213 protein-coding genes, 4 tRNA genes, 1 other RNA gene and 2 other annotated features (2 of these 220 only partly in view) are annotated in these 230,686 nt (G+C 53.7%); of the genes, 171 read left to right on the plus strand and 47 right to left on the minus strand.

Going from position 1 to position 230,686, the window contains the following annotated elements:
• From FRY98_RS09385 to holA, 4 genes are all read left to right on the plus strand, one after another.
• A protein-coding gene (locus FRY98_RS09385) for a ComEC/Rec2 family competence protein (protein WP_249043380.1) crosses the window boundary here: on the plus strand, nt 1-2,486 show its 3' portion. 199 nt of this gene lie to the left of the window's left edge; only the last 2,486 of its 2,685 coding nucleotides appear in the window; its start codon lies beyond the left edge, outside the window; it ends in the stop codon at nt 2,484-2,486.
• Between the two features lie 169 nt (nt 2,487-2,655).
• Nucleotides 2,656-3,204 carry an RNA polymerase sigma factor gene (locus FRY98_RS09390; RefSeq protein WP_148451504.1) on the plus strand — a complete coding sequence of 183 codons (549 nt, stop codon included), beginning with the start codon at nt 2,656-2,658 and terminating at the stop codon, nt 3,202-3,204.
• Nucleotides 3,201-4,421: a zf-HC2 domain-containing protein gene (locus FRY98_RS09395; RefSeq protein WP_148451505.1), complete on the plus strand. Its 1,221-nt coding sequence runs from the start codon at nt 3,201-3,203 to the stop codon at nt 4,419-4,421. The genes FRY98_RS09390 and FRY98_RS09395 overlap by 4 nt, the downstream gene beginning before the upstream one ends.
• A gap of 332 nt (nt 4,422-4,753) precedes the next feature.
• A complete protein-coding gene (holA, locus tag FRY98_RS09400) occupies nt 4,754-5,779 on the plus strand; it encodes a DNA polymerase III subunit delta (protein WP_148451506.1) in 1,026 nt (341 codons plus the stop codon).
• A gap of 125 nt (nt 5,780-5,904) precedes the next feature.
• Here holA and FRY98_RS09405 read toward each other — a convergent pair whose 3' ends face one another.
• Both FRY98_RS09405 and rpsT read right to left on the minus strand, forming a co-directional pair.
• Entirely contained in the window at nt 5,905-7,698 is a 1,794-nt protein-coding gene (locus tag FRY98_RS09405; protein ID WP_170287069.1) for a DUF5050 domain-containing protein, read from the minus strand.
• Between the two features lie 154 nt (nt 7,699-7,852).
• Nucleotides 7,853-8,125, minus strand: a complete 273-nt coding sequence (gene rpsT, locus FRY98_RS09410) for a 30S ribosomal protein S20 (RefSeq protein WP_148451508.1) — start codon at nt 8,123-8,125, stop codon at nt 7,853-7,855.
• Between the two features lie 173 nt (nt 8,126-8,298).
• On the opposite strand from rpsT, the gene gpr reads away from it, so the two are divergent.
• From gpr to FRY98_RS09430, 4 genes are all read left to right on the plus strand, one after another.
• A complete protein-coding gene (gene gpr / locus FRY98_RS09415; RefSeq protein WP_148451509.1) occupies nt 8,299-9,321 on the plus strand; it encodes a GPR endopeptidase in 1,023 nt (340 codons plus the stop codon).
• 142 nt (nt 9,322-9,463) lie between these two features.
• Nucleotides 9,464-10,792 carry a stage II sporulation protein P gene (locus tag FRY98_RS09420; protein ID WP_148451510.1) on the plus strand — a complete coding sequence of 443 codons (1,329 nt, stop codon included), beginning with the start codon at nt 9,464-9,466 and terminating at the stop codon, nt 10,790-10,792.
• Between the two features lie 20 nt (nt 10,793-10,812).
• Nucleotides 10,813-11,337: a hypothetical protein gene (locus FRY98_RS09425; protein WP_148451511.1), complete on the plus strand. Its 525-nt coding sequence runs from the start codon at nt 10,813-10,815 to the stop codon at nt 11,335-11,337.
• Between the two features lie 105 nt (nt 11,338-11,442).
• Entirely contained in the window at nt 11,443-12,504 is a 1,062-nt protein-coding gene (locus tag FRY98_RS09430) for a LacI family DNA-binding transcriptional regulator (RefSeq protein ID WP_249043381.1), read from the plus strand.
• 653 nt (nt 12,505-13,157) lie between these two features.
• On the opposite strand, the gene FRY98_RS09435 is transcribed toward FRY98_RS09430, so the two are convergent.
• From FRY98_RS09435 to FRY98_RS09450, 4 genes are all read right to left on the minus strand, one after another.
• Complete coding sequence (locus FRY98_RS09435; RefSeq protein ID WP_148451512.1) at nt 13,158-14,330, minus strand: glycoside hydrolase family 130 protein; 1,173 nt, start codon at nt 14,328-14,330, stop codon at nt 13,158-13,160.
• A gap of 43 nt (nt 14,331-14,373) precedes the next feature.
• Complete coding sequence (locus tag FRY98_RS09440; RefSeq protein WP_148451513.1) at nt 14,374-15,561, minus strand: AGE family epimerase/isomerase; 1,188 nt, start codon at nt 15,559-15,561, stop codon at nt 14,374-14,376.
• Between the two features lie 14 nt (nt 15,562-15,575).
• The gene (locus tag FRY98_RS09445) at nt 15,576-16,505 is read right to left on the minus strand and encodes a glycoside hydrolase family 113 (protein WP_148452628.1); all 930 of its coding nucleotides are present in this window, start codon (nt 16,503-16,505) and stop codon (nt 15,576-15,578) included.
• Between the two features lie 227 nt (nt 16,506-16,732).
• Nucleotides 16,733-17,746 carry a LacI family DNA-binding transcriptional regulator gene (locus FRY98_RS09450; RefSeq protein WP_148451514.1) on the minus strand — a complete coding sequence of 338 codons (1,014 nt, stop codon included), beginning with the start codon at nt 17,744-17,746 and terminating at the stop codon, nt 16,733-16,735.
• Nucleotides 17,747-17,986: 240 nt separating this feature from the next.
• Here FRY98_RS09450 and FRY98_RS09455 point away from each other — a divergent pair, with 240 nt between their 5' ends.
• The 12 genes from FRY98_RS09455 to dnaJ all read left to right on the plus strand — a co-directional run bounded on the left by FRY98_RS09455 (nt 17,987) and on the right by dnaJ (nt 32,552).
• Nucleotides 17,987-19,297, plus strand: a complete 1,311-nt coding sequence (locus FRY98_RS09455; protein ID WP_148451515.1) for an ABC transporter substrate-binding protein — start codon at nt 17,987-17,989, stop codon at nt 19,295-19,297.
• 123 nt (nt 19,298-19,420) lie between these two features.
• Nucleotides 19,421-20,296, plus strand: a complete 876-nt coding sequence (locus FRY98_RS09460) for a carbohydrate ABC transporter permease (protein ID WP_148451516.1) — start codon at nt 19,421-19,423, stop codon at nt 20,294-20,296.
• 2 nt (nt 20,297-20,298) lie between these two features.
• Nucleotides 20,299-21,132, plus strand: coding sequence for a carbohydrate ABC transporter permease (locus FRY98_RS09465; RefSeq protein WP_148451517.1), 834 nt, complete (start codon nt 20,299-20,301; stop codon nt 21,130-21,132).
• 46 nt (nt 21,133-21,178) lie between these two features.
• The gene (locus tag FRY98_RS09470) at nt 21,179-22,201 is read left to right on the plus strand and encodes a glycoside hydrolase family 130 protein (protein WP_148451518.1); all 1,023 of its coding nucleotides are present in this window, start codon (nt 21,179-21,181) and stop codon (nt 22,199-22,201) included.
• 82 nt (nt 22,202-22,283) lie between these two features.
• A complete protein-coding gene (locus FRY98_RS09475; RefSeq protein WP_148451519.1) occupies nt 22,284-23,240 on the plus strand; it encodes an acetylxylan esterase in 957 nt (318 codons plus the stop codon).
• A gap of 95 nt (nt 23,241-23,335) precedes the next feature.
• Entirely contained in the window at nt 23,336-25,153 is a 1,818-nt protein-coding gene (lepA, locus tag FRY98_RS09480) for a translation elongation factor 4 (protein WP_148451520.1), read from the plus strand.
• Nucleotides 25,154-25,818: 665 nt separating this feature from the next.
• A complete protein-coding gene (hemW, locus tag FRY98_RS09485; protein WP_148452630.1) occupies nt 25,819-27,000 on the plus strand; it encodes a radical SAM family heme chaperone HemW in 1,182 nt (393 codons plus the stop codon).
• A 137-nt stretch (nt 27,001-27,137) separates the two neighbouring features.
• A complete protein-coding gene (locus tag FRY98_RS09490) occupies nt 27,138-27,605 on the plus strand; it encodes an N-acetyltransferase (protein WP_148451521.1) in 468 nt (155 codons plus the stop codon).
• Between the two features lie 104 nt (nt 27,606-27,709).
• Entirely contained in the window at nt 27,710-28,741 is a 1,032-nt protein-coding gene (gene hrcA / locus FRY98_RS09495; protein ID WP_148451522.1) for a heat-inducible transcriptional repressor HrcA, read from the plus strand.
• A gap of 66 nt (nt 28,742-28,807) precedes the next feature.
• Nucleotides 28,808-29,404, plus strand: coding sequence for a nucleotide exchange factor GrpE (gene grpE / locus FRY98_RS09500; protein WP_148451523.1), 597 nt, complete (start codon nt 28,808-28,810; stop codon nt 29,402-29,404).
• A 39-nt stretch (nt 29,405-29,443) separates the two neighbouring features.
• A complete protein-coding gene (gene dnaK, locus FRY98_RS09505; RefSeq protein WP_148451524.1) occupies nt 29,444-31,285 on the plus strand; it encodes a molecular chaperone DnaK in 1,842 nt (613 codons plus the stop codon).
• Between the two features lie 145 nt (nt 31,286-31,430).
• Nucleotides 31,431-32,552 carry a molecular chaperone DnaJ gene (gene dnaJ / locus FRY98_RS09510; RefSeq protein WP_148451525.1) on the plus strand — a complete coding sequence of 374 codons (1,122 nt, stop codon included), beginning with the start codon at nt 31,431-31,433 and terminating at the stop codon, nt 32,550-32,552.
• Between the two features lie 553 nt (nt 32,553-33,105).
• Here dnaJ and FRY98_RS09515 read toward each other — a convergent pair.
• Both FRY98_RS09515 and FRY98_RS09520 read right to left on the minus strand, forming a co-directional pair.
• Nucleotides 33,106-33,384 (minus strand): YxcD family protein, encoded by a 279-nt coding sequence (locus tag FRY98_RS09515; protein ID WP_148451526.1) that lies wholly within the window; start codon nt 33,382-33,384, stop codon nt 33,106-33,108.
• A gap of 3 nt (nt 33,385-33,387) precedes the next feature.
• Complete coding sequence (locus tag FRY98_RS09520) at nt 33,388-33,831, minus strand: hypothetical protein (RefSeq protein WP_148451527.1); 444 nt, start codon at nt 33,829-33,831, stop codon at nt 33,388-33,390.
• 205 nt (nt 33,832-34,036) lie between these two features.
• Between FRY98_RS09520 and FRY98_RS09525 the strand changes: the two genes are divergently transcribed.
• The 8 genes from FRY98_RS09525 (at nt 34,037) to FRY98_RS09560 (ending at nt 40,414) form a co-directional block, all read left to right on the plus strand.
• Complete coding sequence (locus tag FRY98_RS09525; protein WP_148451528.1) at nt 34,037-34,405, plus strand: hypothetical protein; 369 nt, start codon at nt 34,037-34,039, stop codon at nt 34,403-34,405.
• A 32-nt stretch (nt 34,406-34,437) separates the two neighbouring features.
• Nucleotides 34,438-34,620, plus strand: a complete 183-nt coding sequence (locus FRY98_RS09530; RefSeq protein WP_148451529.1) for a YfhD family protein — start codon at nt 34,438-34,440, stop codon at nt 34,618-34,620.
• Nucleotides 34,621-34,771: 151 nt separating this feature from the next.
• Nucleotides 34,772-35,899 carry a Gfo/Idh/MocA family protein gene (locus FRY98_RS09535; protein ID WP_148451530.1) on the plus strand — a complete coding sequence of 376 codons (1,128 nt, stop codon included), beginning with the start codon at nt 34,772-34,774 and terminating at the stop codon, nt 35,897-35,899.
• A 98-nt stretch (nt 35,900-35,997) separates the two neighbouring features.
• Entirely contained in the window at nt 35,998-36,966 is a 969-nt protein-coding gene (prmA, locus tag FRY98_RS09540; RefSeq protein WP_148451531.1) for a 50S ribosomal protein L11 methyltransferase, read from the plus strand.
• A gap of 3 nt (nt 36,967-36,969) precedes the next feature.
• Entirely contained in the window at nt 36,970-37,656 is a 687-nt protein-coding gene (locus tag FRY98_RS09545) for a site-2 protease family protein (protein ID WP_148451532.1), read from the plus strand.
• A gap of 93 nt (nt 37,657-37,749) precedes the next feature.
• On the plus strand, nt 37,750-38,514 hold the full coding sequence (locus tag FRY98_RS09550; protein WP_148452632.1) for a 16S rRNA (uracil(1498)-N(3))-methyltransferase: 765 nt from the start codon (nt 37,750-37,752) through the stop codon (nt 38,512-38,514).
• Between the two features lies 1 nt (nt 38,515).
• Nucleotides 38,516-39,862: a tRNA (N(6)-L-threonylcarbamoyladenosine(37)-C(2))-methylthiotransferase MtaB gene (gene mtaB, locus FRY98_RS09555; RefSeq protein WP_148451533.1), complete on the plus strand. Its 1,347-nt coding sequence runs from the start codon at nt 38,516-38,518 to the stop codon at nt 39,860-39,862.
• Nucleotides 39,863-39,982: 120 nt separating this feature from the next.
• Nucleotides 39,983-40,414, plus strand: a complete 432-nt coding sequence (locus tag FRY98_RS09560; RefSeq protein ID WP_148451534.1) for an NUDIX hydrolase — start codon at nt 39,983-39,985, stop codon at nt 40,412-40,414.
• Between the two features lie 24 nt (nt 40,415-40,438).
• Here the strand turns inward: FRY98_RS09560 and FRY98_RS09565 are convergent, their stop codons facing one another.
• Nucleotides 40,439-41,419 carry a Na/Pi cotransporter family protein gene (locus FRY98_RS09565; RefSeq protein WP_148451535.1) on the minus strand — a complete coding sequence of 327 codons (981 nt, stop codon included), beginning with the start codon at nt 41,417-41,419 and terminating at the stop codon, nt 40,439-40,441.
• Between the two features lie 153 nt (nt 41,420-41,572).
• Here FRY98_RS09565 and FRY98_RS09570 point away from each other — a divergent pair, with 153 nt between their 5' ends.
• The 33 genes from FRY98_RS09570 to rnpB all read left to right on the plus strand — a co-directional run bounded on the left by FRY98_RS09570 (nt 41,573) and on the right by rnpB (nt 81,750).
• Nucleotides 41,573-42,946 (plus strand): class I SAM-dependent rRNA methyltransferase, encoded by a 1,374-nt coding sequence (locus FRY98_RS09570; RefSeq protein WP_148451536.1) that lies wholly within the window; start codon nt 41,573-41,575, stop codon nt 42,944-42,946.
• A gap of 1,058 nt (nt 42,947-44,004) precedes the next feature.
• Entirely contained in the window at nt 44,005-45,138 is a 1,134-nt protein-coding gene (locus FRY98_RS09575; protein WP_148451537.1) for an ROK family transcriptional regulator, read from the plus strand.
• A 111-nt stretch (nt 45,139-45,249) separates the two neighbouring features.
• Nucleotides 45,250-46,533, plus strand: a complete 1,284-nt coding sequence (locus FRY98_RS09580; protein ID WP_148451538.1) for an extracellular solute-binding protein — start codon at nt 45,250-45,252, stop codon at nt 46,531-46,533.
• 66 nt (nt 46,534-46,599) lie between these two features.
• Nucleotides 46,600-47,484, plus strand: coding sequence for a carbohydrate ABC transporter permease (locus FRY98_RS09585; RefSeq protein ID WP_148451539.1), 885 nt, complete (start codon nt 46,600-46,602; stop codon nt 47,482-47,484).
• Nucleotides 47,485-47,487: 3 nt separating this feature from the next.
• Nucleotides 47,488-48,339: a carbohydrate ABC transporter permease gene (locus tag FRY98_RS09590; protein WP_148451540.1), complete on the plus strand. Its 852-nt coding sequence runs from the start codon at nt 47,488-47,490 to the stop codon at nt 48,337-48,339.
• A 5-nt stretch (nt 48,340-48,344) separates the two neighbouring features.
• A complete protein-coding gene (locus FRY98_RS09595) occupies nt 48,345-49,337 on the plus strand; it encodes an SIS domain-containing protein (RefSeq protein ID WP_170287070.1) in 993 nt (330 codons plus the stop codon).
• Between the two features lie 5 nt (nt 49,338-49,342).
• Nucleotides 49,343-50,281 (plus strand): carbohydrate kinase family protein, encoded by a 939-nt coding sequence (locus tag FRY98_RS09600; protein WP_148451542.1) that lies wholly within the window; start codon nt 49,343-49,345, stop codon nt 50,279-50,281.
• Nucleotides 50,282-50,470: 189 nt separating this feature from the next.
• Nucleotides 50,471-53,995, plus strand: coding sequence for a helicase-exonuclease AddAB subunit AddB (gene addB / locus FRY98_RS09605; RefSeq protein WP_148451543.1), 3,525 nt, complete (start codon nt 50,471-50,473; stop codon nt 53,993-53,995).
• Nucleotides 53,992-57,966 carry a helicase-exonuclease AddAB subunit AddA gene (addA, locus tag FRY98_RS09610; protein ID WP_225038936.1) on the plus strand — a complete coding sequence of 1,325 codons (3,975 nt, stop codon included), beginning with the start codon at nt 53,992-53,994 and terminating at the stop codon, nt 57,964-57,966. Before addB ends, addA begins: the two co-directional genes overlap by 4 nt.
• Nucleotides 57,967-58,059: 93 nt before the next feature.
• The gene (locus FRY98_RS09615; protein WP_148451544.1) at nt 58,060-59,241 is read left to right on the plus strand and encodes an exonuclease SbcCD subunit D; all 1,182 of its coding nucleotides are present in this window, start codon (nt 58,060-58,062) and stop codon (nt 59,239-59,241) included.
• A complete protein-coding gene (locus FRY98_RS09620; protein WP_148451545.1) occupies nt 59,238-62,678 on the plus strand; it encodes an AAA family ATPase in 3,441 nt (1,146 codons plus the stop codon). The genes FRY98_RS09615 and FRY98_RS09620 overlap by 4 nt, the downstream gene beginning before the upstream one ends.
• Before the next feature lie 264 nt (nt 62,679-62,942).
• On the plus strand, nt 62,943-63,305 hold the full coding sequence (locus FRY98_RS09625; protein WP_148451546.1) for a histidine triad nucleotide-binding protein: 363 nt from the start codon (nt 62,943-62,945) through the stop codon (nt 63,303-63,305).
• Nucleotides 63,306-63,437: 132 nt separating this feature from the next.
• The gene (gene rpsU, locus FRY98_RS09630; RefSeq protein WP_005547957.1) at nt 63,438-63,611 is read left to right on the plus strand and encodes a 30S ribosomal protein S21; all 174 of its coding nucleotides are present in this window, start codon (nt 63,438-63,440) and stop codon (nt 63,609-63,611) included.
• A gap of 15 nt (nt 63,612-63,626) precedes the next feature.
• Nucleotides 63,627-64,070, plus strand: coding sequence for a GatB/YqeY domain-containing protein (locus tag FRY98_RS09635; RefSeq protein WP_148451547.1), 444 nt, complete (start codon nt 63,627-63,629; stop codon nt 64,068-64,070).
• A 110-nt stretch (nt 64,071-64,180) separates the two neighbouring features.
• Nucleotides 64,181-64,471 carry a sporulation protein YqfC gene (yqfC, locus tag FRY98_RS09640; protein WP_148451548.1) on the plus strand — a complete coding sequence of 97 codons (291 nt, stop codon included), beginning with the start codon at nt 64,181-64,183 and terminating at the stop codon, nt 64,469-64,471.
• Nucleotides 64,471-65,652: a sporulation protein YqfD gene (gene yqfD, locus FRY98_RS09645; RefSeq protein WP_148451549.1), complete on the plus strand. Its 1,182-nt coding sequence runs from the start codon at nt 64,471-64,473 to the stop codon at nt 65,650-65,652. The genes yqfC and yqfD overlap by 1 nt, the downstream gene beginning before the upstream one ends.
• A 6-nt stretch (nt 65,653-65,658) precedes the next feature.
• Nucleotides 65,659-66,630: a PhoH family protein gene (locus tag FRY98_RS09650; RefSeq protein WP_148451550.1), complete on the plus strand. Its 972-nt coding sequence runs from the start codon at nt 65,659-65,661 to the stop codon at nt 66,628-66,630.
• A 124-nt stretch (nt 66,631-66,754) separates the two neighbouring features.
• The gene (locus tag FRY98_RS09655) at nt 66,755-69,046 is read left to right on the plus strand and encodes an HD family phosphohydrolase (protein WP_148451551.1); all 2,292 of its coding nucleotides are present in this window, start codon (nt 66,755-66,757) and stop codon (nt 69,044-69,046) included.
• On the plus strand, nt 69,018-69,515 hold the full coding sequence (ybeY, locus tag FRY98_RS09660; protein ID WP_148451552.1) for an rRNA maturation RNase YbeY: 498 nt from the start codon (nt 69,018-69,020) through the stop codon (nt 69,513-69,515). Before FRY98_RS09655 ends, ybeY begins: the two co-directional genes overlap by 29 nt.
• Nucleotides 69,515-69,892: a diacylglycerol kinase gene (locus FRY98_RS09665; protein ID WP_148451553.1), complete on the plus strand. Its 378-nt coding sequence runs from the start codon at nt 69,515-69,517 to the stop codon at nt 69,890-69,892. The genes ybeY and FRY98_RS09665 overlap by 1 nt, the downstream gene beginning before the upstream one ends.
• Before the next feature lie 51 nt (nt 69,893-69,943).
• Nucleotides 69,944-70,351: a cytidine deaminase gene (locus tag FRY98_RS09670; RefSeq protein WP_276508687.1), complete on the plus strand. Its 408-nt coding sequence runs from the start codon at nt 69,944-69,946 to the stop codon at nt 70,349-70,351.
• Nucleotides 70,352-70,382: 31 nt separating this feature from the next.
• The gene (gene era / locus FRY98_RS09675; protein ID WP_148451555.1) at nt 70,383-71,285 is read left to right on the plus strand and encodes a GTPase Era; all 903 of its coding nucleotides are present in this window, start codon (nt 70,383-70,385) and stop codon (nt 71,283-71,285) included.
• A 115-nt stretch (nt 71,286-71,400) separates the two neighbouring features.
• On the plus strand, nt 71,401-71,547 hold the full coding sequence (locus FRY98_RS09680) for a YqzL family protein (RefSeq protein WP_148451556.1): 147 nt from the start codon (nt 71,401-71,403) through the stop codon (nt 71,545-71,547).
• Nucleotides 71,548-71,617: 70 nt separating this feature from the next.
• On the plus strand, nt 71,618-72,367 hold the full coding sequence (recO, locus tag FRY98_RS09685) for a DNA repair protein RecO (protein WP_148451557.1): 750 nt from the start codon (nt 71,618-71,620) through the stop codon (nt 72,365-72,367).
• A 96-nt stretch (nt 72,368-72,463) separates the two neighbouring features.
• Entirely contained in the window at nt 72,464-72,724 is a 261-nt protein-coding gene (locus FRY98_RS09690) for a hypothetical protein (protein ID WP_148451558.1), read from the plus strand.
• Nucleotides 72,725-72,738: 14 nt separating this feature from the next.
• Nucleotides 72,739-73,626 carry a glycine--tRNA ligase subunit alpha gene (glyQ, locus tag FRY98_RS09695; RefSeq protein WP_148451559.1) on the plus strand — a complete coding sequence of 296 codons (888 nt, stop codon included), beginning with the start codon at nt 72,739-72,741 and terminating at the stop codon, nt 73,624-73,626.
• Nucleotides 73,619-75,697: a glycine--tRNA ligase subunit beta gene (gene glyS, locus FRY98_RS09700; protein WP_148451560.1), complete on the plus strand. Its 2,079-nt coding sequence runs from the start codon at nt 73,619-73,621 to the stop codon at nt 75,695-75,697. Before glyQ ends, glyS begins: the two co-directional genes overlap by 8 nt.
• 27 nt (nt 75,698-75,724) lie before the next feature.
• Complete coding sequence (locus FRY98_RS09705; protein ID WP_148451561.1) at nt 75,725-76,180, plus strand: YaiI/YqxD family protein; 456 nt, start codon at nt 75,725-75,727, stop codon at nt 76,178-76,180.
• Nucleotides 76,181-76,228: 48 nt separating this feature from the next.
• Entirely contained in the window at nt 76,229-78,052 is a 1,824-nt protein-coding gene (gene dnaG / locus FRY98_RS09710; RefSeq protein WP_148451562.1) for a DNA primase, read from the plus strand.
• Between the two features lie 42 nt (nt 78,053-78,094).
• Entirely contained in the window at nt 78,095-79,228 is a 1,134-nt protein-coding gene (rpoD, locus tag FRY98_RS09715) for an RNA polymerase sigma factor RpoD (protein WP_148451563.1), read from the plus strand.
• 201 nt (nt 79,229-79,429) lie between these two features.
• The gene (locus FRY98_RS09720) at nt 79,430-80,191 is read left to right on the plus strand and encodes a tRNA (adenine(22)-N(1))-methyltransferase (protein ID WP_148451564.1); all 762 of its coding nucleotides are present in this window, start codon (nt 79,430-79,432) and stop codon (nt 80,189-80,191) included.
• The gene (locus FRY98_RS09725; protein ID WP_148451565.1) at nt 80,167-81,282 is read left to right on the plus strand and encodes a Nif3-like dinuclear metal center hexameric protein; all 1,116 of its coding nucleotides are present in this window, start codon (nt 80,167-80,169) and stop codon (nt 81,280-81,282) included. Before FRY98_RS09720 ends, FRY98_RS09725 begins: the two co-directional genes overlap by 25 nt.
• Nucleotides 81,283-81,345: 63 nt before the next feature.
• Nucleotides 81,346-81,750: RNase P RNA component class A (rnpB, locus tag FRY98_RS09730), an RNA gene on the plus strand.
• A gap of 79 nt (nt 81,751-81,829) precedes the next feature.
• Here the strand turns inward: rnpB and FRY98_RS09735 are convergent.
• Nucleotides 81,830-83,710: a S8 family peptidase gene (locus FRY98_RS09735; RefSeq protein WP_148451566.1), complete on the minus strand. Its 1,881-nt coding sequence runs from the start codon at nt 83,708-83,710 to the stop codon at nt 81,830-81,832.
• A 184-nt stretch (nt 83,711-83,894) separates the two neighbouring features.
• Between FRY98_RS09735 and FRY98_RS09740 the strand changes: the two genes are divergently transcribed.
• From FRY98_RS09740 to thiI, 6 genes are all read left to right on the plus strand, one after another.
• Entirely contained in the window at nt 83,895-84,389 is a 495-nt protein-coding gene (locus FRY98_RS09740) for a YpuI family protein (RefSeq protein WP_148451567.1), read from the plus strand.
• A 127-nt stretch (nt 84,390-84,516) separates the two neighbouring features.
• The gene (locus tag FRY98_RS09745; RefSeq protein ID WP_148451568.1) at nt 84,517-84,744 is read left to right on the plus strand and encodes a DUF1540 domain-containing protein; all 228 of its coding nucleotides are present in this window, start codon (nt 84,517-84,519) and stop codon (nt 84,742-84,744) included.
• Between the two features lie 265 nt (nt 84,745-85,009).
• Nucleotides 85,010-85,432 carry a hypothetical protein gene (locus FRY98_RS29430; protein WP_373317700.1) on the plus strand — a complete coding sequence of 141 codons (423 nt, stop codon included), beginning with the start codon at nt 85,010-85,012 and terminating at the stop codon, nt 85,430-85,432.
• A 155-nt stretch (nt 85,433-85,587) separates the two neighbouring features.
• Nucleotides 85,588-86,334 carry a lytic transglycosylase domain-containing protein gene (locus FRY98_RS09755; RefSeq protein ID WP_148451569.1) on the plus strand — a complete coding sequence of 249 codons (747 nt, stop codon included), beginning with the start codon at nt 85,588-85,590 and terminating at the stop codon, nt 86,332-86,334.
• 122 nt (nt 86,335-86,456) lie between these two features.
• The gene (locus FRY98_RS09760) at nt 86,457-87,611 is read left to right on the plus strand and encodes a cysteine desulfurase family protein (RefSeq protein ID WP_148451570.1); all 1,155 of its coding nucleotides are present in this window, start codon (nt 86,457-86,459) and stop codon (nt 87,609-87,611) included.
• Complete coding sequence (thiI, locus tag FRY98_RS09765; RefSeq protein WP_148452638.1) at nt 87,611-88,849, plus strand: tRNA uracil 4-sulfurtransferase ThiI; 1,239 nt, start codon at nt 87,611-87,613, stop codon at nt 88,847-88,849. The genes FRY98_RS09760 and thiI overlap by 1 nt, the downstream gene beginning before the upstream one ends.
• 97 nt (nt 88,850-88,946) lie before the next feature.
• On the opposite strand, the gene FRY98_RS09770 is transcribed toward thiI, so the two are convergent.
• Nucleotides 88,947-89,651, minus strand: a complete 705-nt coding sequence (locus FRY98_RS09770; protein WP_148451571.1) for a TerC family protein — start codon at nt 89,649-89,651, stop codon at nt 88,947-88,949.
• Between the two features lie 138 nt (nt 89,652-89,789).
• On the opposite strand from FRY98_RS09770, the gene FRY98_RS09775 reads away from it, so the two are divergent.
• The 6 genes from FRY98_RS09775 to FRY98_RS09800 all read left to right on the plus strand — a co-directional run bounded on the left by FRY98_RS09775 (nt 89,790) and on the right by FRY98_RS09800 (nt 95,180).
• Nucleotides 89,790-90,449 (plus strand): TerC family protein, encoded by a 660-nt coding sequence (locus tag FRY98_RS09775; protein WP_148451572.1) that lies wholly within the window; start codon nt 89,790-89,792, stop codon nt 90,447-90,449.
• Nucleotides 90,433-91,104, plus strand: a complete 672-nt coding sequence (locus FRY98_RS09780; protein WP_225038943.1) for a hypothetical protein — start codon at nt 90,433-90,435, stop codon at nt 91,102-91,104. Before FRY98_RS09775 ends, FRY98_RS09780 begins: the two co-directional genes overlap by 17 nt.
• A 164-nt stretch (nt 91,105-91,268) precedes the next feature.
• Entirely contained in the window at nt 91,269-93,110 is a 1,842-nt protein-coding gene (typA, locus tag FRY98_RS09785) for a translational GTPase TypA (RefSeq protein ID WP_148451573.1), read from the plus strand.
• Between the two features lie 50 nt (nt 93,111-93,160).
• Entirely contained in the window at nt 93,161-93,484 is a 324-nt protein-coding gene (locus FRY98_RS09790; protein WP_148451574.1) for a YlaH-like family protein, read from the plus strand.
• 82 nt (nt 93,485-93,566) lie between these two features.
• On the plus strand, nt 93,567-94,652 hold the full coding sequence (locus tag FRY98_RS09795; RefSeq protein ID WP_148451575.1) for an LCP family protein: 1,086 nt from the start codon (nt 93,567-93,569) through the stop codon (nt 94,650-94,652).
• Nucleotides 94,653-94,727: 75 nt separating this feature from the next.
• A complete protein-coding gene (locus tag FRY98_RS09800) occupies nt 94,728-95,180 on the plus strand; it encodes a pyridoxamine 5'-phosphate oxidase family protein (RefSeq protein ID WP_148452642.1) in 453 nt (150 codons plus the stop codon).
• Between the two features lie 43 nt (nt 95,181-95,223).
• Here the strand turns inward: FRY98_RS09800 and FRY98_RS09805 are convergent, their stop codons facing one another.
• Nucleotides 95,224-95,874, minus strand: a complete 651-nt coding sequence (locus FRY98_RS09805; RefSeq protein WP_148451576.1) for a YhcN/YlaJ family sporulation lipoprotein — start codon at nt 95,872-95,874, stop codon at nt 95,224-95,226.
• A 119-nt stretch (nt 95,875-95,993) separates the two neighbouring features.
• Here FRY98_RS09805 and FRY98_RS09810 point away from each other — a divergent pair, with 119 nt between their 5' ends.
• Complete coding sequence (locus FRY98_RS09810; RefSeq protein WP_148451577.1) at nt 95,994-97,325, plus strand: PhoH family protein; 1,332 nt, start codon at nt 95,994-95,996, stop codon at nt 97,323-97,325.
• Nucleotides 97,326-97,489: 164 nt separating this feature from the next.
• On the plus strand, nt 97,490-98,749 hold the full coding sequence (locus FRY98_RS09815; RefSeq protein WP_148451578.1) for an extracellular solute-binding protein: 1,260 nt from the start codon (nt 97,490-97,492) through the stop codon (nt 98,747-98,749).
• Here FRY98_RS09815 and FRY98_RS09820 read toward each other — a convergent pair.
• Both FRY98_RS09820 and FRY98_RS09825 read right to left on the minus strand, forming a co-directional pair.
• A complete protein-coding gene (locus tag FRY98_RS09820; RefSeq protein ID WP_148451579.1) occupies nt 98,744-99,820 on the minus strand; it encodes a coiled-coil domain-containing protein in 1,077 nt (358 codons plus the stop codon). The two genes, FRY98_RS09815 and FRY98_RS09820, sit on opposite strands and share 6 nt — an antisense overlap.
• A gap of 146 nt (nt 99,821-99,966) precedes the next feature.
• Nucleotides 99,967-100,203 (minus strand): DUF2626 family protein, encoded by a 237-nt coding sequence (locus tag FRY98_RS09825; protein WP_148451580.1) that lies wholly within the window; start codon nt 100,201-100,203, stop codon nt 99,967-99,969.
• A gap of 338 nt (nt 100,204-100,541) precedes the next feature.
• Between FRY98_RS09825 and FRY98_RS09830 the strand changes: the two genes are divergently transcribed.
• The 38 genes from FRY98_RS09830 to FRY98_RS10015 all read left to right on the plus strand — a co-directional run bounded on the left by FRY98_RS09830 (nt 100,542) and on the right by FRY98_RS10015 (nt 143,222).
• On the plus strand, nt 100,542-101,195 hold the full coding sequence (locus tag FRY98_RS09830; RefSeq protein WP_148451581.1) for an RsfA family transcriptional regulator: 654 nt from the start codon (nt 100,542-100,544) through the stop codon (nt 101,193-101,195).
• A gap of 118 nt (nt 101,196-101,313) precedes the next feature.
• Nucleotides 101,314-102,309, plus strand: a complete 996-nt coding sequence (locus FRY98_RS09835; protein WP_148451582.1) for a ketopantoate reductase family protein — start codon at nt 101,314-101,316, stop codon at nt 102,307-102,309.
• A gap of 73 nt (nt 102,310-102,382) precedes the next feature.
• Entirely contained in the window at nt 102,383-102,766 is a 384-nt protein-coding gene (locus tag FRY98_RS09840) for a DUF3397 domain-containing protein (RefSeq protein WP_148451583.1), read from the plus strand.
• A 221-nt stretch (nt 102,767-102,987) separates the two neighbouring features.
• Nucleotides 102,988-104,694, plus strand: a complete 1,707-nt coding sequence (locus FRY98_RS09845; protein ID WP_148451584.1) for a peptide ABC transporter substrate-binding protein — start codon at nt 102,988-102,990, stop codon at nt 104,692-104,694.
• Between the two features lie 204 nt (nt 104,695-104,898).
• On the plus strand, nt 104,899-105,831 hold the full coding sequence (locus tag FRY98_RS09850) for an ABC transporter permease (protein WP_148451585.1): 933 nt from the start codon (nt 104,899-104,901) through the stop codon (nt 105,829-105,831).
• A 2-nt stretch (nt 105,832-105,833) separates the two neighbouring features.
• A complete protein-coding gene (locus FRY98_RS09855) occupies nt 105,834-106,796 on the plus strand; it encodes an ABC transporter permease (protein ID WP_148451586.1) in 963 nt (320 codons plus the stop codon).
• An 11-nt stretch (nt 106,797-106,807) separates the two neighbouring features.
• A complete protein-coding gene (locus FRY98_RS09860; RefSeq protein ID WP_148451587.1) occupies nt 106,808-107,803 on the plus strand; it encodes an ABC transporter ATP-binding protein in 996 nt (331 codons plus the stop codon).
• Nucleotides 107,800-108,741 carry an ABC transporter ATP-binding protein gene (locus tag FRY98_RS09865; RefSeq protein ID WP_148451588.1) on the plus strand — a complete coding sequence of 314 codons (942 nt, stop codon included), beginning with the start codon at nt 107,800-107,802 and terminating at the stop codon, nt 108,739-108,741. Before FRY98_RS09860 ends, FRY98_RS09865 begins: the two co-directional genes overlap by 4 nt.
• Before the next feature lie 144 nt (nt 108,742-108,885).
• The gene (gene bshC, locus FRY98_RS09870; protein ID WP_148451589.1) at nt 108,886-110,523 is read left to right on the plus strand and encodes a bacillithiol biosynthesis cysteine-adding enzyme BshC; all 1,638 of its coding nucleotides are present in this window, start codon (nt 108,886-108,888) and stop codon (nt 110,521-110,523) included.
• 12 nt (nt 110,524-110,535) lie between these two features.
• A complete protein-coding gene (locus FRY98_RS09875; protein WP_148451590.1) occupies nt 110,536-111,801 on the plus strand; it encodes an adenosylhomocysteinase in 1,266 nt (421 codons plus the stop codon).
• Nucleotides 111,802-112,048: 247 nt separating this feature from the next.
• Nucleotides 112,049-112,480: a division/cell wall cluster transcriptional repressor MraZ gene (mraZ, locus tag FRY98_RS09880; protein WP_148452644.1), complete on the plus strand. Its 432-nt coding sequence runs from the start codon at nt 112,049-112,051 to the stop codon at nt 112,478-112,480.
• A gap of 90 nt (nt 112,481-112,570) precedes the next feature.
• Entirely contained in the window at nt 112,571-113,545 is a 975-nt protein-coding gene (gene rsmH, locus FRY98_RS09885; protein ID WP_148451591.1) for a 16S rRNA (cytosine(1402)-N(4))-methyltransferase RsmH, read from the plus strand.
• The gene (locus FRY98_RS09890) at nt 113,546-113,947 is read left to right on the plus strand and encodes a hypothetical protein (protein ID WP_148451592.1); all 402 of its coding nucleotides are present in this window, start codon (nt 113,546-113,548) and stop codon (nt 113,945-113,947) included. It begins immediately after the preceding gene.
• Nucleotides 113,948-113,987: 40 nt separating this feature from the next.
• Nucleotides 113,988-116,282: a penicillin-binding transpeptidase domain-containing protein gene (locus FRY98_RS09895; protein WP_148451593.1), complete on the plus strand. Its 2,295-nt coding sequence runs from the start codon at nt 113,988-113,990 to the stop codon at nt 116,280-116,282.
• 81 nt (nt 116,283-116,363) lie between these two features.
• Nucleotides 116,364-118,331, plus strand: a complete 1,968-nt coding sequence (locus tag FRY98_RS09900) for a stage V sporulation protein D (protein ID WP_148451594.1) — start codon at nt 116,364-116,366, stop codon at nt 118,329-118,331.
• Between the two features lie 65 nt (nt 118,332-118,396).
• Complete coding sequence (locus FRY98_RS09905; protein WP_148451595.1) at nt 118,397-119,887, plus strand: UDP-N-acetylmuramoyl-L-alanyl-D-glutamate--2,6-diaminopimelate ligase; 1,491 nt, start codon at nt 118,397-118,399, stop codon at nt 119,885-119,887.
• Complete coding sequence (locus FRY98_RS09910; RefSeq protein ID WP_148452646.1) at nt 119,887-121,284, plus strand: UDP-N-acetylmuramoyl-tripeptide--D-alanyl-D-alanine ligase; 1,398 nt, start codon at nt 119,887-119,889, stop codon at nt 121,282-121,284. The genes FRY98_RS09905 and FRY98_RS09910 overlap by 1 nt, the downstream gene beginning before the upstream one ends.
• A gap of 25 nt (nt 121,285-121,309) precedes the next feature.
• Nucleotides 121,310-122,275, plus strand: coding sequence for a phospho-N-acetylmuramoyl-pentapeptide-transferase (gene mraY / locus FRY98_RS09915; protein WP_148451596.1), 966 nt, complete (start codon nt 121,310-121,312; stop codon nt 122,273-122,275).
• Nucleotides 122,276-122,277: 2 nt separating this feature from the next.
• Nucleotides 122,278-123,702, plus strand: coding sequence for a UDP-N-acetylmuramoyl-L-alanine--D-glutamate ligase (gene murD / locus FRY98_RS09920; protein WP_148451597.1), 1,425 nt, complete (start codon nt 122,278-122,280; stop codon nt 123,700-123,702).
• 49 nt (nt 123,703-123,751) lie between these two features.
• On the plus strand, nt 123,752-124,849 hold the full coding sequence (gene spoVE, locus FRY98_RS09925; RefSeq protein ID WP_148451598.1) for a stage V sporulation protein E: 1,098 nt from the start codon (nt 123,752-123,754) through the stop codon (nt 124,847-124,849).
• 4 nt (nt 124,850-124,853) lie between these two features.
• Nucleotides 124,854-125,969, plus strand: coding sequence for an undecaprenyldiphospho-muramoylpentapeptide beta-N-acetylglucosaminyltransferase (murG, locus tag FRY98_RS09930; RefSeq protein WP_148451599.1), 1,116 nt, complete (start codon nt 124,854-124,856; stop codon nt 125,967-125,969).
• 230 nt (nt 125,970-126,199) lie between these two features.
• The gene (gene murB, locus FRY98_RS09935) at nt 126,200-127,105 is read left to right on the plus strand and encodes a UDP-N-acetylmuramate dehydrogenase (protein WP_148451600.1); all 906 of its coding nucleotides are present in this window, start codon (nt 126,200-126,202) and stop codon (nt 127,103-127,105) included.
• Nucleotides 127,106-127,121: 16 nt separating this feature from the next.
• Nucleotides 127,122-128,402 carry a UDP-N-acetylglucosamine 1-carboxyvinyltransferase gene (gene murA / locus FRY98_RS09940; RefSeq protein WP_148451601.1) on the plus strand — a complete coding sequence of 427 codons (1,281 nt, stop codon included), beginning with the start codon at nt 127,122-127,124 and terminating at the stop codon, nt 128,400-128,402.
• 70 nt (nt 128,403-128,472) lie between these two features.
• Complete coding sequence (locus FRY98_RS09945; protein ID WP_148451602.1) at nt 128,473-129,240, plus strand: cell division protein FtsQ/DivIB; 768 nt, start codon at nt 128,473-128,475, stop codon at nt 129,238-129,240.
• Between the two features lie 224 nt (nt 129,241-129,464).
• Entirely contained in the window at nt 129,465-130,718 is a 1,254-nt protein-coding gene (gene ftsA / locus FRY98_RS09950; RefSeq protein WP_148451603.1) for a cell division protein FtsA, read from the plus strand.
• A 57-nt stretch (nt 130,719-130,775) separates the two neighbouring features.
• Nucleotides 130,776-131,891 carry a cell division protein FtsZ gene (gene ftsZ, locus FRY98_RS09955; RefSeq protein ID WP_148451604.1) on the plus strand — a complete coding sequence of 372 codons (1,116 nt, stop codon included), beginning with the start codon at nt 130,776-130,778 and terminating at the stop codon, nt 131,889-131,891.
• A gap of 328 nt (nt 131,892-132,219) precedes the next feature.
• Nucleotides 132,220-133,230 (plus strand): sigma-E processing peptidase SpoIIGA, encoded by a 1,011-nt coding sequence (spoIIGA, locus tag FRY98_RS09960; protein ID WP_148451605.1) that lies wholly within the window; start codon nt 132,220-132,222, stop codon nt 133,228-133,230.
• A 57-nt stretch (nt 133,231-133,287) separates the two neighbouring features.
• Nucleotides 133,288-134,010 (plus strand): RNA polymerase sporulation sigma factor SigE, encoded by a 723-nt coding sequence (gene sigE, locus FRY98_RS09965; protein ID WP_148451606.1) that lies wholly within the window; start codon nt 133,288-133,290, stop codon nt 134,008-134,010.
• 94 nt (nt 134,011-134,104) lie between these two features.
• Entirely contained in the window at nt 134,105-134,887 is a 783-nt protein-coding gene (sigG, locus tag FRY98_RS09970) for an RNA polymerase sporulation sigma factor SigG (RefSeq protein WP_148451607.1), read from the plus strand.
• Between the two features lie 148 nt (nt 134,888-135,035).
• Nucleotides 135,036-135,371 carry a YlmC/YmxH family sporulation protein gene (locus FRY98_RS09975; protein ID WP_148451608.1) on the plus strand — a complete coding sequence of 112 codons (336 nt, stop codon included), beginning with the start codon at nt 135,036-135,038 and terminating at the stop codon, nt 135,369-135,371.
• A 103-nt stretch (nt 135,372-135,474) separates the two neighbouring features.
• Entirely contained in the window at nt 135,475-136,326 is an 852-nt protein-coding gene (pgeF, locus tag FRY98_RS09980) for a peptidoglycan editing factor PgeF (protein ID WP_170287089.1), read from the plus strand.
• 6 nt (nt 136,327-136,332) lie between these two features.
• The gene (locus FRY98_RS09985) at nt 136,333-137,025 is read left to right on the plus strand and encodes a YggS family pyridoxal phosphate-dependent enzyme (protein ID WP_148451610.1); all 693 of its coding nucleotides are present in this window, start codon (nt 136,333-136,335) and stop codon (nt 137,023-137,025) included.
• The gene (locus FRY98_RS09990; protein ID WP_148451611.1) at nt 137,025-137,474 is read left to right on the plus strand and encodes a cell division protein SepF; all 450 of its coding nucleotides are present in this window, start codon (nt 137,025-137,027) and stop codon (nt 137,472-137,474) included. Before FRY98_RS09985 ends, FRY98_RS09990 begins: the two co-directional genes overlap by 1 nt.
• 7 nt (nt 137,475-137,481) lie before the next feature.
• On the plus strand, nt 137,482-137,760 hold the full coding sequence (locus FRY98_RS09995) for a YggT family protein (protein ID WP_225038956.1): 279 nt from the start codon (nt 137,482-137,484) through the stop codon (nt 137,758-137,760).
• An 8-nt stretch (nt 137,761-137,768) separates the two neighbouring features.
• Entirely contained in the window at nt 137,769-138,551 is a 783-nt protein-coding gene (locus FRY98_RS10000) for a YlmH family RNA-binding protein (protein ID WP_148451612.1), read from the plus strand.
• Nucleotides 138,552-138,652: 101 nt separating this feature from the next.
• On the plus strand, nt 138,653-139,168 hold the full coding sequence (locus FRY98_RS10005) for a DivIVA domain-containing protein (RefSeq protein ID WP_148451613.1): 516 nt from the start codon (nt 138,653-138,655) through the stop codon (nt 139,166-139,168).
• A gap of 78 nt (nt 139,169-139,246) precedes the next feature.
• Nucleotides 139,247-139,520, plus strand: a binding site (T-box leader).
• 59 nt (nt 139,521-139,579) lie between these two features.
• Nucleotides 139,580-142,675, plus strand: a complete 3,096-nt coding sequence (gene ileS / locus FRY98_RS10010) for an isoleucine--tRNA ligase (RefSeq protein ID WP_148451614.1) — start codon at nt 139,580-139,582, stop codon at nt 142,673-142,675.
• Nucleotides 142,676-142,919: 244 nt separating this feature from the next.
• The gene (locus FRY98_RS10015; protein WP_211373292.1) at nt 142,920-143,222 is read left to right on the plus strand and encodes a DUF5665 domain-containing protein; all 303 of its coding nucleotides are present in this window, start codon (nt 142,920-142,922) and stop codon (nt 143,220-143,222) included.
• Here FRY98_RS10015 and FRY98_RS10020 read toward each other — a convergent pair.
• Nucleotides 143,209-143,946 carry a TraR/DksA C4-type zinc finger protein gene (locus tag FRY98_RS10020; RefSeq protein ID WP_148451616.1) on the minus strand — a complete coding sequence of 246 codons (738 nt, stop codon included), beginning with the start codon at nt 143,944-143,946 and terminating at the stop codon, nt 143,209-143,211. The two genes, FRY98_RS10015 and FRY98_RS10020, sit on opposite strands and share 14 nt — an antisense overlap.
• Before the next feature lie 216 nt (nt 143,947-144,162).
• Here FRY98_RS10020 and lspA point away from each other — a divergent pair, with 216 nt between their 5' ends.
• The 3 genes from lspA (at nt 144,163) to FRY98_RS10035 (ending at nt 147,051) form a co-directional block, all read left to right on the plus strand.
• Nucleotides 144,163-144,663, plus strand: a complete 501-nt coding sequence (gene lspA / locus FRY98_RS10025) for a signal peptidase II (protein WP_148451617.1) — start codon at nt 144,163-144,165, stop codon at nt 144,661-144,663.
• Nucleotides 144,660-145,610 carry an RluA family pseudouridine synthase gene (locus tag FRY98_RS10030; RefSeq protein WP_148451618.1) on the plus strand — a complete coding sequence of 317 codons (951 nt, stop codon included), beginning with the start codon at nt 144,660-144,662 and terminating at the stop codon, nt 145,608-145,610. Before lspA ends, FRY98_RS10030 begins: the two co-directional genes overlap by 4 nt.
• Before the next feature lie 187 nt (nt 145,611-145,797).
• A complete protein-coding gene (locus FRY98_RS10035) occupies nt 145,798-147,051 on the plus strand; it encodes an LL-diaminopimelate aminotransferase (protein WP_148451619.1) in 1,254 nt (417 codons plus the stop codon).
• Between the two features lie 71 nt (nt 147,052-147,122).
• Here FRY98_RS10035 and FRY98_RS10040 read toward each other — a convergent pair whose 3' ends face one another.
• The gene (locus FRY98_RS10040; protein WP_148451620.1) at nt 147,123-149,798 is read right to left on the minus strand and encodes a YhgE/Pip domain-containing protein; all 2,676 of its coding nucleotides are present in this window, start codon (nt 149,796-149,798) and stop codon (nt 147,123-147,125) included.
• Nucleotides 149,799-150,371: 573 nt separating this feature from the next.
• On the opposite strand from FRY98_RS10040, the gene pyrR reads away from it, so the two are divergent.
• From pyrR to pyrE, 7 genes are all read left to right on the plus strand, one after another.
• Nucleotides 150,372-150,935, plus strand: a complete 564-nt coding sequence (gene pyrR / locus FRY98_RS10045) for a bifunctional pyr operon transcriptional regulator/uracil phosphoribosyltransferase PyrR (RefSeq protein WP_148451621.1) — start codon at nt 150,372-150,374, stop codon at nt 150,933-150,935.
• On the plus strand, nt 150,932-151,843 hold the full coding sequence (locus FRY98_RS10050) for an aspartate carbamoyltransferase catalytic subunit (protein ID WP_148451622.1): 912 nt from the start codon (nt 150,932-150,934) through the stop codon (nt 151,841-151,843). Before pyrR ends, FRY98_RS10050 begins: the two co-directional genes overlap by 4 nt.
• Before the next feature lie 58 nt (nt 151,844-151,901).
• Entirely contained in the window at nt 151,902-153,191 is a 1,290-nt protein-coding gene (locus tag FRY98_RS10055; protein WP_148451623.1) for a dihydroorotase, read from the plus strand.
• 109 nt (nt 153,192-153,300) lie between these two features.
• Nucleotides 153,301-154,437: a glutamine-hydrolyzing carbamoyl-phosphate synthase small subunit gene (gene carA / locus FRY98_RS10060; protein WP_148451624.1), complete on the plus strand. Its 1,137-nt coding sequence runs from the start codon at nt 153,301-153,303 to the stop codon at nt 154,435-154,437.
• 1 nt (nt 154,438) lies between these two features.
• Entirely contained in the window at nt 154,439-157,651 is a 3,213-nt protein-coding gene (gene carB / locus FRY98_RS10065) for a carbamoyl-phosphate synthase large subunit (RefSeq protein WP_148451625.1), read from the plus strand.
• 100 nt (nt 157,652-157,751) lie between these two features.
• On the plus strand, nt 157,752-158,489 hold the full coding sequence (pyrF, locus tag FRY98_RS10070) for an orotidine-5'-phosphate decarboxylase (RefSeq protein ID WP_148451626.1): 738 nt from the start codon (nt 157,752-157,754) through the stop codon (nt 158,487-158,489).
• On the plus strand, nt 158,486-159,127 hold the full coding sequence (gene pyrE / locus FRY98_RS10075; protein WP_148451627.1) for an orotate phosphoribosyltransferase: 642 nt from the start codon (nt 158,486-158,488) through the stop codon (nt 159,125-159,127). The genes pyrF and pyrE overlap by 4 nt, the downstream gene beginning before the upstream one ends.
• Before the next feature lie 79 nt (nt 159,128-159,206).
• Here pyrE and FRY98_RS10080 read toward each other — a convergent pair whose 3' ends face one another.
• Nucleotides 159,207-160,820, minus strand: a complete 1,614-nt coding sequence (locus FRY98_RS10080) for an S-layer homology domain-containing protein (protein WP_148451628.1) — start codon at nt 160,818-160,820, stop codon at nt 159,207-159,209.
• A 241-nt stretch (nt 160,821-161,061) separates the two neighbouring features.
• Here FRY98_RS10080 and FRY98_RS10085 point away from each other — a divergent pair, with 241 nt between their 5' ends.
• The 7 genes from FRY98_RS10085 to FRY98_RS10115 all read left to right on the plus strand — a co-directional run bounded on the left by FRY98_RS10085 (nt 161,062) and on the right by FRY98_RS10115 (nt 168,754).
• Nucleotides 161,062-161,904: an ABC transporter ATP-binding protein gene (locus tag FRY98_RS10085; RefSeq protein WP_148451629.1), complete on the plus strand. Its 843-nt coding sequence runs from the start codon at nt 161,062-161,064 to the stop codon at nt 161,902-161,904.
• Nucleotides 161,867-162,964, plus strand: a complete 1,098-nt coding sequence (locus tag FRY98_RS10090) for an efflux RND transporter periplasmic adaptor subunit (RefSeq protein WP_148451630.1) — start codon at nt 161,867-161,869, stop codon at nt 162,962-162,964. The genes FRY98_RS10085 and FRY98_RS10090 overlap by 38 nt, the downstream gene beginning before the upstream one ends.
• Nucleotides 162,964-165,861, plus strand: a complete 2,898-nt coding sequence (locus FRY98_RS10095) for an ABC transporter permease (protein WP_148451631.1) — start codon at nt 162,964-162,966, stop codon at nt 165,859-165,861. Before FRY98_RS10090 ends, FRY98_RS10095 begins: the two co-directional genes overlap by 1 nt.
• An 8-nt stretch (nt 165,862-165,869) precedes the next feature.
• Entirely contained in the window at nt 165,870-166,763 is an 894-nt protein-coding gene (locus tag FRY98_RS10100) for an ABC transporter ATP-binding protein (RefSeq protein WP_148452650.1), read from the plus strand.
• On the plus strand, nt 166,760-168,256 hold the full coding sequence (locus FRY98_RS10105; RefSeq protein WP_148451632.1) for an ABC transporter substrate-binding protein: 1,497 nt from the start codon (nt 166,760-166,762) through the stop codon (nt 168,254-168,256). The genes FRY98_RS10100 and FRY98_RS10105 overlap by 4 nt, the downstream gene beginning before the upstream one ends.
• 330 nt (nt 168,257-168,586) lie before the next feature.
• Nucleotides 168,587-168,660 (plus strand) — tRNA-Met (locus tag FRY98_RS10110).
• Between the two features lie 20 nt (nt 168,661-168,680).
• Nucleotides 168,681-168,754 (plus strand) — tRNA-Ile (locus tag FRY98_RS10115).
• A 408-nt stretch (nt 168,755-169,162) separates the two neighbouring features.
• Here the strand turns inward: FRY98_RS10115 and FRY98_RS10120 are convergent.
• Nucleotides 169,163-169,507: a hypothetical protein gene (locus FRY98_RS10120; RefSeq protein WP_148451633.1), complete on the minus strand. Its 345-nt coding sequence runs from the start codon at nt 169,505-169,507 to the stop codon at nt 169,163-169,165.
• 308 nt (nt 169,508-169,815) lie between these two features.
• On the opposite strand from FRY98_RS10120, the gene FRY98_RS10125 reads away from it, so the two are divergent.
• A complete protein-coding gene (locus FRY98_RS10125) occupies nt 169,816-170,715 on the plus strand; it encodes a copper amine oxidase N-terminal domain-containing protein (protein ID WP_170287071.1) in 900 nt (299 codons plus the stop codon).
• A 27-nt stretch (nt 170,716-170,742) separates the two neighbouring features.
• The gene (locus FRY98_RS10130) at nt 170,743-171,213 is read left to right on the plus strand and encodes a DinB family protein (RefSeq protein ID WP_148451635.1); all 471 of its coding nucleotides are present in this window, start codon (nt 170,743-170,745) and stop codon (nt 171,211-171,213) included.
• 15 nt (nt 171,214-171,228) lie between these two features.
• Here FRY98_RS10130 and FRY98_RS10135 read toward each other — a convergent pair whose 3' ends face one another.
• Nucleotides 171,229-171,567 carry a L,D-transpeptidase gene (locus FRY98_RS10135; protein WP_148451636.1) on the minus strand — a complete coding sequence of 113 codons (339 nt, stop codon included), beginning with the start codon at nt 171,565-171,567 and terminating at the stop codon, nt 171,229-171,231.
• A gap of 91 nt (nt 171,568-171,658) precedes the next feature.
• Between FRY98_RS10135 and FRY98_RS10140 the strand changes: the two genes are divergently transcribed.
• From FRY98_RS10140 to FRY98_RS10170, 7 genes are all read left to right on the plus strand, one after another.
• Nucleotides 171,659-172,111 carry an acetyltransferase gene (locus tag FRY98_RS10140; protein ID WP_412067017.1) on the plus strand — a complete coding sequence of 151 codons (453 nt, stop codon included), beginning with the start codon at nt 171,659-171,661 and terminating at the stop codon, nt 172,109-172,111.
• 134 nt (nt 172,112-172,245) lie between these two features.
• Nucleotides 172,246-172,467 carry a phage holin gene (locus FRY98_RS10145; protein ID WP_170287072.1) on the plus strand — a complete coding sequence of 74 codons (222 nt, stop codon included), beginning with the start codon at nt 172,246-172,248 and terminating at the stop codon, nt 172,465-172,467.
• Nucleotides 172,468-172,614: 147 nt separating this feature from the next.
• Nucleotides 172,615-172,866 (plus strand): spore gernimation protein GerQ, encoded by a 252-nt coding sequence (locus tag FRY98_RS10150; RefSeq protein WP_148452654.1) that lies wholly within the window; start codon nt 172,615-172,617, stop codon nt 172,864-172,866.
• Between the two features lie 7 nt (nt 172,867-172,873).
• Nucleotides 172,874-173,284: a spore coat protein gene (locus tag FRY98_RS10155; protein WP_420819697.1), complete on the plus strand. Its 411-nt coding sequence runs from the start codon at nt 172,874-172,876 to the stop codon at nt 173,282-173,284.
• Nucleotides 173,281-174,417: a zinc-dependent alcohol dehydrogenase gene (locus tag FRY98_RS10160; protein ID WP_148451638.1), complete on the plus strand. Its 1,137-nt coding sequence runs from the start codon at nt 173,281-173,283 to the stop codon at nt 174,415-174,417. The genes FRY98_RS10155 and FRY98_RS10160 overlap by 4 nt, the downstream gene beginning before the upstream one ends.
• Before the next feature lie 25 nt (nt 174,418-174,442).
• A complete protein-coding gene (locus FRY98_RS10165; RefSeq protein ID WP_148451639.1) occupies nt 174,443-174,637 on the plus strand; it encodes a hypothetical protein in 195 nt (64 codons plus the stop codon).
• Between the two features lie 14 nt (nt 174,638-174,651).
• Nucleotides 174,652-174,954 carry a spore coat protein gene (locus tag FRY98_RS10170; protein WP_211373278.1) on the plus strand — a complete coding sequence of 101 codons (303 nt, stop codon included), beginning with the start codon at nt 174,652-174,654 and terminating at the stop codon, nt 174,952-174,954.
• 63 nt (nt 174,955-175,017) lie between these two features.
• On the opposite strand, the gene FRY98_RS10175 is transcribed toward FRY98_RS10170, so the two are convergent.
• Entirely contained in the window at nt 175,018-175,872 is an 855-nt protein-coding gene (locus FRY98_RS10175; RefSeq protein ID WP_148451640.1) for a manganese catalase family protein, read from the minus strand.
• 130 nt (nt 175,873-176,002) lie between these two features.
• Complete coding sequence (locus FRY98_RS10180; RefSeq protein WP_148451641.1) at nt 176,003-176,854, minus strand: manganese catalase; 852 nt, start codon at nt 176,852-176,854, stop codon at nt 176,003-176,005.
• A 155-nt stretch (nt 176,855-177,009) separates the two neighbouring features.
• Here FRY98_RS10180 and FRY98_RS28920 point away from each other — a divergent pair, with 155 nt between their 5' ends.
• Nucleotides 177,010-177,303 (plus strand): WGxxGxxG family protein, encoded by a 294-nt coding sequence (locus FRY98_RS28920; protein ID WP_148451642.1) that lies wholly within the window; start codon nt 177,010-177,012, stop codon nt 177,301-177,303.
• Between the two features lie 102 nt (nt 177,304-177,405).
• On the opposite strand, the gene FRY98_RS10190 is transcribed toward FRY98_RS28920, so the two are convergent.
• From FRY98_RS10190 to FRY98_RS10200, 3 genes are all read right to left on the minus strand, one after another.
• Nucleotides 177,406-177,491: transfer RNA gene (locus FRY98_RS10190), tRNA-Leu, on the minus strand.
• A gap of 114 nt (nt 177,492-177,605) precedes the next feature.
• Entirely contained in the window at nt 177,606-179,294 is a 1,689-nt protein-coding gene (locus FRY98_RS10195; protein WP_148451643.1) for a sensor histidine kinase, read from the minus strand.
• Between the two features lie 24 nt (nt 179,295-179,318).
• On the minus strand, nt 179,319-180,839 hold the full coding sequence (locus FRY98_RS10200) for a response regulator (protein ID WP_170287073.1): 1,521 nt from the start codon (nt 180,837-180,839) through the stop codon (nt 179,319-179,321).
• A 226-nt stretch (nt 180,840-181,065) separates the two neighbouring features.
• On the opposite strand from FRY98_RS10200, the gene FRY98_RS10205 reads away from it, so the two are divergent.
• From FRY98_RS10205 to FRY98_RS10235, 7 genes are all read left to right on the plus strand, one after another.
• Entirely contained in the window at nt 181,066-182,781 is a 1,716-nt protein-coding gene (locus FRY98_RS10205) for an extracellular solute-binding protein (protein ID WP_148451645.1), read from the plus strand.
• A 21-nt stretch (nt 182,782-182,802) separates the two neighbouring features.
• Nucleotides 182,803-183,693, plus strand: coding sequence for an ABC transporter permease (locus FRY98_RS10210; protein ID WP_148451646.1), 891 nt, complete (start codon nt 182,803-182,805; stop codon nt 183,691-183,693).
• A 32-nt stretch (nt 183,694-183,725) separates the two neighbouring features.
• Complete coding sequence (locus tag FRY98_RS10215; protein ID WP_225039882.1) at nt 183,726-184,589, plus strand: carbohydrate ABC transporter permease; 864 nt, start codon at nt 183,726-183,728, stop codon at nt 184,587-184,589.
• 374 nt (nt 184,590-184,963) lie between these two features.
• Entirely contained in the window at nt 184,964-187,180 is a 2,217-nt protein-coding gene (locus tag FRY98_RS10220) for an Ig-like domain-containing protein (RefSeq protein ID WP_148451647.1), read from the plus strand.
• Nucleotides 187,181-187,370: 190 nt separating this feature from the next.
• Nucleotides 187,371-188,228 (plus strand): ComEC/Rec2 family competence protein, encoded by an 858-nt coding sequence (locus FRY98_RS10225; RefSeq protein ID WP_249043382.1) that lies wholly within the window; start codon nt 187,371-187,373, stop codon nt 188,226-188,228.
• 6 nt (nt 188,229-188,234) lie between these two features.
• The gene (locus FRY98_RS10230) at nt 188,235-188,447 is read left to right on the plus strand and encodes a DUF3006 domain-containing protein (RefSeq protein ID WP_225039880.1); all 213 of its coding nucleotides are present in this window, start codon (nt 188,235-188,237) and stop codon (nt 188,445-188,447) included.
• 39 nt (nt 188,448-188,486) lie between these two features.
• Nucleotides 188,487-189,005, plus strand: coding sequence for a DinB family protein (locus FRY98_RS10235; protein WP_148451650.1), 519 nt, complete (start codon nt 188,487-188,489; stop codon nt 189,003-189,005).
• 110 nt (nt 189,006-189,115) lie between these two features.
• Here FRY98_RS10235 and manA read toward each other — a convergent pair whose 3' ends face one another.
• Entirely contained in the window at nt 189,116-190,060 is a 945-nt protein-coding gene (manA, locus tag FRY98_RS10240) for a mannose-6-phosphate isomerase, class I (RefSeq protein ID WP_148451651.1), read from the minus strand.
• Nucleotides 190,061-190,086: 26 nt separating this feature from the next.
• Nucleotides 190,087-191,013, minus strand: coding sequence for an ROK family protein (locus FRY98_RS10245; protein ID WP_148451652.1), 927 nt, complete (start codon nt 191,011-191,013; stop codon nt 190,087-190,089).
• Between the two features lie 112 nt (nt 191,014-191,125).
• Between FRY98_RS10245 and FRY98_RS10250 the strand changes: the two genes are divergently transcribed.
• A complete protein-coding gene (locus FRY98_RS10250; protein WP_148451653.1) occupies nt 191,126-192,154 on the plus strand; it encodes a substrate-binding domain-containing protein in 1,029 nt (342 codons plus the stop codon).
• Nucleotides 192,155-192,266: 112 nt separating this feature from the next.
• On the opposite strand, the gene FRY98_RS10255 is transcribed toward FRY98_RS10250, so the two are convergent.
• Nucleotides 192,267-192,884, minus strand: coding sequence for a superoxide dismutase (locus FRY98_RS10255; protein WP_148451654.1), 618 nt, complete (start codon nt 192,882-192,884; stop codon nt 192,267-192,269).
• Nucleotides 192,885-193,074: 190 nt separating this feature from the next.
• Between FRY98_RS10255 and FRY98_RS10260 the strand changes: the two genes are divergently transcribed.
• Nucleotides 193,075-193,329, plus strand: a complete 255-nt coding sequence (locus FRY98_RS10260) for a YuzB family protein (protein WP_211373279.1) — start codon at nt 193,075-193,077, stop codon at nt 193,327-193,329.
• 92 nt (nt 193,330-193,421) lie between these two features.
• Here FRY98_RS10260 and FRY98_RS10265 read toward each other — a convergent pair whose 3' ends face one another.
• Together FRY98_RS10265 and trhO are read right to left on the minus strand one after the other, a co-directional pair.
• Entirely contained in the window at nt 193,422-194,048 is a 627-nt protein-coding gene (locus FRY98_RS10265) for a helix-turn-helix transcriptional regulator (RefSeq protein WP_148452664.1), read from the minus strand.
• A gap of 31 nt (nt 194,049-194,079) precedes the next feature.
• Nucleotides 194,080-194,976: an oxygen-dependent tRNA uridine(34) hydroxylase TrhO gene (gene trhO, locus FRY98_RS10270; protein WP_148451655.1), complete on the minus strand. Its 897-nt coding sequence runs from the start codon at nt 194,974-194,976 to the stop codon at nt 194,080-194,082.
• A 118-nt stretch (nt 194,977-195,094) separates the two neighbouring features.
• Between trhO and FRY98_RS10275 the strand changes: the two genes are divergently transcribed.
• Nucleotides 195,095-195,793: a PIG-L deacetylase family protein gene (locus tag FRY98_RS10275; protein WP_148451656.1), complete on the plus strand. Its 699-nt coding sequence runs from the start codon at nt 195,095-195,097 to the stop codon at nt 195,791-195,793.
• Nucleotides 195,794-195,849: 56 nt separating this feature from the next.
• Here FRY98_RS10275 and FRY98_RS10280 read toward each other — a convergent pair whose 3' ends face one another.
• The 6 genes from FRY98_RS10280 to FRY98_RS10305 form a co-directional block, all read right to left on the minus strand.
• Nucleotides 195,850-196,389, minus strand: coding sequence for a DoxX family protein (locus tag FRY98_RS10280; protein ID WP_148451657.1), 540 nt, complete (start codon nt 196,387-196,389; stop codon nt 195,850-195,852).
• 232 nt (nt 196,390-196,621) lie between these two features.
• The gene (locus FRY98_RS10285) at nt 196,622-196,885 is read right to left on the minus strand and encodes a DUF2642 domain-containing protein (RefSeq protein WP_225039879.1); all 264 of its coding nucleotides are present in this window, start codon (nt 196,883-196,885) and stop codon (nt 196,622-196,624) included.
• A gap of 199 nt (nt 196,886-197,084) precedes the next feature.
• On the minus strand, nt 197,085-197,282 hold the full coding sequence (locus FRY98_RS10290) for a hypothetical protein (protein ID WP_148451658.1): 198 nt from the start codon (nt 197,280-197,282) through the stop codon (nt 197,085-197,087).
• Nucleotides 197,283-197,348: 66 nt separating this feature from the next.
• Nucleotides 197,349-197,714 (minus strand): YidH family protein, encoded by a 366-nt coding sequence (locus FRY98_RS10295; protein WP_148451659.1) that lies wholly within the window; start codon nt 197,712-197,714, stop codon nt 197,349-197,351.
• A 143-nt stretch (nt 197,715-197,857) separates the two neighbouring features.
• A complete protein-coding gene (locus FRY98_RS10300; RefSeq protein ID WP_148451660.1) occupies nt 197,858-198,814 on the minus strand; it encodes a TolB family protein in 957 nt (318 codons plus the stop codon).
• 121 nt (nt 198,815-198,935) lie between these two features.
• Nucleotides 198,936-199,112, minus strand: a complete 177-nt coding sequence (locus FRY98_RS10305; RefSeq protein ID WP_148451661.1) for a YjfB family protein — start codon at nt 199,110-199,112, stop codon at nt 198,936-198,938.
• A 163-nt stretch (nt 199,113-199,275) separates the two neighbouring features.
• Here FRY98_RS10305 and FRY98_RS10310 point away from each other — a divergent pair, with 163 nt between their 5' ends.
• Nucleotides 199,276-199,845: a hypothetical protein gene (locus FRY98_RS10310; RefSeq protein ID WP_148451662.1), complete on the plus strand. Its 570-nt coding sequence runs from the start codon at nt 199,276-199,278 to the stop codon at nt 199,843-199,845.
• Between the two features lie 139 nt (nt 199,846-199,984).
• On the plus strand, nt 199,985-200,293 hold the full coding sequence (locus FRY98_RS10315; RefSeq protein WP_225039878.1) for a hypothetical protein: 309 nt from the start codon (nt 199,985-199,987) through the stop codon (nt 200,291-200,293).
• Nucleotides 200,294-201,009: 716 nt separating this feature from the next.
• Here FRY98_RS10315 and FRY98_RS10320 read toward each other — a convergent pair.
• From FRY98_RS10320 to FRY98_RS28930, 3 genes are all read right to left on the minus strand, one after another.
• On the minus strand, nt 201,010-201,402 hold the full coding sequence (locus tag FRY98_RS10320) for a hypothetical protein (RefSeq protein WP_148451663.1): 393 nt from the start codon (nt 201,400-201,402) through the stop codon (nt 201,010-201,012).
• Between the two features lie 307 nt (nt 201,403-201,709).
• The gene (locus FRY98_RS28925) at nt 201,710-201,952 is read right to left on the minus strand and encodes a hypothetical protein (RefSeq protein ID WP_225039877.1); all 243 of its coding nucleotides are present in this window, start codon (nt 201,950-201,952) and stop codon (nt 201,710-201,712) included.
• A 58-nt stretch (nt 201,953-202,010) separates the two neighbouring features.
• A complete protein-coding gene (locus FRY98_RS28930) occupies nt 202,011-202,178 on the minus strand; it encodes a hypothetical protein (protein ID WP_338114596.1) in 168 nt (55 codons plus the stop codon).
• A gap of 337 nt (nt 202,179-202,515) precedes the next feature.
• On the opposite strand from FRY98_RS28930, the gene FRY98_RS29200 reads away from it, so the two are divergent.
• Complete coding sequence (locus FRY98_RS29200; protein WP_263639231.1) at nt 202,516-202,644, plus strand: hypothetical protein; 129 nt, start codon at nt 202,516-202,518, stop codon at nt 202,642-202,644.
• A gap of 528 nt (nt 202,645-203,172) precedes the next feature.
• Here the strand turns inward: FRY98_RS29200 and FRY98_RS10335 are convergent.
• Nucleotides 203,173-203,245, minus strand: a tRNA-Val gene (locus FRY98_RS10335).
• Between the two features lie 139 nt (nt 203,246-203,384).
• On the opposite strand from FRY98_RS10335, the gene FRY98_RS10340 reads away from it, so the two are divergent.
• From FRY98_RS10340 to FRY98_RS10350, 3 genes are all read left to right on the plus strand, one after another.
• Nucleotides 203,385-203,675: a hypothetical protein gene (locus FRY98_RS10340; protein WP_148451664.1), complete on the plus strand. Its 291-nt coding sequence runs from the start codon at nt 203,385-203,387 to the stop codon at nt 203,673-203,675.
• A 207-nt stretch (nt 203,676-203,882) separates the two neighbouring features.
• Complete coding sequence (locus FRY98_RS10345; RefSeq protein ID WP_148451665.1) at nt 203,883-204,329, plus strand: GNAT family N-acetyltransferase; 447 nt, start codon at nt 203,883-203,885, stop codon at nt 204,327-204,329.
• Between the two features lie 72 nt (nt 204,330-204,401).
• A complete protein-coding gene (locus FRY98_RS10350) occupies nt 204,402-204,641 on the plus strand; it encodes a DUF3892 domain-containing protein (RefSeq protein ID WP_148451666.1) in 240 nt (79 codons plus the stop codon).
• A gap of 67 nt (nt 204,642-204,708) precedes the next feature.
• On the opposite strand, the gene FRY98_RS10355 is transcribed toward FRY98_RS10350, so the two are convergent.
• Entirely contained in the window at nt 204,709-205,443 is a 735-nt protein-coding gene (locus tag FRY98_RS10355) for an MBL fold metallo-hydrolase (protein WP_148451667.1), read from the minus strand.
• 170 nt (nt 205,444-205,613) lie between these two features.
• Here FRY98_RS10355 and FRY98_RS10360 point away from each other — a divergent pair, with 170 nt between their 5' ends.
• Both FRY98_RS10360 and FRY98_RS10365 read left to right on the plus strand, forming a co-directional pair.
• Complete coding sequence (locus FRY98_RS10360; protein ID WP_148451668.1) at nt 205,614-206,171, plus strand: copper amine oxidase; 558 nt, start codon at nt 205,614-205,616, stop codon at nt 206,169-206,171.
• 114 nt (nt 206,172-206,285) lie between these two features.
• Nucleotides 206,286-206,609: a DUF1292 domain-containing protein gene (locus tag FRY98_RS10365; protein WP_148451669.1), complete on the plus strand. Its 324-nt coding sequence runs from the start codon at nt 206,286-206,288 to the stop codon at nt 206,607-206,609.
• 66 nt (nt 206,610-206,675) lie between these two features.
• On the opposite strand, the gene FRY98_RS10370 is transcribed toward FRY98_RS10365, so the two are convergent.
• Nucleotides 206,676-208,151, minus strand: coding sequence for an aminotransferase class I/II-fold pyridoxal phosphate-dependent enzyme (locus FRY98_RS10370; protein ID WP_148451670.1), 1,476 nt, complete (start codon nt 208,149-208,151; stop codon nt 206,676-206,678).
• Between the two features lie 184 nt (nt 208,152-208,335).
• On the opposite strand from FRY98_RS10370, the gene FRY98_RS10375 reads away from it, so the two are divergent.
• Nucleotides 208,336-209,604, plus strand: coding sequence for an MFS transporter (locus tag FRY98_RS10375; protein ID WP_148451671.1), 1,269 nt, complete (start codon nt 208,336-208,338; stop codon nt 209,602-209,604).
• A gap of 27 nt (nt 209,605-209,631) precedes the next feature.
• On the opposite strand, the gene FRY98_RS10380 is transcribed toward FRY98_RS10375, so the two are convergent.
• Entirely contained in the window at nt 209,632-210,255 is a 624-nt protein-coding gene (locus FRY98_RS10380; RefSeq protein ID WP_148451672.1) for a YktB family protein, read from the minus strand.
• A gap of 290 nt (nt 210,256-210,545) precedes the next feature.
• Between FRY98_RS10380 and FRY98_RS10385 the strand changes: the two genes are divergently transcribed.
• From FRY98_RS10385 to ptsP, 6 genes are all read left to right on the plus strand, one after another.
• Nucleotides 210,546-211,142, plus strand: coding sequence for a hypothetical protein (locus FRY98_RS10385; RefSeq protein WP_148451673.1), 597 nt, complete (start codon nt 210,546-210,548; stop codon nt 211,140-211,142).
• 156 nt (nt 211,143-211,298) lie between these two features.
• Nucleotides 211,299-212,708: an NADP-dependent phosphogluconate dehydrogenase gene (gene gndA / locus FRY98_RS10390; RefSeq protein WP_148451674.1), complete on the plus strand. Its 1,410-nt coding sequence runs from the start codon at nt 211,299-211,301 to the stop codon at nt 212,706-212,708.
• A 196-nt stretch (nt 212,709-212,904) separates the two neighbouring features.
• Entirely contained in the window at nt 212,905-213,417 is a 513-nt protein-coding gene (locus tag FRY98_RS10395; RefSeq protein ID WP_148451675.1) for a shikimate kinase, read from the plus strand.
• 31 nt (nt 213,418-213,448) lie between these two features.
• On the plus strand, nt 213,449-214,741 hold the full coding sequence (gene aroA, locus FRY98_RS10400; RefSeq protein ID WP_148451676.1) for a 3-phosphoshikimate 1-carboxyvinyltransferase: 1,293 nt from the start codon (nt 213,449-213,451) through the stop codon (nt 214,739-214,741).
• 23 nt (nt 214,742-214,764) lie between these two features.
• Nucleotides 214,765-215,190 carry a CoA-binding protein gene (locus FRY98_RS10405; protein ID WP_148451677.1) on the plus strand — a complete coding sequence of 142 codons (426 nt, stop codon included), beginning with the start codon at nt 214,765-214,767 and terminating at the stop codon, nt 215,188-215,190.
• 158 nt (nt 215,191-215,348) lie between these two features.
• Entirely contained in the window at nt 215,349-217,085 is a 1,737-nt protein-coding gene (gene ptsP, locus FRY98_RS10410; RefSeq protein WP_148451678.1) for a phosphoenolpyruvate--protein phosphotransferase, read from the plus strand.
• A gap of 615 nt (nt 217,086-217,700) precedes the next feature.
• Here the strand turns inward: ptsP and FRY98_RS10415 are convergent.
• Complete coding sequence (locus FRY98_RS10415) at nt 217,701-218,228, minus strand: type 1 glutamine amidotransferase domain-containing protein (RefSeq protein WP_225039876.1); 528 nt, start codon at nt 218,226-218,228, stop codon at nt 217,701-217,703.
• A gap of 170 nt (nt 218,229-218,398) precedes the next feature.
• Between FRY98_RS10415 and FRY98_RS10420 the strand changes: the two genes are divergently transcribed.
• The 4 genes from FRY98_RS10420 to FRY98_RS10435 all read left to right on the plus strand — a co-directional run bounded on the left by FRY98_RS10420 (nt 218,399) and on the right by FRY98_RS10435 (nt 221,260).
• Entirely contained in the window at nt 218,399-218,842 is a 444-nt protein-coding gene (locus FRY98_RS10420) for a hypothetical protein (protein ID WP_148451679.1), read from the plus strand.
• A gap of 109 nt (nt 218,843-218,951) precedes the next feature.
• A complete protein-coding gene (gene ytxJ, locus FRY98_RS10425) occupies nt 218,952-219,293 on the plus strand; it encodes a bacillithiol system redox-active protein YtxJ (protein ID WP_148451680.1) in 342 nt (113 codons plus the stop codon).
• 111 nt (nt 219,294-219,404) lie between these two features.
• Nucleotides 219,405-220,409: a catabolite control protein A gene (gene ccpA / locus FRY98_RS10430; RefSeq protein ID WP_148451681.1), complete on the plus strand. Its 1,005-nt coding sequence runs from the start codon at nt 219,405-219,407 to the stop codon at nt 220,407-220,409.
• A gap of 137 nt (nt 220,410-220,546) precedes the next feature.
• A complete protein-coding gene (locus tag FRY98_RS10435) occupies nt 220,547-221,260 on the plus strand; it encodes a 5'-methylthioadenosine/adenosylhomocysteine nucleosidase (protein ID WP_148451682.1) in 714 nt (237 codons plus the stop codon).
• Nucleotides 221,261-221,277: 17 nt separating this feature from the next.
• Here FRY98_RS10435 and FRY98_RS10440 read toward each other — a convergent pair whose 3' ends face one another.
• On the minus strand, nt 221,278-222,471 hold the full coding sequence (locus FRY98_RS10440; RefSeq protein WP_148451683.1) for an acetoin utilization protein AcuC: 1,194 nt from the start codon (nt 222,469-222,471) through the stop codon (nt 221,278-221,280).
• 31 nt (nt 222,472-222,502) lie between these two features.
• Nucleotides 222,503-223,135: a GNAT family N-acetyltransferase gene (locus FRY98_RS10445; RefSeq protein WP_148452673.1), complete on the minus strand. Its 633-nt coding sequence runs from the start codon at nt 223,133-223,135 to the stop codon at nt 222,503-222,505.
• 279 nt (nt 223,136-223,414) lie between these two features.
• On the opposite strand from FRY98_RS10445, the gene acsA reads away from it, so the two are divergent.
• Nucleotides 223,415-225,139 (plus strand): acetate--CoA ligase, encoded by a 1,725-nt coding sequence (gene acsA / locus FRY98_RS10450; protein WP_148451684.1) that lies wholly within the window; start codon nt 223,415-223,417, stop codon nt 225,137-225,139.
• A 71-nt stretch (nt 225,140-225,210) separates the two neighbouring features.
• Here the strand turns inward: acsA and FRY98_RS10455 are convergent, their stop codons facing one another.
• Nucleotides 225,211-228,315 carry a transglycosylase domain-containing protein gene (locus FRY98_RS10455; protein ID WP_148451685.1) on the minus strand — a complete coding sequence of 1,035 codons (3,105 nt, stop codon included), beginning with the start codon at nt 228,313-228,315 and terminating at the stop codon, nt 225,211-225,213.
• 155 nt (nt 228,316-228,470) lie between these two features.
• Nucleotides 228,471-228,748, plus strand: a binding site (T-box leader).
• 75 nt (nt 228,749-228,823) lie between these two features.
• Here FRY98_RS10455 and tyrS point away from each other — a divergent pair.
• The gene (gene tyrS, locus FRY98_RS10460; RefSeq protein WP_148451686.1) at nt 228,824-230,077 is read left to right on the plus strand and encodes a tyrosine--tRNA ligase; all 1,254 of its coding nucleotides are present in this window, start codon (nt 228,824-228,826) and stop codon (nt 230,075-230,077) included.
• A gap of 192 nt (nt 230,078-230,269) precedes the next feature.
• Here the strand turns inward: tyrS and rpsD are convergent, their stop codons facing one another.
• Nucleotides 230,270-230,686 carry the 3' portion of a 30S ribosomal protein S4 gene (gene rpsD, locus FRY98_RS10465; RefSeq protein ID WP_148451687.1) on the minus strand. The gene runs 183 nt beyond the window's last position, so only the last 417 of its 600 coding nucleotides appear in the window; its start codon lies beyond the right edge, outside the window; its stop codon occupies nt 230,270-230,272.

The following is a 230,686-nucleotide window of genomic DNA, read 5'->3' on the forward strand; positions in this document are numbered from 1 at the left end:
ATTGGGCTTACCATGATACCGGAAATGTCAGTGAGATCGGGGCAAGGTTCACGCAACACAGCGATAGTCAACTGACGGAGGAAGCGGAGGGCAGTGTGGAAGGAACCATTATATCCCCGGTCAAAGTGGATGGGGACCGCGCCGATTTCGTTCTGCGTCTTAGCAAATACGTCTGGTTGGGATCACCGGAAGGAAATTCGAATATGGATTCGCGGAATCTTTCGCAGGAATACATAAGCCGGGAAAAGGTGGCCGTTCAGGTTCGTTTGTCCTCGGTAAAGGAAGTTAAGCAGGCATTCGCTTGGAAGCGGGGGCAGAAACTCACCATGCGTGGGACGTTCGAACGGCCGGGCATCGCCCGGAATTTCGGCGGCTTTGATTACCGCAAATATTTGCGCAACCAGCGGATTCATTGGTTGTTTAAGGTGAAGGGCGCTTCGGGGATCAACTTCTTTCCCCCGGAACGTATCGGTGTGTCGGCCTGGCTGGGCAAGGTCGACGGACTACGGGAAGCGCTTGGCAAGCGGGTGGAACGATTGTTCCCGGGATGGCAGGCCGGCTATATGCAGGGGCTGATCATCGGCCTCGAGGATGAACTCGAGCCCGAGAAGTACGACCAGTTTACCAATCTGGGTCTCACCCATATTCTGGCGATTTCGGGGAGCCATGTCGCCATTAACGTAGGACTTATCTTCGGGTTGCTCCGCTTATGCCGCGTTAGCCGCGAAACTTCGCTGCTGGTGGTGATGGGGTTTGTTCCGGCCTATGTGCTGTTAACCGGCTTTTCCCCGTCCGTCATCCGCTCGGGAGTCATGACCCTGCTGGGCCTCTATCTGTTGAAAAAGCGTCTTGTCAAGGATGGCATAAACGTGCTGTCAGCCGCGGCGCTGCTGATGCTGATGTGGGAGCCGTATTTTTTATTGAACGTCAGCTTTCAGTTGTCCTTTGCCGTCACGGCGGGACTGATGCTGTTTGTGCCGTTGTTGACCCCTCATCTCCGTTGGCTTCCCGAGCGGATCAGGGGAGCCGTCGCCATCACCGTGGCGGCTCAGCTCGTTTCTTTTCCGCTCACCATTTATTACTTCAATCAGTTTTCTCTGCTCTCTTTGGCGGCCAATCTGCTTATCCTTCCGCTGGTCAGCCTTGTGGCTCTGCCGCTCGGCACCGTCGCCTTGCTGATCAGCGGGGTATGGCTCCGCTTGGGACAGGGGCTGGCCTATCCGGTGCGTTTCGTTAATTCATTGACGTTTGTAGCCGCGGAATGGCTGGATGGGCGAAGCGGTTTTATGACTTTCTGGAAATCGCCCTCCTTGGCATGGATCGCTATTTTCTATATTGTGACTTACTGGCTTTTAAAGAGAAATGCTTCGGAAATTCGGAGGGATGGTCCGTTTGCGGCCGCCGCCGAGACATCAGATCTGCAAGATACGGCTCCGCTTCCGTTAAAAACGGGGGCAGCCCACCCGGCCGCTCCGATATTATGGAACCACTCCCGAAACCGTCATTGGATAAGAGCGGGTTTTAACGGCTGTCTTGCACTCGGCCTTCTTGTGCTGCTTGTCTTCGGGTATCAACCGGATTATAAGCCGGGGACCGGCTATATTGAGTTTATCGATGTAGGGCAAGGGGACTGCGCTCTGATCACGACACCCGGCGGCTCACATATTCTTGTGGACGGCGGGGGCACCGTATCTTTTCGTAAACCGCAGGAGGCATGGCGAGACCGGAGGGTACCGTTTGAAGTCGGTGCCAAAACCGTGGTTCCTTTATTGAAGAAGCGAGGGGTCCACCGGCTGGACGCCATCATTTTGACGCATGGGGACCAGGATCATATCGGCGGGCTGCAAGCGATCGTTGACCAATTTCCGGTGGCGGCGCTCGTCACGAACGGTTCTCTTGCGGAATCCGCGACCATGACCAAGCTGATGAAAACGGCGCTCTCGAAAGAAATTCCGATATACGCCGCTTATAGAGGAATGAGGCTTACGCCCGACGCCCGCACGACTCTCGAATTTTTGTCGCCTCCTGCGGATTGGGATTCGCCGGAAGCGGCGGGTATCCCTTACGTAAAAAACCAGAATCGGCGATCGGTGGTGTTTCGGCTGAGGCTGGACGGCAAGTCTTTTATGTTTACCGGGGATATGGATGTGGCGGCTGAGCGGGAGCTGTTGGAGAACGAGGAACAGGTGGTCGGAGAAGATCCTGTCGATGTGTTGAAAGTGGCGCATCACGGCAGCAAAACCTCGACCTCGGCCGAATGGCTTCAGGAGGTCCGGCCCGCCGCCTCCGTCATTTCCGTCGGGGCTACCAATACCTACGGACATCCCAATGGGGACGTACTCAAGCGGCTTACGGAGGGAGGAGGCTCGATTTACCGGACGGATCGGATGGGCGAGGTTCAGATGGTGATCAGCAAAGGGGAAATTTGGATAAGGACAAAGATCGGCGCCCCGGTTCTCCATCATAAATTATTAAAGTTGAATTAAGGATGGCGCGGATGACGCGTCCCCTTTTTTTTGGTATTCTTAGGTGAGGTTAATGAAGAAACTTAGCTATCATACTTATTTCCTAAATTAAAATCAAAAAATAGTAACATAATTGCAACATCTTGAAGGGCGATCACGTCTGTAATGTTGCAAGGAAGGGGGAGCCTTAGTGGTAGAGCAGGGACTCATCAGAGCCGCTCAAACGGGCGATCGCGACGCTCTAATCACCCTATTGCGAGAAATAGAAACTCACGTTTACAGGACAGCCTATTATATTTTGAATAATGAGCAGGATGCACTGGACGCGGCCCAGGAGGCGCTGATCCGGATTTATACCAAAATCGATTCTTATGAGGAAAAAGCCCAGTTCAAAACCTGGGTGCAGCGGATTGTGACCAATATCTGCATCGATAAATTCCGCAGGAAGAAGCCAACCGTTTCCATTGAAGAACATGAACTGGTTTTCCAGGGAAAAGAAAGCGTGGAACGCGAGGTAATGAGCGGATACCTTGCGCAGGATATCCGTGAAGCGATCGACCGTTTGCCTGAACATCACCGGACGGTCGTAGTTTTGAGATACTTGCAGGATTTTTCTTATAACGAAATTGCGGATAGCCTGAATTTGCCGCTGAATACGGTGAAATCCTATTTATTCAGGGCGAGGCAGCAGCTTCAACACTTACTCCAAGATTATCAGAAAGGTGGTGTATCGGGATGAATTGCTCGGAGGCGGTGGAATGGATGCATCGTTATATTGATCATGATCTGGACGAAGAACAAAGTTCAGTTCTGTTTGAACATCTGGAGGGCTGCGCTGAATGTTCGGAGAATTTTGCGCTGCTGCGGGAGATTTCCGCCAAGCTGGAAGATCTCCCTAAAGTGACCCCTCCCTTTAGTCTGGTCGACTCGATTCTGCCTCGGTTGGATGAGATCGACCGAGCGCGCCGGGAAGGCGGCGCCGCGTTTGAGGCTCTTCCCGCTACCATGGTCTCCGGGGAAATAGCGAGCGAGCTCAGCCGGAATGATCGTCACCGGCAGTCCGGTCCGCGGCGCGGGCGAGTCTACCGTGCGGGTGCTCTGGGCGTGGCCGCTGCCGCCATATTGGGGTTGTTCATTTACCAATATGAACCTCAGCATGTGCCGGAAGCCGAAATGGCTTCCCGAGCCGCTCAGGATCGAAGCGGGGAAGAGACCGCTTCGACCATGAATGACTCCGGAGACGCATTACACGACGCGGGGGGGAGCGCGCCTGCGGATCAGAAGGGCGATGGGGCCGGTAATGAGCCGCAGGCAGACAGCGGCGCACCTGTGTCGGAAGCAAAACCCCCTTCTCCCGAAACTTCGGCTCCTCCTTCAAGGGAAGCGAAAGACGCCGATTCAGGGCGGAGAGGAAAGGATGCGGCTCCTTCCGAAGAGACAGGGGATGCGAAGGCGCCCAAGAAGGAAGCCCTTGCCCCTCCGGCAGGAACTAAGAGCGGGGACACATCGGGCGGAGTGAAATCCGGCCATGCCGGGAACAGCCAGCCCGCGGGCAAACGGGGAGCGGCGGACGGAGAAGGTGAAGCGGTCAATCCCGATGAGGGTACAGCCAACTCGATGATGGAGCTTCTTCCCCCGAAATCCGCGCTGGAAGATCAGGGCCAGATGTACGGGATCACCGCGGCCCCGTCGGTGTCGGAATGGACCTCTCCGGACGGGAGCTATACGGCGGAGTTTCGGGACAGCCGCTTGTATGTTTACCAGAACGCTGACGGAGAACGGAAGCTTCTCGTCGAACAGCCCGTAGACGGGAGCTTGTTGGGCGGAGAATGGTCAGCGGACGGCCAAACGTTTACCTACGAGACGGAAAAAGACGGGGCTTCGTCCTCGCATCAGATCGAGCCGTCCCCACAGGAGCCTGCAACGGACAACGGTTCGAGCGGAAACCAGCAATAGCGGCTGAATTCAAGAGAGATATAATTTTGACAAAATCCGTAATTCGCCTTTTTATCGGATAGTCACCTTTTCGGGAGATATGGAATAGGTTATATAGATAGTAGAGAGCAAGATGAAGTGCCCCTGATCGTCGTATGACCGCCGGCGGGAAAGTTTCTAGAGCTTTTCCGCCCGCGTTTATATAGATGCTCCGGGACAAAGGGACCTTTCGCCGCGTGCAGAGGTCCCTTTGTTGCCTTTTGCGGCCCGCTTGGACGAATCGGGATTTTCACAGTATCATTAGTAGAGAAGAACATGAATATGTCATGTCCGAAGTAAGGGAGTTGCACCGAATGGATATCAAAGCAGCGATCAAGCAATTAAAGCAGGGGCAGGTCTCCCCGCTATATTTATGCTACGGTACGGAGAAATACCAGATCCAAGAGTTTATCGCTCTTTTGGAAGAACAAGTGGTGGACCGCGAGCAGCGCGATTTTTCGCTCGCTGCGTTCGATCTGGCGGAAACCCCCATCGAAGCGGTGGTGGAGGAAGCGGAAACGTTGCCTTTCCTGGTGGAGCGCAAGCTGATCGTCGTCCGTGATTCCGCCCTGTTTACCGCGGCGGCCAAGGAAGGCGGGAAGGTTGAACATCGAGTCGAAGCTTTGCTGGATTACATGAATAATCCGGCCGAGCACAGTGTCATCGTCTTCGTGGTTCATCATGAGAAGCTGGATGAGCGGAAAAAAATCGTTAAAGCCATAAAAACGGCGGGGACCGTGCTTTCGTTTGCTCCGTTGGGCGGGAATGAACTGACGCAATGGGTTGTGCGCGAGGTGGAGAAGCGCGGCAGCCGCATCGGCCGGGATGCCGCCGAGGCGCTGATTGCCGCCTGCGGCGTACAGATGTCGGCGCTGTCGGTTGAGGTGGACAAGCTCTGCTTGTATGCCGGAGCGAACGGCATGATCGATACGGCCGCCGTGGACCAACTGGTGGCCCGCACCACCGAGCAGAACGTATTCGCGATGGTCGAGCATATCGCCGGCCTTAAATTGGAACGGGCGCTGGGCATTTTCTACGAACTGCTCAAGCAGCGCGAGGAACCGATCAAAATCGCCGCGCTGATCGCCAGGCAGTTCCGGATCATGCTGCAAGTGAAAGATCTGGCGCGTCAAAGCTATTCCCAGCAGCAAATCGCCTCCCAATTGGGACTGCACCCCTATGCGGTTAAAATCGCCGGGGAGCAGGCTCGAAAGTTCGAGCAGGCCCGTTTGAAGCAAATCCTTGCCGATTTGGCGCAGCTCGATTATCAGATGAAAAGCGGAGGCATCGATAAGGTGCTGGGGCTGGAGCTGTTTCTACTGAAGTTGGGCACAGCATAGCACTAGCGTTGCATTAACCCGGGGGGCAATAGCTGTGGCAGCATAGCATCCTTAGCACCTTCAAATTGCGCAGAAAGACCGGGCGTGAAGTTACCGAAATAACTTCACGCCCGGTCTTTCGCTTCTTACTTCGCCGTATAGACCCCTTCCTTATACTCCAGGGTATATACGATTCCTTTATCGGCCCCCAGAGTCCAACTCACGTTGTCCCGAACCAGGGGGACGTTACGACCGTTTCGATCCACCTTATAAACTCCCGGTTTATAGCCCCTGGCTACATAATAGACGTCGGAGCCGCCGTCCACATGGTAGGAAGCGGTGATTTGATCGCTTAGCTGAACCTCCTTGGCGAGTTTGATATCGTATCGGTAAAGAACGCCCATTTCCGAAGGCGCACTGCCATCGTTCACCAAGTAATAAATAAATCCGTCATGGAACGATACTTGGAAGACGGCCTTTTTCGATAGGACCTCACGGTTTTCTCCGTTCAGATCGGTTTGAACCAAAAATCCGGTTTGAGCATCGATAAAGTAAATACGGTCATCCTTCACCCAAAAGTTTCTGGCGGGAGAGGTCAGCTTAACTTGAGTTTGGTCCGCCAGAGAGATTTTATAAACGGCGCTTTGGTCTTTGGCATCCTCTTCCTTGTAACCCAACACATACAGGTATCCGTCTTTAAGGTGAAGCGTCCCATCGGACGAATAACCGACGCCTCCGCCGTCGCTGATGGTTCGGTGAATCCCGTAAGTAAAACCGGGTTTGCCCAAGGGAACTTCTTGCCCTGTCGCCATATCCATTCGATAGAGGTTATTCGTTGGATCGCTCATGAACTTAAAGTCCGTGTAATAAATAGCTTTGCCGGACTTCACGAATTGAATGAGGCTCTTGGCGCCGAGGACTTCCTTTAATGAACCTTTTTCCACTCTGTATAAGGTATCGGAGCCGATCGTGTTATCCCCGGTATGCAGGTTTACGTACAGTTCGCCATCGATAAGCCGAATGTCGCTTAGCCAGCCATCCGACGGATTCCACGAGCCGAGCGAGCTGACTTTGCGAAATTGGTTTTTGATGAAGCTGTAAGCATAGAGCTCCGTGGAGTCTTTTACAACGGAAACGAAATAAAGTTCGTCTCCGAGAGTCTTCGTGAAGCTGAACGAAGGATTTCCCGGCACAGCCACTTTTTTCGCCTTCTGACCGTCCGCCTTTCTGTACAGCTCATCCGTGATTTTGTTGTTGTCGTAGCTTCTTTTGTAATAATAAATAGAGCTTCCGTTTTTCGCGATCGGCGTGAGGGTTTTCTCGTAATCGACAGGCTTGCGGGAATCGGCCAGCTCCGCTTTGACCGCATCCTTGATGGACAGCGTCCGGGCATGCTTCACGTCCAGCGGGGTGTCGCCGATCAAAATCAAGCCGTCCAGCCAGTTGATTTGCTTCTCGAGCGCCACGGCGGCATCGCGCAGCGGAAGGACGACCCGGCCGTTTATTTTTTGCGGCGGAACTTCCAATTCCACCGGTTTTTTGTTGACCAGCATCGTCTTGCTGTTGACTGTGAACTTGATGGATCTCCCCTTTGCGGAGTTGTTGATCAGCACGACGTCCGGCGTTTTCGGGTTCCAGACGACGTCCCACGTTCCTTCACCCGGCTTCACGGATTGACTGGCGAGATATCCCATCAGACGAATGGGAACGAGTACCCTCCCTTTTCTTTGCACCACTTCGTACTTTTCATACATCGTGGCTTTATACCCGTAAATAAACACTTTTCCTTGATAATTGAAGGGGAAGATCACGGTTTGATAAAAGATGTCTTCCAGTGGTTTGCTGCCGCTTTCGTTTTCGCCCTCGGCATAGGCCGAGAAACCTCCGGTTCCCGCAACCAGGCATATGGCCAGTAGCCATGCGACAAATTGCTTTTTCATAAATATCCCCTCTCTGCTTAAACCAAAATTTACCTCATGATCCATAGACGCTTTCAGGAAGCGGAAAGTTTCGGCGTTTGGCGGCGCATACATCAAAAAGACCTGAACGATATCGTTCAGGTCTCTTCGAGCTTAAGTTTATAAATAGCGACGCTTACGCTTGGGACGTAAGGGCGTTCAATTTTTTAGCCAAGCGGGATTTCTTACGGGCAGCTGCATTCTTGTGGATCAAACCTTTAGTCACGGCTTTGTCCAATTTTTTGGTTGCAGCGGCGAAAGCAGCTTTAGCTGTTTCCACTTCGTTGTTCGCCAGAGCGGTATCGGCTGCTTTAACAACCGTACGCAAAGCGGACTTTTGCGAAGCGTTCAGAGCGCGGCGCTTGTCGCTGGTTTTCACACGTTTGATTGCGGATTTAATGTTAGGCATTGCATTCACCTCCTGTAAAGCATATATCAACCCAGATGATTCACAACTTAAAATATTTTATCATGCGCCTCGGTAAAATGCAATCTATTCCTTAAAACAAAACCCGCTCGTGCATAATCGCTTTCTTACTCCCGCAAACTACAGGTAATCGAGGAAAAGGAGGTCTTCATTTTATGAATTTGGATTTGCGAGATTACTCCGTTCGAACCGACCTGGCCGTAGAGTCGAAGGAAATGGCGGAGACGGTATACGGCGGCCCGGTACCTGGTTTGAACGAACAGACCGAGGAGCAGGACGGCATCCGAATAACCCGTCTTGATATAACGAACGAAGCGGCGGCCCGGCGGGTCGGAAAGATGATCGGCCATTATATTACGCTGGAAGTTCCGGCCCTGCGCGGCCAGGATACCGAACTGCAGGAGCGCGTGGCCGCGGCGTTTGCCCGGGAGTTCGACCATTTTCTGTCCAAAATCCATATCGGAAACAAAGCCAAAGTGCTGATCGTCGGACTTGGCAACTGGAATGTTACGCCGGACGCGCTCGGCCCCTTGGTCGTGGAAAACGTGCTGGTGACGCGCCACTTTTTTGAACTGACGCCGGATCGGGTGGCCCCGGGATACCGGGACGTGAGCGCCGTCGCTCCCGGTGTGCTGGGGATAACCGGAATCGAGTCGAGTGAAATCGTGCAGGGGATCGTCGACCGGACCAAACCGGACTTGATCATCGCCATCGACGCCCTCGCTTCCCGGTCGCTGGAGCGGGTAAATACGACGATCCAGATCGCGGATATCGGCATTCATCCGGGATCGGGGATCGGCAACAAGCGCCGGGGAATCACCCGGGAAATCCTCGGCGTGCCGTGTATCGCGATCGGCGTACCTACGGTCTGCTACGCCTCAACGATCGTCAACAATGCGTTCGATCTCATGAAGACGCATTTTAGTCAGGAGATCGGCAGCGCAGCGGGCCAGCAGGGGCAGACGCGGCAGATCATGGGACTGCTCTCGGAATTGAGCGAGAACGAACGCCTTGGCTTGGTGAAAGAAGTGCTTGAGCCGCTCGGCCATGATCTGATCGTAACGCCGAAAGAAATCGATGAGTTCATCGAGGATATCGCCAACGTGATCGCCAGCGGGCTGAATATCGCCCTGCATGAGGCGGTGAATCCCGACAACGTGGCCGCGTACACGCATTAGCCTCTCCCCTTCTATGAAGTTCGCAATCTAGCGGACTTCTTTTTTTGTGAGAATTCCAGGTTCTAACCCCCCCGCTAGGTTCATAGATTTGGAATATACAAGATCGAGCCAAAGGGAGACCGGCTGGAGGAGGAAAGACAAGATGAAATTCAGAGCCTGGAATATCGGGAAAATGAAGAGAAACCTGCTGCATGTGCTGGCGATGGGCCAAACCTTTTTGCTGCTGTCGGTGCTGTCGGTCGTATTTTTTATTTTGCTTGGAACGTTGGGAATCGCGGAAAAGAACTTGAACAACTCGCCCGTTTCATCCATGAAGGGGCTGGCCGCGTCGCTCTCGAGCCGCTTCTTTATCGATATGGTCGGTATGGAACTGCCTCACTCGGCCAACAAGGATCAGCCGCCCGCCATTTCCGGGAAGGAGATGTCCCGGTTCGTGTTCCAACTGCTGACCGACGTCAACCCGGGCGATCCCAAAAGCCTGGTCGCCCGCGAGGTACCGGGGCTTGGGAAGGGCGGTCCCATCCTGCTGCGCACCGGTTCGGGCAATACGACGGTGCAGGCGCCGGAGGATTACCGGCCGGGAACAGGGGAAGCCCAGGGAAGTACGCCTGACGGCGGCGGTAAAGAAACGGCTCCGGGGAAGCAGCCGCCGGCGGAGACTCCAGGGAAGGGGACATCCGGTTCAAAGGGCACGGCATCCGGAAACGGCGGACCCGGCCAAGATGGAGGACAGCCGATCAAACCGGGTTACAAGAACATCGTGATGATCTATCATTCCCACCCGCAGGAAGCCTACAACCCCCTTCTCGGTGCAAACGGAACCAATCCGAGTTCAACGGACAAGAACAAGAACGTCGGCTTGGTCGGCACCTTTCTGGCCAAGGAGTTGGAGCGAAAAGGCGTGGCCACGCTGCACTCTTTTGAGAACTACGCCGCCACCGTCAGTAATTACAATTACAATTATTCATATAAATATTCCAGGGAGACCGTCAAAACGGCTATGGCGCAAAACGGGCAACTGCAGTATTTCATCGATATTCACCGGGATTCGCAGCGCCATGCCAAGACTACGACGACGATCGACGGCAAAAAATACGCCCAGGTCTATTTCATTATCGGACACGCCAACGCGAATTGGAGAAAGAACGAGGCTTTTGCCAGTATGATCCACGACCGGCTGGAGCAGAATTACCCCGGCATCTCCCGAGGGATCTGGGGGAAGACGAGTTCTCAAGGCAACGGTGAGTATAACCAGTCCCTATCTCCGCAGAGCATTCTGATTGAGGTGGGGGGGATCGACAACTCGGCTGAGGAGTTGGAGCGGACATCCCGAGTGCTGGCCGGCATCATTGCCGATCTTTACTGGGAAAGCCAGGAAGTCAAAAAAGCCGGCGCCGTGGCCAAAGCGGAGAATCCGAAGAATCCGGAAAAGGCGAATAACGCGGCTTCTCCGGTGAACAAGAAGTCCTGAGGGGCGGAGGGATGAGGTTCATGGGTAAACCGTTAAAAAGAGGATTGCTGTACGGCGTTTTGCTGATCGCCGGGGTCACATTGGGCATGCAGATGGCGGAACCGGAGCCCCAGGCGAACGGATGGAGCCCGAACGGAGGAATTCCCGCCGGCAGCGGGACCATACAGCCTGGAGCCGCAGGCGCCCAGGGGACATGGTCTCCAACCTCCGGTTATAGCGGAAATGTTCAAGCTCCGGGTTACGGCTACGGCTATCCCGGCGCCGACGGCAGCGGATATAGCGGATATATCGGAACAGGGGCTGGAGCGGCGACAGGAGCGTTCCCCGGACCCGGCGGGACCGGTTCGGCCGTGCCTAGCCCCGGAGGCGCCCAGGGAGCACCGCAGGGGAACGGCGTTCTCCAGACGCCGGCCGATCTGCTGCTCCCGGCGCCTGAAGCCCCGGCTGTGGACCGCTTTGCGGATAAAGCGGCCCACCTGCTTCAGCAGGTTTCGCGCAAAAGCATTCACTGGTTTGCTTCATGGTTCGGGCCTTCCCCGGAATAAATTCGGAGAAACCTGTCGAATTCCATTTATCCCCGGCACCTCGTTTGTTATAATGTGATGAGGTATATGGTTCAAACAGATATGGTGTCCGGGGGTATTTTGAAGTTGAAAAAGATTACGATGCAGCAAATCGCCGATCATCTGGGCGTATCCAAATTTGTCGTTTCCAAAGCGCTGTCGGGAAAAGGCGGGGTGAATGAAGCTACCAAAAACCGGGTGATTCAGGCGGCGTCGCAGTTGGGCTATTTCGCGCAGAAGAATGCCTATATCAAAAATCAAACCGTCGCGCAGCAGACTGCGCCTTCACCGGGAAAGCAATCGGTCATCGTGCTGATGCCGAATATCCGGTTTCAGACCAAGGACTCGCTCTATTGGGGAAAAATCCTGGAGGGGATTTCCGCGGAGTTGGAAAGCCGGGGATTCGGCATGGTGATCGTATCGGATTCCCGGGTGGACCAGTTTATGCATGTGCTCAATCCGGGCGGTATTTTGGGGATGATCGGGGTCGGCCAGATCGACTCCGCCTTGTTGCTTGAGGTGCACCGGCTCGGCATTCCGATGGTGCTGGTCGATCATGAGGACGCGCTGATCCCGACGGATACCATTTTCGCCAATAATGGAGACAGCATGATGCGGGTATGCAACCATTTGATCGGGCTGGGGCATACCCGGCTTCATTTTATCGGCAACATCGCGTTTTCCCGCAGCTTTCGCGACAGATGGCTCGGTTTCCGCGAGGCCATGGAGGAGAACGGGCTGAAGGCGCCGGACTCGGATGATCCGATGCTGCTGCTCGCCGGCGTGGATACCGGAGAATTTACGGAAACCTTCAAGGAATGGCTGACGGCCCGGCAAAAATCCAAGCAGTTGCCGACGGCACTCGTCTGCGCCAACGATTCGATCGCGATTCGGGTAGAGCAGGTGTTGAGGGAGACGGGAATCGAGGTGCCGGGCGGCATGACGGTGACGGGCTTCGATAACATCGACGACGCCTTCCGCAGCGATCCGCCGCTGACCACGGTTCATGTGCCGAAGGAAGCGATGGGGCGCAGAGCCGTAAGAAAGCTGCTCGAACGCATCGAGCAGCCCGAGCATGCGCTGGAGAAGGTGCTGATCTCCGCGGAGCTGGTTTACCGCGATTCCACAGCCGCGCCGTCGGACGGTTGAAGGTAAGGAAGAAAGGGCTGTTCCCCGCAGTGATCTGCCAGGAACAGCCCTTTTGTTTGGGGGTTAGCCAGTTGAACTCGCGAAGCGTGCGAAACAAAAACCTGCTATGTCGGTGGTGTAGTGCTGCTTATAGTAACAAACCAACCCGATGGGGTCGTTATCATAGGGGTGTTCAAGCTACTATGTTGTATACCGAAAGGAAAAGGTGGCTTGATGGCTAATCGAAGTGATATGTCACATCCAAAGAGGCGCCTAGTGTGCTTCCAAGCTTCCAACGCCAAAAAGATGCAAATCTGCAGGTATTTAAGCGGATTCCCGAGGGAATGCGAAAAAAGATGCAAATCTGCAGGCATTTCCAGCGATTTTAGAGAAACGAGCCGGTTTCGTCAAAAATTCCTGCAGATTTGCACGAATTTTGAAATTTTGGGCCCCGAACAAGAAAAAAGCTTGCAGATATGCAGGAATTTTAAGTTATCAAGGTTGTTTGAAGGGGTACTGGTAATCATCGCACCCCTTCAGGGGGGGGCAAAAGCGGAAAACGGCATAGTAGCCTGAACGTAGTGAAAGCCAGCGCCTTTAGACGCTAGCCGGTAATAAATGCTTATAGCCTTAAAGCAAACCACCCGTTCACACGGGTGGTTTGAATTCATGGACTAAACGAGGGAGAGGTTGCGGTCGATCAGCGCGATCCGCTGCTCCACGCAAGCGTAGGAGCGCATGGCGTCTTCCGGCGTGTTCATGACGTAATCCAGCAGCCGGTCCACCGTAGTTGTAGCGACATGGATGCGGGTATCGGAGGAAGCGTAGTAGATAAACACCTCGCCGCGATCCGTCGCGATGACGCCGTTGCAGAACACGACGTTGGATACGTCGCCGACCCGCTCTTCGCCTTCCGGAGCGATTAGATGCCCACCCGGGCGATGCGTGACCTCGTAAGGTTTCTCCAGGTCCGACAGGAAAGCATAAAGCACATATCTGAGCCCGGCCGCCGTATTGCGGACCCCGTGGGCGATGTGGAGCCATCCCCGGTCCGTCTTGATCGGAGCCGGTCCCTGGCCGTTTTTGACTTCCTTGATCGTATGATAATAGCGCTCATCGATAATGATTTCTTTGTCGATCACGGCGTTCTCGATCGATTCGGACAGCCCCCAGCCGATGCCGCCGCCGGAGCCGGTATCGATAAATCCGTCTTGCGGCCGCGTATAGAAGGCGTATTTGCCCTCGACAAACTCGGGGTGCAGCACGACGTTCCGCTGCTGCGGCGAGCCGGTCTTCAGATCGGCCAACCGCTCCCACGTCACGAGATCCTTGGTGCGGGCGATCCCGCACTGGGCGATGGCGCTGGACAGATCGCCGCGCGGGGCGTCGGGGTCTTTGCGTTCGGTGCAGAAGAGACCGTAAATCCAGCCGTCTTCATGCTGGACGAGGCGCATGTCATACACGTTCGTATCCGGCTCATCCGTCTCCGGCAGCACGACAGGGCGGTCCCAGAAGCGGAACCCGTCCACGCCGTTGTCGCTCTCCGCCACGGCGAAGAAGGATTTCCGGTCGACCCCCTCGACGCGGGCGACCAGATAGAATTTGCCGTTCAGTTGAATCGCCCCGGGATTGAACACCCCGTTAACGCCGAGGCGTTCGGAGAAATAAGGGTTCGTCTCCGGGTTGAAATCGTACTTCCAGATCAGCGGCGCGTGCTCCGCCGTAAGTACCGGATACTTGTAGCGCTCGTATACTCCGTTGCCGTAGGGGATACGTTCATTTTTGCGCTGGATCAGGTTTTCGTAGCGTTCGGTCAACAGTTTCTTTCTTTCTTCGAAAATACTCATATTATTCCCTCCAATAGGATTCATAAATTGAACTGCTCGGGGTCTAGGGCAAGCGCTCCAGCATTTCCATGCAGGCGCGGCCGTTGTGGTAAGGGCATTTCCAAGGGCTGACTTTCGGCTCGTTCGGGAGCGGACGACCGTCCGGATCGACGCCCCAGTGCCATTCGCCGCCCTTGTGATCCACGATATAATTCCGGATAAACTCCCAAGACTTGTGGGCGGCCTGTTGGAATTTATCGTCCTTCGTCATTTGGTAGGCGTTGTAAAATCCGACCATCGCTTCGGCTTGCGGCCACCAATCTTTGTTCGCATCGGTCAACCCTCCGGCATCCGCCTCGTTCCAGATTCCGCCGTCCTTGTCGACGCCTTTGGCATGTACGGCTTCCGCCATGGCCGCCGCCACGTTCTTGACGCGTCCCAGCACCTCCGCATCGCCCAACACTTCCGCCGCTTCGACAAGCAGCCAACTGCCCTCGATGTCGTGGCCATAGGAAATATGGTCGCTCTTGACCCGCCACGCTTCATCGAAGAACAGCCAGAAATGGGCGCCTTCGGGATTGATGATGTGATCGAGGGTCACCTCGATCAGCCCGCGCAAGCTGCTGTCGAGCTCGGGGGATTTCCAGATCCGGTACAGATTGGTGTACGCCTCCAGAACATGAAGGTGAGTATTCATGGACTTTTTCTCATTCAAGTCCTTGTCGCTAAGGCTGAGTTCCTCGGTCGGCTGCCAATCGCGGGCGAGAGCTTCGAAATACCCCTTATACTCGTGGTCGTAGCTGTGTTTTTCGAGCAGACGGTACAGCTCGATGGCCCAATCCAGCGCTTCCTGATTGCCGTTTGCGCGATAGTATTCGGCTAATGCGTAGATGGCGAAGGCCTGGCCGTAAACCTGCTTCTTATCCTGCGACGGCCGACCCAAGTAATCGACCATCCAATAAAGCCCGCCGTACTCCCGGTCCACAAAATGATTTCGCAAATAATCATAGGCCCGTTCGGCCATTTCAAGATAAGCGGGGTCGCGATACAGGCGGTAAGCGGAGGAATACGTCCACAAAATCCGGGCGTTGAGTACAAGTCCTTTGTCCGCTTGAGGGTTTGCCCGGAGCTGATGGTCGATCTCCCCGATAAATCCGCCGTGTACCGTGTCAACAGTGTTATTGATCCAATAGAGTAAAATGTTGTCCTGCAGTTCCAGGCGGAGCTGATCCTTCCAATTTTGGGCATCCATAATGGACTTACCTCCTATGCTTTGGTTTCCGCGAGCTTGGCGGCATAAGCGTCTTTAATCACCTCCGCGGCCTCTTTGCCGTAGACGCTATAGCCATCATCGGCCGCGGCCGCCTCGCGAGGATACAGCTTGGCGGGCCAATCCCAGAGCATAAAGCCGCCCACCCAGTCGCGTTCCCCGCATTTTTGAAACATCGTGCGGTAATAATCCGCCTGTTCGCCATGGTGCACATCGCCCCGGAGCGTCCAATCGTTTGGAATTGCGGAAGAGCCTGCGCGGCTCGGACATCCGGCTTCCATGAACAAGAAGGGCTTCCCGAACCGCTTTACAACGCTTTCAATGCGATCCAGTTGGCGATCCCAGTCATCGATCGGGTAGTATCCGCTGGAACTGATGAGATCCAGATCATCCCACCATGTCACATTGTCTTCTTGATATTTGTCGCAGTTGTAGGTAATCGGCCCGCTATAGATCTTTCTTACATCGGAAATGAGCTTCCGCCATTCGCTCTCCCGTCGGTCGGTCTGAACCATTTCACAGCCGATGCAGAACATGTCGCATCCGGTTTCCTCGGCGATTTTTGCATAGTGGAGTATAAATTTTCCGTAGGAAGCAAACCAATCCGACCATTTCGGTTCGCAGGGAACATCTTTATCGAAAAAATTGATATGCGCGCGCCACGTCCCGTCAGCACAGTTTACGATCGGTTTCAGACAAACTTGAAGGCCAAGGGACTTGGCTTTCCGGATCGCCCAGCGGACTTCCTCATCGGTCACGGTCGGCTCTTCCCAAAACGGGATTTCGGTGGAAAAAGCGGTGGCCTGAAAGGCGCAGAAGGCGATGGCCGTCCAATTGGCCCCGGTCGCTTCGACCATCGTTTCCATGGAATAACCGGCCGCCTCGTTGGCCCAGGAACCTCTTTCTCCCATAAACCCCCAGGTCATTCCGGCAGCAAACGGTTTACCTAAATTCAAATCATTCACCTCGTTGTTTGGTAAAATATAATTTTGTTATTATTTTGTTATCGAATATAATAACAAATTTGCTACCTAGTTTTAAATATAAGTCGAAACAGAATCGCTTTCAATACTTTATTTTTGCGATTTTTTGAAGTCCTGCCGGATATAACAAAAAAACCGCCGTTAGCACCAGGCGGTTTGTTCAATAAGATTTAATTATTTTCAATCCGTTTGACGGAATCTCTGTAAATGATTTTTCCCTGAACCAACACCCTTCCGCTGCGACGGTTCGGACTTGAAATTTGCTCCATAATCGCCTTTACGGCGGTCCGGGCCATTTGGGCGATGTCCACTTCCACGGTCGTAAGCGGGGGATTGGTCAAAGTGGCGTATATATCGTTATCGAATCCAACCACTGAACAATCGTTCGGCACTTTATAACCTTGGGCGGTGAGGCGTTCGAAGAGATTATAAGCAACCTGATCGCAGTTGCAGACAAAGGCGGTAGGCATCTTGTCGGGCAGTTCGATATCCACGTATACCCCTTTTTGATCGCGATCTTTCAGAAGCAGCCGCTCCTCAAAAGTAAGGCCGTGTTCGAGGAGGGATTTGTAATAGCCAAGGAAGCGATCCTGAATACTGCTGGTCGAATAAATATTCCCGACGTAGGCGATTTCCCGGTGGCCCATTTGTATCAGATAGTTCGTGATTTCATAGGCTCCGTAAAAATTATCCGTAACGATGGAATCAATGTTCGCGTGCTCATCGTAAAAATCAAGGAACAGCTTGGGCAGGGCCATATTTTGCACGGTCTCGATATAAGGCTTGCCGATTTGCCCGAGAATAATAATACCGTCTACCTTGTTCTCGCTGTATACCCGCGGAAAGTTCAACTGCTCCTCATCTTCGCTGCTTAATATATTCAGAATGCCAAAGTACCCGTAGCGGTCCAGATGGATGGCGATTTGCTGATACACTCTCAGATAAAAAGAGTCGTTGATTCCCGTAAACCGCTGGGGGATCATGACGCCAATATTGTAGGAGTAGCCATCCTTGATCGACTTGGCTGCAGAATTAAAACGATATCCCATTTCGCTGGCGACCGTTCGGATCTTCTGCTTTAAACTCTCGCTGACGCCTTCTTTATTATTAAGCGCTTTGGATACGGTTACACTGCTGACTCCCAATTTATCAGCGATATCTTTCATGGTAATGTTGCTTCTCATTTAATTATATTCACCGTCCTATCAAACTTATCCGGAATCAGCGCCAAACACTAAAGTTAGTATACCTTTATAACTTAAAAATAAAAAGGGCGTTAATGGAATAAGGTAATTAATAAAGTCAAGGCAACTTAACAATAAAGTTAATATAAATTAATAGATTGACTAGTAAACGCTTTAAATATAGAATATGAAAATAGCTTATCGATAACTTAATTTATTAACTGAAAGGGGTATATGTTCGTGAGTAAAAACAAAGCGCTTATGGGGTTTCTGGCATTATTGCTTGTGTTAACGACACTGGCCGGCTGCTCCAAAAGCGGCAACGGCAACGAAAACGCAGATCAAGCGGGGGGCGGTTCGACCGGAGAGATTACAGTCATTACGCAAAGAACAGATATTGTGGACTCGGTATTTAAGGAATATGCCGCCGAATTCAACAAAGAGCATCCCGACATCAAAGTAAACTTCCAGGCGCTGGCCGATTATGAAGGCCAAATTACCGTACGCATGAACTCCGATGATTACGGGGATGTGCTGCTGATCCCAACCAGCATTCCGCTTGTCGATACGCCGGAGTTCTTTGAGCCCCTTGGCGATTTGGCCGAATTGAAAAAGCAATACATCGGGCTGGATGAGCGGGCAATCGACGGAAAAGCTTACGGAATACCGGTCGCTGTCAATTTTTCCGGGGTGTTGTACAACAAAAAAGTGTTTGCGGATGCCGGCGTGACGACCGCTCCGAAAACGCCGGCGGAATTTATCGCTGCTTTGAAAGCGATTAAAGCCAAGGGAGACGCCATTCCGCTTTACACCAACTACGCTGACGGATGGCCGCTGACGCAGTGGGAATCCGTGCTGACTACGGTGGCCGGCAGCGTGGATTACGTCAATGTGGATCAGCCGAACACGGACGACAATTTCGTTCCCGGCAAACCTCACTACGAGCTGTACAAAGTGCTCTACGATGCGGCAAAAGAAGGACTCATCGAACCGGATCCTACGACCACGAACTGGGAAGCCTCCAAAGCGGATTTGGCCAACGGAAAAATCGGCGCGATGGTTGTCGGCTCCTGGGCGATCGGACAAGTCCAGGCTTTGGCTCCGAATAAGGAGGACATCGCCTACATGCCGTTCCCGACCAACGCCAGCGAAGTGATCATGCCGTTGGCCGGCGACTACAACATCGGGATAAACAAGTACAGCAAAAACAAAGAAGCGGCCCGGGCATGGATCGATTGGTTCCTTAACAAATCCGATTACGCTACTGTACAGGCCGGCGGGATGAGTCCCGTGGTGGGTGCTCCGCTTCCTGAAACGTTAAAAGCATTCGAAGGAACCGCGGTTAAATTCGAAATGCAATCCCCGGCCAAAGAAGGCCAAGAGGGGCTCGTCGACAAAATCGACAAGGATGCCGAAATCGGTTTGTGGCAGCCTGAATTCAAAAAACGGATCATCGAAGCGGGCATAGGCAACCTGAAGGAGTCTTATGACGACATTATGAGAGACCTTAATGAAGCATGGGTGAAATCCCGCGCGAAATTAACGAAATAATACGCGAGAACGTTTTTTTACACCGGAAAAACCGGGGAGGCCTGCCTTCGCACGCTTCCCCGCTTAACTTTCACAGATAGATAAAAAGAGAGCGATACAGCAAGACCTTTGGAGGTGCGAGTGGTGTTTAAGAACCTAAGCTACAAAACTCAGCGAAAGATTATTATCTTCGCCTTTTCGCTGATTCCGGTGGTCTTATTGTTTACGTTTGCGTATTTGCCGGTCTTCAATATGTTCAAGTACAGCTTTACCGACTGGAACGGATACAGTAAACATTATGACTTCGTCGGATTTGAAAACTACAAAACGATTTTTACGGATTCCAAATATTTCAGCGTCTTTAAAGTCAGCCTATATTACTTTGCGGCTACCTTTATCCAAATGGGGTTAGCTTTGTACTTCGCTACGATTTTGAGTTTTAATGTCCGCTTCAAAAACTTTTTTAAAGGGGTTTTGTTTTTTCCTTACCTATTAAATGGCGTCGCGATCGGCTTCATCTTCCTGTTTTTCTTCAGACCGGACGGCACGCTGGATACGATTATGCAGGCGTTGGGCCTTGGAGCTTATACGCAGGGCTGGCTCCTGAATCCGAACATCATCAACATTTCGCTTGCAGGTGCTTCGCTGTGGAGGTATATGGGGTTTAACTTCATTATTTTCCTGGGGGCGATTTCGTCCATCGGGCGCGATGTTTATGAAGCTGCGGAAATCGACGGCGCCAACCGATGGCATCAGTTTCGTCACATCATTTTGCCGAGCATCAAAAATATCGTGCAGCTTAATCTGATTCTGGCGATCAGCGGGGCGATCAGCGCGTTCGATATCCCGTACATCATGACCGGCGGCTCGAACGGAAGCAACACCTTTGTTATTCAAACCGTAACGACAGCGTTCAAGTACAACAAGCTTGGCCTGGCCTCCGCCATGGCGGTCGTTCTGCTCTTTATCGTGATCATTGTGACTTTACTGCAACGTTTGCTGATTAAGGAGGAGAAGTGATCATGTACAGAATCAAGTATGCCGCTGCGAATTTTATAAAATATGCGAGTTTGCTGCTGGGGACGTTTGCCGCCCTCGTGCCGATTATCGTCGTGTTCTTCGCTTCCTTTAAAACGAACAAGGAATACGGGACGAGCAGTCCGCTGACACCGCCGGACAACTGGTTGAATTTGGCGAATTACTCCAAGGCCTTTACCAATGGGAAAATGCTGCTCGGTTTCGGGAATACCGTCATTATTCTGGTGATTTCAATTATTGGCGCAACGTTGATCGGATCGATGATCGCCTACGTGCTGAACCGCTTTAAATTCCGCGGCAGCAAGTTCCTTATGGGTGCGTTCTTGTTGGCCACGTTGATTCCAAGCGTTACGACCCAGGTCGCTACGTTCCGGATCATCAACTCCTTGCATCTGGTGGATACGCGTTTTGCGCCGATCCTGTTGTATCTGGGAACGGACATCATTGCGGTATATATTTTCATGCAATTTTTGGACTCGATTTCGGAGTCGCTCGACGAGTCGGCGATGCTTGACGGGGCTTCCTATTTTACAATCTACTGGAAAATCATTCTGCCTCTTCTCGCTCCAGCCATCGTCACGGTCATTATCGTGAAGGGCGTGAATATCTATAACGATTTTTATACGCCTTTCCTGTATATGCCGAGTGAAGATTTGCAGGTGCTGTCCACGGCGCTCTTCAAGTTCAAAGGGCCTTACGGATCTCAATGGGAGGTCATTTGTGCGGGAATCATGATTACCATTGTACCGATTTTGATCGTATTTTTGGCGCTGCAAAAATATATATATAACGGTTTTGCCCAAGGTTCAGTGAAATAACAGAAATTAAAATTCATTTCGTAATCGTCGGAAAGGGGAACTTCTCATGTCCAAAGTTCAAATTATCGGAGAAAATTTGTCCAACCTGCCTTGGCAGGACAAACCGGAAGGGGCCGTCGGCCCGGTATGGAGACATGCCGAAAACCCGGTGATCGGGAGAAATCCGGCAAAGGGCATCGCCCGAATCTTCAATAGTGCCGTGGTTCCTTATGAAGGTAAGTTTGTCGGCGTATTCCGCGCGGAAACGATTAACGGCCGGCCGCATTTGCATTTGGGATATAGCGATGACGGGCTTCAATGGAAGATCGACGAGGAGCGCATTCCGTTCGTCAATGAGGCGGGACAACCGTTTCAGCCGAATTATGCCTATGATCCCCGGCTGGTGAAGGTCGAGGACACTTACTACATTATCTGGTGCACCGATTTTTACGGAGCCTCCATCGGGGTAGCGAAAACGAAGGACTTCAAGTCTTTTATTCGCTTGGAAAATCCTTTTCTTCCATTCAACCGCAACGGGGTGCTGTTTCCGAGAAAAATCAACGGCAATTTCATGATGCTCTCCCGTCCCAGCGACAGCGGCCATACTCCGTTCGGAGATGTGTTCCTGAGCGAAAGTCCGGATTTCGTCTACTGGGGCAAGCACCGTCATGTGATGAGCAAAGGCGGCCAAGGCTGGTGGCAATCCGTCAAAATCGGGGGCGGACCGGCTCCGATCGAGACAAGCGAGGGCTGGCTGATGTTTTACCATGGGGTAACGGGTACCTGCAACGGATTGGTTTACAGCATGGGGGCGGTTATATTGGACCTGGACGAACCGTCCAGAGTGAAATATCGGTCCAGCACTTACGTGCTGACTCCCGAGGAATGGTATGAGGAACGCGGTTTTGTTCCGAACGTGGTGTTCCCGTGCGCTACGCTGACCGATGCAGCAACGGGGAGAATCGCGATATATTACGGTGCGGCCGATACTTATGTCGGTGTAGCCTATACGACCGTTCAGGAGATCGTGGATTACGTGAAGGCGACCCATGAAACGGTGGGCGACGACGCGGAAATCGGCGTAATGTAGGCTGTATAATGAAGACAAAAGGAAGAGAACGGATCCCATCCTTATGGATGGGATTATCCGTTTATAATGGGAGGTTTGCCGAATGGCCAATGATAAACTGGACGAGTTGTTAAAATACACGGGAATTAGTCCGAGGCCCCTGGATTTTGACGCTTATTGGGCGAGAGCGTTATCGGAATTGGACGCCCAACCGTTAAAGTTTCAACTGGTTCCGGCGGATTTTCAAACTCCGCTTGCGGAATGCTACCATTTATATTTTACCGGGGTAGGAGGAGCCAGAGTCCACGCGAAATATGTGAGACCGAGACACCGGGAGGGGAAGGGGCCGGGCTTGGCGCTGTTCCACGGCTATCACGGCGGAAGCGGGGATTGGTTCGACAAGGCGGCTTACGCCGCCCACGGCATCACCGTGATCGCGATGGACTGCCGCGGTCAAGGCGGGCTTTCCGAAGATCGGTCCGTCGTTAAAGGAACGACATTAAAAGGCCATATTATCCGGGGGATTGATGAAGAGGATCCCGATCAGCTGTATTACCGCAATTGCTTTTTGGACTTGGCGCAAACGGTCCGTATCCTTAAATCCATGGAACAGGTGGATGCGGACAAAATCGCCGTCCACGGCTGCTCCCAGGGCGGGGCGCTGACGGTGGCTTGCGCCGCCTTGGAGCCTTCGGTCAAGCTGGCGATCCCGGTCTATCCGTTTCTGTGCGATTACAAAAAAGCCTGGGAACTGGACGTGACGTCCTCGGCTTATGAGGAGATCGCTTATTACTTCCGCTTTATGGACCCGCTGCATACGCGGGAAGCCGAGGTGTTCGATAAGCTGGGATATATCGATATTCAGAATCTGGCGGACCGGATCCGGGGCCGCGTGATTTTCGTGACGGGGCTGGCCGATCCGATCTGTCCCCCGGTTACGCAATTCGCCGTGTACAACAAGATCAGAGCGGAAAAAGAACTGGTGGTATACCACGAGTACGGGCACGAATATTTGCCGAATTTAAGCGACAGGGTGCTGCAAGAGGTGCTGAAACTGTAAAATCGTCGTCTTTTGCCGGCCCCCGGATTGATGCCGCCCTTTGCAACTGATATAATAAATTGATTGTACATCAAGGATTTGTGGTGGGGGTAAGGATGACAGATATTCGGGCAAGACAGGAAAAGATACGTAATTTCAGTATTATCGCACATATAGACCATGGCAAATCGACGCTGGCCGACCGGATTCTCGAATATACCGGCGCGTTGACCTCCCGCGAGATGCAGGAGCAAGTACTGGACCAGATGGACCTGGAACGGGAGCGCGGGATCACGATTAAGCTGCAGGCGGTTCGCCTGGCCTATCGTGCGGATGACGGGGAAGAGTATTTGTTGAATTTGATCGATACGCCGGGGCACGTCGATTTTACCTATGAGGTTTCGCGCAGCCTTGCCGCGTGCGAAGGGGCTCTGCTTGTCGTGGACGCCGCGCAGGGGATCGAAGCGCAGACCCTGGCCAATGTTTATCTGGCGCTGGACAACAACCTTGAAATTTTGCCTGTAATCAACAAAATCGATCTGCCAAGCGCCGATCCCGATCGCGTGAAGCAGGAGATCGAGGATGTGATCGGCCTGGATGCCAGCGAAGCCGTGCTGGCCTCGGCCAAAGCGGGCATCGGCATCAAGGAGATTTTGGAGCAGGTCGTGCAGAAGGTGCCGGCTCCGACGGGAGATCCCGATCAGCCGCTGAAGGCGCTGATTTTCGATTCGCATTACGATCCGTATAAAGGCGTTATCGTTTATGTTCGTGTCATCGACGGTCATATCAAAGCCGGCTCCAAAATCAAGATGATGGCGACGGACAAAACGTTCGAAGTCATCGAGGTGGGCGCGTTCAAGCCGAGAATGACGATCGTGGACGAGCTGAATGTCGGCGATGTCGGCTTTATCGTGGCCGGGATCAAGAACGTCGGCGACACCCGGGTCGGGGACACGGTAACGGATGCCAAGAATCCGACTCCCGAACCGCTCCCGGGTTACCGCAAGATCAACCCGATGGTGTATTGCGGTCTGTATCCGATCGATACGTCGGATTACAACGATCTGCGCGAAGCGCTGGAGAAGCTTCAGCTCAACGACGCTTCGCTCAGCTTCGAACCGGAGACGTCGAGCGCGCTCGGCTTCGGATTCCGCTGCGGCTTCCTCGGTCTGCTGCATATGGACGTCATCCAGGAGCGGATCGAACGCGAATTCAACATTCCGCTCATTACGACGGCGCCGAGCGTTATCTACCATGTAACGCTGACCAACGGCGAAACGATCTCGATCGACAACCCTTCCAACTATCCGGAAGTCGGGAAGATCGAGTACGTGGAGGAGCCGTTCGTGAAGGCCGCGATTATCGTTCCTAACGACTATGTCGGAACCGTCATGGAGCTTTGCCAAAGCAAGCGCGGCGAATTCGTGAACATGGAGTATCTCGATACGACGCGCGTCACGATCACGTACCAGATTCCGCTGTCGGAAATCGTCTATGATTTCTTCGATCAGTTGAAATCGAGCACGAAGGGCTACGCTTCCTTCGATTACGAACTGTCCGGCTACCGGCAGTCCAATCTGGTGAAGATGGACATTCTGCTTAACGGGGAACAGGTCGACGCCCTGTCCTTTATCGTGCACCGGGAGCGGGCCTATCACCGCGGCCGGATCATTTGCGAGAAGCTGCGCGAGTTGATTCCGCGCCAGATGTTCGAGGTGCCGATCCAGGCTTCCATCGGCACGAAGGTCATCGCCCGCGAAACGGTTAAGGCGATGCGCAAGAACGTGCTTGCCAAGTGCTACGGCGGCGACATTTCGCGGAAGCGGAAGCTGCTGGAGAAGCAGAAGGAAGGCAAGAAGCGGATGAAACAAGTCGGCAATGTCGAAGTGCCGCAGGAAGCGTTTATGGCGGTTCTGAAGATTGACGACAAGTAAGCCGCAAGGCCTTTTGGACAGCCTGATTGTCAAAAAAATTCGAATCGGGCCGAAATAAGGTGCGATGTCTCAAAGTGCACCAGGTCCGCCCAATATGAAGATAAGAGCCTATTTAAAGGAAAGCCCGCGGGCTTTCCTTTAATTTGCGGCTTGACCCAGTTGAGCTCGCGAAGCGTGCGAAACAAAAAAACACCTGCTATGCGGGTGGTGTAGTGATGCTTATAGCCAAAAACCATCTGATGAGGTTGTTATCGTAGGAGTGTTCAAGCTACGATGTATACCGAAAGGAAAAGGTGGATTAATGGCTAATGGGGCTAATGGAAGTCATATGTCACTTCCAAAGAGGCGCCTAGTGTGCTTCCAAACCTCCAACTCCAAAAAGATGTAAATCTGCAGGTATTTCCAGCGATTTTAGAGAAACGAGGCGGTTTCGTCGAAAATTCCTGCAGATTTGCAGGAATTTTGAAATTTTGGGTCCCAAACAAGAAAAAAACATGCACATATGCAGGAATTGTATGTTATCAAGGTTCTGACGGGGTACGGCTGCCTTACAAGTAAAACAATAGTTCAATTTATATAATTTAATGTTTGAACCGATAGACGAACTAATTTAAGAATTGGAGGCATCGCCCATGAACGAAATGACACCCCCCCATCCTCAGGGAATGCCTGTGACAGGGAAGCATCACGCCAACGCTCCGAAGGCGGTTTATATACACATCCCGTTTTGTACCAATAAGTGCTTCTACTGCGATTTTAATTCCTATGTGCTGAAGGATCAGCCGGTTATGGATTATTTGCGCGCGCTTGACCGCGAAATGGAACTGACGGTGCAGGCGACGCCGCCGGAGGAGATCAAGACGATCTTTGTCGGCGGAGGGACGCCGACGGTGCTGAATCCACAGGAAATGGAGTATTTCCTGAATTCCGTCCGCCGCCACTTTCCGAACTGGGCGGACGATATCGAATTCACAATGGAAGCGAACCCCGGGACGACGGACGCGGAGAAACTGGCCGTGATGAAGGCCGGCGGCGTCAACCGCGTGAGCTTCGGCGTGCAGGCTTTCCAGAACGAGCTGCTCTCCGGGATCGGACGGATCCACAACACGGACGATGTATACCGCAGTCTGGAAAACGCGCGGAATGCGGGGTTGCATAATTTATCGATCGACCTCATGTTCGGTTTGCCGAATCAAACGGTCGAGATGCTGGATTACAGCGTGAGCCGGGCGCTGGAGCTGGGGCTGCCGCATTATTCGATCTATAGCTTAAAGGTTGAGGAGAATACCTTGTTCCATACTCTGTATCAAAAAAATCAGCTTCCTTTGCCGGGCGAGGAGGATGAGCTGAAAATGTACCTGCTGCTGATGGATCGGATGAAGGCGGCCGGATACAAACAGTATGAAATCAGCAACTTCGCCAAACCGGGCTATGAAAGCCGGCATAACATCACCTACTGGCGAAATGAAGATTATTACGGCCTCGGAGCCGGCGCACACGGCTACGTCAAGCGCCGCCGCCATATCAACATCAAGGGTGTCAATCCCTATGTCGAAGCTTGCAAGCAAGGGCTGCCGCGTTTGGAGCAGTTCGAGGTTACGAAAGAGGAGGCCATGGAGGATTTCGTCATGGTCGGACTTCGGATGCTGGATGGTATCCGGCTCTCCCATTTTGCCGAACAGTTCGGCTCTTCTTTGGAGGAAACGTTTCGCTCGCCGCTGCATAAAATGACCTCGGCAGGGTTGCTTGAAATGCATGAAGACCATGGCGGTTATCGTCTCAGTGAAAAAGGAGTGCTCTTCGGCAACGAAGTGTTCGCCGAGTTTATCGGGGCTTTGACTTCCTAAGCGGGGCGGGTTTTTGGCTCTCCAAAAATCGCCCCGAATCGCGGCTTATTGAAAAGCTCACTTTCTCTCTTGAACTTTTATACGCCATACTGTATATTTATTCATATTATAAGTGCACAGTTTAAGGGGGAAAGAGGATGCCGGCCGTAGCCGTTTGCAGACAAGCGAGACTTGAAGATGTTGAGCCGTTATTTACGATGATTGAAGGCTATGCCCGCCAAGGCATTATGCTGCCCCGTTCCCGAGCCGTGTTGGAGCGGCAAATTTCCGATTTTGTCGTCACCGAAATGGATGGACGGATCGTCGGCTGCGGATCGCTGTGCAGGCTCGGAGAGGAACTGGTGGAAATCCGCTCGCTGGGCATCGCCGAAGGTTATAAGGGCCGGGGGTTAGGCTCCATGCTGGTGGAGGAGCTCGTTTTGCAGGCAAAGCGTCAGGGGATCCCTAAGATCATGGCGCTGACCTATGAGGTATCCTTCTTTTTGAAAAACGGATTTGCCGTGGTGGAGAAAGAAATTTTCCCCGAGAAAGTTTGGACCGATTGCGTGAATTGCGCCAAGCAGCATTGCTGCGACGAGATTGCCGTACTCAAGATACTGGACTGACTTGACAATCGTCGGGTCGGTTTGGTATTTTTGTAATATAGTTTAGCACTCGACGATCTAGAGTGCTAACGAGCAAGTTTAAATTGTTACCAGGAGGGATTTCCATGTTGACGGAACGCCAAAGAATGATTTTAACGGCTATTGTGGATGATTATATTCGCTCGGCGGAACCGGTGGGATCCCGAAGCATCTCCAAGCGCGGCGACGTCGGGTACAGTCCGGCGACCATTCGCAACGAGATGGCCGATCTGGAGGAACTGGGTTTTCTGGAGCAGCCCCATACATCGGCTGGCCGTATCCCTTCTCATAAAGGCTACCGGTATTATGTGGATCATCTGGCACCTTTGAATCTGATTTCGCCCGATGAATTTAAAATGATGAGAGCTTTTTTTGCGGAAAAACTGAATGCGATTGAACAGGTCATCCAGCATGCCGCGACGATCTTGTCCCATATGACGAACTACACTTCCATCCTGCTCGGGCCGGAAGTTTTTCACACGTCCTTACGGCATTTTCAACTGCTGCCGCTCAATGAGACCACGGCGGTGGCGATCATTGTGACGAGCACGGGGCAAGTCGAGAACAAAACGGTCTCGATTCCTTCCGGACTGTCCGTGTCGGAGATGGAGAAGGTCGTGAATCTGCTGAACCGCAAGTTGACGGGCGTGCCGATCTATAAATTGAAGACGGCCCTGTACAACGAAATCGGGCAGGAAATGCAGCGGCATGTGGAGCATTTCGAGGAGTTGATGAGCGTACTGGAAGAAGCGCTGGACAAGGATCAGGACGGGCAGCGTCTGTTCCTCAGCGGTACGACCAATATGCTGAATCAGCCCGAATTCCGCGATGTCGACAAAGTGAAGAGCATTCTCGACCTGTTTGAGGAGACGCCGACTTTGCTAAGGATGATGACTTCGGCTTCCGCAAGCTCCGGCATTCAAGTCCGGATCGGAACCGAGAACGATCATGAGGCCTTCGCCAATTGCAGCTTGATCACGGCGACTTACGCCATCGAAGGCGAAGCGGTCGGCACGATCGGCATTTTGGGGCCTACCCGTATGGAATACGCCCGGGTTATCGGCATTCTCGATATTTTGTCCAAGGACTTGTCCCGGTTTTTGTCCCGGATGCATTGATCCTTTAGGATGACGTATCTAAGGAAACACTAATCTGGCTTTAGTTATTGTTAAGGAGGTGACATCTTGAAGGAACAAGAACCGATTCAAGACAACATCCAGACGGGTGTGGAAGAGGAATTGAAGGTGAACGCCGAGAACGACCAGGAGCCTGTATCGGCCGAAGAGCCGGAGGTTCTCGAAGAGACGGCTGCGGAGAACTCGGAGGAAGGGCAAGCCGAACTAGAAAAGCTGCGGGCTGAAGCGGAGGAGCACAAACAACGTCTGCTCCGTACTCAGGCTGATTTCGATAATTTCCGTCGGCGTACGCTGAAGGAAAAGGAGGAGCTGGGGAAATACGCCTCGGCCAAGCTCATTACCGAGCTGCTGCCGGTAATCGACAACTTCGAACGCGCTTTGAGCACGACGGCCGACAATGCGGACCTTTCTTCTTATGCCAAAGGGGTGGAGATGATCTTCCGCCAATTGGAAGGCATTCTGAAGACGGAAGGCCTGACGGCTATGGAACCTGTCGGCACTCCGTTCAATCCGGAATTCCACCAGGCGATTATGCAGGTGGAGAGCGATGAATATGAGGAAGGCACCGTCGTGGAAGTCGTTCAGAAGGGATATCTTCTGAAGGATAAGGTGCTTCGCCCGGCTATGGTCAAAGTAAGCGGCTAACAGATCTGTCATAGCGACTATTAAGGAGGATATTTTCCTATGAGCAAAGTTATCGGTATTGACCTTGGAACCACCAACTCATGCGTTGCGGTTATGGAAGGCGGCGAAGCCGTCGTTATTCCCAACCCGGAAGGCGCTCGTACAACCCCTTCGGTTGTAGGCTTCAAGAAGGACGGGGAGCGGATCGTCGGCGAAACGGCGAAACGTCAAGCGATTACCAATCCGGATCGCACGATTATTTCGATTAAGAGACATATGGGGACGAACCACAAGGAAACGATTGACGGCAAAGAATTCACGCCGCAAGAAATTTCCGCCATTATTCTGCAAAAATTGAAATCCGACGCCGAAGCTTACCTCGGCCAACCGGTTACGCAGGCCGTTATTACGGTACCTGCCTACTTTAACGACAGCCAGCGTCAAGCGACTAAGGACGCGGGCAAAATCGCCGGCCTCGAAGTGCTGCGGATCGTCAACGAACCTACGGCGGCCGCTTTGGCCTACGGTTTGGAGAAAGCCGAAGACCAAACGATCCTCGTATACGACCTTGGCGGCGGTACGTTCGACGTTTCGATCCTGGAACTCGGCGACGGCTTCTTCGAAGTTAAAGCGACCAGCGGGGACAACCATCTCGGCGGCGACGACTTCGACCAAGTGATCATCGATTACCTGGTAGCCGAATTCAAGAAGGATCAAGGCATCGACTTGAGCAAAGACAAGGCGGCCGTACAGCGACTGAAAGATGCGGCGGAGAAAGCGAAAAAGGAATTGTCCGGCGTTCTGACAACGACGATTTCCCTTCCGTTTATCACCGTTGCGGACGGCGTGCCTCAGCACTTGGAAGTTAACCTGACCCGTGCGAAGTTCGAAGAATTGTCCGCGGATCTCGTAGAACGCACCTTAGGGCCGACTCGCCGCGCGCTCAGCGATGCGGGGATGACGCCGGCCGATATCGACAAGGTCGTGCTGGTCGGCGGTTCCACCCGGATTCCGGCCGTTCAGGAAGCGATCAAGAAATTGACCGGCAAGGAGCCGCACAAAGGCGTGAACCCGGACGAAGTGGTTGCGCTCGGGGCAGCCGTTCAGGCGGGCGTTCTGACCGGCGACGTGAAAGACGTCGTTCTGCTCGACGTGACTCCGCTCTCGCTCGGTATCGAAACCGCCGGCGGCGTATTCACCAAAATGATCGAGCGGAACACGACGATTCCGACAAGCAAATCGCAGATCTTCTCGACTTACGCCGATAATCAGCCTAGCGTTGAAATCCACGTTCTGCAAGGGGAACGCGAAATGGCGGCGGGCAACAAAACCCTCGGCCGCTTCATGCTCGGCGACATTCCGCCGGCACCGCGCGGCGTGCCGCAAATCGAAGTTACGTTCGATATCGATGCGAACGGGATCGTTAACGTTTCGGCCACAGATAAAGGCACCGGCAAGAGCCAAAAAATCACGATCACTTCCTCGAGCGGTCTTAGCGACGAAGAAGTGGAGCGCATGATGAAGGACGCCGAGCTTCATGCCGAAGAAGACAAGAAGCGCAAAGAGCTGGTTGAAGCGAAGAATACCGGCGACCAACTGATTTACAGCGTTGACAAGACTTTGAAAGATCTTGGCGATAAAGTCGACGCGGCCGAAGCGGAGAAAGCGAACGCCGCCAAAGACGAGCTGAAGAAGGCGCTGGAAAGCGACAACCTGGAAACGATCAAATCGGCGACGGAAAAATTGTCCGAGATCGTACAGCAGTTGTCCGTGAAGCTGTATGAGCAAGCGGCTCAGCAGCAGCAAGCCGGAGGCGCGGAAGGCGCTTCGGCGGGCGACGGCAAGGAGAACGTCGTCGACGCCGAGTACGAAGTCGTGGACGAAGACAAGAAGCAAGGCTAACAAAATCACAGGCCGATATACCGGTGAATAGACTTAGGTGAACTGGGAAGGTCAAAGTGCGGGCTGTTTCCGTGCTTTGACTTTCCTTTTGCCGGATTGGGGAACTATGCCCGGCGCATCTATCAAGTCATAAAGGGGTGGAAAGATGGCTGAGAAACGAGATTATTACGAGGTCCTGGGCCTCAGCAAGAACGCTTCGGACGACGAGATCAAGAAAGCCTACCGCAAGCTGGCGCGTCAATATCACCCTGACGTCAACAAAGCGTCGGATGCGGAGGCCAAGTTCAAGGAAGTCAAGGAAGCTTATGATGTATTGAGCGATTCCGGCAAACGCGCCCGGTATGACCAATACGGGCATATCGACCCTAACCAGGGGATGGGCGGCGGTTTCGGCGGCGGCGGTGATTTTGGCGGTTTCGGCGATATTTTCGACATGTTCTTCGGGGGCGGCGGGCGTCGTGATCCGAATGCCCCGCAGCGCGGAAACGACCTTCAGTACGCGATGACCATCGAATTTAAGGAAGCGGTGTTCGGTAAAGAGACGGATATCACCATTCCGCGGACGGAAAATTGCGACACCTGCTTCGGCTCGGGAGCGAAACCGGGCACGAAGCCTGAAACCTGCTCGGTCTGCCACGGATCGGGACAGCAGGAAGTCGTGCAGAACACGCCGTTCGGGCGGATGGTCAACCGCCGTTCCTGCAGCCATTGCGGCGGACGGGGGCAAATTATCCGGGAGAAATGTCCGACATGTGCCGGCAGCGGCAAGGTCAAGAAGCAGCGGAAAATTCATGTCCGCATCCCCGCGGGGGTCGACGACGGCGCCCAACTGCGGATGTCCGGAGAAGGCGAAGGCGGTCTACGCGGAGGTCCTGCGGGCGACCTGTATATCGTGATTCGCGTCAAGCCGGATGAGTTTTTCGATCGCGAAGGCGACGACATTTACTGCGAATTTCCTTTAACATTCGCCCAGGCCGCTTTGGGAGACGAGATCGAAGTTCCTACGCTGACCGGAAAAGCTAAAGTGAAAATTCCGGCCGGCACTCAGACGGGCAGATACTTCCGCTTGAAGGGTCAGGGAGTGCCTAGGCTGCGCGGCATCGGGAACGGCGATCAGCATATCAAAGTGGTGGTGGTTACCCCGAGCAATTTGAGCGAAGAGCAGAAGGAACTGCTGCGCCAGTTCGCCGCATTGGACGGAGAACATACGCACGAGAATGAGCAATCGTTTTTTGATCGTATGAAACGGGCATTTCGCGGAGAATAGCACGCCAATAACAGGTTGAAGTATAGGTTGAACCTAAAGAAAATTGGCGTTGGGCAAGGATGTGTTAGGGTTTCGGAACTACGTTGCCAACTTCCGCAATTGTAGATATAGGGTTCCGCCGTGGGAGTCTGTATATTAACGGGAAAATATCCTGTTAATGTACCGCTCTTGGCCCCTCGATCGGATTTAGCTGGAAAAGCTCCATCTATTTCGCGGCCCTATAGCCGATATACACCATTTCAGTCGAATTAACGGGAGGTTTTCCAGCTAATTCGCCTCTGCAGCCGTATACGCTCCAAATTAACGGGAAGAATTCCCTTTAATTGAACCAAACCCTTAGTTGCGGGCAAGAGTGTAAGAAGAACCCTTTACACCACTGTCCTAATATGCAATCAATATTTCAACCTATATAGCAAGAAAATAAAGCAGGAGTGGCTTAAAATCATCGACCGATGGTTTTAAGGCCGCTCCTTTTTTCTGTGGCATGACCATGTCGAGCACGAAAAAACGGTACAAGGCGGTTTGCCTTGTACCGTTTTGTGTAGTCCGGATTTTATGACCGGATATGGGCGATAATCTCCTCGTCCAAATCGAGGGTAATATCTTCCCGAAACGCTCTGACGCCGTATTCTTTATATACGTACTGCATGATCGCTTCCATGATATTCGCTTCCACAATGTACCTGCTTCGGCCGTTCACCCAGACTTCCCCGGTATATCCGGTGTCCTCGTCCCAGCTCAGTTCCACCTGGACGTCCGTCGGTCTTACGCCGGTTCGGTCCGCGGTGTGAAGGCAGATCGCATTAATGATTTCGTCCATGCTCAATACCATACTTTAATATCTTCCCCCGCGGTAGTGATCGTCGCTAGGCTGCGGACGTCGCTTGAACCGGCGGTAGAGCGCAACCCCGATCGCGATAATTACGTAGATTGCCAGCAGGTTTACCGCAAGGCCGAGAAGGTTGCCCAGGAAGCCCATGCCGCCGAACAATCCGCCGAACAGCATGCCGGCGAGACCGCCGATCATCAACCCTTTCATGAAGCTGCCGCCGCTAAAAAATCCCCGGTTTGCAGTGGTGCCGGCCGTCGTACCGGATTTGTTGGTCCCGGAAGTGTCACCGGATCTTTGCACGTTGTCCGTCGACTTTTTCGGTGCCGGCGTATAGGAACGGGGGCCGGATTTGAAACCGCCGCCGCGTTTGGCATCCACGAGCCCGGGCGAGGTGACGGCGAATATCAAAGTAAACGCCATCATAATCATCAACATTTTCTTTAGCATTAAAGTAATAACCCTCCTAATGAATTTAGTATGTTCTAATGCCATACCTGTAATACGGGCGAGCCGGAAGAACGTTTCAATTTTTAATCAATATTTTTTCGGAGCAAAAATCGAATAAACCCTCTAGAAAAGCCGCATCCTAATATCCCAAGGAACGGGGTTCCTCCTGTTCCATACAGCAGCAAGAGAAAGGCAGGTTCTGCATATGGCCGAAAAGAACATTCTAGCCTATTTCAAAAGCCCCGAGGAGGCCGAAGGCGTGGCCAGAAAGCTGAACGCCCTGCGTGTGATTGACCTATCGATCAACCGGTTCAGCCGTTACCCCGGCGAAGGCTATGATCCGTTTAACCCCATCACCGGCAAGGTGAGCAGTTTATCCGCCATCACCCAGGATGCCGCGATTACCAATCAGTCGGCGGGGATTCTAAGCGCGGCGGACCCCGCGGCCAGCGGATTGAGCCATGGAGGCCAAGGGGGGCCGACCGGGCGGGATATATTGCTTACGGCGGTCGTTGATGAGTCGGTACATCATCAGGCACTCCGAATCATAGAGGAAGCGGGCGGACAGATCTAACGGAGTTTAAAGACAGGAAAGGAGGGCCGTCCATGAACAAGTCCAATCACGACCGCGTAACGCGAAAAGTACCGGCCAGCGGAAAACATTTGGAGGTCGGGTACAACCGGGATGTCGAGTTTTCCGAGGAGCTTGCGGACCAGGAAGACTGGGAGGCGATCGAGCGCAGCGAGCGGGCCGACAACCGGCAGAAAGGACAGCACGACTGGACCTAGAAAAACGGGTGGAGAAACCGCCGGAGCTGCATCCGGCGGTTTCTTTGCCGTTCTCGATTCGTTCTCGATTGACAGTGCGAAGCAAACATATTATTGTAAATGCAATTATTTCAAACTTGAAGAATCGGAAGAAAGGCGGAAGGGGACGGAAATGCAAAAAATAAAGATCGGATTGATCGGTGCGGGCCAAATCGGCAAAATGCATCTGGACCAATATCAACAAATTCCCGCGGTGGAAGTGGCGGCCGTTTGCGATGTCCACGCGGAGGAAGCGAAGCGGGTCGCGGCCGCTTACGGAATTCCCCGGGTCTATACGGATTTTCGTGAGTTGCTTCGGGAGGAGGAGCTTGCCGCGGTCGACGTATGCCTGCATAACAATTTGCACCAGCCGGTGACGTCCGCCGCCCTGGAGGCCGGAAAGCATGTCTATTGCGAAAAACCGATCGCAGGCTCTTACAAAGACGGGCTCAAAATGGTGGAGGATGCGGAGCGGTGCGGCAGAATGCTCCATATCCAGCTCGCCAAGCTTTATGACGCGGAAACTTGGGCAGCCAAACAGCTGATTGACGCGGGCAAACTGGGAAAGCTGTATCACGCCCGGTCCACGGGCTTCCGGAGACGCGGCCGCCCTTTCGTGGACGGTTACGGAACCGCCGCGTTTACGCGAAAAGAGACCGCCGGCGGCGGAGCCATTTATGACATGGGCGTCTACCACATTTCCCGCATGCTGTATCTGCTGGGCAATCCCGAGGTTCAGCGGGTTTCCGGGCAGACCTATCAGGAAATGGCCATGGACGAAGCTCGCAGAAACCTCAGCGGCTTTAATGTGGAGGAGATGGGGGCCGGGTTCGTGCGATTTGCCGGAGGGGTCACCCTCGACATCATCGAATCCTGGGCCCTGCATCTCGGGGGGCTGGAGGGCAGCGCCATCGCCGGCTCGGAGGGAGGCGTCCGCTTTTCGGGGGCGGTGTCGGAATCCGCGTCAAACGCCTTCTCTTACCATACCACGATCGCGGATCTGGATATGGACTGCAGAGTGGATTTGGAGCAGGCGCTTCTCCGGCACCGCCGGTTGAGCGAGTTTCCCGACGCGTACGCCTCCTCCCAGCACCATTGGGCCGCCGCTCTGTCCGGTCAGGTTCCGCTTTTGCCGACGGCGCAAATCGCGCTTAACACCATGCTGATCAGCGAGGGGCTTTATCTATCGCACCAACGGGGCAGAGAAGTCTCCGCGGAAGAGATTAAAGAGGCTTCGGTCTCGACGGTAATCAAGATATAGAGAACGCGTTGTCACCATTATGAACAGCGATTTTGTCACTCTTTTCAATCTATAGTACAATAGATTTCATGCACGAATTTCAAGGAGGAAATCTTACGATGATCTGGAAAGAGCTGACTATACATACAACCGAGGAAGCGGTGGAGATGATTTCCAACTTCCTGCATGAAGCGGGAGCCGGTGGCGTTACGATCGAAGAGCATGTCGACAACGACAAACCGCGCGATACGTCGCTGGGCCAATGGTTTGAAATCCCGCCGAACGATATTCCCGAGGGAGAAGCCAAAATCAGCGGCTATTTCCCCGAGAGCGTCGATATCGATGAAGTGATTCGCGAGGTAAGGGAACGGATTGAAGAGCTGCGGACGTACGACATCGACCCCGGAACGCCGGAGCTTGCGGTGCGGGAAGTCAGTGAAGACGACTGGGCCAACAACTGGAAGCAGTATTTCAAACCGCTGCGCGTGTCCGACCGGCTGACGATCAAGCCGACCTGGGAGGTGTACGAACCGGCATCCCCCGACGAACGCATCATTGAGCTTGATCCGGGGATGGCGTTCGGAACAGGGACGCATCCGACGACCTCGCTCTGTTTGCGGACGCTGGAAGGCATCATTCAGGACGGGGATGAAGTCATCGACGTCGGCACAGGCTCGGGCATTCTGGCGATCGGCGCTTGCCGTTTGGGCGCTTCCCGCGTGCTGGCGCTGGATCTGGATCCCGTAGCGGTGTCGAGCGCACTGGAGAACACCAGACTGAACCAGCTGGAGAGCCGGATTCAGGTGGTGGAGAGCGATCTGCTGTCCGTCTTGAAAAAAGGCGCCGAAGCCACGGTTAACGTAAAGCTTCCGGTCCGGGTGGTGGTCGCCAATATACTGGCCGAGATTATCCTGCTCTTTATCGAGGATGTTTATGAAGCCCTGCAACCCGGGGGATATTATATCGCTTCCGGCATCTACAAGAACAAGGAGCAGGTGGTGGAGGAGGCCTTGACGGCCGCGGGCTTTGAGATCGAACAGACGGCCCGGGAAGAAGATTGGGTCGCTTTCGTGGCGAGAAAGAGGTAGCCGATGGAGTTTTTGGATCGAATATTGCGCGTTCCCCTGGACCAGCTTCCTTTTTATTTGCTGACCCTGGTGATCGCCTTTACGTTACATGAGTTTTCCCACGCTTATTTCGCCAATAAATTCGGAGACCCGACCGCCAAGTTATTGGGCCGGGTAACATTAAATCCGGCGGTCCACTTCGACCTGCTGGGGATCATCCTGCTTTTGATCGCGGGATTCGGCTGGGCGCGGCCGGTCCCCGTCAACCGGGATAACTTCCGCAAACCTCGCGTCATGGGCGTCATCGTATCCGCCGCCGGCCCGCTGAGCAATCTGCTGCTGGCGGTCGTCGGCGCGGCGATCTACGCAGCGCTAATCCTGTACGGGGTGGTTAACCCCTTCGGCCCGCAGGACAAATTGTCGCTCGCTTTGGACACATTTTTTAATTTGTTCGTTGTGATGAACTTTTTCTTGTTCCTGTTTAACCTGATTCCACTGCCGCCGCTCGATGGATACCGGATTTTGGAGGATATCGTGCCGCGCCGGGTTTTGGGCAAGCTTCAGCAGTTCGAGCAATGGTCGCTGCTTATTTTCCTGATTATTCTTATTGTTCCCGGAATGCAGCAGTACACGATTGAACCGCTCTACAAAGCGGCCAACTTTCTTGCGAGCCACTTCCTGGTCTTCTTCCATACGATCCTCGGAGGCTAGGACATGAAATATTGCCGGGAACTAACACTGGAAAGCTGAAAACAAAAGTTGTATGATGTATTTTGGCGATTTTGAAGGCAAGGAATGATTAAGATGCAGCGGTATTTTATAGATCCCGGCCAGTTTCACGACACGTCCGTGGTCATTGCGGGCGACGACGCCCGTCATATCGGCAAAGTCATGCGATCGAAACCGGGCGACAAGCTGATTGTCAGCGACGGCGTAAACCGCGTAGCGCTGGCCGAAATCGTTACATTGGATCCGCAGGAAGTCACGGCGGAGATTATAGAGATGCTGGAACCGACCGGGGAACCGGCGGTGGAGGTTACCGTTGCGCAGAGCTTGCCGAAAGGCGACAAAATGGAGACCGTGATCCAGAAATGTACGGAGATCGGCGCTTCCGCTTTTTTGCCGTTCATTTCCGAACGGACCGTCGTGCAATACGACGGAAAAAAAGAAGAGAAGCGAACCGCACGCTGGCGCAAAATTGCGAAGGAAGCGGCCGAGCAGGCGCACCGCAGTCGAATTCCGGCGATCGAGGCGCCCGTCTCCTGGCGTGAGATGCTGTCTATGCTGGACGGCTTCGACCTCGTATGCATGTGCTATGAGAAAGAGCACGGTCAGCAGCTGCGCGATGTGCTGAAGCCTTTCTCGGCGCGGCTTGCATCCGGACGGACCTGCCGCGTGGCGGTCATCGTCGGTCCGGAAGGCGGATTCTCCGAACAGGAGGTGGCGGAGGCCGAGAAGGCCGGAGCCGTTCCGGCGGGATTGGGACGACGAATCCTGCGCACGGAGACGGCCGCGATGGCCGCCCTGACCTGCATCATGTATGAATCCGGAGAAATGGGGGGAATTTAACATGCCATCCGTTGCTTTTTATACGCTCGGCTGTAAAGTGAATTTTTACGATACCGAAGCGATTTGGCAGCTGTTTAAAAATGAAGGATACGAACAGGTGGATTTCGAGCAGACGGCCGACATTTATCTGATCAACACCTGTACCGTGACCAATACGGGGGATAAGAAGAGCCGGCAAATTATCCGCCGGGCCGTACGGCGCAACCCCGATGCGATCGTTGCCGTAACCGGCTGTTACGCGCAGACGTCGCCGGCGGAAATCCTGGATATTCCCGGCGTGGACCTCGTCATCGGGACGCAGGACCGCGACAAGATCATTCCGTACGTGAAAGAAATCCAGGCCCAGCGCAGACCGATCAACGCGGTTCGGAACATTATGAAAACGCGGGAATTCGAGGAACTCGATGTTCCCGATTTCGCGGATCATACGCGGGCCTTCCTGAAAATCCAAGAGGGATGCAACAATTTCTGCACGTTCTGCATCATTCCGTGGTCTCGCGGACTGTCCCGCAGCCGGGATCCGCAGAGCGTGGTCGCCCAGGCCCGGCAGCTCGTGGCCGCGGGATATAACGAAATCGTTTTGACGGGCATCCATACCGGGGGTTACGGGGACGATTTGGAGAACTACCGGTTGTCCGATCTGCTGTGGGATCTTGACAAGGTGGAGGGGCTGGGCCGCATTCGCATCAGTTCCATTGAAGCGAGCCAGATTGACGACCGCATGCTGGAAGTGCTGAAGGGCTCCTCCAAAATGTGCCGTCACTTCCACATCCCGCTGCAAGCCGGAAGCAATGAAGTGCTTAAGCGGATGAGACGCAAATATACGATCGAAGAATTCGAAGAAAAGATCAAGAAAATCCGCGACTTCATGCCGGATGTGGCGATTACGACCGACATCATCGTCGGCTTCCCCGGTGAAACCGAGGAGTTGTACCGCGAGGGCTATGAAGCGATCAAACGGATCGGTTTTTCGGAAATGCACGTGTTCCCTTACTCCAAACGGACAGGCACGCCTGCAGCCCGGATGGAGGATCAAGTGGACGAAGAGATCAAGCATGCCCGTGTTCAGGAACTGATCGATCTGTCCGAGCAGATGCAGCTCTCGTATGCCGAGAAGTTCGTCGGGCAAGTGCTGGACGTCATTCCCGAGCGCGACGAAAAGGGCGTGTGGGGAGAAGGTTTCGTCACCGGATTCAGCGACAACTACCTGCAAATCCGTTTTGACGGAACGCCGGATCTCGCCGGCAAGATGTGCCGGGTCAAGCTGACAAAAGCGGACGCCAATACGAGCGAAGGCCAATTGGTCCGCGTTCTGGACGGAGCGGCCAGCGCCCAAGCGTTGGCCTAGTCCGCCGGTTCGCTCGTTTGGGACCGAAATTGCATAGGATCGAGTTAACAGGGATTTCACCCGTCAGGGTTGAAGTCCTTGTTGCCGATTGGGGTAATACGGAGTAAGGAGGCGAGGAAATTGCCGGACAAGGAAATATCCGCCGGAGGCGTCGTGTACCGCAGGACCGCCGGACGGCTTCAGATTCAGCTCATCACAGACCGGTACGGCAGGTTTTCTTTTGCCAAAGGAAAAAGAGAGCCCGGGGAGACGATCGAAGAGACCGCGCTGCGGGAAATTCGGGAAGAGACCGGCTTGATCGGGCAGATTGACGGATTGATCGATATCATCGCATACACTTATCACCATCCTGTTCACGGGCCCGTGGACAAGGAGGTGCACTACTACCTCGTCGAAAGCCGGGGCGGCCAGCTCCGTCCCCAAGTGGAGGAAATCCGCGGCGTCGCCTGGTATGAACCGAAGGAAGCCTGGGAGAAGCAACTGAAATCGGGGTATGACAACAACGATTTTATTTTGGAAAAGGCTTTGAAAATGCTGAACCTGAATTTCTAACATCGGATTCTTATCATTCGTTTATCATTTCACGGCGGGTTCCATGCGGCTCCAAATCGGCAAATAGCAAAACGGCAGGGCGATCAGGGAGCAGACGACATTGAATATCGTCTGGGAATGGGCGATCTGGGCGGCCGGGTCGTCGGAGATCCAGGCGGAGGCGGTGCCCAACAGCTGGGTTAGCGGGAGGAACAGCGCCGCCCCCAGCACGTTGAGCGCTACGTGCGACCAGGCGACAAAGCTGCCGGACCGCGAGCCGCCGAGCGAGGCGATGACGGCGGTAACGCAGGTGCCAACGTTGGAGCCGATCACCATGGCGATGCCTAGCGGGAGCGGCAGCGTTCCGGCGGCGACCAGGCCCATGGTCATCGCGATGGTGGCGGCGCTGCTGTGTACGAGCGCCGTCAACGCCGCGCCGGCGGCTGCGCCCCAAAGCAGGCTGTCGCCGGCGTGATCTAGCAGCCAGCCGATGACGCCGTAAGCTTCCAGCGCGGGGCCGGCCGATTGCATCCAGCGGATGGCGATCATAATCAGGCTGAAGCCGGCGGCGGCCAGCGAAGCGAACTGGATCGGCGTCAGCAGCCGGAACCACTTAGCGTCCCGGTAGCCGGGGAGCATCTCTTGGATGGCGACGGCCGCCGCCCAAAGAAGCACGGATAGAATCAGCAGCGGGACGCCGATACTGGAAATGTTCAGGGCGATCAGCTCCGTCGTCAGGCAGGTGCCGATATTGCCGCCGAGGATAATGCCGAGCGTCCGCGCGTAGGACAGGAGCCCGGCATTGACCAGACCGATGGTCATGACCGTCACCGCCGTGCTGCTTTGGAGCGCCGCCGTCACAAAGGTGCTGGAAATCATGCCGGTCCATGGCGTCCGCGTCGTGGCTTGCAGCGCCCGGATCAATCCGGGGCCCGCCCAGGCGTGAAGCGAGGCTTCCATCAGCTTCATGCCGAACAGGAACAGGGCCAGCCCGAAGGTTACGGGGAAGATGAGCTCGTGAAACAATAGTGACGCCTCCTGTCCTACCGAAGTGTACAAGTTACATATATGCTTGGCCGCAGCGGTCCATGCTGCGTAATTTCGCATCGTTGGTTTATCGCTTCAGGGCCCGCCGGGTGCGGCCCTAAGTTCCATCACCTTTTACGGGAGTTGAATATCGTGGCATCGGTTATATTGCAGCGCAGCCGCAAAAAGCGGCTGGAACAAGGTCATCCTTGGGTTTACAAAAGCGAGATTGAGCGTGTGGAGGGGGATCCGGCTCCGGGCAGCCTCGTGGAGGTTCTCGACCACCGGGGCCGTTTTCTGGCAACGGGGTATTATAACGCCGCCTCGCAAATCACGGTCCGCGCGGTGTCTTTTACCCCGTTGGAAGCGATGGATGCCGGCTTCTTCGAGCGCCGGTTTCGGGAATGTCTCAAGCATCGCGAGCGTTTTGTCAAAGACGAGAACGCTTATCGGTTCGTATACGGGGAAGCGGATTTCCTCCCCGGTTTGATCGTGGACCGCTTCGGCGACGTCCTCGTCATCCAGCTGTTGACGCTCGGCATGGATCTATGCCGGGAAGCGATCGTCGAAGCGCTGGTCGCCGTGCTCCGTCCGGCGGGGATTTACGAGCGTAGCGATGTGCCGATCCGCGAGATGGAAGGATTGGAGCAGGTGAAAGGCCCGCTTTACGGTACGCCGCCGCGCCATGTGACCGTGACGGAGAACGGGCTGAAGATCCGCGTCGATATCGAAGAGGGGCAGAAGACCGGGTACTTCTTCGACCAGCGGGAGAACCGCGCCTCCATCCGGCCGCTGATGACCGGTTGGGGGGAGCGGAGCGGGATCGCGCTTCAGGACGTGCCGAACGAAGCCGGAGAAATCCGCCGGCTTCCCGTTAACCGGAACGGCAAGGAAGTGACCTTTCCGTATTGGGATGGCGCCACCGTACTGGAGTGCTTCTCCCATACGGGAAGCTTTACGCTTCATGCCTGTCAGTATGGCGCCAAAAAAGTCACCTGTCTCGACATTTCCGAGCATGCGATCGAAAGCGCCAAGGAGAATGTGGAGCTGAACGGCTTCGGTGAGCGCGTCGAGTTCGTCGTGGCGGACGCGTTCGATTATTTGCGCAGCCAGGTGAAGGGGCTCGCGGAACGAAGCGCCCGGGCGGCGGCCGGCGCCAAGGCCGACACCTCCGTGCCGATGACCGCTGGCGGCGGTCGGACCTGGGACGTGGTGATCCTGGATCCGCCGGCCTTCGCCAAGACGCGCAGCGCGGTAAAGGGGGCTTGCCGGGGATACAAGGACATCAATCTGCACGGGATGAAGCTTGTCAACGAGGGCGGCTATTTGGTCACCGCCAGTTGCTCTTACCATATGCGGCCGGATTTGTTCCTGGAGACGATTCGGGAAGCGGCGGCGGACGCCGGCAAGATCCTTCGTCTGGTAGAGTGGCGGGCGGCCGGAAAAGACCATCCGCAAATTTTGGGCGTGGATGAGGGACATTATTTGAAATTCGCCATTTTTGAAGTGCGCAGCAAAAACTTCTAAAGCAGGCGGAACTTATCCTGTTCAGCGATGCCCGTTTTTCCTTTGAAAGCAGGGCAGGCGGGAAAGCGGCATTTTAGGCACTAGAGGGTTGCAATAACCCGATGGGTCTAATGGTCGTAACCGCCTCCCTTTGAAGCCGAGCGGGTGGATAAGGGCCATTTGCGGCGCTATTTTGTCGAATTTGGCTCTTTGCTGTGAAATAGCGGTCCTTTGGAGCCTTATTTTAGAGAAAGTCGGGCAAAAACCGAATTTTTGAGCTCGAACCAGAGAAATAGGGCCTCTTTTGACCGCTATTCTTCCCGAAAAAGCGAATCTGGGCGAAATAGCGGCCCAAAACGCCGCTATTATAACGGACGGCCACAAAAAGTTGCGGACAGGCAGCATCATATCAGTTTTAATGCAACGTCAGTGGATTTTGGGACCCGTACCAGAGCAATAAAGCCCTTTTTGACCTTTATTATGCCTGGGGGAGCCAAGTCGGGCCGGAATAACGGGCCAAACCCGCTATTACAGCGACAGCGAGGGCCTGGGAAAATTGCGCTGGAGTGCATTTTTAATTGTTTGGCTCAAATTAAAGGGAATTCTTCCCGTTAGTTTGGAGCGTACGCAGCTGCTTGAGGTGATTTAGCTGGAAAACCTCAAGTTAATTCGCTTGAATTGGTGTATATCGGCCAATGTGCCGCGAAATAGATGGAGTTTTTCCAGCTAAATCCGATTCAGATGCTAAAGGGAGGCACATTAACGGGAGATTTTCCCGTTAGTGTGTAGCCTCCGACCCTGGCCTTTTATACAAACTCAGAGAAGACCGTTTGATTATGAAAATCGAACGGTCTTTTTTTAAAGATAACACTATAATGTTAGGTTTATGTCACATAAAACGAAGTGAATATCAAGTTTTTGATGTATTTTCACAATATTTAGAAATCCAATGTTAGTTTTTGTAACATTATTTTTAAATGACATCGCTTTCACTATTGACAGCATATTTCGACATGTTATAATTACTTTAAATTTAGTTTGTTTGTTCTCCGACGAAACTGAATGAAGGAGGGGAGAGGTTGTACAATCGAACCGGAAGTTTGGACCTTATCAAGAAGATCAACCGGAACTTGGTTCTGGACATGATCCGCAGCGAGAAAAAAATCAGCAGAGCTTTAGTAGCCAAGAAATTAGGCTTAAGCCGATCTACGGTTACCTCCATCGTCAACGAGTTGATCAAAAAGAAGTTTGTCGTGGAAACCGGATTGGGCGATTCTACCAAGGAAGGAGGCCGCAGGGGGATCGAGCTCGGCTTTAATCCGAAATCGGGGTACGGCATTGGCGTCGATATCGGGCGGACTCGAACTTTGATCGTACTGACCGACCTCGACGGTGAAATCGAGTATAAAGAAGAATGTAAAACGACGGCAACCGTGGAAGAGACACTGGAACTGATTCAAGCGTTTATTCAAAAATCCGGGATCGAAAAAGATCGTATCCTCGGGATGGGGATCGGGCTTCCGGGGATTGTGGACAGCAGGGAAGGCGTTATCCTCGACGTGCCCGCATTGAACTGGGGAAACATCAATCTGGTTGAGAAGGCGAAAAACTATTTTGCGTTCCCGATTTATGTCAACAACGATGTCAATTTTGCCGCGCTGGGTGAAAGGTGGCTGGGCAGCGAGGGAATGACGGACAATATGTTCTTCATCGCCATAGGAACCGGGGTGGGTGGCGCTATTATCGCCAACGGCGAACTAATAGAAGGCTATCGGTACTCCGCGGGAGAAATCAACCGTTTTATCGACCGGGAAGACCTGGCCCGGAACAGAAGGAACGATCCCGGAGAGACGGGAGCTTTCGAACAGCAAATCTCGGCTTTCGCTTTGGAGAGAAAAGGGATATCTCCCGAAGAGCTTTTTGCTCGCTATACACGCGAAGAGCCTGAGGCGGTTCGCATTATTGACGGATTCGTGCAATACTTGTCGATCACCATTGCGAATATCGTAAGCTTGTTGAATCCGCAGCGAGTCATTATCGGCGGGGGCGTATCCGGCTCCATGTCTACCGTCATTGAGGACATCCGCAAGCAGGTATCCGACCTAACGCCGATTCCGACGGAGATTAAGTTGGCCCGTCTGGGCAGGGATGCCGGAGGACTGGGAGCTGTCGCTTACGTGTTCCAGCAGCTGCAGGATGCGGAGGATCTATAAAAAAAGAAAAGTTCAAGTTCAGTCAACAAGAGGCTCTGAATGGAGAGCCGCACCGTATTTAATTTGTTTGTACTAAGAACAAACTAACATATATCAAATGGGGGTTATTTCATGAAAAAGTCGTTACTCGGTATCATGTCCCTTGTGCTCATTCCGTCCCTGCTTGCCGGATGTTCCGGCGGAAAATCGGCAAACCCGGCCGATGACGGCGGCGTTCAAACGATCCGCATTTTGTCGAGCGATGACTTTGCAGGCTTCCGGGAAAAAGCGGTGGAGGAGTTCAACGCGAAAAACCCGGACATTAAGGTGGTTCTGGATCATGTAGCCTACGATCAGCTGCACGATAAAGAATTGGCCTCCTTCAACGCCAGCGGTGAAGCGGCTTACGACATCGTGGACGTCGATGAAATCTGGACCTCGGAGTATGCCAATGCCGGATTCATCCTTCCGGTGACGGACCGGTACACCGATGAAATGAAGCAGGGCATTCTGCCGGCGAGCCTGCAAATCGCAAGCCTGGGCGAAGAGATCTACGGCGTACCGATGTTTAACGACGTCGTGTTCTTTTACTACAATGAGGAACTGCTGAAGAAAGCCGGTTTTGATCATCCGCCGGTGACTTGGGACGAGTTCACCTCGATGTCGCAGGCTCTTCAGGAAAAAGGAATAACCCCCGGATCGGCCAGCGCTTGGGGATGGAGCGCCAATGAAGGCCTCGTTGCTTACTTTGCCGAATTCCTCGGTTCGTTCGGAGGGAAATTCATGGATGAAACGGGCAAGCCGGTGTTCAATGACGAGAAGGGAGTTCAGGCACTCACGTTCATGGCGGATTCCATGAAGAACGGAGTGATCGACAAGGCGTCGATCAACTACAACGACCGTCAGGTGCTGGATGCATTTAAAAACGGAAAAACGGCGTTTGTTGCCGGCTGGTCCTTTTACTGGGGAGAACTGAACGGCAGCGATTCCAAGGTCAAAGGCAAGGTGAAGGTGGGGATGGTCCCTGCGGCCGAAGGAGCTCCGCATACGGCGGCTACCGGGTCCATGTACCTGGCGATCACTCCGCAATCGGAACATGAAGACGCCGCTTGGAAGTTTATCGAATATTTGGGCAGCAAGGAAGTCCAAAAGCAGCAATCGCTGGACGCCGGCTCTCTTCCGATTTGGAAGGACCTCTACAGCGACGAGGATCTGAATAAGAACTTTGCCGCTTTGAAGGATATGGAGAAACAGCTGGAACAGGTGATTTCCCGCCCTTCGTTGGATGCTTACAATGAATTTTCCAAAAACATGCAAATTGCTCTTCAGTCGGTCTTGACCGGTCAAAAGGATGCAAAGACGGCGCTGGATGAGCTGGTGGCAACGACGGAAGAACTTCAGGCGAACGGCAATTAACCGGGTCCCGCTTCGGCGGGATATCCCGCCAGGCCTGCGGAGTCACATTTGGATGTGGAGGTATGTATGATCAAAAAACTTAGACCATTCGGATATTTGCTGCCCAGTTTTCTTGTCATCCTGAGCGTCACCCTGCTTCCGCTGCTCTATGCGATCTTTATCAGCTTTATTAACTTGACCAAAAACGTGCATAAGCTGGACAACCCCAAGCTTTGGGATTACGTAGGCTTTGAGAATTTCGCCAAAGTTCTTTCGGACTCGTCCTTTTGGCAGGCCGTCGGTCGAACGATGTATTTTACGGTAACTTCGGTAGGCTTGGAATTCGCTCTCGGCATGGCCTTTGCCTTGATTCTGAATGAAAAATTCGCGGGAAGAGGCTTTGTAAGAGGATTTATGCTGATCCCGTGGGCTTTGCCGACCATAGTTAACGCGGTCTTATGGAAATGGCTATATGATCCGGACCATGGAACGATCACTGTATTGCTGGCCACCCTTGGTATCACGGACGGACATTTTAACATTCTGGGTTCCTCCTTCTCGGCGATGAACGCGATCATTATCGCCGATGTGTGGAAGAACACCGCTTTCGTCACTCTTATTTTATTGGCGGCCATGCAGTCGCTTCCCGCAGAGGCCTATGAAGCGGGCAAAATCGATGGAGCCTCGGCGTTCCGGAGATTTTTCAGCATTACGCTTCCGCTGTTAAGCCCGGCCATATTGGTTGCGCTCATCATGCGGACGATGGAAGCCTTCAAAGTATTCGACATCATCTACATCATGACCGGGGGCGGTCCGGCCGGGGGAACGCAAGTGCTGTCCTTCCTGACCTATCAAACCTCCATGATGTTCGGCAAGTTCAGTTACGGCTCGTCCTTGGCGTTTGTGATGTCGATCTTCATTCTGATTTTCGCCTTCATTTACATCAAAATTCTATACAAAAAAGCGGAGTGACCTATGGAGAGAACAAGAGCTCAGAAGTTTTGGATATATGTCGGGGTTTGTCTTGTCATGCTGTTTACGGCGCTGCCTCTGCTCCTGCTGGTGACCGCCACCTTCTCTTCCAGCGGGGATCTGAACGCGAAAACCCTTCACTTGTGGCCATCGGAGTGGACGCTTGGCAATTATTCGCGGGTGTTCTCGGGTGAAGCGAGCGACGGCAGCCTGCCCCCATTTTTAACGGCGATGAAAAATAGTGTGATCGTCGCGCTCAGCTCCACCTTGCTAACCCTGCTCATCGGGATGTTTGCGGCGTATGCCTGCGCCAGATTCCGGTTCCGCGGCAGGGACACCCTGCTCGTTTCGATTCTTGGCTTCCGCATGGTGCCGGAAGTAGTGCTGCTTATCCCTCTGTACGTGATATTCGCCCGGATGGGGATGATCAACCATAAGCCGGCGCTGATCCTGATCTACACGGCGTTTAACCTGCCGTATGTGATTTGGATGATGCAAACGTACTTCCGCTCGATTCCTAGATCGATGGAAGAATCGGCGCAAATCGACGGCGTGTCGCCGCTCGGGATATTGTTCAAGTTTTTGCTGCCGCTGTCGCTTCCGGGGTTGGTGGCAACCGGAATATTCGTCTTGCTGATCGCTTGGGATGAATTTATGTTCGCCAGCATCTTCACTTCGACTTATGACGCCAAGACCATTACGGTGGCGATCTCCGAGTTTTCAAAACGGGGTATGATCGATTTCGGCATGCAGATTACCGGCGGTTTCCTGGCATCTTTGCCGCCGATTGCCTTGGCTTTGTTCTTACAAAAATATATCATCAGCGGCCTGTCGGAAGGCTCTGAGAAGGGATGAGGATTATGAGTCAATTTTTCAACGAGGTTAAACAACAACCGGAGGCGATCCGGGAGACGATTCGCAACAACACATCGTTCAGCGCGGCGGGAAACAAGCCGCTGCTGCTGACCGGCATGGGCAGCTCTCTGGCCGCCTCCGAACTGCTTGTCTCTTATTTGAACCTGCACGGCATCCAAGCTTCGGCTATCGACAATTCCGAAATTTTACACTATTATCCCGATTCTTTCCTGGACAAGCATCAGCTGTACATCGTTTCGCAGAGCGGGGAGAGCTTTGAGGCCAAAGAATTGGCCAAACGCTACCCCTCGGCATCGGCCATCACCAACTCCCCGGACGGTTCTTTGGCCGGATTGGCCCGGGAGGTCCTCCTCACGCATGCCGGAAAAGAAAAGGCTATCGCTTCCTCGAAATCTTTTACAACCACGGCGGCTTTGATGCTGTTGATGGGATCCAAGATGGCGGGGAACGATTTGACGGATTCGCTTTATCGGGCCGCCGACGTCATCGAAGAACATTTGCAGAGAGAAGAGGAGTACCGGAAGCGGATTGTCGAGTTCATTAATCCGGAGAAGCCGCTCGTTCTTCTGGGCCGGGGGCCTTCGGTTTACACGGCGCGTCAGGGTTCATTGACGCTGAAGGAAACCTCGCGGATGTTTGCCGAGGCCGCTTCGGCTCCGCAGTTCCGGCATGGTCCGTTTGAACTGATCAAAGAGAACTTGCAGGCCATCTTCTTCAACCCTAAAGGAACAACATACGAAATTAATAAAAAGTATGTGCTGGAAATGGCCGAACTCGGCGCAAAGGTACTCTATGTCTCCGATGAAGGTCTGCGGCACGAGCGTGTCATGTCGCTCGAAATTCCGTCGGTTCACGAATACGTAAGCCCCATTCCCTACTCGCTGGTCATCCAGTTAGCCGCCATCGAACTCTCGGCGAAACGGGGCCTGGTCGCCGGGGAAGCCGAAATCATCACGAAAGTTACAGGGAAGGAATAACCCCGATGATAAATTTGGTAGGTGTGATCACCGCGGATTTGATCCTGGCGCAAGTGAAAGGACGGCCGGACTTCGGCGAAGAACATATGGTCGATACGATGATTTTGCGGCCCGGCGGCCTGGCCAACACGATTTTTCCGCTGGCCAAGCTCGGCGTCAAACAACGGGTCATCTCCCTTTTGGGCCAGGACGATTACGGAAGCAAAATTTACGATGAGATAGCTCCGTTGATCGAAAATGAGCTTGCGCGAACCGAAAAGGGAACCGTCCTGTCCGTATCGATCGTAAAAGAAGGCGGAGATCGCTACTTCGTGACCTATAAAGGAAATGCCGACGACTTAACCGCGGCTTCGGTCGAAGGGGAAAAGGATTTCGATGCGGCGCGCGCAACGCTTTTGTACGGTTATTTCCTGGCTCCGGGCTTCGGCCCGGAGGCGGCCCGTACCTGCTTGAAACGGGCTAAGGCCGCCGGTCAAATCACATTCTTCGATGCGAATTCGGCCATTGACGGCTGGAGTTTAAAGAGCAGGCAGGAAATTATCTCCTTCCTGCCCCACATCGATTATTTTATGCCGAACGACGAAGAGATTTTGCATTTGACCGGGGCGAGCGACGTGGATCAAGCCGCGGAGGAGTTAATTTCTCTAGGGGCCAACACGATTATCGTCAAGCGCGGAAGCCGGGGGGCGAGTTCTTATACCCGGTCGGGAGCCGTGCATCACGCCGGATTTCCTGTAAAGGCTTACGATACGACGGGGGCCGGAGACAGCTTCAATGCCGGGTTTATCCACAGCGTGCTGGAAGGCAAACCGATGGAGGAAGCGTTGAGGTACGGGAATATGCTCGCTAGCATCGTCGTTTCCAAGAAAGAGGACCGGTATCCCGCGCCCGCTGAAATTGAGAGGAACATCATGGAAATGCAGGCCGGCAACGGATCGAAATAGCCGAATTCCGGCAAAAGGGTTTATTCCACAGGACAAGGTCCTGAGGGAATAAACCCTTTTTTTGCTCGGGGAACGTACATTCCTATTTTTATGCAGTGTGGTATACTTGTTTGTAACTTAACACGTTGTCGCAAGATTCAGAGAATTTTAGGCGGGGGATTCAGGCCTTCGCAGGTGGGAGGCACCTTCATGTCATTACAATTCATTATCGGCCGCGCGGGAAGCGGCAAGAGCAGCCTGGTGCTGGAGCAGATGACAACCCGGCTGCGGGAGGATCCGACCGGACCGCCCATGATTCTGCTGGCGCCCGAACAGGGGACCTTCCAGATCGAGCAGGCGCTTGTCCGGGCTCCGGGGCTGCGTGGGACAGTCCGCGTCCAGGTACTGGGTTTTCGCCGCCTTGCCTTGCGCGTAATGCAGGAGTGCGGCGGTTCCGCCCTGATTCCGATCAGCGAAGAAGGCAAAAAAATGCTGCTCTACAAAATTCTGAGACGCCATAAGGACGAGTTGAAGCTCTACAGGCACGGCGGGGAACAGTTGGGACTGATCGACCGGATCAACTCGCTCTATACGGAGCTTAAGAAATACAACGCTGATTTCACACGTCTGGAAGAGTATCTGCAACTGCTGGAGTCTTCGGCGGGCCAGTCCCGGCTGCTGCGGGACAAGCTGTATGATTTGAACATCCTTTACCGGGAATTCGATGCCGAACTCTCGCGCTTATATATCGACGGGGAAGATCATGTCGTCAAGCTGGCCGAGGGGGCGAAGAATTCGGCCTACTTGCGCGGAGCCGAAATCTGGATCGACGGGTTCCATACTTTTACACCCCGGGAGTACCGGGCGATCGGAGAGCTGATGCAGGTGGCTTCTTCCGTTACGGTGGCCCTAACGTTGGACCGTCCGTATGACGACGGCTTACCGCCGCATGAGCTCAATCTTTTTCATCCGACGGCGACCACCTACCTCAAGCTGCGGTCTCTGGCGGAAACGCTCGGCATCGAGGTGAGGCCGGACGTCCGGCTGACGTCGCGTCCCTTCCCGCGTTTTCAAGGCAGCGAAACGCTGTCTTATCTGGAGTCGGCCTATGAACAGCGGACTCCCTGGAGCGGGGAGACTCCACCGGCGGATCTGGCCGGTTCGCTGTCCCTGCACGCGGCAAGCTGCCGGAGAACCGAGGTCGAAGGCGCGGCCAGGGAAATGGTCCGTTTGGCCAGGGAAGAGGGGGCGCGTTGGCGCGACATGGCGATGTTCGTCCGGAATTTGGACGATTATGAGCATATCGTGACCCCGATTTTGGAGGACTTCGGCATTCCTTTTTTCCTGGATCGGAAAAAAAGCGTCCTGCATCATCCCCTGATCGAAATGATTCGCGGTTCGCTGGACGTGTCGCTTAAGTATTGGAAGTACGAGGATGTGTTCCGCTGCGTAAAGAGCGAGTTTCTGCTTCCGCTGGACGGGAGCCTGACGCGCAACGATATGGATCTGTTGGAGAATTACGCGCTGGCGAGCGGGATCCAAGGTTACCGTTGGCACGACGGACGACCATGGAAAGGGATGCCGAGCCTTTCGCTGGAGGGCGACGAGACCGCACGCCGGGGGGCGGAGAACGAGCGGATGCAGCTGATTGAACAATGCCGCGAGGCGGTTGTGGCGCCGCTGTCCGCCTTCGAAAAGCGGCTGAAGCGGGCCAAGACCGTCAGGGACATGTGTGCGGCGGTTTACCGCCTGCTGGAAGAACTCGAAGCTCCCCGGCGATTGGACCTGCTTGCCCACCGGGCTTTGACGGAAGGTCGGCCGCAGCAGGCGATGGAACACAGGCAACTGTGGGGGGCGGTATTGGATCTGCTCGACCAAATCGTGGAGATGATGGGGGAAGAGAATCTGACCGCCGAATTGTTTGCGGGGGTGTTGGAAACCGGGCTGAAGGAGCTTAAGCTCGGTTTGGTTCCTCCCGCGATCGATCAGGTGGTCGTAGGAAGCACCGATCGGACCCGAACCCGGCATGTGCGCCATGCATTTCTGCTGGGCATCAACGAGGGGATCATGCCGGCCAATCTCCAGGAGGAAGGGGTGCTTAGCGAACAGGAGCGTTTGCTGCTCGGCGAAACGGGATTGGAGCTGGCGCCCGGCACGACGCGCCGCCTGCTGGATGAGCGGTTTTTGATTTACGGTGCCTTGTCCGCGGCAAGCCGTTCGCTCTGGCTGAGCTATCCCATGGCGGATGAGGAAGGGAAAACGCTGCTCCCTTCCGAAGTCATCCGCCATGTGAAGACGATATTTCCGGCGGGGATGCTGCGGGAGAACTTCATCGGCGAAGCTCCGTCCGCGGAGGACCCGCAGGAGCGGCAGCTGGAGTTCGTGAGCCGTCCGGCCCCGACCCTGCCGGTTCTGATCGGACAGCTGCGGGCCTGGAAGACGGGGCTGCCCCTCTCGTCCGTTTGGTGGGAAGCGCTCCGCTGGTTCAAATCGAGACCCGAATGGGAAGGGGACATTTCCCGGCTGCTCGGGTCGCTGGATTACCGCAACCGCGTCAGCGGGCTTACGCCGGCGACCAGCCGCAAGCTCTACGGGAAAAGGCTGCGCACCAGTGTTTCGCGGATGGAGAAGTTTTCGGCCTGCCCCTTCTCCCATTTCGCTTCACACGGCCTCAAGCTGAAGGAAAGACAGCTGTACAGGCTAAAGGCGCCGGATATCGGCCAACTGTTTCATGCGGCGCTTAGCCAAATGGCGATTACCTTCAGAGAGCAGAACCGAAGCTGGGGAAGCCTGACGGAGGAAGAGTGCCTGAAGGAAGCGAACGCGGCGGTCGATCGGCTGGCTCCGAAGCTGCAGGGCGAAATTTTGCTCAGCTCGAAGCGGTACGGTTATATTTCACGAAAGCTGAAAAATATCGTCGGCCGGGCATCGGTTATTTTGGGCGAGCAGTCCCGCCGGGGCAGCTTCGAGCCGATCGGCCTCGAGCTGGATTTCGGGCCCGACCGGCCGCTTCCGCCACTGACGTTCGAGCTGCCGAACGGCTGCGTGATGGAGATCGTCGGACGGATCGACCGGGTCGATGTCGCCGAAGGCGAGGATGGCTTGCTGTTGCGGGTGATCGACTACAAATCGAGCCAAACCGATCTCAAGCTGCATGAAGTGTATTACGGCTTGGCGCTGCAGATGTTGACTTATCTCGATGTGCTGCTTCAGTCGGCCGAATCGTGGCTCGGCGAGTCTGCCTTGCCGGCGGGAGCGCTCTATTTTCACGTCCATAATCCGCTGCTGCAAAGCAGCAATGGCTTGAGTGAAGAGGAGGCCTGGAGCGAGCTGTTGAAACGGTTTAAAATGAAAGGCCTGCTGCTCGCGGACCGGGACGTGATCGCCAAAATGGACGGGCTGCTGGAAAAAGGGCATTCGGAGATTTTGCCGGTGGCGGTGAAAACGGACGGCAGTTTTTACAGCAGCGCTTCCGTGGCGACCCCGGAACAATGGGAAGTGCTGCTCGGTTCGGTACGCCGGACGATCATCGATATCGGCACCCGGATCACGGACGGGGACGTGGAGATTTCCCCGTACCGTTTAGGAACGGAGAGCGCCTGCACCCATTGCGTGTACAAGCCGGTCTGCCGGTTTGAGGAGGCGGTGGAAGGCGGCGGTTATCACCTGCTGAACAAACCGGCCAAAGATCAGATATGGAGCCTGCTGGGCGCAGCGGAAGGAGCGACAGAATGAAAGAAGGAACAGCCATGATGACGATACCGAAGCCGCCAGGCGTTTTTTGGAGCGATGATCAGTGGAAGGCGATCACGTTGTCCGGTGGAGACATCCTCGTCGCCGCCGCGGCGGGTTCGGGGAAGACCGCCGTGCTGGTCGAGCGGATTATCCGCAAGCTGTCGGCGGCGGATGAACCGCTCAGCGTCGACCGTCTGCTGGTGGCGACCTTCACGAAGGCCGCCGCTGCGGAGATGAGGCAGCGGATTCGCGAAGCTTTGGAGAAAGAACTGGAGCGCAATCCCGGAAACGAGCATCTCACACGGCAGTTGGCGATGCTCGGCCGGGCCTCGATTACGACGCTCCATTCCTTTTGCATGGAGGTCATTCAGCGGTATTACACCTTGATCCCGCTCGATCCCGGGTTTCGAATCGCGTCCGAAAGCGAGACGGCCCTGCTCCGCCAGGAAGTGCTGGAGGAGCTGTTTGAGGAGAAATACGCGATGGAGCAGGAAGGCAGCCGCTTTTTGGCGCTGGTCGACTGGTTTAGCGGAGAGCGTACGGATGATGCGGTGTTTGCCCTCGTTCAGAAGCTGTACGACTTCTCCCGCAGCCATTCCTGGCCGGAGCATTGGCTGCGTCAAGCCGCGGCCGCTTTCTGCCCCGCCGATCCGTCGGCATTGGAAGGCGGCCCTTGGATCGCAAGTCTGCTTGCCGACACGGACATGGCGCTAAGCGGGGCGGCGGACCTGTTGACGCAAGCCAAGAAGCTGGCTCTTTCTCCGGGCGGACCGGCGCCGTACGCGGCGACCGTGGAGGAGGACCTGAACACCGTGCTGTCCTTGAAATCAGCCGTCGTGACGGGGACGTGGCGGGAATTGTACGATAGGTTCCAATCCGTCTCGTTCGGAAAATTAAAGCCGTGCAAGAAAGATCAAACGGACCCGGTGATCCAGGAAAGAGTCAAGGGTCTGCGCGAAGAGGCCAAGAAACGGGTCGGCGATTTGCGGAGCCAACTGTTCGGGCGCAGCGCGGAGGCGTTCTTGAACGAGCTCCATCAGGCGGCGCCGGTTATGGAGGAGCTGGCCGCTCTGATCACCGAATTCGGCGAACGGTATCGGCAGGAGAAGACGACGCGCGGCTGGCTCGATTTCTCCGACCTGGAGCATTACTGCCTGCAAATTCTTCGTCATCCGGATTCGACGCCGCTGGAGACGATCCCTTCGGACGCCGCCCGGGAGTATCAGGACCAATTCGACGAGGTCCTGCTGGACGAGTACCAGGACACCAACACGGTGCAGGAGGATATCGTCCGGCTTATCTCCCGTCCGGCGCCGGGCAACCGGTTTATGGTCGGGGACGTGAAGCAGAGCATCTATCGTTTCCGGTTGGCCGAGCCGGGCTTGTTTTTGGAGAAGTACCGGAACTATGGCGACAGCTTCGACGGAGCGGGGCTCCGGATCGATTTGGCGAAGAATTTCCGCAGCCGCAAGCAGGTCGTTAACGCGGTAAACATGCTGTTCAGACAAATCATGAACGAAGGCGTGGCGGAAATCGCCTATGACGCCCGGGCCGAGCTGGTTTACGGCGAAGGCTTTCCCGAAGTGGCGGAAGCCGGCGAAGGTACGGATTATCGGCCGGAGCTGCTGCTGATCGACCGGAACGGGGAAGCGGGCGCCGCCGACCCGGGGGAAGCCGCTTCCGAAGAGAGCAAGGAAGGAGCGGACGAAGAGACCGCCGCCGAAATCGAATCGGTGCGCCTGGAAGCGCGGGCCGTTGCGGCCCGGATCCGCGAGTTGACGGGGGACGGCGGCAAACCGCCGCTGCTCGTTTACGACAAGCAACTGAAGGGAATGCGGCCTGTCTCCTACCGGGATATGGTCATTCTGTTGCGCTCCACGCTTTCCTGGGCTCCGGTTATGATCGAAGAGCTGCGAATGGAAGGGATCCCGGCCTACGGCGAGCTTAGCCAAGGCTACTTCCAGGCCTCGGAAGTGGAGACGATGCTGTCGCTGCTGCAAGTCATCGACAACCCGCGCCAGGATATCCCCCTGGCTGCGGTCCTTCGCTCGCCGATCTATGGGCTGACGGAGGAGGAGCTGGCGGAAATCCGTCTGGCTTCGGGATCGGGCGGCTATTACGATGCGGTGCTGGAGGCGGCGGAAGGGGAAACGGATGATCAGGCCGCGCCGCTGGCCCTAAAATTGCGCGGCTTTTTAAGCCAGTTGGAACGCTGGAGAGCCGAAGCCCGGGAAGGCGAGCTGAGCCGCCTGATCTGGGGGATCTACCGGGAGACCGGGTACCTGGACTGGGTCGGAGGGCTGCCGGGTGGATCGTTGCGGCAGGGAAATTTGAGGTCGCTTTATGACCGGGCCCGCCAATTTGAAATGACGACCTCTTCCAGAGGGTTGTTCCGCTTTTTGCGCTACGTAGGACGCCTTCGGGAAAACGGCGGCGATCTGGGCGCTGCCGCATCGGCCGGTGGTCAGGAGGATGCGGTGCAAATCATGACCATCCACAAGAGTAAAGGGCTGGAGTTCCCGGTCGTGTTTGTGGCAGGGTTGTCCAAAATGTTCAACCGTCAGGATTTGAACGCCAGCTTCCTGATGCACAAAGAGATGGGTTTCGGCCCGAGATTCGTGGACCCGGCACTCCGGGTCAGTTACCCGACGCTGCCGAATCTGGCGATACGCCGTCGGGCGCAAATGGAGCTGCTTGCGGAAGAAATGCGGGTGCTTTACGTGGCTTTGACCCGGCCCAAAGATAAACTGATCCTCGTTTCATCGGTCAAGGACTTGGCGAAGTCGGCTGAAGCGTGGGGGAGCGCGCTGGAGGTCGGCGAAGAGCAACTGCCGGACTATTTGCTGGCCCGGAGCCGATCTTATCTGGATTGGATCGGCCCTTCGCTGATCAGGCATCCGGCCGCGGCGGAACTTCGCCGCTTTGCCGGCTTGCCGGAGCCCGCGGCTTCCATGCCGGACCTGACCGCCGCGGAGTGGGTAATCGGCTTCATCCCGGCAAGGGAGATGCTCCAATCGCAAGCGGAGGCGGCCGTTTCCGCGGCGGTGGACGATGCCGGAACCGGTTCGGATCAAGAGTCGGACTGGAACGCCTCTATGCTTCAGTCGCTGCTGTCGGCAGGGCCGGTACCGATGACGGGGCAGGAGGGTGAAGCCGGAATTAACGATGAGATCGACGCCCGCCTCGATTGGTCCTATCCTTTTGAAGCCGCTACGCGCATTTCGGCCAAAACCTCGGTCACCGAAATGAAAAGAATGCTGGCGGACCAGGAGGAACCGCCGAGCGATGTTTTTGCCGGGCGTGAACTGCGCAGAGAGCTGGAGAAGCCGGAGGAGGCAATCGATTTTACGCTGCATCTACATCGTCCCCGTTTTATGGAACAGGCGCGGATGACGCCGACCGAACGGGGCACCGCCTATCATACGATCATGCAGCACTTGCCTTTTGATCGGGAACCCGGGGAGAAGACGGTTCGGGAAACGCTGGCTTGGCTGGTGGAACGGCAGATCATGACAAGTGAACAGGCGGAAGCGCTGGACACCGGACGCATCGCCGATTTCCTTCGCAGCCCGCTGGGGGCGCTGCTCGCCAAAGCCGATTGGGTTCGCCGCGAGATGCCGTTCAGTTACGGCCTATCGGCCGCGCAGGCTTATCCCCGGCTGGCCCCGCTTGTTGAGGGACCGCTCGGGGACGGCGGGACCCCCGAACTGTCGATATCGGGAGGGTTAGACCAGGAGATCGTGCTGATCCAAGGGATCATCGACTGTCTCTTTTTCGCGGAAGGTCGGCAAATTTTGGTCGATTACAAAAGCGATCGGGTGCTGCCGCATCGCGGCGGCATCGGAGCGCTGACGGAGGCCTACCGTTTCCAACTGGAATTGTACGCATCCGCGGTGGAGGACATCACCGGTGTCCCCGTGGATGAGAAGTGGCTGTATTTCTTCGATACCGGAGAAGCGGTGAAGCTGTGATCGCGCCGGACCTTGACGGAGGATTTGACGATATATGCAGGAAAAGGAATAAAACAGGAGTTTTCTGTTTGTAAGTTGAGGGGGAAGGAAAACATGCGCATTTTGCATACGGGGGATTGGCATCTTGGCCGCACTTTGGAGGGGCGGAGCCGGCTGGCCGAACAGGAGCAATTCCTCGACGAGCTGGTGCTGATGGCGGACCGTCAGCAGGCGGACATCATCCTGATGGCCGGCGATGTCTATGACAGTGTGAACCCGCCCGCCGCGGCCGAGCGGTTGTTCTATGAAGCGGCGGCCCGATTGACGGAGAAGGGCCGGCAGCTTGTGGTCATTTCCGGGAACCACGACCAGCCGGAACGGGTGTCGGCCGCCGCTCCGCTCGTCGCCGGCCGGGGCATCTCGCTCATCGGCCTGCCTACGGCGGAAACGGTGCGGGTTCCGGTGCCGAGGACCAGTGAAACCGCGATGATCGCCGCGCTGCCTTATCCGTCGGAGTCCCGGCTGGCCGAGCTGCTGGCCGGCGACGGGGACGAGACCGAGCTGCGATTGGCCTACAGCGCCAAAGTCGGCAAACTGATGCGGCAGCTTGCGGGAGCTTTCCGCAAGGATACGGTCAATTTGGCGATGAGTCACATTTATGTGCTGGGCGGCGTGGAATCCGACTCCGAACGGCCGATCCAGGTCGGCGGCGCCTACACTGTCGATCCTTCCGCTCTGGATACCGGTGCGCAGTATACGGCGCTGGGCCACCTGCACCGGCCGCAAGCGGTTAAAGGAAGCGGCTTGATCCGGTACAGCGGTTCCCCGCTGTCCTACAGTTTTTCGGAAGCGGGACAAGCCAAATCGGTGATGCAGCTGGATGTGGCCCCGGGGGGGACGCCGCAACTGGAGGAGCTGTTTTTGAGCAGCGGGAAACCGCTGGTCCATTGGAGCTGTCGTGGCGGGCTGGAGGAAGCATGGCGATTCCTCGAGGAAGGACGGGACCGCCATGCGTTCATCGATCTGGAGATCCATCTGACCGAGGCGATGTCCATGGGCGAGATTCAAAAGCTGCGCAAGGCGCATGAAGGGATCGTTCATATTCGCCCGATCTATCCGGGCCGGGAATCGGAGGAGGAGACGGCTTCGCGCTCCCAAATGCCGGTTCACGAGCTGTTCCGGAAATTTTATCAGCGGCAGAGCGGCGGGGCGGAGCCGGAGGACGAGCTGGTGGAGCTGTTTATGTCCTTGATCGCCGACGACGAGGAAGCCCGCGAAGGGGAGGCGGACGAATGAAGCCGATCAGTCTGAAATTGTCGGGATTGCAAAGCTATCGGGAAATGCAGGAAATCGATTTTACCGCCCTCTGCGATACCGGGCTGTTCGGGATTTTCGGGCCTACGGGCAGCGGGAAATCCACGCTGCTGGACGCCATTACCCTGGCGATGTACGGCAAAGTGGGCCGGGCATCCGGCGGGACCCAGGGCATCATGAACCATTCCGAGGACGCTCTGTTCGTCGCCTTTACCTTTGAGCTGATGAGTGCCAAAGGGGCGGAACGGTACCGGGTGGAGCGCCGTTTTAAGCGTCAGGGCGAGCTTTCCGTGAGCAATACGATCAGCCGCTTCATCGAGATTACCCCGGAAGGGGAAAGGGTGCTGGCCGATAAGCTCGCCGAGGTCACGCGGCAGGTGGAGGAGAAAATCGGGTTGAAAATGGACGATTTCACCCGGGCGGTCGTTCTGCCGCAAGGGAAATTCGCCGAGTTTCTGTCGCTGAAAGGCGTGGACCGCAGGCAGATGCTGCAGCGGCTCTTTCACCTGGAAAAGTACGGGGACCTGCTGGCTCAAAAGCTCAGCAAGCAGGTCAAGGAGACGGAGCAGCGCTTGAAGCAGCTGGCGGCCGAGCAGCAGGGGCTGGGTGACGCCTCGGAAGAGGCGCTGCAAGGAGCCCAAGCCGCCCTTCAGTCGGCCGCCGAGCTGGCCGAGGCTCGCCGGCGGGAGCTCGGCGAAGCCCAGCATAGGGCGGCTGAGCTGGCCAAGGTGCGCGAGCTCAGCCGGGAGCGGGCCGAGCGCGCCGCTCTTTTGGCGGCGCTGCGCGAGCGGGACGCGGCGGTCCGCGAGCAGGAGACGCGCCTGGCGCGGGCACAGGCCGCGGAAACGCTCAGGCCGGTGCTCACGGCCTGGAAGGCGGCGCGGCGGCAGGCGGAGGAACGTGGGGCCGCCGCCGCCCGCGCCGCGGAGGCGGCCGCCGCTGGGCAGGCCGCCGCTGCCCGGGCCGCCGCCGAAGCGGAGGCGGCCGCGGGGGCGCTCAGCAGGGACGAGCCGGCCCTGCTGCTGCGCCTGGATCAGCTGGAGCAAGCGCGTCTGCTCCAGCGCGAGTGCGATGCGCTGGCCGCGGAGCTGCGGGAGCTTGCGGCCTCCCGCGAGCAGGGGGCGAGCCGGCGCCGGGCGGCCGCGGAGGAGCTGCACAAGGAGGAGCAGCTCCTCGCGAAAGCGAAGCAGCGCCAGCAAGAGCTGGAGGCGCAGCTTAAGGAATGCGAAGTCAAGCCGGCGGAGCGCCAGAACATCCAGTCCGCCGTTCTGCTCAAGCAGCACCTCGAGCGGTGCCTGCAGGAAGCGGAACGGGCGATGCGGGAGGAGAGCCGTCAGCGTGAAAAAGCGGAGCAGGCGGAGCAGACGCTCGCCCGGATGCTGACCCGCGAACGGGACGCGCTGGAGCTCGGGCGGAAGCTTGCCGAAACGGCGGCGGAATGCCTGGGCCGGCTGCAGACCCTGGAAGCGGAAGGCGCCGCCTTGGAAGCGCAAGCCCGGCGGATGGAGACGTCGATGCGCCTTCTGTTGAAACAGAGGGAGGAGGAGGCGTGGTCCCGCCGGTTGGCGGAGCGGCTGCGCGACGGAGAGCCTTGTCCGGTTTGCGGTTCCCTGCACCATCCGGGCGCGGTTGACGAGGCTGCATCCGGAGAGCCGAACTCCGGGGAGGAGCAACTGAACGAGCTGTCCGCCGTTTTGTCCGGTATGCGCGACTGGCGTCACGCCCTTTCCAGGGACGCGGACCAGTGCCGCACTCAGCTGGAACTGTTGGACGCTGCGGAGAGCTTAAGCCCTATGGCGGGGGCGGTACGCCGGGAGGCGGCGGCCGCGGCGGAGGCGCTGAAGGAGCCGGAGGAGCCGATATCCGTCGACGCGTCGGATGTTGCCTCTGTATTAGCACAGGTACATGAGCTCCGCCAGAGACAAGCGCAGCTGCGGCCGGTGCTTGATGATCTCCAGCGTGAAGTGCGCGACGTCAAAGGGCAGCAGCGCGAAATCCAGGCCGGTTTGGCGGCCGCCAGAGCAGAGGCCGCGGCGGCCCGGGAGCTGCTGGAGCAGATGGCATTAAAAAGCGCCGGCGCTAGTGCGGAACTGGAAAGCAAGCGAAGCGACTGGGCCCGGGAGTTCGGCCGAATGACTCCGGAAGAGGCGGAGAGACTCCGCCTGGACCTGGACGAAAAGGACCGCCGGAGCGAAGACGTCAAGCAGCGGTTAGCCGTCAGCATCCCGTTTATCGAGGAAAAAACGGCCAGAATCGCCGAGCTCGGACGGGACTTGAACGAACGGGACAAACTCCTGCTTCAGTGGGAGGTTCAGGAGCAAGGCAAAGCTTCGCTGTATCAGGAGAAGCACGAGCGTCTCATCTCCTGGATCGGGGAAGCTCCGCTCGAAGCGGCCGTGGCCGAAGCCGGGCAGAAACTGGAAGGGCTGCGCATGGCAGTGGAGCGGAGCCGGAGATCGCAGGCGGAATCCGAAGCCGTGCATCGGGACACCGCGCAGGCCGACGCTTTGGCCCGTCAGGCGTTGACGGCCGCGGTGGAGCAAGAGAAGGAGTGGGAGGAACGCTGGCGCAGCGAGCTGTCCTCCTCTCCATTTCAGGCGGAGGAAGAAGTCCGCGAGGCGTTTTTGGAACCGGCGCAGACCGAAGGATTGGCCGAACGCATCCGCGTTCACCGGGAACAGGAGCGCGAGCATGAAATCGGGCTGAAAGAACTGGATGCCAAGCTCGGCGGCAGGATCGTCACCGAAGCCGAGTGGGAAGCGTGCAGTCAAGCCTTGGAGCAGTCCAGGGCGCAGGATGAGGCGGCGCTTCAGGCTAAAGCCAGAGCCGAAAGGGATTTGGAGGATCTGGAGCGCAGGCACCTTCGTTGGAAGGAACTCGAGGACAAACGGCTTCAGTTGGAGCACAGGTTCGGGCTGCTCGGCAAACTTCAGTCGTCCCTGCGCGGCAACGCCTTCGTCGAATATGTGGCGGAGGAACAGCTCATGAGCGTCAGCCGTGCGGCATCCGGGCGGCTTCGCTCCCTCACCAAGCAGCGCTATGCTTTGGAGACGGACTCCGGCGGCGGATTCGTCATCTGCGATGATGCCAACGGCGGGGTCAAGCGTCCGGTGTCCACGCTCTCGGGGGGAGAGACTTTCCTGACCTCACTGGCATTGGCCTTGGCGTTATCGGCGCAAATTCAGCTGCGGGGCCAGTATCCGCTGCAATTTTTCTTTCTGGACGAGGGCTTCGGGACCCTTGATCCCGAGCTTTTGGATACGGTGATTACCTCGCTCGAGCATCTGCACCACGATCATCTGGCCGTGGGGATCATCACTCACGTCACCGAGCTGCGCGCCCGCCTGGCCCGCAAGCTGGTCGTCATCCCTGCGGAAAGCGGAGGGGCGGGCTCCAAAATCATGCTGGAGCAAATGTAAAAAAATAGTGGGAGGGTGATGCGAATCACAGATACAGTATCACCCTGCTGTTATACTACAGTTAGCCGACATCAATTTTGATAAGCACCCCGGCGGACGTATTGGTGACAGAGAGATGGAGACTCCTTATTTCGGTCCAATACGTCCGTGCGAAACGCGAACTCGCTGAGTGAGCAGGGTGCTTCTTTTTTTTGCCATTTTCCGGTATGATAGGTTTTGCGAGGTATATAGATAGCCCAAGTTAAATTTCAGGAGGGTTTTAAGATGGATAACTGTTTGTTTTGCAAAATTGCGGAAGGTTCCATTCCTTCGAATAAAGTGTACGAAGACGAGCGGTTCCTGGTGTTTCACGACATTCAGCCGGCCGCTCCGACGCATGTGCTGATCATTCCGAAGAAACATATCGCCACGATGAACGATGCCGAGGGAGAGGATTTTGCCCTCATCGGAGAGATGCACCGGGTGGCCCAAGAGGCGGCCAAGAAGCTGGGCGTCGCGGAGAGCGGTTACCGTTTGATCAACAATTGCGGCTCGGACAGCGGACAGGCCGTTTACCATATCCACTACCATCTGCTCGGCGGAACGCGGCTTGGGGCGCTGGTGGCGAATTCGGATTCGCACGCCTGATCGGCGCGTTTTTTCTTCCATATATTAAATTTAGGGTACCCAGGTTGACACCCTATTTATTTTTCCCCTATAATGAAATTTGATGAACCGTGTTATGCTCTTGGACGGTCTGGTCGGAGGGAGGGAAAACTGGTGTCTGAAACTAAAGTTCGCAAAAACGAGACAATTGATGCTGCACTTCGTCGCTTTAAACGTTCCATCGCTAAAGATGGCGTATTGGCTGAGGTGAAGAAACGCAAGCATTATGAAAAGCCAAGCGTAAAGCGCAAGAAAAAGTCTGAGGCTGCTCGTAAAAGAAAGTTTTAGGAGGATTTGGCTACCATGAGTCTTAGCGAGCGATTGAACGAAGATATGAAGCAAGCGATGAAGAGTCAAGACAAGTTCAAACTCTCCACCATTCGAATGGTTCGTGCTACGATTAAGAATCTTGAAATAGATTTGAAAAGACCTTTGAACGATAATGAAGTGCTTGATATCCTAAGTCGTGAAATCAAACAGCGCAAAGATGCCCTCCAAGAATTTGAAAAAGCGGGTCGAGACGATCTTGCCGCAGGTGTCAGAGCGGAAGCTGAGATTATTGCCGAGTACCTTCCCGAACAGCTGAGCGAAGAAGAAATTAAAGTTATTGTACAGCAGACCATCCAGGAAACCGGTGCTACTTCGAAAGCTGAAATCGGGAAAGTGATGAGCGCGCTTATGCCCAAGGTCAAAGGCCGGGCGGATGGCAAACTCGTAAATCAGGCAGTGCAACAGCTTTTGCCATAGTTAAGCCAAAGTAAACACTCTCTACTTCTGTAGAGGGTGTTTTTTCTGTTTCTCATAAATCCGTGACCTTCCGCATAGGGTGTAGAGTAGGGGAAGGAGGATTGCCTCATATGAGCCGGTTTGTCCGCAAAATTCGCAAATGGACGGTCGATGCGCTCGACCTGCCGAGTGATCTCGTATTCGATTTGCCTAGGCTCACCTTGATCGGAGGTAAGCAATTATACATAGAAAATCACCGGGGCGTCGTGCATTTTTCTCCCGAATCCTTGCAGCTGGAGCTTAGCCAAGGCACGCTGGAGGTCGAAGGCAGCGGACTGGTGATCAGGGAAATCATGCCGCAGGAAGTCGTCATCGAAGGGCGGATCCACGGCATTAAATATCGCGGAATGGAGGAATCCTAGTGAAATCACCGGTATTTTCCCAATTGCGGGGAGCCGTGGGCGTGCTGGTCCGCGGCGGTTCGATCGAACGGCTTATTAACGAGCTGGCGGGACAGGGCATTGAGATTTGGGATTTGCAGCCTTTGCCGGACGGAAGCATGAAGATGACGATGCACGTGGCGGACTTTTTTCGGCTGCGTCCGCTGCTCCGCCGGACAGGCTGCCGGGTCCGCGTGCAGCATCGTTCGGGGCTGCCTTTTGCCCTCCTCCGATTATGGGGACGAAAATGGTTCGTCTTCGGATTTGCCCTGTTCATCGCCGTCATATTCAGCCTGTCGCAGCTGGTATGGGATATCGAAGTTAACGGGAATGTCGAAATTCCGGAGGAAGATGTTCTAAAAATCGCCCGGGAAGAGGGGCTGTATCCGTTTCAATGGATTTTCGCCTTGCCGCGGCAGGACAAGCTCTCGGCGGAATTGAACCGGAAGCTGCCGGGGACGTCATGGGTCGGCGTGTCCCGGACCGGGACGCGGGTATCGATCCAGATTGTCGAAGCGACGCAGCCGAAGGAGAAAAAGCTGATGAGCCCGAGGCACTTGATCAGCACGGCCGACGCGGTGATCACGTATATTTATGCGGAGAAAGGGCAGCCCGAAGTAAAGAAAAACGACCGCGTCAAGAAAGGCCAAATTTTGATCTCCGGCTTCCAGGGCGGAGGACAGGTTGTTTCCAAAGGGGAAGTAAAGGGTAATGTCTGGCACGAATATCGGATCGAAGTACCGTTGGTTCGCAAGCAACGGGTATATACCGGCGAAAAGAAGGAGCAAGGATATCTTTACTTCGGAAATACGGCGATTCAGCTCTCCGGCTACGGCAAGACCCCCTTCGAACACTATCAGGTGATGACGGAATTCAATCCGTTGACCTGGAGAAGCTTTAAGCTGCCGATCGGCTGGATGAGCGAAAAAGTGCTGGAAACGACTGAACTCGAAATCAAGCTTTCGAAAGATAAGGCGATTCGTGACGGAATTGAGCGGGCGAAAAGGGATATCGTGGCAAAAAACGGGGCGGATAGCGTTGTTTTGAGTCAAAAAATTTTGCATGAGAAGACAGACAATGGTAAAGTTTATATGAAAGTGCTTTTTGAAGTGGAGCAAAATATAGCGGAAGAACTTCCCATAGTACATGACCAAGGAGAATGAGGCTATTTGTCAGAACAACAACAGAACATAAAAATATCGCTTCAAAACGCCGGTGAGGGGCTGGCCTTGTTCGGCCCTCAGGACGCCTTTTTGAAACTGGTGGAGGAGCATTTTAAAGCGGGCGTCGTCCTGAGAGAGTCGGAGATCACGATCCGCGGCGAAGCTTATGAAGTGGAGCGCGCCCAGCAATTGTTCGAGGTGCTGCTGCAACTGGTGCGCAACGGGTATATTCTTACTGAAAGAGATGTTCTTTATGCGATCGATCTCGCGAAGGAGCTTCGCGCCGATCAATTGCTTGATTTATATAAAGGCGAGATTGCGGTGACCTATCGCGGCAAGCCGCTTCGGGTCAAGACGATCGGTCAGAAGCATTACGTCACGACGATTCGTAAGCGCGACATCGTGTTTGGTGTCGGGCCCGCCGGAACGGGGAAAACTTACCTGGCTGTCGTCATGGCGATCACGGCCTTGAAGGAAGGGGCGGTTAAACGGATCGTCCTAACCCGGCCCGCCGTCGAAGCGGGGGAGAGCCTCGGCTTCCTTCCGGGCGATTTGCAGGAAAAGGTGGATCCGTACTTGCGGCCGCTGTATGACGCCCTTTACGACGTGATGGGGCCGGAACAGACGGCCAAGGCGCTTGAGCGCGGGCTTATTGAAATCGCTCCGCTCGCCTATATGCGCGGACGGACGCTGGACGATTCTTTCATTATCCTGGACGAGGCGCAGAATACGACGCCCGAGCAAATGAAAATGTTTCTTACGCGGCTCGGATTCGGCTCAAAAATGGTGATCACCGGAGACGTTACGCAAATCGATTTGCCGAAAGGAAAGAAATCGGGCCTGGTGGAAGCCAGAAGGATACTTGAATCCGTAGAGGAAATCGGATTTGTCTATTTCGCGGATTCGGACGTGGTCCGGCATTCGCTCGTCCAAAAGATTATTGTAGCTTACGACCGTGCTGCTGAAAATCAGGGTTAATCCGGCCTCCGAACGTTCCGGCCGGCATCGCTGCCGATAGGCGCCCGGAGTTCTTCGCTGAAGTCCCGGGCCGTGCCGAATTCCGGAAACCAAAGCCTTTAAATTTTTCAGGAGGGCTGTCTTTATGACTTCAAAGAGCGATCAAGGAAAAAATAAATTTAATTCCACCACAGCGGGATGGAGGACCAGCGGGTCGGTCCGATACGTCCTGTATGTAGTGCTCGTAGCCATGCTTTATATAAGCATGGCTCCCAAACTTTTGCCGGAAACTTATGATATAGCCGTGGGGATGCCAAGCGATAAGGAAATTTTGGCGCCTATGGAGATCCCGGATACGAAAGCGACGTTAAAGGCCCAGGAGGAAGCGGCTGAAAAAGTCGGGCAGGTTTACACCATTATTCCGCTCCGCAACGAGGCGCTGGTCGCCAATCTTCTGGACCGGATTTTTCGTTTGAACCAGGACGATCAAGTGGCGACGGCGGACAAGATCGATATTTACCGGGAAGAACTGCCGCAGCGCGTGAAGGATCATATCCAAAATTTCATCATGAATAACCGCAATTCGGACAACTATTCGCCGACGCTGTTTCAGGAAGTGACGCAGAAGGTCGATGAGCAGCAGTACCAGATTTCCGAGGAGACGTTCATCAAGATCCCGCGGCTCACGCCGGAGGATATTAATGAAATGAAGCCGGTTGCCGCGGACATCGTGGCCCGTCTCATGACCGATCAAATCGTGGATGCGCAAACGGCTCGGGCCAAAGTGGCCGAGATGGTCAGCACCAGCTCGCTCAGCAAACGCATTTCCCGGGAGGTCGTGCAGGAACTGGCTCGCTTATCTATCACGGCCAACAAGTTCTACGACGAGGAAGCGACGAAAGCCGCCAAGGTGGAGGCCCGGGAGAACACGCCGACCGTTTATATTAAGCAGGGCGACGTGCTTGTAAAAAAAGGCGAGAAAATTACCGAAGAAATGTACGCGCTGCTTGAAAAAAACGGATTGTTAAAGGATGAGGTCAACTATTGGCCCCAATTCGGACTTGTGCTGCTGTCGACGCTGATGACGATCGGGTTGATCATGTTTATGCGGCAATCGGAAGGCGTAAGCCGCTTCAAATATAACAACTCGCAGTTTGTCATGCTGCTTATGATCGTGCTGATTACGATCGTATCCATGCACATTACCGCGATTGTTCAAAACGAGCAGCGCGCCTATATCGGGTATCTCGCCCCGGTGGCGACGGGAGCCATGCTGATCACGCTGTTGATCGATCTGTCCTTGGCTTACATCTGCTCGATTCTGTTCAGCATCCTGGCCAGCGTGATTCTCAACGTGCACCAAGGACAGATTTTTGATTTTGAATTCGGCTTTTTCGCGCTTGTTATATCATTTGCGTCGATCTTTGCGATCCACCGGGCCAGCCAGCGTTCCACCCTGCTAAAAGCCGGCATCATGATCTGTTTGTTCGGATCGGCCGCGGTTTTCACCATGATTTTGCTGAATAATGACGGCTGGACGGAGTCAAGCACGCTGTACGCGATCGGGTTCGCGATTGTCGGCGGCCTGCTGACGACGATTCTCGTCATCGGGCTGATGCCGTTCTTTGAAGTGACCTTCGGCATACTGTCCGCCTTGAAGCTGGTGGAACTGTCCAACCCGAACCATCCGCTGCTGCGCAAGCTGCTGACGGAGACGCCGGGGACTTATCATCACAGCGTCATGGTCGGAAATTTGGCCGAAGCCGCCGCCGAAGCGATCGGCGCGGACGGTTTGCTATGCCGGGTCGGATCCTACTATCACGATATCGGCAAGACGAAGCGGCCCAGCTATTTTATCGAGAATCAGAACAATATGGAGAACCCGCATGATTTTATCGATCCTAAGCTCAGCAAATCGATTATTATAGCCCATGCCCGCGACGGGGTGGAGATGCAGAAAGAATACAAACTGCCGAAGCCGATCCGGGACATAGCGGAGCAGCATCACGGTACGACCTTCCTGCATTATTTCTACCACAAGGCGCTGGCCTTGGCGGAAGAACAGGGCGTCGAGCCGGATTTCACCGAGGATGATTTCCGGTATCCCGGTCCGAAGGCCCAATCGAAAGAGGCGGCGGTCGTCGGTATTGCGGACAGCGTGGAGGCGGCGGTCCGCTCGCTTCGTAAACCGACGGTGGAACAGGTCGAGACGATGATTGAGAAAATTATCAAAAGCCGGCTCGACGACCATCAGTTTAACGAGTGCGACCTGACGATGCGCGAGCTTGATCTGATCGCCCAGACGTTGAAAGAGACGGTGATGGGGATCTTCCATTCCCGGATCGAATACCCGGAGCAGATCAAGAAGACCAAAGGAAATGACGAGAAGGACAGGGGGATGGAAGCCAATGGCGCTCAATCTGGTTTGGAACAATGAACAGGATGTACTCGAGATCGGCGACGAGCTGATCGGACTGCTCGACCGGTTGCTGCAGAAGGCCGGAGAAGCAGAGGGAATTTCGGAAGGCGAAGTCGCGCTCACCTTTGTGAACGATGAAGCCATTCATGAATTGAACCGGGAGTACCGCGGTATTGACCGCCCGACGGATGTCCTATCCTTCGCTATGAACGAATCGCTGGAAGAAGAGCTGGACATCGTGTACGAGCTTGAAGAGGGGGAGGAACTGGACGAATTGGCGGACGTGCTCGGCGATATTGTTATTTCGGTGGAGCGCGCCCAGGCGCAAAGCGAGGAGTACGGCCACTCGCTGGAGCGGGAAATCGGGTTTCTGGTCGTGCACGGTTTTCTCCATCTGCTCGGCTACGACCACCAGGATACGGCGAGCGAGAAGGTTATGATGGATAAACAGGAAGCCGCGCTGGCTCAGGTCGGGCTCGTTCGGTAATGAAGCCGCGGCGAACATGGCGGGACGCCTTCCGAAACGCTTGGGATGGCGTTCTCGCCTCCCTGAAGACGGAGCGTAACCTGCGGTTCCATACGGCGGCAGCCATTGTCGTGATTCTTGCCGCGTTGTACTTTCACCTGCCGGCAAGGGATGTGGCGGTTCTGCTTCTGGTCATAGCCCTGGTCATCACGGCGGAAATGATCAATACCGCAATCGAAGCTGCAGTGGATCTGGCGGCTCCGGAATGGCATCGATTGGCCAAGTTGGCCAAGGATGCCGCGGCCGGAGCGGTTTTGGTCGCCGCGGCTTTTGCCGTCTTCATCGGGATTTTACTGTTCTATGAACCGGTCGGCAGAGCCTTCGGGTGGGTGTCGTAAGCGATACTGCCTATACTGCTCTGGGTCCCTGGAACGCTTCAAGATAAGGAGATGAAATCAATGACTCATAGTGAACTGCTTCAGGAAGCGATAAAAGCACGTACAAAAGCTTACATCCCCTATTCGGGGTTTGGGGTAGGGGCCGCTCTGCTGGATGAGAACGGACATGTCCACCACGGCTGCAACATAGAGAACGCCGCCTATGCGCCGACCAATTGCGCGGAGCGGACCGCGATGTTCCGGGCTGTCGCCGACGGGCTAAAACCCGGGACGTTTCGGGCGATGGCTATCGTTGGCGACACCGACGGACCGATCGCCCCTTGCGGCGTATGCCGTCAGGTGATGCTGGAGCTGTGCGGACCGGATATGCCGGTCATCCTTGGAAACCTTAAGGGAGCGATCCGCGAGACGACCGTAGCCGAGCTGCTGCCCTTCTACTTCAGCTCGTCGGATCTGTAATCCTGGCGAATAAACGGAAAGGACTAACATCATGGCGAAAAATAAATTCAAATCCGGATTTGTCGCGATCGTAGGCCGGCCGAATGTCGGAAAGTCCACGCTCATGAATCAGATTATCGGTCAGAAAATCGCAATCATGTCGGACAAGCCGCAAACGACGCGAAACAAAATACACGGCGTATATACGTCCGAGGAAATGCAGGTCGTTTTTCTGGATACTCCGGGAATCCATAAACGGCAGTCCAAACTCGGCGATTATATGAACACAACGGCGCTCAACACGCTCGGCGAAGTCGAGGCCGTTTTATTCCTGGTCGATACCGCGGAAGGATTGGGCGGCGGAGACCGGTTCATCATCGAACGGCTGAAGGATGTTCGCACCCCGGTTATTTTGGTACTGAACAAAATAGACCGCATCCAGCCGGAGGAACTGCTACCGATCATTGAAGAATACCGCAAGCTTTATGATTTTGCGGAAATTGTGCCGATCTCGGCCAAGCTGGGAAATAACGTGAACACCCTGCTCGAACAAATCGGCAAGTATTTGCCGGAGGGTCCGCAATATTATCCCGAAGACCAGGTCACCGACCATCCCGAACAGTTCGTCTGCGCCGAGCTCATTCGTGAGAAAATCCTGCATCTGACTCGGGAAGAGGTTCCGCACTCGATCGCCGTGACGATCGAAGACATGAGAGTGGAAGAGAATGGGGTCGTCTACATTTCGGCGGTGATCTTTGTGGAACGGGATTCGCAAAAAGGCATTATCATCGGCAAGCAGGGCTCCCTCCTAAAAGAGGTCGGCAAGCTGGCCAGACAGGACATCGAAAATTTGCTCGGATCGAAGATTTTCCTGGAGTTATGGGTAAAAGTCAAGAAAGATTGGCGCAACCAGGAACGGATCTTGAAGGACCTCGGTTTTCACCGGGATGCTTAAAAGACGAATCAAGTTGTTTTATACTGGGAGTTATTGCAACGCATAGTTCGCCTCCGCCCGCACATCCTATTCTTTGAAGATGCACGCGTCATTTCCGAAGAAAGGATGAATACGAATGCGAGATTTTTCGTGGAAGTATTTTGCGATGACTGGAGATGTCGATGCTTACTTGCTTTATAAAGAAGCCAGCGGCAATCCCGACGAAGAGGTTGCGGCGGCGGAGGAACTGACCGTCGAGGAGGAGACGGCGGAACAGTTCTGAGGATGTTCATAACCGGCAACGGTTCTTGAACAGCGCTGTATTGAAACAGGTCGAGCTTGGGGGAAAAGACATGCTATACAGGGTGGAAGGAATCGTCATCCGCAGCATGGATTACGGCGAAGGGAACAAGATCATCACGTTGTGCACCGAAACCAGCGGAAAGATCGGGGTTTTGGTCCGCGGGGCGAAAAAAATCAAAAGCCGGCACGCGGCGATGACGCAGCTGTTCACCTACGGGGAATATGTGTTTTTCCGGCAGAACGGCGGACTCGGAACGCTGAATGCCGGGGAGTTGATCGATGCTCACGCCGCGCTGCGCGAGGACTTGTTTCTGGCGGCCTATGCGTCCTATGCTTGCGAGCTGTTAGACAAAACCTTGCAGGACGAAGAGGTGGGGAGCTTCTGGTTTACCCAGCTAAAGGCGTGTCTTGAAGGATTGTCGGCCGGTAAAGATCCGCAAATCGTGATCCATCTGTTCGAGATGAAAATACTGCAGGCGGCCGGTTACGGCCCGTCCTTCGAGGCGTGCATTTCCTGCGGCCGCACCGACGATCTTCTGGTCGTCAGTCCGCGCCTGGGGGGCAAACTTTGCCGTTCCTGCCGTCATCATGACCCGGCGGCGCTGCAAATATCGCCGGGCACATTTAAACTGCTGTCGCTGTTTGAAAAGATGGATCTGAGAAGGCTCGGAAACATCGAAGTCAAAGAGGCGACGAAACAAGAGCTAAAAACGGTCATGCGCCATTTTATGGACATGCAGCTCGGCCTTCGGCTTAAGTCGCGTCAATTTTTAGACCAATTGGACAAATACGAGATTTGACGAAGCTCGTAAAATCATATATTATAAATGAGAATTTCCCCCGTGATTCAGGTAAAATGGTTTATGGGGGAACTCATGTGTTGAACGGGAACAGTAATGGGAACGACACCGCTGCAGCGAGCCGGGGACAGTGCAAGCCCGGACGGAAGGACTCATGAAACGGCGCCCCGGGAGCATGAGCCAACGTACGTGAAAAGCGGATTTGAGGTGCGGCATGTTATCCTGGATGCCCCCGCAAATCAAGTAGGGTGGAACCGCGGGAGCAAGCTCTCGTCCCTACGTCTGACAGCAGGCGTAGAGACGGGGGCTTTTTTTGCGTCCCGGTTCTTCCCGCTGAATTTGGCATACCAAGTGTAAAGGAGTTGTGGTTCATGAATTTTCAACAAATGATCTTGACCCTGCAGCAGTTCTGGTCGGAACAAAACTGCATCGTCGTACAACCGTACGATGTGGAAAAGGGCGCGGGCACGCTGAATCCGATGACCTTCCTCCGCTCCATCGGACCGGAGCCGTGGAACGTAGCTTACGTCGAACCTTCCCGCCGCCCGGCGGACGGCCGCTACGGGGAGAACCCGAACCGGCTGTACCAGCATCACCAGTTTCAGGTCATCCTGAAGCCTTCGCCGGACAATATTCAGGAAATATACCTGGAGAGCTTGAACCGGCTGGGGATCAATCCGCTGGAGCACGATATTCGCTTCGTGGAAGACAACTGGGAGCATCCGGGCCTTGGAGCTTGGGGACTTGGCTGGGAAGTTTGGCTCGACGGCATGGAGATTACGCAGTTTACGTATTTCCAACAAGTCGGGGGGATCGAAACGAATCCGGTCGCCGTGGAAATTACGTACGGGATGGAGCGTCTCGCTTCTTATATCCAGGACAAGGAAAATGTCTTTGATCTGGAATGGGTGGACGGGACCAGCTATGGCGATGTTTTCAAACAAGCCGAATATGAGCATTCGAAGTACACGTTCGAAATTTCCGATGTGAAAATGCTGTTCACCTTGTTCAACATGTACGAGCAGGAAGCGAACAAAGCGATGGAACAGCATCTCGTTTTCCCGGCCTATGATTATGTCCTGAAATGCTCCCACACCTTCAACCTGTTGGATGCCCGCGGAGCGATCAGCGTGACGGAACGGACGGGGTATATAACACGGGTGCGCAATCTCGCCCGTCAGGTAGCGGCAACCTACCTGGAAGAACGCGAAAAGCTCGGATTCCCGATGCTGCAGAAAGGGGGCGTTGTCCGTGGCTAAGGATCTTTTGTTCGAAATCGGCTTGGAGGAAATGCCGGCCCGCTTTATTCGCGCGGCCATGGAACAACTGAAGGAACGGATGGAGAAATGGCTGGAGGAATCCGTGATTCCTTACGACTCCATCGAGAGTTACGCCACGCCACGCCGTTTGGCGGTGCTTGTCAAAGGGGTAGCGGAGAAACAGGAAGACGTCCATGAAGAGGTGAAGGGGCCTTCCCGGAAAATCGCTTTGGACGAGAACGGCGCTTGGAGTAAAGCGGCGCTCGGTTTTGCCCGCAGTCAAGGCGTAGATCCCGAGCAATTCACGTTTAAGGAACTCGGCGGGACGGAATATATCTATGTCAGCAAGAGCCGGGCAGGGGTGGAAACGAAAACGATTGTGGCCGAAGGGCTGCAAGGGATTCTCCAGGCGATGAATTTTCCGAAAAATATGCGCTGGGGAAATCATGATTTCAAATTCGTCCGTCCGATCCGCTGGATGGTGGCCTTGTTCGGCCAGGAAATCGTCGAGCTTGAAATCGCCGGGGTTAAAGCCGGCAACGTAACGCGCGGTCACCGTTTCCTGGGACAGGAGACTGTGATCGGGGAGCCGTCCGCTTATGTGGAAACCCTGCGTGGGCAGCACGTCATCGCCGACGTCAATGAACGGGAAGAGATGATCAAACGCCAGATCAAAGCCTTGGCGGAAGAAAAGGGCTGGAATATCGCCGTGAAGGACGACCTGCTGGAAGAGGTGCTGTTCCTCGTGGAAACGCCGACCGTGTTGTTCGGCAAGTTCGAGGAGTCCTTCCTCCAAATCCCGCAGGAGGTTTTGATTACCTCCATGCGCGAGCATCAGCGCTATTTCCCTGTCTTGAACGACCAAGGGGAGCTGTTGCCATTCTTCGTCACGGTTCGTAACGGAGACGCTCGCTCTCTAGATATCATCGCGCGGGGGAATGAGAAGGTGCTGCGCGCCAGATTGTCCGACGCGAAGTTCTTCTATGAAGAGGATCAAAAGCTGGCGATTAAGGACGCGCTGTCGAAGCTCGAGAGCATCGTGTTCCACGAAGAGCTGGGGACTGTCGGCGACAAGGTCCGCCGTATCCGCCGCAACGCGGAGAAGCTCTCTTCCATGCTCGGCGTCGATACGGGCGAAGCGGAGGCGGTCAACCGCACGGCGGAAATTTGCAAATTCGACCTTGTTACGCAAATGGTCTACGAGTTCCCGGAATTGCAAGGGGTTATGGGCGAAGATTACGCCCGCAAAGCCGGGGAGCCGGAGGCGGTCGCCAAAGGCATCTTCGAACATTACCAACCGCGCTTCTCGGGAGACGCCGTGCCGGCATCGACCGTGGGAAGCATCGTCAGCATTGCCGACAAAATCGACACGATCGCCGGATGCTTCTCGATCGGCATTATTCCGACAGGCTCGCAGGACCCGTACGGTTTGCGCCGCCAGGCTGCGGGCATCGTGCAGATTATATTGGAGCACAAGCTGTCGCTCCGCCTGACGGACCTGTTCGTCATCGCTCTCGAAACACATCAGCAATTCCATGAGCTTAAACGCTCGGGCGATGAGATCATGAAGGACCTGATGGAGTTTTTCGGGCTGCGCGTCAGAAAAACCTTGTCCGACAGCTTGCGCTACGATGTGGTGGACGCCGTCATGGCGGCCGGATATGAGGATGTAGTATCCGTCGTATCGCGCGGGGCCGCTCTAATGGACGCCGTTAACGGGCAGGAGGATTTCAAAACGACGGTGGAATCGTTCGGCCGCGTCAGCAATCTGGCCGCCAAGGCGTCGGCCGTAAAAGTCCGCTCCGATCTGCTTGAGGATCCGGCGGAGAAAAGCCTGTACGACACATGGCGCAGCGTGAGCGGCGAATACCGCGATCTGCTCGCTGAACGCAACACCGTGGAAGCGCTGCGGAAGCTGGGTGAATTGAAGGAAGTCATCACCGTGTTTTTTGATGCGGTCATGGTTATGGCGGAAAATGAGGATATCCGGACCAACCGGCTGGCGCTGCTCGCCGCGATCGATGAGGATCTCAGGGCTTTCGCCGATTTCGGCAAGCTGGTTTGGGCATAATAGATGGAAGGAAGGGGGCGGGAGTCCATGCATACACGCATCGTCGTTGACGGAGACTCCTGTCCCGTAAAAGCGGAAATTTCGGAAACGGCGCGGCGCTTCGGCATCAAGGTACTCATGGTATCTTCATACGATCATGTGCTTCGCGAAAGCGAAGGCGTGGAGGTCGTCCAGGTGGACCGAAGCCAGCAAAGCGCCGATCTGTACATTGCCAATCATATTGCAAGCGGCGATATCGTCGTAACGCAGGACTATGGTCTGGCCGCGCTGGCCCTTGCCAAATCTTGCAAAACCATGTCTCCCCGGGGCGATATTTATCACCCGGGGAATATTGATTATTTGCTGGAACGCCGTCATTATCAGGCCAAGGCCCGGCGCGGAGGCCGCCATTCCAAAGGCCCGAAGCCTTTTACCGATGAGGACCGGACTCATTTTACCGAGGTATTGTTAAAACTTTTGCGAGATTTGCAGGAGAATAGGTAATTTTAGCGAATAACTATTTACGTGTTATGAAAGATGAAGGTGGTTTGGATGAATACCGGACGAGGCACAATCCCGGAGGAAGTCATCGAGGCGGTCTTACGGCAGCACGATATCGTCGATACGGTCGGCAAGCACGTTCATCTGACTAAACAGGGCAAATATATGAAGGGGCTCTGTCCGTTCCACTCCGAGAAGACCCCTTCCTTTACGGTGACGCCCGACCGACAAATTTTTCATTGTTACGGCTGCGGCAAAGGCGGCAACGCGATCAAGTTCCGTATGGAGATCGAAGGTCTAACCTTCCCGGAGGCAGTCCGGATGATGGCCGAGGAAGCCCATATCCCGTTTGAGTTCGGGGGCGGAGGCCAAGGAGCGGCACCTAGAAATCTTGAACTGGAACAACAGCTGCAAGCCAATGAGTGGAGCTCCAAGCTGTACCATTTTCTGCTGATGAATACCGAGCACGGAAAGCCCGCCATGGAGTACTTGAAGAATCGCGGTTTTACGGACAAAGCCATCGACACGTTCCAAATCGGTTATGCGCCGGCGCGCTGGGATACGCTGGTTCAATTTTTGGAGAAGCGTTCTTTTGATCTGGGAACGATGGAGAAGGGCGGTCTGATTTCCGCCAAGCAGGACAGAAGCGGCTACGTCGACCGTTTTCGGGATCGTATCATTTTTCCGCTGCATAATCGGAACGGCAAAGTGATCGGCTTCGCGGGGCGTGTTCTGGGGGAAGGTCAACCCAAGTACTTGAATTCCCCGGAAAGCAAATTGTTCAGCAAAAGCAGGACCCTGTACAATCTGCATCAGGCCAAGTCGGAGATCCGGAAGACCCGGCAATTTGTTCTTTTTGAGGGATACGGGGATGTAATCAGCGCTTGGGAGGCGGGAGTTCACAACGGGGTAGCCACGATGGGGACGGCCTTGACCGAGAGCCATGCCTCGATGATGAGGGGGCTGGCCGATGAGGTGATCGTGTGCTATGACGGGGACAATGCCGGACAAGCCGCGGCTTTGAAGAGCATCCCGATATTGGAAGCGATCGGCTTTATGACGAAGATCGCCCTATTGCCCGAAGGTCTGGATCCGGACGAATTTATCCGGAAATACGGCGGCGAGCGTTTCAGGCATCGGATCCTGGACGGGGCTGTTTCATCCGTCAAATTTAAGCTTATATATCTGAAAAAAAACCATATACTGCTAGAGGAAGACGGAAAGGTGGCCTACATCAAGGAAGCGCTGGAAGTGATCGCACCTCTGTCGTCGCCTACGGAGCGGGAGATTTACTTAAAGGAATTGTCCTCCGATCTACAGGTTTCCTTCGACAGCTTGAAGCAGGAATGCAACGAATTACGCCAAGCGATGCAAAAAAAGAACCCGCCCGGGGATAATAAGACCAAAAGGTGGAATAATGGTAGGCATAAAAAGGGGCAGGCATCGATGCCGGTTTTATTGCCCGCTTATCATGTTGCGGAACGAAGGCTGCTTTCCTTTATGCTTCAGGATGACGAGGTTGCCCGTTATGTCGGGGAACGGCTCGGGGACCATTTTAATATCGAAGATCATGCGGCGATCGCTGCTTATCTATACGCCTATTATGCACAGGGGAAAGCCCCGGATGCGAGCAGGTTCATTTCATCGCTGCAGGATGAACGGCTGGAGCAGACCGTCATTTCCATCGCCATGATGGAGACGCCTCAGGAATGGAGCACGCAGGAGCTCGATGATTGTATAAGAGAGATTCAAAAAGTACCTCTCCAGCAACAAATCAAGCGCAAAAAAGAAGAAATGGTTGCGGCCGAGAAAGCCGGCGATTTTTTGCGTGCGGCCCAAATTGCAAGTGAGATTATAGCCCTAGAGAGACAGTAAAAGGAAGGACTTTCGATGTTTCTAGGGAGGAGGGAGCCAGGAATGACGAATGATCAACATACTGAACTAGAAACGGAACTAACTCTCGATCAGGTCAAGGACCGTCTGATTGAACAAGGAAAAAAGAGGTCTTCGTTAACGTATAAAGAAATCATGGAGAAGCTCTCACCCTTCGAACAGGATCCGGAGCAAATGGACGAGTTTTTTGAACATTTGGCGGACTTGGGCATCGACATTACCGGCGACAGCGACGAGGAGTTGACCAACCGGAGCCACGATGAAGAAGGCCGGGATTCCAGCAGGGACGAATTCGGTTTTGAAGACGATTTGACATTGCCTCCCGGCATTAAAATCAACGATCCGGTACGGATGTATCTTAAGGAAATCGGCCGGGTTCCCCTGCTAACCGGGGACGATGAACTGGAGTTGGCCAAGCGAATCGAGAACGGCGATGAAGAGGCCAAACGGCGTCTGGCCGAGGCCAACCTGCGGCTCGTCGTCAGTATCGCCAAACGTTATGTGGGCCGGGGCATGTTGTTCCTCGACCTGATTCAGGAAGGGAATATGGGTCTGATTAAAGCCGTAGAGAAGTTCGACTACAGAAAAGGCTTTAAGTTCAGTACCTACGCTACCTGGTGGATCCGCCAGGCCATTACCCGGGCTATCGCCGACCAGGCTAGAACCATTCGGATTCCGGTTCATATGGTCGAAACGATTAACAAATTGATTCGCGTATCGAGACAACTGCTGCAGGAACTCGGGCGGGAACCTACACCGGAAGAAATCGCCGCCGAGATGGATCTCAGTGTAGAGAAAGTGCGGGAAATCATGAAGATTGCCCAAGAGCCGGTGTCGCTCGAAACGCCGATCGGGGAAGAGGACGACTCCCATCTGGGCGACTTTATTGAGGACCAGGAAGCTTTGGCGCCGGCGGATGCCGCCGCATACGAGCTTCTGAAGGAGCAATTGGAGGATGTTCTTGACACGCTGACCGAACGGGAAGAGAATGTGCTTCGCCTGCGTTTCGGATTGGATGACGGCCGCACGAGAACGCTGGAGGAAGTAGGCAAAGTATTCGGCGTGACGCGGGAAAGAATTCGCCAGATCGAAGCCAAAGCGCTCCGCAAATTGCGCCATCCGAGCCGCAGCAAACGGCTGAAGGATTTTCTCGAATAAGCGTGGAACCGACCTTCTGCAGCCAGCAGCAAGGTCTTTTTTTTCGGTGCCGGAGCGCACCGGAGATCGGGAATTATTTCCTTCTTTATGATTTATTGTTATTTATTTTAGCTCTTTTCCGGTGTCATTGCAAATCAAGCGGGGCGGCGGACCGGAGCTGACGGTTCACAAAAAAGGGTAAAAGGATGTGGAGGCTTCTTCATGAAACTTTCGGCCAGATTACAACATATCGCCGATCGGCTCCCTGCCGGGTGCAGGATGGCGGATATCGGCTCGGATCATGCTCTGCTGCCCGTATACGCCGTGCAAAACGGCATCGCCTTATCAGCCATAGCCGGAGAGGTCAATGAGGGTCCGCTCGATGCGGCCCGGCGACAGGTAGCCGAGGCCGGGGAAACCGGGCGCATTTCTGTGAGAAAAGGCGACGGCCTGGCCGTGATCGCGCCGGGCGAGGTCGATTGCATTACGATCGCCGGGATGGGCGGGGCGCTGATCGCTACGATCCTCTCGCAGGGAAAGGAAAAGTTGGCAGGGGTCACGCGCTTGGTGCTCCAGCCGAACGTCGGGGAGGATCTCGTTCGGCGGTGGCTCGTGCAGAACGGCTGGTATTTGACCGACGAAGCCATACTGGAGGAAGACGGAAAGGTTTATGAAATCCTTACGGCAGAGCATGCGGAGGATGCGAACGAGCTAAACGAAGCATTATACCGGGAACGTACTATTCCCGGCTGCTCCGTACCGCTCACTGAAGAGCTTCAACTGTTAATGGGACCTCGGTTGACCATGGCGCCAGAGGAAGTATGGGAAGCCAAATGGCGTTCGGAAATCGCCAAGCTCGAAAAGATACGGAAGTCCGTCGCCGCTTCCAAACAAGAGTCGGCGCGGGAAAAAGCAGAGGAATTGACAAGCCGGATTCATCAGCTTAAGGAGGTCGTGACATGCTTGCCAAAGGTCAAACCGTAATCCAGATCATGGAGCAGCTTGCTCCTAAACATGTCGCCATGGAGGGCGATAAAATCGGTCTGCAGCTTGGGAGTCTGCAGAAGGATATTACCGGCGTGCTCACCGCGCTGGACGTAAATGAAGCGGTGGTGGATGAAGCGATCCGGCTAGGGGCCAATCTGATCATCGCCCATCATGCGATCATTTACCGTCCGCTCGCCAATCTGCAAAGCGACACGCCGATGGGGAAAGTCTACGAGAAGCTGATTAAAAACGACATTGCCGTCTACGTAGCCCATACCAATCTGGATGTAACTGAAGGCGGAATGAACGACTGGATGGCGGAAGCGTTAGGGATCCGGAGCAGCGGCTCCGTGGAGGACATTCATACCGACCATTTGTACAAGCTCGTCGTTTTCGTGCCGAAGGATCACCACAAACGGGTATTGGATGCCGTCCTGAACGCCGGAGCGGGGGCGATCGGCAATTACAGCCACTGCAGCTTTAACATTGAAGGTTACGGCACTTTCGTGCCCGGCGAGGGGACCGATCCTTATATCGGAGAGCAGGGAAAGATGGAGAGAGCGGAAGAAATCCGCATCGAAACCATAGTGCCGCAGAGCATCCGGAACAAAGTAATCCAGGCCATGCTCAAAAGCCATCCCTATGAAGAGGTGGCTTACGATTTATATCCGATGGATCTCAAAGGCCGGACCTTCGGGCTCGGAAGAGTCGGTCCGTTGGATACGCCCGTCACGTTGGAGCAATTTGTGCAGCGGGTGAAGGAGAACCTGAACGTGCCGAAGGTTCGTGTCGTTGGCGATCTAAGCCGCCAGATCAAAAAAGCGGCGGTGCTTGGCGGCTCGGGCGGACGGTATTGGAAGGCGGCGATGTTCCGGGGAGCGGATGTGCTCGTCACGGGGGATATCGACTATCATACGGCACAGGACGCGGAAATGGCCGGTATGACGTTGATCGACCCGGGGCATAACGCGGAGAAAATCATGAAGTCCAAGGTCGCCTCCTGGCTGCGCGAAAAACTTGCGGAGCAGAAATACACTACGGCGGTGCATGCGTCCGAAGTCGAAACGGAGCCTTTTATTTTCCTTTAGTTCCTGCCGTTTCATACTTGTGATTCCGCTCCATTCCCTGTATACTATCAAGTGTTGCCTTCGAAAGTTTGACAGACAATCGCCGGCGGCTTTAAGCCGCGGGAGGAAAGTCCGGGCTCCATAGGGCAGGGTGCTGGATAACGTCCAGTCGGCGCGAGCCGAAGGATAGTGCCACAGAAACGGACCGCCGATGGCCGCTGCAAAGCGTGCACAGGCAAGGATGGAACCGAGGTGTAAGAGACCCCGAGGAACGCTGGTGACTTCGTTCCTGGTAAACCCCACCTGGAGCAAGACCTAATGGGACGCAGCTTCTTTGCTGAAGCAGCCTTAGCCCGAGGCGCGTCCGGGTTGGTCGCTGGAGCCGCCCAGTAATGTGCGGCCTAGATAGATGATTGTCGCTCAACGCGGGAGGGTAGTTCCCGTTTTACCGCAAAGAGTACAGAACCCGGCTTACGGCAAACTTTCATCACTGCAACCTTGTTTTTTCCTTTACAATTGTTCAAAGAGGCTGTCCCGAGCAAATATGCTCAGGGCAGCCTCTTTTCTGTTACTTGCCTTGTTTGAGAATGTTGTCCACCTTACGCTGCATCGACTGCGGCCAGAACTGCAGAGGGGCGTCATTTCCGCCTCCCGCCGCCTCCAACGCCGCGAAGACATCGATCTGTCCGTATCCGAAGTATTTGTCGTGCCCGGGATCCCCGAGATCGATGACATTGCTGCGGATTATATCCATCACCTCGGTGTTCTTCAGCTCCGGGTTGATCGAGCGGATCAGAGCCGCCAGCGCCGATACGTGCGGGCTGGCCATGGAGGTGCCGGACAGGGCGGCGTATTGGTTGTCGGGGTACGTGCTGGCGATGCTTTCGCCCGGGGCCATCACGTCCACGTAGTCGCCGTAATTGGAGAAGGAGGCGCGCTGCTGCCGATAGTCGGTGGCCGAGACGGACAGCACTTCCGGATAGGCGGCGGGATACCCCGGACGCTCCGTGTTATCGTTCCCGGTCGCCGCGATCAGGACGACATCCCGGTCGAAGGCGTACTTAATCGCTTCATGAAGAAACTGGGAGTCGGCATAATTGCCAAGACTCATATTAATCACCTTCGCTCCGTGATCCGTGGCCCAAATAATCCCTTGCGCCACGGAATAAGTCGTCCCGGAACCGGTGCTGTCCAAGGCTTTCACCGGGAGTATTTTGCCTCCCCACATCATGCCGGCGATCCCTTCGTTGTTGTTCACGTTGGCGGAGATGATCCCCGACACGTGGGTTCCGTGTCCGACATCGTCCGAAGGCGCTTGGTCCGGCGCGATGACGTTATAGCCTTCCAGCAGACGACCTTTAAGGTCGGGATGTTTCAGATCCACGCCCGTGTCGACTACTCCGACGATCACGTCGTTGCTGCCCTTGGACAGTGTCCAGCCCCGATTGGTCTCGATGATGGGCAGGTTCCATTGGTAGTCCGAAAACAACAGGTCGTTGGGGATTTCCGGAGACTGTTCATCCGCAAAGCCGGTCCCTTTTTCATTCGTCATGTACAGGTAATGGGGTTCCACATAATTCGGTTTCCAATGTTTATGAAAATAGTCTCGCAGCTGCTGCGCATTCATCGTTTCGGAGCGAAAAATATAGGTTCGTCCGATGTTCCGTGCCGGTTTGCAGTGGAGGTCGGCATGCATTTTTTTCAAGTCCCGTGCGGAAGGGGTCTCCCCGAACGTCACAACGATTTCATTTTCGTAATAATGGCTTGCTTTCTCGTTATCGTGACCGGTTTTTACGGTGATGTCCCGCAAGTTGTCGGCATGTACGGATTCGACCTTGTATTTTCCTTCTTTCGGATACGGAATCAAACGCAGGTTTTTGTTCTGATGTTCCTGCACCCGACGCAATATCCCCGTGTCCATTACCGCGATAATCCCTTCCCCCGTTTTTCCGGAAGGCTCGGCAAGGACGAAATATTTGGGATTCCCGCTTGGGAAGGCGGGAGATTCGTAAGCCCGGCCTTTTTGCAGCGCTTTACGGGCGAAGCCCAGATATCCGTCGATCTGCTTTAAGTCTTGTTTTCCCGGACGGAAGGATTTGCCGCGCATTTCCTGTTCCTGTTCGCCCGACCGCCAACGGAGAGAGAGAAACTGCAAATGGTCTTGTTGGAGGGTCCGGGCGGTCTGCATGCGGCTCGATTGGGAAACGGCCGACCACTGTTCCGCCATGCTCTTCAGATGCCGTTTCGCATCCAGTCGGGCCAATTTTTCCGTTGTCGTCATGTCGCGATGCAGCATCATTTTCTTTAGCTTGTGTTCCTCGGCCGCCTTCACCGGAGTTCCTTTCCCGGAGGGCGGGGGGACGGGCGAAGAGGTGTCCGGAATCAGATTATAGAGGGCAACGGCCGCTACACCCGCCAAAGCCAGAGCGGCCCATCGCTGCCATTTCATCAGAAGTTCCTCCTTTGTAGGCGTCATCGTTGTTATGGATTAGAATGAGGTAAAACCGGGTGTTTTATTCCTTCGGTCCTGGCGGAAGGATACCGCTTTCATCGATTTTATGTTACGATGATTCCGGGGACAAACTATAAAGCGCCGATACCTGACGGCTCAGGGGAGAGGGAGTATGGGAACCATGTCACAAACCAATATCCAGCAACTATGCGCGAGAGCGAGAGAACAATTGAAATCGGCAATCGGCCAAATGGAAACCTTCCTAAACCATACGACGTTGCCACAGCTGGCGGAGGGGCAGGATGAAGAAACCGTCCATTTTTATCGGGGGTTTTTAGCCGATCTTCGTCATTTGCTTGTTTTCTCGGAGGTGTGGCAGGAGAAGCTGGGGATCGTGCTGCGGCGGGGAACGTTTGATCCGGAATCCGCCGAAAAAACGCTTTATCGTGTTTATCACGATTGTGTCAACGCCTTTTTTTATCCTAAAAATGAAAGTTATTCCGAAGATGGGCGGTATGCCTATACCGGTCAAGACGCGATTCGATTCCGCAAGAAACCGGTACGCGCGGCCCGGGACGTTATTATGGAGATCTCCAAAGTATACGAGGAACTGCGCGATGAATTAACGTACTATGAGAGCGATTATCTGACACAGCTCCGGATGCGGAGCAAATAACTCCAAAACCATTATCCAAGATGCCGAGAGATGCCGATTGTGGCATCTTTTTTTGTTGCATTTTAACAGGCAGGGATCCGCATAGACCAACCTGTACCCGGGGAAAATGAAGTGTGAGGTGATCATAATGCCAAACGGGGATAAACCCATTGTTAAATGCAGCGTGTCCAATTGTTCTTACTGGGGTGAACAAAACGTTTGTAAAGCGGATTTAATTATGATCGATATCGATCAGCACGCCGGCGCTCATTACGATGCCGAGTTTGCCGGAGAAGCCTTCGACACCGATCATCGGGACAAAGCCGCCTCGTCCTCGGCAACTTGCTGTCACACCTTTAAGCCGAAATCATCTTAAGAGCTACCTAATTTTAGGAGGTGCTGTGATGACTGATCGAATTAAGGATAAGCGGAAAAGCTCCGTTTCCACAAAGAAGCGTGTGGATTTCCCCAGAAAAACCAACAAGGAAGAGTATGCCGTCGAGGTTGCGCCATTGAGAACCGCCGCGGACCACGAAACCTTGTCGGAACGTTCGAAAGATAACGGTGTCGGAACCTCAAAACAACGTGTGGATTATCCTAAAAAAACGCACAAGGAAGAGTATGCCGTCGAGGTCGCGCCCCTGAGAACCGCCGCGAACCACGAAACCCTGTCGGAACGTTCGAAAGGTAACGGTGTCGGAACCTCAAAACAACGTGTGGATTATCCTAGAAAAACACACACAGAAGAGTATGCCGTCGAGGTCGCGCCCCTGAGAACCGCCGCGAACCGCGAAACGTTGTCGGAACGTACGGAAGGTAAGGGCGTCGGAACCGCAAACCGCTCCCAGGCCGATACGGCCGGGGCGGGCAAAACCGTAGGTTATGTGGGCGTCGGGCTCGGGATCGCCTCCTTGTTCATGTGGTCCATCATCTTGGGCCCGCTGGCTGCCGTAATGGGCTTTTACGCTTACAGCCAGGGTAATAAAACCTCGGGGGCCTGGGCGATCGGGCTCGGGATTGTTTCGACATTGAGCTATTTCGTTCTTATTCCGTTTACCCGCTAAACTTGCTCCGGTTAAGGCTGACGTCGAGAGACGCCGGCCTTTTCGGGATTCGGGAAATTTTTGCAAATTCCGATAAAATAGGTGGTCAAGCGGCGGGTTCCCGTGTAAAATATATGGCATAATACCTTTTGATCGTAGAAGAGGAGTTTAGTTACATGCAAATCGATCCGCGGACTATGGGACAATTGATTCAGCTTCAAACGAGAAGCGAGTTGGATTTACAGGGGAATTCGGTAAAGGGAACCACGGTGGACAGCCAGGGCTCCTTGTTTGACATATTGCTGCAAGAGATGATGATGGCCGAGGGAGAGTCCTCCCTGAAGGATGCCTCCGGAAGCTTGACGGCTTCCGCTCTGGCTTATGGGGACAGCTATGATGGAATGCTCTGGCAAACGCTGCCTGGAAGCGGAAGTCAGGCTGTGGAGCAGGTTATGGGACCAGCCGAGCCGGCTTCGGTGTCCTCCGGGGATCGAACCTCGCGACCGGTCGGGGATCTGGACGAATTGATCGCCATGGCCAGCCGGAGGTACGGCGTATCCGAAAGCTTGATCAAGGCGGTGATCGAGACGGAGTCTTCTTTCAACCCGAAAGCCGTTTCTTCCGCAGGGGCCAAAGGACTAATGCAGTTGATGGACGGAACCGCCGCCGGGCTTGGCGTCAGTGATCCGTTTGACCCTGTCCAGAACATCGATGGGGGAACGCGGTACTTGGCCAATCAAATCAAGCGCTTCGGCGGAAACGAGAATACGGCGCTGGCCGCGTATAACGCAGGGCCGGGGAGACTGCAGAGACTGGGAATTTCCAATGACGCGGAGCTGATGGACAAGCTGCATCTCCTTCCCCGGGAGACGCAGAATTATATCGGCAAAATCGCGGCCGCCCGATCGAAATATGAAGTTTAATCCGCTTGTCTTTTTTAGCGGGCTTATCTAAAGAAGATCAGAAGGAAGAACGCGGGAACCGGAAATGCGTTTTTCCTTTTGGTCTTTTTAACTTTGGGACATGCTTCAGGGGGGATAGACACATGAAATATTTCGATAACGCCGCAACGACGCCTCCCTATAAGGAGGTCATCCATACGATCACCGAGGTAATGTCCGCCCATTACGGAAATCCGTCCTCTTTGCATCGATATGGCGAGGACAGCGCGCGTTTGCTGCAAAAGGCGAGAGAGGTCTGCGCGGAGGCTTTGGGCGTACATGCCGGGGAGATCGTGTTTACTTCCGGGGCGACCGAAAGCAATAACATAGCGGTTAAAGGCGCCGCTCTACAGTGGATAACCCGGGGAAAGCACTTGATTACGACGATGACGGAGCATCCCTCGGTGTTTGAATCCTTCAAGCAGCTGGAGCGGCAAGGCTGGGAGGTAACCTACCTTGAAGTGGACGCGGCGGGGGAAGTAACGGAGGAGCAGGTGGCGCAAGCCGTCAGAACGGATACGGTTCTGGTTTCCGTCATGCATGTCAATAATGAGACGGGGTGCGTGCAGCCGGTCGCTGAAATCGGCAGAATGCTGAAGAAGAAGTATCCCCGGGTGCTTTTTCATGTGGATGGCGTTCAGGGATTCGGCAAGGTGCCATTATACCTTAAGGAGAGCGGCATTGATTTATATAGTCTGTCCGCGCACAAAATAAGAGGGCCGAAGGGAATCGGCCTTCTTTATGTCCGCGAAGACGTTTCGCTCTTCCCGCTGCTGACGGGGGGAGGGCAGGAAGGGGGGCTTCGTCCGGGGACGGAGAACATCCCTTATATCGTCGGCATGGCCAAGGCGGTTCGGATGGCGAAGGAAGCGGAAAAGACGGTATCGGAGAGGCTGAAGCTTTTGCGGGCCACGTTGATGGAGGGGATTTCGCGGCTACCCGAGCTCAAGCTGAATTCGGTCCCGGAGGGAGCGCCCCACATCGTGCATTTTTCCTATCCCGGCATGAAAGCGGAGGCTTTGCTGCATATGCTGGAAGAGGAGGGCTTTCTCGTGTCCACGAAATCCGCATGCTCGTCGAGGAAAGCCGAACCGAGCCGGGTCCTTCAGGCCATGGGGAAATTGCCGGACATCTGCCTTTCGGGCATTCGGATCAGCCTGGGCGACGAGCATACCGAATCGGATATTCAGGACCTGATTGCCGCGCTGAACAAAGCGGTAGGCCGGGTCCGTCATTTAAAGGGAGAGAACCTAACATGATCGCATACGATATGCTATTGCTCCGTTTCGGAGAAATAACGCTAAAAGGAAAAAACCGCATGCGCTTCGAAAAAGCGGCGCTGATGCATATAAAATCTTTGCTGCGTCCGTATCCCGCGGTGGAAATTTTAAGGGAATTCGGCCGGATCTATGTCCTGTTAAACGGGGAACCGGCCAGGGAGATTATTGAAGCCCTGAAGCAGGTATTTGGCGTAACCTCCATCAGCCCGGTCAAGATCGCTCCTCCCCGGCTGGAGGAAATCATAGCTGCTGCAAAGGATTTTGTGAGGGAGCTTCCCGCCGATCGGGCCATTCCGTTCAAAGTGAACGCCCGGCGTGTCTGGAAGCCGTTCCCTTACGGGTCGCAGGAAATGAACCGGCTGATCGGGGGACCTGTCCTTCAGGCGTCCCCGCAGCTTAAGGTGGATGTCCATCACCCGGAAGTGGAGCTGCGCGTGGAGATTCGCGAGCAGGGGGCTTATATTTTCTCCGAAGTGATTCCGGGAGCCGGCGGCTTCCCGCTGGGAACCAACGGCAAGGCGATGCTGCTGCTTTCCGGAGGGATCGACAGCCCGGTCGCGGGATGGTCCGCGATGCGCCGCGGGCTTGAGATCGAATGCGTGCATTTTCACAGCTATCCGTTTACGAGCAAGAGAGCGGAGGAAAAAGTGATCGAGTTGGCGAAAGTATTGTCCCGGTATGCCGGCCAGGTCAAATTGCATCTCGTTCCGTTTACGGAAATTCAAACGTCGCTGGCCAGAACCGGGCAGGATAATTTGATCATCACGCTGATGCGAAGATCCATGCTTCGGATCGCCACCAGGCTCGCCGAACAAAGCGGCGCGCTGGCGCTCGTCACGGGGGACAGTCTGGGCCAGGTGGCCAGCCAAACGCTGCCCAGCATGAATGTCATCGGGCGGGCTACCGATCTGCCGCTGCTTCGTCCGCTGGTGATGAACGACAAAGAGGATATCATACAAACGGCGAAAAAAATCGGGACGTATGACCTGTCGATTTTGCCGTATGAAGACTGCTGCACCCTCTTCGTTCCCAAGTCCCCTTCGACGAATCCGAATCTGCGGATTGTGGAGAAGATCGAAGCGGGACTAACGGAGCTCGCCGAGCAGGTGGAGGCTGCCGTGAAGGGCACGGAAACGCTGGTCATCCGGCCGCATGAAGAGGTGAAGCGGAGGTCCGACCAAGAAGAGGGAGCCGCGGTTCCCGACAAATGGTTCTAAAAAAAATAGCTCCCGGAAGCCTTCTATATAAGATGAACTCTTTAGTTCAACTTATTTAGATTCGGCTTCGGGAGCGATTTTCTTTTCCGACAGCTACTTATCGGGTTGCCGGGTGAGACTTGGCTTTCTTCTTCTCTCCGCGCTGCTTCTGTTTCTTCAGATAGCCGGCCAACAGAACGCCAGCGACGACCAGGGCAATAAACAGGTACCGCAGCAGAGGGTTGTCCTCAAAAAAGTGCAGGAAATGCGGCTCTTCGGTAATCATGTGGGATGCGGTGTACGCGAGAACGCCGGCGCCAACGTAGGCGATCCACGGAAACAAGGTCAACAGTTTGATAAACAGGGTGCTTCCCCAAATGACGATCGGAACGCTGATCAGCAAGCCGATCACCACGAGAATCATATGTTGGCCGGATGCTCCGGCGACGGCAATCACATTATCGAGCCCCATCGCCGCGTCGGCGATGACGATCGTACGGACGGCGGGCCAAAGCGAATCCTTGGCTTCGATGGAATCGTGGTCGCCGTCATCGGCGAGCACTTTGTACGCGATGAATATGAGCATAAGGCCGCCGACCGCCAAAAGCCACGGAATTTGCAAAAGCCATACCACGATCAGCGTAGCCAGAATACGAAGCACAACGGCACCGCCGGTACCGTATAGAATCGCCTTCTTCTGCACGCTTTTCGGAAGTTTACGGGCCGCCATACCGATGACGATGGCGTTGTCTCCGGCCAGGATCAAATCGATGAATATGATGTTGACCAGAGCGAGAAAAAATGCTGGACTGAATAATTCCACTTAAAAGTCACTTCCTCTACACACGTATATACGAATTATTTAACCAAAAGGATTCATTTGTCCAGATTTTTTATTGCCGACAAAAGTTCAGCATAGCTTGCCCCCTTGGGACATACATGTTTAGAGGGGGGATGTCTTGTGGAACAGTTGCTTCTGCTTTCCGAGATTTTGATTATCAATCTGGTGCTCAGCGGGGATAATGCGCTGGTCATTGCCATGGCCAGCAAAGACCTGCCGCCGGCGCAGCGTAAGCAGGCGGTCTGGTGGGGAGCTCTCGGCGCGGTGCTGCTGCGTTGTCTCCTAACCTGGATCGCCGTTATTATATTGCGGATTCCTTTCATCCAAGCGGCCGGGGGGCTGATGCTTGCCGGAATCGCATTTAAGCTTCTTATGCCGCATGCGGAGGACACCCGGGTGAAGGAAGCTCGGACGTTATGGCGTGCGGTACAAACGATTTTGGCCGCCGATTTTATCATGAGCCTGGACAATGTTCTTGCCATCGCGGCGATTGCCGAGGGAGATCTGGCGATCCTGGTGATCGGTATCGGCATCAGCATTCCGATCGTAGTTTGGGGAAGCAACCTGATTGCCGAATGGCTGCAGCGCTTGCCGATTCTGACCTACGCCGGTGCGGGAATTTTGGGATATACGGCTGGAGAAATGCTCCTTAACGATCCCAAGCTGGGAGCCCTGCTTGAAACGATCGTGCCGTCGTTGGCGCATCTGTTGCCGTTTGTGCTGGCCGCGCTCGTTATTATGTTCGGCTGGGCCCATAAATATAATGCCAATCGCGGGTAATTCAAAATGTGTCGTCCAGACGGGCGGCCTGCAAAAAATCATTCCGTCGCCGCGCGGCGGAGTGGTTTTTTTTGCTTTGTTCGTGATAAACTGGAATGAGAAGGAAGTCGACATTTGCTGCGGCCTGTCCTTCATTGTCATCTGGAAGGTGTGTGATGGGATGTCCGATAACAACAAACTCACGACGGGAATACTGATTTTGGCCGCAGGTATCGTCATCCTGCTGGGAAAGCTCGGGGTGTTCAGCTTTTTGGGCAAGGCGCTTTGGCCTTTGATTCTGCTGGTCCCGGGGATTATTTTTCATCTGTGGCATTTTTGGCGGAAAGGGCCTTCCGAACTGCTTCTGCCGGGTGGAATACTGGTCGTTTACAGTATTCTGTTCTTCATTGCGAATTTCTGGGGTTGGCATACGTTCAAGTACACTTGGCCCGGACTGATTCTCGGCATTGCGGTCGGGCTCTATGAATATGAGTATTTCTCCAAAATGCGTCAAAGCGGCGTTTTGCTCGCAGCCGTCATCTTAGCGGCCGTGTCCGTCATCTGCTTCGGATTTACACTGTTCTCGCTGGCGCTGATCTATGTGGTGGCCATCGTCTTGATCGCCGTCGGAACCTGGCTGATCGCCGCCCGTGGCAAAACCCGGCGCAATTGGTAATACCGCAGAGAAGTTCTTGAAATTTTCATGATTTTGCGTATAATATAAGGGATATGTCCAAGCGTCGGTGATGTGAATTATCCGACGCTTGTTTTGTGGTGAATCAAGCTAATCCAAGCTTTATGGAATAAGTAAACAGAGATGAAAGGATTTGGAGAAAACCCATGCATGAAAGAAAAAACATTCGCAACATTGCGATTATTGCCCACGTCGACCACGGCAAAACGACGCTTGTCGACAAGCTGCTCCAGCAATCCGGCATTTATCGGGAGAACGAAGCCGTTCAAGAACGCGCGATGGATTCCAACGATCTTGAGCGGGAACGCGGGATTACGATTTTGGCGAAGAACACCGCCATCACGTATAAAGATTATTTGATCAACATCGTGGACACCCCGGGACACGCCGATTTTGGCGGCGAGGTGGAGCGGATCATGAAGATGGTCGACGGCGTGCTGCTCGTTGTCGACGCGTACGAAGGCTGTATGCCGCAGACGAAGTTCGTGCTACGCAAAGCGCTGGAGCATCAACTGACTCCGATCGTGGTCGTCAACAAAATCGACCGTCCGGCCGCTCGCCCGGCGGAAGTGATCGACGAGGTTCTCGATTTGTTCATTGAACTCGAAGCCAATGATGAGCAGCTGGAATTCCCGGTTGTCTATGCTTCCGCACTCAACGGAACCTCCAGTCTGGATCCGGAGAAGCAGGACGAGAACATGCTCGCTTTGTATGAGACGATTGTCGAACATATCCCGGCGCCGACCGAGAAAGTGGATGAACCGCTGCAGTTCCTGGTGACGCTGATGGATTATAACGAATACCTGGGCCGGATCGCCATCGGCCGCGTCAACCGGGGGGTCATTCGTCAAGGCCAGAGCGTGGCGGTGATGACCCGCGAAGGCGGCAAGAAAATGGCGAGAATCGAGAAGCTGTTCGGATTCCAAGGGTTGAAGCGGGTGGAGATCGAGGAAGCGGGCGCCGGCGATATCGTGGCGATCGCGGGAATCAAGGACATCAACATCGGGGAAACGATCGCGGACCCGAACCAGCCGGAAGCGTTGCCGGTTCTGAAAATCGATGAGCCTACCCTGCAGATGACCTTCCTCGTGAACAACAGCCCGTTTGCGGGACGCGAAGGCAAATGGGTCACCTCGCGGAAATTGCGCGAGCGTCTCTTTAAAGAACTGGAGACCGACGTTTCGCTCCGCGTGGATGAAACGGACAGCCCGGACGCATTCATCGTATCCGGCCGCGGTGAGCTTCATCTCGGAATTCTGATCGAGAATATGCGCCGCGAAGGCTATGAGCTTCAGGTTTCGAAGCCGGAGGTTATCATTAAGGAAATCGACGGCGTCAAAATGGAACCGATCGAACGCCTGCTGATCGACGTACCGGAGGAAAGCATGGGCGCCGTAATGGAAAGCCTCGGCTCCCGCAAAGCGGAGATGGTGAACATGATCAATACGGGGACGGGACAAGTCCGGCTTGAGTTCCTGATTCCCGCCCGCGGTCTGATCGGCTACACCACGCATTTCCTGACCTTGACGCGCGGTTACGGCGTGATGAATCATGCGTACGACAGCTATGGACCGTTGGTGGGCGGACAGGTCGGCGGACGACATGAAGGCGTGCTGGTGTCCAGCGAAAACGGCGTTTCCACGCTGTATGGCATCCTGTCGATCGAGGATCGGGGAACTTTGTTTGTCGAGCCGGGTACGGAGATTTATGAGGGAATGATCGTCGGCGAACATAACCGCGATAACGACATCGTCGTCAATATTTGTAAAGAGAAGCAATTGACCAACGTGCGTTCGGCGACGAAAGACGAGACGGTCAAAATGAAAACGCCGCGTCTCTTTTCTCTGGAACAAGCGCTGGAATATTTGAACGATGATGAATATTGCGAAGTGACGCCGAAATCGGTCAGACTCCGCAAGAAAATTTTGAACAAGAGCGAGCGCGAACGTGCGGAAAAACACCGCAAAAACGCGGAAGCCAATCTATAATTCATCACAAATAGTAATTCATGAATGAAACCATGAAGGAGGGACCCGTCTTGCAGGCTTGGTTCGCGCAAAATCCGGTCATTTCATATCTACTCATTTTTGTCCTGGTGATTTTCGTGTACAACAAAGTGTTTCGCACGGGGCAGAAACTCCCGCTACTCAAGGAGATCCTGCTGTACGTGCTGATGGCGATCGGGTCTTTCCTTTTGCTGATTTTTCAGATTGACAAGCTGCCGATTATTCAATGTCTCCTTGTCGCCGTTGTTTTGATGCTGATGGTGCGGATTCGCTACTTTGTCGAAGGGCGCCGCAAGCGGAAGCAGGAGGCGGCCGCCCCATCTGGGCAAGGAACGGCAGCTAACAAACAAGAGTAGCCGTAAACCGACGTAACTTTTAAAGCATGAGGATCGTCCTTATTAACACGACTATTTTACTTGAAATCAGGTGTTATATTTCATGAGTTCTGATCGCAGCGGGCTGCCCCCACGGGGGAAGAGCCAAAAGAGCACATCCAAAACTTCGAAGCCCAGGAAGAAAAAGAAGAAGTCGGGCGGAAAAACGTTTCTCAAAATAATTCTCAGCCTGATGATCTTCGCCGTTGTCGGCGTGGGGGCTTACGCCGGTTATCTGTATCTGACCATGGACAAGGTGATTGACGATACCGGAACCTCCGGCACAGTGGCTCCCGAAAAATCCGCCAAAGTCAAACCGCTTACGATGCTGCTGCTCGGCACGGATTACCGCAAGGAGACGGGAACGCATCTGAGCGACGTCATGATGGTGGTGGCGATGAATCCGGAGACGAAATCAGCCACGGTAGTATCGCTGCCGCGGGACACCCTTCTTGAATTGGACGGCTATCGGCCGGATAAGTTAAATGCCTATTACCCGAACTTCCTGGCCGCCGAGAAGAAGTCGGGCATCCCTGCGGAGCAGGAGATGAAGACGATGATCGGGAAGTATTTCGATCTGCCGATCGATTATGTGACCGTGGTGAACTTCCAGGGTTTCCGCGATGTGGTTGACGCGCTCGGGGGCGTCGATGTCAATGTCGATGCGAACATGTGTTATCGGGACAGAGCCGACGGCACCGATATTAATTTGAAGGCGGGGCCGCAGCATTTGAACGGGGAGGATGCGCTCGGTTATGTACGGTATCGGAAATCGAACTGTAAACCGAGAACGAAAGCGTCCGACGACTTCGACCGGAACCGGCGGCAAAACGAGGTGCTTCACGCTTTGATCGACCAGGCCAAGTCGCTGAACGGCGTACTTGGCGCAGGCAAGGTCATCGAATCCGTCGGCAAGAATATGGAGACCGACCTGGAATCCGAGCAAATGAAGAATATGATCTCCACTTACTGGAACATCTCGAAGGAGAACGTGGATTTTGTCCCGGTTACGGGGCGGTGGAAAAGCCCTTATGTTTACCTGAGCGAGAAAGAGTTTGAAAAGGCCAAGCAGGCGTTGAAAGACGAGCTTGCCGGAACCAAGCCGGCGGCCTCGGAAGATACATCGGGAACGGTACAAGCGGGCGAGTAAGGATTGAATGCAAGTTTTCGGCAATGTTATAATACAATTGATATTAGTAATTTGTATTTCAGGAGGGCTGGCATGATGTCCGAACTCGTTACCCAATTGTCCGAAGCCTTGTACACCGCATTTCAATCCGAAACTTTCGTACTTCTAAGCACGGTGGATGAAGAAACCGGCGGACCGACCTCCAGCGCGATTTCCTGGATTTACGCCCGGGATTATTCCACCCTGCGCTTTGCCTTGGATCACAGATCAAGGCTGGTTCGCAACATCATGGCCCATCCGAGAATTACGGTTACGGTGTTTGGCGAGGAAACGATTTATGCGATAAACGGCAAAGCGGAAGTGGTGCAGGACCCGCTTGAAGGGGTCCCTTTCAAAATGTGCTGCTTCGATCTGAAGATCGATGCGGTTCGCAATGCGCTGTTTTATGGAGCACAGCTTGCGTCCGCGCCGACCTATGCCAAGGTCTATGATCAGCGCGCGGCGGAAATGCTGGACAACCAGGTTTTTGCCGCAATGAAAAAAGCCTAGCGATTTTTTTCGCTGGGCTTTTTCTTTTGGACATCCCCGGCGGTTATCTTCCGGGTGCCATGTTCATTTGCCGCTGCGTTCTATTGCCGGTGCCGTTAGGGTGATTCCCAGGGGCAGTTTGGTTCGTGCCATCGGTACGATTCCCGGTGCCGCCCTGATTTTGACCCTCCCGGGGGTGCGTATCGGCCGGCATTTGCGGAACGATCCGACCGATAATGTCCGCCAGCTCCGTGGCGAATCCGGCAACCGGTTGGCCGTTCGCGATTTTGTTGCCGATTTCGGTGATGCGCTGGTTGAGATCGATATCGGCGGTGACGATCGCTCCGGCTCCGTGCGGGTCTTTCCGCAGCGCCTCGGCCGCCGCGTATTTAATGCTTCCGACCCGGGCCCGTTCCAGCTTGGCGTCAACGTCGATGCCGACGACCGCGGTTTTGCCCAAAATCACGCAATGGGCCCCACGGACGCCGGGAATACGTCTAACGAGCTCTTCCAGATGAGCCTGGCGATCCTGTTGCGACATCGTTCCGTCTACGTTATTTTTTCTTATTCCGTTTCCTAATTCGTTGCCGCCTCGCATCCGTTGAACCTGGTTCGCATGCGTTTGATCCTGAGGAGAGGGTGATGCATTTCTAGAACCTGTGGCACAACTGGTAAGCAGAAACATCGTCATAAACAAACACAGCCATATTCGCATTAAGCTGACCCGTCCTTTCTATAAGGAATTTGATTGCCTCTACCCCATAACATTTCCCGGACGGGAAAAAGTATGTATGCGAATCCGGGCTGCAAGATTTCCGGTTGGAGGGGATTTCCGTGAAGAAGATCTTTGTGCTGGATACCAATGTTTTGCTGCATGATCCGGGTGCGATCTTTGCTTTTGACGAGCATGAGGTGGTCATACCGGCGGTGGTACTCGAAGAGATCGATTCGAAGAAAAGAAATGCCGAAGAGATCGGCCGCAACGCGCGGAGAGTATCCAGGCTGTTGGACGGGTTGCGGGAAAGAGGACATCTCCATGACGGCGTGCTTTTGGACTCCGGAGGCCGTATAAAAGTGGAGCTTAATCACCGCAGCTTTCTCAAAGTCCAAGACATGTTTGTCGAAATTACCAATGATAACCGGATTTTGGCGGTAGCGCTGAACTACCATTTGGAACAGCAGGAGGAACCCCATCCCCGCCCGGTCGTTCTGGTCAGCAAAGACGTTCTGGTCCGGATCAAGGCGGATGTGCTGGGCGTGACGGCGCAGGATTATTTGTCCGACCGGACCGCCGGGCCTTCGGATTTATATAGCGGATACTTGACCATTCCAGTACATCCTTCGATTATCGACGAGTTTTACTCGTATCGTTATTTGTCCGTCGAACGGCTCGGTTTGTCCTATTCCCTGTATCCGCATGAATTCGTCATTTTAAAAGATGAAATGGGGACGGGAAAATCGGCACTGTTGCGCGTAAATGCGGAAGTTTCCCGCTTGGAGCCCTTGTATCTGAGCCAGGATGCCGTTTGGGGAATCAGCGCCCGCAACGCCCAACAACGGATGGCGCTGGAATTGCTGTTAAACGACGAGATTCCGCTCGTGACGATTACGGGGAAGGCCGGGACCGGAAAAACGTTGCTGGCTTTGGCCGCCGGTCTGATGAAAGTGGAGGATGATCATAAATATAAAAAACTGCTTATCGCCCGGCCCGTTGTTCCGATGGGCAAAGATATCGGGTATCTGCCGGGCGAAAAGGAAGAGAAATTAAGACCCTGGATGCAGCCGATCTACGATAATCTGGAGTATCTGTTCGACACCAAGAAATCGGGGGATATCGAGAAGATTCTCATGGGTCTCGGCAGCATTCAAGTCGAAGCGCTGACCTACATCCGGGGCCGTTCGATTCCCGGGCAGTTTATCATTGTGGATGAAGCGCAAAACTTAACCAGACACGAAGTCAAAACGATCGTTTCCCGGGTAGGGGAGGGAAGCAAAATTATTCTGATGGGCGATCCGGAGCAAATCGACCATCCTTATCTCGACTCCGCCAGCAACGGTCTGACTTTTCTGGTGGAACGCTTTAAGGAACAAGGCATCGGCGGACATATTACTCTGGAAAAAGGGGAGCGTTCCAAGCTCGCACAGGCCGCCGCCGATCTTTTATAATAAAGAGAAGCCGAATAAATAGGATCGCCGGGTGCAGACCCGGCTTTTTTGTCATCATTTGTAAGGACAAGTCCCAGGAAGATTTGCTACAATAAGGAGGAAAATAGGCTCATGTCCAGGTATACAGGTGATGAAGCGTGAACTTGTGGAGAGGAAGAACGGGTATGAAGCGTAGAAACCACTGGGTGCTGTTTGCCATCCTGTTGCTCGCCTTGATAAATTTGTCGCCCAGCGAGACATCGACGCTGACAAACTCGGAAGACCGCGGTGAAGCCGAACCGGTCGCTCCCCAAAACCGGGAGGCGGACAAGGAACCCGGCCGTATCGCGGTAGCGGTTCAAATGAGTGAAGCCGAATTTGACGATCTGCAGCGGTTGAATCAAAAAGTGATGGATGAGACAGGGATGCAGGTCGAATTAACCAACCTTAAAGCGGACCACGATTTAGAGGCGATTCGGCAGAAGTTGGAGCTCGGGGAATCTCCGGACGTACTGCTCCTCAACAATACGTGGGTGCGCCGGTTGGCTTCCTACGGATATTTGCTGCCGACCGAAAGCTATTACCCGGGATCTTTAGCCGGTGATGTGTTAAGCGCTTCCTTGGCGCAAAATGAGTGGAACGGCTATACATGGGCCGTCCCGCTGGACATCGATCCTTATGTGTGGGTTTACCGGGAGGATCTGCTGAAGGCGGAGAACTTGAAGCTCCCTTCGTCACCTGAAGAATGGCAGCAGCTTTTGGCTAAGCAGAAAACCCGGACCTCGCCGTCTTTTCTTATCACTTTCGACTACGGAGATCCTTACGCGGCGCTATCGTTAACGATGCAGCTTTCGGGCAAAACCGGATCGGGCGGTGCCTCCTCCGTGTTTAAGTTGACCAAAGAAACCGGGGAAGCGGTCAAACGGCTGGATGCGCTGCGTCCTTATTTGCTGCCTTCCGGAAGCGATACTGCCGGTCAAAACGTGTGGAGCCAACTGTCCGCCGGGAAAGCGATGTTCGGCTTGGTCCAATGGAGCGAGGCTCACCGGCACCATAGCCCCGGCCTTCAAATCGTCTTTCCGGACCGGGCTATTTCCGGGGAAATGTGGATTACGGGACGGAGTTACGCGGTAACTGCGAGAACGGGGAACGGGGAAGCCGCGGGGCGGTGGATCTCGGCTATGACGACCCAGGTTCAGCAGCGTCAATGGTTTGAGTTGACCGGAAATTTGCCGGTTCACAAAATATTGTACCAGCAGGCGGAGCACGGCGGCGTACCCGCCGGGATTCCTCCGTCCCTTATGAATGGAAAAGGAACTCCAGTGCCCGCAGGCACCGAAATTCCAGGGAACATGGACAAATACGCTTCGATCACCGCCGCCTTTCTTAAAGGCGGCCTAGGATTGCAGGCTTACTTGAACGAATTGTCTTCGTTAGGATTATAGGTCCAGTTTTAATTTTACAATCAGCGTCCCTTTTTGGATGGAGGCCTCGGTGGCTTCCACAAAAGGGACGATTTTTTTGGGATAAAAACCAAGGTCAAAATCATTCTCAAGCTCAGTACGGGTCGTATCCGGAAGCTCCAGTCCGTTAAAAATAATCCTGCTGACATGGAAGGTGATCGAATTTTGCGGTTCCTGCTCCACCGTGTAGGTTCCTTCCACTTTCAGTTCCAGGCCTTCCCTGCGCCCTTCGGCGATAATGCGTTCATCTTCAAACACGAAGGCCATATTCTTCAACAGGTCGCTGCGGGAATGGAGGAAATCATTCAGATCCTTCTCCTGGACGGTCAATACATATCCGCCGTTGTCGGAGGCAAGGCTCTCCCGGTGTTCCTGCAAAAAGTCCGGAAATTCCGCCATAGCCGCGGACAGCTCTTTAAAATATCGTCGTATCTCATAAAGTCCGACATTTTGCCAATAAACGGTCAGCTCTTCAATCATCGCTTTTAGTTTCTCGGGGTCCGCGCTCGTATCCAGGGACCCGTCAACGCTCTGCTGCAGGGCCGCTACCCGGGTGCGCTGCTTCACAAGGCTTTCTTTCATCGAGCCGAGCTCTCCGGACAAGCGGTCCAATTTGCGTTTGGTCTTCTCTATGGCGGCGTATTCCGTCTTGTATTTGTTCAGGATATAATGGTCTCTTTCGGCAATAAGCTGATAATAATCCAGCATCGACAAAAAGTCCTTGAGACTGTTGGCCGATAACAAGGCGGACAGCAGACTTTCACGTTCCCCCATATAATAAGCGGCAAGTCTTCGGCCCGCCTGTTCCCGGCTGTCCTTGATCTCTTCGTCCTTATTGGACAACTGCCGCTCCAGCTCCCGAATGGTTTGTTCCGTTTGACGCTGTTCTTCCTCGATTCGCGTAATTTCCCGATCAAGCTCCACGATGGAAAGACTCTCTTGGAGCACCTTCAACTCCTCGGCGGACATCGGAGCGGCGGAGGTCTTGACCGGGAGCAGGAGGACGGACGCAAGCAAGATCGAAAGGTATAGCGCCGTGGTTCGTCTGTTCAATGGTTTTCTCTCCCTATGTTGAATTACCTCATATATATGATACCAGTTCGGCGAATAGGAGTGGGTTATTAGTTTTTGTACAAATGAAAAAAGGCGGTCCGGCCAGCGGCCGGATCGCCTTTGAGTTATAAAGCCAAGGGGATTGCTTACAACGGAAGCCCCATTTGGAAAATGGTCCAGTAGCTGAAGCCGGTAAAGGCCACGATCATATATCCCCAGAACAGCAGGATATAGGTTCTTTCCGTGAATTTCAGGTAACCGAACAACACGAAAAATGCCGTTTGCATGAAAAAAAGCAAAGCCATTTCGATCAGGTCGCCGGCAAAAGCCATAAGTCCGATGGCGAGTGTAAAGAAGCCAAGGACGCGGAACATGCGTGCCAAGAGAAATCCCCCTTTCCTATGTATACACGTCTTCTGAATTCTATACCTCATTATACCCGCAAGTCATATAAGTGTAAACGAAAAGTCACTAAATTTACCGTTTGTAGACTTGACTTGTGATCTTTATTATTGATCCGATCTGAATTTGCATTTGTAAATTTCTTTTGTTTCGCGGTGAGGTATGGACGAGGGATGTTTTGGAAATACATTTTAGTATCAAATAGATTCTATGAACTCTATGAGAGGCATAGAAATGGAGTAAGAAATATTTTACCAGCAGCCTGCCGATTTTCCGGCGGGAACGGTATATTAGGATGTCGTTAGGAGGTTTTTATAGCATGACAGCAGTGAGACAAGACGCGTGGAGCGCTGAGGATGATTTGATCTTGGCGGAAGTGACTCTGCGCCATATTCGGGAAGGCAGCACCCAGTTGACGGCATTTGAGGAAGTGGGGGAACGCATCGGTAGAACGGCGGCGGCTTGCGGTTTCCGGTGGAACAGCTGCGTCCGGAAAAAATACGAAGCGGCGATCAGTATCGCCAAAGCTCAACGCCAAAAACGAAACTACATGAAAAAGCAAGGGGCGCTCGCAGGCAATCCGGCCATTTCATCGTTGGCACCGGCCGAGTTGGAAGAAGGGACTTACCGGAGCGATGGGGCTACCGAAGAAACGATCTCGATCGATGCCGTCATCCGTTTTTTGCGCGGTTGGAAGAATTCGATCCAGGAGACGAACCGGCACGTGAAAAATTTGGAGAAAGAGCTGCGCGAGAAAGAAGAGGAGCTTGCCAGACTGAGAGAAGAGAACGAGCAGCTGTCTGCGCAGGTGAGCGAAGTTCAGACCGATTACCGCGTCGTGAATGACGACTACAAAGCTTTAATTCAAATTATGGATCGGGCCCGCCGCTTGGCTTTCCTGAATGAAGAGGAAGAAGAAGCGAAAACCCGCTTTAAAATGGATGCGAACGGAAATCTGGAGCGTATCGAATAATAAAAAAAACAAAATCCTGCCGATTAGGCGGGATTTTTGTCTTTTCGGGCGAGGCGAAGGTCTGGTATAAAAGAAGTAGGAATAAAGCGGAGGCAGGGCGGGAAGGAGAGTGCTTCTTATGAAGATCGAAATTATTGGCGCCGGAGCGCTCGGCTTGCTGTTTGGGGGAATGCTGGTTCACGCGGGGGAACGGGTCCGATTTTGGACAAGAACTCCCGAGCAATCCGAGCTTTTGAACGGTGGTGGTTTTTGCATAGAACAACGGGATGGGACCATGGAGCTTAAGCCGGGCAGTTTTACGGCGTGCCCTATCGATTATGCGTCAACGGAGCCTGATGGGGAGAATACGGACTGGCTCTTTTTAATGACGAAACAGCGTCACATTGAACGGCCGCTTTTACAGAAAACGATGAAGTTGGCCGGTCCCGGAACCGGGATTTTATGTTTTCAAAACGGGATCGGGCATGTGGAAAAGGTACGCGGCGCTTTCCCAGGGAATCCGGTATATGCGGCCATCACCACGGAAGGGGCCAAGCTGGCCGATAAAAACCGGGTGGTCCGCTCCGCGACGGGGCTCACAAAAATAGGGTACCCTTTGACGGCGGATCCGGCAGCGGTTTTGAGCGAAAAAGGCAGGGCGAATCGAATTTCTCCGGGCGAACCTAACTTAAAAACCGCTGAAAGTTTAGCAAAAAAACTGACGCAGGCAGGATTTCAAGCCATTTTGTCGAATGACATCGATACGGAGATTTACGGGAAGCTGTTGATCAATGCCGCGATCAATCCTTTAACGGCCTTGTTGAGGGTGCCGAACGGGGACTTGCTCCTCAGTGAAAATCGCCGGCAGTTGCTGGAACAGTTATGCCGCGAGACGATGCAAATTTACCTTGCCCACGGGATTCCCTGTGACCCGGACCCTTACGCTCGGGTCGAAAGCGTTTGCCGCTCGACAGCGGGGAATACTTCGTCCATGTTGAAGGACGTGCTGCAAGGCGAGGTGACGGAAGTGGATTATATTAATGGACGTTTGGTTGAAATGGCCAACGCGGCCAAGGTTTCGGCTCCAGGACATGAAACCGTCTGGCGTCTGGTGAGGGCGCTCCACCCTGCCTGAATCGTATAAAATAATAGCATTTGACCAAGCGAGTCGTTTTTGCAATTTCAATCATGCTGGGGAGGTGGAACTATTGAGTATAATACTCTCGTCTGTCGGGGCCCTTTCGGTTTTGCCGTTCATTCCTTTCCTGCTCGTGTATTTCGTCGCCATATATATGAAGAAAGACAAGAAGACGGCAATCAAGTTGGCGATGGATGTCACCACGGTATTTCTGATTCTATCGGTTTCCGCCTTGTTCAACAATGTCTTCGGTTCCAAATTCGGTTTCTATCTTATTCTGCTGATTTTGCTGATCGCCGTGGGGCTGATCGGCGGAGCGCAAAACCGGATGAAGGGGAAGGTCGATGTCCGCAGGCTGATGCGAGCGGTTTGGAGACTAACTTTTGCGGGTACCGGCCTGGCCTATGTCTTGTTATTCCTCATTAGCATTTTTACATATATTACGGCACAGTAGGCGAAGCTAATGAGTATACAAAAATCTACATAAAAGATTAACATCCGAGGTTAATTGTAAACAAAATGAAAAGTCAATATTGTATATTGGACTATTTTGTTAAGAAAAAGCTCGATTATATTAATTTTTGATCAAATAATTGAAAATTTTTGTTGGATTTTTTTGACCGCTGGTTGTATAATCTAAAAACATATACCACAATTTTAAGGGGGAACTGCAAGATGAAGAAGAGTAAAAGTCTTTTGCTCCTTTTGACGCTCGTTCTTGCGGTTGGCACGCTGCTTGCGGCATGCGGATCGAATGGGAACAAAGGCGCATCAAACGGTGGCAACACATCTTCCAACAGCGGCGAAAAAGCTGCGAACAGCGGTGAAGAGAAGTTGGCCGCGGATCAAACGCTTAGAATCAACCTGAGTGCAGAACCGCCGACTTTTGACCCGGCTCAAGCGCAAGACAGCCAAGCCAACACGGTACTGAAAACGATGTACGAAGGCTTGACTCGTATGGATGAGTCCGGCGAGCCTCAACCGGCTGCAGCCGAGAAGTGGGAAGCCGACGGCAATAAAATCACCTTCCACCTTCGCAAAGATGCCAAGTGGAGCAATGGCGACCCGGTTAAAGCGAGCGATTTCGTTTTCGCCTGGGAACGCGTCCTCAGCCCGAACACTCAACCGGCAGCTCCTTATGCTTATCAATTGTACTACCTGAAGAACGGGCAAGAATATAATGAAGGAAAAATCAAAGACTTCAGCCAAGTCGGCGTAAAAGCGCTTGACGATTATACGCTGGAAGTGGAATTGATCGCTCCGACTCCATACTTTGTAGGTCTGACTTCTTTCTACACCTTCTATCCGGTTCACCCATCCGTGAAGGACGATCCGAAATGGGCGGTTGACCAAAGCAAAATGATCGTTAACGGCGCGTTCACGTTGACCAACTGGACGAAGGGCCAAACGATCGAAGTAACGAAGAACGAAAACTATTGGGGTAAAGACCAAATCAAGCTGAGCAAAATCACCATGTCGCTCGTAAACAGCGGCGCTACCGAGCTTGCCAGCTATAGAAACGACGAGTTGGATCGTGCGGGTCATCCGAACGGTGAAATCCCGACCGACCAAATTCCTATCGTTAAAGACCAACTCAAAGACGAGTTTAAAGTTAAAGGGATTGCAAGTACGTATTACTATGAATTCAACGTAACGGCCAAGCCGTTCGATAATGTAAAAATCCGTAAGGCGTTTGCCATGGCGATCAACCGTCAGGATATCGTTGACAAAATTACGCTGGGCGGACAAATTCCTGCATTCGGTTATGTACCACCAGGTATTAAAGGCGTGAAAGATGAATTCCGTACGGAAAATCCAGACGCAGGTTTCTTTACAGAAAACGTAGAAGAAGCTAAGAAATTGCTTGAAGAAGGCATGAAAGAAGAAGGCTATACGAAGCTGCCTGATATCACGCTGATTTACAACTCCAGCGAAGCACATAAGAAACTCGCTTTGGCTGTAGCTGATATGTGGAAGAAAAATCTTGGTGTAGACGTGAAAACCGAAAACCAAGAATGGGCCGTATTCATCGAGAACCGTCAAAACCTGAACTACCAAATCGCACGTGCTGGTTGGAGCGCGGATTACAACGATCCGATGACTTTCATCGATATGTGGACGTCCAACAGCGGTAACAATACTACCGGGTTTAAGAACGCAGAGTATGACAAACTCGTTCAAGACGCCAAAACTTCGAGCGAAAACGCAAAACGTAATGAATATTTCAAAAAGGCTGAAGAGATTTTGATCAAGGACAACATGATCCTGATGCCGGTTTACTATTATACCAACGTAGCGCTTGAGAAAACATGGCTGAAAGGCGTAGTCCTTGACTTCAGCGGCGCCATCGACTATACCCGCGCTTATCTGCTCGAACATTAATTTGTTAGTTTAGCGCATTAAAGAATTGCATAGCTGCATCGGGATATATATGTGGGTATTCCATATATATCCCGTTTTTTTTGTGTGCAACGGGTTGCTTCCAAGCTTTGTGAGGTTATGGGAATTATATTGAATAGACAAAGTTCCGGATTTAACCTAAAATCGGTTTATGTCGAATTTTATCATGAGGAGGTGCTAACGGGCATGGTGCGTTATATTGCCAATAAGTTTTTTTACATGTTGGTCTCATTGTTCATTTTGATCTCCGCCACCTTCTTTCTGATGAAAGCCATTCCAGGCGATCCCTTTACTTCAGAGAAAAAGGTGCCGCCTGCGATTCTAGCGAATTTGTATGAACAATATGGACTGGATAAGCCCGTTTATCAGCAGTATTTGAAATATTTAGGGGATGTAGTTCAAGGCGATTTCGGAATTTCCATGAAGAAAATTAATCAGGACGTCTCCGACATCATCGGGCAAACGTTTTCCGCTTCTCTTAAATTGGGCGTTGTGGCCATTGTGGTTGCGGTGATCGTAGGGGTACTGCTCGGAATGCTGGCAGCGCTGTATCATCGCAAATTGATCGACAATGTGGCGATGGTGTTAGCGGTGCTGGGCATCGCGGTTCCCAGCTTTGTCGTGGCCTCGCTACTGCAGTTTATATTTGCTTCTAAGCTGCACTGGCTGCCTACGATGGGCTTCAAGGGACCGATGTATTACATTCTTCCCGTAGCCGCTTTGACGGCGCAGCCGATCGCCTTTATCGCCCGCTTGACTCGTTCCAGCATGCTCGAAGTACTCCATGCGGATTACATCAAGACGGCGAAAGCGAAGGGGCTGAACTGGTTTGCCATTTTGTTCCGGCATGTCATTCGTAACGGAATTATGCCGGTCGTCACCTATCTTGGACCGATGACCGCGAATATCGTCACGGGTTCGGTCGTCATTGAACAGATTTTCGGGATCGGCGGGATCGGCAAACAATTCGTCGAAGCGATCGGTGTCCGTGATTATCCGGTTATTATGGGGATTACGATCTTCTACGGAATCCTGCTGATGCTGGCCCGTTTCCTTACCGACATTGCTTATATTTTTGTTGATCCTAGAATCAAACTTAGCAAAGGGAAGGAGGGGTAAGGATGGATAATAATCCAATTCAAGTAATGCAAACGCCGGTGGACTTGAAGCCGGAAGATTTCCGTAAAATCGGAACGGATGAGAAGCAGGCGGAAGTTATCCAGCGTGAAAGTATTTCCGCATGGCGGGACGCCTGGTATCGTCTGCGTTCCAATAAGCTGGCGATGACCGCGCTCGGCGTGCTGCTGCTGATTGTCATTGCCTCCCTTGTCGGTCCGTTGATTTCCCAATGGGTGCACGGATATAACTATTATTCCAATGATTTGATGAATACAAACCAGAAACCATCCGCCCTGCATTGGTTCGGAACCGACGACCTCGGTCGCGATGTGTGGGTGCGCACCTGGATGGGGGCGCGGATCTCCCTGATCGTAGGTTTGGCTGCCGCTTGTATCGACTTGTTGATCGGCGTAATCTACGGCGGGATCATGGGTTATTTTGGCGGCCGTGTCGATGAAATTATGAATAAATTTTCCGAGATTATCTATTCCATTCCTTATCTGCTGGTAACGATCTTGTTGCTGGTCGTTATGGAACCAAGTTTGGGAACGATTATATTGGCCCTGACCATTACGGGCTGGATCAATATGTCATGGATTGTCCGCGGTGAAATCATGCAGCTCAAAAGCCGGGAGTTCGTACTGGCATCCCGCTCGATGGGCGCCGGTTCCGGACGCCTGCTGTTCCGTCACCTGCTGCCGAATGCGGTTGGTCCGATCATCGTTACCGTGACCTTGTCCGTACCGAACGCGATTTTTGCGGAGGCATTTCTGAGCTTCCTCGGCCTCGGTGTACAGGCTCCGATCGCTTCGCTCGGTTCGATGATCAACGATGCCTTGACCGGTTGGCTGTATTATCCTTGGCGCATGCTGTTCCCGGCGGCTGTCATCAGCTTGACGATGCTGGCGTTTAACATTTTCGGCGACGGCCTTCGCGACGCGCTGGATCCAAAACTGAAGAAATAGGAGGTGGAGTGATGGAGCCGATTTTACAAATCAAAGATTTGCATGTCTCCTTCCAAGTAAAAGGCGGAGAAGTGAAAGCCGTACGCGGCATGAACTTCGAAGTAGGCAAGGGGGAAACGGTTGCGATCGTCGGTGAATCGGGCAGCGGCAAAAGCGTCACCGCCCAAACGATCATGCGTCTGATCCCGTCCCCTCCGTCCATTATCAAGCAAGGTGAAATTCTGTTCCAGGGACAGAACCTTTTGCAAAAAAGCGACAAACAAATGGAAGCCATTCGCGGTAAAGATATCGGTATGATTTTCCAGGATCCGATGACTTCTTTGAACCCTACGATTAAGGTAGGCAAACAAATTACCGAAGTGCTTATCAAACATCAGAAAATGTCAGCGGCGGAAGCGAAGAAAGAAGCCATTGAGATGCTGAAGCTCGTAGGCATCAAAAATGCGGAAGCCCGCTTTAATCAATATCCGCACGAATTTTCCGGAGGGATGCGTCAGCGCGCGATGATCGCCATCGCTTTGGCTTGCCGGCCTTCCCTGCTCATTGCCGACGAACCGACAACGGCGCTTGACGTAACGATTCAGGCGCAAATTATGGACGTCATGAAAGAAATGCAAGAACGTCTGGGTACGTCGATCATCTTGATCACGCATGACCTTGGTGTGGTTGCGGGGATGTGTGACCGGGTCATCGTCATGTACGCCGGGGAAGTCGTCGAAACCGGAACAAAGTGGGAAATTTTCAAAAACCCTCAGCACCCTTACACCAAAGGGTTGCTTAGATCGATGCCACGCCTTGACCAGAAGAAGGGCGAGCCTCTGATCCCGATCATCGGGACGCCGCCGGACTTGATCAAGCCGCCGATCGGCTGTCCGTTCGCCGCACGGTGCGAGCATGCCATGAAGATCTGCGAACGCATCGATCCGGGCGCAACGGTGTTCAGCGACACGCACATGGCGCGTTGCTGGGATCTTCACCCGATGGCCAAGGAGGGACAGTCGTCATGAGTAAGAACCTGATCGAGGTCGAGGGCCTCAAGAAATATTTCAACGTTGGCGGCGGCAATGTTCTTAAAGCCGTCAACGATATCAGTTTCTCGATCGCGGAAGGCGAGACCTTGGGTCTCGTCGGCGAATCGGGCTGCGGGAAGTCTACCGCCGGACGGACGATCCTCCGTCTGTACGAGCCGACCGCCGGCAGCGTTCGCTTCAACGGGGTGGATATTAACCAGTTGTCCCCTCGTAAAATGAAAGCGATGCGGCGCGACATGCAGATGATTTTCCAGGATCCGTACGCCTCGCTGAATCCACGCTTCACGGTTACCGATATTATCGGTGAAGCGCTGGACATTCACGGCATGGCGGGCTCCCGGGCCGAGCGGAAGAAACGGGTGGAAGAGCTGCTGGATATGGTAGGCTTGAACCCGGACCACGCCACACGTTACCCGCATGAGTTCTCCGGCGGTCAACGCCAACGGATCGGGATCGCCCGCGCACTAGCGGTAAATCCGAAATTTATTATTTGCGACGAGCCGATTTCGGCACTTGACGTTTCGATTCAAGCGCAGGTGGTCAACCTGCTGAAAGAGCTGCAAGATCGCCTTGGCTTGACTTACCTCTTTATCGCGCATGACCTGTCGATGGTCAAACATATCAGCGACCGCGTTGCGGTTATGTACCTGGGTCGGATCGTGGAATTGGCGGAAAGTGAAGAATTGTACGCCAACCCGCTTCATCCTTACACCAAAACGTTGCTGTCGGCCATCCCGATTCCGGATCCGGAAGTGGAGGCCAACAAGAAACGGATTTTGCTGGAGGACAACGGCAACGGACCGATTACATCGGCGAAGGACGACTCCGCCGCCGGCGGCGCTTTTGACCTGGAAAACTCGGAGTTGGTCGAAGTTTCCAAAGGCCATTGGGTATCCATGCCGAAAAAAGGATAATCGGAGCCTCTGCTCCCTTGCCCTGCACCGTATGCCGGTGTGGGGCTTTTTTTGGCTTAGCGAATGTCTTGGGGTTATGCTATATTTTATAAGAAGCTAAGAAGTTTAAAGCTCGTGAGAAAAGAACAGGAGGATCGATCCCTGATGAATATTGTGCAAGAGCCGCTGCCGGCGGGACAACCGCTTGCGGATGCGCTCATTCAGGATTATACCCGGGTCAGCTCGTTTTATGAGTATGATCCCAAGGAGGAACGGAGCTGGAAGGAACGGCTCGATTGGCTGGATCAAAACGAAGGAGCGCGTGTCGGACGGGAGGCGTTGGTATCCCGGCTTCGGGAATACAATCGCCTTCACAATCCGGAGGACGCGGTTGCGGCAAACCTTGAGCTTTTGGCTCAGCCCGGAACGGCGGTGATCGTCGGCGGACAGCAAAGCGGTCTGTTCACCGGCCCGTTGCTGGTTATTTATAAAGCCGTAACGATTATCAAGGCGGCCCGGGAAGCTTCGCGGAAGCTGGGGCGGCCCGTCGTGCCGGTGTTCTGGATTGCCGGCGAGGATCATGATTGGGACGAAGTCAATCATACGTACGTCTTGTCGGCCAGCCTGGAGGTCAGCCGGGTGCGCATCGCCGACGGCCATGAGCAAGGCAAACCGGTGAGCTGGACGGAATTGTCGCCGGAAGTATGGGAACAAGCGGCGGGCGAACTGGAGCGGCTCCTGCCGGAGACCGAATTTCGCCCCGGTTTAATGGAGTTGTTCCGGACGTGCGCCGCTTCATCAGCCACTTTGTCCGAATGTTTCGCGAAGTTGATGGGGCATTGGTTCGGCAAGCACGGATTGGTCCTGCTCGATTCCGCGGATCCCGCCTTGCGGCGATTGGAAGCCCCCGTGTTTGAAGCGATGATCGCCCGAAATGATGAGCTTGAAGTAGCGTACTTGGAGAATTCAAGGATGATCAAGGAGATTGGGTACACACTTCAGGCGGACGTCCGGGAAGGCGGAGCAAATCTTTTCTACATACACGAAGGAGAAAGATTGCTTTTGTATAAGCTGGAAGGCAAGTTCGGCGATCGCAAGGGGAAAGTGGCCTTCTCGCAGGAAGAACTGATCGGGGAGCTTCGCGCCCACCCGGAACGCTTCAGCAACAATGTGCTGACCCGTCCGCTGATGCAGGATTCGCTTTTGCCCGTATTAGGCGCGGTCCTTGGTCCGGGGGAAATCGCCTATTGGGCCTTGACGCGGCTGGCATTCCGGAAATTTGATCTGCAGATGCCGATCTTGCTGCCGCGGGAATCTTTTACCGTGATGGAAGGGACCCTGCAAAAGCATATGGAGAAGTACGGGCTGCAGTGGAAGGACGTGGCGGACCGGGACGCGCTGCGACACAAGCGGGAAGCTTGGCTCGCCGGGCAAGATTCGCTAAACGTCGGAGACCGGTTTGAAGAGATCAAAGCCGCCTTTACGGCGATGTATGATCCCCTGATTGAACAGCTGGGCACGATTCAGGCAGGACTGGTCAAGCTGGGAGGCGCCAACCGCGATAAAATCGTCGACCAGATCGAATATTTACGCGGTAAAGCGAAAGATGCTCTGGAGAAATCCAATGAAGCGGGACTTCGCCATTTCGATCGTATCGAGCTGTCCCTGTTCCCTCTGGGAAAACCGCAAGAACGGGTTTATAACATATTTTATTATCTGAACCGCTATGGGGCCGACTGGATTGACGGTTTGACGGGAATTCCTTATGATGTAACGGGAAGTCACCGGATCATATACTTGTAGGAGGGAAAATCGATGAGTTCAGCTATTCAAAACAGCGTGGTGGCCGATATGAAATTGGCCCCCGAAGGGCATTTGAAGATCGACTGGGTCGAGGCCCATATGCCTGTACTGGGACGGATTCGCAAGCAATTTGAGAAGGAGCAGCCCTTTAAAGGATTGAAAGTGACGATCTCGCTTCACCTGGAAGCCAAAACGGCTTACCTGGCCAAAGTCGTTAAAGCCGGCGGTGCCGAGGTGACGATTACCGGAAGCAACCCGCTTTCCACTCAGGACGATGTGTGTGCGGCATTGGTGGAAGACGGAGTTACGGTGTTTGCCAAGTACAATCCGGAGCCGGAGGAATACAAAGCGCTGCTCGTCCGGGCTCTCGAAACGAAACCGGATCTGATCATCGACGACGGCGGGGACCTTGTGACGATTCTTCATTCGGAGCGCCCGGACCTCCTTGAGAATATTCGCGGTGGCGCGGAGGAAACCACGACGGGGATTTTGCGGCTCAAAGCGATGGATAAGGAAGGAAAACTGCAGTTCCCGATGGTGGCCGTCAACGACGCGTACTGCAAATACTTGTTCGATAACCGTTACGGGACGGGGCAATCCGTATGGGACGGGATCAACCGGACGACGAACCTGGTCGTGGCGGGAAAAACCGTCGTGGTCGTAGGTTACGGTTGGTGCGGTAAAGGCGTGGCGATGCGGGCCAAAGGGCTTGGCGCGAACGTCGTTGTCACGGAAGTGGACGCGATCAAGGCGGTGGAAGCTTACATGGACGGCTTCCATGTCATGCCGATGCTGGAAGCGGCCAAAGTCGGCGATTTCTTCGTCACCGTGACCGGAAATCGCGATGTCATTCGCGGAGAACATTACGACGTGATGAAGGACGGCGCGATCCTGTCCAACGCCGGCCATTTCGATGTGGAAGTGAACAAACCGGAGCTGGCGGAACGCTCCAGCTCGATCCGTACCGTGCGCCGGAATATTGAGGAGTATCAATTGAAGGACGGGCGCAAAGTGTACGTGCTTGCCGAAGGACGATTGGTCAACTTGGCGGCCGGAGACGGCCATCCCGCGGAAATCATGGATATGACGTTCGCCTTACAGGCGTTGTCGCTCAAGTACGTGAACGAACAGTACGAGCAAATCGGCAAAACCGTCATCAATGTTCCTTATGAGCTGGATGAGCAAGTGGCCCGCTTCAAGCTGGAAAGCCTGGGGCTCGGCATCGACACGCTGTCCGAAGAACAGCGGGCGTATCTGGACAGCTGGCAGGAGCACTAAAAGAACGCGGTACGAAAACAAGACAATGAAACAGCTTATCGAAGCGTGAGCGAGTGGATCCATCGATCCTCTAAGCTCACGCTTTTTTAGTTCATTAAGGCGTATTTCAACCGTTGGCCGGATTAAATTTCCAACAAAAAAAGTTTCCAAAGAAGAAGGATTTTTGGGCGTGGTGGAGAATAAGTACTATTCATAGTGGTGGAAAGTGGTGCAAAGTGGGGGAAAGAGGTAAGGAGTGAGTGAACCAATGTTTATGGGGGAATTCCAACATAGCATTGACGAGAAGGGCCGAATGATCATTCCGGCCAAGTTTCGCGACCTCCTTGGGACTTCTTTCGTCGTCACCCGCGGGCTGGACCAGTGTCTTTTCGTATATCCGCTGCAGGAATGGGAAGTCCTGGAACAAAAGCTTAAAGCCTTGCCGCTAATGAAATCGGATGCGCGTGCGTTTACGCGGTTTTTTTTCTCCGGTGCGACGGAATGCGAATGGGATAAACAGGGAAGGGTAAATTTGCCCGCCAATTTGCGGCAGTACGCCAAACTGGAGAAGGACTGCGTCGTATTGGGCGTGTCGAACCGGGTAGAAATTTGGAGCAAGGATACTTGGGAGCAGTATTTCCAACAATCCGAAGACACCTTTAACGAAATTGCCGAGAAGCTGGTTGATTTTGATTTTTGATTTTGATTTTTGATTTTGATTTTGATTTTGATTTTGATTTTGATTTTGATTTTGATTTGCCAAGAAAGATAGAGTCTGGAGGCGTAAGTCTTGTTTCATCACATCACGGTGCTTAAAAAAGAAGCGACAGAAGGGCTGCGCGTCAAGCCGGACGGCATTTATGTGGATTGCACTTTAGGCGGAGGCGGGCATAGCTCCGTTATCCTGTCCCAGCTTGGGGAACGCGGCAGATTGATCGCGTTCGATCAGGATGATTGGGCTCTGGACAACGCCAGGGAGCACCTGGCCTCCTACGGAGAACGCCTGACCTTGGTCAAAGGCAACTTCCGCCATTTGCAGCGGAAGCTGCTTGAGGTGGGGGGCGTTCCGACGAAGGACGGCATTCCTCAAGTGGACGGTATTTTGTTTGACCTCGGCGTATCCTCTCCCCAATTTGACGAAGGAGAGCGGGGGTTCAGCTATAATGCCGACGCTCCGCTGGATATGCGCATGGATCAATCCGCCTCGCTTACGGCCAGGGAGATTGTCAATGAGTGGCCGGAACGCGAAATTGCAAAAATTTTGTTCCAATACGGCGAAGAGAAGTTTTCCAGACGAATCGCTTCGGTCATAGTGCAGCGAAGGCTGGAGGCGCCGATTGAAACGACCGGAGAGCTGGTCGAGTTAATCAAGGAAGGAATTCCCGCGGCGGCGCGCCGAACCGGCGGCCATCCGGCGAAGCGCAGTTTTCAGGCGCTGCGGATTGCGGTGAACGATGAATTGGGCGCTTTGGAGGAAGGGCTGCACGCCGCGGTCCGCTGTCTCGCTCCCGAGGGGAGAGCTTCGGTTATTACATTTCACTCGTTGGAGGATCGGATCTGCAAGCAAATTTTTGCCAGTTACGTAGAAAAATGTACCTGTCCGCCTGATTTCCCCATGTGTGTATGCGGTGGCAAGGGACAGCTCAAACTGGTCAATCGAAAGCCGCTCGTTCCTTCGGCGGAGGAACTGGAACAAAACCCGCGGGCGCGTTCGGCGAAATTGCGCGTAGCGGAGAAATTGCAATCAAATGCGGAGGACATGTAAATGGCGTATACTCGGGGGAATTTGGCAGTCAAAGAAAAAACGGCGGAACGCGGGCATCAGTCCCAGCGTTACCGTGAGACCACAAAGGTCGTTACCAAGCGGGCGCCGCTTCCCGTCAAAGAGAAGCTGCTTTATTTGGCGACGATTATGTTTTGCGTCACGGTGATGGGCGCTCTGCTGCTGCAAAACGCGAATCTCTATAATATCAAACGGCAGATTTTCAATCTGAATGCGGAAATTCAGACGATGCAGGTAGAGGTCAAGGAAATGTCCGTTCAGAAGGAAAAACTGGAGGAGAAAATCCCGGAGGAAGCCGCTAAACTCGGTTACGTTTTGCCTGCGGAAAATGAATTCCATATTCAGGTTCCTTTCGGTTTGAAGGCATCCGGATCCGCGGAGTAGCGGATCCGGACAAAAATTTTAGAATCAAAGAGGTTTTGCCATGATCAAGAGAATAAAACTTCGGACACTGCTGATAGGGGGATGCATTACCCTCTTTTTTACTGTTCTAATAGGTAGAGTGTTCTGGATTCAGGTCGTGGAGGCCGGTTTTTGGCAGAGTCATGCCGAAGAACTTTGGTCAAAGGAGAAAATACTTCCGGCCACGCGCGGCACCATCACCGATCGGAAAGGGGACGTATTGGCTATCGATGCCCCCGCCTATACCGTGGCCATCAATCCCAGGCTGATCAACAAGCTGAATTTGCAAAATGAAGTGGTGGAAGGGCTTCACAACCTGCTTGGCAAAGACAAACTCCAGTTGGAGGAAATCGTCAACGCCAAGAAAGGGGACGGGACATTTTATTCGCAGCGGGAAATTCGCTACGAAGGCTGGAAAATCGATCAGGAACTCAAAGATAAAGTCGAAGGTTTTGCGAAAGAACTGGAAGAAAAGCACAAGATTGAAGATGCCGGCATTTATTTTATCAAGCAACAAAAACGGTATTATCCTGAGAAAGAGCGGGCGGCACATGTGCTGGGATATCTGGACCGGGACGGAAACGCGGTTTCGGGCCTGGAAGCGGCTTATGACGAGGAACTGAGGGGTGTCGACGGAAAGCTCCAATACAAGAGCGATGGCCGAGGGATCGAGATTCCAAAAGCGAACGAAATCTACCAACCCGTTAAAAATGGAGAAAACATCCAGCTGACGATTGACGGGACAATACAGTATTATATCGAAGAAGCGATGAAGGAAGCTTTCAATCAACTGAATCCGATCAGTATGACGGTCATAGCCGCGGATCCGAAGACGATGGATATTCTCGGCATGGCCAATTTGCCGACTTACGATCCGAATCAATACTGGGCTGATGTGGATCAAAAGAACTTTTATAACCATGCAATCAAGTCGGTGTACGAGCCGGGCTCCACGTTTAAAATCGTGACGTTGGCGGGCGCCGTTCAGGAAGGGCTGTTTAATCCCGGGGCGAAATATATGTCCGGAAGCATTCGCGTTCCGGGGCAAACCATCCACGACTTGAGACGTTCCGGATGGGGGCCTATCAGCTATTTGGAAGGGGTTAAACGGTCCAGTAACGTTGCGTTCGTTAAGCTGGGTTATGAGATGCTCGGTCCGGAGCGGCTGAAACAATACGTAGACAGTTTCGGGTTCGGCCAAAAGACGGGGATCGAGTTGCCCGGTGAAGCGGCCGGGGTTGTAACGCCGGAACAGCAAGCGGATTTTGCGGCGATGGCTTACGGCCACGGCAAATTGCTCGTCACCCCGTTGCAGCAGGTCGCTGCGGTGGCGGCGGTGGCGAACGGCGGGAAGCTGATGGAGCCGCATATCGTCAAGGCGAAGACGGACCCGCAGACGGGGGAAACGGTGAAGACAGACCCGAAGGTTGTGCGGCAAATTCTTACCCCGGAAAAAGCGAAGGAAGTCAGCGAAATTCTGGAGCAGGTCGTATCCGACCGGAAAATCGGGACCGGCCGCCATGCCTATATCGAAGGCTACCGGGTTGCCGGTAAAACGGGGACCGCGGTCAAGCCGGTTAACGGGAAATACGATTATACAAAGCAAGTCGTCTCCTTCATCGGTTACGCACCGGTGGAAGACCCCAAAGTCGTCATGCTCGTGCTCATCGACGAGCCGAGAGACTCGGAGCTCGGCGGCGGCGCCGCGGCGGCCCCGGTATTCCAAAAGATCATGACGAAAACCCTGCAATATCTCGGCGTGCCGAAGAAGCTGGACGATAAGGCCAAAAAACCGGCGGATACGGAAGTCAGCAGCGGGGTGGTGACGCCGGATTTATCCGGGCTTTCCTTACAGGAAGCGAAAAATAAACTCGGGGAGAAAGGGATCTCCTACGCCACCCTGGGCGGAGGCAAGGAACTTGTGTCCCAGTTTCCGAAAGCGGGGAACACGCTGAAGGCGGGCCAGTATATGTACCTGCTGACCGAGGAAGGCCGGAAAATGGCGATTCCGAATCTTAGCGGAAAATCGTTAAGGGAGGCGATGGAGCTGCTTTCGGCGCTTCAGGTCGCCGTGACGGCCGAAGGGCAGGGGTACGTGGTGTCCCAGACGGCCTCCGAGGAAGACGGCCGGCGAAAGGTGCATCTCGTCCTTGAGCCGCCGGTGAAAGATCCGGCGCTGACGGAATCGGAGACGGATACGGAGGCGGACTCCGACTCGAATTCGAACTCGGACTCCGACTCCGGGAAGGATGCTTCTTCCGCGGACGGCGGCGAAGGCGGAGAAAACGCCGGTCAGAACGGGGATTCTACCCCATAGCTTGTTCTAACCCCTGTTTGTCCTGAATATGCATGTGAAGAGATCGACCACATGTTTTGGGATGGACAGGGGGCTATCGTGATGAGAGTATCCAAAGTAACGGTCAGACGAAGATTATTCATATTGCTTGTGCTGTTATGTCTGCTGTTCGCCGCTCTTGTAATCCGGCTGGCATATGTGCAGCTCGGCCAGGGGGAAGAGCTATCGGCCAAAGCGGAGGATTCCTGGCGCCGCAATATCCCTTATTCCGCGAAGCGGGGGGAGATCACCGACCGGAACGGTACGGTGCTTGCTTATAATATTACGACGCCGACCGTGATGGCCATTCCGGTGCAGGTGAAATCGCCCGAAACGACGGCGAAAAGCCTGGCCCCTTTGCTCGGAATGAGCGAGGAAGCCGTGTTCAAGGCGATTACCAAGAGACAATCCATAGTCAGGCTGCAGCCCGGCGGACGCAAAATTACGATGGAAAAAGCGCAGCAAATTCGTGATTTGGCTCTTCCGGGTATTGTCGTTGCCGAGGACAATAAAAGGTACTATCCCTATGGGGGCCTTGCCGCCCATATTCTCGGGTTCACCGGCGGCTACAATCAAGGCTTGACCGGGGTGGAAAGCATGTATGACAGCAAGCTGAACGGGATGAACGGCAGCGTCTCGTATTTGTCGGACGCGGGGGGCAGGCTGATGCCCGGCTCATCGGAGAAGTACGTCGAGCCGAAGGATGGGCTGAGCCTGACGCTGACGATCGACAAATCGATTCAAAGCATCATGGAGCGCGAACTGGACCAGGCGATGGCCCGGCATCAGGCCAACTCGGCCCTGTCGATCGCGATGAACCCGAAGACCGGAGAGATTCTGGCGATGGCGGCGAGACCGGGATACGAACCCGCGAAATATCAAGAGGCGGATTCGGCGGTGTACAACCGTAATCTGCCGATCTGGATGACCTATGAGCCCGGTTCCACTTTTAAAATCATTACCTTATCGGCCGCTTTGGAAGAAAAGAGGGTGGACTTGCGCAATGAGCAGTTCTTCGATCCGGGCTATGTCAAGGTAGGCGGTGCTTCGCTTCGCTGCTGGAAAAGAGGCGGCCACGGCAGCCAAACCTTTCTGCAGGTCGTGGAAAATTCCTGTAATCCCGGATTCGTCGCGCTCGGGCAACGGTTAGGGAAGGAAACTTTGTTTAAGTACATCAAGGATTTCGGATTTGGCTCAAAAACGGGAATCGACCTGGCGGGGGAAGAAAACGGGATCTTGTTCAAACTGTCCCGGGTAGGTCCGGTCGAACTCGCGACGACCTCTTTCGGCCAAGGGGTATCGGTCACGCCGATCCAGCAGATTACGGCGGTCTCGGCGGCGATCAACGGCGGTAAGCTGTTTAAGCCGTTCGTAGCGAAATCCTGGACGAACCCGGATACGGGGGAAGTGGTGTCCACCAATGAACCTCAGCTCGTTCGACAGGTGATTTCCGAACAAACATCCAAGCAGGTCCGCGAGGCGCTTGAGAGCGTGGTGGCGAACGGAACCGGCGGCAACGCCTTTATCGACGGGTATCGGGTCGGCGGAAAGACGGGGACCGCACAGAAAGTAATTAACGGCCGCTATTCGCAAAACGAGCATATCGTCTCGTTCATCGGCTTCGCGCCGGCGGACGATCCGCAGATCGTCGTTTATACCGCGGTAGACAATCCGCAGGGGATTCAGTTCGGCGGCGTTGTGGCGGCTCCGATCGTCAGGAATATTCTAAAGGATGCGCTCGAATACATGCAGATTCCGCCCCGGCAGCAACAGATCGCCAAGAAATACAAATACGGCGAAACTCCGGTTGTCACGGTTCCCGATTTGATGGGGCGGACGGTTCAGGAAATTTATGAAGATCTCAATATGAATTTTAATCTGGCCAAATCGGGCGCGGGCAATGTGGTGATCAACCAGGCGCCCAAGCCGGGTACGCGGGTCGACAAAGGATCGACCATCCGAATTTATATGGGTACGGAGGAGGACGCCGAGCAAGGCGGTCTTCATGACCATCAGGATGAATCATCCTGAACAATGCCTGTTTTGGTAATAATAAGGATAGGGTTGTTGTTCAGAAATTGACGGAGGGGTAACTTATGCTGCTTAAAGATTTAGCGACTTATATCATCGGAAGCGAAATCCGGGGCGATGCCGGAACGGAATGCCGGGGAATCTCGATCGATTCGCGAAAAATATCGCCCGGAGATTTGTTTGTTTGTCTGCCGGGCCATACGGTCGACGGTCATGACTATGCGAAGAAGGCGGCGGAAGCGGGAGCTGCGGCGCTCGTCGTGCAGCGCTGGCTGGACGATGTCACGCTGCCGCAGCTTAAGGTCAAGGATAGCCGGGTGGCAATGGCGGTGCTGGGTAATGTGTTCTTCGATTTCCCCAGCTCCCGTATGAAAGTGATCGGAGTCACCGGCACGAACGGAAAAACGACGACGACGTATTTGATCGAACGGATCTTGCAGGATCAAGGGAAATCAGCCGGTTTGATCGGGACCATCCAGCGCCGGTATGCCGGGCAGACCTTCCCGATGTCCGGAACGACGCCGGAGTCGCTGGATTTGCAGCGTTATTTACATGAGATGATCGAAGCCGATACGGATTACTGCGTCATGGAGGTTTCCTCGCACGCGCTGGATCAAGGCCGGGTCAAAGGAACGAAATTCCGCACGGCGGTATTCACCAACTTGACGCAGGATCATTTGGACTATCACAAATCCATGGAAGAATACCGCGCGGCGAAAGGGTTGTTTTTCTCGCGCCTCGGCAATACTTATGCTTCTTCTCCCGAGGAGCGCAGCTACGCCGTTCTTAATGCGGACGATCCGGCTTCCGCCTATTTCGCCAAGCAGACGGCGGTGGAAATTGTGACCTACGGCGTGGATCAAGAGGCGGACGTGAGGGCTTCAAATATCAGGATTACCGCAAAAGGCACAACTTTTCACGCGGATACTTTCCTGGGAAATATCGATATCACGTTGAAGATGGTAGGAAAGTTCAATGTGTATAACGCATTGGCGGCGATGACGGCCGCCCTGCTCGAAGGGGTTTCCCTGCAGGACATCAAATCGAGCCTGGAAGCTATTCCGGGTGTGGACGGACGGGTCGAAGCGGTGGACGAAGGGCAGTCCTTTGCGGTGATCGTGGACTACGCGCATACGCCGGACGGTCTTGAAAATGTGTTGAACGCCGTCAACGAGTTTGCCAAGGGACGGGTCATCTGCGTGTTCGGCTGCGGAGGCGACCGGGACCGGACCAAGCGGCCGATCATGGGTAAAATCGCGGCTCGTCTGTCCGGCTATGTCATCGTGACTTCCGATAATCCCCGGACGGAGGATCCCGAACTCATTCTGAAGGATATCGAGGCGGGGCTGGAAGAGGACGGGGTGCCGCGTGAGCGCTACGAGCTTATTGTGGACCGCCGCGAAGCGATTCAAAAGGCTATTGAAATGGCAAGCCCCGAAGATGTAGTATTGATTGCGGGGAAGGGCCATGAGACCTATCAATTGATCGGCAAAGAGGTGCACGATTTCGATGACCGGATCGTCGCCAAAGAAGCGATAAGGGGTTTGAACAAGTGATTAAACGTAAATTAGCGGACATCGCCGCGATGGCCGGCGGACAATTAGGAAATCCCGGCGATGCCGATGTACTTATTGAAGGGGTTACCACCGATTCCCGCCGCATCTCGCCGGGCTGTCTCTTTATCCCGTTAGCGGGCGAGCGGTTTGACGGACATGATTTTGCCAAGGACTGCCTTCAGGCAGGGGCCGGCGCGGTGCTTTGGTCGAAATCCCGCGGAGAAGCTCCGGGGCCTTGCGTACTCGTTGACGATACGCTCGAAGCCCTTCAGCGCCTCGCCAAGCATTATTTGGCGGCCAGCCATGCCCGCGTGGTGGGGATTACGGGGAGCAACGGAAAGACGACGACCAAGGATCTGCTTTTTTCGCTGCTGGCCACGACATTTAAGGTTCATAAAACGCAGGGCAACTACAATAACCATATCGGGCTTCCGCTGACGGTCTTGTCCATGCCGGAAGATACGGAAATCGCCGTGCTTGAAATGGGGATGAGCGGGCGGCATGAAATCGAGCTTCTGTCCAAGCTCGCGGAACCCGAAGCGGCCATCGTCACGAACATCGGGGAGGCGCATCTGCTGCAGCTCGGTTCCCGGCTGGAAATCGCCCGTGCCAAGCTGGAGATTTTGTCCGGGCTCAGAGAGGGAGGGCTTTTTGTCTATAATGGGGACGAACCCTTGATTACCCAGGTTCTGGAGGAACCGGCCACGGCAAAACCGGCCAATTTGAAGCTCTCGACGTTCGGAATCGCCCCCGACAACGCGGATTATCCGGTCGGGATTATGCACCTGGAGGACAAGACGGTGTTTACCTCGCACGCACTCGGCGACACGCCTCTTGAACTGCCGCTTCCCGGCGAACACAACGTCGTGAACGCGTTGGCTGCGCTGACTGTAGCCAGATACTTTGGCGTGGCCGCACCTGCGCTGGCCGAAGGGCTGAAGCGGGTGGAACTGACGGGGATGCGCATCGAGACCGTTCGCGGCGTCAGCGGGATCACCATCCTGAACGACGCTTACAATGCCAGTCCGGCTTCGGTGAAAGCGGCGATCGGGGTATTGGAGAAGAAGCGCGGCTACCGGCAAAAAGTCGCCGTCCTCGGCGATATGCTTGAACTTGGCGAGGATGAGGTCGAGTATCACCGGGAAGTCGGCAGGTTTCTGGATCCCGGGAAAACGGATTTGCTGTTTACCTACGGCAAACTCGGAGCGGCCATTGCCGAAGGAGCGGCGGAACGTTTGGATAACGAACGCATATTCTCCTATCAGGATAAAAACGAGCTGATCGATGCGCTGATCTCCCGGCTGCATCCGCAGGATGTCCTCCTGGTCAAGGCGTCCCGGGGCATGAAGCTGGAGGAAGTCGTCGACGCGGTCAAATCCAGCAGCCTTCATCGATAAAACCGGCGAAAGGGGGGTGATCCCATTGGACTTTGGACTCATACTATTAACGATTGGCGTATCTTTTATATTAGCGGTGATCTCGGCCCCTTTGCTGATTCCACTGCTGCGGCGTTTGAAATTCGGGCAGCAGATCCGCGGCGAAGGGCCTCAAAGCCACCAGAAAAAGGCCGGCACGCCGACCATGGGCGGCATTATCATCATTTTGGCGTTCACGCTCGCTTTTCTTAAGTTTTCGGTCGTGAATACCGACTTCTACGTCTTGTTGATCTCGACGCTCGGCTTCGGGCTCGTCGGGTTTCTGGACGATTACATTAAAATCGTGTTTAAACGATCGCTGGGACTGACGCCGAACCAAAAAATGTTCGGGCAGCTGCTGTTTTCCGGCATTATTTGCGCGCTCTTGATTTCCGAAGGGCACAGCACGGCCATCGGCATTCCAGGGACCGGCCTATCGTTCGACTGGGGCCCGTGGTTTTATTATCCGTTTATCATTTTTATGCTGATCGCCATCACCAATGCCGTCAATTTTACCGATGGCCTGGACGGCTTGCTGTCGGGGATAAGCGCGATCGCCCTGGGGGCTTACGCGGTCGTTGCGATGCAGGCGACTTCTCTTCCGGCGGCGGTTTGCGCGGCGGCCATGATCGGTGCCGTTCTCGGGTTTCTGGTCTTTAACGCGCACCCGGCCAAGGTATTTATGGGCGATACGGGTTCCCTCGGCATCGGGGGTGCGATCGGAGCCATCGCGATTATTACGAAGAGCGAGCTGTTGTTCCTCGTTATCGGCGGGGTCTTCGTCATTGAAATGTTATCCGTCGTTCTGCAGATCGTTTCTTTCAAAACGCGCGGCAAACGAATTTTTAAAATGAGCCCGATCCATCATCATTTCGAACTTTCGGGATGGTCGGAGTGGCGCGTCGTCGTCACCTTTTGGGCTGTCGGCCTGCTGCTGGCGGGCATCGGACTTTATTTGAACAAGGGGCTGTAGAGATGAAACATCCAGATGAATACCGGGGCCGCCAAGTGGTTGTTCTCGGACTAGCGAAGAGCGGAGTGCAGGTTGCCAAAACCCTTCACCGAAGCGGTGCGGTCGTTACCGTCAACGATAAGAAGACGAGAGAGGAATGTCCCGAAGCATCCGAACTGGAAGCTTTGGGAATTTCTGTTGTATGCGGGGGTCATCCGGAAGGATTGATTCACGCGGGGGTCGACCTGGTCGTCAAAAATCCGGGAATCCCGTACAGCGCGCCGCCCGTGGCCAAAGCGGAGAAATTGGGCATCGAGGTCGTGACCGAGGTGGAGGTGGCTTATCATCTGACCGAAGTTCCGATTATCGGCATTACCGGATCCAACGGAAAAACGACAACGACGACTTGGATCGGTAAAATGCTGGAATCCGCCGGACTGCATCCGATCATCGCCGGGAATATCGGAACACCGCTGTGCGCGGCGGCGGAAGAGGCCCGTCCGGAAAACCGGCTGGTGGTCGAACTCAGCAGCTTTCAGCTCAAAGGAACCCGGGAGTTCCGCCCGGCGGTGGCGGTGCTGCTGAATGTCGCCAAAACTCATCTGGATTATCACGGCACGATGGAGGATTATGTTGCCTCCAAAGCCAAATTGTTCGCGAATCAGACGGACTCAGATACCGCGGTATTAAACTGGGACGACCCTGTCTGCCGCGAGCTGGTCCCTTATATCAAGGCGAAGCTGCTCCCCTTTTCCATGGCGGAGGAGCTGCGGACGGCGGGCGTTTATGTCCAGCCGTCCTTTATTCCCGGCGTTCAAGATAACTTGACCCGGCATATCGTTTACCGGGATGAAGCGGGTGCGGAACACCGCATTCTCGACATTGCGGAAATCGGCTTGGCCGGCCGCTTCAATATTGGGAACGCGCTGGCGGCCGTGGCGGCCTCGCTGACGGCCGGCGCCGCTCCCGAAGCGCTTGTAGAACCGCTTCGATCCTTCCGGGGCGTCGAGCACCGGCTTGAGTTCGTGGAGGTCAAGTCCGGGGTTGCGTATTACAACAATTCCAAGGCGACCAATTCGAAAGCGACGGTTACGGCGTTAGGCGCTCTGGATCGGCCGATCGTGCTGATCGCCGGCGGCCTGGACCGCGGCTCCGATTACATGGAGCTGCTGCCCGCCTTTAAGGAGAAAGTCAAGGCGGTGGTGGCCATCGGCCAGACGAAGGAGAAAATCGGCCGGGTCGCCGAACTCGCGGGTCTAAGCGATATCGTGCTGGTCGATACTGGAACCAGCGCCGCCGATACCCTGCGGGAAGCGATCAAAGCGGCCGCGGGTCTGGCCGCCGATGGGGACGTCGTGCTGCTGTCCCCGGCTTGCGCCAGCTGGGACATGTTCTCGTCCTATGAAGAGCGTGGACGCATTTTTAAAGAGGCGGTGCATACCCTTTAAGTAGGGGGGTGGAAAAGCCCCTACTTTCTGTCAAGAGGTGGCTTCCACGATGGTCAAAAACCGTACGGCACCGGATTTTTGGTTAATGGCCAGCATTATCGGCCTGCTGGTGATCGGGATTGTGATGGTTTACAGCGCGGGCTCCGTACTCGGTTTTCACGATTACGGCGATCCGTTTTATTTTGTGAAACGGCAGTTGTTCTTTGCCGTCCTCGGTTTGGTGGCCATGTTCTTCACTATGAACCTGGACTACCGGATCTTGAAAAAGTATGCCAAAGTCGCTTTGCTCGCCTGTTTCGTGCTGCTCGTCGCCGTGCTGATCCCCGGCATCGGGGTTGTGCGCGGCGGGGCGCGGAGTTGGCTCGGCATCAGTTCGTTCGGCATTCAGCCTTCCGAGTTTATGAAGCTCGGCATGATCCTGTTTCTATCGGTCTGGCTGAGCAAAGAAGATTACCGGATCACCCACTTTACGCGGGGCCTTTTGCCGCCGCTCGGGTTGATCGGCCTCGCATTCGGACTGATCATGCTTCAGCCGGATTTGGGGACGGGCACAGTGATGATGGGCGCCTCGATGCTCATCGTGTTCACGGCGGGGGCGCGCATCAAGCATCTGGCCGGTTTGGCTTCCATCGGTGTGATCGGCTTCGTCGGGCTCATTCTGGCGGCCCCTTATCGGCTGCAGCGGATCACCGCTTTTCTGGATCCTTGGTCCGATCCGCTGGGAGCCGGGTATCAGATCATTCAATCGCTGTATGCGATCGGCCCCGGGGGGCTCGCCGGGCTGGGACTCGGGATGAGCCGGCAAAAGTACAGCTATGTGCCCGAGCCGCAAACGGACTTTATCTTTTCGATTTTAACCGAGGAATTGGGCTTTATCGGGGGCATGCTGGTGCTCCTGCTGTTTATGATTTTGGTTTGGCGCGGCATGAGGGTAGCGATGACGGTTGACGATATGTTCGGCAGCCTGCTGGCGGTCGGGATCGTCGGCATGGTGGGCGTACAGGTCGTTATCAATATCGGGGTTGTCATTGGCCTCATGCCCGTCACGGGGATTACGCTGCCGCTCATCAGCTATGGGGGCTCTTCCTTGACATTGATGCTGACGGCACTCGGAATTTTATTGAATTTATCACGTTATGCGAGGTGAGGATATGCGCGTCGTTCTGAGCGGCGGCGGTACGGGGGGACACATTTACCCCGCGCTGGCCGTGGCAAGCAGGTGCGCTGCGGAATTTCCGGAATCCGAATTTTTATATATCGGCGGACAGCGGGGCTTGGAGAGCACCCTGGTTCCGAAAGCGGGTATTCCTTTTGAGGCGATCGATATTACGGGCTTCCGGCGGAAGCTTTCTTTTGAAAATATGAAAACGGTCATTCGTTTCCTGAAAGGCGTCAGCCGTTCGAAGCAACTGCTGCGGGAGTTCAAGCCGGATGTCGTGATCGGTACGGGCGGCTATGTTTGCGGGCCGGTTGTTTACGCGGCAGCGAAGCTGGGCATTCCGAGCGTGATTCATGAGCAGAATGCGGTGCCCGGGCTGACCAACCGCTTTCTTAGCAAGTATGTCTCTACGGTCGCCGTAAGCTTTGAAGGCTCGGAGCAGGCTTTTCCGGGGGCGAAACATGTAATATACACCGGAAATCCGCGGGCGACTACCGTTTTTGAAGCGGACAAAAACAAAGGCTTCGCTTCCTTGGGACTGCCGCAGGGCAGTTCCATTGTGCTCGTTGTCGGCGGAAGCCGCGGGGCAAAAGCGATTAACCGCGCGATGGTCGAAATGGCTCCATTCGTGCGGAATTTGGGACATTTATCGTTTGTTTATGTTACCGGGGATACCTACTACGAGGCTACCCTCCGGGAAATTCAAACTCAAACGGGCGGAGTCCCGAAAAATCTGATGGTTAAGCCTTACGTCCACGATATGCCCGTAGTGCTCGCGGCGACATCGTTGATCGTGAATCGCGCCGGCGCCTCTTTTCTTGCGGAAATGACTTCGCTGGGCATTCCGTCCATTCTCATTCCGTCGCCGAACGTAACGAACAACCATCAGGAAAAAAATGCAAGGACTATGGAAAAAGCGGGCGCGGCCCGCGTGATTTTGGAACCGGACCTGAACGGACAGCGGCTTTTCTCGGCCATCAAGGATATCATGTTGGACCCGAGCCTTCACGCCTCCATGTCCGAATCGTCGCGCAAGCTTGGAAAGCCGGAATCGGCCGGCCTGATCGTGGAAGAAATGCGGCGGCTTTCCGCAGGTTCACGCAAGTAACGGGGAAATCCGGCAGCTTTGGGCGAGTGTCACACTCTTCATTAAGAGGGCATAAGATACCCTATAAATCGTGACATTCTTACTTTAGTAAGGGATCGGGAAGAAGGGCGCTTTTTCCCCGTTCCATTGCGACCTAAGGCGCCGGGTTTCTCCGGGGCAATACCGGATCATTCTTGCGCTAGAGAAACAAAAAAAGAGGGTCCGGCATGTTTAAGAGGAGGGATTTTGCGATGCAGCAGTGGCTATCGAAATTATCGCAACTTGAAGTCGGAACGGTACTGCTTAACGAACCGATGTCGAAATACACTACATGGAAAATCGGCGGTCCCGCTGACGCTTTGATCGTTCCCGAGAATACGGAACAACTTGCGAGTCTCATTCGCCTGCTGCACGCAGAGCAGATTCCATGGATGACGATCGGCAAGGGCTCCAACATGCTCGTTTCGGATAAAGGCATCCGCGGTGCCGTTATCAAGCTGGGCAAGGATCTGGAGGACATCGAGTTCCGAGGAACGGACGTTACGGCCGGAGGCGGCGCGTCCTTCGTCAGATTAAGCATCATGGCCGGGAAGAACGGTTTGACCGGCCTGGAATTTGCCGGCGGTATACCCGGAACGGTGGGGGGAGCCGTTTATATGAACGCCGGCGCGCACGGGTCCGATGTGTCACGCATATTTAAATCCGCTGAAATTGTTCTGGAGACAGGTGAATTGGTAACTTACGGAGCTGAGGAAATGGAATTCGCTTACCGGCATTCCGTTCTGCACGAACGTCCGGGCATTGTGGCCCGAGCCCATTTCTCGCTGGAAACGGGCGACCGTCTGGAAATTGCCGCCGCCATGGCGGCTTACAAGGACAGGCGCCGCAAAACACAACCGCTGCAGCAACCCTGTGCAGGTAGCGTGTTCCGCAATCCGTCCGGAGATCACGCCGCCCGGCTGATCGAAGCAGCCGGCCTGAAGGGCCGAAGGGTGGGCGGAGCCGAAATATCCGAACTGCATGCCAATTTCATCGTCAATACCGGGCAAGCGACAGCAGAGGACGTTCTTACGCTCATGGAGCAAATCAAGGACACCATTTATTCCAAATATGAGATCGCACTGGTGCCGGAGGTCTACTTCGTGGGTGAACGGTAAACTCGGAGGTGATACATTGGACAAATTGGTGATCGAAGGCGGGAGACCCCTATCAGGATCCATTCGCATCCATGGAGCTAAAAATGCCGCTTTGCCGATTATGGCGGCCTGCTTGCTGACGGAAGGCAAGGTGAAACTTCGAAATGTCCCCCGGCTGCTCGATATTGACGTCATGCTCGGAATCCTGGACCGTTTGGGATGCACGGTAATCCAGAAAGAGGATACGGTTTTCGTGGATACGGTCGGGGTCGACTCCAGCCATGTACCTGAAGACTTAATGAAGCAGATGCGGTCTTCGATATTCCTGATGGGTCCTCTTTTGGCGAGATTCGGCGAGGTTTGCATTTACCAGCCCGGAGGCTGCGCCATCGGCGAACGGAAAATCGACCTGCATTTGCGGGGGCTGCAGGCGCTGGGAGCCGAGATTGAAGAGAGTCACAACCAAATCTGGTGCAGGGCCTCCAGGTTGAGAGGGAACGATATCCATTTGGACTTTCCCAGCGTCGGAGCGACGGAAAACATCATGATGGCCGCCACGCTGGCGGAAGGCACGACCACGATTTCAAACGCCGCCAGGGAGCCGGAAATTCAGGATCTGCAAAACTTTCTGAACGCCATGGGCGCGAACGTGATCGGGGCGGGTACGGATGTCATCACCATACGCGGAGTACGGGCGCTTGAACCTTGCGATTACGAGATTATCCCCGACCGGATCGTGGCGGGAACCGCACTGATTGCGGCGGCAGCCACGCGCGGTACAGTGACGTTAACCCATTGCAACCCTTCCCACTTGACCGCGCTGTTCCATGTGCTGCGGCGCGCCGGTGTTCAAATCGGGACCTGCGATGATATAATAACCGTAAGCAGCAGCGGCCGTCCGAAGTCCGTAGAGCGAATCATAACTTCGCCCTACCCTTCTTTTCCTACCGATTTGCAATCCCAGGTTATGGTGCTGCTGTCGCTGGCCGACGGACTCAGCCTGATGAAGGAGACGGTATTCGAAGGGCGATTCAAACATGTGGATGAATTGGTGCGCATGGGAGCGGACATTTCGGTGGACCTCAACACCGCTTTTATCCGCGGGGTGCCCCGATTATACGGAGCCACCGTGGAAGCCACGGACTTAAGGGCGGGGGCGGCTCTCGTCATCGCCGGATTGGCGGCTCAAGGGAAAACCGTTGTCGAGCAGGTGCATCACATCGACCGCGGCTACGACCGAATTGAAGTGATGTTCAAACGGCTGGGCGGTGTCATGCACCGGGAGACGCCGGCATTGAAGCAATTGGATTTGGCCTGATCCTGATCGGGATGGTCCCCTCCGCCGGAGGGGATACAGGCTTTATTTTAGATGATATCGGAGAAATGATATGCCAAAAACGACAGTGCCTTTACTTAAAGAACCCCAGCAGAAAAAGAAAAGCAGCCGGAAGCTTGCCGGCATTCTTTTTCTGCTCGTTCTCATCTTGCTTTGTGTATTATTCTTCCGTTCCTCTATCAGCAAAATTTCGGAAATCTCTTTCGAGGGGAATACCTATCTTTCCGATCAGGAGCTGCTGGACATTTCCGGTTTGAAGGTCGGCGCGCCGTTTTTTGGGACAAGCGGTTCTAAGATCGAGTCCAAATTGTCCGGGATAAAGTCTATACAGGAAGTCCGCGTGGACAAGTCTTTTCCGGGGAAAGTCCGGGTTGAGATTCAAGAGTACCCCGTCGTCGCTTACGAGCTGACCGCGGACGGTCAATTGAACGGACTTTTGGCCAATGGAACGAGGGTGAATCTCGATAACGGCACCATGCCGATCGAGAAACCGATATTGACGGGCTGGTCGCCGGATGATCCTAATTTGCCCAAACTTTGCGGCACCTTGGCTAACATTCCGGATGCCTTAACCACGGAAATTTCGGAGATTACGCCTTCGCCGACCGTCTCCTACCCCGACCGGATCAAGATGTATACCAGATCCAAATTCGAAGTGATATCGGCGGTCTCCGTATTGGCGGAAAAAGCGGAGTATATGAACATGATTATGGATTCCCAGGACCCGGGGATTTTGACCCTGCTGGATGCCGACACTTACGTGCCGTACGAGACATCTGAAGATGAACCGGACGGTGAAAATGATACTACTCATAAGTAACAATCAATGATAAAATACGTTTTATGGGCTAGTTTCCTTGTCCCCTCTTTTTTTCTTTTTTTTACCCACGGAGAGTCTGGGGTTTGCAACGCTGATATGTAAAACTTGGAAACCAAAAATATTGTAGAAAAAAGAGGGAAAGATTAAACGGCGTTGAATATGTAGAGAGTGCATTTTTACAGTGACATTATATTTTTATTTGGAAAACAGGAGGTGCCAGGGGCTTGAGCAACAATGACATCATTGTTAGTTTGGACATCGGTACATCCAAAGTTCGTGCTATTATTGGGGAAATTAGTAATGGAACCTTTAATATTATTGGGGTTGGATCTGCCGACTCGGAAGGAATTCGCAAAGGCGCGATTGTAGATATTGACCAGACGGTTCAGTCGATCCGCAGTGCTGTGGACCATGCCGAACGGATGGTGGGTATTCAAATATCGGAAGTGTATGTCGGCATTTCGGGAAATCATATCGGACTCCAAACGAGCCATGGGGTAGTAGCGGTTCAAAACGAAGACCGGGAAATCGGCGAAGACGATATTGATCGTGTCTTGAAGGCAGCTGAAGTGATCGCACTTCCTCCGGAGCGTGAAATCATCGACGTTGTCGCCAAACAGTATGTGGTGGACGGACTGGAGGGAATTAGTGATCCGCGGGGAATGATCGGTGTACGTCTTGAAGTGGAAGCGACGATCGTGACCGGGGCCAAAACAGCGATCCATAATTTGCTTCGCTGTGTGGAGAAATCCGGGCTCAAGATTCGTGATCTTGTGTTGTTGTCGCTGGGCGCGGGCCAATTGGCGCTCTCGAAGGACGAGAAAGTTATGGGCTCTGTCCTGGTGGACATCGGAGCCGGATCGACGACGATTGCCGTCTTTGAAGGCGGAACCATCGTGGCGACATCCACGTTGCCGATCGGGGGAGAGTTCATAACGAACGATATCGCGTACGGATTGCGTACGCTGACGGATCAAGCCGAGAAGGTGAAGCTGAAGTACGGCTGCGCCTCCATGGAGGACGCCGCGCCGGACGTTACGTTTAAGGTGACCCGTATCGGCAGCAATGTGGACAAGGAATTCACCCAGGAAGATCTGGCTGCGATTGCGGAGCCGCGGGTTCAGGAGATTTTCCAGTTAATCGGGCAGGAAGTCAAGCGGCTTGGTTACAATGAACAACCAGGCGGTTATATACTTACGGGAGGTACGGTCTCCATGCCCGGTTTGCTCAAGATCGCCCAGCAGGAACTGGCCGCCAGCGTTCGTGTTGCCGTGCCTGATTATATCGGTGTGCGTGACCCCGGGTATACGGGCGGCGTCGGGATATTGTACAAGGTGATCAAGAACATTCGGGTCCGCAATGCGTCGGGACCGAAGAAATCGGCGAATCGTCCGAAAACGCCGGGGCCGCAGGAGACTACCCGGAAAACGGGCGGCGTCATGGAACGCCTCAAGAAACTATTCAGCGAATTTATATAATTTGGAAAACCGCGATGGACGGGCCATCCATGCACAATGAGGGGGAGATGGAATAGTATGTTGGAATTTGATTTTGAAATGGAGAGCTTGGCTCAAATAAAAGTCATCGGATGCGGCGGCGGCGGAAGCAATGCCGTCAACCGGATGATCGAGAACGGAGTTCAGGGCGTAGAATTCATTACGGTGAATACGGATGCCCAGGCTCTGCATTTGGCCAAGTCTGAGCATAAACTGCAAATCGGCGATAAACTGACCCGCGGACTTGGTGCCGGCGCGAACCCGGAAGTCGGCAAGAAAGCGGCGGAAGAATCACGGGATTTGATCGCAAACACGCTGAAAGGCGCCGACATGGTGTTCGTTACCGCGGGAATGGGCGGCGGAACCGGCACGGGGGCAGCTCCGGTCATCGCGGAGATCGCTCGGGAATGCGGTGCGCTTACCGTTGGAGTCGTAACCCGTCCGTTTACCTTTGAGGGGCGCAAGCGTTCCTCGCAAGCCGATATGGGAATTGAAGCGCTGAAAGAAAAAGTCGATACGCTGATCGTCATTCCGAACGACCGCCTGCTTGAAATTGTGGATAAGAAAACGCCGATGCTGGAGGCGTTCCGTGAGGCGGATAACGTGCTGCGTCAGGCCGTTCAAGGCATCTCCGACCTGATCGCCGTTCCCGGCTTGATCAACCTTGACTTTGCCGACGTAAAGACGATCATGACCGAACGCGGCTCCGCGTTGATGGGGATCGGTCTTGCCAACGGCGAGAACCGTGCGGCGGAAGCGGCGCGCAAGGCGATTATGAGCCCGCTCTTGGAAACCTCGATCGAGGGAGCTCGCGGTGTAATCATGAACATTACCGGCGGCGCGAACCTTTCGCTTTATGAAGTCAATGAAGCCGCGGAAATCGTCATTTCGGCTTCCGATCCCGAGGTGAATATGATTTTCGGAGCGATCATTGACGAGAACATGAAGGACGACATCAAGGTGACGGTCATCGCGACCGGCTTTGAACACAAAGCGCCGCCGATGATACCGGGCCGCAAACCTGCGGCGGGCGTTTCGGAGCCACAGGATCACCGTGCTACGTCCTCCACGCTGAGACCCTTCGGGAATCAGCCTAGCGGAGACCAGTTGGATATCCCTACCTTCCTTCGCAATCGTCGCAACAATAACGAATAACATTTATCGCAAGTCTTCCCCGAAGACCTTGTCCTGTTGCCAGGACAAGGTCTTTTTTAGCTGGAATGAACCGATGCCCAGGTCCGCTTTAACCGGAAAAACGCCATGATCCAAGTACGCAGGTTGATGCAGCAAGCGGATGGCGGAGATTCGAAGGGATCGCAGGGATTCGCAGGGATTCGCAGGAAAAACTACGGCACGACAAAATTAGTGGGCCTCCGCTTTCAATTTTAGACAGACTTTACATAGGGAACTCTTTATACTGATAAGCATCTCCACGTCAATAGGCGCTAGATTTTAAGAGCCGAAGCGGGCAGGTGAGGAATGTATGGTCGTTTATATCGATTTGATTTTTTTAATGAACCTGCTGATCGATGCCGCACTGCTTGCGGTGACCGCCTGGTTGAGAAAACGAAAGGTGGTTTACTGGCGCCTGGGTTTGTCGGCCGTGGTTGGGGCGTCCTATGTGGTGATGATGTTTCTTCCGGCATTGTCGTTTTTGTTTACGTTCCTCGTCAAATTTTTGTTTTCCGTCGTCATGCTCTGGATCGCTTTCGGTTTTGGCGGTTTACAGCATTATTTACGGAATCTGGGAGCGTTTTACATGGTGAATTTTGCGGCAGCCGGCGGAATTATAGGCATTCATTATCTTTTGCAAAGCTCAGGCGAGATATGGAACGGGATTTGGTATTCGGCGTCAGGCGGGCTCGGATTTTCGCTTCAGGTCGGAGCGGTGTTTACGCTGGTCCTGTTTGCTATCGTTTTGTTCTGGTTCAAAGGGGTCGTCTCTACCCGAAGACGGCAGGAAATGATGACCTCCTATCTGGCGGATATTCAGGTTCGCATCGGAGACGCGGTGGTTAACTGCACGGGACTGATCGATACGGGCAATCAATTGACCGATCCGCTCAGCCGGCTGCCGGTCATGGTCATGGAGGCCTCCTTGTGGAAGGACTTTCTGCCGGATTTGGAGGGCGGGGAAGGGCGCGGGAACCAGGCGGACAACCTTATCGTGAAATGGACGGAGGACGAATCCTTTCCTTGGCGGGATCGGCTGCGTTTGGTCCCGTTTCGCGGCGTCAACAAGGGATCGCAGTTTATGCTGGCCCTAAAGCCGGATGAAGTGGCTGTCCGGAAGGACGGCGGGGAATTTATCACCTCCCGTGTGCTTGTGGGGCTGGACGGAGGGAGTTTGTCGGCGGAAGGCCGATTTCAAGCGATCATTCATCCGGCATTGATCGAGGATTCGGCGGAAAGCGGGAGCAGCAAGGGGACGGAAACGGCGAGTCCGTCGGGAGCGGCGGGGCCCCCGTTCAACGGATATGCAAAAAGCGGATAAACCCGGGCGATATGCCTAGCGGAAAAACGGGAACGTAATAGTGGGAGGAAGAAAGCCATGCGTGTAAAGTGGAAGCTGATGCTGCAATTGCAGTACTATCGTCTGTTATTTTTATTTGGACTAAAAAGCGAAGAAATCTATTATATCGGCGGGAGTGAAGCGCTGCCGCCTCCATTGACGCGCGAGGAAGAAGAATATTTGCTCCAGAAGCTCTCGACCGGCGATTCCGCGATCCGGGCCATGCTGATCGAACGGAATCTCAGACTGGTCGTTTATATCGCCAGAAAGTTCGAGAATACGGGCATCAATATCGAGGATCTGGTTTCCATCGGTACGATCGGGTTGATCAAGGCGGTCAACACGTTTGATCCCGAGAAGAAAATCAAATTGGCGACGTATGCCTCCCGCTGTATCGAAAATGAAATTTTGATGTATCTGCGCCGCAACAGCAAAATACGGACGGAGGTGTCTTTTGACGAGCCGCTCAATATCGATTGGGACGGAAACGAGCTTCTGCTGTCCGATGTGCTGGGGACGGAGAACGATACGATTTACCGCAATATTGAAGAGCAGGTCGACCGAAAGCTGCTGCACAAGGCGCTCGACAAGCTGAGCGAGCGGGAACGGATGATCATGGAATTGCGCTTCGGATTGGTGGACGGGGACGAAAAAACCCAAAAGGATGTGGCCGATCTCCTTGGGATTTCGCAATCGTACATCTCGAGGCTGGAAAAGCGAATTATTAAGCGTTTGCGCAAGGAGTTCAACAAAATGGTGTAGATGCCGCTTCCCCAAAGGGGACAGGTTCAGGAATAAAAATACAGCCCGAGGAGATAATGATCATTAATGTTTCTCCTTGGGAGGTAAAGACTTGATGACCCGAAACAAAGTCGAGATTTGCGGCGTCGACACCGCAAAATTGCCCGTTCTAACCAATGCGGAAATGCGTGAATTGTTCCACTCTTTGCAGCAGGACCACGTAAGATCAGCCAGAGAAAAGTTAGTGAATGGCAACCTCAGACTCGTACTGAGTGTCATCCAGCGTTTCAACAATCGGGGGGAGTATGTAGACGACTTGTTCCAAGTAGGCTGCATCGGACTCATGAAAGCTATCGATAATTTCGATTTATCGCAGAACGTCAAATTTTCGACCTATGCGGTGCCGATGATTATCGGGGAAATTCGCCGGTATTTGCGCGATAACAACCCGATCCGCGTCTCCCGCAGTTTAAGGGATATCGCCTACAAGGCACTGCAGATGCGCGATAATCTGACGAACAAAAATTCCCGCGAGCCGACGATTTTTGAAATTTCGGAGGCGCTGGGCCTGCCGAAGGAGGACGTCGTTTTTGCCTTGGACGCGATCCAGGACCCCGTCTCGCTGTTTGAACCGATTTACCATGACGGGGGGGACCCGATCTATGTCATGGATCAGATCAGCGACGACAAGAATAAGGACGTTTCCTGGATTGAAGAAATCGCTCTAAGAGAGGCGATGCAACGGCTGGGGCGCCGGGAGAAGATGATTCTGTCGATGCGCTTTTTCGAAGGCAAAACCCAGATGGAGGTCGCCGATGAGATCGGCATCTCTCAAGCCCAGGTATCGCGTTTGGAGAAAGCCGCCATTTTGCAAATGCAGAAACATGTAAAATCGTAAGTCCGCTGATGCAGCCCGATTTTATGCGGTCCCTTTTATAGGGACCTTTTTTATTTGCCGAAACGGTTCAGGCGGTTTAATGTTTTGGGGGGATGAATCATATAGTAAAAGAAGACAGGAAAGAACGGGCGCTTGGGGGGCGAAGCGGATGAATAATGTGGTCAGGGCAAGCATGAAAATCTCGGATTTTCAAACGAAGGATGTGATCAATGTCGTGGACGGCAAACGTCTCGGACATATCAGCGACCTCGAGCTGGATTTGAGGCAGGGGCTCATCGAAGCGATCGTCGTCCCGGCCAGCACCAAGTTTCTCGGATTGTTCGGCAGCGGCGGCGATTTGATTATTCCATGGAAAAACATCGTGAAAATCGGCTCCGACGTCGTACTCGTAAAGATGGAGGAGCTGCGGGAATCGCGGACACCGACACCCTACGAGACCACGGTGTATATCGACCGGGACGGCAGGGCCGAACGGCGCGGGTGAACGAAGGCCGTCTCTTTATGGTACACTGGTAACAGCGCCCTAAAGCGATGCAAGTGCGCTTGGGCTTTTGGATGATGCGCAATACATCAGGGGGAGATGGATGATGGAGCCGTTTATTAGAAATCCTATAGCAAACGAGCCTGAACGCTATGAACTTAAAGCGTGGGAAAATCTCATGCCGGGACTGACCGCAGGGTTTACGGGACGTTCCGGCGGGGTTGGCCGAGCTCCGTACGATAGTTTAAATCTCGCGCTTCATGTCGGAGATGAGGCGGAGGTGGTCGTGGCCAACCGCCGTCGGCTGGCCGAAGCGCTGGGATTTGAGCCTGAGGCGTGGACCTGCGGAGAGCAGGTTCACGAAAGCAACGTTGCGGTCGTAAGGGCGAAGGACCGGGGAAAAGGATATTTGAACCGGGAGAGCGCCTTTCAGCATACGGACGGACTGGTCACCAATGAACCGGAGCTATTGCTGACTTCTTTTTACGCCGATTGTGTGCCGCTTTATTTTATGGATCCGGTTCGCCGAGTCGTCGGCTTGGCACACGCGGGGTGGAAAGGGACGGTTGCCCGAATCGCCGAGTCCGTTATCGACACTATGGAGCAGCAGTTCGGGAGCTCCCGAAGCGACATCCGTACCGCCATCGGCCCCAGTATCGGAGGTTGCTGTTACGAAGTGGATGAGCGGGTCATGGCGAAAGTCAGGGAGGCTTTAGCGGCGATTGGGGAGCCGGACGGCGAGGGCCGGATTTCAGCCTCCTCCGCCCAGGAAGGCCGAACCATGCTGAACTTGAAAGAAATGAATCGAATTATTATGATAAAAGCAGGAATATTGCCGACGCATATCGAATGTACAAGTTGGTGTACAAGCTGCCGGAACGAGTTGTTCTTCTCCTATCGCAAAGATGGGGGAGTCACCGGAAGAATGGCAAGCTGGGTTGGTTTGAAAGAGAGGTGATCCTTCTTGTCTCTTCAGGAAGCGATACAGCATGTCAACGAAAGGATCGTCGCGGCCTGCAAACGCAGCGGCAGAAATGCCGAAGAGGTCCGAGTCATCGCCGTAACCAAATATGTGTCAAGCGCCAAGACACGCGCGGTACTGGATGCCGGTATTCAACATTTGGGGGAGAACCGCCCCGGGGTGGCGGTGCCGAAATGGGAAGAGCTAGGCGGGCGGGGGATATGGCATTTTATCGGCCATCTTCAGAGCAGAAAGGTTAAGGAGATTGTCGGGAAGTTTGAATATATCCATTCACTGGACCGGTTGTCGCTGGCCCTGGAGCTGGACAAGCGGGCAGCGGCGGCGGGGGTCGAGGTCAAAACCTTCCTGCAGGTGAATGTCTCGGGCGAGGCGTCCAAACAGGGGGTCAAGCCGGAAGAGGCGGAACATTTTCTTCGCGAGATCAGGGAGTTAAGCCATCTTAAAGTGATCGGACTGATGACGATGGCGCCGGAGGTGGAAGATCCCGAGCTTACCCGGCCCGTTTTTCAAGGGTTGCGGGAGCTGAGGGATCGACTGAACGCAAGCGGTGCCTGGAAGGAGCCGATCAGCGAATTGTCCATGGGGATGTCGGGCGATTTTGAAGTGGCGGTCGAAGAAGGGGCGACCTGGGTACGCCTCGGTACTCTTTTAGTTGGGAAAGGGGAGGAGACTTAATGGGAGTTATGAATCGGTTCATGAACTTTTTGGGCCTGCAGGAAGAGGAAGAAATCGTGGAGCGCGAAACGGTGCGCGGGCAGGATGAGCCGGAATACGAACCTCCGAGCTTCGAACCTCGCAAGACGCCAAGGGGAAGCAATGTGGTAAGCATTCATTCGCAGAAGAACGTCAAGGTCATCCTCTATGAACCGCGATCTTATGACGAGGCGCAGGAAATCGCCGATCACCTGCGGTCCCATCGCAGCGTTGTCGTGAATTTGCAGCGGGTTCGCAACGACCAGGCGATGCGAATCATCGATTTTCTGAGCGGGACGATTTACGCCCTAAGCGGCAGCATCTCCAAAATCGGCGCGAACATCTTTCTCTGCACACCGGACACGGTGGAAATTCAGGGGTCGATTACGGAGATCCTGACCGAGGATTTAGATTACAACAGAATGAGGTGAAGGCAGCTTGGGGAGCCATACAATTGAGAGCATAGTACTGCTTCTGTATCAAATTTATTTCTATATGGTGCTCGTTTACATTTTGATGTCTTGGGTGCCTAACATCCGGGAGAGCTTCATCGGCGAGCTTCTGGGGAAGCTGGTCGAGCCGTATTTGGCTCCGTTTCGGAGGTTTATCCCTCCGCTGATGGGGATGATCGATTTTTCGCCGATCATCGCTTTGTTCGTGCTCAGGCTGGCGGCCTTCGGTTTGATCAGCGTGCTGAATTATATCTTTGTCGGGTGATCTAAGCTATGCGGACCGACATCTACGCACATTTTAAACCGGAAGAACGCCCTTTTGTCGATCGGGCGTGGGAGTGGGTTGTCCATGCCGGGGATTATCATGAAGTCAAGCTGAGCGACTTCCTGGACCCGCGGCAAAGCTATATTTTGCAGACGCTCGTGAACCGCCATCCGGACGCCGGATTACGATTGGACGGCGGGTACGGCGAAGCGGAGCGGAGACGCGCGCTGATCGGACCGGACTACCGGGATCTGGATAGCGAAGATATGGGAATGAAGGTGCTCTCTATCTCGTCCCAGGATCAGAAGCTGTCGACTTTACAGCACGGGGATTATCTGGGGGCGATTCTGGGACTCGGGCTCAAGCGGGATAAAATCGGCGATATCCATGTACGCGAAGACGGCTGTCATGTGATCGTGGCGGAGGAGATCGCACCGTTTCTGAGCATGAATTTGCATCAGGTGCATCGTGTAAGCGTTATGACCGATATATTGGATCTGGATGCCCTGAAGACGTGTGAACCCGAGCTGGAGCCGCTGGACCTTACGGTGGCTTCTTTACGTTTGGACGGAATCGTCAGCGACGTTTACAGACTTAGCCGCAGCAAAATCATGGTGCCGATTAAGGCCGGGCGTTGCCGGGTAAACTGGAGAACGGAGGAGGATCCCTCGAAACTGCTCAAAGAAGGCGACGTTGTAGCGCTTCAAGGGTTCGGGCGCTTCAAGGTATTGGAATGCGGGGGCGTGACAAAAAGTGGGAGACTCCGCGTTAAAGTCGGTAAATTTGTGTGAAGGCTTTGCAGGAGTTCGGCAATTCCTGTCGAATTTACTACCTACGATTGAGAAGCGGCTTCCCGCAAGGGAAGGTTCGAATACATTAGGAGGTGCGGATCATGCCATTAACCCCGCTGGATATACATAACAAGGAGTTCTCTAGGCGCTTGCGCGGCTATGATGAAGATGAAGTCAATGAATTCCTTGATCAGGTCATCAAGGATTACGAAATCGTGATCCGGGAGAATAAAGAACTTCATAATCAGCTGCTTGCGCTCCAGGAGAAATTGGATCATTTCGCCAATATCGAGGAGACGCTCAGCAAGACGATTATCGTGGCTCAGGAAGCGGCGGACGAAGTGAAGAACAACGCGAAGAAGGAAGCGCAATTGATCGTGAAGGAAGCCGAGAAGAATGCGGACCGGATCGTTAACGAATCGCTGGCCAAATCGCGCAAGATCGCCATGGAAGTCGAGGAGCTGAAGAAGCAGGCTTCGATTTACAGAGCGCGGTTCCGCACGCTGGTGGAGGCGCAGCTGGATTTGCTCAGCCAGGAAGGCTGGGAATCGCTGGACAGCACCCGGGATCGCTCCTTCGAACCAGAGCAGAGCCGCGAGGTCAAAGAAATTTATTAAATCAAGCCCGGGTTGACATAGCCTGCGGTCATAAGTTATAAATATTATGATACATGACTGGCAGCCGCCGGTCTTACATGTGATTCGATGATGGGAAGCAGTACGCGGCGATTTTGTTCCCCAGAGAGTTGGCACCTTCGCTGAAAGCCAATGTCCAAGACGCTGACGGAAGATCCTCCCGGAGAAGCCTGGCTGAATTTCCCGAGCGGAAAGCGTAAGCTATGCCGGCCGCCGGCCGTTACACCGGCCCCATATGAAGCGTATGGGATCAAAGTGTCACACGTACGGGATTAAATCGACCCTGCCGTGTGAAACAAGGGTGGTAACGCGAGCGATAAGTCTCGTCCCTTTTGGGGCGGGGCTTTTTTTGTTTCACTTTAGATTTGAAGAGAAAGGAAGTCGAAGAAAGTCATGAAAAAAGTCGACGTCAAAGAGCAAGCCCGGACCCGGGATTTGCGGATGCTGAACAAATGGAGCAGCGAGAACACATTTAAACGCAGTATTGAAAACCGGGAAGGGCGGCCGAATTACGTATTTTTTGAAGGACCTCCGACAGCCAACGGCATGCCGCATATCGGGCATGTGCTCGGCCGGGTGATCAAGGACTTCGTCGGCCGTTATCAGACGATGAAAGGGTATCGCGTCGTCCGGAAAGCCGGTTGGGATACCCACGGTCTTCCGGTAGAGCTCGGCGTGGAGAAAGAGCTGGGCATCTCCGGAAAGCAGGAGATCGAGAATTACGGAATCGAAGCGTTCGTTAAAAAATGTAAAGCGAGCGTTTTCGGCTATGAGAAGCAGTGGCGGGAATTTACCGAGGCGATCGCCTATTGGACGGATCTCGACGATCCATACATTACGCTGGATAACAAGTATATCGAAAGCGTGTGGAACATCCTGGCTACGATTCATGACAAGGGGCTGCTGTACAAAGGGCACCGGGTCAGCCCCTACTGTCCGTGCTGTCAGACTTCCCTCAGTTCACATGAAGTGGCGCAGGGGTATGAAGATGTTAAGGATTTGAGTGCGACCGCGAAGTTCAAGCTTGATGAAACGGGAGAGTATGTGCTGGCTTGGACGACCACGCCTTGGACGCTGCCTGCCCACGTAGCGCTGGCGGTTAATCCGGACATGGAATATGCCAGAGTGAAGCAGGAGGACGGTGTGTACATCGTCGCCAAGAATTTGGTGGAGAAGGTGATGAAGGGCGACTACAGCGTTGAATCCACCCTGAAGGGTTCCGAGTTGGTCGGCAAAACCTATGCCTCCCCATTCAGCTATATCCAGGCGGAGAAGGTGAACGTCATCGTCGGCGCTTCGTTCGTCACCGATGCGAGCGGAACGGGGATCGTGCACATGGCACCGGCCCACGGGGAAGACGATTACCGGACATGCCGGGAGAACGGCGTCAGCTTCGTCAGCGTGGTGGATGGGCAAGGCCGTTACACGGAGACCGTCACCGATTTTGCCGGCCGTTTCGTCAAAGACTGCGACCTGGATATCGTAAAGACCCTCTCGGAAAAAGGGCTGCTGTACAGCAAAGAGAAATACGAGCACAGTTACCCGTTCTGCTGGCGGTGTAAGTCGCCGCTGCTGTATTACGCGATGGACAGCTGGTTTATCGCGACGACGGCGGTGAAAGACCAACTGATCGCCAATAATAATTCGGTAACCTGGTACCCGGGACACGTTCGTGAAGGACGTTTCGGCAAGTTCCTGGAAGAGCTGGTGGACTGGAATATCAGCCGGAACCGCTATTGGGGCACTCCGCTGAACGTATGGGTGTGCAAGGACTGCGGAGGTCAGTTCGCGCCGCACAGCATTGCCGAACTGCGGGCTAAAGCGATCGGCGAAGTCGGTGAAGACTTGGAACTGCACAAACCTTATGTGGATGAAGTCCGCGTGAATTGTCCCCACTGTGAAGGCGGAGTGATGGAGCGGACGAGCGAAGTGATCGACGTATGGTTCGACAGCGGCTCGATGCCGTTCGCGCAGCACCATTACCCGTTCGAGAACGAAAAAACGTTTGAAGAGCAATTCCCTGCGGATATGATTTGCGAGGGGATCGACCAGACCCGCGGCTGGTTTTACAGCCTGCTGGCCGTTTCGACGCTGTTTACGGGCAAAGCCCCATACAAAGCCGTTATCGCCACCGGACATGTACTGGATGAGAACGGCCAAAAAATGTCCAAATCCAAAGGCAACGTTATCGACCCTTGGGACATCATCAACGAATTCGGTACCGACGCGTTCCGTTGGGCGCTGCTTTCCGATAGCGCCCCTTGGAACAGCAAACGCTTCTCCAAGGGGATCGTAGCGGAAGCGAAATCCAAGGTGGTCGATACCTTGGTCAATACGCACGCGTTTTTGACTCTGTATGCGAGCATCGACGGCTACAAACCGGAAGAGCATGCGTTCCGTCCATCCGAGAACAAGCTGGACCGCTGGATTCTGTCCCGGCTTAACAGCTTGATCGGAACGGTTGATAAAGGGCTGGCGGTCAACGACTTCGTCAACACCTCGCGAGCGATCGAAGGCTTTATCGATGAACTCAGCAACTGGTACATCCGCCGTTCACGCGACCGTTTCTGGGGCAGCGGGCTTGGCGAGGATAAGATTTCGGCCTATCAAACCCTGGTGCATGTGCTGTTAACGCTGTCCAAGCTGATGGCTCCGTTCACGCCGATGCTGTCCGAAGATATCTTCACGAATCTGGGCGGCGGAGAAAGCGTGCATTTGGCGGATTATCCGAGGGCGGACGAAGCTTTGATCGACAAGGCTTTGGAGGCGGATATGGAAAGCGCGCGGCAAATCGTCGAGCTGGCTCGCAACGTTCGTAACGAAACGGGCATCAAAACGCGCCAGCCGCTCTCTAGTCTCATCGTGTCGATGGACCGGGAGTTTGCGGTTTCCGAATACGAGGAAATCATCAAGGACGAGATCAACGTGAAGGCGATTGAAATCGAGTCGAGCGACAGCGGATTCGTCGACTTTACGCTGAAGCTGAATCTCAAGGTAGCCGGGAAGAAATACGGCAAAAACGTCGGTTTTCTGCAAGGCTTCCTTAAAGGGCTGCCGGCGGAGGAGACCCGCAAAATCGTGGAGACCGGCGGGGTGGACGTCGTTTCCCCTGAAGGTGAAGAACTGCATGTAGCCGTGGAGGAACTGCTGGTCGAGAAACAGGCGAAAGCCGGTTTCGCCTCCGCTTCGGGATACGGGCTTACCGTGGCGCTGAACACGGACATTACGCCGGAGCTTGCCCAAGAAGGCTGGGTGCGCGAAGTGGTGCGTGCCGTTCAGGATACGCGTAAGAAACTCGATTTGCCGATTGAAAAAAGAGTACATTTGGCCCTGGAAGTGGATGAGGAGCTTAAAGCGGCCATTCAGGCTTTCGAAAACGTGCTGAGGGATAATGTCCTGATCACGGACGTGTCCTTTGAAAGCTTGAACGGAAGAGGCGAAACCATCGACTTGGGAAACAAAAAGATCGGGGTTTTCATTCAAGATTAAGTGTTGAAATAAAGCTTGGACAGGAGCGGGCTTCAGGAAAAGTATGAGGCCGCCGTCCGGCGGCCATACTAAGAGTAACCAAGAAGAAACGAGCTTGGGTGGGTAGCTTTCTTAATTTCCAGAAAGAAACCCGTCTTGGCTCGTTTCATTTTGCCCGGGGGTGCGTATGAAGCGTCGTAAGGCAAAAAGAGAAGGGCGGCCCCAGACGGCCGCTGCTCCGGAGAAGAGCGGAACCGTTCACGGAATGCCCCCCGATGAACAGATCGGCGCCATGTATCGGTTGACGCTCCAATGGGCCAGACAACTTGAAAAGTCCAAAATTGCCGAATACACCGAGCTGTTGAACCGGCCATGGCGCCTTATCCTGCTGAATCTGTTGTCCGGAACGGCACGCGGGGTCGGGATTGCGATCGGGTTTACTTTTTTTGCAGCCACGATCATTTATATTCTTCAGGTGCTGGGGGCGCTCAACCTCCCGATCATCGGCGATTATATCGCGGATATCGTTCGGATCGTGCAAAGGCAGTTGGAGCTCAATACCTATTAGACCCGGTTCCGAGCGAATCCTCGCTCTCCAAATGTTCGGTGGCCTGCATATGCTTGCGGTAAACGCCGTTGCGGTAGAACACGACGTTCTCGCCGTAAATATCGGTTGCGACAAACGATTCATACGGCTCGACAAAGCCGTCCAGCTCTTCCGACGCTTCGATTTCCATGTCATTGTATTCGTCGATTTCGTTGTCTTCGGCCAATGCGGGCGAATTGGATGTTCCGAAGCTCTCCACGATCTGCCAGGCGTCTTCCCCGTCAAATCCGTTCTGGTCGCTGTGCTCGTCGAGACTGGTGCGCCCGAACGGCGGGGCGAGAAACAGTTCCTCCACCGGACGGGCGGCGGATACGAACGACTGGGGGCTGTCTTTTTGGCAATAGGCCGTTTCGGGCACCGCCTTCAACCGTTCGAAGCTGATCGGTTCGCCGCAGGTTTGACAGTAGCCGTAACGCCCTTCGGCCATGCGGTCCAAGGCGTCTTCAATCCGATGCAGCAGCTGTTCATTATGCTCGTTCAGCGCCAAATCTTTACCGCGTTCGAACATTTCCGTTCCGACATCGGCGGGATGGTTGTCGATCGGGGACAACTCACTGGTATTATCCCGCAGCGAGCCGCGAAGATTATAATGATCTTTCTCGACCAACCGGTGATAGGCGTCCTCCCGGGCGGCTTCCAGGTCCGATTTCAGTTCAGCCAACTGCTGTGATGTCAAATGAGACATGGCCTGATCTCCTTTCCGTAGTTCCATAAGACAAAGCATGGGGAATAAGAACGTACAGGTATTTTGCGCAGAAGCGTGACGTTTTACCTAAGGAAAATCCTATCGCTCATGGACGGGGGAATTCCGCCTGTGCTACAATATACAAGTCCTGAATGTGGTACATTCTGCCCTGAAACTTCAGTCGGCAGCCAACGAAAAAACGAGGTGACTATCCGCGTGATCTATTTTTTGCTTGCTTTTATCCTGTTTTTAATCGATCAGGGAACGAAATATTTAATTGCGGTCAACCTGAAGATCGGCGATCAGATTCCGGTGATCGGCAATTTCTTCCTGATTACGTCCCATCGGAATACCGGAGCCGCCTTCGGCATATTGGAAGGAAAGCGCTGGTTCTTCGTTACCATCACGGTTATTGTGGTGGCCGGGATTATTTGGTATTTGAACAAGGTCAAATCCTCGAACAACAAACTGCTGCCTACCGCGCTCTCGCTCGTTCTGGGCGGCGCCGTCGGCAATTTTCTGGACCGTGCGGTTGCCGGAGAGGTCGTCGATTTTCTGCAGTTTAACTTCGGTACTTATACATTTCCGATTTTCAATGTGGCGGACTCCTGCATCGTCATCGGCGTAGCCATGATCGTACTCGATTCTATCCTGGAGATGCGCCGGGAAAAACGTCAGCTAGCCGAGAACAACCATGAGGAGAAGGGACAAGTATGACGGAAGAAATGCCGCAGATGGATATGGATGATGAAAGTGTGCTGGAATGGACGGCGGATGCCGAGTCCGCCAAAGACCGGATAGACAAATACGTAAAGGCCCAAATGGGCGAGGATACTTCCCGCAGTCAGATCCAATTGTGGATCGAAGACGGGAATCTTACCGTAAACGGGTCCCCGGTCAAGGCGAATTATAAAATCGCTGCGGGCGACCTCATTGTACTGCGGATCCCCGAAGCGGAAGCGACCGAGATTGTTCCGGAGGATATACCTCTGGAGGTATATTACGAGGACAGCGACGTCATCGTGGTCAATAAGAAGCGGGGAATGGTGGTTCATCCGGCACCGGGCCATGCCTCGGGAACATTGGTTAACGCATTGATGTACCATTGTAAAGATCTTTCCGGCATCAATGGAGAATTGAGACCCGGGATCGTACATCGGATCGATAAAGATACTTCGGGCCTCTTGATGGCCGCCAAAAACGATAAGGCCCATGCGTCGCTGGCCGCTCAGTTGAAGGAGCATTCGGTCACCCGCAAATACTTTGCTCTGGTGCACGGAAATTTGGCTCATGATCAAGGAACGGTGGACGCGCCGATCGGACGCGACCCGCATGACCGCAAAATGTATACGGTGATCGAACGCAACAGCAAACCCGCCGTTACGCATTTTCAGGTGACGGAACGGTTTGGCGACTATACGTTGTTGGAATTGAAGCTGGAGACGGGACGCACCCACCAAATCCGGGTCCATATGAAGTTTATCGGCCACCCGTTAGTCGGCGATCCGCTATACGGGCGCAGCAAGGGGATCAGAATGGACGGCCAAGCCCTGCATGCCGCGGTCCTTGGATTTGTACATCCATCAAGCGGGGAATACCTGGAATTCCAGGCTCCGCTTCCGCAAGATATGGAGGACCTGCTTCATTCGCTGCGTAATCGATAGAGGATAGAGCATCTCTTGTTTTCACCTTCGCGGGTTGGAACGGCAGGTGCTTTTTTATGTCAGATAAGCTCACTCGACCCTCGCGGCTAGGTTGAAAAGTACAAACGATCAGGTGATTAATCCATTCTCTAAAAGGAACAATTCCCGCATATTTAAAGGGAGATTTCGAGAAGGAGATGGACTTTTCATGAGCGTTGAAACCTATCAGGAAACATACATCCAACAGCAATTTGCGAACCGGATCGGCGGTGCGAATTACGGCAAAGACACGGCCATTTATAAATTTGAAAAAATCAAACGGGCGAAAGCGGCGGCGAAGAAGGATTTTCCCGATGTCGAGCTGATCGATATGGGGGTAGGCGAGCCGGACGAAATGGCGGACAGCGGCATTGTGGCGAAGCTGGCCGAGGAAGCGGCCAAACCGGAAAACCGCGGTTACGCGGATAACGGGATCTCCGAATTCAAGGAAGCGGCGGCTGCCTATCTCAAGGCCGTATTCGGCGTGGATGGCATCGATCCGGCTACGGAAATCGTGCATTCCATCGGGTCTAAACCCGCCCTGGCCATGCTGCCGTCCTGCTTTATCAATCCCGGGGACATCACGATTATGACGGTGCCGGGTTATCCGATTCTGGGGACGCATACGAAATACTTGGGCGGGGAGGTTTACACCATACCGCTAACGGAGGAGAATCATTTCCTGCCGGATTTGGCCTCGATCCCGGAAGAGGTGGCGCGGAAAGCGAAGCTGCTTTATTTGAATTATCCGAACAATCCGACGGGAGCCAGCGCAACGGCGGCATTTTTTGCGGAAGTTGTGGAATGGGCCCGGAAGTATGAGGTCGTCGTTGTTCACGATGCCCCCTATGCCGCTCTCACTTATGACGGTTTGAAGCCGCTCAGTTTCCTGTCCGTACCGGGGGCCAAGGACGTCGGGGTCGAATTGCACTCCCTGTCCAAATCGTATAACATGACGGGCTGGAGAATCGGGTTTGTCGTCGGCAATCCGCTCATTGTCAAAGCGTTCAGCGACGTGAAGGACAATAACGACTCCGGGCAGTTCATCGCCATCCAAAAAGCGGCCGCCTACGGCCTGGCGCACCCGGAAATTACCGAGAAAATTGCGATGAAATATTCCCGCCGTCACGATATGCTGGTCGGCGCGCTGAATGAGCTGGGCTTCAAAGCCAAAAAGCCGCAGGGTTCGTTCTTCTTGTACGTGAAGGCGCCAAAAGGTGTCCAAGGCGGACCTTCCTTTGCTACGGCCGAGGATTTCTCGCAATACCTGATCCGCGAAAAACTGATCTCCACGGTGCCTTGGGATGACGCGGGCTGTTACGTCCGGTTTTCGGTAACCTTTGCGGCTAACGGGCCGGCCGAGGAAGAACGGGTCATCGGGGAAATCAAGCGCCGTCTTGGCGATGTGCCATTTGAATTTTAATGATCGTATATAGCTATAAACCAAAAAAGAGACCGGAGACGGTCTCTTTTTTGGCGTTCGCCGAATTCTGGTCAAGCGATAATTTTGGTCTTCTTGGCATTTTCGGCGGAACGCTTGGTCAGGCTGCTGAGCGGGCGTTTGAGCGCCAGGGCGATAAGCAAACTAAGCACGATGAAAATGCAGAGACACACCACATCCTTGAGCGTGGTTTCCCATAAAATGCCCCCAACTGATTCACGCAGCAAACTGATGGCGTAGGTAAATGGCATGAACGGATTCAGTGCCTGAAAGAAAGGCGGAGTCATGCTGATCGGGAACGTTCCTCCCGAGCTGGAAAACTGGAACACCATGAAAATAATCGCGATGCCTTTGCCGATATTGCCAAACACGGAGAGCAGCGTGTACGTGATCGTGACGAATACGGCACTTACCAGCATGGCGAACACTACAAACCATATTTTGTCCGCGACGTACGTTCCAAGGATCCAGATATCCCCGAGCGTAACGCAGACAGCCTGTAGCAATCCGATCGTCAGAAAAGTAGCGAGTCGCCCAAGATACAGCTGGTATGGGCGAAAACTCCCATTCGGATTTTCAGCTTCGGCACGAAGCAGGGAGATGAGCAGGGTAGAGCCAACCCAGAGGGACAATACACCGTAAAACGGTGACATGGCCGAGCCGTAATTTGGAATAGGATACAGCTGGTTCTCTTTGATTTGTACCGGACTGGCAAGAAAAGCGCTCTCGGCTTCAATGTCGCCCCGCAGCAGCCGTGCAAGCTCTGCAAAATGGTTGTCATTCTCCACTTCCCTAAGTTTGGCCGCTGCCTTCCGGATCGCACTCTCCAATTCGGGCAGATCGCTGCGTACCAGGTCGGCTACGCGTGTTACCCCTTTTTGTACCTCGGGAAGCTGATGTTGCACAAAATCGGAGGCTTTGCCAATCTGTTGTTCCGCATGGGGCAGATCACTCTTGACAAAATTTGAAACTTCATCCAGTTTGTCCTTGACCTTGGGCAGATCAGTGCGGATCAACGGCGCCACCGTATTCAGCGCCTGAATAAAAGCGCTGCTTTTGTCCTGCAAAATCTGCGAGATATCGTGAACTTTGTCCTGAATTTGCGGCAGATCGCCTTGCAGCTTCGTCAATTCGCCCCGACCGAGCATTATGCCGTTTTTGGCCGTTGCGAGAATGTCGGCAACATCCGGTATGGCGTCTTGGGCGGCTTGGAGAGCCGTTGAAGAAACGGCAAGCATCGATTTTAAGTGAGCGGCACCTTCGGCAAGCGCAGGGGCGATCACGCTGTCATAAGTGCTCAGCACATTGCTGATTCCGCTGCTGATTTCCCGGGACAGTCCGTGCAGCCGGGCGATCACGTCTTCGGGTGGAGTGGCATTGCGGCGCATGGCATCGCTGACGATTCCAACCAGGCGGATTTGCAGTTGCAGCTTATCCGATAGGTCGTTCAGCTTGGAAACCTTGTTTCCCAGCGGGTGAGAAGGCAGGAAGTCGTTGATTTTGCCAAGCAGCTCCGCCATACTGTCCACGATACGTACCGCGATACCCAGACGGGAAGCAATCCGGTCCAGTTCATCAGGAGTAGGCAGCTTGCTCAAGTCGGTATTATGTAATCGTTCCAACACATCCCCGGCGGCATCGGTAATCTGCTGTACGAGCAGCAGATTCTGCCTGATGGATGGGCCGATTTGCTGGAATGCCTCCTCGCTGGAAGCGATGAAGCGGGTAACCCCTTCCGTCAGTTGCTTCCCTTCTTCCGCGATCCGGGATACGTTGTCCAGATTCTGCTCGGCTGCGGAAACGATGTTCAGCGCTTTATCGGATTGATCCAGAGCCGCCTGGATCACTTCCGCTACTTCGCCAAAATGCCGGTCCACGTCCTGAATAAATCCGACAGCCTTTTGAAGCTCGGGGATCCGTTCCTGGATCTTCAATACCTCCGAAGCGGCGGATTCAATCTGCGGCCAATGCTGCTGCACTTTAAGGATGTTTTGCGCGGCTTCGTCGATTTCGGGCAGCCTTTGCTCAATTTCCACGATTTTTTGCGCTTCCTGAACGATGCCGGGCATCGCCTGGTCCACTTCAATGATTTTTTGGCCCAGATTTTGAATTTGGGGAAGGTTTTTTTCCAAGGTGAAAATTCCGTTTTCCATTTTGCGCAGCGTCGGAAGCTGTGCGTTGATTTCGAACCCGGCTTCCTTGAGCTTGGTCAGAACGGCATCGCTGACCGCCTCCGTGAAGTTTTCGTTGATTTGGGTCGTCACCGCGGATACCCCCGAGCCCGTAATTTTGGGCGCGATGGCATTCACTTTTTGATTCACCGAATATACCACCTGTGGGCGCTCGAGCTTACCTTCCACGATGCCTGTTATTTTGGACGAAAAATCGCCCGGAATCAACAGACTGGCGTAATATTTACCCGTCTGCACACCCCGTGCGGCCTCAGCCCGATCCACGAAAACCCATCCCAATTTATGGTTTTGCTTCAGGCTGGAGATCAGCTCGTCTCCGATATTGATCGTTTTGCCAATTACGGTTGTCCCCTGGTCCTCGGAAGTGACTGCGATTTTGATTCCCTGGGTGTTGCTGTAAGGGTCCCAAACGGATTTGATGTTAACCCAGTCGTAAACTCCGGGAAGCAGAATAATGGCCGCAATCAGAAATATGCCCGTTGGCACCTTAAGAATGTGAAGCCAGTCCGTTTTGTAAATGTGCCAAATGTTGCGCATATTTTCCTCCTCATGAATATGATCACACGTTTTTCTTACCCTGTTATATCGGATTTCATTCATCATACTTGTAGAGTCTGTATTAATATAAGAAAGTAAAGGATTTAAAGAAGCCGGTTTTACATTTACTATGGATAATTATGCAGGATTAATGTATAATTATAAATAACAAATGAGCTATGCTGGAAATGGATCTTTTTTATCCGGGCTGCTGAATAAAAAGAAACGCAGCAGAATCTTTTCGCCTGCGAAGGTGAGGTGTTGACAGGGGGATGTCTTTCTGTCATAATTCATGGAGACAAACGGACATATTGAACCAAAGTGCCCCGTGAGGCACTGCGATATGACCGACATGAATAGCACCTTTAAATCAGTCCCGTGAGACTGGCAAGGTAACGTGAAGATCCATCGTTTATTGCTGCGGCAATAATATGACGATGCATCCCGAGAGTATACGTTCTTCGGCATACGCTGAAGTATGGAGACTCCTTGCCATCATCACCGGCAGGGAGTCTTTTTTGTTCTCTCGTCACGGGGCCATGATCTGAAGGGAAATCCTGAGGAGGCTGACGCATGAGCACAGAGACACATATCATAATGGATGAAACGGCGATCCGCCGGGCATTAACACGGATTGCCCACGAGATTCTGGAAAAAAACAAAGGAATTGAAGGCTGTGTGCTGATAGGCATTCGCACCCGTGGTGTACACCTCGCTGAAAGGATTGCCGCCAAGATCGAAGAGATTGAAGGCGCCAAGGTCCCCTGGGGGGAACTGGATGTAACTTCTTACCGGGATGACCGTTCGGACCAGATCGGAGCACAGCGCGAGGAAATCCTCAAGATGAGGCCTGAGTCCCTGACCATTCACGACAAAAGGGTCGTTTTATTTGATGATGTGCTGTACACCGGACGCACCATTCGCGCAGCGATGGACGCCCTGATGGACTGCGGGAGACCCCAGAGCATTCAACTGGCGGTACTCGCGGATCGCGGGCACCGGGAACTGCCCATCCGCCCTGACTTTATCGGAAAAAACGTGCCTACCTCCAGATCGGAGCAGATCGAGGTAGCATTGAAGGAAACGGATGGGCAGGATGAAGTAAGGATCATTCAACAGCGGGGGGAACAAGGATGACTATGACCGCATCGGCGATGAAAGAACACAGCTTACTTGGACTCAAGGACCTCAGCGCCTCGGAAATCGGGTCGATCCTGGACCGGGCCGCTTACTGGGAAAGCAGAAGCGAGAAAGTCATTCCCGTTCTGAAAGACCGTTTTGTGGCCAACATGTTTTTCGAGAATAGCACGCGGACCCGGTTTTCTTTTGAAATGGCCGAAAAAAGACTCGGGGCGCAGGTGCTGAACTTTGCGGCCGCGGTCTCCAGCGTGGAGAAAGGCGAGTCGATTTACGATACGGTACGGACGCTCGAATCGATGGGCATCGATGCCGGGGTTATCCGCTTGAAACCGGTCGGCGTTCTGGCCGAGCTGGCCAGCCGGATTTCGGTGCCGCTCGTCAATGCGGGTGACGGCAACAACGAGCACCCGACGCAAGCGCTGCTCGATCTGTACACGATGAAGAAGCACTTCGGGGAACTGAAGGGACTCAAAGTGTCGATTATCGGCGACATTAAACACAGCCGCGTCGCCCGGTCCAATCTGTGGGCGCTGCAAGCCATGGGAGCGGAAGTCAAGCTGTGCGCCCCGGAAAGTATGCAGGCTCCGGAACTCGGCCGCTACGCTCCCTACGTACCGATGGACGAAGCGCTTTGCGCGGACGTCGTTATGATGCTGCGGGTCCAGCTGGAGCGCCATGCCGAGGGACTGCTCAAATCGCCGGACCAGTACCGGCTGCAGTACGGGCTGACGGAGGAGCGGGCCGCCAAGCTTGCCCCGCATGTCATCATCATGCACCCCGCCCCGGTCAACCGGAACGTCGAGATCGACGACGCCGTTGTCGAACACCCGCAGTCGCGAATTTTTACCCAGATGGCGAACGGGGTGCCGATCCGTATGGCGGTCATGGAAAGAGCTTTGAAATAGAAGGGAAACGTCACATCTCCTTTACAATAAATCGCACTGAAAACCGGAGGATTCATCCATGCAGCTAATTATAAAAAACGCAAGCGTTCTGAACGATGAAGGACAACTGGAGCTTAAGGACATCACGGTGAAGGGCGGCTTGATCGAACAGATCAGCCCTTCGGCGGAGAACGCGGCCAAAAACGAGGCGGACGGCGCGCAGGTGCTGGATGCCGGCGGCAAACTGGTCACTCCAGGATTTATCGATATGCACGTTCACCTTAGAGAGCCTGGCTTTGAACATAAGGAAACGATTAAAACCGGGTCTCGTTCCGCCGCGAAAGGCGGCTTCACGACGATCGCCTGCATGCCGAACACCCGGCCCGTGACGGATAATCCCGAAACGGTGTCGTTCGTACGGCAGAAGGCCAAGGAAGCGGGACTGGTTCGCGTCCTGCCTTACGCCGCGATTACGAAGAGCGAACTGGGAAGGGAACTGACGGATTTTGCCGCGTTGAAAGCCGCCGGAGCGATCGGTTTTACCGACGACGGGGTCGGCGTACAGAGCGCGCAAATGATGAAGGACGCCATGAAGCTGGCCGCGTCGCTGAACATGCCGGTCATCGCGCACTGCGAGGATAACTCGCTGGTGGAGGGGGCGCCGGTAGCCGAAGGCGAATTCGCCAGACGACACGGCCTGAAAGGGATTCCAAACGAGTCGGAAGCCATTCACGTCGGCCGCGATATCCTGCTGGCGGAAGCCACGGGCGTTCACTACCATGTCTGCCATGTCAGCACGGAGCAATCGATCCGGCTGATCCGCCAGGCCAAACAAATCGGCATCAACGTGACGGCGGAGGTTTGCCCGCACCACTTGATTCTGGCCGAGGAAGACATCCCGGGGCTGGATGCGAACTGGAAGATGAATCCGCCGCTCCGCTCAAGACGCGATGTGGAAGCTTGTATCGAAGCGCTGGAAGACGGCACGATCGATATTGTGGTGACGGATCACGCGCCGCATAGCGCGGAGGAGAAAGCCAAAGGGATGCAACTGGCCCCATTCGGGATCGTCGGTTTCGAAACGGCGTTTCCGCTGCTTTACACCAAGTTTGTCGCGGAGGGCCGCTGGAGCCTTCAAATGCTGGTGAAGCGCATGACCGAGGATCCGGCCAGAGTGTTCGGCCTCGAGACGGGGCGCCTCGCGGTCGGAAGTCCCGCCGATTTGGCGATCGTCGACCTGGAGAAGGAGCGGGAAGTCGATCCCGAACAATTTGCCTCCAAGGGACGGAACACTCCGTTCGGCGGGTGGAAGCTGAAAGGCTGGCCGGTCGCCACCATCGTGGCCGGGAAAGTGGTCTGGAGCGAGTAATAAAACAATGAATGACGGGTCAGTTACAACGTTGACAATGCCCATACATGTGGCTAACCCAAAATGGGGATAGAGAACTTATAAAACAGACAAAAAGGAGTGCTGCAGGATGCAGGCAAGATTGTTATTGGAAGACGGCACGCTGTTTACCGGAACATCGTTCGGCGCGGAAGTGGAGAAAACCGGCGAGGTCGTCTTTAATACGGGAATTACGGGTTATCAGGAAGTATTGTCTGATCCTTCTTACTGCGGACAAATCGTGACGATGACATACCCGCTGATCGGGAATTACGGCATTTCGCGGGATGATTTCGAGTCGATCGCCCCGTCGATCCACGGGTTCGTCGTCCGCCGGTATGAGCCGACGCCAAGCAATTGGCGGGCGCAGTACAACCTGGGCGACCTCTTGAAGGAATACGGCATCCCCGGGATTACGGGGATCGATACCCGGATGCTGACCCGGATTATCCGTCAGCACGGAACGATGAAGGGCGTTATCACCACCTCCGACAGTTCGGTATCCGAGCTTCTCGCCCTGATGGAATCCACCAGCATCGATGAGCTGCGGAATCAGGTGGCCCGGACCTCGACCCGGCATATCTACAGCAGCCCCGGCTCGAAGGAACGGGTGGTGCTCGTCGACTTTGGCGCGAAAAGCGGGATTCTCCGCGAACTGAACAAACGGGACTGCGACGTGGTGATCGTGCCGCATGATACGACCGCCGACGAAATTCGCCGCCTCCACCCGGACGGGATCCAGTTGTCCAACGGACCGGGGGATCCGAAGGATGTGCCTTACGCCGTGAAGATGATCTCCGAACTGCTGGGCGAGTATCCGATTTTCGGCATCTGCCTCGGACACCAACTGCTCTCGCTGGCTTGCGGAGCCGACACGGAGAAGTTGAAATTCGGACATCGCGGCGGCAACCATCCGGTTAAGGATCTGGAAACCGGACGCTGCTACATCACATCGCAGAACCACGGCTACACGGTCAACGAAGCTTCCCTGGCGGGGACGGACCTCGTAGTTACGCATATCAACAACAACGACAAGACGGTCGAAGGCGTCAAACACGTCAAATACCCGGCCTTTTCGGTACAGTACCATCCCGAAGCGGCGCCTGGGCCTTACGACAACAGCTACCTGTTCGACCACTTCATCGAGATGATCAGAGAACATAAGCGGTTGAACCCGCAAAAACCGCGTCAGGCGGAATTGATGGCCGCAGCGAAAGGAGCCCAGTAATATGCCGATCAACAAAGAACTCAAAAAAATCCTCGTCATCGGATCCGGTCCGATCGTCATCGGTCAGGCGGCGGAGTTTGACTACGCCGGCACCCAAGCCTGTCAGGCGCTGAAAGAAGAGGGCGTGGAAGTTGTGCTCATCAACAGCAACCCGGCTACGATCATGACCGACACGAACATGGCGGATAAAGTATATATCGAACCGATCACCCTGGAATTCGTCACGCAAATTATTCGCCAGGAACGTCCCGACGGCCTGCTGCCTACGCTGGGCGGTCAGACCGGCTTGAATATGGCGGTCGAGCTGGCCCGTGCGGGCGTGCTGGAGCGCGAAAACGTAAGGCTGCTCGGAACGCAGCTCAGCTCGATCGAGAAAGCGGAAGACCGGGATCTGTTCCGCGACTTGATGCGCGAATTGGAGCAGCCGGTTCCGGAGAGCACGATCATCACTTCCGTGGAAGAAGCGCTGAGTTTCGCCCGGGAGATCGGCTATCCTGTCATCGTACGCCCGGCCTATACGCTCGGCGGCACCGGCGGCGGCATTTGCGCCACGGAGGAAGAATTGAAGGAAACCGTCGCCTCCGGGATCCGTTATAGCCCCATCGGGCAGTGCTTGATCGAGAAATCGATCGCGGGCATGAAGGAAGTCGAGTATGAAGTCATGCGCGACGCCAACGACAACTGTATCGTCGTTTGTAATATGGAGAACTTTGATCCCGTCGGCGTACATACCGGGGACAGTATCGTCGTGGCTCCGAGCCAAACGCTGTCCGACCGGGAGTACCAGATGCTGCGTTCCGCCTCGCTCAAGATCATCCGGGCGCTCAACATCGAGGGCGGCTGCAACGTCCAGTTTGCGCTCGATCCGCAAAGCTTCCAATACTATGTGATCGAGGTCAATCCGCGGGTCAGCCGGTCCTCGGCGCTTGCCTCCAAGGCAACGGGCTACCCGATCGCCAAAATGGCGGCCAAAATCGCCCTCGGCTATACGCTGGATGAGATCGTCAACCCGGTCACGGGTCAAACGTACGCTTGCTTCGAACCGACCCTGGATTACATCGTCAGCAAAATCCCGCGCTGGCCGTTCGATAAATTCGTTCATGCCAACCGGAAGCTCGGCACGCAGATGAAAGCGACCGGCGAAGTGATGGCCATCGGCCGGACGTTTGAGGAGTCGATTCATAAAGCGGTTCGTTCGCTCGAAATCGGCACGCACCGCCTCTATCTGAAGGGGGCCGACCAACTCGATACCGACACGCTGAACCAGCGTCTGATCAAAGCGGATGACGAGCGGTTGTTCCTGGTGGCCGAAGCGTTCCGCCGCGGTTACTCCCTGCAGCAGATTCAGGATCTGACCCAGATCGACTGGTGGTTCCTGGACAAAATCGAGGGCTTGATCGCCTTCGAACGCAAAATCGCCGCCGAACCGGAACTGACTTATGAAACGCTGTACGAAGCGAAGCGTCTCGGCTTTACGGACCGGGCGATCGCGGAGCTCCGCGCCGCATCCCAACCTTCCGGCACGCATCTGACGGAGGAAAGCGTCACGCTGTTCCGGAAAGAAAGAGGGCTCCGGCCGGTCTATAAAATGGTGGACACCTGCGCCGCCGAATTCGAAGCTTCGACGCCGTACTACTACTCGACTTACGAAACCGAAAATGAAGTGACCCATACCGATAAAGAGAAGATCGTCGTTCTCGGCTCCGGCCCGATCCGAATCGGCCAAGGGATCGAATTCGACTACTCGACCGTACATGCGGTTTGGGCGATACAAAAAGCCGGCTACGAGGCCGTGATCATCAATAACAACCCGGAGACGGTGTCTACCGATTTCAACACTTCGGACCGGCTCTACTTCGAACCGCTCTTCTTCGAGGACGTGATGAACGTGATCGAACAGGAGAAGCCGATGGGCGTCATCGTTCAGTTCGGCGGGCAGACGGCCATCAACCTGGCCGCGCCGCTTAAAGCGGCCGGCGTCCAGATTCTCGGCACCTCGCTGGACAGCATCGACGAGGCCGAAGACCGCAAGAAGTTCGAAGCCCTGTTGTCCAGGCTGAACATCGCCCAGCCGAAGGGCAGCACGGTCACCTCGGTAGACGAGGCGGTCGGCACCGCCCAATCGCTCGGCTACCCGGTGCTGGTGCGCCCGTCCTATGTCCTGGGCGGACGCGCGATGGAAATCGTGTACTCCGACGCGGAGCTGCTGAAGTACATGGAGGAAGCGGTCAACATCAACCCGCAGCATCCGGTGCTCATCGACCGCTATATGTTGGGCAAAGAGGTGGAAGTGGACGCGATCTGCGACGGCGAGACCGTACTCGTTCCCGGCATCATGGAGCATGTCGAACGGGCGGGCGTCCATTCCGGCGACTCGATCGCCGTATATCCGCCGCAATATCTGTCCGACGAACTGAAGAAGAAAATCGTCGACATTACAATTAAGATCGCCAAGGAGCTCAAAACGGTCGGCCTGGTGAATATCCAGTTCGTCATCTATAAAAATGAAGTGTACGTGATCGAAGTCAATCCGCGCTCTTCCCGGACGGTTCCGTTCCTCAGCAAGGTAACGAACATTCCGATGGCCAATGTGGCCACGAAATGCATTCTCGGCGCCAAGCTCAAGGAGCTGGGCTACCAAGAGGGGCTCTGGCCGGAGAGCGACCAGGTGTCGGTGAAAGTGCCGGTGTTCTCTTTTGCCAAGCTGCGCCGGGTTGAGCCTACGCTCGGTCCTGAGATGAAATCGACCGGCGAAGTGATGGGCCGCGATCCACAGTACGCCAAGGCTCTGTATAAAGGCCTGATCGGAGCGGGGATGAAGATTCCTTCCACGGGCGCCATCATCGCCACCGTTGCGGATAAAGATAAGCAGGAAGCGGTCGAATTGCTGCGCGGCTTCTACAGTCTGGGCTACAAGATCATCGCCACGGAAGGAACGGCTTCCGCGCTGATCGAAGCGGGAATCCACGTTACGACCGTAAACAAACTGACCGAGGGCGTGCCGAACATCCTGGATCTGATTCGCAACGGGGAAGCCCACTTCGTCATTAACACGCTGACCCGGGGCAAAGAACCGGAGCGGGACGGCTTCCGGATTCGCCGGGAAGCGGTGGAGAACGGCATCGTCTGCATGACCTCGCTCGATACCGTCCGGGCTTTGCTGAATATGCTGGAGACGATCAACTTCTCCTCGCAGGCCATGCCCAGCTTGTAAGCAAACACTTGGATAGGATTAGGTTAGCAGGATAGAGAACAACGCGGCTCCGAAGCGGCTTAAGCCCCTCGGAGCCGCAAGTATGACAGGAGGAGAAATCATGTCTTTGTCGTTCGAACAAGCCGCGAATAAACTGATGGTCGCGTTGGATTTCCCTGATGCGGAGCAGGCCAAAGGGTTGATTCAAACACTGGAAGGCATTCCGTGCTACATGAAGGTGGGAATGCAGTTATTTTACGCGTCCGGGCCGGATTTCGTCAAAGTGCTGAAGTCCAGGGGATACTCCGTATTTCTCGATTTGAAAATGCACGATATCCCGAACACGGTCAAAGGCGGAGCCCGAAGCATCACCCGGCTTGGCGTGGATATGTTCAATCTCCACGCGGCGGGCGGGTTTAAGATGATGACCGCGGCGCAGGAAGGAATCCAGGCCGCGCTGGAGGACGATTCATCGCTGAAGAAGCCGCTCTTAATCGCCGTCACCCAGTTAACCAGCACCAATCAGGAGACGCTGAACCGGGAGATCGGCATACCGGGGTCGGTCGAGCAGTCGGTGCTGGCCTACGCGGCTTTGGCCCAAAAGGCGGGTTTGGACGGCGTAGTCGCCTCCCCTCTTGAAGTACAGGCCATCAAGGGGCAGTGCGGCACGGCGTTTATGACCGTCACACCCGGGATTAGGCCGGCCGGAAGCGAATCCGGCGATCAGTCCCGAACCCTTACACCGGGCCAGGCCATCGGGCAGGGAACGGACTATATCGTGGTAGGACGTCCGATTACGGCGGCGAGCGACCCGCGCGAAGCGGCGGAACAAATTATTGAGGAGATGAGGCAAGAATGATCAATAACGAGCAAATAGCGAAGGAAATTGCGGGACGCCTGCTGGATATCGGCGCGGTGGCGCTGCGTCCGCATCAACCGTTTACCTGGACTTCGGGGATCAAGTCGCCGATCTATTGCGACAACCGGCTGACGATGTCTTATCCGGACATCCGCGATCTGATCGCGGAATCTTTTGCGGCGATCGTCCGGGAATCCTACCCGGAAACCGAGGTGATCGCGGGCACCGCCACCGCGGGGATTCCCCATGCGGCGTTCGTCGCCCAGAAGCTCGGGCTGCCCATGGCCTATATCCGCGACAAAGCCAAAGGGCACGGGAAGGAAAACCAAATCGAAGGGCTGATCCGTACGGGGCAAAAGGTCATCGTTATCGAAGACCTGATCTCCACGGGCGGCAGCTCCATCAAGGCCGCTCAGGCCGTGCGCGAAGCGGGGGCGGATGCGCTGGGTGTGCTGGCGATTTTCAGCTATCAGTTGGACAAGGCGGTTCAGGCCTTTGCCGACGCGGGAATCCCGCTGCGGACATTATCCAACTACGGCGCGCTGATCGACGTGGCGGTGGAGCGTGGCGAGATCCAGTCGGAAGATCTGGCGCTGCTGAAATCCTGGAGAGAAGATCCCGGCTCATTCGGAAAATAAAATGACGCATGAAAAAAGAGGTTGTTCCGAAACCGTCATTCATGATGACGGGGAACAACCTCTTTTTTCCGGTATGTGCTTAATGGCCGGGGCCGATGATCGCGTCGTATTTCGCCGCGTTGCGCAAAGCCGGCCAAACCTCGGGCGTTTCGCCGCCGATATGCCAATAGGCGAAGCCCGCGATGTCCCTGGACATCGCCAGGTTGTATTTGCTTGTGAGCGAGCGGGTCTCTTCCAGCCAAATCCGGCGCGGGTTGCCGGAGGCACGGTAGTCCGCCACGTATTGACCGAGATTTTCGTTCCAAGCGGACTTGGCTCCGAGCCGCTTGATTCTCTCGAATTGTTCGGGAAGTTTCAGGTCTTCGGATGGCGCCGCCGCCGCTGAGCCGCCGCCAATCATCCAATCCCTCGAAAATAACGGCAGCGCCAGGATGACCTTGGAGGAGGGGACTTTGCGCAGCAGGTTGTCCAATCCTTTCTCAAGCCAGGGCAGGGAGGCGACGGACCCCGCTTTGCCTCCGCTCCAATGCTCGTCGTAGCCCATCAGCACGATGTAATCGGCGCTTTTTCCCAGTGCCGCGTAATCGTAGGCTTCGGTCCAGTCGGTCTGGAAATCCGGCGACAAGTCTACGGACAGCACCATATTCTGTTCGTGCAGCCTACGGGCAAATTCGGCGACGAACGAGGTGAAGGCCTCCCGGTCTTCGGGTGCGACATTTTCGAAGTCGAGATTGATCCCCTGAACTCCGGTTTGCACCGCCGAATTTACAACGCGGGCGATCAATTCGGAGGACTTCGCCTTGGAAGTCAACAGGGTATGCGTCGCTTCCTGATCGAAACGGTTACCGAAGAGAGGCCATACCTGTTTCCCCTGCTGCTTGGCCCACAACACCAGGGAAGCCTCGCTCTCGTTCGTAACGCTCCCCTCCTTGGTCAAAAAGAACCATCGGGGCGACAGCACATTAATGTTGGAATGGAGTATGGACTGTTTAAACTGCGCATCGGTCTGGTCGTACTGCCAACCGATCTGGATGGAAGGCCGTGCCGGGGTGGATAACTTCGCGCTCCAAGTCGGATTTTGCAGAAGGCGATCCATAACGGCCGCGATTTCCTGCCGGGTCAAGGCCTGCCCCGGGAAAAAACGCCCATCGTTTCCGTTCATCAAACCGAGTTTCGAAACGGCATACACTTCAGGACGCGCCCATGCGGCGATGGAGGCATCGTCTTTGTATTTCCCGTCGGCTGCCGGGCCGCTGGCGTAGGCGGCGTTCAAGATCCGGCTCAGCCAGACGGCGGCCTCCTGCCGGCTCACCGGCTCGGCGGGCGCGAATCGTCGCGAGCTCTTGCCTTGGGTCAGCCCCAGGTCGGTGGAAGCCTGGATGCTCTGGTAGTACCAGGCTCCGCCAGGGACGTCTTCGAATGCCGGAATCGGGGAGGCCACGGGCTCCAGACCCAGCAGGCGCTGGATCGTGACGGCAAATTCCGCTCGGGATATCGGCTCGGCCGGTGAAAACCTGGTAGGGGTGGTGCCTTTCATCAAACCTTTTTCATATAAACGAATGATAGCATCTTTGGCATAGCTGGACCCGATATCGCTGAATGGCGGTTCTTTGGCGTAAGCGGTTTGCTGGGGCCGTAAGCCGGCGGAAATCAGAACGAGCAGGAGCAGTGCGGTTTTAACGGGTTTTATCATAACGTCCTCGCTTCCAAATTCAGTATGAAATCTCTTAATACTGTAATACTACCAAAAACTAATCTATCGATCAGCGCGAAAAATATGGAAACAAAAATATCAATATCGTAAAATTTCTTGTAACTTTTTGGCATGAATTTTCGTTTATAATGCAGACGTGAAGGATACATAGAGCGAAAGCGAACCCGCCCGGAGCGTCTAGGGCAGCCAATATTAAATGATGCTAGGAGACCGATACACAATGATGCGATGGCTTCGCAAACCAGTTCAATCCAAAGAAGCTGAAGCGCCGTCCGATGCCCCGGCCTCGGGGCCGACGGATGCTCCAGCGCAACCGATAACCGATGAATCCGTTGAACATGCACCGCAAGTTCCCGAAGCGAAACCGATTGTTCCGAAACCCAAGGACGAGGGACCGGTTTTGATCGTCAGGGAGGTGCATCGCTCTTTCCCGGTGGGAGGCGGTGAAATCCACGTCCTGAAAGGAATCAACATGGAGGTGCGTCCCGGACAGCTCGTCATGCTGAAAGGCAGATCGGGTTCGGGGAAAACAACGCTCCTTAACATGCTGGGGGGTCTGGACCAACCGTCCAGCGGCGAGATTTTATTCAGGGATCAACCGCTTCATCAACTGAACGATGACAAGCGCACCTTATTGCGGCGGAATCAGATCGGCTTTATTTTTCAGGCTTACGCTTTGCTGCCGTTGCTGTCGGCCTGGGAAAACGTCGAACTCTCGCTGCGGATGGCCGGTGTTCCCCAGTCCGAGTGGAAGAAGCGCGTAACGCACTGCCTTGAGCTGGTCGGCTTGGGCAAGCGCATGTTCCACCGGCCGTTTGAACTTTCCGGGGGGGAGCAGCAGCGCGTGGCGATCGCCAAGGCGATCGCGCACCGTCCCCAATTGCTGTTGGCGGATGAGCCGACCGCGAATCTGGACTCGCAAATGGGAGCCCAGGTCATGTCCGTATTTAAAAACATCATACATACGGAGCAAATGACGATTTGTATGACTACTCACGATCCTACAATCTTGGAGGTAGCAGACCATGTTTACGAAATGGTGGATGGAAGGTTTATCAATTAGAAAAAGAAGATTGGGCCGTACGCTGGGCCTTGTGGCGCTCTGCACCGTCTTTGTCGTGTCGACGGGCTGCGGCCTGCTTCCGAATGAAGAAGAGGAAGAGGTACTGCCGGTTATTACGCCTCCTACGATTTCTAAGAAACCGGAATATGAAGTGCGTTCCGAACCGATCGAGCTCAGCGTGAACGCCGTCGGGAAATTGATGAGCCAGCGGGAAGAGCCGCTTTATTTCACGGAGGACGGGCTGCACATCAAAGAAGTGAAGGTCAAGCCCGGAGACAAGGTGAAGAAAGGCGATGTGCTCATCCAATTGGACGTAGAGCAATTGCAGAGGGATCTGCGCAAGAAGCGCCTGGATTTCCGTCAGCAGGAAATCACTATGAAAGAAACGCTGCGTACCAAGGATGAAATGAGCGAAGTGGATTTTGAAAAAGCGGCAATCGTCTTTGATGAACAGCGCCAAGAACTCGCCGATCTTGAGAAGAAAATCGCCGACGGTACACTGAAAGCTCCGTTCGCGGGGACGATTGTATCGATGAGCGCCCAGAAGGGAGCCACGATCAAGGCATACGAATCGCTGGGGATCATCTCCGACACTTCCTCGCTGGTTGTAGCCGCCTCTTTCTCCAAAGAAGACTTGGAGAAAATCTCCGTCGGCATGAAGGCCAAGGTGGATATCAATGCTGCCGGCGTGTTTGACGGCAGAGTCAAGGTCATGCCGGTGAACACCGGCTCCAACAACGGGAACAACGGCAATAACGATGGAAACCAACCTCCCGAGAAGGATTCGATCGACAAGTATCTGATCGTTCAGCTCGACAAATGGCCGAAGGACGTTGAGCGCGGCCGCCAGCTCAGCGTTTCGATCGTTACGCAGCGGAAGGAGAACGCGGTGCTGATTCCGATTTCCGCCTTGCGCTCCATCGGCTCCCGTACGTATGTACAGGTCATCGAGAAAGATGGGACGAAGCGTGAAGCCGATGTGGAGGTCGGAATCCAGACCTCGACGGACGTCGAAATTCTTAAAGGGCTCACGCCGGGGCAGAAAGTAGTGGGTCGCTAATGGGTCTTCCTTTACTACGTTTACTGTTCCGCAAAATGTGGAATACCAAATGGCTTACTCTCAGCACCCTGCTCGGACTGGTTGTTGCGGTCTCGTTTACGGTGAGCATTCCGATGTACTCGGACGGCTCGCTGAAGCGGGTCGTCTCCAGCACGCTGAAAGCGGAGAGCGAGGGACTGCCTGCGGGTTCCCTGGTTATGAGCTATCAGGCTCCGGGTGGCGCCAAAACTGATTTGGCCGGGCTTGAAGCGGTAAACCAATATATTGTCGAGGATGTCCCGAAACAAATCGGATTTCCTTATCAGAGTTATGTCAACACCCGTTCGATCCGGGGAACCGAAGTCTACCCCCAGGATCCGACCAAGGTCGATGCTAGCCGGACGAGAACGATGGGCATCTCTTCGATGAGCGGCCTGAAGGATCACATCACGGTATCCAACGGGAAGATGTTTTCGGACCAGGTGAGCGGCAATGTGATCGAAGCCATGATGTTGGAAGAGGGGATGTACCGGCAGGACCTGCACGTCGGCGATGTAATGGAGTATCCCGTTACCAACGGAGCCAACGTGACATTGAAGGTGAAGATCGTCGGGGTGTTCCAGCCGCTAAACGATACGGATGCCTACTGGTATCAAGGTCTCGATGGGATGATGAATACGTTCTACGTCAGCGAGAAGGCGTTCCACGAAGGCCTTCTGAAGCAATTAAACATACCGATTTACAGTTCCAGCTGGTATTACGCTTTTGATTTGCGGGAGATCAAGACCGGTCAAATCGGGCCGTTGTCCAGTACGCTGGATCGTCTGAATATCGAGTTGTACCAGAAGCTGAAGGATACCAAGGTGGACATTTCCTTCGGCAATCTGCTGGACGATTTCCGCAAGCAAAGCTTGCAAATGCAGACGCTGCTGTTCACGCTGGCGGCGCCGATGATCGCCATGGTCTTTTATTTTATCGTGATGAACGCCCGTCAGTCCCTCGATAAGCAGCAAAGCGACATCGCCGTTTTGCGGAGCCGGGGCGCTTCAACGAAGCAGATTGTATTTATATATTTGCTGGAAGGGATTCTCCTCGGGGTGGTCTCGCTGATTGCGGGACCGCTGCTGGGATGGTTTATGTCCAAGAGCATCGGTTCGGCCGACGGCTTTTTGGCTTTCGTCAACCGGAAATCGATCCCGGTCGGGTTTAACTACGATGCGCTCGCCATGGGGGCCGCGGCGGTAATCATCGCCATCTTGGCAACGCTGCTGCCGGCGATCTCCTATGCCCGGGCTTCGATCGTCAACGCGAAGCGGAAACAGGCGCGTTCCGACCGACGACCGGGTTGGCAGCGCTGGTTTATCGATATTCTGCTTATGGGGATAGCCGCATACGGTTACTACCTGTTCTATGAGCGGCAGATGCTGACGTTCCAGACCGGAATGACCACGGATGAGCTGCAGGTGCAGCCGTTCCTGTTCTTTGTTCCGGCCTTGGCGATTTTCTCGATCGGCCTGTTCTTTCTGCGGGTCTTCCCGTGGATTCTCAAACTGATCGGCTGGCTCGGCAAGAAATGGCTGCCCGTTCCGTATTACCTAAGCTTGACGCAGTTGTCGCGTTCGGCATCTTCCTATTATCCGTTGATGATTCTGCTCGTCTTGACGCTCGGTCTCGGGGTATACAACGCCTCGGCCGCCCGGACGATCGATATCAACTCCACGGAGCGCACGCTTTACAAATACGGTGCCGATGTAATCATGCAAACGGTTTGGGAAGCGACGCCGGAGATGTCGAAGAAACCGCCGAGCAAAAACGGTCAGGGGCAAGGCGGCTCCGGGGGGGCAGGCGGCGGAGGCCAAGGCGGAGGACAGGGAGGTCCCGGGGGCGGTCAGGGCTCAGGACAACAACCGCCCGCCAAACTGATATATTCGGAGCCTCCGTTCGAAGCGTTTCGCCAGCTTGAAGGCGTGGAGCATGCCGCCCGCGTGCTGCAAACGAAAGGCAATATCATTATTTCCGGCCGTTCGGCAGGGCAAGGGAATATCATGGGGATCGACAATGTCGATTTCGCCAAGGTCGCCTGGTTCCGGAACGATCTTTTTCCCGCACATCCTTATCAATATTTGAATCTATTGGGGATGAACGAGAGCGCCGCTCTGATTCCGTCAAACTTGGCGGAGAAATACAAACTGAAAGCCGGCGATGTATTCACGGTTTCCATGGGTGAGGCGACGATGGAATTTGCCGTCTACGGCATCCTTCCTTATTGGCCTAGTCAATATCCGGACGATAAGCCGTTTATCATCGCCAATCTGGATTATATTTACGATCAATCGCCGCTCGTTCCGTACGAAGTCTGGCTGAAGATGAAGCCGGATGCGAAGGTGGCTCCGCTGATTACGAAGCTGGCGGAGAAGAACATCGATCTTTACTCCGTCAAGGATGTGAGAAGCGAACTCGCCGCGCAAAGCAAGCATCCGACACGGGGCGGAGTGTTCGGCATCCTGAGTTTGGGATTCATCGTATCGGTCATCGTTTCTTTGATCGGTTACGTGTTGTACTGGTTCTTTAATTTGTCGGGCCGTGTCGTGCAGTTCGGGATTTTGCGCGCGATGGGATTATCGCGGAAACAATTGACCTTTATGCTGTTGACCGAACAAATTTTGACGGCGGGTCTTTCCATCGTACTGGGGATCGTGATCGGGAAAGTCGCCGGCCAGCTGTATCTTCCGTTTTTGCAAACGACGGATAACGTTACGACGCAGGTGCCGCCATTCCGCATCATCTTCAACTCTTCGGATACGCTGAAACTTTATGTGGTTGTCCTGGTGATGTTGTTAATGGGAGCCGGGCTGTTGTTCTGGCAAATCCGGCGCCTCCGTGTTCATCAGGCCGTGAAGATGGGAGAGGAGCGGTAAAGATGAGTATGATCCATTGCGAAGGATTGGTTAAAATTTTCAAGTCGGAAGACATCGAGGTCGTCGCGCTCCAAGGCCTGAACTTGACGGTTGAGGAAGGCGAGATGATGGCCATCATCGGGAATAGCGGCAGCGGGAAATCGACGCTGCTCAATATGCTCGGCGGCCTCGACCGTCCCTCCGCGGGCCAGGTTCATGTCGGGGGATGGGACCTGCTCAAAATTTCGGACGATCAATTGGTGGAATACAAGCGAAAGACGGTAGGCTTCGTATGGCAGAACAACGCCAGAAACCTGCTGCCTTACTTGACGGCTCTGGAAAACGTAGAGATGCCGATGCTGCTGACCGGAAAGCTGGATCGGGCTTACGCCAAACAGCTTTTGGAATGGGTGGGGTTGAAAGATCGGATGCATAACAAGCTCCACCAGCTTTCCGGCGGGGAACAGCAGCGTGTGGCCATCGCCATTTCCCTTTCCAACCGCCCGAAAATGCTGCTCGCCGACGAACCTACAGGTTCTGTGGATACGGCCACTTCGGATAAGATCATGGATATTTTCAGGAAAGTCAATAAGGAATTGGGCATTACGATCGTTATCGTAACCCATGATTTAACCTTGGCCGGCAAAGTGGACCGGGTTGTCGCCATCCGCGACGGATTGACGAGTACGGAATTTGTGAAGCGAAATCCGAATCTGGATCTGGCCGCCGGGGACGCCGGATTGGGTGGCGGAGGTTTGCAGGAAGTGCATGAAGCGTTTGTGGTCGTTGACCGGGTCGGTCGGCTGCAGGTGCCCAAGGAGTATTTGGAGGCCGTGGGTATCGGCGGACGCGCTAGCATGGAATTTGATGGAGAGAAGATCGTCATTACGGCGCCGAAATCACTGGAGGGGGATAAGTCATGAATAACAGCAAATCCGGAAAGCTGAGAAAGACGCTAACGGTCACACTGGCTGCGACAATGGCATTGGGGTTGCTGTCCGGCTGTAACGGGAGTAAGGCGGCGTCGGAGAAAGAGGAGAAAGTGCTGCGTATCGGCATGATGTACGGGAGCTCGGACGACTCCTGGTTCCGCCAGCAGTACACGGACATTTTCGAATATACCAATCCGAATATCAAAATCGAGTTGGTGACCGCCATCGATAACAACCAATACCGTTACAGCGACGGTTCGGAGCCTTATGAACAACCGGATCAATTGGAGAGCATGAAGAAGATCATGACCGGCAGCAACCCTGTGGATGTCGTCGTCGCGGACACGGGGACTCTGAAACAATTGATTGAGGAAAACCTGGTGAAGCCGCTTGATCCGATGATTCAAGAGGATAAGTTCGATACGAGCGATTTCGTGCCGGCCGTCATTGACGGCCTCAAGGACCTGGGGGGCGGAACGCTTTACGGGCTGGCCCCATCGTTCAGTTCGTCGGCACTTTACTATAATAAAAAATTGTTTACCGATGCCGGGGTAGAGCCGCCTACGGATAAATCAACCTGGGATGATATTTTCAACAAGGCCCGTCTCGTGGCGAAAGGCGAAGGGAAGGACCGCGTGTTCGGCTTCTCCTTCAACCGCTACAGAGGCCAGGATCCGTTTTGGGATATGCAATACTCCTACATGAGCGGTCTCCAATTGAAAACTTTCGATGACAAAGCGGAAACGATGACGGTCAACTCTCCGCAGTGGATCAAAGTTTGGGAGACGATCAGCAAATTGGCCAAGGACAAAATCATGCCGGATAACTCCAGTTATGATCCGAACGAACCTTGGACCCCGCTCAGCGACGACCTGTTCCTCTCCGGAAAAGTGGCGATGACGATCGAAGGCAGCCATTATATTAACGAGTTGGCTGACGCGAACAATAATGCCGCCAAAATTAAAAATTTCAAGCCGGTGGACTGGGACGTGGTGACGATGCCTGTTCATCCGGAGAAACCGGATGTAGGCGGCAACATCAATCTCAGCAATACGTTCTCGATTAACAACAACGCTCCGAATGCCGAAGCGGCGTGGCAGTTCATCAAGTTTGTTAACGGAGAAGAATTCGCGAAGCTGAAATCCCGGAGCAACACGTATGAGATGGTGTCCCGCAAATCTTATATCCAGCCAAAACAGGGATTGTCCTATAATATTCAGGCTTTTTATTCGCTGAAGCCTTTCCCGCCTACCAATGCCAAGACCGATAAATTGATGATGGAGAAACCGGGTCTTTACAGCGTGACAACCGTGGGGAGAATCTACTTCCAGCAAGTGATGGAGAACAAGAAGACGCCGGAGGAGGCGCTCAAGGAATGGGCGGAGAAGGGGAACAAGATGCTCCAGGAAATCAAGCTCAATCCGAAAACGCAATTCCAGGAAGACGGTACGCCGTTCGTACCTGAAGAGGCAACGAAAGGTTAACCGCAGAGCCTATGGGCCGCCCTTAAAAAGGGCGGCTTTTTTTGTCGGGAATTGGGTAATCTATAGGTAAGATGGGAAGGCTTCATAATACGACGAAAGGAGTAAAGAGGATGCGCTGGGTGTACTTTAACAAGCTGTACAGAACAAAATTTCAGGCGGGCTGTCTTGCCCGGAGATTGGAACATGACGGTTGGATTTACGGGTTTGACGAAATGCGGGCGATTGAAATTTTTCGATCGAGAAAAGGAAAATATGGAGTAAGATTTATCCCTTAACCCTTGACTTGGAGGGCAGTAATCGTGTATATTATTGATTGTCGCTATTTACTGACGCGGGGTGGAGCAGCCCGGTAGCTCGTCGGGCTCATAACCCGAAGGCCGCAGGTTCAAATCCTGCCCCCGCAATCTAAATTTGTTTGGAACGCGGGCCCTTAGCTCAGTTGGTTAGAGCGGTCGGCTCATAACCGATTGGTCACAGGTTCGAGTCCTGTAGGGCCCATATGTAAGAGAACCCCTTGCCTAGCAAGGGGTTTTTGCTTCGGGGCTTTAGCCAGTTGAGCTTGCGAAGCGTGCGAAACAAAAAATCACCTGACGGGGTCGTTATCATAGGAATGTTCAAGCTACTATGTATAACGAAAGGAAAAGGTAGCTTAATGGCTAATCGAAGTGATATGTCACATAACAAAGAGGCGTCTAGTGTGCTTCCAAGCTTCCTACTCCAAAAAGATGCAAATCTGCAGGAATTTTAGGCCGATTCCCGAGGGAATGCGAAAAAAGATGCAAATCTGCAGGCATTTCCAGCGATTTTAGAGAAACGAGCCGGTTTCGTCGAAAATTCCTGCAGATTTGCAGGTATTTAGAAATTTTGAGTCCAAACAGGAAAAAAGCATGCACATATGCAGGAATTCTATGTTATCAAGGTGGTCTGAAGGGGGACTAGTAATAATCGCACCCCTTCAGGGGTAGTCAAAAGCGGCAACGGCATAGTAGCTTGAACGAAATGAAAGCTAGCGCCTTTAGACGCGAGCCGGTAATAAAGGCTTATAGCCTTAAAGCAAACCACCCGTTCACACGGATTGTTGTCCGTCCATTTGGTGACCACCTCGTAAGTGCTGCTGGTGACGCTGGAGCCCCTAAACATGGTTTTTCCATCCAGTAACCCGTCCGTATAAGCATAAGTTTTAGCCTGAAACATAACGGCCAACAGTGAGAAAAAAGCGGCTGAACCTACCATTTTCCATACTTTTCGCATAATCTCCCTCCTTTGAACATTTTATTGATGCCAGAATAACATATCTACTATTTAATATATATAAATCGGAAGATTCATACGATCTCCGTCCGTTTTACCAAGCAGGTCAATTTTCTCCTAGTAAAAAAGCCGTTCCAAAGGCGGGGCAGCGTGAATTCGTCATCACACCGCATCCAAGCGGATCACTTTGGAGAAACTTTTTGGAGTTTCGGTGCGTTAGTAATATATGGGTAGTTCTTATGTAGATTCTTAAGATGATTCACGTTTATGTTCCACTTATGCATAGAAGAAGTCGGGGAGCGGTTAAGATGAACTATTGGCAAAAAGGGCTGGTTATCGGGATTACAACTTTATCGCTGTTTACGGGGAGCCTTTCGGCTTTTGCGCAATCGGCTACGAACGCACCGAGCGTTTATATTAACGGGAAGCTGGAATGGGAGGCCATTCAGCAGCGCAACCGGACCTTTGTCCCGCTTGCGGCCTTGAAAGATCCGGCCTGGAGCATCGGCTATGAAGCAAAGACGAGGTCCGTGGTGTTATCCAGCCCGGGGCAAAAAAAGACGATTCAACTGAAACAGGGACAGAAGAGCGCCGAGGTGAACGGCAAAACGAAGGCCCTGGATGCGGCCGTAATCATGAAAGATGGGCGCACCTATGTGCCGCTCCGATTTATTTCGGAAGAATTAAACGCGTTTGTCAGTTATAATAAAGAGCGGAATCGCGTCGTGATTCGGACGCCGGAAGGACAACGCGATTATGACACTCTCATGGGCGGGGATTTGGCCAAAGCCCGGGAAGTAGCCGTCGGTTTGCAGCTCGTATATGATAATACGTTCAAGGAGCTTCCCGTCACCGGGGAGGGGTTCACCACCACCCACACTTTTCCCAAAGGAGAGGCACTCAGATTGCTGCGGGACTACAAAGGAATGACCTGGTATGCGGAAGTGAATGAAGAAGGCTTGCTGACGGTCAAGTGGCAGAAAGATGCTTTGGGTGACAAAACAGAGGCGGGTGTTCCTCCTAAACCATTTCCTGAAGCGGTTTTTTTCAGCGAGAACCCTATGGTAGAACTGCTGATTTACGGAACGGTTAACAAAGAAGGGGTATACGAGGAAGCCGGGCGAATAGATCAGGGCCAAGCGGGGCCGTATCAGAACGCTAGAATCGTTCCGGTGGAGGGAGAAGAACGAACCGATCGGCGACACTAACAACATGACTTACAAAGGAGTATCTGAATGAACACGATTGAAGCCATTATTTTAAATTTTGAAGAAATCAGACGCCGAAGCATTAAAGTCTGGGAGAGCATACCGACGGAAAAACTGGACTGGAGGCCGGATGCGGAAGCCTTGAGCATCAAGGAAATGGTCCGACATGTTTTGGACAGCGAACACTATTATCATTTGGCCCTGGTTCAAGGAGGGAGCCTGGCGTCGTACGATTCCCCTTATGACAGCCGGGAGTTCACGACGGTTGGGGAGGAACTGGCCGCAGCCGCTTCTTACCGGGAACAATTTTTGGCGACCGTCAAAGCTTATAGCCCGGAAGACTTGACGAATATTCAAATTGACCGGAGCGATGTCGGCTATGTTCGCTCTCTAGGCGATATGCTGATGCGCATCGCTTATCACGAAGCGGTTCACACCGGTCAACTGCTGGACTATATGAGGACGGCGGGAATCCCGCGGCCAAGGGTCTGGGATTAATAGGGATAAACGAGGTTATTGGCGAATGTGCACACTCGTCCCGATCGGCACCAGCCCGGCTAGTTCAACGACATCCTGATTGTACATACGCACACAGCCATGGGAAACCAGTTTTCCGATCGAGGAGGGGGCGTTGGTTCCATGGATGCCGTAGTGGGGTTTGGACAATCCCAGCCAATAGGCTCCGAAGGGGCCTCCGGGGTTGGGCGCCTTGTTGACAATCGTGTAATAGCCTTCGGGCGTCTGTGTCAGCATGGTGCCGATTCCGACGGGAAACCCGCGAACCACCTTGTTCTGATCCAGCAGATACAACATTCGATCGGACAAATCCACAATGATGCGATAGTTCGGCATTCTTTGATCACCCTCCTTTTTGATTTCAGTGTATGGGAAACGGGCGGAGAGGGACTGGGCTAGCGCAGACTATGATTGTAAAGGTGAAAAAATGATGGAACAGTATTCCGTAATTCCATATCAAGAACAGCATCATGACCGGCTGGTAGACATTTGGCTGCGGGCGGTGCGTGAAACTCACATTTTTTTAACGGAAGAAGATATTCTTTTCTACCACGACCTCGTCCGCGGTGGAATGCTGAACGAAGTCGAGATCTGGGTAGCGCTTAACGAGAGCGAGGAGCCGGCGGGCTTTATCGGTATGAGCGGCAAGCACATTGAAATGCTGTTTATCGACCCTGCCTGTCACAAAAAGGGACTGGGGAGCCGGTTGATCCGGCATGTCGAGAGTTTGAAGGGCGCCCGGCTCACCGTGGATGTCAATGAGCAGAATCCGGGGGCTTGCGCGTTTTATCAAAAGTACGGATTCGTCCAAATCGGCCGGTCCGAGCTGGATGGATCGGGCAGATCGTTTCCGCTGCTTCATATGGAATTGCAAAAATAATAAGAACGTCCGATGAAAACTGCCGAATGGCAGTTTTTTATTTAAATTCAGGATTTCGCGGAATTGGGCCCGAGGAGGTCGGCATATATTGAAAAGAAGGACAATCCATGCCATGCTCAAGGAGGGACCCGCTCGTGACGAAAAAAAGATGGAGAAACTATGCGCTATGGGTTAGCGTCGCTTCCCAACTGCTTCTGCTTATTCAGTTAATCGGGCATCTGACCGGGCTATTTGAACTTAGCGACGTGATGGCCCGCGAGATCTTGACGGCTGTCGACCTCTTGCTCGGGATTTTGGCAACCCTCGGGATCATCTCTAACCCTACAAAACCGGACGCCAAAGGATATAATCTATAGCTTGTTTTCGCTTTCGGGAGCGAGTTGCCATAGGCATGAAGCCGGCAGCCCGCTCTTTTTGCATGCGAGAATAATCTATGGGAAAGGTACAAATGATGAGGTTAGCCGCGATTTGAAGAACCCGAGGAGATGATGAATAACATGCCTATGGCACCCGGAACGCTCGGAGCCCACGAGGCTTTGGAGGTTCATGAACTATTGAATTTCAAGACGCTCTGCGCGGCCAAATCCAAGCTGCTGCAAGGGCTGGTTTTTGACCAAGAACTCAAGGACTTGATGGAGAAAGACGTGCAGCAATCGCTGCGGGACATCTCCAACCTGCAAAGCCTGTATCAAAAAGCTTCTTTTCAGACGGAAATCCCGGAATTCCGGCCCACACCTATTTTGGATAAAGGATGACAAAGCGATGAAAACGAATCCGATGAACTTGCCCCCCATGGACCAACTGGACCCTGTCAATGCGCTGAATATGCCGGAAACGTCGGACATGACTCTGGCGATGGATTTGTTAATGCGGGCGAAGGAAGGGGTCCGCAATACGGCTAACGCGCTGACGGAATCCGTCCTCCCGCAAGCGCGGGTGTTACTGCGGGGACAACTGCATCAAGCCATTCAACTGCATCAGGAAATCGCGGAGCTTATGGTGCGGAAAAAGTGGTTCCATCCCCATGACCTGCAGGAGCAGTATCAGCTGGACCAGCTTTCCGCCCATAAAACGGTACAGATTGCCCAAATGAAACTATATCCGGACGATACGCGCCGTATGGGGATGTTTGATCGTACTCCGGATGAGCATATGGAGGGAAGTCAAGCATGAAAGCCGTAACCTATCAAGGCTTGAAAAATGTGGCGGTCAAGGAAGTCCCCGACCCTAAAATCGAGAAACCGGACGATATGATCGTGCGGATGACCACAACGGCGATTTGCGGTTCGGACCTTCACTTGCTGCACGGCATGATCCCCAATGTGCATGAGGATTATATCATCGGCCACGAGCCGATGGGTATTGTGGAAGAAGTCGGTCCGGAAGTGACCCGGTTAAAAAAAGGGGATCGGGTGGTGATTCCGTTCAATATCAGCTGCGGCGAATGTTTTTATTGCAAAAATCAGCTGGAGAGCCAATGCGATAACTCCAACGAGAACGGGGAAATGGGCGCGTATTTCGGGTATTCCGGAACTACCGGCGGCTACCCGGGCGGACAGGCGGAATATTTGCGGGTTCCGTACGCGAATTTTACTCACTTTAAAATCCCGGAAAACTCCGAGATTCCCGACGAAAAGCTTTGCCTCATCGCGGACGCGATGACCACGGCTTATTGGAGCGTGGACAATGCCGGAGTAAAAGACGGGGACACCGTTATCGTTCTGGGCTGCGGTCCGGTAGGTTTGCTGGCCCAGAAAATATGCTGGCTGAAAGGCGCAAAACGGGTAATCGCCGTCGATTACATCGATTACCGGCTGCGTCACGCCAAGAAAACGAACCGGGTGGAGATCGTCAACGCGGGGGAACAGGACGCCACCGGAAGCTATCTTAAGGAGCTTACCAAGGGGGGCGCCGACGTGGTGATCGATTGTACCGGCATGAGCGGAAAAATGACCCCCATGGAATCTCTGGCTGCTGGAATGAAGCTCCACGGCGGTGCGCTGGGCGGAGTGACTACGGCAGCCCAGGCCGTCAGAAAGGGCGGAACGATCCAAATTACCGGCGTATACGGCGGCAGATACAACGGATTTCCGCTGGGGGATATTTTCCAACGAAATATCAATATAAGGACAGGTCAGGCGCCCGTTATTCACTACATGCCGTACATGTACGAGTTAGTCGATACCGGCAAAATCGATCCGGGCGATATTGTTACCCATGTGATTCCCCTCAGCGAGGCCAAACGGGGATACGAGATTTTCGATACAAAGACGGACGATTGCATTAAAGTACTGCTGAAACCTTAAGCTTGGAATGGAGGTAAAATCGAAGATGAGTTATGCGCTGCACGAAACGCTGGAGGTTCATGAGCTGGCCGCCTTCAAAACGGTATGTATGACCAAATCGAAAACGATGCGAGGCCTGGTTTCGGACGAAGAACTGAAGCGGATTCTCCAGGAAGATGCCGACGTTTCCGCCAGGCAGCTGGAGGAGCTGGAAGCGGTCCTGAAGCGGGCCGTACAATAAAGGAGGGGTACGGATTGAACATCTTGCTGGAATATTTCACCGGGATGAAATCGATGACGGATCAGATCATCGCCATGGACCTCTTGATCTCGGCCAAGAGCGGGGTCAGAAATTATGCGATGGCGCTGACGGAAGCGGGAACGCCGGAGATCAAGGAAATGCTGAGCAGGCAGTTGGAGGAAGCCATCGATTTGCATGAAAAGATCTCTCTGTACGTAATGGAACGGGGTTGGTACCATCCTTGGAATGTCAGCGAGCAAATCCGGCTCGATCTGCAGAATATCGAAACAGCCATGAAGGTGCCGAGCCTGGGCTGAAATCCATAAAAAACACCGCTCAAACCGATTGCTACCCGGCTTGAGCGGTGTTTATTCCGTAAATCAGGCATTCAGGTCGTGCAGGCCCGGGCTGTGTTCGTTCGGCAGCTCAGGCAGGATTGGAAGCGGATAGCCTTCCGGCGGGGCCGTGACCTCCAGGGTTCCGCCGTTTCGGCTAGGCGTCTGGCCGCTGAAAATTTCGCCGATTCGGGTCGGATCGAGCCGAAAGTTGAACTGGGCGTTATGGAAGCCCATATCGACGTATTTGCGGCACTCCGGATACTTGTTGATGTCATAGTTCGGCACGGGGAACAGCTTCCCCCAATGGACGCCGAGCGTCTCCAGCGCCTTGGCAAACGCGTTTTGGTGCGCGTTGTCGCGGACGATTAGAAAAGCCAGCGTTTCGCGGAACGTTTTGTTGGAGCTCATCTCGTAAATGCGGGATTTTTGCAGGACGCCGGTTGACTCCAGCACCAGGTTGTCCAGCAGATCGCTGATGAGGTTCCCGTGGCTGTATACATAGTTCCCGTTCCATGGGTTGCCTGCGGCATCAACCGGGAGCGAGCTTTGGGCCCCCATGATGAAATGGTGGGGGTTGGCATGCCTAACCGCTTCATCCAGCGGCGCACCATCGGCTCCGGCATTGCCGGGCATCGGTTCGCCCGAGCCGGTCAGCAGTTGGTTAATCGTGTGCTGAACCAATTCAACGTGGCTGATCTCCTCCAAAAACACCCCGCGGATCAAATCACGAAATGGTGTGGCATTCCCGCGGAAGTTGTTGCTTTGGAAGAAAAACTGCATCATCGTGCGCATCTCGCCGAAACGTCCGCCAAGCGTCTCCTGTAAGACCTTGGCAGCCTCCGGGTCCGGCTTGTCCGGAACGATCATGTTGATCAAATCCTCTTTATAGAAATACATGCGGCACCTCCTGTGAAATTTGGCACGGTCTATAGAGAAACTAAAGCTTTCCTAGTTTGTCTCCTTCTGCAGGAGTTATGCGAAAAAATCCCCCGAACCGTCAGCGGTTCGGGGGATTCAGGGGAGTCTTTTACAGCGACTTTCCTTTATTCACCAAATACGGAGGTGTTCCCGGCGTAGAATGCTGATGCGGGGCCGGAGGGGCCAACTCGGGTTGCTGACCCATCGCCTGCGGCTTGGCCACGTACTCAAAGTTTCCTGTTCCGTCGTACAGCGGGCCGCTCGCCCACCGTCCCATGCTGCTCTCTTCGCCCTCGGAGAAGTTCAGGAACTGGCGCGAGGCCTCTTCCACGGTCAGCTCCCGCGGGAACGAAGCCGGAGCGATCGGACCGTCCAGTTGCTCGATTTCCTCGATCGCCGCCAGCCACTGATTCTGGTGCATAATATCGCGCGCGATCATGAAGGAAAGCATCTCGCGTACGCCCGGATCCGTCGTTTGCTCATACAAGCGAACCACCTGAAGAAGTCCTTGCGATTCCGCGTTCAGATTGGCGCGGAAATCCGCCAGGAGGTTGCCGCTGGAGACGATGTACCGGCTGTTCCACGGGAAGCCGTTACTGTCCGTCGGCGTGGCGCCGAGCCCGGAAACGATAACGTGCTGCGGGTTCATGCCGCCGAGTGCAGCCCCGATCAGCGGGTCTTTGGCGGCTTCTTCCAACTGATCGGCAGGCGCCCCATCCAACAGCTGGGCGATCATCGTGCACAGCATCTCGACATGACCGATTTCCTCGGTGCCGATATCCAGCAGCATGTCCCGATATTTCCGGTCGGCCCGGCAGTTGAAGCCTTGAAACAAGTACTGCATCATCACCGACATTTCGCCGAACTGCCCCCCGAGCACCTCTTGCAGCTTGCGGGCATAGGCCGGATCGGGTCTTTCGGGCTTGGCCTTGAATTGGAGTTCTTTAATGTGAAAAAACATAAAATACCTCCCTGATTCTTGGATGTTCCTGACGATTCCAGAAATCATTACCCGGGCCAACGGTTTTCAATCAGTTCCTCCTCGTTTTGCATAAAGGGACCCCTTTCCGGGAAGCTTACGAAACGTAGCTACTACAATCCAGGAGGTGCATCCTTTTGAAAAAGAGCTTGAAAACCTTGCTCGTAACGGCGTTGATCTCCAGCGCGCTCGCTTTGCCCGCTTCGGCTTACGGCACGACAGGCAGCGGCGCGGGCGGTACGACCGGAACCGGCGGGGGCAACATGACCGACAATACGACGGGCAATTATTCGACGAGAGGCCATTACACGACGAATAATGTTCGCGCCAATGCCGCCAATCGTAACGACGGCGTGGATTGGGGCTGGCTCGGTCTTCTCGGCCTGCTCGGCTTGGCCGGCATGCGCAGAAAAGAAACCGACCGCCGCTAATCCGTTTGGAGCAGCCGGCAGAAAAGGTCTCCTCGGAGGCCTTTTTTTGCTTGCACAAAAAAAGAGCACCTCATTTAAGAGGAGCTCTTCGTCATTCAATTATGCCGAGGACCGGGCTCGAACCGGTACGGTAGTCACCTACCGCAGGATTTTAAGTCCTGTGCGTCTGCCAATTCCGCCACCCCGGCAGGGAAATGTGGGAAAAATCCCGTAGATATGATTATATACGCCTTTGCCTGGAGATTCAACCCCTTTTTTTATTCGTATTGGGACCGCCCCTGTGCTCCGCTTAAATTTCTGCGCTATGTTGCATACGGAATTCTCAAGGTAACCTGCGTTCCTTCGCCGACCACGCTATGGATGGTCAGTCCGTATGGTTCGCCATACATGAGAACCGCCCGATCATGGACATTTTTAAGTCCGTAACCTTTGGATGGGGATTGAAGTAAATAAACCAGCCGTTCGGACTCCACTCCAATGCCGTTGTCAGTCACCTGAAATACAATGCTCTGTTCTTCTTTACTCACCGAGAGAGAGAGCGTTCCGCCACCGTCTCCACGATTTTCGATACCGTGTATGATGGCATTTTCGACTAAGGGCTGGAGCATCAAATTGGGCATACGGCAAAAAAGCAGGGACTCCTCAATCCGGTAGTCCACTTTGAAATTGTGGCTGTGCATGATCAACTGAATATCAATATAAGATTGCACATTCCGTATTTCGTCCGAAACCGTGATCAGATTCTGTCCTTTATTAAGGGTAGTCCGATAAAAAGTCGATAAGAGCTGTGCCATCTCACTAATATCCGTCGCGTGGATCCGCAATGCCCTCCAATTGATGATCGAGAGGGAGTTGTAAAGGAAATGAGGGTTGATCTGCGCCTGTAGAGCCTTCATCTCGGCTTCCTTGCGAGCGATTTCCCCTACATACACGGTATTGATCAGGGCCTTGGTGTTATCTACCATATCCCCAAATCCGCGGATCAAATCGCCAATCTCATCTTTGGATTCGCTGGAGAAGACTTTAATGTCCAAATTGCCTTCGCCGATCAGCTTCATGCTTTTGTGCAGACGGTGGATCGGCAACATAATCCTACGGGAAAAGAGCGTGCCCGCCACAACAACGGCCGCGATACAGGCCGTAATCATGAACAGAACAATCAAGGCAATCCACCATGCGGACTTTGTAATCAGACGGGTCGACTTATATAAATAGACATTCCATCCCGCAAGCGGGACAGCGGAAGACAACACGGTGTAGTCCCCTTCATTCCGAGGCAACGCCATGCTGACCGGATTGTTCGGATTCGCTCCTTTTGAGGAATAAACGGTGTTTCCGCTGGAGTCCGTTACGATAATTTCGGCGCCATGGGCTTGAAGGGGTTCGAAATTTTTAAATAGCTGATCGTAGTTAACCCGGGCAAACAGAATGTTGTTTTTGGGAGTTCTATGTTTCGTACTGAGGATTCTGCGGGCGCAGTACAGGTTGTTCTCCCGGGCAAACCAGAGAACATCCACTGATTTTATCACCTTCGGGTACCAGGGTGTCCGGCTGATTTCCTCAATCGGAATGACGGTGTTTCCGTGTTGGGGCAAATTGCTCCCTGTATACAGCTTGATTTGCTCTACTCCGGGATTCAAGTAACGGGCGGTATAGAAGTTTTGATCGATGACATGGGTCAGCTGATAATACATTTCGTATTCACTGGTATAAGTATTGTTGGCTGAATTTATAATCTCTTGATTAAAACTTAAAAAGTTCATTAATTTATTGTAAACATCCAATTGATTGTTCACGGCCAGCACACTTTGCGTTAAGGAGGCGTTCAGATCGGCTTTGGATTGCTGTACTAAGAGTGACCTGGTTGCGGCGAAACAGAAACTTCCGAGCACGATGACGGGAATCATACTTACCAGTAAAAAAGAGAGCATGATTTTGGTTTGAAACCGGAAATCGCCGATTCTTCGTTTTAGAGCGCGCCATATCCGCATATTATTCCTCTCCCCGGCCTAACATCATCTACGATTCGCCTGACGGAATCTCTCGGGGGTTTGCCCGAAAAAATCCCTGAAATTTTGGCAAAAGTAAGAGACGTTTTGGAATCCCACTTGATAGCAGATGTCTGATACTTTTAGATGGGACTGCAGCAGCAAATCTTTCGCTATCTTCATCCGCACGTGTTTTATATACTTGTTTAATCCGTATCCCGTATGTTTCTTGAACATCGAACTTAAATAATGGGGAGACAGATGAACCCTTGCCGCAAGAAGTTCCAGACTCAAATCCTCACCATAGTGCTCCTCGATGTATTGCTTTACAAAGGCAATATCTCGATGTAAAAATTCCGAACAGCTGTATTGTTGTTCAAGACGTGCAATGGCCTCGAATAGGATCTCTTTGATCTCCTTTAACTCGTCGGCCTTGTACAGTTTTTCGATTTCCCGGCTTAACTCCGTTTCGGGGATAGGCGCGGAAGAAGTCATAATGTCCTGATACAGTGAGCTAAACATGTACTTGACATACAACTTCGAGAGTTGGAGCTGTTTCGCATATTTTTGGTAAAGTAATTCCGTGTTGGCTCTGACACCAAAAAAATCCCTGTCCGTCAAATCCCGGCGGATTTGGTTCAATAAATCATGATCCGAGAGTTCGGGCAGCCGATCATCGGAAACATAGAAATCAGTCTTGGCATCAAACACGAAATAATCCGGCGAGAAGAAGCGGTACTCCATCAGTTGGTCTAACTGAATCAAACAGGCCGACAACTCCGATAAATGGATGACTTCGTCATGAATAGCGAGATAGCAGTTCACTTTATATTTCTTCTGTACGCTGTTTCGGATATGTATGCCCAATTCCAGCAAGGAATTGAAGGATCGGGAGGGGAGCCGGGAAAACAGCAGCAAACTTTGACAATCATTCAAATTTAAGTAATCGCTACTCCCCTCTAATAAAGTCAGGATAAATTGCTCGAAATCCGGCTCGGCATCTTCGAAGAAGTTCTTCTCGAATTCCATTAAGATCGCTCCCTGATAATGATCGGGCAAATCGAGCGCAACTCCCTTCATGGAGGAGGGCATTCCCAAGCCGTTAACCAGATTAAACAGCACATGTTTCTTGACATAGCTTTGCTTGATTTGCGAAGTGATCTGAAGCTGGGCTTGGTGCGTTAGCTCGTCAATTACTTTTTGCAAAGAACTTTGAAATGCTTCCACATGAATCGGCTTGAGGAGATACTCGGAAACGCCAAGGGAGATGGCTGTTTTCGCATACTCAAATTCGGCGAATCCGCTGAACAGAATAACTTTCAATCCCTTTTGCAGGCTTAAGGCCTGTTTGGTCAGTTGCAGTCCGTCCATTAGCGGCATTCTCACGTCAGTAAAGAGGATATCCACCGGCTTTTTCTCCAAATAGGCGAGCGCCGCTCGTCCGTTTTCCGCTGTCTCGACCTGGAGGGGAAGACCCAATTCATGAATGAGAAATTCGATGCCTTCCCGTTCTTCACGCTGGTCATCTACCACCAAGATGCTTAACATTTCGTCCGTCCTTTCCGGCGCATGATTCCACACGCAGAATTTCATTTTGATTGTAACATGATTTGCATCGACTTTATGCGGCAATTCGGCAAGTTGCCTAAAGTGAGTTATATATTTGCATAAAACACAATTTATTTGCGTTTACGGTGTTGTGACGGGAGTTCTACAATAAGGGCATGCAAGATAACATGGATGTTGTTCTTTGAATTGAAGGGGGTATTAGGTAATGAAACCTAAATTCAAGCAGTCCGTTTCCATTTTGTTGACAACGCTTTTATCTGTTTCCCTCGCCGCCTGTCAAAGCCCCAATTCCGCCGGTACGGCCGAGGAATCCGCGGCCAACTTGAATGATCCGGCATGGAAGAAAGCCATGACGACACCGTATGAGCCCTATCCCGAAACTGTCGTTTACACAGTTGGGCAGACAGCAACCAGCTATACGTCGCTTGCGGGGACCGTCTATGAGAAGGACACTGCGACCGACAATGTGTGGACGAGATATTTTAAGAAGAAACTCAACGTGCAGAATGAGGTTGCTTTTGAAGCGAATGACGGGACGGATTACGTGCAAAAGGTCTCGATGGCCATTGCCGGAGGAACGATTCCTGACATTATGGTGGTGCCCGATCAGGCCACCTTGCAGCAGCTGTATGAGAACGACTTGATTGAGGATTTGACGGACGCCTATAACAACTGTGCCAGCGACCGGATCAAGGAGATCTACGACTCCTATGGAGGCCGCGTGCTGGAGAGCGCCAAGTTTGACGGCAAAATCATGGCCCTGCCGACTACCGAAATTTCACACGGTCCGGGCGTGCTGTGGCTGCGCAAAGACTGGATGGATAAATTGGGTCTCTCCGAACCCAAAACGATGGAGGATGTCGAGCATATTCTTACCCAGTTTATCGAGAAGGACCCCGGCGGCAATGGAGCCGGAAAGACGGTCGGTCTGGTGGTCGATAACGAGAATGTCGCCGGCATCTCCGGGGGGCCCTATGAATTGAACAATATTTTTGCCCTGTATGGCGCCTACCCGAAACAATGGATCAAGGATGACAGCGGCAAGGCAGTATACGGTTCCGTACAGCCCGAAATGAAACCGGCCCTGGCCAAAGTGGCGGAGCTATACAAAAGGGGTTTGATTGATCGGCAATTTGCCGTACGGACATCCGACGACCGAAAAGCGCTGCTAACGAGCGGAAAAAGCGGTTCGTTCCTGGATAACTGGTGGGGAAGCTGGACGGTGGCCGACACGCTTAAACTGAACCCGGATGCGAATTGGGTTTCCTATGTGGCTCCCCAGTCGGAAGATGGCTCGGTTACGATGTTTACCGGCAATCCTTCGAGCAGTTACCTCGTGGTTCGGAAGGGGTTCAAGCATCCCGAAGCTGCCGTGAAGATGGCCAGCCTTCAGTTCGATTATCAGCGTTATCTGGAGAAGGACCCCGCTGTTTTGAAGGAGTTCGAGGACTACAGCAGCAACAATATCGGAGGCTCACCGCTAGCCATGAACATCGACTACTATGATGCGTTTTACCGGAATGTCGGAATTTTTGAGGAAGCGCTCAAGACGGGGGACAGCAGCGAATTAGTAAGCAACCTTGATCAGAACGCCTTTCGCTCCTACAAAAAGTATCTGGACAGTGTGAAAAACGGAGAGAAACCGGACCCGATTGCCTGGGCCGGCTATACTTCGAGCATCCTCACGGCCAACCTGGTCAAAAATTCAAAGGTGAAGGAGATCAACCCGGTCTTTTTCGGAACAACCCCGTCCATGGCCTTGAAGTGGCCGACACTTACGAAGATGGAGCTTGAAATGTACCTGAAGATCATTACAGGTGAGCAAACCCCTGACGCATTCGATAGTTTTGTAAGCAGTTGGGCAAAAACCGGCGGGGACACGATTACCCAAGAAGTCAACGAAGCGCTCGCCTCCAAATGATGCTGAAAGAGATGATTGTTGATGAAGAACAAAAAAGACCAAACGGCATTTCACCTGATGCTCGCACCGAGTATGGTATTCCTGCTGATATTCTCTTTCCTTCCGATGTTCGGTATCGTCATGGCTTTCCAGAATTACATCCCGGCTAAAGGGATCGGCGGTTCGCCTTGGGTGGGGCTCGATAATTTCAAGTTCATGTTTCAAATACCCGACAGCAAGCAGATCTTGAACAATACCATCATCATCGCTGTATGGAAAATTGTTGTGGGCACACTGGTTTCAATTGTATTCGCCTTATTGCTAAATGAAATCCGGGTGCGGTTCGCCAAGAAGTTTATGCAGACCGTGGTTTACTTGCCTAATTTTCTCTCCTGGGCCGTATTGGCCACCGTCGTGATGAACATCTTTTCGTATGAAGGGCCGGTTAACGCCGTATTGGGCTGGTTCGGACTGGATCCGGTTTTGTTTATGGCCAGCAATCACTGGTTTAGGCCGATGCTGGTGCTGACCGATGTGTGGAAAGGGTTTGGATACGGGTCTATCATCTATCTGGCCTCGTTGACGGCGATTGATCCGGGACTTTATGAGGCGTCCTCCATCGATGGAGCCCATCGGTTTCAGCAATTGTGGCATGTGACCTTGCCCGGTTTGATGCCTACCATATTGCTGGTTACGACTTTAAATTTGCCAAACGTGCTCAATGCCGGGTTCGACCAGATTTTCAATCTCTATAATCCCCTGGTTTACGAAACTTCCGACATCATCGACACCTATGTATACCGGGTAGGCTTGGTGGAGAGACAATACAGCTTGGGTACTGCGATCGGACTTTTGCGCTCCGTTGTCGGCATCGTGCTCATTCTGTCCGCCAATAAACTGGCTCAAAAACTTACGGACTACCGAATTTTCTAAACCGGGAGGTGAGCTCCATTTACGGGCATTCCTTGAAAAGTCGACTTTCGGACATCCTGATCTGGATTGTGTTGTTAACGTTAACTTTGTCCTGCCTGATCCCTTTGCTGAACCTTGTAGCCATTTCGTTCAGTGAGAATGCGGCGGTTTCCGCCAACCTCGTCAGTATTTTTCCGGTTCAGCCTACGTTCAGTTCCTATGAGAAGCTATTGTCGGACAGCCAGTTTTGGCGCTCTTTCATGATTTCGGTAGAGCGGGTTGTTCTCGGTCTGATCGTAAACATGAGCCTGATGATTCTGGCCGCGTATCCGCTATCCAAAAGTTCAAGACAATTTCGGGCCCAGAAGGTGTACATGAATATTGTGATTGTCGCCATGCTGTTCTCCGGGGGGTTAATTCCAACTTTTATGGTAGTCAAAGGGCTTTACCTTCTGGATACCATCTGGTCGCTGATTCTGCCGGGGGCCGTGGCGGTCGGGAATGTCATTCTGCTGATGAACGCCTTCCGGGCGGTCCCCTCATCTTTGGAGGAAGCCGCAACGATCGACGGGGCTTCGCAGTGGAGAATTCTGTCCACCATTTACGTGCCCGTGGTACTGCCTACCATCGCTACCGTCACGCTGTTCACGATTGTCGGGCATTGGAATGATTACTTCGGCGCCCTGGTGTATATCAATAAAACGTCAAACTATCCGTTGCAAACGTATATCCAGCAGCTCAGCGTAGAAGCGCAAAATATAACCGATCCGCAAAAGCTGATTGAATACGCGAAAATTTCCAACAGAACTTTAAATGCGGCCAAAATCGTGGTCTCGACATTGCCGCTGCTCTTAATTTACCCGTTTATGCAAAAATACTTCGTGACAGGCATTATAGTAGGTTCTCTTAAAGAGTAAATCTAAATCTGACGGGGGGTTGACACTTATATGAAATCGCAAGCTGGCCCATTCGCCATGCTTGCGATTTTTTTGTTTTTGTGCGGACAGATCATGAGGAGAATGGTAAAATGATGAAGGAATGTGAAGTTTGTCGTAATTTGGAAGGGAGGATGTTCGGAGGCGGTCTGATGGGAGGACTGATTTTCCTAAGAAAATTGGCGTCCCGACCGAAACTGTAGCCCGTCGCATGGACGAGGGGAATTATTTCTGAATAGGACAAAGGTCGCGTTTTATGGGAAAAGGGTTACTAAATTTATCCTATTATCCGATATAAAACGCGTAGGCCTGGATAGAAAGATCCAGTGCAAGATGCAATCAAAGGAGAGAAACGAATGACTGCAAACAGGAAATTTACGGGTTGGTTCCTGATGCTGACGCTGCTCTTTGCGACGGTGTTTCCGAACAGCGCAATCGCGGCCAGCGGCGATGTTGTCTCGATCGACATCGAAGGTTCGGGAACGACGGTCGAGTTGACCGTGGGCAAGACGAAGCAGTTGAAGGTATGGGGAACGGTGGAAGGTTCTTCCGTAAAACGGGATCTGACGAATGCCGTAACCTGGACCTCCAGCGACAGCGGAACAATCAAAGTAACCAACGGTTTCCTTACGGCGTTGAAATCGGGTACGGTTACGATTCGTGCCGACTATAATTCCGCGACTTCTTCAATTGAAGTGAAAGCGAAGGATTCTTACAAAGAATTGACGCTGGAGTACCCGAACCAAGGCAAATTCAAACTTGGCGACACGGCCGATTTAGCCGTTAAAGCTCTCGCTCAAATCGAAGGGTCCGCGGGGGCGACCAAGGATGTTACTCAGGAAGCCGATTGGTCTTCTTCCAACAGTCAGGTGCTGACGGTGGAGAAAGGGAAGATCACGCTGGTCGGAGAAGGTAAGGCAACCGTCACGGCGAAATACAACGGGCTTACGGCCGATTTCAAAGCCGAGGTAGGATCCTTGTTCTCCGATCTAAAGCTGAGCTACATAGCTGATGGTCAAACCTTGTCGGCAGACGATATCGAGATGGTTGTCGGGGACAGCGAGATCGCGTTGAAAGCAGAAACAACCATATCGAGCGATCAATCCAAGTCCGATGTGACGGATAAGGTCACCTGGACGTCTTCGGATACGTCGGTTGCGACGGTGGACGGCGGCAAGTTGAAAGTCGTTTCCGTCGGCAAAACGACCATAACGGCGCAATATCTCGGCATGAAGGCGCAGGCCAACGTATATGTGCGTACGCCTTTCGAAGCGATCAAGCTGACGCCGTCCGCAGATCAAATCCTGTTTATCGGCGAACGGCTGCAAGCGAAGGCGGAGATGAGAAGCAGCGCGAATGCGACGGAGGATATAACTTCCAAGGCGACTTGGACGTCTTCCGATTTGATGAACGCCACCGTGTCCGGTGGAACGATTACCGCCAAAGCTCAAGGCGGCTCGTCCATTAAGGTAAGTCATCTTGGCATCAACAAAACATTGAAAGTAAAGATTTATCCGACATTAACGAAATTGACGGCGGCAAAAACCGAGCTTGAGCTGTTTAAAGGCGAGTCCGCCAGCCTGCCTAAAGTAACCGGGCTTAAGCTGGATGAAGAAGAAATGGACATCAGCCAAGAATTGAACTGGACTTCGAGCAACGAAGATGTCGCGAAAATCGAAGACGGTAAAGTGGTCGCCAAAGGCAAAGGAACCGCCACGCTAAGAGCCGAGCTTCCTAAGCTCGATGACAGCTCCGCTTCTCCGATTCGCAGCGCATCCGTCACGGTTACTTTGAACGTGAAGGAAAAAGTGCTCGCATTGGTCACGGACGTGGAAAAGCTTAGCGTCGTGATGGGCGAAGAAACCCCGCTGCCGCAATTAAGCGCGGTATGGGAAGATGGGGAGGAAGCTGCACTTACCGACTCCATCGAATGGAGCTTGACGGGTTCGAACGCCGTGATCAAATCGGGATCGGCAGGCAAAACGATCAAGGGTCTGACTAAGGGAAGCGCGACCCTCAAAGGAACGTATTCGAACAAAACGATCAGCATCCCGGTTACCATTGAGCCGAAGATCGTTAAGGTCGTGGTGGATCCGGTAAACGTTCAGCTTAACGTCAAGAAAACCAAATCCATTAAAGTGACCGGATTTTACCAAAACGGCAAGACGGTAAACCTGTCCAGCAAAATGGGCTGGGAATCGGACAACACGAATGTGGCCACGATTACCACAACTTCCGTTAAAGCGATTGCCGAGGGCACCGCTACTTTGAAAGGCTCTTATCAAGGTCATAACGTTAGCGTGAAGGTTAGCGTAATTCCGAAGCTGCTGAAACTGACGGTGGACGAGAAGAGTCTGAAGCTCGCTCCGGGTTCCGCCAAAACGGTAGTGGTGACAGCAGAGTACGATAACGGAAGCAACCCGACGGTAACCGGCAGCGCCACTTGGACCAGCTCCAAGCCTTCTGTGGCGAAAGTGACGGCGGGTAGAATTGAAGCCGTGGCCAAGGGCAGCGCTACGATTAAAGGCGTTTACGGCGGAAAAACCGTTTCAATCCGGGTTTCGGTCAAATAGCACTCTTAACTTATAACGATACACCAAGACGATTGCCGGCAGCTTGCCTTCAAGGTTTGAAGGCAAGCTGCTTTTTTGCTTGGTTCTGGGAGATCGGGCCCGCCTTGTGCTATATTAAATGAAGAAGAGGAATCGATCAGCGATGAACAGACACCGATTACAAAGAGTTTCAAAAGTAGGAGCATTGTGGTTGCTGCTCTGCTTCCTTATCTCCGGCTGCGGTATCCAGTTAGGCGTGGAACCCGCTCAAGGGGATGCCGCTTCCCCGCTGCCCGCGGGAACGAAGGCGGACGGACAACTGCGGGTTATTTTTCTGGACGTCGGCCAAGGCGCGTCGCAGCTGCTGATCAGTCCTTCGGGGCGGACGATGCTGATCGACGCCGGGAACAACAGCGAGGAACAGCGGATGGTGGATTACTTGCGGGAATACGGCGTTGAACGCATCGATATCGTGGTGGGGACGCATCCGGATGCGGATCATATCGGCGGGTTGGATGCCGTCATCGATCATTATGAGGTCGGGGCCGTCTATATGCCGAAAATTCAAGCCAATACGAAAACCTTCGAGTCGCTGCTTCAATCGATTCGCGATCGGGGGCTTAAAGTCAAAACCGCTAAATCCGGCCTGAAGCTGGACTGGGACGAGCAGGTGGATGTCCGTCTCGTCGCTCCGGTGGAACAAAGCGACGACAGCAACAACATGAGCGCGGTAATAAAAGTGGCATTCGGCGAGACTTCGTTCTTGCTGACGGGGGATGCCGAACGCGAAAGCGAGAAGGCGATGCTCGCCTCGGGCGCGGATGTGCAAGCCGATGTACTGCTCGTCGGTCATCATGGCTCCACTTCGTCGACATCGCTTTCTTTTTTGCGGAAAGTATCCCCGAAATATGCCGTTATCCAGGTAGGGGAAAACAGCTATGGTCACCCCAAACAGGAAATTCTCGACCGCCTGAAGAAACAAAATGTGCAGGTGTACCGGAATGACCGGCAGGGGACGATCGAGGTCGTATCGGACGGCCGGGAAATCCGGATCACCACGGAGAGGTGAGTAATATTGACCGGAATCGTGGAAGGGTTTGAGGAAGGGATTTGTCTTCTGGAGATCAACGGGAATGTGGAGACGGTGCCTCGGGAACTCATGGATCCGGACGTACGGGCCGGGGATGTCGTCCTATGGGACGGGGGACGTTGGAGGAAGGACCGGGATCTAACGGAAGAGCGTACCCGGAAAATTCGGGAACTGATGAATGAAGTTTGGGAAGATTGAGTGATGGATTCCGAGGATAAAAGGGAGGAGAGTGTGTTCATGTTGAAAAAGCCGCAGGCCGGGGAGTTTGCCGAATATTTCTCGCCTTATGTTGAGTTGGTGCCGGAAGGAGACTTGTTGCTCCTGTTGGAGAAACAAGTGGACGAGGTGATTGCCCTGCTAGGTCAGATTACGGAGGAGCAAGCCGTTTACCGGTATGCCGAGGGGAAATGGAGTTTGAAGGAGGTTTTGGGTCATGTGGCGGATACGGAACGGGTGATGAGTTATCGCCTGCTCCGGATTTCACGGGGGGACACGACGCCATTGCCAGGTTTCGACGAATCTCTGTTCGTGAGCCATTCCCATGCAAACGCTCGGTCCGTGAATGAACTGCTGCAAGACTTCGCCGCCGTGCGAATCGCCACGGTATCGCTGATGCGCCAACTCGATGACGCAGCTTGGGAACGCCGCGGCGTATTCAGCGACCATCCGGGATCGGCCCGGGCTCTTGCTTACATTATCGCGGGCCATGCGATTCATCACCTGAATATTGTGAAAGAGCGGTATCTGAAGGTGTAAATCTGTCTTACACGCAAATCAATAGTTCAGTTTGGGCCAAAAAAAGCGCGAATGCCGGGATTTCAACAAATCCTCGGTCATTCGCGCTTTTGTCGTATGCGGATTTCGTCCTATTCGTGCGAAATGATGAAGGTCATCTTTCCTTCGAGTTCGAACGGGCCAAACTCCGCCGGGAGGATAAAATGATCACCTTTGGCAAGGGGATAGGTTTGATCCGGCGTCCGCAGCAGGCCGTTTCCGTCGATGACGCTGCAGATGGTATATTTTTCGCGAGCGGACCGTTGGGCTTGACCCGAAACCTCCCATTTTTCGACGGTGAAGAAGGAATTGGATACAAAACTGGTTACCGTCATGCCGGCCTCTTCCTTGCTGCTGTACGAGACCGGTTCATAGGCTTGCGGAATGGTGGTGACGTCGATCGCTTTCTCCAGATGCAGTTCCCGGAGGTTGCCGTCCTTGTCCTTGCGGTCGTAATCATAGACCCGGTACGTTGTATCGGAGCTTTGCTGGGTTTCAAGAACGACGATGCCTTTGCCGAGGGCGTGGATCGTTCCGCTCGGGACATAGAAGAAATCGCCGCGTTTCACGGGTACCCGCGTCAACAGGTCGTCCCAACGACCATCCTCGATCATTTGCACCAATTGTTCCCGGCTCTTCGCTTCATGGCCGTAAATAATGACGGAGCCCGGCTCGGCATCGACGATATACCAGCATTCGGTCTTCCCCAACTCGTCGTTTTCATGTTCGCCGGCATAGGCGTCATCCGGATGTACTTGAACGGACAGATCGTCGGAGGCGTCAAGAATTTTGGTGAGCAGCGGGAACACCGGAGAGCCGGAGCGGAAGAGCTCGGTATGCTTGCTCCAAAGATCCCCCAGTTTCATTCCTTGGTAAGGTCCGTTTTTGACGACGCTTTGACCGTTGGGGTGCGCGGATACCGCCCAGCATTCGCCGGTACGATCGCTCGGAATTTCATAACCGAACAATTGCTTAAGCTTGGTTCCTCCCCAAATGCGCTCTTGAAATACGGGTTCCAAAAAAATAGGTTGGTTCATGTTCATGGGTCCTCCTCAGGAAATTTCTACTTATATGCTACATGTACAAGTGCGGCCGCGCCGATCAGGCCGGCATCCTGGTGCAAGGCGGCGGGAACGACCGGGGTTTGCCGGCCCGACGGATTCAGCGCATGCCTTGCAACGTAGGCTTTCACGGCGTCGAACAGCGGGGCTCCCACCTGGGAGACGCCGCCGCCGATCACGAGCAGCTCGGGATCGAGCGTATTGATCAAGGTGACGCAGCCGATACCGATATAGCGGAACACTTGATCGATCCATGCCGTTATCCGGGGTTCCGTCCCCGAGGCGGCGAGATCGAAGGCCTCTTTCGAGGTGACGGGGCGGCCGAGCAACTCGCTGGCTTGCCGGGCGACGGCGGTGCCGGAGGCGATATGCTCCCAACAGCCCCGCTGACCGCATACGCAAGTCCCGGCCGCCGGATCGATGACGAAATGCCCGACGTCTCCCGCGTTTCCGGTTGCTCCGGTGAGCAGCCTGCCGTGGCTGTAAATCCCGGCGCCGATGCCGGTACTGATCGTAATAAATACGAAATGATCGGCCTGTTTGGCGGCACCCTGCCATTTTTCCGCCAGGGCGGCGGCCGTCGCGTCGTTCTCAAAGGCGATGTCCAGGGCGGGAAAATGACGCCGGAACGACTCCACGACGGGGAAGCCCCACCAGCCCGGCATGTTCGGCGGCTCTACGATTTGGCCGAGCCGCGTGTTCAAAGGGCCGGGCGCCCCGATGCCGATCCCCAGCACATCGGCCGCAAGATCGATCCCGGCTTTCGCGGTCAGTTCACGAATCGCCGAGGCGATCCGGTCGACCATTTCCGCCGGGGAGACCGTATGGTCCGTGGGGAGCGAGTGCTTCAGCAGAACGGCTCCTCCGGCGTCGACGAGGCCGATCGCTGTTTTGGTCCCGCCGATGTCTATGCCAACAGCATATTTCAAGTGTCATACCTCCATTATACCGTTAATCGTAACTTGACAAACTTGACAAAATAAAAATATGTAAAGTATATTTAGGCTTAGTTTAGCATGTTTCGGAGGGAATGAAAAGGACATGGGACGTAAAAAGAAGGTGTCTATGCAGGATATCGCGAATCGGCTGCAGATTTCCAAAAATGCGGTTTCCCTCGCCTTAATGAACAAAAAGGGCGTTAGTGACGAGATGCGCGGCAAAGTGCTGCAGGCGGCGAAAGAGCTGGGCTATGGCCCGTTTGCGCAGAAGGCACCGGATAGCAAGAACATCCTTGTGTTGGTGCCGGAGAGGATCATGAGCTACCAGGACAACGATCATTTCCGGTTTTTCCATGACTTGATATGGGGCTTGGAGAAGAGTATCCGGAGCAAGGGGATGAACGCCGTCATCGCCCCGATCGGCCGGGAGATGGAATCACGGCTTCAACTGCCGCAGCATTGTACGGACATCGCTTATCAAGGCATCATTCTTTTCGGCATTGTGGACAAAGCCTACGCCAGGCTGGTTTGGGAGCTTGACGCGCCGCTCGTCATGCTGGATTCCTACCACCGCGAACTTCCATGTCCCGTGGTGTGTTCCGCCAATATTGCCGGAGCGGCCGAGGCGGTCTCCGTTCTGATCCGGGCGGGGCATAAGGATATCGGCTTCATCGGACCGACGAACCTGACGACCAGTCACGAAGAGAGATGGTACGGCTATTGGAAAACGATGCAGGATCACAGTCTGCGGATCGAGGACCGGTTTATTTTGACGACGTCGGAGAGCTTTGATTGTACGGAGGAGGAAATCGACCGGTTTTTGCGGAACCTGGAGCTGTGGCCGAGCGCGTTTTTTTGCGGAAACGACCGGATTGCTTACTTGTTGGCCAAGCAGCTGCGAGAACGGGGATTGAAGATTCCTGCCGACGTATCCATCGTGGGGTTTGACGATCTCGACGATGCGGAGGAACTGGGTCCCAAACTGACGACGATGCGCGTGGAAAAAGAAAAAATGTGCGATGCCGCCGCCGCGGTTCTGCTGTCCCTGCCGGGAGGCGTCCGGGAGGCTGTGCGTGTGGAGATTCCGGCTACGCTGGTTCTGCGCGATTCGGTTCGTACTGTCGAGATGTAAGCCGCAAGTCGTCAAGCGGATAAAAGCGGATAAAAGCGGATAAAAGCGGATAAAAAAACGGCCGGACCGCCGAGTAAGCGGGTCCAGCCGTTTTTACTAAGTACCGTTCGTATTACTTGCTGACGGCTGCTTCGTAACGTTTCTCAACTTCGGCCCAGTTGATGACGTTGAAGAAGGCCGCGATGTAATCCGGACGTTTGTTTTGATATTTCAGGTAGTAAGCATGCTCCCATACGTCCAAACCAAGGATCGGCGTTTTGCCTTCCATCAGCGGGGAGTCTTGGTTCGGCAAGCTGTAAACGGACAATTTGCCGTTTGCGTCTACCGCGAGGAACGCCCAGCCGCTGCCGAAACGAGTCGTAGCCGCTTTGCTGAAGTCCTCTTTGAATTTGTCAAAACCGCCGAGTTCGCTGTTGATCGCGTCCGCCAGTTTGCCGGAAGGTTGGCCGCCGCCGTTCGGTCCGATCGTCTCCCAGAAGAGGGAATGGTTCGCATGTCCGCCGCCGTTGTTGCGAACCGCGGTACGGATGCTTTCAGGTACGCTGTCCAGGTCGGAAATCAGTTCTTCAACGGATTTCGAAGCCAGTTCAGGCGCGGACTCCAGAGCTGCGTTCAGGTTCGTAACGTAAGTATTATGGTGACGGTCATGGTGGATCATCATCGTTTGCTCATCGATATGCGGTTCCAAAGCGTTGTTGGCATAAGGAAGTGCTGGTAATTGATGTGCCATTTTTATCATCCTCTCCTTAAATTATGTAATACTATTTTGAACACTATTTATTATAATTATCCCATCCCCCTTAGTCAACTTAAATGTATATTAAGTATATTAAATGAAGGTCCTACATTGACAAAACCGTCGGCGTTTATCATAATGAGGGATCGGATGACGAAGAATTCAGGTTTGGGGTGAATGGAACATGGGTATGGGCATCGTTGTCGTGGAAGTGTGCGACAGCAATTTGTTAAGCGCGCTGGACCTGGAGCAGCTGGAAGAGGAATTTCCCGAAATCGCCGTGCTCCGGCTGGACTGCCTGAATTTATGCGGCCTTTGTAAAATCAGACCTTATGCGATGGTCAACGGGAAGAAGGTCTTCGCCAAGACGACCGAGGAATGCCTCGCTCAGATCAAAGAAACGATCCGTCAAGAGCTGGAAGCGTTCCATGGGATCTGAGGATCTGAACTAGGCCTAATTATAAATAACCTCCGGACGAGCATTTTGAAGCTGCCGGAGGTTATTATTTTATTTTGCCTGCTTATGGAATATTAGCGCTTGATGACGTACACGCACTTCCGGCCTTCCTGGGCCAGACATTCTGTCCTTTCCACCCGGGCGTCCAACAGCGATTCGAACAAGCGCAGCTCGCATTCGCAGGCATGGTTGTAGCGGTTCGCGATTTGCGAAATCGGACAATTGTGCTCCATAAGCACGAAATGATCGTCTCCGCGCTGCTCGCATTCGGTCATATACCCGTTGTCGTTCTGAATCTCGGCAAGCCTCTGCACCTTTTGGGCAAGATTCTTCCCTTGCATATCGGATTGATACTGGCGGTTCAGCTTATCTTTGCGGCGCTCGAATAGGCGCTCGATCGATTCCGCCCCGTACTCCTGTTCCAATTCGCCCAAAAGATCCAGCGTCAGCGTATGGTATTTTTTGGGGAACAGGTTTTCGGCCAATTCGGTCAATCCGTAAACGGAAGTCGGCCGGCCTAACGTTTGGCGGATCATCTTCGACTCGATTAGCCCGTCGCGCTCCATCGTGCCCAGATGGCGGCGGACCGCCATTTCCGTGATGCCGAGCTCCAGCGTAATTTCCTTGGTGCTGAGAGGACCGGATGTTTTCATCATTTGCAAAATTCGTTCGCGTGTCGACGATTCTTTGGGTTGATTCAAATTCATGTGAGGACTCCTCCGGGACGTGAGATCAGGCCTGCTTCAAGGCATGGACCGATTCCATGCAGGCGTCGGAGCAGAAGCCCTGATGCTCCTCTTCGCAATCTTCGCAGCAAACATATTGCAGGTTGCACACGGGACAATTGATGTAGCGGTCATGGGACACGCCGCAATGATGACAATGGGCGATCACGACGTCTTCTTCGGTCCGGTTGATCGGAACGGAAATCCGTTCGTCAAAGACATAGCATTTGCCGTCGAACAGTTTGCCTTGGACTTCCGGGTCCTTGCCGTAGGTCACGATACCGCCTTCCAACTGAGCCACATCCTGAAATCCTTCTTTCAGCAAAAAGCCGGTCAGCTTCTCGCAGCGGATCCCGCCGGTGCAGTATGTCAGCACCTTTTTATCCTTGTGTTCGCCCAAGTTCTCGCGGATCCATTCGGGAAACTCCCGGAACGACTCGACTTCTGGGCGAATGGCGCCGCGGAAGTGGCCGATATCGTACTCGTAATCGTTGCGGCCGTCGATGACGATCACGTCGTCGCGCTGGAGTTGCTCGTAAAACTCCACCGGCGACAAGCGTTTACCGCTCAACGTGTTGGGATCGAGTTCCTGCTCGTAACGGAAGGTGACCAGCTCCTGCTTGTGACGGACGAACATCTTCTTAAAGGCATGACCGTCGGCTTCATCGATTTTGAAGACGATATCTTTAAACTCGGGCATCGCCCGCAAGTCGGCCATATAGCGATCCGTTTGCTCCACGGTTCCCGATACCGTGCCGTTAATTCCCTCGGCGGCGATAAGAATGCGGCCTTTCAGCCCAAGATCTTTACAGTATTGCAAGTGCTCCGCCGTAAATGTCTCGGGGGAGGCGATGTTTGTAAATTTATAAAACAGCAAAATGCGGTAAGCATGTTGTTGACTCATGTTAGATCACCTGTCTATATTAGATTCTACTGAATTGTAGTGAATTTTATGTACTTAGTCAATATTAAAGTATAGTAAGTATAGTAAAGATTACACATTTGGGTTTGGAGGAGTCACGATGAAACACAAAACGATCGCATTTATTTACGCGCATCCCGATGACGAAACCTTTAGTTCTTCTTATCTGATCCGTCAGACTGTCGACGAAGGGCACCGGGTCGTACTGCTCACGGCGACGCGGGGCGATGCCGGGAAAACGGGACGATTGGGAAGCATGACGCCTCAGGAGCTGGCGGCGAGAAGGGAACGGGAACTCGAGCAGGCCGCCCGGATTCTGGGAATTGCGGAGGTACGGCAGCTTGGCTTGGGAGACGGGAAGCTTAAGGATGTTCCAGCGGAAGAATTACAGAAACAGATCGCGGAATTTATCGCTCACCACAACGCCGAGGTGGTCGTCACGTTTCCGGCGGACGGCATTTCCGGGCATAAGGACCACATTGTAATCCATCATGCCGTTAATGCGGTTGTTTTCTCCCGGCGGACCCCGACGGTACAAAAGCTGTATTATAATCAACTGGGGAACTATCAATCCGAAAGCTCCAGCGTAGTCAAGCTGGAGGCGGGAGGTTACTGGGAGGCGAAGCGCCTCGCTTTGCAGGCGCACGAATCGCAGATACTCAGTATCGAGCGGGTATTCGGCGATCTGGGGCCCGAAGTGCCGCCCCATCACCGCTTTGAGGCGTTTGAACTGGCTTGGGAACGGGGCGTTCATTTTCCGCCAAAAACAGAGCGTTCCGTCTGGAATGACCTGCTTTAAATATTGCGCAAAGACGCCGGGGATGTTCCCCCGGCGTCTTTGCGATACACTCTATGTTATGCCGTATGTTTCATTTTTGTCGGATGCTTGGGTGCCGGTGCCGCGGGTTCGGTTTCGTCCGTCTTACGGAACAAGCCGCGAAGGTAAGGGAGGACGAAACGGTCAAGGCCGATCTTGCCGGCGTTGGCGGCGGCTACGATGACCAGCACTTCAAGCAGCAGCATTTGCGCGTTCGTGCTTACGGTTCCCGAGAAGAGGAAGGCCGCGTTCATGACCAGCCCCATCAAAGCGGCGAAAGTAGTGAAGGTACCGAGGATCAGACCGAGACCGACGAGAAATTCACCGTAAGGAACCAGGAAGTTGAACAGGTCGACATTCGGCAGGGCGAAGTTTTCCAGGAAAGCGGCCCACCAGCCTTGAACGGCGGGGTGATCGCCGGCGCTGTTGGCGATTGCGCCGTTCAGGAAGCCGGCGGCGTCGAAACCGCCCGTAATTTTGTGCCAGCCGGCCGTCATCCATTGATAGCCAAGGTAAACACGGATCACGGTGAGGAACCACATCGCAACTTTGTTCGTTCTGAGGAAATTGTTAAACATATGAACCACTCCTTTAGGATTTGTGTTTTTGTTTTTTGGATGATCATCTTTGATGTCTTAAGTATAAGTGATTTATTTCACATGATATGTGATTTAAATCACATTTATTTAAATTTTTATAATTTAATTTTTATCTATCGTTCCAGGCGGCCAGGATCTAAGCAGGGAGACGTAGGCTGTAGCTGAATCGAAAGAAAAAAGAGCTGTACGCACAGCTCCTTTGATTCATGAATTATTCCGGCATTATCCAAACGATTTCGGCGATACGGACTAAAAATTTCTTGTGTCTTTCTTCAAGGACGACGTGGTCTTGTTTGACTTCAACGACACGTCCATCGAGTCTACCGCGTGTGGTTTCCAGGATAACAATTTTTCCGATGAGACATATTAAAGCGTCAACAACACAATGATCTACAGGATTGACCACGACAGTGTGAGGCATGTGTTGCATATGTGGATTGTGGGGCATGTGATACATCATTGGATAATTATTCAAAAAATTACCTCCCAAATATTTATACGGCATTATACGCAGATGCCTATAAATGGATTGGGCTAATGCCTAAAAATGCGGGCCTGGACGCTTATTCAGATGCGGAAGCACGCCAGACCATTGTGTACACCAGATTATTTTTCCAAGTTACTATGAGATCGTTGAACGTCGAAGCCAAAAAAGAAGGGCACTATGGCCCTCCTCATTTGTCCGTATTTCTCTTGTTGCCCGGCTGTCGAGCTTGATCCTTCGCTTGGTCGTTCTCCACCGGATCATTTAACATTTCGTCGACGATATCTTCCAGCATGTCCGTGGAGGCTGTGCCGTTATCGGCCTCGGGGATGGGGTCGACTCCCGGGCCGTAGCCTAAGCCTTTGAACTCTTCTTTTTTGCGATCCATGAATAACACCTTCCTTTGCGGATTTAAAAGGCGGACGTTTCTGTACAGCTATTAGGCCGCATCCGGCTAAGCAAACAACAGAAAATACATCAGAAAAAAGAGAAGGCCGAATAGGATCAGCATCAAAATCAGAATCAAGCTGACGATGATGTAAGAGGAGCGGAATTCATTCCGGTTGATCTGCGTCCGCTTTATGCGATATTCCAGGGCGGCGGCCACGATGACGGCGGTTCCGAAAACGAGCGATCCCATTCCCGCAATTACGGAAAAAACCCGGGCAATCTCGCTGTAGGTGGAGTTAAATACCAATCCGGCGGCGAGAAAGCCTATGCCGATGATCGAGACGCTCGTGCGAATCCAGGCCAAAAACGTCCGCTCATTAGCTAAATGCTGCTGAACATAACGGTTTTCCGTATTGGTATGCTCCTCCAATGTGCCATTCCTCCCTCCCGTCACTTCCCATTACCCGTTTCAATCGCCCGATCTTACTTTCGGACTAAATAAATGAGTTTATAGGGGAGAAGCAGCGGGGTTGTTCACTCGAATCTGTTCGTTCATCTGGTTTTTAGTCTGCTTCAAGGGGTCTGTTTTATCCATGCGATGGCGGTAAGGGAGCCGGCTTCGAGAACTTTGGCGGGGTAACGGAGCGCGTTCGTATCGGCAATCCAGAGTTCTTTTGCGGATTCCTGCCCTTCACATCCCGACAAATAAGCGATGCGCCGGCCGTCCGGAGACCAGCTGACCGGAGTGGAGAAGCACGAGGATACCGCCCAGGTCGCGATCTGTCCGCCTTCTCTGCGGTCTGTCTGTATATAGGAGATGTATCGGTTTTGAATCAAAGAAGTGGCGCTGTAAGCGATGCGCGAGGAATCGGGAGACCAGGCGGGATTATAGTTTTTTGCCTCAGGCCCCCCTTCAAGACGGGTCGTTTGGCCGGTCGCCAGGTTAACTACGCTGATCAGGGAGATGCTGGCCCCCGGAGACGTATACAGGGCGAATCGTCCGTCAGGGGAGAGGCGAACATCGTGCAGCGGCCCTTCCTCATTCCGGGTTAGCTGCCGTACGTTCGTTCCGTTCGGGTTAATTTGATATAGCTGTACGTTACCGATAGGATCGGGCGCGGCATAAAGCAGAGAGGTTCCCGATGGAAACCACCCGGCGTCCGTGGCGCCGACTGTGGCAATAACGGTATGTCGATGGGAATCCAAGTGATAAATAACGATGCGTCCTTCTTTGACATAACTCAGATACCCGTTATCCGGGGACCAGTCCAGCAGGGTGTAAGGTTCGAGCCGATCCAGTTGAGCCAGCGATCCGCTTCGCAGATCAAGGGCGTAAAGGATGGAATTCCTGCCGATAAAGGCTAGACGGCGGCCATCCCGGGAGGGATAGGGCACAGAAAAAGCCTCGGCGAGTCCCCGGGTAAGCCGGATGATCCACCGAGTCAGGGGAACATATGCCCAGATGTCATAGCCTGCTGGCCCCGTGCCCGCGGTAAACAGAATCTTTTCCCGATACAACGATAAACTCATTCGCTTTCCACCTTCCGAATTTGAACTGCTAACAGTCTATTCGAGAGTTGAAATTGGGCGAATAGGGAAAAAAGAAAGAGACCTTATAAAGGCCTCTTCCTAAATGTCGCGACAAGTCGGGTTAAACTTTAATGTCGATGTTACCGCCCAGGTTCGGGTTTACGCTTTGCTCCATCATTTTTATCAGGGCTTGTCCTTCCGTAACCGTCTGCTCCTTCGCCATCTTCAGCACCGAGATGCCCACGGCCTGCTTCAGGCTGCTTTGGGACAATGCGGTGGATAAGGCTCCAATGTCCATGTTTGCTCCTCCTCGCCTATGGAATGAGTATACTCCGTTATTATCGGTTCCCGGAGGGGAAATCTTGAAGGATCATAAATCATATCGGTGAGACGACGATTCCTTCACAATAAGTGTTGGGTAGGGCAATATTAGAATAATTATACCATTGGAGGTTATATCTATGAAAAAAACGGCGTATATTGCGGGTTCATTTCTTCTTGGCGTGATGGTGGCAGCCTCGGCCGGAACGGTTTCAGCTAAAGTGAAGAGTTTAATCGGTCAGAAGGTAACGGGAGAAGTGTCGGTGGTGGTTAACGGTAGCCCGTTGGAAGACAAGGGTGCTGTGATCGACGGGAAAACAACAGTCCCGATTCGCCCTTTAGCTGATGCGCTAGAAGCCGATTTTAAATACAAAGGGGGTACGATTTATATTGAATCCGAGCAGCCCGCAAAGGACGCTTCCAATAAATATTCGGATATGACGAATCGAGAACATCTCGAAGAAAGCAAGAGGCAGTTGGAAAACAGAATTTCCTATCTAATCAACGAAAAAAAGAATTTTTCAGAACTCATTGAAATGTCCGAAAAACGAAAGGCTTCAGCCACAGATCAAAAATTAAAAAGACTAGAAGAAGAAATTAAAGATCTTAAGGATAGTATCCAAACCAGGTTGGAACCCGAACTCGAAAGATGTTTGCTGGAATGGGGGCAGGTGCAGTCGGTTATGTCGAAACTTGAGAAGGGGAAATGATGTCCGGGCAGAATTATGCGAGGCATAAAATCAATTTGAACAAATCTCTACTTTGTCCCTCACTAAATGCATTTTCAGTGAATAAATTGATGAAATGACAGTTCATTAGTAGTGTTATTAGGTAATGGGGGAAGGAAGAATGGCTGCTCGAACTCAAAAAAATAAACAGACTAAGCGGGTGCAGAGAAACAAACAAAGTTCTCCCCCTATTTTTCAAGGAAACAAAAAACTTGAGCTCGTCGTTGCAGCCCTGCTTTTAACGGGAAGGCTTAAAGTGGATTCGGTTCAGTTGTATACAGATTCATCATTATTCGTCAGCCTCGTTGGCAAATTTAAAACATTGAATAATGACACTGTCGATAAACTTGTTAATTTTATGAATGAAAATGGAAATATCACTTTAAACGACTTTATGGAAGCATTGAAAAAGAAGACGGGTAACAGCTAAATAAAACTTCAAGAGCAGGTGAAGGATATGAGTAATTTTGATGGAGAAAATTTTGCTAACAATGTTCTCCTAATTATTGTCATTACGTTGCTGATATTCGGATCCACCGATATTGAGAATCTGTCCGGTGCTCCGACTGCGACTTAAGCGGGGAAAATGGATATTTGGCTCAATTTTAAAATTGTCCCCCAATATAGGTTTTTTGGTCCCTTATTAAATCGCAAGACAAAAAAGAAGCCTTGCTACACCAAGCTTCTTAGCTATGATCTGTAGTGGGCTCGAACCACTGACCCCCACCCTGTTAAGAATGTTTTTTATTTTGTTGAATATTGTTGGAGTGCGAAAACCCTTAGTATATAAGGGGTTTTCTTGTTCGTATCATTGTTCGTGTTTGTTGGTTTTTGGTGCCGATATTTAACTTTCGGCACCAGATTTGGCACCAGAAATTTGGAGTATCGAGAGAAGGTGAGGCCACTTTTCTATACTTGAATTATCTAAAAGTTGGATGGGCCGGATTCCAAGTTGCCCACCCTGAATGGGCTTTACCCGATCGCTTTAGGATAAAAAAATCGGATATCGAATTGGCAGCAATTAGGGATTGGCTGAAATAGGCAAGGTAGCCCGTAACAAATATCTTGGAGGATTTCCGAAATAAAGAGGCGAGCCAGTGTAAGAAGTGCTGCCTGGTCATGGCTTTTAATTCGAATTACATGCTCTTAGTCAGATGAACCAGTAGCGGTTACTTCTACTACAAGGTCATTAAAATCTCCATCATCCACAAAATCGTCAAACCCCACTACATTTTGCTCATTTACCCGGACTTTGCTCTGAAGCCACCTTCCACCGTCTGATGTCGGAAAAAAGGCCCATCCAGCTATGCAGTACGTTGCAATGATATCATTAAAGCCGTGTAGGACTATGCTCTGAAAATCGGAAGTACTATATTTTTCAGTGTACTTAAGTTTTTCAGGTCCGTAGATGCCAATACCTTGTGGTCTACTTGCATTGACTGAAAAGGTGAGCTTCCTATTTTCCCCCGCAGGAATATCAATTGAAACATAAGTCTCCCTAGCCAATTCGTCTAAACTTGCCGGAAAAATTAATGCCATAACTTCCACCTCTTAAGTTTATTTATCGTAAGTATGTGGAGTGTATGTTTTTTTATTCACCAATTAAACTGATCAAATATCCCCACATCAACCCGCCTGTGCGACGCATGCAGGAACGCAATGATATTCCCGTTGTTCTTTGCCGGGAGCTTTTCGAAATGATCTCTCACCTGGTCCTCCCATTGCTTCACCGTAATGTCGGAGGATTTCAGGTGATCTATCTGATTCATAATCCATCCATACTGATCTGTTGTTACCCTCATATGCTGTTTATTCTTTTTCTGGCTGAAGTATTTCAAATAGGTTTTTATATAGGGATTTTCGTAAATATCCAGCCCCCACGACATGATCTTGCCGCGCTCATTTTTGACCGGGTTCCCAGTTGCTCGAGCTCCTTCATGCCGGCGCGGATACTGTCCTTTCCCTCGGTCGTGTGCCTGACCAGCTCGTCAATGTAAAAACGGAAACTGTCAAGTTTGGAGAGCATGTACGCCAGCAGCCCACGGGCCTTGATCTGTTCAAACAAAGCTTCGCCCACACCTTTCAACATACGGGACAACGCCAAAATTTGCGTTTGGCATCGTCAGGCCGGCGAGGATTTCTTTGCGCTAAAGGAGCGGCAACTTCCGCAGGTCCTCGCCTTTGTACCGCAGAATGTCGAACACAGCATAATAGGCCGGAAGGGTAGCGGAGAGGCGTGCAATTTTGCCGGCGCGCTTCGCCTGGAACCGAGTCATTACCGACTCGAAATCGGACACCCCGGTCGCCGGGTCCACGCATGCGATTTCACCGTCAAGTTCGATGTCGTGTGAAAATAAACCGCAGCTAATCTCCGGGTACTGCCGAGTGCAGGGTGGACGTTAGCGGACTCTTGCGAGAAGATCAACCGGTGTCCGTGATTTTCGGTTCAAATATGGAGCGCGGATCGCTGAACGGACCGGGGCTGTTGTGAGTAACATTGGATCAATAAATTTAAAACACCTCTTTACCGATTATAGCGTTTGGCTATCCAGTAGTGAGGCGGTAAGTTATGGGCGAGTTGTTATCCGCGACCATCACAACGCATAGGGCGAAGTTGCTCGCCGCATAATACTACCAACAGGAGGTGTATTGATGGATAAGAAGAATAATGCGAAGCACAGCTCCAAGCAAGTAAAAAAGAAATTAGGTGTTCCAAATCTTAATACGGAATTTGCTGATGCAGATCCCCCTAAAGGAACGTCCCAAAAGTCGAAGCAATAAAATGACATAAGACCACCGAGGCATAAGCCAAAGTGGTCTTTTCGTTGTCTCGCCTTTTTACTTATAGGTAGCAGACGTTGCAGTATATTCATTCACTTCGAACGTTAGGATATTGTTGAAAATAACGTAATCAGTACGTTTGCTGAACGGTCCTTTGTTGTTATTGTGCTTGTCAATTGCGTATTTGGATGGGCCGCTGCCGGCATCCTTTGCATCATACCAATTGTGGTATTTTCCTGTTAGAGAAACCAGAAGCAAATTGAATTACCTTAATGGAACAGCTACCGGAAAACCAAAGATAGATATAAATTTACCACATGGTGGATTACCAGTGGCCGCTTTATATTTGAATTTAGTTTAAATCCCTCTACTGGAAGTAGCAAAATTAATTCTATGAAAATAGACAAAACGGTCTAAAAAAAATTAAAAATTGATGAGACCCCAATTCGGCCCCAATATAGGTTTTTTGGTCCCTTATTAAATCGTAAGAAAAAAGAAGAGCCCTTGCTACGCAAGGGCTCTCAGCTATGATCTGTAGTGGGCTCGAACCACTGACCCCCACCCTGTCAAGATGGTGCTCTCCCAGCTGAGCTAACAGATCAGAATATAGTGAAGACAAAATTTATATTAGCAGGAACATAGGGAGATGTCAATTCTTTTTTTCTGAATAGGTGCGGTTATCCGGGCAACAATGAGAACTAGAACCCAAGACACTCATTTGCCAAGGAGGTAAAAACCTTATGTTCAAACGCAAACTTACGGCCCTTCCCAAGCGCCCTATACGCAAGGGGGTTCTGGGAATGACCGTCGCCTTGGCGTTTATGACTTTGGCTGGCGGATGTATGCTGGCTCCAAGCCAGGCCACTCTGGACCGGCAAGCGGTCGCTTCGCCTTGGTGGCTTGGTCCCTTCGTCACCGATGGCGTCTATGCGCCGACCGTGGAGGAAGAGGTCTACTCGAAAGAGACCATCATCCATCCCCAAAGCGAAGAGCCAAGCTCGGGCTACTCTTCGTCCCATTTGCGGGAGTAGCCTTTTTTGGTGACATAGAACATGGAGGCGATCAATAACACCGCGATAAGCACAGCCGCTGCGATCGTAACGCCCATAACCATAGCCGGATCGACCCCTCTCCCAAATAAATCGCTTCTGCAACCAACTATACACGAAAACGGTTTTTTTGTATAATGTTGCAGTTCAATGTTTATTGATGTAACACCATCTAGGGGAGGCATGTAAATGGCTGCAGTGATTATACATGTGGAGACGCAGGAGCAATTGGAGCATTGTCTTGAAATTCGCAAGGAAGTGTTCGTCAAGGAACAGAATGTCCCGATCGATCTGGAAATCGATGAATTCGACAAGCTTAGCCCGGATGTGCATCATGTCCTGGTGGAGGTCGACGGGACCTACGCGGCAACCGGGAGATTGACGTACTATAAGGACAATTCGGCCAAAATGCAGCGGATCGCCGTGCGCCAAGCGTTCCGCTCCCATGGGATCGGAAAAATCCTGCTTATCGCGCTGGAGGAGCTGGCGAGAGAGCTGGCCCTTTCGCAATCGGTACTGGATGCGCAATGCCAGGCCGAAGGCTTCTACCGCAAGCTCGGCTACGAAACGATTTCCACCGAGCCGTTCGATGACGCGGGGATTCCGCATGTACGGATGGTCAAACCGCTCAAGTAGATTCATATTCTGCGAAAAACAGGACATGCTATACCCATCACCCAAACTCAAACAGAGGAGATGTGAGGGCAGATGGCTATGGATACAAGAGAAAGGTTTATTGCGGTGCAAAAAAACGGCGACGGAGATCTGACCGCTTTTAAAACCTCAAGCGGCCGCGTTTTGGATTACGAGCAGGCCAAGCGCGAGGTCCAGGCCGGAGCGATTGCCGGGGCCAACCTGTTTAAGGGAAGGGACGGAGAAATGTACATCCGGAGCGATGCGGACGGCGATCCGAGCAACAACTTGGACGCGCTCCCTCGTTTTGAGTAAATCCTTGAAATTCCATAACTTAAACAAGCAGCCCGACCGTGAATTCCGGCCGGGCTGCTTCTCTTTGTTACAACGTATAGATTTGATGCTGGCGTAAAAACTCCATTTCTTCGGTCTGTCCGATAAAATTCTCCATCTCGTCCCCGTAATGCATCAGCAAAATAATTCGGCGGATTTCCGCCGGAAGGGACAGAAGCTGCTTGAGCTCGGTATGTACTTGGCCGGGGCCTTGAAGTTGAACTTCGTGCAAAATTTTACGGCAGTTTCTTTCTTCGACCAGACGGGTCAGCAAATCCCGTTGAAAGATCATATCGGCACTGTAAAAAGTCTCGCCGTTGATGTAAAGGGAGTAGCTGTCTTTACCTGGGATATGCGGCGTTTGAATCAATTCGACGGACAGGCATGGAGAGAGGTGGTGCGCAGTGCCTTCCGACAGCACTTTCACCTCGAAGGCATCTTCCAGCGATGCGATGCCTTCCTGGGTTAATCCTCCTTTCAGCGTATGTTCCCACAGCGGATGAACGAGCTTGTCGGCGATATACAAAACGGGCTTGCGGCCCCAAATAAACTTCATGCGAAAAGCGAATTCTTCCAAGCCGCCAACGTGGTCCCCGTGGATATGCGTGATCAGAATCCCGTCGATCTCATCCAGGGACTTGTCCAGTTGATGCAGGGAGAGCGGAGCCGTAATTCCGCAATCGATGAGCAGTGTGTAATCTTCCGCGTACAATATAGCGTTGTTGTTGTAATACTTCTTGGCGAATGCGCTGCCCGTACCCAGCATTTGAAGGCGCAGTGGCAATGTTACCCCTCCTTGGTTTAATCTGCTCCCATTAATGTACACGATTTTGAATCCGAACGAAAGAGCGGGCCCGGCAAAAAAAGTGGATTGTTTCAGTCGATGACCGCAACTTGAGCCTATCCCCGGAGTATAAATTTACATCAACACGAATGTAATGGAGGGTTACTTGGATGAAATGGAGAAGAGTTGCTGTACTGGTCGTTGCATTCTCCCTGATGGGAGGTTCTATGTTATTTGCCGATTCGGCCACCCAAAAAGTGAAACTGTTCCTGGACGGACAAGAAGTACAGGACGGGGGCTACATCGTCGACGGAAAAACTTATGTCCCGGTTCGTGAATTGGAAGGCCTTGTCGAATATGATGAGGCAACGAAAACGGTCAAATACTATAAACCGAATGTTCACATGTTCTTGTTTACGGGCGACACGGTCATCGGAAACATCAATATTAAGAAAACCGGTAAACTAAAATTCAATGTGTTCGCTCAAATTGACGGACTGCGGACGGATATTTCCGCGGTGCGCGTTTCCATCACCGCTCCCGACGGCGAATCCAAAGTGATTCAGTCCGACGAAATTAAGGAGCAGCGGGATAATTTCTGGTTCCGTACAAATGATTACACGTATGATTTCAAATCCGAAGGGAAGTATATCATTGGCTTCTATATGAAGCCTGTAGGAGGCGACTATACCCTGGTTTCGGAGAAGACGGTCATCGCCGAGAAATAACCGGGGGATACCGCGCCTTTGCCAAAATTGACCTGCCCCTTCTAAAATGATACGATACGAGGGAAACCGACAGGTTTTGGCAACCCATCAAATTAACCGAAGCGAGGTATTTCAATGAGCGATCACAAGCACGAACACGGTGAAGCTTGCGGCTGCGGACACGACCATGAGCATGATCATGAGCATGAGGAGTTCGTATTGACGCTGACGGATGAACATGGCAACGACGTAGAAATGGTTCTTGTCGAGACGTTTGACGTCGGCGACAAATTATATGCCCTTCTGTTGGAACGGAACAATCCGGAAGCCGACGGCATCATCCTGCGTATGGAAGAAGAGAACGAGGAAATGGTGCTTTACAATATCGAAGACGAGGACGAATGGCGTCAAGTGGAGGAAGCTTATAACGAGCTGGTCTCCCAGCAGGACGAAGCTTAATCGTTCGAACATAAATAGGGCTGTCCCAAGCGAGTGTGCTTTTGGGACAGCCCTTTCGTTTCAAGCCTAGAAAATCGGATCGGCCTCGACGATAACCTTGACGTTGTTAATGTACCGGTCTTCGGGCCCTTTTACGGGGAGACCGACTTCCACGTGATCGACGATATAGTCGATATTGCTCTGCGAGATCACTTCCCCCGGCAGCAGGATCGGAATACCCGGCGGGTATACATAAATGAACTCGGCGATGATGCGTCCCGCCGATTCCCGAAACGGGATGACCTCCGTATCCGCGTAGAACGCATCCCTGGGGATCAGGGAGAGCTGCGGGATTTCCGGGATTTTGACGATCAGCTCGTTCGCGTTGTTCTCCTTGTAATAGCACTCGGACAAGCTCCGCAGGGCCGTCAGCAGCGTTTCGATCGATTCCTGCGTGTCCCCCGGGGTAATGATACACAGAATGTTATACATGTCGCTGAGCTCCACTTCCACATTATAATGCTCGCGGAGCCAGTTCTCCGTTTCGTAGCCGGTGATCCCCAGATGGCGCACATGGATCGTCACTTTGGTCGGATCCAGATCATAGGCCGCCTCGCTGCCGAGAATCTCCTCGCCGAAGCTGTACAACCCCGGGATCTTGTTGATTTCCCGGCGCAGATAATGGGCCATTTCCAGCGACTGCTGGACCATCTCGCGCCCGTGCAGGGCGAGATTTCTGCGGGCGGTATCGAGTGAGGCGAGCAGCAGGTAGGAGGTCGAAGTCGTCGTCAGCATACTGATGATCGTCTGCACGCGATTCGGGCTGACGAGACCGTTCTTGGTGTTGATATTGAGCACGGAGCTTTGCGTCATGGAGCCGCCCAGCTTATGTACGCTCGTGGCCGCCATATCCGCTCCGGCCTGCATGGCCGACATCGGAAGCTCCTCGTGAAAATGAATGTGAACCCCGTGGGCTTCATCCACAAGCACAGGGACATGATAGCTGTGCGCCAGATCGACGATGTCCTTGAGATGGGCGCAGACGCCGAAATAGGTCGGGTTGATGACCAGGACGGCTTTTGCATCCGGGTGGCGCTCCAGCGCCCGCCGCACGGACGAGGAGGTGATCCCGTGATCGATCCCGAGGTTCGTGTCCTGCGCGGGGGATACGAATACCGGCTTGGCCCCGGAAAAAATGATCGCGGACATCACCGATTTGTGAACATTTCGCGGAACGATAATTTTATCACCGGGAGAACAAACGGACATGACCATAGTCATGATGGCTCCGCTCGTGCCTTGTACCGAGAAATAGGTATGGTCCGCGCCGAATGCGTCGGCGGCCAGCTTTTGCGCTTCCTCGATCACTCCGGTCGGCTGGTGAAGATCGTCCAGCGGAGCGATATTGATCAAGTCGATGGACAGGGCGTTATCGCCAATAAATTCGCGGAATTCTTTATCGGTTCCGAGCCCTTTTTTATGCCCGGGAATGTGAAATTGAACGGGGTTGGCGGCCGCATGTTTTTTAAGTGTGGAGAAGAGCGGCGTTTTTTGGTGATCCATAGGGCCATCCCTGCCTTTCATAAAATTTTAACAAGGTTGAGTATAGCAAACTGGGACCGGAATGCAAGCGAAGTTTGCTGCCAGGCCCTGGGAGCAGCCGAGGCAGGTTAAGTTGACTGCGAAAAAGGATAGACTGGAGAGGACGGACTTTAAAAGTTAGCCAAGAGAAAGGAGAGAACCGACCATGGAACTGGCTGCCAAATTGCCATCGCGAAAACTGCTTACCCCCACTTTTATTTGCTTGTGGATTATTATGTTTTTGGTTGAATTCGTAAAGGGGGCTCTGATCGTTTCGATCCTGCCCGTTTATATAGGAGATGTGCTGAAACTCAGTGCGTTTGCCATCGGATTGTCTTTCTCGTGCCAATATATCGGGGATAATCTGTTTCGCAGCCCGGCGGGCTGGCTGATCGAACGGATCGGCTTCCGGATGACGATGACGATCGGGCTTTGCATCACGTTTGGGGGCGTTTTTCTGATAACGGTCATGAAAACGATGGGGTTCATCGTATTGGGGTGCACCTTGCTCGGGGTCGGTACCGCTCCGTTATGGCCCTGTGTGCTGATGGGCATCACGTCCGTCACGGAAGAAAGCAAAAATTTCGCCACCGCCATGGGCGTTATTCAGATTTCGAGCCTGGGCGGAACGGGGCTGGGACCGGTCATCATCAATTTTCTGGTCGGATTGTCGTATACGCTCGTTTTCTGGATCCTGCTCGGATGCATCGGCATCGTCATTCTTGTCTCCCTGCTCTTACCGGGGAATACCGGCGGGAAGTCGAAATCGCCTTCAGCGGCAGGGAGCGAGGACCAAACTTCTCTGTGGAAGGGGGGGCTTTGGGAAAATATCAAGCAGACCCACCGGCAGATTCGCAACAATCTGAAGGTCAGCCCGCTTCTATACCCGGCGTTGTTTTTGCAGTCTTTTGCCATCGGCCTGCTGACCCCCGTGATCACCCTGTTCGTAAGGACGGAGCTCGGACTCTCTCCGGAGGCGTTCAGCTTGATGCTCATCGCGGGTGGGGGAATTACCGTGCTCGGACTGATTCCGGTCGGCAAAATGGTCGACAAGTACGGCACCGCGCTCTTTTTGAACATCGGCTTTTCGCTCTCCGCCGTGGCGGTCGGATTGTTCGCCTTTACTCGGAATCTTCCGGCCGTATGGGCGCTCGTTATGCTGATCGGACTGAGTTACGCCTGCATTCTGCCGACGTGGGACACGATGATTTCCCGGATTCTGCCGAAAGGGGAAAAAGGGACGGTCTGGGGGCTTTTCCTGACGATCCAGGGCTTCGGCATGGCTATGGGCCCCGCCGTGTCGGGGAAAATGTGGGACGGCTGGGGCGCGCCGGCTCCGTTTGTGGCAAGTGCCGTCTCGATGGCGCTGCTGTTCTTTCTCCATTTGCATCTGTCGCGCAAAAAGCCCGCTTCCCCCGGAAAACCGATCCGGTAAGAAGCAGGCTGGGAAGTTTGCAGTGGTTTAGAAAGAAGCTTTGTACAAGGGAAGCAGGGAACGGAACGTCTCTTCGATCTTGGCGGTAAGCTTGTCCCCGTCCCGCAGAATCAGTTCATTCCGGTCCAGCCGAAGGCCGCACATGATTTCCGCTTTTTTGACCGACTTTAGCTTCTCGCCCATGCTCCGGAGCTCGGTAAGGCCGGTTTCACGATGCGGCGTGCCGTCCGGATTCATATGGTCCATCGACCAGTAGAATCGGGCGGGGACGACGGCCTTCAGCTCGTCGGCGTGCTTCATCATGTATTCGGCAAAAACCGACTTATTCGGGCTCTCGTAGATCACCGCGAAGATGACGAACAAATGGGTGGAGAACATACCGACCTCGAAGTGAGGAAGTGCCTTATACCCTCGTTTACTCCCGGCCCACGCCACCCAGGTATCGATCGGCGGGTTAACCTTGCGCCGCGCATGCTTGGCCACATGAGGATGCATTTCCTCCCCGCACAACGCGGACAGATAAGGAGCGAGCGAACCTCCCAGAGCCTCCAGTTTAGGGCGAATATGGCCGATGATGGCCTCCATTCGGGGCTCGAGCCCCGGTACGGTCAACGCATCAAAATCCTGTTCGGTAAATCCGTTAAAACTCATGTTTTCCGACCTCCATTACAACGCTAACTGTTTGACTTATGTCCCAAGTATAACACACTTGGCACGACCGGATTCCCGGGTTCGGGGCGGGGCAAAACGGCCGGAGGATGGAAGAACTGCGCCCTTTTGCGTCAGAAACAGCCCGATGAGGGTAAAAATAATCAATAATCCAAGTTCTTTTACATAAGATGAAGTATAAGATAGGGTAAGCCGAAAGTGGGAGGAAAGCGAAGACGCCGAAGCCCTTCAAGACAAGGGAAACGGAGTCTTGAAAAAAGGGAGGGAGTGCCGTGAACAAAAGCTATGAAGTGGAATACTGCAACCTGGAACTCCGATTCGACCGCCGGCACATACAGCAGCTGATCCGCGATTTGATCCAAGACGGATATTCTTTATATTGGAGTGAAAACGAATCCATTTTTATCATTTCCGTACGCACGGGACGCAAGCTGACCAAGCTGCGCTTTCAGCGTCTGGGAAAAGGATACAAGCTCGTGGGCGATTATGTGATCAAGGACGCCAAGCTGGCCGAATGGCTGGAGAAGCTGATCGGCGAACTGCGGGGGCATGCGGTGGTGAAGCGATTCAAGGACCGCCAAATTTTTATCGAGAATATTCTGTTCGGCGAAGTGATTCGACTGGTGGAAATCAACGGGATGGAACACCGCGTCATCTACCAGAAAGGCCCGGTCTTGGACCTGGAGAAGATGGCGGAAATCTACGCCTCCCAATCGGCGGAACAGCAGTTGGAAACCCTGCAGCAAGAGCTGGACCGGGAACTGGAACGATTGTATGAAGCGCTGCAAAAGGGCGACGATGCGTCGGCCGAAGCTTGCAAGGAAAGATTGCGCAAGATTCGGATCAAACTGATCGCCCTGGAATGGTAGGCGTATTTTAAGGTAAACTATGATTAAAATCATTGCCGGCCCCCTAATACATGGGGGTTGTTTTCTTGGGCGCCGGCCGCAAGGGGTTCACTTCTGTACGCAAAAGAGTTAAAATGATATTATTGATAAAAAAATAGTGTGCAAAGGATGGAGACCATGTCAAAACAACAGATTGGCGTTATCGGCTTGGCCGTTATGGGCAAAAACCTGGCCCTCAATATTGAAAGCAGGGGCTTTACCGTTTCGGTATACAACCGTTCCCCGCAAAAGACGCATGACCTTCTGGAGAACGAAGGCAAAGGTAAAAACCTGGTCGGCACGTTCTCGGTCGAGGAATTTGTACAGTCCCTTGAAACGCCTCGCAAAATTTTGATCATGGTACAAGCCGGTTCCGCAACCGACGCTACCATTGAGAGCCTGCTTCCTTACCTGGATCAAGGCGACATCATTATCGACGGAGGCAACGCTTTCTTCCCGGACACGCAGCGCCGCAGCAAGGAGCTTGAAGCCAAGGGCTTCCGTTTCATCGGAACCGGGGTATCCGGCGGTGAAGAAGGCGCCTTGAAAGGACCTGCGATCATGCCTGGCGGCCAAGAAAGCGCCTATAAGCTGGTCGAGCCGATCTTGACGGCGATTTCCGCGAAAGTGAACGGCGATCCTTGCTGTACATACATCGGACCGGACGGTGCCGGACATTATGTGAAAATGGTCCACAACGGCATCGAGTACGGCGATATGCAATTGATCGGCGAAGCCTACCACTTGCTGAAAGACGTTCTTGGCGTGGATGCCAAGGAATTGCATGAAATTTTCACGGAGTGGAACAAAGGCGAGCTCGACAGTTATCTGATTGAAATTACGGCCGACATTTTCTCGCAGTATGACGAAGAGACCGGCAAGCCGATGGTCGACGTGATTCTCGATGCCGCCGGCCAGAAAGGCACCGGCAAATGGACAAGCCAAAGCGCGCTGGATCTCGGCGTACCGTTGTCCATGATCACGGAGTCCGTCTTCTCCCGCTTCTTGTCCGCCATGAAGGAAGAGCGCGTAGCGGCAAGCAAAGTGCTCAGCGGTCCGGCCAAGAAACCGTTCAGCGGCGACAAAGCGGAGTTCATCGAGAATGTGCGCAAGGCGCTGTTCGCCAGCAAAATCGTATCCTACGCCCAAGGCTTCGCGCAAATGCGCGCCGCTTCCGACGAATACGGCTGGGATCTGAAATACGGAAACATCGCGATGATCTTCCGCGGGGGCTGCATCATTCGCTCGCAATTCCTGCACAACATCAAGGAAGCTTACGACCGCGATCCGGCTCTCAAAAACCTGCTGTTGGATTCCTACTTCAAAAACGTGGTGGAAAGCTACCAGGACGCATGGCGCAAAGTCGTGTCCGTCGCCGTGGAGAACGGCATTCCGGTACCGGGCTTTGCCAGCGCGCTGTCCTACTACGACAGCTACCGGACGGAGCGCCTGCCGGCCAACCTGCTGCAAGCGCAGCGCGACTACTTCGGTGCCCACACGTTCAAACGCGTGGACAAGGAAGGCGTCTTCCATCACCAATGGTTCTAAGCGACGTCTCCTAATATGAGCTATTACAAATCAGCGCCACGGCTGCGGAATTACTCCGTTTGCCGCGGCGCTTTTTTGTTTAACGCTGGAAGAGTATGCCGTTATTGAAGAAGGGTGCCAAAGTAGCCGCGCCTGTGTTATGATATGAAAAAGTTATTTTGGCCTTTTTAGTGTACGACAGGAAATGGGTGGGGTCATGAAGAGCAAGAAAGATGTCATCGTGCTGGTCGGAATGATGGGGACCGGCAAATCGACGGTAGGAGCTTGTCTCGCCGCGGAGACCGGCTATCGGCTGCTGGATCTGGACGCTTTAATTGCCGCCGAAGCGGGCTGCAGCATCCCCCGGCTGTTCGAGGAGAAGGGGGAGCGGTATTTTCGCGACTTGGAAACCCGGGTTCTCTGCGAAACGCTGAAAGAGCGCGGCGCGGTGCTGGCGACCGGCGGCGGCGCGGTGCTTCGGCCGGAGAATTGCCGGGAAATGCTTGAGCATGGCTGGGTTGTAGCCCTCCACGCTACGGCTGAAGAGATCCTGGCCCGGGTCGGGGAAGATCCGAACAGACCGCTTCTCGCCGGCGGAGCCGAAGCCAGAATCGCGGCGCTGCTGGAGGAACGTAAACACGCCTATGAATTTGCCGATATCACAATTCAAACAACCGGAAAGAGCGCGGAAGAAGTGTCCGCTGAGATTTTAATGCATTACCGCGGCTAATCGACAATATTTGCAAAGGGGATTTTTACATATGGACATGATCGTAAGGCCTACGGCAGAACTGAAGGGAGAGTTCGGGGCGCTTTCCTCCAAAAATTATACGACCCGTTATTTGCTCGTCGCCGCTTTGGCGGAAGGGACCAGCACGATATACTACCCCGCTCATAGCGAGGATAGCGACGCGATGCGCCGCTGTATCCGGGATCTCGGGGCGGTGCTCGAAGAAGACGACGAGAAAATCGTGATCACCGGCTTCGGCAAGCATCCGCGGGATGTGAAGGAACTCAATGTCGGCAACGCCGGGGCCGTGCTGCGGTTTTTGATGGCGATCGCTTCGCTTTGTCCGGAAGTCACGTTTGTGAACACCTACCCGGATTCTTTGGGCAAACGTCCGCACAGCGACTTGATCGAAGCGTTGGAAAGCATGGGCGTGGATATCGAGCACCGGGAGGGGCGCCTTCCGATCACGATCCGCGGCGGACGCCCGAAGGGCGGGAAAATCCGGGTATCGGGCGAGGTCAGCTCCCAGTATTTAAGCGCGCTGCTCTTCTTGACCCCGCTGCTGGAAGAAGACAGCGAGATCGAGGTGCTGGGTGACCTGAAATCGAAAGTCGTGATCGGACAGACCTTGGAGGTGCTGGAGCAAGCGGGAATCACCGTGGACGCTTCAAGCGACTATAAGGTGTTCCGGGTTCAGGGGCGCCAAAGCTACCAGGCGAAACAATATACGGTGCAAGGGGATTATCCCGGATCTGCGGCCATTCTGGCGGCGGCGGCCGTCACCAAATCCGACGTGAAAATTCACCGGTTGATGGAGAGAAGCAAGCAAGGGGAGCGGGCGATCGTGGATGTGCTGCAAATGATGGACGTTCCGCTCAGCCACCGTGACGATACGGTGCACGTACTGGGGAACGGCCGGCTTCGTCCGGTGGAATTCGACGGCGACGCGGCAACCGATGCGGTGCTGGCTATGGTGGCGGCCGCCGTATTTGCGGACGGAACCTCCCGCTTCTACAACGTGGAGAATTTGCGGTATAAGGAATGCGACCGGATTACAGACTACTTGAATGAACTGAGAAAAGCGGGGGCCAAAGTGGAGGAACGGCAATCCGAAATCATCGTGCACGGCCGGCCCGCGGGATTGGAAGGCGGCGCGACGATCGACGCGCATTACGATCACCGGGTGATCATGGCGCTTACCGTGGTAGGGTTGCGGTGCAAGGAACCGTTATTGATCAAAGATGCGCATCACGTGGCGAAGTCGTATCCGCAATTTTTCGATCATCTGAAGGCGCTTGGCGCATCGGTCGAGTGGGTAAAATAAGGTCAAGAAAGGTGTGATGGATCATGGCATTTGAAAATCCAGGGCGTGATGAAATCAAGAAAATTTTGGAGAATGCCGGAAATATCGCCGTCGTCGGATTGTCCGACAAGACGGACCGGACCTCGTACATGGTCTCGCAGGCGCTGCAAAATAACGGTTACCGGATTATTCCGGTAAATCCGTCCGTCAGCGGGGAGATTCTCGGCGAGAAGGTATACGCATCCTTGAAGGATATTCCCGAGCCGGTGGATATCGTTAACGTGTTCCGCCGCAGCGAGTATACGCCGGAAGTGGCCCGCGAAGCGGTGGAAATCGGGGCGCACGTCCTCTGGCTTCAACTCGGCATCGTGAGCGAGGAAGCGTATGAAATTGCCTCCAAAGGCGGCTTGACCGTCATTATGGACCGCTGCATTAAAGTGGAGGACAGCATTTTGATCGGCAAACGCTAATATATGCATACCGGAAGGGTGTCCCGGAGTCATCGGAGATGGCGGGGGCGCCCTTCTTTGTTTAAATTCCTTTGACAAATTTGCGAAGCTGGGCTTACCATAAAGTATTAGAGAGAGGGTATCCTATACTTCACAGTAAGGACTTAGGGGGTCGAAACATGATACAGGGCATCGGAGCAGCGGCTGGCGTCGCCATCGGCAAGGCGTTTGTGCTGCCCGCCTGGGAGTGGGATGTGCCGGATCGCCGGATGGAGAAGGTGGATCTCGCCAAAGAGTTCGAGAGACTGTATGAGGGAATCCGAACCTCCAAAACCGAGATTGAATTCATGAAGAATGAAATCAAGGAAACGGTGGGGGTCGCGGAGTCCAGCATTTTTGATGCGCATATCGCCATTTTGGAAGACCCTGTATTCATGAGCGAGATTCAGGGCATTATCGAACGGCAGTATAAGGCTGCCGAGGTTGCTGTAAAAGAAGCGATCGACCATTTTGTTACGATGTTCGATCTGTTGGATGATGAATATATGAAGGAGCGGGCGCTGGATATCAAGGATGTCGGCAACCGGCTCCTGAAACATTTGCTGGGCACGCCGGAGATTACGCTGCCGTCGGATACCCAGCCTTACATTTTGGTGGCCAAGGAATTGTCGCCGTCCCAGCTGGTGCATTTGAATCCCGAGAACGTGCTGGGCATGGTCACGATGGCCGGGGGGAAAACTTCGCATTCCGCGATTATGGCCCGGGCGCTCGGTATTCCCCTCGTGTCCGGTCTGGAGAACAAGCTGACGAAACCGCTGCAGACCGGGGACCTGCTGGTGATCGACGGTGACGACGGCAGGCTTTACCTGGATCCGGAGCAGGAAATTATCGACCGGTATACCGAGATCGCCGAGAAACAGCGCCGCCGCAAGGAGCAGTTGCAGCTGCTCGCATCCGTCGAGGCGGTGACGAGGGACGGTTATCGGATGCGGCTTGCCGGGAACATCAGCTCGGTCAAGGATTTCGAGCAGGCGATCAAATACGGGGCGCAGGGCGTGGGCCTGTTCCGTACGGAATTTTTGTACATGGATCGCCCGGCATTTCCGACCGAAGACGAGCAGTTTGAAGTATACCGCCAAATCGTCGAGAAGGCGGACGGCCACCCGGTCGTCATTCGTACGCTGGATATCGGCGGAGACAAGCAGCTGGAGTATTTTACGATTCCGGAGGAAGAAAACCCGGTGCTCGGTTATCGGGGGATTCGTATCAGTCTGGACAGCAAAGAGCTGTTCAAAACCCAGTTGACGGCGATTTTGCGGGCCAGTGTTTATGGCCAGATCAAAATTTTGCTGCCGATGGTGTCCTCGCTGGAGGAACTGAAACGGGCCAAAGGATTTGTGGAAGAAGCCAAGCGGGAATTGTCCGATCGCGGGCTGCCGTATTCCGACGAAGTGGAAGTCGGCGTGATGATCGAAGTGCCGGCGGCTGCGGCCATCGCCGATCTTCTCGCCAGGGAAGCCGATTTCTTCAGTATCGGCACGAACGACCTGGTGCAGTACGTGCTTGCGGTCGATCGGATGAACGAAAAGATCGCCCACATGTATAACTCCTACCACCCGGCCGTGCTTCGCATGCTTCGCCAAACGGTGTCGGCCGCGAAGGAAGCCGGCATCCCGGTCAGCGTATGCGGCGAGATGGCCGGCGACGAAAAGGCGCTGCCGATTTGGCTGCACCTTGGGGTCGACACGCTCAGTATGTCGCCGCAGTCCTTGCTGCGGGTCAAACACCGGATCTTAAACAGCTCGTTGAAGGAAGCCGAGGAAGAAGGGCGCTACTGCTACGGTTTGTCGACGAGCGAAGAAATCGAGGCGGAGCTTACCCGTTACCTGGGCAAAGATCCGGTCCTTGGCCGTTAGGACATACCGGGGAGGACACGTGTCCGCCTTGTTTGGGGCTTTAGCCAGTTGAGCTGGCAAAGCGTTCGAAAACAAGAAACCACCTGCTATGCGGGTAGTGATGCTTATAGCAAAAAACCTGATGGGGGCGTTATCATAGGAATGTTCAAGCTACTATGTATAACGAAAGGAAAAGGTGGCTTAATGGCTAATCGAAGTGATATGTCACATACAAAGAAGCGCCTAGTGTGCTTCCAAGCTTCGAACTCCAAAAAGATGCAAATCTGCAGGTATTTAAGCCGATTCCCGAGGGAATGCGAAAAAAGATGCAAATCTGCAGGAATTTCTAGCGATTTTAAAGAAATGAGCCGGTTTCGTCGAAAATTCCTGCAGATTTGCAGGTATTTAGAAATTTTGAGTCCAAACAGGAAAAAAGCATGCAGATCTGCAGGAATTTTAAGTTATCAAGGTTGTTTGAAGGGGTACTAGTAATCATCGCACCCCTTCAGGGGTAGTCAAAAGCGGCAGCGGCCTAGTAGCTTGAACGTAGTGAAAGTAAGCGCCTTTAGACGCGAGTCGGTAATAAAGGCTTATAGCCTTAGAGAAAACCACCCGTTCACACGGGTGGTTTTCGTTTTAAGCCCTGGCGGCCAAAGCATCGACGAACGCTTTTCCGTATTCCGGCAAATCGGGCGGACGCCGGGCGGAGACGATATGTCCGTCGATGACGACGGGCTCGTCCTTCCAAACCGCTCCGGCATTTTCCATGTCATCGCGTATGCCCGGCGTGGAGGTGACGGTGACGCCTTTCAGGATGCCGGCGGAAATGAGAACCCATCCCGCATGGCAAATTTGTCCGATCGGCTTTTTCGCTTCATTCATCTCCCGGACAACCTCAAGTACTTTCCCGTACCTGCGCAGCTTGTCCGGGGCCCAACCTCCGGGCACGAGGATGCCGTCGTATTCGCTGGAACGGATTTCCGCGAACGACAGATCCGCCACGGCGGGCACCCCGTATTTACCGATGTATTTTTTGCCTTTCTCGAACCCGGCCAGATGCACCTCGGCTCCTTCCTCGCGAACGCGATAAATCGGGTACCACAGCTCCAAGTCCTCGAATTCTTCATCCACCAGAGCGATGATCTTCTTACCAGATAATCTCAAATTCGTCTCCTCCTGTCTTCTTTTGCCCTTGACGAAAATCGTTTTCAATATTTTAATTGTATCAAAAATGATGTTCTTCTTCATGCCCATAGTGCAAGGATATTCTTTCTTGCACTGGCAAATCTTTTGTACCGACCCAAAACGCGATGGACTATTTATGAGGTGATCCTATGCGCAGGCTTTGCCGCTGCGGACAAGAAATGAATTTCGGATTCCGGCTGGTCATGTTTGAAAATAAGTTTCAAATTGACCGGGTGCCGATCTTTGAATGCGACAGCTGCGACTTCTATGAAGTACTGCCGTTCGTTAAGCCGGATTTGCTGGACTTGCTGAATCAGTTAAAACAACAGGACGTCAAAGGACGTGTATATTTCACCGAAGTCAATGAATTGGCGGATGTTCTTTATGAATTGTTCCGCAAATGGACCAAGGCGGACTCCGTCTTGTTTGAAGCGATGCTGGAACAGCATTGTGAAGAGCGCATCAATCTGCTGCTCGATTTGTACGGCTGTGCTCAAAAGATGAACGATGAAAATTGGATGAAAGAAATAGCCTCACGGTTAGCAACTTTGTCGAAATTTGTTAAAGAACGTCAGTTTATGGGTGCGAAGTAACAGATTTTCTTGATGAATTTGTCGTCCCGAGTTGTTTTTCGCATACCGTTTTTGGTAAGATATGATTTAGGAAAATGAAAATTGGTTTTCTGAAAGGAATGGATGCGAGATGCCAGAATTGAGGAGAATCACAACGAAAGAGGATCTGCACCGTGTTGTGGAACATTCGGCGACGGAGCCGCTGCTGCTGTTTAAACACAGTACGCGATGCCCGATCAGTTCCGGGGCATACCGGGAATTGGAGAATTACCTGAACGGGGCTCCGAATGAGAAGATTACATACGGATTGATTTATGTGGTGGAGGACCGGGAAGTCTCCAACGAGGCGGCAGAGGTTCTCGGCGTGAAGCATGAGTCGCCGCAGGCTCTTTTGGTGAAAGATGGACAAACGGTTTGGCATACCTCGCACTCCAGGATCACCGCAGAGGCTCTGCGAGGAATTCTTGTGTAAATGAAGCGTTATCATTGCACAAAGTAGTATTTTGTCGTATCATAAATTTAATTGAAACATTGGGCTCGTGAATTAAATGAGTGAAAATCTATTGGCAATGGAGAGAATAATGTGACGGTTACCATTTACGATGTGGCTCGTGAAGCGGGCGTCTCGATGGCTACGGTTTCCCGGGTTGTGAATAACAATCCCAACGTGAAACCGCAAACTCGGAAAAAAGTATACGAAGCGATTGAACGTTTGGGATATCGTCCGAACGCGGTGGCAAGAGGTCTTGCCAGCAAGAAGACGACGACGGTCGGAGTGGTGATCCCGGATATTTCGAATTCGATTTTTGCCGAGATTGCACGAGGTATCGAAGATATCGCGAACATGTACCACTACAATATTATTTTATGTAATGCGGACAAGAAGAAAGAGAAGGAAATCCGGGTTATCAACACTTTGCTTGAGAAACAAGTGGACGGGCTTCTGTTCATGGGCGGAACCGTGACGGAAGAACATGTACAGGCGTTCCAGACCTCGGCAGTCCCAATCGTTCTGTGCGCAACAAGCGACGAGAACGGGATGATCCCTTCGGTGGATATCGACCATGAAGCAGCGGCCTTCGATGCGGTCAGCACGCTGGTCCGCCATGGCCATCGCCATATCGCTATGATCAGCGGCACGCTGCAGGATCCGGCCAACGGTTATGCGCGCTTCCAAGGGTACAAACGCGCCCTCGAAACCGCGGGAATTCCTTATGACGAGGATCTCGTGCGGATCGGCAATTACCGGTACGAGTCCGGGGTGGAAGCGATGAAATATTTCCTGGGTCTCAAGAAGCGCCCAACCGCGATTTTCGCCGCAACGGACGAAATGGCGATCGGTGCGATTCACAGCATTCAGGACGAAGGCTTAAGAGTCCCGGATGATTTCTCAATCATCAGCGTGGACAATATTCGTATGGCGTCCATGGTTCGTCCGCAGTTGACGACGGTTGCCCAGCCGATGTACGACTTGGGTGCGGTAGCCATGCGTCTTCTGACGAAACTGATGAAGAAGGAAACCGTGGAGAATCCTCGGGTCATTTTGCCGCATGAAACGATTTTGCGGTTGTCCGTCAGCCACGTATAGGCTGCTTCCATTTTATAGAGATTAGATAGACAAATATATGAAAAAGGTTATAACGGAAAAAGCTCCTCTTGAAGGAGCTTTTTTTAGGCTGCGGGGCAAATAAAGCCTGCATAAACTCGATAAAGGAGCGATTGAAGATGCTGAAAACAATCGGAATCATCGGAGCCATGGATGAAGAGCTGGCGTTGCTGCTGGACGGTATGGAGGACAAAGAGCCGGTGGCGCAGGCCGGGCTTTCCTTTGTGAAAGGGAAGTTCCACGGCAAAGACGTCGTGGTGTGCAAATCCGGCGTGGGCAAAGTAAATGCGGCGATTACCACGCAGGTGCTGGTCGACCGTTTTGACGTTGGAATGATCTGGTTTACCGGGGTGGCCGGCGCGCTGCACCCTTCGCTGGATATCGGCGATATCGTCATTTCGTCGTCCTGTCAGCAGCACGATATGGACTGCTCGCCGATCGGGTTTCCGCGCGGGATCACCCCGTTTCAAGAGGTGTCCGACTTCCCGGCCGATCCCCGGCTGATTAAACTTGCCGAGGAAGCCTGCGCCCGCGTCTGCCGGGAGAACGGCTACAGAGTCGGCCGAATTTTGTCGGGGGACCAGTTTATCGCCGATCCGGAAGTCGTCCGCTTTCTCTATGAGCATATGGACGGGGCCTGCGTGGAGATGGAAGGCGGGGCGATCGGTCAAGTCTGCCATATGAACGCCGTGCCTTACGTGATGCTGCGCTCGATGTCCGACAAAGCGGATGGAACGGCGGACGTGAACTTCGCCGAATTTACCGTGATCGCATCCAAGCGGTCGTTCGAGATTATCGAAGATATGATCCGGCATGTCGATGCCTTAAATTAAATTTACCGGAACTTAAGTTAGGGGACCCTAGGGTAGTCCTGAAGCGCAACCGCGAGATTCTCGCGGTTTTTTGCCGTAATTTCCGCCCTGCGCGGAATCGCCTCCCAACGCGTCAAATCGTCGAGCCAAAACGCGGGGAGGGGCGTTGGCGTTTGACTCTGCCATTTCCCGGCCCAGCTCTGCGGCAGCTCGGTTTGCGGTCGGTCCTCCCGATCCAGCGCCTCTTTCAGCGGGTGTTGGCTCATTTCCAACCAAAGCAGGCTCCAGGCGCGGGGAACGACCCGCCACATATCGTAGCCGCCTCCGCCTACGGCTACCCATCGGCCGCCGCAATGCGCATGGGCCAGCCGGTGGAGAATCGCCGGCATTTTGCTGTAAATGGCCATGCTGCAGTGCATATGGCTTAACGGATCCAGGGCATGGGCATCGCAGCCATGCAGGCTGACGATCAAGTCCGGCTTGAAATAACCGATCAGCCGGGTAATGGAGGTTTCGAAGCACTCCATCCAGGAGGCGTCTTCCGTATACGGCTGGAGCGGAATGTTCATGCAGGCTCCGTAGCCCAAATGTTCACCCCGTTCCTGGAGAAACCCCGTCCCGGGGAACAAGTATTTTCCCGTTTCATGAATGGAATATGTACACACATCCGGGTCGGAATAGAAGCTCCATTGTACCCCGTCTCCGTGGTGAACGTCGGTGTCGACGTACAGCACCCGGGCCCCGAACCGGCGTTTCGCGTAAGCGATGGCCACGGCGGCGTCGTTATAGACGCAGAAGCCGGCGGCTTTCGCCGATAAGGCATGGTGCAGACCGCCGCCCAGGTGCAGCGCGTGGTCCGCCCGGCCCGAGAGGACCGCATCCACCGCGGTGATCGTTCCCCCGACAACGTAAGCCGCCGCTTCGTGCATGCCGGGAAAATACGGAGTGTCCTCGTCCATCAGCCCGTACTGCTCCGCACGCTCCATCCACGCCGGGTCAGGCGGAGATTCGCTGAGCGCCTTGACCGCTTCGATGTAGGCGGGCTGGTGAATCCAGAGGAGCTCCTCCTCCGTGGCGGGACGGGTGATTAGCATCTCCTCCGAATTCAGCGCGTCGCAGGCCCGCAGAAGGTCCAGCGTGAGCTGTAGCCGGAGCGGGTGAAACGGGTGATGATCGTGGAAACGGTACTTCAGCGATTGTTCATGATGGACAAATAAAGCGTTTCCAGACATGGCGTCACGCGTCCTTTCTCGGAAGACTTGTTCAATACATGAAGCGCTGCTGGAAACGGATCCGGTCAAACTGTTCCTTCGATTCGAGCGGAACGTCCTTGCCGATCCGGACCATCAGGCAGTTGGCGGGGTGGGAGCAGATTTCCGGATCGTCCGTCGCATACCAGACCATATCGACGGTCTGCATCAGCCGCTCCATCATCTTGCGGTAATCCCAAACGGAAAGGCCGCTGCTTTTTAAATCCCAGTGCCAATAATACTCCGTCGTAAATACGATGTATTTCTCCATTTGACCGTCCTCGAAAGCGGTACGAATCAAACTGGACCCGATCCGGCGGGATCTGTATTCATTGGAAACCTCGATGGCCCCCAGCTCGATTAAATCGGGCATATTTCCTTGTGACCACCGCTCCATCTCGTCGGGATAATGGAACGTCACATAGCCGATAATGACCTCCTGTTCCCGGGCGATAATGATCCGCCCCTCCGGCAGCCCCGCAATTTCAATCAACGCTTCCAACTGCTCTTCGGGACGGCGGAAAGCGTCGAGATCCGGGTGCATTCGGAGTGTGGCCAAATGGGAAGGAGGAACAGGACCTTCCAATATGATCTCGCGATCGGCTTGGGGCAGGGTATGGCGGATATACGTTTTTCGGTGTTCCATCATTGCCGCCTCCTTTGCTCGTTCCCCTAACATATAGCAGAAAAATGCAAAATTGAAAAGTATAGCCGGAGGAAAAGACGTGTGTTATAATGATTTCCGACATAATTTATTCACAAATATAACTTGACATCGTGATTTTTGTTACATTATTCCGATTCTACTGCTTGTCTCGCGACCCGAACAAAAATCATCCCGCTTATGTAAGTAACTTTGTATCCGTTTTCATGAGTTTGATCTATTCTATTATATTTTTTGCAAAGATCAAGGGAGGATGGAACGATGAGCCAATTGCAAGGTGAAATTATTACAGCGGACGCGCCTTCATCGAACTTGGGCAATTATGAAGAGGCGTATGCGAATTTTCATTGGGAGGATGTGGAGAAGCAGTTCTCCTGGTATGTGACCGGGAAGGTCAATCTCGCTTATGAAGCGATCGACCGGCATGTCGACGCAGGCAAGGGAGACCGCCCCGCGCTTTTGTTCAGCGATTCGGCGCGGAACGAGACGTATACGTTTGCGGATCTGCAGCGCAAGTCGAATCAGTTCGCCAATGTGCTTCGCGGCCAAGGTATTTCCAAAGGAGACCGTGTATTTGTATTTATGCCGCGCAGCCCTGAATTATATGTCAGCATCCTTGGCATTATTAAAATCGGTGCCGTGGTCGGCCCGTTATTTGAAGCTTTCATGGAGACGGCCGTCAAGGACCGGCTGGAGGACAGCGGGGCGGTAGCGCTCGTAACCACGCCCGGGCTGCTGCCCCGGGTCAAGCGGGATGAGCTTCCCTTGCTGAAGACGATCTTCCTTGTAGGGGAGGATATAGAGACGCAAGAGGGGATTGTGGATTACAATACGGCGATGGAAGCCGCCTCCGAGGAGACGGAAATCGAATGGGTCAACCGGGAGGACGGTTTAATCTTGCATTATACGTCCGGTTCGACCGGGAAGCCCAAGGGGGTTTATCATGTCCACAACGCCATGCTGCAGCATTATCACACGGGGAGTGTCGTCCTTGATCTCCGTGAGAACGATGTATACTGGTGCACCGCCGATCCCGGCTGGGTTACCGGCACTTCTTACGGTATTTTTGCCCCTTGGCTGCACGGCGTGACCAATGTCGTTCGCGGCGGACGCTTTAGTCCCGGCGACTGGTACGAAACCTTGCAGCGGAACAAGGTTACGGTTTGGTACAGCGCCCCGACGGCATTCCGCATGCTGATGGGGGCTGGGGAGGATATCGTTAAGCAGTACGATCTCTCTCATGTCCGGCATATTCTATCCGTCGGCGAACCGCTCAACCCCGAGGTGGTTCGCTGGGGACATAAAGTTTACGGGCACCGCATCCATGATACGTGGTGGATGACCGAAACCGGAGGGCAATTGATCTGCAACTATCCGTCCATGCCGATCAAGCCCGGGTCGATGGGCAAGCCGGTTCCCGGCATCGAGGCCGCCATCATTGACGACAACGGCAAAATCCTCCCGCCGAACCGGATGGGGAATTTGGCCGTGCGGACGCCCTGGCCTTCGATGATGCGGCTGATCTGGAACAACGCGCCGAAGTATGAAGAGTATTTCCGGATTCCCGGCTGGTACATTTCCGGGGACACGGCTTACATGGACGAAGACGGATATTTTTGGTTCCAGGGGCGGATCGACGACGTCATCAATTCCTCCGGCGAACGGATCGGGCCTTTCGAGGTGGAGAGCAAGCTGGTGGAGCACCCGGCGGTAGCCGAGGCCGGCGTCATCGGCAAACCCGACCCGACGCGCGGCGAAATCATTAAAGCGTTCATTTCGCTTCGCGAGGGATATACGCCGTCCGAGGAACTGAAAGCGGAGATCGCCCGGTTCGTGAAGGAAGGCCTGTCGGCGCACGCGGCTCCACGCGAAATCGAGTTTAAGGATAAATTGCCGAAGACCCGTTCCGGTAAAATTATGCGGCGCGTCCTGAAAGCCTGGGAGCTGAACCTTCCGGCGGGCGATCTGTCCACCATCGAAGATTAAACCGGAAAGAGAAAACCTCCCCACGGTGCATGGATACACAATCCATGGAACCGTAGGGAGGTTTATTTGTTTTACTTGCCGTATTGAACCGCGGCCGTAGGGGCCGACTCACCCGCGTCGTTGACCGCGGTGATTTGAATCCAACCGCCGGCGGCTTCATGCTTGAACGAGAACTGGGTGCTTGCGGTGCTGCCCAGCTTCTTGAACGGTCCTTTCGCGCTTTCCGCGACATAGACATTGTAGGAGGATACCTGTTCGGCGGAAGCGTTCGCTCCCCAGCTCACCGTGACATCCTTATCGTTGACCTGTGTTACAACCTGGCCGGGAGCTCCGGGAGGAGCCGTGATTTCCGGCGCTAAGTCGCCCCCCTCGCCTGACTGCGTGGCGGGATCGGTGGGTTCGCCTTCGTTTGTCCCGGACCCTTCGGGCGGGGTATTGTTGGCTCCTACGATGGCGCTAGGCTGGGATTCCTTGCCTGCGACATCAACCGCCGTTACATAATAGGAGGTGGCGAAGCCGTCCTGGGCTCCCACGCTAAAGGAAGTCGCTTCCCCGGTCAACGCGGCCTGCCCCGTATACTTGAAGGATCCTCCGTCTGCGGATTGATACAAGCGATAGCCGACGACGTCTTTCTCGGCGTTTTTGCTGAAGCTCACGCTTCCCGAGTTAAGCCTCACATTGCTCGGGGGAGCCGGCGGCGCCCCGTCATCCGCCCGGGGATCCTGCTTCGTCGGCGCATCCTCGCCAGCGTCCTTCGGAATATAGTAGCTCAGCGAGCGGTGGCCGCCCCGCATCGATCCGAAGGCCTTCTGCAGTTCGTCGATCAGTTCCTTGATCGGTTTCTCCCGCTTCATTACGACCTTCTCCCGGACCATATCCGAAGGCGTCGTGTCCTTCGGGATATAATTGATCTCGTTATAGGTGATATACTTCATGCGGACCAGAACATCGTCGGATTCTTTAGGAACGTATTTCGCGTTGAAAATATCCGTAACCATCTTGCCGGCCTGCCGGGTCAGCTTGGTCGGCAGCTTGCCGCTGAATCCGGATACCGTGGCGGTAACGATGCCGTCCGGTTTGGAAAACTCCGGTGTAACGAACAATTCTTTCTCGTTCTTGGTCACTTCGTTCATCACCTTGGCCCATATGGAGCGGGCCCGCGATTTGCCGGCATCGGACAAGGTGTTCTTCGGTTCTTTGTACCCGATCCAAACCCCGAGCGTCACGTCGGGGGTATATCCCATAAACCAGACATCGGCATAGTTTTGCGTTGTGCCGGTTTTGCCGACGATCGGAATTTTGCCGTAATTCTTGAAATCGCTTTTGATGGATTTGCCGGTCCCGCTCGTAATAACCGTTCTAAGCATATCCGTCATCAGGTAAGCGGTTTGTTTGGAAAAAACGCGTTTGGGTTCGGCTTTATGCTGATAAACGACGTTCCCTTGCGAATCCGTAATTTTGGAAATCATATAGGCGTCGTTGAACTCGCCGCCGTTGGCGATGGCGCTGTAGGCGTTCGTTAGCTCCTCGACGGTTACCCCGTATCTCAAGCCGCCGAGCACGCCCGTCTGCGCGCTGTAATCCCGTTCATCCAGCGTCGTAATGCCGAGTTTCTTGGCGAAATCCCAGGCTTTATCGATGCCGACCACATCGTTGAATACCTTCAGGGCCGGAATATTGCGGGATTCGTTCAGCGCCGTACGGGCGGTGACAAGCCCCTTATAGCCGCCGCTGGAGTTGACCGGGATATGATATCCTTTCGCGCCGTCCCGCAAAATCACCGGCGAATCGTCGATGATGCTCGCCGGTTGGATCAATCCGGCCTCCATGGCCGGCAGGTAAGCGGCGATCGGCTTCATCGTCGAGCCGGGTTGACGTACCATTTGCGTAGCGTAATTCATCTGCTCCGTGTGGAAATCCCGGCCTTCGATCATGCCCAGAATCGCGCCGGTCCGATTATCGATCATCATGCTAGCCACTTGTTCCAGCCCTTTGGTTTTGCTGTAAGGCGAGAAGTTATCCTTATCCTCCGCAACCTTGTGCATGGAGTTGTATACTTTCTTGTTGATCGTGGTGTATACCCGGTAACCGCCGGTCAACAGCTCCTGACGCGCTTCTTCAAGAATCTGCGAATTTTTGGCGATTTCCTCCTTGGACATTCCCGGGTTGTTCATCATCGCGATCACGATCGCTCCTTGACGCTCCGTTTCAAGCATCAGGTAAGGATAAGTTTCATAGGCCTTCTTCGTCTTGGGCGCGAGCGACGCTTTGATATCAAACGCCAACGCCTCATCGTATTGCGCTCGGGTGATTTTGTTCTCCTCCAGCATCCGCTGAAGCACCAACTGCTGTCTTTTTATGGCGCGGTCAAAGTTTTCCTGGTTAAATTCGCCCTTGCCGTTGAAGGCCGAATAGGCCGATGGTCGCTGCGGCATCCCCGCCAAATAGGCGGCCTGCGCAATGTTCAGTTTTTTCAGGTCGGTTATGTTGAAAATTCCCTTGGCCGCCGCTTTGATTCCGTAAACTTGGTATCCGTTCGAGCCGTTGCCGAAAGGGACCTTATTCAGATACGCCGTAAGAATCTCTTCCTTCCGAAGGAAACGCTCCAGACGCAAAGCCAGCAAAATTTCTTTGACCTTCCGGTTATCCGTCCGATCCAAATTCAAAAACACGCGACGCGCCAATTGTTGGGTCAGCGTACTGCCGCCGGTCTGAATGTCTTCCTTGAGCACTTTTTGTTTCACGGCCCGCATGGTTCCCTTAAAATCGATGCCCTTGTGCTCCTGAAAATGGTTGTCTTCGATGGCGATGACCGCGTCGATGACGGAGGAAGGGATTTCTTCGAAGGCGACAGGCCGCCGGTCTTCTTCCGAACGAAGCTGGCCGATCGCCTGCCCGTCCCGGAAGTAGGCGAATCCGGTTATGTCGTTATGATTGATTTTTTGCTCGATATCGGCACGCGATCTCACCGGCTCGTCTTTGACGATCGAGGAGACGTATCCGAATACAACGCCTCCGGCAAACAAAGCTCCGGCAAAACCGAGCAGCACAAGCCAGCCGAGGGTGGACCATACCCAGCGTCCGCGCTTCCGTTTGGGAGCGGGTTTGGCGGAAGGCTTGTTGTTCCGGTTTCTTCTCTGCAGCTTTCCGGAATTGTTTTCGTTCTCATGAACCATGGATGCTCCTCCTTTTTAACAGCAACATTATAGCATAAAAAGAGGGATATGGTTGATTTTTCAGCCTATTTCCCGGTCATTCGCCAGGGTTTTCATATTTATTCCGTTTGACTTTGGAATTTAACCTGTGATATAAAATAGCTAATTGTATATCGTTAAAGGCTTGGATAGACACAGTAGAAGGCGGAATCCCGCCGCTCAGAGAATCGGTGGTTGCTGCGAACCGAACGGGCGGATCCCCTTTGAATTACCGTCTGGAGCCGTCCGGGGGAACGCCATGGGCCACGCTCATGCTGTCAGTAGTCCGGTACCGGGAAACCGTTATGGAAATGAGGTGAAAACCGAGGCGTCGACAAGCCCGCTGGTTAGCGGTAGTGGCGATGCGCGGTTTTAATTAGGGTGGTAACGCGAGCGGCTCCTTCTCGTCCCTTGGGATGAGAAGGAGCTTTTTTGTCGTTTTCAGCGCGCAAAAAATTAAATTTCAATCACATGTGGAGGAATGAAGAACATGAAGTGGGAAGAATTGACACAGGCTCAGCAAGCGGAGGTCGAGCGTCAGCTCAAGGTAATCTCCCGCGGCGTGGTGGAAATCGTGCCGGAGGACGAATTGAAGAAGAAAATCATGAAATCGGTGGTTACGGGAACGCCGCTGAAAGTTAAACTGGGACTGGACCCTTCCGCTCCGGATATCCATGTCGGGCATACGGTCGTCATGCAAAAGCTGCGCCAATTCCAAGAGTTGGGGCATCAAGTGCAGTTGATCATCGGCGATTTTACCGGCCGCATTGGCGATCCGACCGGCAAGTCGGAAACCCGGAAACAGCTGTCGGAAGAGGATGTGCAGCGGAATGCCGAAACCTACCGTCAGCAGATCTTTAAAATTCTGGATCCGGAGAAAACCAAGGTACACTTCAATTCGGAGTGGCTGGCACCGATGACGTTTGAGGATGTGGTCAAACTGGCGGCGAAGGTGACGGTTGCCCGGATGCTGGAGAGAGATGACTTCACCAAACGGTATTCCACCGGTCAACCGATCAGCATCCATGAATTTTTCTACCCGCTGATGCAGGGGATGGATTCCGTCGCACTTCACACCGATATCGAGCTGGGCGGAACGGATCAGAAATTTAATCTGCTGATGGGCCGAACCTTGCAGAAGGAATACGGCCAGGACCCGCAGGTCACCATCATGACCCCGCTGATCGAAGGGCTCGACGGCGTGCAGAAGATGAGCAAGAGCCTCGGAAACTACATCGGCATCGACGAGGAGCCGAACGAAATCTACGGTAAAGCGATGTCGGTTCCGGATGAATTGATGCTCAAATACTACGAGCTGGTTACGGATTTGTCGAATGAGGAGCTGGAGACGCTGAGCGAGGGCGTCAAATCGGGGGCGGTTCATCCCCGCGACGCGAAGATGAAGCTCGCGCATACGCTTGTCCGCATGTACCATGGGATGGACGCCGCGGAAGGCGCACAAGAGCATTTTGTTACCGTATTTCAGCAGCGTGCGCTGCCGGAGGATATCGAGGAGATCGAGGTGCCTGCCGGGGAGCTGGAGGACGGAAGCATCAAGCTGATCAAGCTGCTCACGCTGATCGGGTTTGCTTCGTCAAACGGGGAAGCGAAGCGGAGCATTCAACAGGGAGCCGTGAAGATCAATGAAGAGAAGTTGACCGATGTCAACGCGGCGATCGCCCTGGCCGGAGGCGAAGTCATTCAGGTCGGCAAGCGTAAATTCGCCAAGCTGTTGGTTAGATAAACTGCCAAATAGATTTATAATGCCTGATTGGCCTGATCCGGGTGAGTGTCCGGGTCAGGTCTTTTTCGGTTTTGTTGCAGTTAGCATATAACGGGAATAGCTTCCGTTAATCGCTGGAGTGGCGGAAGAGGGGGATTTTCATAAAAAAACCGGTCCAAGTCGGAGCGACTTGGACCGGTTAGCTTGCGAATCTTAACGGTTGTAGAACTCGACGATTTGTTTCTCGTCAATATCTTGCGACAGCTCGGAACGTTCAGGCAAACGGATGTATTTGCCTTCCATCGCCGTATCGTTGTATTCCAGGTAAGCTGGAAGATGCGTGCGGTTCTCCAGAGCTTCCTTAACGGAAGACAAACCGCGGCTTCTTTCGCGAAGGCTGATGACGTCACCGATGCTTACACGGTAGGAAGCGATGTCCACTTTCTTGCCGTTTACGGTAATGTGACCGTGGGAAACCAATTGACGGGCACCCGCACGGGAGTTGGCGAAACCAAGACGGTATACCAGGTTGTCCAGGCGGCTTTCAAGCAGCGCCATGAAGTTTTCACCGGCAATACCCGGCATTTTTTGCGCTTTGGCAAACAAAGTGCGGAATTGCTTTTCTCCCAA

It is taken from the genome of Paenibacillus faecis (assembly GCF_008084145.1).
Taxonomy (GTDB): Bacteria; Bacillota; Bacilli; order Paenibacillales; family Paenibacillaceae; genus Fontibacillus; species Fontibacillus faecis.

Coding starts and splice junctions, on each gene's coding strand:
- FRY98_RS09395 (WP_148451505.1), top strand. CDS start 3,201: ATGAATTGCTCGGAGGCGGTGGAATGGATGCATCGTTATATTGATCAT.
- holA (WP_148451506.1), top strand. CDS start 4,754: ATGGATATCAAAGCAGCGATCAAGCAATTAAAGCAGGGGCAGGTCTCC.
- FRY98_RS09405 (WP_170287069.1), bottom strand. CDS start 7,698: ATGAAAAAGCAATTTGTCGCATGGCTACTGGCCATATGCCTGGTTGCG.
- rpsT (WP_148451508.1), bottom strand. CDS start 8,125: ATGCCTAACATTAAATCCGCAATCAAACGTGTGAAAACCAGCGACAAG.
- gpr (WP_148451509.1), top strand. CDS start 8,299: ATGAATTTGGATTTGCGAGATTACTCCGTTCGAACCGACCTGGCCGTA.
- FRY98_RS09420 (WP_148451510.1), top strand. CDS start 9,464: ATGAAATTCAGAGCCTGGAATATCGGGAAAATGAAGAGAAACCTGCTG.
- FRY98_RS09425 (WP_148451511.1), top strand. CDS start 10,813: ATGGGTAAACCGTTAAAAAGAGGATTGCTGTACGGCGTTTTGCTGATC.
- FRY98_RS09435 (WP_148451512.1), bottom strand. CDS start 14,330: ATGAGTATTTTCGAAGAAAGAAAGAAACTGTTGACCGAACGCTACGAA.
- FRY98_RS09440 (WP_148451513.1), bottom strand. CDS start 15,561: ATGGATGCCCAAAATTGGAAGGATCAGCTCCGCCTGGAACTGCAGGAC.
- FRY98_RS09445 (WP_148452628.1), bottom strand. CDS start 16,505: ATGACCTGGGGGTTTATGGGAGAAAGAGGTTCCTGGGCCAACGAGGCG.
- FRY98_RS09450 (WP_148451514.1), bottom strand. CDS start 17,746: ATGAGAAGCAACATTACCATGAAAGATATCGCTGATAAATTGGGAGTC.
- FRY98_RS09465 (WP_148451517.1), top strand. CDS start 20,299: ATGTACAGAATCAAGTATGCCGCTGCGAATTTTATAAAATATGCGAGT.
- FRY98_RS09470 (WP_148451518.1), top strand. CDS start 21,179: ATGTCCAAAGTTCAAATTATCGGAGAAAATTTGTCCAACCTGCCTTGG.
- FRY98_RS09475 (WP_148451519.1), top strand. CDS start 22,284: ATGGCCAATGATAAACTGGACGAGTTGTTAAAATACACGGGAATTAGT.
- lepA (WP_148451520.1), top strand. CDS start 23,336: ATGACAGATATTCGGGCAAGACAGGAAAAGATACGTAATTTCAGTATT.
- hemW (WP_148452630.1), top strand. CDS start 25,819: ATGCCTGTGACAGGGAAGCATCACGCCAACGCTCCGAAGGCGGTTTAT.
- FRY98_RS09490 (WP_148451521.1), top strand. CDS start 27,138: ATGCCGGCCGTAGCCGTTTGCAGACAAGCGAGACTTGAAGATGTTGAG.
- hrcA (WP_148451522.1), top strand. CDS start 27,710: ATGTTGACGGAACGCCAAAGAATGATTTTAACGGCTATTGTGGATGAT.
- dnaK (WP_148451524.1), top strand. CDS start 29,444: ATGAGCAAAGTTATCGGTATTGACCTTGGAACCACCAACTCATGCGTT.
- dnaJ (WP_148451525.1), top strand. CDS start 31,431: ATGGCTGAGAAACGAGATTATTACGAGGTCCTGGGCCTCAGCAAGAAC.
- FRY98_RS09515 (WP_148451526.1), bottom strand. CDS start 33,384: ATGGTATTGAGCATGGACGAAATCATTAATGCGATCTGCCTTCACACC.
- FRY98_RS09520 (WP_148451527.1), bottom strand. CDS start 33,831: ATGCTAAAGAAAATGTTGATGATTATGATGGCGTTTACTTTGATATTC.
- FRY98_RS09525 (WP_148451528.1), top strand. CDS start 34,037: ATGGCCGAAAAGAACATTCTAGCCTATTTCAAAAGCCCCGAGGAGGCC.
- FRY98_RS09530 (WP_148451529.1), top strand. CDS start 34,438: ATGAACAAGTCCAATCACGACCGCGTAACGCGAAAAGTACCGGCCAGC.
- FRY98_RS09535 (WP_148451530.1), top strand. CDS start 34,772: ATGCAAAAAATAAAGATCGGATTGATCGGTGCGGGCCAAATCGGCAAA.
- prmA (WP_148451531.1), top strand. CDS start 35,998: ATGATCTGGAAAGAGCTGACTATACATACAACCGAGGAAGCGGTGGAG.
- FRY98_RS09545 (WP_148451532.1), top strand. CDS start 36,970: ATGGAGTTTTTGGATCGAATATTGCGCGTTCCCCTGGACCAGCTTCCT.
- FRY98_RS09550 (WP_148452632.1), top strand. CDS start 37,750: ATGCAGCGGTATTTTATAGATCCCGGCCAGTTTCACGACACGTCCGTG.
- mtaB (WP_148451533.1), top strand. CDS start 38,516: ATGCCATCCGTTGCTTTTTATACGCTCGGCTGTAAAGTGAATTTTTAC.
- FRY98_RS09580 (WP_148451538.1), top strand. CDS start 45,250: ATGAAAAAGTCGTTACTCGGTATCATGTCCCTTGTGCTCATTCCGTCC.
- FRY98_RS09585 (WP_148451539.1), top strand. CDS start 46,600: ATGATCAAAAAACTTAGACCATTCGGATATTTGCTGCCCAGTTTTCTT.
- FRY98_RS09590 (WP_148451540.1), top strand. CDS start 47,488: ATGGAGAGAACAAGAGCTCAGAAGTTTTGGATATATGTCGGGGTTTGT.
- FRY98_RS09595 (WP_170287070.1), top strand. CDS start 48,345: ATGAGTCAATTTTTCAACGAGGTTAAACAACAACCGGAGGCGATCCGG.
- FRY98_RS09600 (WP_148451542.1), top strand. CDS start 49,343: ATGATAAATTTGGTAGGTGTGATCACCGCGGATTTGATCCTGGCGCAA.
- addB (WP_148451543.1), top strand. CDS start 50,471: ATGTCATTACAATTCATTATCGGCCGCGCGGGAAGCGGCAAGAGCAGC.
- addA (WP_225038936.1), top strand. CDS start 53,992: ATGAAAGAAGGAACAGCCATGATGACGATACCGAAGCCGCCAGGCGTT.
- FRY98_RS09615 (WP_148451544.1), top strand. CDS start 58,060: ATGCGCATTTTGCATACGGGGGATTGGCATCTTGGCCGCACTTTGGAG.
- FRY98_RS09620 (WP_148451545.1), top strand. CDS start 59,238: ATGAAGCCGATCAGTCTGAAATTGTCGGGATTGCAAAGCTATCGGGAA.
- FRY98_RS09625 (WP_148451546.1), top strand. CDS start 62,943: ATGGATAACTGTTTGTTTTGCAAAATTGCGGAAGGTTCCATTCCTTCG.
- FRY98_RS09635 (WP_148451547.1), top strand. CDS start 63,627: ATGAGTCTTAGCGAGCGATTGAACGAAGATATGAAGCAAGCGATGAAG.
- yqfC (WP_148451548.1), top strand. CDS start 64,181: ATGAGCCGGTTTGTCCGCAAAATTCGCAAATGGACGGTCGATGCGCTC.
- FRY98_RS09655 (WP_148451551.1), top strand. CDS start 66,755: ATGACTTCAAAGAGCGATCAAGGAAAAAATAAATTTAATTCCACCACA.
- ybeY (WP_148451552.1), top strand. CDS start 69,018: ATGGCGCTCAATCTGGTTTGGAACAATGAACAGGATGTACTCGAGATC.
- FRY98_RS09665 (WP_148451553.1), top strand. CDS start 69,515: ATGAAGCCGCGGCGAACATGGCGGGACGCCTTCCGAAACGCTTGGGAT.
- FRY98_RS09670 (WP_276508687.1), top strand. CDS start 69,944: ATGAAATCAATGACTCATAGTGAACTGCTTCAGGAAGCGATAAAAGCA.
- era (WP_148451555.1), top strand. CDS start 70,383: ATGGCGAAAAATAAATTCAAATCCGGATTTGTCGCGATCGTAGGCCGG.
- FRY98_RS09680 (WP_148451556.1), top strand. CDS start 71,401: ATGCGAGATTTTTCGTGGAAGTATTTTGCGATGACTGGAGATGTCGAT.
- recO (WP_148451557.1), top strand. CDS start 71,618: ATGCTATACAGGGTGGAAGGAATCGTCATCCGCAGCATGGATTACGGC.
- FRY98_RS09690 (WP_148451558.1), top strand. CDS start 72,464: ATGGGAACGACACCGCTGCAGCGAGCCGGGGACAGTGCAAGCCCGGAC.
- glyQ (WP_148451559.1), top strand. CDS start 72,739: ATGAATTTTCAACAAATGATCTTGACCCTGCAGCAGTTCTGGTCGGAA.
- FRY98_RS09705 (WP_148451561.1), top strand. CDS start 75,725: ATGCATACACGCATCGTCGTTGACGGAGACTCCTGTCCCGTAAAAGCG.
- dnaG (WP_148451562.1), top strand. CDS start 76,229: ATGAATACCGGACGAGGCACAATCCCGGAGGAAGTCATCGAGGCGGTC.
- rpoD (WP_148451563.1), top strand. CDS start 78,095: ATGACGAATGATCAACATACTGAACTAGAAACGGAACTAACTCTCGAT.
- FRY98_RS09720 (WP_148451564.1), top strand. CDS start 79,430: ATGAAACTTTCGGCCAGATTACAACATATCGCCGATCGGCTCCCTGCC.
- FRY98_RS09725 (WP_148451565.1), top strand. CDS start 80,167: ATGCTTGCCAAAGGTCAAACCGTAATCCAGATCATGGAGCAGCTTGCT.
- FRY98_RS09735 (WP_148451566.1), bottom strand. CDS start 83,710: ATGAAATGGCAGCGATGGGCCGCTCTGGCTTTGGCGGGTGTAGCGGCC.
- FRY98_RS09740 (WP_148451567.1), top strand. CDS start 83,895: ATGTCACAAACCAATATCCAGCAACTATGCGCGAGAGCGAGAGAACAA.
- FRY98_RS09745 (WP_148451568.1), top strand. CDS start 84,517: ATGCCAAACGGGGATAAACCCATTGTTAAATGCAGCGTGTCCAATTGT.
- FRY98_RS09755 (WP_148451569.1), top strand. CDS start 85,588: ATGCAAATCGATCCGCGGACTATGGGACAATTGATTCAGCTTCAAACG.
- FRY98_RS09760 (WP_148451570.1), top strand. CDS start 86,457: ATGAAATATTTCGATAACGCCGCAACGACGCCTCCCTATAAGGAGGTC.
- FRY98_RS09780 (WP_225038943.1), top strand. CDS start 90,433: ATGCCAATCGCGGGTAATTCAAAATGTGTCGTCCAGACGGGCGGCCTG.
- typA (WP_148451573.1), top strand. CDS start 91,269: ATGCATGAAAGAAAAAACATTCGCAACATTGCGATTATTGCCCACGTC.
- FRY98_RS09795 (WP_148451575.1), top strand. CDS start 93,567: ATGAGTTCTGATCGCAGCGGGCTGCCCCCACGGGGGAAGAGCCAAAAG.
- FRY98_RS09800 (WP_148452642.1), top strand. CDS start 94,728: ATGTCCGAACTCGTTACCCAATTGTCCGAAGCCTTGTACACCGCATTT.
- FRY98_RS09805 (WP_148451576.1), bottom strand. CDS start 95,874: ATGCGAATATGGCTGTGTTTGTTTATGACGATGTTTCTGCTTACCAGT.
- FRY98_RS09815 (WP_148451578.1), top strand. CDS start 97,490: ATGAAGCGTAGAAACCACTGGGTGCTGTTTGCCATCCTGTTGCTCGCC.
- FRY98_RS09830 (WP_148451581.1), top strand. CDS start 100,542: ATGACAGCAGTGAGACAAGACGCGTGGAGCGCTGAGGATGATTTGATC.
- FRY98_RS09835 (WP_148451582.1), top strand. CDS start 101,314: ATGAAGATCGAAATTATTGGCGCCGGAGCGCTCGGCTTGCTGTTTGGG.
- FRY98_RS09845 (WP_148451584.1), top strand. CDS start 102,988: ATGAAGAAGAGTAAAAGTCTTTTGCTCCTTTTGACGCTCGTTCTTGCG.
- FRY98_RS09850 (WP_148451585.1), top strand. CDS start 104,899: ATGGTGCGTTATATTGCCAATAAGTTTTTTTACATGTTGGTCTCATTG.
- FRY98_RS09855 (WP_148451586.1), top strand. CDS start 105,834: ATGGATAATAATCCAATTCAAGTAATGCAAACGCCGGTGGACTTGAAG.
- FRY98_RS09860 (WP_148451587.1), top strand. CDS start 106,808: ATGGAGCCGATTTTACAAATCAAAGATTTGCATGTCTCCTTCCAAGTA.
- FRY98_RS09865 (WP_148451588.1), top strand. CDS start 107,800: ATGAGTAAGAACCTGATCGAGGTCGAGGGCCTCAAGAAATATTTCAAC.
- bshC (WP_148451589.1), top strand. CDS start 108,886: ATGAATATTGTGCAAGAGCCGCTGCCGGCGGGACAACCGCTTGCGGAT.
- FRY98_RS09875 (WP_148451590.1), top strand. CDS start 110,536: ATGAGTTCAGCTATTCAAAACAGCGTGGTGGCCGATATGAAATTGGCC.
- mraZ (WP_148452644.1), top strand. CDS start 112,049: ATGTTTATGGGGGAATTCCAACATAGCATTGACGAGAAGGGCCGAATG.
- FRY98_RS09890 (WP_148451592.1), top strand. CDS start 113,546: ATGGCGTATACTCGGGGGAATTTGGCAGTCAAAGAAAAAACGGCGGAA.
- FRY98_RS09895 (WP_148451593.1), top strand. CDS start 113,988: ATGATCAAGAGAATAAAACTTCGGACACTGCTGATAGGGGGATGCATT.
- FRY98_RS09900 (WP_148451594.1), top strand. CDS start 116,364: ATGAGAGTATCCAAAGTAACGGTCAGACGAAGATTATTCATATTGCTT.
- FRY98_RS09905 (WP_148451595.1), top strand. CDS start 118,397: ATGCTGCTTAAAGATTTAGCGACTTATATCATCGGAAGCGAAATCCGG.
- murD (WP_148451597.1), top strand. CDS start 122,278: ATGAAACATCCAGATGAATACCGGGGCCGCCAAGTGGTTGTTCTCGGA.
- spoVE (WP_148451598.1), top strand. CDS start 123,752: ATGGTCAAAAACCGTACGGCACCGGATTTTTGGTTAATGGCCAGCATT.
- murG (WP_148451599.1), top strand. CDS start 124,854: ATGCGCGTCGTTCTGAGCGGCGGCGGTACGGGGGGACACATTTACCCC.
- murB (WP_148451600.1), top strand. CDS start 126,200: ATGCAGCAGTGGCTATCGAAATTATCGCAACTTGAAGTCGGAACGGTA.
- FRY98_RS09945 (WP_148451602.1), top strand. CDS start 128,473: ATGCCAAAAACGACAGTGCCTTTACTTAAAGAACCCCAGCAGAAAAAG.
- ftsZ (WP_148451604.1), top strand. CDS start 130,776: ATGTTGGAATTTGATTTTGAAATGGAGAGCTTGGCTCAAATAAAAGTC.
- spoIIGA (WP_148451605.1), top strand. CDS start 132,220: ATGGTCGTTTATATCGATTTGATTTTTTTAATGAACCTGCTGATCGAT.
- sigE (WP_148451606.1), top strand. CDS start 133,288: ATGCGTGTAAAGTGGAAGCTGATGCTGCAATTGCAGTACTATCGTCTG.
- sigG (WP_148451607.1), top strand. CDS start 134,105: ATGACCCGAAACAAAGTCGAGATTTGCGGCGTCGACACCGCAAAATTG.
- FRY98_RS09975 (WP_148451608.1), top strand. CDS start 135,036: ATGAATAATGTGGTCAGGGCAAGCATGAAAATCTCGGATTTTCAAACG.
- pgeF (WP_170287089.1), top strand. CDS start 135,475: ATGGAGCCGTTTATTAGAAATCCTATAGCAAACGAGCCTGAACGCTAT.
- FRY98_RS09990 (WP_148451611.1), top strand. CDS start 137,025: ATGGGAGTTATGAATCGGTTCATGAACTTTTTGGGCCTGCAGGAAGAG.
- FRY98_RS10000 (WP_148451612.1), top strand. CDS start 137,769: ATGCGGACCGACATCTACGCACATTTTAAACCGGAAGAACGCCCTTTT.
- FRY98_RS10005 (WP_148451613.1), top strand. CDS start 138,653: ATGCCATTAACCCCGCTGGATATACATAACAAGGAGTTCTCTAGGCGC.
- ileS (WP_148451614.1), top strand. CDS start 139,580: ATGAAAAAAGTCGACGTCAAAGAGCAAGCCCGGACCCGGGATTTGCGG.
- FRY98_RS10015 (WP_211373292.1), top strand. CDS start 142,920: ATGCCCCCCGATGAACAGATCGGCGCCATGTATCGGTTGACGCTCCAA.
- FRY98_RS10020 (WP_148451616.1), bottom strand. CDS start 143,946: ATGTCTCATTTGACATCACAGCAGTTGGCTGAACTGAAATCGGACCTG.
- FRY98_RS10030 (WP_148451618.1), top strand. CDS start 144,660: ATGACGGAAGAAATGCCGCAGATGGATATGGATGATGAAAGTGTGCTG.
- FRY98_RS10035 (WP_148451619.1), top strand. CDS start 145,798: ATGAGCGTTGAAACCTATCAGGAAACATACATCCAACAGCAATTTGCG.
- FRY98_RS10040 (WP_148451620.1), bottom strand. CDS start 149,798: ATGCGCAACATTTGGCACATTTACAAAACGGACTGGCTTCACATTCTT.
- pyrR (WP_148451621.1), top strand. CDS start 150,372: ATGAGCACAGAGACACATATCATAATGGATGAAACGGCGATCCGCCGG.
- FRY98_RS10050 (WP_148451622.1), top strand. CDS start 150,932: ATGACTATGACCGCATCGGCGATGAAAGAACACAGCTTACTTGGACTC.
- FRY98_RS10055 (WP_148451623.1), top strand. CDS start 151,902: ATGCAGCTAATTATAAAAAACGCAAGCGTTCTGAACGATGAAGGACAA.
- carA (WP_148451624.1), top strand. CDS start 153,301: ATGCAGGCAAGATTGTTATTGGAAGACGGCACGCTGTTTACCGGAACA.
- carB (WP_148451625.1), top strand. CDS start 154,439: ATGCCGATCAACAAAGAACTCAAAAAAATCCTCGTCATCGGATCCGGT.
- pyrF (WP_148451626.1), top strand. CDS start 157,752: ATGTCTTTGTCGTTCGAACAAGCCGCGAATAAACTGATGGTCGCGTTG.
- pyrE (WP_148451627.1), top strand. CDS start 158,486: ATGATCAATAACGAGCAAATAGCGAAGGAAATTGCGGGACGCCTGCTG.
- FRY98_RS10080 (WP_148451628.1), bottom strand. CDS start 160,820: ATGATAAAACCCGTTAAAACCGCACTGCTCCTGCTCGTTCTGATTTCC.
- FRY98_RS10085 (WP_148451629.1), top strand. CDS start 161,062: ATGATGCGATGGCTTCGCAAACCAGTTCAATCCAAAGAAGCTGAAGCG.
- FRY98_RS10090 (WP_148451630.1), top strand. CDS start 161,867: ATGTTTACGAAATGGTGGATGGAAGGTTTATCAATTAGAAAAAGAAGA.
- FRY98_RS10095 (WP_148451631.1), top strand. CDS start 162,964: ATGGGTCTTCCTTTACTACGTTTACTGTTCCGCAAAATGTGGAATACC.
- FRY98_RS10100 (WP_148452650.1), top strand. CDS start 165,870: ATGATCCATTGCGAAGGATTGGTTAAAATTTTCAAGTCGGAAGACATC.
- FRY98_RS10105 (WP_148451632.1), top strand. CDS start 166,760: ATGAATAACAGCAAATCCGGAAAGCTGAGAAAGACGCTAACGGTCACA.
- FRY98_RS10120 (WP_148451633.1), bottom strand. CDS start 169,507: ATGCGAAAAGTATGGAAAATGGTAGGTTCAGCCGCTTTTTTCTCACTG.
- FRY98_RS10125 (WP_170287071.1), top strand. CDS start 169,816: ATGAACTATTGGCAAAAAGGGCTGGTTATCGGGATTACAACTTTATCG.
- FRY98_RS10130 (WP_148451635.1), top strand. CDS start 170,743: ATGAACACGATTGAAGCCATTATTTTAAATTTTGAAGAAATCAGACGC.
- FRY98_RS10135 (WP_148451636.1), bottom strand. CDS start 171,567: ATGCCGAACTATCGCATCATTGTGGATTTGTCCGATCGAATGTTGTAT.
- FRY98_RS10140 (WP_412067017.1), top strand. CDS start 171,659: ATGATGGAACAGTATTCCGTAATTCCATATCAAGAACAGCATCATGAC.
- FRY98_RS10150 (WP_148452654.1), top strand. CDS start 172,615: ATGGCACCCGGAACGCTCGGAGCCCACGAGGCTTTGGAGGTTCATGAA.
- FRY98_RS10155 (WP_420819697.1), top strand. CDS start 172,874: ATGAAAACGAATCCGATGAACTTGCCCCCCATGGACCAACTGGACCCT.
- FRY98_RS10160 (WP_148451638.1), top strand. CDS start 173,281: ATGAAAGCCGTAACCTATCAAGGCTTGAAAAATGTGGCGGTCAAGGAA.
- FRY98_RS10165 (WP_148451639.1), top strand. CDS start 174,443: ATGAGTTATGCGCTGCACGAAACGCTGGAGGTTCATGAGCTGGCCGCC.
- FRY98_RS10175 (WP_148451640.1), bottom strand. CDS start 175,872: ATGTATTTCTATAAAGAGGATTTGATCAACATGATCGTTCCGGACAAG.
- FRY98_RS10180 (WP_148451641.1), bottom strand. CDS start 176,854: ATGTTTTTTCACATTAAAGAACTCCAATTCAAGGCCAAGCCCGAAAGA.
- FRY98_RS10195 (WP_148451643.1), bottom strand. CDS start 179,294: ATGCGGATATGGCGCGCTCTAAAACGAAGAATCGGCGATTTCCGGTTT.
- FRY98_RS10200 (WP_170287073.1), bottom strand. CDS start 180,839: ATGTTAAGCATCTTGGTGGTAGATGACCAGCGTGAAGAACGGGAAGGC.
- FRY98_RS10205 (WP_148451645.1), top strand. CDS start 181,066: ATGAAACCTAAATTCAAGCAGTCCGTTTCCATTTTGTTGACAACGCTT.
- FRY98_RS10210 (WP_148451646.1), top strand. CDS start 182,803: ATGAAGAACAAAAAAGACCAAACGGCATTTCACCTGATGCTCGCACCG.
- FRY98_RS10220 (WP_148451647.1), top strand. CDS start 184,964: ATGACTGCAAACAGGAAATTTACGGGTTGGTTCCTGATGCTGACGCTG.
- FRY98_RS10235 (WP_148451650.1), top strand. CDS start 188,487: ATGTTGAAAAAGCCGCAGGCCGGGGAGTTTGCCGAATATTTCTCGCCT.
- manA (WP_148451651.1), bottom strand. CDS start 190,060: ATGAACCAACCTATTTTTTTGGAACCCGTATTTCAAGAGCGCATTTGG.
- FRY98_RS10250 (WP_148451653.1), top strand. CDS start 191,126: ATGGGACGTAAAAAGAAGGTGTCTATGCAGGATATCGCGAATCGGCTG.
- FRY98_RS10255 (WP_148451654.1), bottom strand. CDS start 192,884: ATGGCACATCAATTACCAGCACTTCCTTATGCCAACAACGCTTTGGAA.
- FRY98_RS10260 (WP_211373279.1), top strand. CDS start 193,075: ATGGGTATGGGCATCGTTGTCGTGGAAGTGTGCGACAGCAATTTGTTA.
- trhO (WP_148451655.1), bottom strand. CDS start 194,976: ATGAGTCAACAACATGCTTACCGCATTTTGCTGTTTTATAAATTTACA.
- FRY98_RS10275 (WP_148451656.1), top strand. CDS start 195,095: ATGAAACACAAAACGATCGCATTTATTTACGCGCATCCCGATGACGAA.
- FRY98_RS10280 (WP_148451657.1), bottom strand. CDS start 196,389: ATGTTTAACAATTTCCTCAGAACGAACAAAGTTGCGATGTGGTTCCTC.
- FRY98_RS10290 (WP_148451658.1), bottom strand. CDS start 197,282: ATGGATCGCAAAAAAGAAGAGTTCAAAGGCTTAGGCTACGGCCCGGGA.
- FRY98_RS10300 (WP_148451660.1), bottom strand. CDS start 198,814: ATGAGTTTATCGTTGTATCGGGAAAAGATTCTGTTTACCGCGGGCACG.
- FRY98_RS10305 (WP_148451661.1), bottom strand. CDS start 199,112: ATGGACATTGGAGCCTTATCCACCGCATTGTCCCAAAGCAGCCTGAAG.
- FRY98_RS10310 (WP_148451662.1), top strand. CDS start 199,276: ATGAAAAAAACGGCGTATATTGCGGGTTCATTTCTTCTTGGCGTGATG.
- FRY98_RS10315 (WP_225039878.1), top strand. CDS start 199,985: ATGGCTGCTCGAACTCAAAAAAATAAACAGACTAAGCGGGTGCAGAGA.
- FRY98_RS10320 (WP_148451663.1), bottom strand. CDS start 201,402: ATGGCATTAATTTTTCCGGCAAGTTTAGACGAATTGGCTAGGGAGACT.
- FRY98_RS28925 (WP_225039877.1), bottom strand. CDS start 201,952: ATGTTGAAAGGTGTGGGCGAAGCTTTGTTTGAACAGATCAAGGCCCGT.
- FRY98_RS29200 (WP_263639231.1), top strand. CDS start 202,516: ATGGATAAGAAGAATAATGCGAAGCACAGCTCCAAGCAAGTAAAAAAG.
- FRY98_RS10340 (WP_148451664.1), top strand. CDS start 203,385: ATGTTCAAACGCAAACTTACGGCCCTTCCCAAGCGCCCTATACGCAAG.
- FRY98_RS10345 (WP_148451665.1), top strand. CDS start 203,883: ATGGCTGCAGTGATTATACATGTGGAGACGCAGGAGCAATTGGAGCAT.
- FRY98_RS10350 (WP_148451666.1), top strand. CDS start 204,402: ATGGCTATGGATACAAGAGAAAGGTTTATTGCGGTGCAAAAAAACGGC.
- FRY98_RS10360 (WP_148451668.1), top strand. CDS start 205,614: ATGAAATGGAGAAGAGTTGCTGTACTGGTCGTTGCATTCTCCCTGATG.
- FRY98_RS10365 (WP_148451669.1), top strand. CDS start 206,286: ATGAGCGATCACAAGCACGAACACGGTGAAGCTTGCGGCTGCGGACAC.
- FRY98_RS10370 (WP_148451670.1), bottom strand. CDS start 208,151: ATGGATCACCAAAAAACGCCGCTCTTCTCCACACTTAAAAAACATGCG.
- FRY98_RS10375 (WP_148451671.1), top strand. CDS start 208,336: ATGGAACTGGCTGCCAAATTGCCATCGCGAAAACTGCTTACCCCCACT.
- FRY98_RS10380 (WP_148451672.1), bottom strand. CDS start 210,255: ATGAGTTTTAACGGATTTACCGAACAGGATTTTGATGCGTTGACCGTA.
- gndA (WP_148451674.1), top strand. CDS start 211,299: ATGTCAAAACAACAGATTGGCGTTATCGGCTTGGCCGTTATGGGCAAA.
- FRY98_RS10395 (WP_148451675.1), top strand. CDS start 212,905: ATGAAGAGCAAGAAAGATGTCATCGTGCTGGTCGGAATGATGGGGACC.
- aroA (WP_148451676.1), top strand. CDS start 213,449: ATGGACATGATCGTAAGGCCTACGGCAGAACTGAAGGGAGAGTTCGGG.
- FRY98_RS10405 (WP_148451677.1), top strand. CDS start 214,765: ATGGCATTTGAAAATCCAGGGCGTGATGAAATCAAGAAAATTTTGGAG.
- ptsP (WP_148451678.1), top strand. CDS start 215,349: ATGATACAGGGCATCGGAGCAGCGGCTGGCGTCGCCATCGGCAAGGCG.
- FRY98_RS10420 (WP_148451679.1), top strand. CDS start 218,399: ATGCGCAGGCTTTGCCGCTGCGGACAAGAAATGAATTTCGGATTCCGG.
- ytxJ (WP_148451680.1), top strand. CDS start 218,952: ATGCCAGAATTGAGGAGAATCACAACGAAAGAGGATCTGCACCGTGTT.
- FRY98_RS10435 (WP_148451682.1), top strand. CDS start 220,547: ATGCTGAAAACAATCGGAATCATCGGAGCCATGGATGAAGAGCTGGCG.
- FRY98_RS10440 (WP_148451683.1), bottom strand. CDS start 222,471: ATGTCTGGAAACGCTTTATTTGTCCATCATGAACAATCGCTGAAGTAC.
- FRY98_RS10445 (WP_148452673.1), bottom strand. CDS start 223,135: ATGGAACACCGAAAAACGTATATCCGCCATACCCTGCCCCAAGCCGAT.
- acsA (WP_148451684.1), top strand. CDS start 223,415: ATGAGCCAATTGCAAGGTGAAATTATTACAGCGGACGCGCCTTCATCG.
- FRY98_RS10455 (WP_148451685.1), bottom strand. CDS start 228,315: ATGGTTCATGAGAACGAAAACAATTCCGGAAAGCTGCAGAGAAGAAAC.
- tyrS (WP_148451686.1), top strand. CDS start 228,824: ATGAAGTGGGAAGAATTGACACAGGCTCAGCAAGCGGAGGTCGAGCGT.